The sequence below is a fragment of the Cryobacterium sp. N19 genome (genome assembly GCF_002929595.1).
Lineage (GTDB): Bacteria > Actinomycetota > Actinomycetes > Actinomycetales > Microbacteriaceae > Cryobacterium > Cryobacterium flavum.
This window is the reverse complement of record NZ_PJJR01000054.1, coordinates 344921-528944: the sequence shown is the minus strand read 5'-3', so window position 1 is coordinate 528944 and position 184024 is coordinate 344921. Positions and strand designations below refer to the sequence as shown.

General features: G+C 62.9%; 154 protein-coding genes, 1 tRNA gene and 1 pseudogene (1 of these 156 only partly in view). 60 read left to right on the top strand and 96 right to left on the bottom strand.

Annotated elements, in window-relative coordinates:
- A partial coding sequence (locus tag CXY78_RS20545) for an HNH endonuclease signature motif containing protein (protein ID WP_140425756.1) occupies positions 1 to 376 on the top strand: 376 nt, incomplete at its 5' end.
- Between the two features lie 176 nt (positions 377 to 552).
- Complete coding sequence (locus CXY78_RS20540) at positions 553 to 1542, top strand: dihydrodipicolinate synthase family protein (protein ID WP_369827375.1); 990 nt, start codon at positions 553 to 555, stop codon at positions 1540 to 1542.
- A 97-nt stretch (positions 1543 to 1639) separates the two neighbouring features.
- Here CXY78_RS20540 and CXY78_RS20535 read toward each other — a convergent pair whose 3' ends face one another.
- Entirely contained in the window at positions 1640 to 3115 is a 1476-nt protein-coding gene (locus tag CXY78_RS20535) for an MFS transporter (protein ID WP_104090997.1), read from the bottom strand.
- A 118-nt stretch (positions 3116 to 3233) separates the two neighbouring features.
- Between CXY78_RS20535 and CXY78_RS20530 the strand changes: the two genes are divergently transcribed.
- The 3 genes from CXY78_RS20530 (at position 3234) to CXY78_RS20520 (ending at position 5569) form a co-directional block, all read left to right on the top strand.
- Positions 3234 to 3908 (top strand): TetR/AcrR family transcriptional regulator, encoded by a 675-nt coding sequence (locus tag CXY78_RS20530; RefSeq protein ID WP_092339599.1) that lies wholly within the window; start codon positions 3234 to 3236, stop codon positions 3906 to 3908.
- A gap of 2 nt (positions 3909 to 3910) precedes the next feature.
- Positions 3911 to 4771 (top strand): 3-methyladenine DNA glycosylase, encoded by an 861-nt coding sequence (locus tag CXY78_RS20525; RefSeq protein ID WP_369827374.1) that lies wholly within the window; start codon positions 3911 to 3913, stop codon positions 4769 to 4771.
- A gap of 234 nt (positions 4772 to 5005) precedes the next feature.
- A complete protein-coding gene (locus tag CXY78_RS20520) occupies positions 5006 to 5569 on the top strand; it encodes a hypothetical protein (RefSeq protein WP_104090995.1) in 564 nt (187 codons plus the stop codon).
- Positions 5570 to 5642: 73 nt separating this feature from the next.
- On the opposite strand, the gene CXY78_RS20515 is transcribed toward CXY78_RS20520, so the two are convergent.
- Positions 5643 to 6044, bottom strand: a complete 402-nt coding sequence (locus CXY78_RS20515; protein WP_198412850.1) for an ankyrin repeat domain-containing protein — start codon at positions 6042 to 6044, stop codon at positions 5643 to 5645.
- A gap of 105 nt (positions 6045 to 6149) precedes the next feature.
- Between CXY78_RS20515 and CXY78_RS20510 the strand changes: the two genes are divergently transcribed.
- Complete coding sequence (locus tag CXY78_RS20510) at positions 6150 to 6926, top strand: alpha/beta fold hydrolase (RefSeq protein WP_092339596.1); 777 nt, start codon at positions 6150 to 6152, stop codon at positions 6924 to 6926.
- 26 nt (positions 6927 to 6952) lie between these two features.
- Here CXY78_RS20510 and CXY78_RS20505 read toward each other — a convergent pair whose 3' ends face one another.
- On the bottom strand, positions 6953 to 7384 hold the full coding sequence (locus CXY78_RS20505) for a VOC family protein (RefSeq protein ID WP_092339595.1): 432 nt from the start codon (positions 7382 to 7384) through the stop codon (positions 6953 to 6955).
- A 244-nt stretch (positions 7385 to 7628) separates the two neighbouring features.
- Between CXY78_RS20505 and CXY78_RS20500 the strand changes: the two genes are divergently transcribed.
- Positions 7629 to 9497 carry a DEAD/DEAH box helicase gene (locus CXY78_RS20500; RefSeq protein WP_092339594.1) on the top strand — a complete coding sequence of 623 codons (1869 nt, stop codon included), beginning with the start codon at positions 7629 to 7631 and terminating at the stop codon, positions 9495 to 9497.
- Positions 9498 to 9673: 176 nt separating this feature from the next.
- On the opposite strand, the gene CXY78_RS20495 is transcribed toward CXY78_RS20500, so the two are convergent.
- From CXY78_RS20495 to CXY78_RS20485, 3 genes are read right to left on the bottom strand one after another with little or no spacing between them, the layout of a single operon-like run.
- Positions 9674 to 10705: an NADPH:quinone reductase gene (locus CXY78_RS20495; protein WP_104090993.1), complete on the bottom strand. Its 1032-nt coding sequence runs from the start codon at positions 10703 to 10705 to the stop codon at positions 9674 to 9676.
- A gap of 34 nt (positions 10706 to 10739) precedes the next feature.
- Positions 10740 to 10979: a hypothetical protein gene (locus CXY78_RS20490; RefSeq protein ID WP_174775009.1), complete on the bottom strand. Its 240-nt coding sequence runs from the start codon at positions 10977 to 10979 to the stop codon at positions 10740 to 10742.
- 5 nt (positions 10980 to 10984) lie between these two features.
- Positions 10985 to 11614: a DUF1992 domain-containing protein gene (locus CXY78_RS20485; RefSeq protein ID WP_233206260.1), complete on the bottom strand. Its 630-nt coding sequence runs from the start codon at positions 11612 to 11614 to the stop codon at positions 10985 to 10987.
- Between the two features lie 227 nt (positions 11615 to 11841).
- Here CXY78_RS20485 and CXY78_RS20480 point away from each other — a divergent pair, with 227 nt between their 5' ends.
- Together CXY78_RS20480 and CXY78_RS20475 are read left to right on the top strand one after the other, a co-directional pair.
- Positions 11842 to 12474 carry an ABC transporter ATP-binding protein gene (locus CXY78_RS20480; protein ID WP_104090992.1) on the top strand — a complete coding sequence of 211 codons (633 nt, stop codon included), beginning with the start codon at positions 11842 to 11844 and terminating at the stop codon, positions 12472 to 12474.
- 13 nt (positions 12475 to 12487) lie between these two features.
- Positions 12488 to 14011, top strand: a complete 1524-nt coding sequence (locus tag CXY78_RS20475; RefSeq protein ID WP_140425568.1) for a hypothetical protein — start codon at positions 12488 to 12490, stop codon at positions 14009 to 14011.
- Between the two features lie 168 nt (positions 14012 to 14179).
- Here the strand turns inward: CXY78_RS20475 and CXY78_RS20470 are convergent, their stop codons facing one another.
- A complete protein-coding gene (locus CXY78_RS20470; RefSeq protein ID WP_104090989.1) occupies positions 14180 to 14983 on the bottom strand; it encodes an ABC transporter permease in 804 nt (267 codons plus the stop codon).
- Positions 14980 to 15876, bottom strand: coding sequence for an ABC transporter ATP-binding protein (locus CXY78_RS20465; protein WP_104090987.1), 897 nt, complete (start codon positions 15874 to 15876; stop codon positions 14980 to 14982). The genes CXY78_RS20470 and CXY78_RS20465 overlap by 4 nt, the downstream gene beginning before the upstream one ends.
- A gap of 128 nt (positions 15877 to 16004) precedes the next feature.
- Here CXY78_RS20465 and CXY78_RS20460 point away from each other — a divergent pair, with 128 nt between their 5' ends.
- The 3 genes from CXY78_RS20460 to CXY78_RS20450 are packed head-to-tail and all read left to right on the top strand — an operon-like array spanning position 16005 to position 18594.
- Positions 16005 to 17264: a sensor histidine kinase gene (locus CXY78_RS20460; RefSeq protein ID WP_104090985.1), complete on the top strand. Its 1260-nt coding sequence runs from the start codon at positions 16005 to 16007 to the stop codon at positions 17262 to 17264.
- Positions 17246 to 17911 carry a response regulator transcription factor gene (locus tag CXY78_RS20455; protein ID WP_198412851.1) on the top strand — a complete coding sequence of 222 codons (666 nt, stop codon included), beginning with the start codon at positions 17246 to 17248 and terminating at the stop codon, positions 17909 to 17911. Before CXY78_RS20460 ends, CXY78_RS20455 begins: the two co-directional genes overlap by 19 nt.
- A 44-nt stretch (positions 17912 to 17955) precedes the next feature.
- Positions 17956 to 18594: a hypothetical protein gene (locus CXY78_RS20450; protein ID WP_104090983.1), complete on the top strand. Its 639-nt coding sequence runs from the start codon at positions 17956 to 17958 to the stop codon at positions 18592 to 18594.
- Here CXY78_RS20450 and CXY78_RS20445 read toward each other — a convergent pair.
- Entirely contained in the window at positions 18591 to 19610 is a 1020-nt protein-coding gene (locus CXY78_RS20445; RefSeq protein ID WP_104090982.1) for a DMT family transporter, read from the bottom strand. The genes CXY78_RS20450 and CXY78_RS20445 overlap by 4 nt on opposite strands.
- 85 nt (positions 19611 to 19695) lie before the next feature.
- Here CXY78_RS20445 and CXY78_RS20440 point away from each other — a divergent pair, with 85 nt between their 5' ends.
- The gene (locus CXY78_RS20440; protein ID WP_092339585.1) at positions 19696 to 20280 is read left to right on the top strand and encodes a CGNR zinc finger domain-containing protein; all 585 of its coding nucleotides are present in this window, start codon (positions 19696 to 19698) and stop codon (positions 20278 to 20280) included.
- Here CXY78_RS20440 and CXY78_RS20435 read toward each other — a convergent pair.
- A complete protein-coding gene (locus CXY78_RS20435) occupies positions 20258 to 21226 on the bottom strand; it encodes an NAD(P)-dependent alcohol dehydrogenase (protein ID WP_104091046.1) in 969 nt (322 codons plus the stop codon). The two genes, CXY78_RS20440 and CXY78_RS20435, sit on opposite strands and share 23 nt — an antisense overlap.
- A 384-nt stretch (positions 21227 to 21610) precedes the next feature.
- Between CXY78_RS20435 and CXY78_RS20430 the strand changes: the two genes are divergently transcribed.
- The 4 genes from CXY78_RS20430 (at position 21611) to CXY78_RS20415 (ending at position 25375) form a co-directional block, all read left to right on the top strand.
- Positions 21611 to 22096: a hypothetical protein gene (locus CXY78_RS20430; protein WP_104090980.1), complete on the top strand. Its 486-nt coding sequence runs from the start codon at positions 21611 to 21613 to the stop codon at positions 22094 to 22096.
- Between the two features lie 18 nt (positions 22097 to 22114).
- Positions 22115 to 22405 (top strand): hypothetical protein, encoded by a 291-nt coding sequence (locus CXY78_RS20425; RefSeq protein WP_104090978.1) that lies wholly within the window; start codon positions 22115 to 22117, stop codon positions 22403 to 22405.
- Between the two features lie 84 nt (positions 22406 to 22489).
- The gene (locus CXY78_RS20420) at positions 22490 to 22978 is read left to right on the top strand and encodes an FBP domain-containing protein (RefSeq protein ID WP_104090977.1); all 489 of its coding nucleotides are present in this window, start codon (positions 22490 to 22492) and stop codon (positions 22976 to 22978) included.
- Between the two features lie 432 nt (positions 22979 to 23410).
- Positions 23411 to 25375, top strand: coding sequence for an HNH endonuclease signature motif containing protein (locus CXY78_RS20415; protein ID WP_140425755.1), 1965 nt, complete (start codon positions 23411 to 23413; stop codon positions 25373 to 25375).
- Positions 25376 to 25534: 159 nt separating this feature from the next.
- Here the strand turns inward: CXY78_RS20415 and CXY78_RS20410 are convergent, their stop codons facing one another.
- The 6 genes from CXY78_RS20410 to pxpA all read right to left on the bottom strand — a co-directional run bounded on the left by CXY78_RS20410 (position 25535) and on the right by pxpA (position 30974).
- Entirely contained in the window at positions 25535 to 26539 is a 1005-nt protein-coding gene (locus tag CXY78_RS20410; protein ID WP_092339581.1) for a pirin family protein, read from the bottom strand.
- Positions 26540 to 26670: 131 nt separating this feature from the next.
- Entirely contained in the window at positions 26671 to 27636 is a 966-nt protein-coding gene (locus CXY78_RS20405) for a biotin-dependent carboxyltransferase family protein (RefSeq protein ID WP_092339580.1), read from the bottom strand.
- Positions 27626 to 28519, bottom strand: a complete 894-nt coding sequence (locus CXY78_RS20400; RefSeq protein ID WP_092339579.1) for an allophanate hydrolase subunit 1 — start codon at positions 28517 to 28519, stop codon at positions 27626 to 27628. Before CXY78_RS20400 ends, CXY78_RS20405 begins: the two co-directional genes overlap by 11 nt.
- Complete coding sequence (locus tag CXY78_RS20395; protein WP_233206259.1) at positions 28516 to 30009, bottom strand: acetyl/propionyl/methylcrotonyl-CoA carboxylase subunit alpha; 1494 nt, start codon at positions 30007 to 30009, stop codon at positions 28516 to 28518. Before CXY78_RS20395 ends, CXY78_RS20400 begins: the two co-directional genes overlap by 4 nt.
- A complete protein-coding gene (locus CXY78_RS20390; protein ID WP_092339577.1) occupies positions 29957 to 30193 on the bottom strand; it encodes an acetyl-CoA carboxylase in 237 nt (78 codons plus the stop codon). The genes CXY78_RS20395 and CXY78_RS20390 overlap by 53 nt, the downstream gene beginning before the upstream one ends.
- A gap of 43 nt (positions 30194 to 30236) precedes the next feature.
- Positions 30237 to 30974 carry a 5-oxoprolinase subunit PxpA gene (gene pxpA / locus CXY78_RS20385; RefSeq protein WP_092339576.1) on the bottom strand — a complete coding sequence of 246 codons (738 nt, stop codon included), beginning with the start codon at positions 30972 to 30974 and terminating at the stop codon, positions 30237 to 30239.
- 98 nt (positions 30975 to 31072) lie between these two features.
- Between pxpA and CXY78_RS20380 the strand changes: the two genes are divergently transcribed.
- Positions 31073 to 32539 (top strand): PucR family transcriptional regulator, encoded by a 1467-nt coding sequence (locus CXY78_RS20380; RefSeq protein ID WP_158252866.1) that lies wholly within the window; start codon positions 31073 to 31075, stop codon positions 32537 to 32539.
- A gap of 65 nt (positions 32540 to 32604) precedes the next feature.
- On the opposite strand, the gene CXY78_RS20375 is transcribed toward CXY78_RS20380, so the two are convergent.
- The 3 genes from CXY78_RS20375 to CXY78_RS20365 form a co-directional block, all read right to left on the bottom strand.
- Entirely contained in the window at positions 32605 to 33993 is a 1389-nt protein-coding gene (locus CXY78_RS20375) for a cytosine permease (RefSeq protein ID WP_104090974.1), read from the bottom strand.
- A 255-nt stretch (positions 33994 to 34248) separates the two neighbouring features.
- On the bottom strand, positions 34249 to 36243 hold the full coding sequence (locus tag CXY78_RS20370; protein WP_104090972.1) for a hydantoinase B/oxoprolinase family protein: 1995 nt from the start codon (positions 36241 to 36243) through the stop codon (positions 34249 to 34251).
- Positions 36244 to 38280: a hydantoinase/oxoprolinase family protein gene (locus CXY78_RS20365; protein ID WP_104090970.1), complete on the bottom strand. Its 2037-nt coding sequence runs from the start codon at positions 38278 to 38280 to the stop codon at positions 36244 to 36246.
- Between the two features lie 187 nt (positions 38281 to 38467).
- Here CXY78_RS20365 and CXY78_RS20360 point away from each other — a divergent pair, with 187 nt between their 5' ends.
- Positions 38468 to 40048, top strand: coding sequence for a helix-turn-helix domain-containing protein (locus tag CXY78_RS20360; RefSeq protein ID WP_233206258.1), 1581 nt, complete (start codon positions 38468 to 38470; stop codon positions 40046 to 40048).
- Between the two features lie 8 nt (positions 40049 to 40056).
- Here the strand turns inward: CXY78_RS20360 and CXY78_RS20355 are convergent, their stop codons facing one another.
- Positions 40057 to 40335: a cupin domain-containing protein gene (locus CXY78_RS20355; protein WP_092339570.1), complete on the bottom strand. Its 279-nt coding sequence runs from the start codon at positions 40333 to 40335 to the stop codon at positions 40057 to 40059.
- A 42-nt stretch (positions 40336 to 40377) separates the two neighbouring features.
- A complete protein-coding gene (locus CXY78_RS20350; RefSeq protein ID WP_369827372.1) occupies positions 40378 to 40734 on the bottom strand; it encodes a hypothetical protein in 357 nt (118 codons plus the stop codon).
- Between the two features lie 53 nt (positions 40735 to 40787).
- Here CXY78_RS20350 and CXY78_RS21145 point away from each other — a divergent pair, with 53 nt between their 5' ends.
- A complete protein-coding gene (locus CXY78_RS21145) occupies positions 40788 to 40961 on the top strand; it encodes a hypothetical protein (protein WP_158253371.1) in 174 nt (57 codons plus the stop codon).
- On the opposite strand, the gene CXY78_RS20345 is transcribed toward CXY78_RS21145, so the two are convergent.
- Positions 40958 to 41245 (bottom strand): hypothetical protein, encoded by a 288-nt coding sequence (locus CXY78_RS20345; protein WP_199182655.1) that lies wholly within the window; start codon positions 41243 to 41245, stop codon positions 40958 to 40960. The two genes, CXY78_RS21145 and CXY78_RS20345, sit on opposite strands and share 4 nt — an antisense overlap.
- A gap of 89 nt (positions 41246 to 41334) precedes the next feature.
- The gene (locus CXY78_RS20340; protein ID WP_104090967.1) at positions 41335 to 41874 is read right to left on the bottom strand and encodes a MarR family winged helix-turn-helix transcriptional regulator; all 540 of its coding nucleotides are present in this window, start codon (positions 41872 to 41874) and stop codon (positions 41335 to 41337) included.
- Between the two features lie 200 nt (positions 41875 to 42074).
- Between CXY78_RS20340 and CXY78_RS20335 the strand changes: the two genes are divergently transcribed.
- The 6 genes from CXY78_RS20335 to CXY78_RS20310 are packed head-to-tail and all read left to right on the top strand — an operon-like array spanning position 42075 to position 47812.
- The gene (locus CXY78_RS20335) at positions 42075 to 43214 is read left to right on the top strand and encodes an acyl-CoA dehydrogenase family protein (protein WP_104090965.1); all 1140 of its coding nucleotides are present in this window, start codon (positions 42075 to 42077) and stop codon (positions 43212 to 43214) included.
- 60 nt (positions 43215 to 43274) lie between these two features.
- Positions 43275 to 44186, top strand: a complete 912-nt coding sequence (gene mmsB / locus CXY78_RS20330; RefSeq protein ID WP_104090964.1) for a 3-hydroxyisobutyrate dehydrogenase — start codon at positions 43275 to 43277, stop codon at positions 44184 to 44186.
- A gap of 9 nt (positions 44187 to 44195) precedes the next feature.
- Entirely contained in the window at positions 44196 to 45083 is an 888-nt protein-coding gene (locus tag CXY78_RS20325) for a 1,4-dihydroxy-2-naphthoyl-CoA synthase (RefSeq protein ID WP_092339566.1), read from the top strand.
- A gap of 43 nt (positions 45084 to 45126) precedes the next feature.
- Positions 45127 to 45897 (top strand): electron transfer flavoprotein subunit beta/FixA family protein, encoded by a 771-nt coding sequence (locus CXY78_RS20320; protein ID WP_092339565.1) that lies wholly within the window; start codon positions 45127 to 45129, stop codon positions 45895 to 45897.
- An 11-nt stretch (positions 45898 to 45908) separates the two neighbouring features.
- Complete coding sequence (locus tag CXY78_RS20315; RefSeq protein WP_104090962.1) at positions 45909 to 46886, top strand: electron transfer flavoprotein subunit alpha/FixB family protein; 978 nt, start codon at positions 45909 to 45911, stop codon at positions 46884 to 46886.
- Positions 46883 to 47812: a cytochrome b/b6 domain-containing protein gene (locus CXY78_RS20310; RefSeq protein WP_104090960.1), complete on the top strand. Its 930-nt coding sequence runs from the start codon at positions 46883 to 46885 to the stop codon at positions 47810 to 47812. The genes CXY78_RS20315 and CXY78_RS20310 overlap by 4 nt, the downstream gene beginning before the upstream one ends.
- 33 nt (positions 47813 to 47845) lie before the next feature.
- On the opposite strand, the gene CXY78_RS20305 is transcribed toward CXY78_RS20310, so the two are convergent.
- Entirely contained in the window at positions 47846 to 48034 is a 189-nt protein-coding gene (locus CXY78_RS20305) for a hypothetical protein (protein ID WP_199182654.1), read from the bottom strand.
- A gap of 138 nt (positions 48035 to 48172) precedes the next feature.
- Between CXY78_RS20305 and CXY78_RS20300 the strand changes: the two genes are divergently transcribed.
- Entirely contained in the window at positions 48173 to 50059 is a 1887-nt protein-coding gene (locus CXY78_RS20300) for an FAD-binding monooxygenase (RefSeq protein WP_104090959.1), read from the top strand.
- A 31-nt stretch (positions 50060 to 50090) separates the two neighbouring features.
- Here the strand turns inward: CXY78_RS20300 and arfB are convergent, their stop codons facing one another.
- The 7 genes from arfB to CXY78_RS20265 all read right to left on the bottom strand — a co-directional run bounded on the left by arfB (position 50091) and on the right by CXY78_RS20265 (position 56524).
- Entirely contained in the window at positions 50091 to 50513 is a 423-nt protein-coding gene (gene arfB, locus CXY78_RS20295; RefSeq protein WP_104090957.1) for an alternative ribosome rescue aminoacyl-tRNA hydrolase ArfB, read from the bottom strand.
- A gap of 163 nt (positions 50514 to 50676) precedes the next feature.
- Positions 50677 to 51060 carry a D-ribose pyranase gene (gene rbsD / locus CXY78_RS20290; RefSeq protein ID WP_104090956.1) on the bottom strand — a complete coding sequence of 128 codons (384 nt, stop codon included), beginning with the start codon at positions 51058 to 51060 and terminating at the stop codon, positions 50677 to 50679.
- Positions 51057 to 52001 (bottom strand): ribokinase, encoded by a 945-nt coding sequence (locus tag CXY78_RS20285; protein ID WP_104090954.1) that lies wholly within the window; start codon positions 51999 to 52001, stop codon positions 51057 to 51059. The genes rbsD and CXY78_RS20285 overlap by 4 nt, the downstream gene beginning before the upstream one ends.
- Positions 51998 to 52942: a substrate-binding domain-containing protein gene (locus CXY78_RS20280; RefSeq protein ID WP_104090953.1), complete on the bottom strand. Its 945-nt coding sequence runs from the start codon at positions 52940 to 52942 to the stop codon at positions 51998 to 52000. Before CXY78_RS20280 ends, CXY78_RS20285 begins: the two co-directional genes overlap by 4 nt.
- Positions 52943 to 52997: 55 nt before the next feature.
- On the bottom strand, positions 52998 to 53969 hold the full coding sequence (locus tag CXY78_RS20275; protein ID WP_104090951.1) for an ABC transporter permease: 972 nt from the start codon (positions 53967 to 53969) through the stop codon (positions 52998 to 53000).
- A gap of 10 nt (positions 53970 to 53979) precedes the next feature.
- The gene (locus CXY78_RS20270; RefSeq protein WP_104090949.1) at positions 53980 to 55494 is read right to left on the bottom strand and encodes a sugar ABC transporter ATP-binding protein; all 1515 of its coding nucleotides are present in this window, start codon (positions 55492 to 55494) and stop codon (positions 53980 to 53982) included.
- A gap of 1 nt (position 55495) precedes the next feature.
- Positions 55496 to 56524 (bottom strand): LacI family DNA-binding transcriptional regulator, encoded by a 1029-nt coding sequence (locus CXY78_RS20265; RefSeq protein WP_092339845.1) that lies wholly within the window; start codon positions 56522 to 56524, stop codon positions 55496 to 55498.
- Positions 56525 to 56836: 312 nt separating this feature from the next.
- Between CXY78_RS20265 and CXY78_RS20260 the strand changes: the two genes are divergently transcribed.
- Complete coding sequence (locus tag CXY78_RS20260; RefSeq protein ID WP_104090948.1) at positions 56837 to 57904, top strand: NAD(P)-dependent alcohol dehydrogenase; 1068 nt, start codon at positions 56837 to 56839, stop codon at positions 57902 to 57904.
- A gap of 252 nt (positions 57905 to 58156) precedes the next feature.
- Here CXY78_RS20260 and CXY78_RS20255 read toward each other — a convergent pair whose 3' ends face one another.
- Both CXY78_RS20255 and CXY78_RS20250 read right to left on the bottom strand, forming a co-directional pair.
- Complete coding sequence (locus CXY78_RS20255; protein ID WP_104090946.1) at positions 58157 to 59035, bottom strand: helix-turn-helix transcriptional regulator; 879 nt, start codon at positions 59033 to 59035, stop codon at positions 58157 to 58159.
- A 90-nt stretch (positions 59036 to 59125) separates the two neighbouring features.
- Positions 59126 to 59824, bottom strand: a complete 699-nt coding sequence (locus tag CXY78_RS20250; RefSeq protein WP_104090945.1) for a bifunctional 2-polyprenyl-6-hydroxyphenol methylase/3-demethylubiquinol 3-O-methyltransferase UbiG — start codon at positions 59822 to 59824, stop codon at positions 59126 to 59128.
- Positions 59825 to 60013: 189 nt separating this feature from the next.
- Between CXY78_RS20250 and CXY78_RS20245 the strand changes: the two genes are divergently transcribed.
- Positions 60014 to 61000, top strand: coding sequence for an NYN domain-containing protein (locus CXY78_RS20245; protein ID WP_104090943.1), 987 nt, complete (start codon positions 60014 to 60016; stop codon positions 60998 to 61000).
- 42 nt (positions 61001 to 61042) lie between these two features.
- On the opposite strand, the gene CXY78_RS20240 is transcribed toward CXY78_RS20245, so the two are convergent.
- Positions 61043 to 61795, bottom strand: a complete 753-nt coding sequence (locus CXY78_RS20240) for an MOSC domain-containing protein (protein WP_104090942.1) — start codon at positions 61793 to 61795, stop codon at positions 61043 to 61045.
- 180 nt (positions 61796 to 61975) lie between these two features.
- On the opposite strand from CXY78_RS20240, the gene CXY78_RS20235 reads away from it, so the two are divergent.
- Together CXY78_RS20235 and CXY78_RS20230 are read left to right on the top strand one after the other, a co-directional pair.
- Positions 61976 to 62049 (top strand) — tRNA-Pro (locus CXY78_RS20235).
- Between the two features lie 138 nt (positions 62050 to 62187).
- A complete protein-coding gene (locus tag CXY78_RS20230) occupies positions 62188 to 62820 on the top strand; it encodes an HIRAN domain-containing protein (protein ID WP_104090940.1) in 633 nt (210 codons plus the stop codon).
- An 847-nt stretch (positions 62821 to 63667) separates the two neighbouring features.
- On the opposite strand, the gene CXY78_RS20225 is transcribed toward CXY78_RS20230, so the two are convergent.
- Complete coding sequence (locus CXY78_RS20225; RefSeq protein WP_104090939.1) at positions 63668 to 64024, bottom strand: hypothetical protein; 357 nt, start codon at positions 64022 to 64024, stop codon at positions 63668 to 63670.
- 887 nt (positions 64025 to 64911) lie between these two features.
- On the opposite strand from CXY78_RS20225, the pseudogene CXY78_RS20215 reads away from it, so the two are divergent.
- A pseudogene (locus CXY78_RS20215) lies at positions 64912 to 66167 on the top strand (IS256 family transposase).
- Positions 66168 to 66481: 314 nt separating this feature from the next.
- Here the strand turns inward: CXY78_RS20215 and CXY78_RS20210 are convergent.
- From CXY78_RS20210 to CXY78_RS20185, 6 genes are all read right to left on the bottom strand, one after another.
- Positions 66482 to 66760, bottom strand: a complete 279-nt coding sequence (locus tag CXY78_RS20210; RefSeq protein WP_104090936.1) for a cupin domain-containing protein — start codon at positions 66758 to 66760, stop codon at positions 66482 to 66484.
- Positions 66761 to 66765: 5 nt separating this feature from the next.
- Complete coding sequence (locus CXY78_RS20205) at positions 66766 to 68169, bottom strand: NAD-dependent succinate-semialdehyde dehydrogenase (RefSeq protein WP_104090934.1); 1404 nt, start codon at positions 68167 to 68169, stop codon at positions 66766 to 66768.
- 82 nt (positions 68170 to 68251) lie between these two features.
- Positions 68252 to 69508 (bottom strand): M20 family metallo-hydrolase, encoded by a 1257-nt coding sequence (locus tag CXY78_RS20200; protein ID WP_104090933.1) that lies wholly within the window; start codon positions 69506 to 69508, stop codon positions 68252 to 68254.
- A gap of 18 nt (positions 69509 to 69526) precedes the next feature.
- On the bottom strand, positions 69527 to 71182 hold the full coding sequence (locus CXY78_RS20195; protein ID WP_104090931.1) for an amidohydrolase: 1656 nt from the start codon (positions 71180 to 71182) through the stop codon (positions 69527 to 69529).
- Complete coding sequence (locus CXY78_RS20190) at positions 71179 to 72816, bottom strand: thiamine pyrophosphate-dependent enzyme (RefSeq protein ID WP_104090930.1); 1638 nt, start codon at positions 72814 to 72816, stop codon at positions 71179 to 71181. Before CXY78_RS20190 ends, CXY78_RS20195 begins: the two co-directional genes overlap by 4 nt.
- A 34-nt stretch (positions 72817 to 72850) precedes the next feature.
- Complete coding sequence (locus CXY78_RS20185) at positions 72851 to 74182, bottom strand: MFS transporter (RefSeq protein ID WP_104091044.1); 1332 nt, start codon at positions 74180 to 74182, stop codon at positions 72851 to 72853.
- Between the two features lie 234 nt (positions 74183 to 74416).
- Here CXY78_RS20185 and CXY78_RS20180 point away from each other — a divergent pair, with 234 nt between their 5' ends.
- Positions 74417 to 75541, top strand: a complete 1125-nt coding sequence (locus CXY78_RS20180; RefSeq protein WP_233206257.1) for a helix-turn-helix domain-containing protein — start codon at positions 74417 to 74419, stop codon at positions 75539 to 75541.
- A 900-nt stretch (positions 75542 to 76441) separates the two neighbouring features.
- Here CXY78_RS20180 and CXY78_RS20175 read toward each other — a convergent pair.
- The 3 genes from CXY78_RS20175 to tcuA all read right to left on the bottom strand — a co-directional run bounded on the left by CXY78_RS20175 (position 76442) and on the right by tcuA (position 79955).
- On the bottom strand, positions 76442 to 77476 hold the full coding sequence (locus CXY78_RS20175; protein WP_104090927.1) for a YhcG family protein: 1035 nt from the start codon (positions 77474 to 77476) through the stop codon (positions 76442 to 76444).
- A 205-nt stretch (positions 77477 to 77681) separates the two neighbouring features.
- On the bottom strand, positions 77682 to 78356 hold the full coding sequence (locus CXY78_RS20170) for a GntR family transcriptional regulator (RefSeq protein ID WP_104090925.1): 675 nt from the start codon (positions 78354 to 78356) through the stop codon (positions 77682 to 77684).
- A 90-nt stretch (positions 78357 to 78446) separates the two neighbouring features.
- Complete coding sequence (gene tcuA / locus CXY78_RS20165) at positions 78447 to 79955, bottom strand: FAD-dependent tricarballylate dehydrogenase TcuA (RefSeq protein ID WP_104090923.1); 1509 nt, start codon at positions 79953 to 79955, stop codon at positions 78447 to 78449.
- Positions 79956 to 80044: 89 nt separating this feature from the next.
- Between tcuA and CXY78_RS20160 the strand changes: the two genes are divergently transcribed.
- Entirely contained in the window at positions 80045 to 81136 is a 1092-nt protein-coding gene (locus CXY78_RS20160) for an isocitrate/isopropylmalate dehydrogenase family protein (protein ID WP_104090922.1), read from the top strand.
- Here CXY78_RS20160 and CXY78_RS20155 read toward each other — a convergent pair.
- The 5 genes from CXY78_RS20155 to CXY78_RS20135 form a co-directional block, all read right to left on the bottom strand.
- A complete protein-coding gene (locus CXY78_RS20155) occupies positions 81133 to 81672 on the bottom strand; it encodes an AbrB family transcriptional regulator (protein WP_233206256.1) in 540 nt (179 codons plus the stop codon). The genes CXY78_RS20160 and CXY78_RS20155 overlap by 4 nt on opposite strands.
- An 8-nt stretch (positions 81673 to 81680) precedes the next feature.
- Positions 81681 to 82292 carry an AbrB family transcriptional regulator gene (locus CXY78_RS20150; RefSeq protein WP_104090919.1) on the bottom strand — a complete coding sequence of 204 codons (612 nt, stop codon included), beginning with the start codon at positions 82290 to 82292 and terminating at the stop codon, positions 81681 to 81683.
- A 27-nt stretch (positions 82293 to 82319) separates the two neighbouring features.
- Complete coding sequence (locus CXY78_RS20145) at positions 82320 to 83360, bottom strand: NAD(P)-dependent oxidoreductase (RefSeq protein ID WP_158253369.1); 1041 nt, start codon at positions 83358 to 83360, stop codon at positions 82320 to 82322.
- A gap of 40 nt (positions 83361 to 83400) precedes the next feature.
- A complete protein-coding gene (locus tag CXY78_RS20140; protein WP_104090916.1) occupies positions 83401 to 84513 on the bottom strand; it encodes a tripartite tricarboxylate transporter substrate binding protein in 1113 nt (370 codons plus the stop codon).
- 67 nt (positions 84514 to 84580) lie between these two features.
- Positions 84581 to 85726 (bottom strand): 2-methylaconitate cis-trans isomerase PrpF family protein, encoded by a 1146-nt coding sequence (locus tag CXY78_RS20135; protein WP_104090914.1) that lies wholly within the window; start codon positions 85724 to 85726, stop codon positions 84581 to 84583.
- 118 nt (positions 85727 to 85844) lie between these two features.
- On the opposite strand from CXY78_RS20135, the gene CXY78_RS20130 reads away from it, so the two are divergent.
- Positions 85845 to 86777, top strand: coding sequence for a LysR family transcriptional regulator (locus CXY78_RS20130; protein ID WP_104090912.1), 933 nt, complete (start codon positions 85845 to 85847; stop codon positions 86775 to 86777).
- On the opposite strand, the gene CXY78_RS20125 is transcribed toward CXY78_RS20130, so the two are convergent.
- From CXY78_RS20125 to CXY78_RS20090, 8 genes are all read right to left on the bottom strand, one after another.
- Entirely contained in the window at positions 86756 to 88735 is a 1980-nt protein-coding gene (locus tag CXY78_RS20125; protein WP_104090911.1) for a tripartite tricarboxylate transporter permease, read from the bottom strand. The genes CXY78_RS20130 and CXY78_RS20125 overlap by 22 nt on opposite strands.
- A 345-nt stretch (positions 88736 to 89080) precedes the next feature.
- The gene (locus CXY78_RS20120; RefSeq protein WP_199182653.1) at positions 89081 to 89932 is read right to left on the bottom strand and encodes an alpha/beta fold hydrolase; all 852 of its coding nucleotides are present in this window, start codon (positions 89930 to 89932) and stop codon (positions 89081 to 89083) included.
- The gene (locus CXY78_RS20115) at positions 89922 to 90305 is read right to left on the bottom strand and encodes a hypothetical protein (RefSeq protein WP_104090909.1); all 384 of its coding nucleotides are present in this window, start codon (positions 90303 to 90305) and stop codon (positions 89922 to 89924) included. The genes CXY78_RS20120 and CXY78_RS20115 overlap by 11 nt, the downstream gene beginning before the upstream one ends.
- The gene (locus CXY78_RS20110) at positions 90305 to 91108 is read right to left on the bottom strand and encodes an N-acyl homoserine lactonase family protein (protein ID WP_199182652.1); all 804 of its coding nucleotides are present in this window, start codon (positions 91106 to 91108) and stop codon (positions 90305 to 90307) included. Before CXY78_RS20110 ends, CXY78_RS20115 begins: the two co-directional genes overlap by 1 nt.
- Positions 91105 to 92451 carry an MFS transporter gene (locus tag CXY78_RS20105; protein WP_104090906.1) on the bottom strand — a complete coding sequence of 449 codons (1347 nt, stop codon included), beginning with the start codon at positions 92449 to 92451 and terminating at the stop codon, positions 91105 to 91107. Before CXY78_RS20105 ends, CXY78_RS20110 begins: the two co-directional genes overlap by 4 nt.
- Positions 92452 to 92533: 82 nt before the next feature.
- Positions 92534 to 92944 carry a carboxymuconolactone decarboxylase family protein gene (locus CXY78_RS20100; RefSeq protein ID WP_104090904.1) on the bottom strand — a complete coding sequence of 137 codons (411 nt, stop codon included), beginning with the start codon at positions 92942 to 92944 and terminating at the stop codon, positions 92534 to 92536.
- Positions 92934 to 93866, bottom strand: a complete 933-nt coding sequence (locus tag CXY78_RS20095) for an NAD(P)-dependent oxidoreductase (RefSeq protein WP_104090903.1) — start codon at positions 93864 to 93866, stop codon at positions 92934 to 92936. Before CXY78_RS20095 ends, CXY78_RS20100 begins: the two co-directional genes overlap by 11 nt.
- On the bottom strand, positions 93863 to 94537 hold the full coding sequence (locus tag CXY78_RS20090) for a GntR family transcriptional regulator (RefSeq protein WP_158253368.1): 675 nt from the start codon (positions 94535 to 94537) through the stop codon (positions 93863 to 93865). Before CXY78_RS20090 ends, CXY78_RS20095 begins: the two co-directional genes overlap by 4 nt.
- A 557-nt stretch (positions 94538 to 95094) precedes the next feature.
- Here CXY78_RS20090 and CXY78_RS20085 point away from each other — a divergent pair.
- On the top strand, positions 95095 to 95604 hold the full coding sequence (locus CXY78_RS20085; protein ID WP_233206255.1) for a hypothetical protein: 510 nt from the start codon (positions 95095 to 95097) through the stop codon (positions 95602 to 95604).
- A gap of 595 nt (positions 95605 to 96199) precedes the next feature.
- On the opposite strand, the gene CXY78_RS20080 is transcribed toward CXY78_RS20085, so the two are convergent.
- The 3 genes from CXY78_RS20080 to CXY78_RS20070 are packed head-to-tail and all read right to left on the bottom strand — an operon-like array spanning position 96200 to position 97986.
- On the bottom strand, positions 96200 to 96571 hold the full coding sequence (locus CXY78_RS20080; RefSeq protein WP_158253367.1) for a hypothetical protein: 372 nt from the start codon (positions 96569 to 96571) through the stop codon (positions 96200 to 96202).
- Positions 96572 to 96603: 32 nt separating this feature from the next.
- On the bottom strand, positions 96604 to 97374 hold the full coding sequence (locus CXY78_RS20075; RefSeq protein ID WP_255410397.1) for a metallophosphoesterase: 771 nt from the start codon (positions 97372 to 97374) through the stop codon (positions 96604 to 96606).
- A gap of 39 nt (positions 97375 to 97413) precedes the next feature.
- Complete coding sequence (locus CXY78_RS20070) at positions 97414 to 97986, bottom strand: HAD domain-containing protein (protein ID WP_158253365.1); 573 nt, start codon at positions 97984 to 97986, stop codon at positions 97414 to 97416.
- A 275-nt stretch (positions 97987 to 98261) separates the two neighbouring features.
- On the opposite strand from CXY78_RS20070, the gene CXY78_RS20065 reads away from it, so the two are divergent.
- The gene (locus CXY78_RS20065) at positions 98262 to 98867 is read left to right on the top strand and encodes a hypothetical protein (protein WP_104090894.1); all 606 of its coding nucleotides are present in this window, start codon (positions 98262 to 98264) and stop codon (positions 98865 to 98867) included.
- A gap of 6 nt (positions 98868 to 98873) precedes the next feature.
- On the opposite strand, the gene CXY78_RS20060 is transcribed toward CXY78_RS20065, so the two are convergent.
- On the bottom strand, positions 98874 to 99692 hold the full coding sequence (locus CXY78_RS20060) for a hypothetical protein (protein WP_104090892.1): 819 nt from the start codon (positions 99690 to 99692) through the stop codon (positions 98874 to 98876).
- 276 nt (positions 99693 to 99968) lie between these two features.
- Here CXY78_RS20060 and CXY78_RS20055 point away from each other — a divergent pair, with 276 nt between their 5' ends.
- The 4 genes from CXY78_RS20055 to CXY78_RS20040 all read left to right on the top strand — a co-directional run bounded on the left by CXY78_RS20055 (position 99969) and on the right by CXY78_RS20040 (position 102470).
- Positions 99969 to 100775, top strand: a complete 807-nt coding sequence (locus CXY78_RS20055) for a metallophosphoesterase (protein WP_104090890.1) — start codon at positions 99969 to 99971, stop codon at positions 100773 to 100775.
- Entirely contained in the window at positions 100772 to 101182 is a 411-nt protein-coding gene (locus tag CXY78_RS20050) for a hypothetical protein (RefSeq protein ID WP_104090889.1), read from the top strand. The genes CXY78_RS20055 and CXY78_RS20050 overlap by 4 nt, the downstream gene beginning before the upstream one ends.
- Positions 101183 to 101281: 99 nt before the next feature.
- Positions 101282 to 102145: a metallophosphoesterase gene (locus CXY78_RS20045; RefSeq protein WP_104090888.1), complete on the top strand. Its 864-nt coding sequence runs from the start codon at positions 101282 to 101284 to the stop codon at positions 102143 to 102145.
- A gap of 49 nt (positions 102146 to 102194) precedes the next feature.
- On the top strand, positions 102195 to 102470 hold the full coding sequence (locus CXY78_RS20040; RefSeq protein WP_104090886.1) for a hypothetical protein: 276 nt from the start codon (positions 102195 to 102197) through the stop codon (positions 102468 to 102470).
- Between the two features lie 169 nt (positions 102471 to 102639).
- Here the strand turns inward: CXY78_RS20040 and CXY78_RS21800 are convergent, their stop codons facing one another.
- Positions 102640 to 103605, bottom strand: a complete 966-nt coding sequence (locus CXY78_RS21800; protein WP_233206254.1) for a hypothetical protein — start codon at positions 103603 to 103605, stop codon at positions 102640 to 102642.
- Between the two features lie 766 nt (positions 103606 to 104371).
- Here CXY78_RS21800 and CXY78_RS22230 point away from each other — a divergent pair.
- The gene (locus tag CXY78_RS22230) at positions 104372 to 104929 is read left to right on the top strand and encodes an HNH endonuclease signature motif containing protein (RefSeq protein ID WP_158253364.1); all 558 of its coding nucleotides are present in this window, start codon (positions 104372 to 104374) and stop codon (positions 104927 to 104929) included.
- A 1467-nt stretch (positions 104930 to 106396) separates the two neighbouring features.
- On the top strand, positions 106397 to 107749 hold the full coding sequence (locus tag CXY78_RS20025; RefSeq protein ID WP_104090884.1) for a hypothetical protein: 1353 nt from the start codon (positions 106397 to 106399) through the stop codon (positions 107747 to 107749).
- Between the two features lie 149 nt (positions 107750 to 107898).
- Here CXY78_RS20025 and CXY78_RS20020 read toward each other — a convergent pair whose 3' ends face one another.
- The 3 genes from CXY78_RS20020 to CXY78_RS20010 all read right to left on the bottom strand — a co-directional run bounded on the left by CXY78_RS20020 (position 107899) and on the right by CXY78_RS20010 (position 110680).
- The gene (locus CXY78_RS20020) at positions 107899 to 108819 is read right to left on the bottom strand and encodes a site-specific integrase (protein ID WP_158253363.1); all 921 of its coding nucleotides are present in this window, start codon (positions 108817 to 108819) and stop codon (positions 107899 to 107901) included.
- A gap of 266 nt (positions 108820 to 109085) precedes the next feature.
- Positions 109086 to 109439 carry an AlpA family transcriptional regulator gene (locus CXY78_RS20015; protein ID WP_233206253.1) on the bottom strand — a complete coding sequence of 118 codons (354 nt, stop codon included), beginning with the start codon at positions 109437 to 109439 and terminating at the stop codon, positions 109086 to 109088.
- 419 nt (positions 109440 to 109858) lie between these two features.
- Positions 109859 to 110680, bottom strand: a complete 822-nt coding sequence (locus tag CXY78_RS20010) for a hypothetical protein (protein ID WP_140425750.1) — start codon at positions 110678 to 110680, stop codon at positions 109859 to 109861.
- A gap of 885 nt (positions 110681 to 111565) precedes the next feature.
- Between CXY78_RS20010 and CXY78_RS20000 the strand changes: the two genes are divergently transcribed.
- Positions 111566 to 111859 (top strand): hypothetical protein, encoded by a 294-nt coding sequence (locus CXY78_RS20000; protein ID WP_104090878.1) that lies wholly within the window; start codon positions 111566 to 111568, stop codon positions 111857 to 111859.
- A 74-nt stretch (positions 111860 to 111933) separates the two neighbouring features.
- Here CXY78_RS20000 and CXY78_RS21300 read toward each other — a convergent pair whose 3' ends face one another.
- Positions 111934 to 112746 (bottom strand): hypothetical protein, encoded by an 813-nt coding sequence (locus CXY78_RS21300; protein WP_233206252.1) that lies wholly within the window; start codon positions 112744 to 112746, stop codon positions 111934 to 111936.
- Between the two features lie 185 nt (positions 112747 to 112931).
- Here CXY78_RS21300 and CXY78_RS19990 point away from each other — a divergent pair, with 185 nt between their 5' ends.
- Positions 112932 to 113588, top strand: a complete 657-nt coding sequence (locus CXY78_RS19990; RefSeq protein WP_199182650.1) for a uracil-DNA glycosylase — start codon at positions 112932 to 112934, stop codon at positions 113586 to 113588.
- 231 nt (positions 113589 to 113819) lie between these two features.
- Here the strand turns inward: CXY78_RS19990 and CXY78_RS19985 are convergent, their stop codons facing one another.
- The 4 genes from CXY78_RS19985 to CXY78_RS19970 all read right to left on the bottom strand — a co-directional run bounded on the left by CXY78_RS19985 (position 113820) and on the right by CXY78_RS19970 (position 117837).
- A complete protein-coding gene (locus CXY78_RS19985; RefSeq protein WP_104090875.1) occupies positions 113820 to 114380 on the bottom strand; it encodes a hypothetical protein in 561 nt (186 codons plus the stop codon).
- A 37-nt stretch (positions 114381 to 114417) separates the two neighbouring features.
- A complete protein-coding gene (locus CXY78_RS19980) occupies positions 114418 to 116088 on the bottom strand; it encodes a hypothetical protein (RefSeq protein WP_140425749.1) in 1671 nt (556 codons plus the stop codon).
- A 244-nt stretch (positions 116089 to 116332) separates the two neighbouring features.
- Complete coding sequence (locus CXY78_RS19975) at positions 116333 to 117562, bottom strand: hypothetical protein (RefSeq protein ID WP_140425748.1); 1230 nt, start codon at positions 117560 to 117562, stop codon at positions 116333 to 116335.
- A gap of 8 nt (positions 117563 to 117570) precedes the next feature.
- Entirely contained in the window at positions 117571 to 117837 is a 267-nt protein-coding gene (locus tag CXY78_RS19970) for a hypothetical protein (RefSeq protein ID WP_104090871.1), read from the bottom strand.
- Positions 117838 to 119341: 1504 nt separating this feature from the next.
- Here CXY78_RS19970 and CXY78_RS19955 point away from each other — a divergent pair.
- Positions 119342 to 119689, top strand: coding sequence for a hypothetical protein (locus tag CXY78_RS19955; protein WP_140425747.1), 348 nt, complete (start codon positions 119342 to 119344; stop codon positions 119687 to 119689).
- 421 nt (positions 119690 to 120110) lie between these two features.
- On the opposite strand, the gene mobF (CXY78_RS19945) is transcribed toward CXY78_RS19955, so the two are convergent.
- The 3 genes from mobF (CXY78_RS19945) to CXY78_RS19930 form a co-directional block, all read right to left on the bottom strand.
- On the bottom strand, positions 120111 to 123620 hold the full coding sequence (mobF, locus tag CXY78_RS19945; protein ID WP_104091041.1) for a MobF family relaxase: 3510 nt from the start codon (positions 123618 to 123620) through the stop codon (positions 120111 to 120113).
- 1189 nt (positions 123621 to 124809) lie between these two features.
- Positions 124810 to 126033 carry a hypothetical protein gene (locus CXY78_RS19935; RefSeq protein WP_104090863.1) on the bottom strand — a complete coding sequence of 408 codons (1224 nt, stop codon included), beginning with the start codon at positions 126031 to 126033 and terminating at the stop codon, positions 124810 to 124812.
- A gap of 8 nt (positions 126034 to 126041) precedes the next feature.
- A complete protein-coding gene (locus tag CXY78_RS19930; protein WP_104090862.1) occupies positions 126042 to 126308 on the bottom strand; it encodes a hypothetical protein in 267 nt (88 codons plus the stop codon).
- 201 nt (positions 126309 to 126509) lie between these two features.
- On the opposite strand from CXY78_RS19930, the gene CXY78_RS19925 reads away from it, so the two are divergent.
- Positions 126510 to 127355, top strand: a complete 846-nt coding sequence (locus tag CXY78_RS19925; RefSeq protein ID WP_104090861.1) for a PhzF family phenazine biosynthesis protein — start codon at positions 126510 to 126512, stop codon at positions 127353 to 127355.
- Between the two features lie 248 nt (positions 127356 to 127603).
- On the opposite strand, the gene CXY78_RS19920 is transcribed toward CXY78_RS19925, so the two are convergent.
- From CXY78_RS19920 to CXY78_RS19870, 12 genes are all read right to left on the bottom strand, one after another.
- Positions 127604 to 127990: a sulfate permease gene (locus CXY78_RS19920; RefSeq protein ID WP_199182649.1), complete on the bottom strand. Its 387-nt coding sequence runs from the start codon at positions 127988 to 127990 to the stop codon at positions 127604 to 127606.
- Positions 127991 to 128232: 242 nt separating this feature from the next.
- A complete protein-coding gene (locus CXY78_RS19915; RefSeq protein WP_104090860.1) occupies positions 128233 to 129090 on the bottom strand; it encodes a fumarylacetoacetate hydrolase family protein in 858 nt (285 codons plus the stop codon).
- A 20-nt stretch (positions 129091 to 129110) separates the two neighbouring features.
- Complete coding sequence (gene rhmD, locus CXY78_RS19910) at positions 129111 to 130292, bottom strand: L-rhamnonate dehydratase (protein WP_104090859.1); 1182 nt, start codon at positions 130290 to 130292, stop codon at positions 129111 to 129113.
- A 34-nt stretch (positions 130293 to 130326) separates the two neighbouring features.
- On the bottom strand, positions 130327 to 131355 hold the full coding sequence (locus CXY78_RS19905) for a zinc-binding dehydrogenase (RefSeq protein ID WP_104090858.1): 1029 nt from the start codon (positions 131353 to 131355) through the stop codon (positions 130327 to 130329).
- A 6-nt stretch (positions 131356 to 131361) separates the two neighbouring features.
- Positions 131362 to 132711 carry an MFS transporter gene (locus tag CXY78_RS19900; protein ID WP_104090856.1) on the bottom strand — a complete coding sequence of 450 codons (1350 nt, stop codon included), beginning with the start codon at positions 132709 to 132711 and terminating at the stop codon, positions 131362 to 131364.
- A 148-nt stretch (positions 132712 to 132859) separates the two neighbouring features.
- Positions 132860 to 133651, bottom strand: coding sequence for an IclR family transcriptional regulator (locus tag CXY78_RS19895; protein ID WP_233206251.1), 792 nt, complete (start codon positions 133649 to 133651; stop codon positions 132860 to 132862).
- A 339-nt stretch (positions 133652 to 133990) separates the two neighbouring features.
- A complete protein-coding gene (locus CXY78_RS19890) occupies positions 133991 to 134914 on the bottom strand; it encodes a restriction endonuclease (protein WP_104091040.1) in 924 nt (307 codons plus the stop codon).
- Positions 134915 to 135078: 164 nt separating this feature from the next.
- Positions 135079 to 135405, bottom strand: a complete 327-nt coding sequence (locus tag CXY78_RS20855) for a hypothetical protein (RefSeq protein WP_140425746.1) — start codon at positions 135403 to 135405, stop codon at positions 135079 to 135081.
- Between the two features lie 263 nt (positions 135406 to 135668).
- A complete protein-coding gene (mobF, locus tag CXY78_RS19885; protein WP_104091038.1) occupies positions 135669 to 139178 on the bottom strand; it encodes a MobF family relaxase in 3510 nt (1169 codons plus the stop codon).
- Between the two features lie 223 nt (positions 139179 to 139401).
- Complete coding sequence (locus CXY78_RS19880) at positions 139402 to 141546, bottom strand: AAA family ATPase (protein WP_104090854.1); 2145 nt, start codon at positions 141544 to 141546, stop codon at positions 139402 to 139404.
- Positions 141533 to 142051 carry a hypothetical protein gene (locus CXY78_RS19875; protein WP_140425745.1) on the bottom strand — a complete coding sequence of 173 codons (519 nt, stop codon included), beginning with the start codon at positions 142049 to 142051 and terminating at the stop codon, positions 141533 to 141535. The genes CXY78_RS19880 and CXY78_RS19875 overlap by 14 nt, the downstream gene beginning before the upstream one ends.
- Before the next feature lie 44 nt (positions 142052 to 142095).
- A complete protein-coding gene (locus tag CXY78_RS19870; RefSeq protein ID WP_104090851.1) occupies positions 142096 to 143433 on the bottom strand; it encodes an SIR2 family protein in 1338 nt (445 codons plus the stop codon).
- Positions 143434 to 145080: 1647 nt separating this feature from the next.
- On the opposite strand from CXY78_RS19870, the gene CXY78_RS19860 reads away from it, so the two are divergent.
- Both CXY78_RS19860 and CXY78_RS19855 read left to right on the top strand, forming a co-directional pair.
- Positions 145081 to 148143 (top strand): DEAD/DEAH box helicase, encoded by a 3063-nt coding sequence (locus CXY78_RS19860; RefSeq protein WP_140425744.1) that lies wholly within the window; start codon positions 145081 to 145083, stop codon positions 148141 to 148143.
- Entirely contained in the window at positions 148140 to 151301 is a 3162-nt protein-coding gene (locus tag CXY78_RS19855; RefSeq protein WP_104090849.1) for a sacsin N-terminal ATP-binding-like domain-containing protein, read from the top strand. The genes CXY78_RS19860 and CXY78_RS19855 overlap by 4 nt, the downstream gene beginning before the upstream one ends.
- A 773-nt stretch (positions 151302 to 152074) precedes the next feature.
- Here the strand turns inward: CXY78_RS19855 and CXY78_RS19845 are convergent.
- The 11 genes from CXY78_RS19845 to CXY78_RS19795 form a co-directional block, all read right to left on the bottom strand.
- Entirely contained in the window at positions 152075 to 154156 is a 2082-nt protein-coding gene (locus CXY78_RS19845; protein ID WP_104090846.1) for a DEAD/DEAH box helicase, read from the bottom strand.
- Positions 154157 to 155494: a BREX system ATP-binding protein BrxD gene (gene brxD / locus CXY78_RS19840; protein ID WP_104090844.1), complete on the bottom strand. Its 1338-nt coding sequence runs from the start codon at positions 155492 to 155494 to the stop codon at positions 154157 to 154159.
- On the bottom strand, positions 155491 to 158169 hold the full coding sequence (pglZ, locus tag CXY78_RS19835; RefSeq protein ID WP_104090843.1) for a BREX-2 system phosphatase PglZ: 2679 nt from the start codon (positions 158167 to 158169) through the stop codon (positions 155491 to 155493). The genes brxD and pglZ overlap by 4 nt, the downstream gene beginning before the upstream one ends.
- On the bottom strand, positions 158166 to 161888 hold the full coding sequence (locus CXY78_RS19830) for a hypothetical protein (protein ID WP_104090841.1): 3723 nt from the start codon (positions 161886 to 161888) through the stop codon (positions 158166 to 158168). The genes pglZ and CXY78_RS19830 overlap by 4 nt, the downstream gene beginning before the upstream one ends.
- Positions 161885 to 165490 carry a BREX-2 system adenine-specific DNA-methyltransferase PglX gene (gene pglX, locus CXY78_RS19825; protein WP_104090840.1) on the bottom strand — a complete coding sequence of 1202 codons (3606 nt, stop codon included), beginning with the start codon at positions 165488 to 165490 and terminating at the stop codon, positions 161885 to 161887. Before pglX ends, CXY78_RS19830 begins: the two co-directional genes overlap by 4 nt.
- Entirely contained in the window at positions 165487 to 169665 is a 4179-nt protein-coding gene (gene pglW / locus CXY78_RS19820) for a BREX system serine/threonine kinase PglW (RefSeq protein ID WP_104090838.1), read from the bottom strand. The genes pglX and pglW overlap by 4 nt, the downstream gene beginning before the upstream one ends.
- A gap of 132 nt (positions 169666 to 169797) precedes the next feature.
- Complete coding sequence (locus CXY78_RS19815; protein WP_104090837.1) at positions 169798 to 170364, bottom strand: hypothetical protein; 567 nt, start codon at positions 170362 to 170364, stop codon at positions 169798 to 169800.
- Between the two features lie 150 nt (positions 170365 to 170514).
- Positions 170515 to 171690: a S9 family peptidase gene (locus CXY78_RS19810; protein WP_104090835.1), complete on the bottom strand. Its 1176-nt coding sequence runs from the start codon at positions 171688 to 171690 to the stop codon at positions 170515 to 170517.
- Positions 171687 to 172703 carry a DUF6545 domain-containing protein gene (locus CXY78_RS19805; protein ID WP_199182647.1) on the bottom strand — a complete coding sequence of 339 codons (1017 nt, stop codon included), beginning with the start codon at positions 172701 to 172703 and terminating at the stop codon, positions 171687 to 171689. The genes CXY78_RS19810 and CXY78_RS19805 overlap by 4 nt, the downstream gene beginning before the upstream one ends.
- Entirely contained in the window at positions 172700 to 173164 is a 465-nt protein-coding gene (locus tag CXY78_RS19800; RefSeq protein WP_104090834.1) for an ImmA/IrrE family metallo-endopeptidase, read from the bottom strand. Before CXY78_RS19800 ends, CXY78_RS19805 begins: the two co-directional genes overlap by 4 nt.
- A 7-nt stretch (positions 173165 to 173171) precedes the next feature.
- Positions 173172 to 173630 (bottom strand): hypothetical protein, encoded by a 459-nt coding sequence (locus tag CXY78_RS19795; RefSeq protein ID WP_104090832.1) that lies wholly within the window; start codon positions 173628 to 173630, stop codon positions 173172 to 173174.
- A gap of 270 nt (positions 173631 to 173900) precedes the next feature.
- On the opposite strand from CXY78_RS19795, the gene CXY78_RS19790 reads away from it, so the two are divergent.
- From CXY78_RS19790 to CXY78_RS19740, 11 genes are all read left to right on the top strand, one after another.
- A complete protein-coding gene (locus CXY78_RS19790; protein ID WP_158253360.1) occupies positions 173901 to 174782 on the top strand; it encodes a bifunctional DNA primase/polymerase in 882 nt (293 codons plus the stop codon).
- A gap of 37 nt (positions 174783 to 174819) precedes the next feature.
- Positions 174820 to 175212: a hypothetical protein gene (locus CXY78_RS19785; protein WP_158253359.1), complete on the top strand. Its 393-nt coding sequence runs from the start codon at positions 174820 to 174822 to the stop codon at positions 175210 to 175212.
- A 53-nt stretch (positions 175213 to 175265) separates the two neighbouring features.
- On the top strand, positions 175266 to 176063 hold the full coding sequence (locus CXY78_RS19780) for a hypothetical protein (RefSeq protein WP_104090828.1): 798 nt from the start codon (positions 175266 to 175268) through the stop codon (positions 176061 to 176063).
- Positions 176060 to 177082, top strand: a complete 1023-nt coding sequence (locus CXY78_RS19775; RefSeq protein WP_104090826.1) for a ParB N-terminal domain-containing protein — start codon at positions 176060 to 176062, stop codon at positions 177080 to 177082. Before CXY78_RS19780 ends, CXY78_RS19775 begins: the two co-directional genes overlap by 4 nt.
- A 9-nt stretch (positions 177083 to 177091) precedes the next feature.
- Entirely contained in the window at positions 177092 to 177739 is a 648-nt protein-coding gene (locus tag CXY78_RS19770; protein ID WP_104090825.1) for a hypothetical protein, read from the top strand.
- An 8-nt stretch (positions 177740 to 177747) separates the two neighbouring features.
- Positions 177748 to 178863: a M23 family metallopeptidase gene (locus tag CXY78_RS19765; protein ID WP_104090823.1), complete on the top strand. Its 1116-nt coding sequence runs from the start codon at positions 177748 to 177750 to the stop codon at positions 178861 to 178863.
- Positions 178863 to 179129: a DUF6112 family protein gene (locus tag CXY78_RS19760; RefSeq protein ID WP_104091037.1), complete on the top strand. Its 267-nt coding sequence runs from the start codon at positions 178863 to 178865 to the stop codon at positions 179127 to 179129. Before CXY78_RS19765 ends, CXY78_RS19760 begins: the two co-directional genes overlap by 1 nt.
- Before the next feature lie 284 nt (positions 179130 to 179413).
- Positions 179414 to 181231 carry an alpha/beta hydrolase gene (locus CXY78_RS19755; protein WP_104090822.1) on the top strand — a complete coding sequence of 606 codons (1818 nt, stop codon included), beginning with the start codon at positions 179414 to 179416 and terminating at the stop codon, positions 181229 to 181231.
- A gap of 348 nt (positions 181232 to 181579) precedes the next feature.
- Complete coding sequence (locus tag CXY78_RS19750) at positions 181580 to 182881, top strand: Shedu anti-phage system protein SduA domain-containing protein (protein WP_104090820.1); 1302 nt, start codon at positions 181580 to 181582, stop codon at positions 182879 to 182881.
- 206 nt (positions 182882 to 183087) lie between these two features.
- The gene (locus tag CXY78_RS19745; protein WP_104090819.1) at positions 183088 to 183357 is read left to right on the top strand and encodes a DUF6112 family protein; all 270 of its coding nucleotides are present in this window, start codon (positions 183088 to 183090) and stop codon (positions 183355 to 183357) included.
- A gap of 27 nt (positions 183358 to 183384) precedes the next feature.
- Positions 183385 to 184024: the 5' portion of a conjugal transfer protein TrbL gene (locus tag CXY78_RS19740; protein WP_104090817.1), read on the top strand. Its footprint extends 722 nt past the window's final position; the window shows 640 of its 1362 coding nt (coding positions 1–640); the start codon lies at positions 183385 to 183387; the stop codon falls past the right edge of the window.

Below are 184024 nucleotides of genomic sequence, written 5' to 3'. Positions count from 1 at the left end.
ACCCGTGCTGTTCGGCCAGAACGGCACGATCCTGCACCTCGGCACCAGCAACCGGTGCTTCAGCGCCAGTCAACGCCGAGCGTTGGCCGCCCGAGATGGCGGCTGCGTCATCCCCGGCTGCACCGTGCCACCCCACCTGGCACAGGCTCATCACGTCGTCCCCTGGCAGAAAGGCGGCCTGACCGATATCGACAACGCCGTGCTGCTCTGCAACGCCGCCCATTCGAGCATCGAATCCTCCGGCTGGGACATCGACATGCGAGACGGCCGACCCTGGGTACGCGGCCCGCTCCTGTTCGACCCCACCCAAACCTGGCGCCCCGCCGGACAAAACCGTGCCGCCATCCCCGCCGAGAAACCCAACTGGAACAAATAAGCCCGAACGGCCCAAGGCACCCAGCACCCGGAGCTCGGCACCCGGAACCCGGCACCCGGAATGGCTGGGCGGCGCAGACAGCCACCGCAAGGACTATGGCGGGCTCGACAGGCTCGACCAGCGGCGCCGTCGCGACCGGAAGACTGATCACGCCCCACTCAGCGCGGCCTCCATCAGTGGATTGGCCCTACATTGCGGAACGAGCGGCCAATCCGATCTCGCAACGTACGGGAGGATGGTCAGAGCGCCGCAAGGCGCGCACACCGACGAAGGGGCACACTCTGTTCACTGGACTCAGCGCATTTCCCCTCACCCCGATCGACGAAAAGGGCATCGATAAGCGGGCGTTCGTCGGTTTGGTTACCCGGCTGGCAGATGCCGGCGTCGACTCGATCGGTGCGCTCGGCTCCACCGGCGGGTACGCCTACCTCAGCCGTGAACAGCGGGCCTGGGCCGCACGCACTGCCGTCGAGGCGGCCGGGACGACCCCGGTCATCGTGGGAATCGGCGCACTCCGCACCCGCGACGTGCTCAACCTCGCAGCGGATGCCCAGAGCGCCGGCGCCGCGGCGGTACTGCTGGCGCCGATGACCTATCAGCCGTTGACCGACGATGAGGTGTTCGGACTCTACGAGGCCGTCACAGCAGAAATATCCGTTCCGCTCGTCGTCTACGACAACCCCGGCACCACCCACGTCACGTTCAGTGACGAGTTGCACGGTCGTATTGCCGTGCTTCCCAAAATCGGCTCGATCAAGATTCCGGGGATCGCCGTCGAAGAGGCCCCTGGGAGAATCGCCGTGCTCCGCGCCGTGATTCCCGCGCATGTCACGATCGGCGTCTCCGGGGACTGGCTCGCGGCCGGCGGACTGCTCGGCGGTGCCGATGCCTGGTACAGCGTGCTCGCCGGCCTGTTTCCCGAGACCGTACTCGCCATCACGCGTGCCGCGCAAACTGGAAGCAGTGCGGCGGCCGTCGCTGCCTCCGACCGACTCGAACCGCTGTGGGCGCTTTTTCAACGCTACGGCAGCCTGCGGGTCGTGTCGGCAGCGGCGGAATCGCTAGGTCTCGTGAATTCGCCCAACCTGCCGCTGCCCCTGCTCGGACTCGACCATGCCGCCCGGCGCGAACTCGAGGCGGCGCTGGTCGTGCTTGGCCTGAATTAGCGCAGACCCAGGCGAGGTCTGCACGGCCGAGGCCGGGCATCCGCTCTCGACGCGGGTAGCGGGCAGCTTCGAGGCTGGGCATTTCAGTGGCGCATTCTCAGTGGCGCAGCGAGATGCCGTGCCCGATGCGGCGAAACAGCAAGGCAGCCACGATGGCGCCGACGATGAAGAACGACGCACCCCACCAGTAGGCGACCGCGTAGCTCTGCACGGCGGCCTGGGCGGCGACTGCTGCCGTCGCGGGCAGGTGGGCGGCGACATAGTTGGTGGCCGCGGTGGCCGCGAGGGTGTTGAGCAGCGCGGTGCCGATGGATCCACCGACCTGCTGGCTGGTGTTGACCATGGCCGAGGCGACGCCGGCGAACTGGCCGTCGACACCGAGCGTGGCGGTCTGCATCGAGGCGGGCATGATCGTTCCCATGGCGAGTCCGAGAATCATCAGTGGCGGCAGCACGTCGAGCACGTAGACGCTGTTCAGGTCGAGATGCGTGAGGTAGATCATGCCGATCGCGCCGAGGCTCATGCCGATCGGCACCAGAATTTTGGGTCCGAATCGGGGTACAAAAATGTTGGTCGACAGTTGCGCGGCCAGCACGAGCATGGCGATCATCGGCAAAAAGGACACGCCGGTCTGCATCGGCGAGTACTGCAAGGACGTCTGCAGGTAGTAGGTCACGAAGAGGAAGATGCCGAACATGCCCGCTCCGGCGATGAGAATCGAGATGTACGCGGCTGCGCGGTTGCGGTCCAGCACGATGGCCAACGGCAGAAGCGGATGCGCCGCCTTGCGTTGCCAGAGCACGAAAGCGACCAGTAGAACCCCGGCCGCTGACAGGGTTCCCCAGGTAAGGATCGAGTCCCAGCCGTCGGTCTCCGCGTTGGAGAATCCGTAGACCAGTCCGAACAGAGCACCGGAGACGAGCAACGTGCCGGGGATGTCGAGCTTGGGGCGAGGGCCCGTGCGCGTGGCGTGGCTGACGAAGATGGCCGCGCCGACGATGGCGATCACGGCGATGACGACGTTGATGCAGAGGTTCCAGCGCCAGTCGAAGTTTTCGGTGAGGTACCCGCCGAGGAGCAGGCCCACGGCACCGCCGGCGCCGGCGATCGCGCCGAACACACCGAAGGCACGGGCGCGTTCCTTGGGAATCGTGAAGGTCGTCGTCAGCACCGCGAGGGCGGTCGGGGCGAGCAGTGCGCCGAATGCTCCCTGCAGGGCGCGGGCTCCGACCAGCATGCCGAAGCTGTCGGCCGCTCCGCCCAGCGCCGACGCGACGGCGAATCCGATCAGACCGATGATGAAGGTGCGTTTGCGGCCGATCAGGTCGGAGAGGCGACCGCCGAGCAGCAGCAGACTACCGAAGGCGAGGGAGTAGGCAGTGACGATCCATTGGCGGTCGCCGTTGGAGAAGCCGAGGTCGGCCTGGGCCGACGGTAGGGCGATGTTGACGACGGTGGAATCGAGTACGACCATGAGCTGGGCGAGCCCGACCACACAGAGGGTCCACCAGCGGCGGGAGGTGGGTGGTGCGGCGACGATTTCGGGCGACGCGACGGAGGAAGTCTGTGACATGTCGGACACTCTATACGAAACTGAGTAGTTCCGGATCTTAACAGTTCCTGAATATGCGATAATTTACGAGAATGAAACACCGGGCACGAAACACCAAGCATAGTGAAGGGGGCCAGCGATGACGCGCGATGCGAGCCCGCTCGAGGAAACCGTCGAGGAGGCCCCGAAACTGGGGCGCAAACGCGACCACACCCGCGACCCCGACATTCTCGACGCTGCCCTCGAAGTGCTCGCCGAAACCGGCTACGACGGAATGACCATGGAAATGGTGGCCGCCCGGGCCAAGGCGGGCAAAGCCACGCTCTACCGTCGCTGGCCGTCCAAGGGCGAACTCGTCATCGACGCCGTCGCCTGCATGAAACGCGGCGACTTCGATCGCGACCACCTGCCAGACACCGGCACTCTACGCGGCGACCTCGTGGCCATGATCAAGCCGCACGCCATCGAAGATGGCGCCCGCAAGATGCGCATCATGGCCGGACTCATGTCGATGATCTCCCGCAACCCCGAGCTCGCCGAGGTGGCGCGGGCGGCGATCGTGGAGCCGCGGGCATCCGCTAATCGCATTCTGCTGCAGCGCGCCATTGACCGTGGCGAGATTTCGGAGCACTCCGACATCGATAGCCTCGCCATGCTCAGCCAGTCCATGGCCATCTACCGCGTGCTGGTGCTGCAGAAACCGGTCAATCGCGACTTCTTCATTCAGCTGATCGACGGCGTTGTGCTGCCCGCGGTCGGCCTGGGCCGCCCACTCGCCACGGTTGACGGCGGGGCGGGTGCAACGGACACGTGACAGTGACAGTGAACACGGAGACTCGCGTGCTCGGGGCCACCAAGTGGCGAAGCCTCGAGCAGGACCACGAACACCGCGCCGACGCGCTCACTCGGGCCAGGCGCGAGCGCGCGGCGACCGGTCAGACGCATCCGGTCGACGATTTTCTGTTCACCTACTACCCGTTTCGTCCCGGCCTGCTGCGCCGTTGGCATCCCGGTGCCGGCGTGCTGCTGCAGGACGCCGCTGACGACCCCCGCGCCAGCTGGAAGTGGTATCGCACGATAGGCACCGCCAGCCAGGTGGATGCTGCGGCCTTCTCCGAAAAGAACGAGCGCGTCATCCGTTTCATCGGAAATCTCCTCACGGCCACCCGGCAACAACCGGCCCACTTCGGCTGTTTCGGCCTGCACGAGTGGGCGATGGTCTACCGCCAGGGCGAACACCGGCACGTCGCGCCGCTGCGCCTCGGCCAGAGCGACACCGATGCCGTCGTCGCCGAAAGCCGCATAGCGTGCAGCCATTTTGACGCTTTTCGATTCTTCACTCCCGCAGCCCTGCCGCTCAATCGGCTGCAGCCGACCCGTGAGAACCAGCCGGCGATGGAGCAGCCCGGCTGCCTGCACGCCGGAATGGACATCTATAAGTGGGTAATCAAGCTCGGGCCCCTGGTTCCCGGTGAAGTTTTGCTTGACTCCTTCGAACTCGCGCGCGACATTCGCCGGCTCGATATGGAGGCCTCCCCCTACGACCTGAGCAACTGGGGCTATGCGCCGGTCGAAGTCGAGACCCCCGAGGGCAAAGCCGAGTATGTGCGCCGCCAGCGCGGTTTCACCGAGCGCAGCAATCTGCTGCGCGACCGGGTCGTGAGCCTTCTCGCCTAAAATTGCTCGCGATTGCTCGGTTGCCAGCTTCTTTTCAGGTTTTGCCTCCGCGACGAGCGGATGCCCCTCGCCGCGGCGATCCTGGCGGGTCACGGCGAGTGCGCGCCCAGCTCAGAGCGGTCGGCGGCACCCATTTGGGGCATGCCGACCAAACCACATTGGCCGGGGCTCCGGACCATCTGTGCGGCCCGAAAAGACCTCGAGGCCGGAACAGAACAACGAATTGGAGCTCTCATGAACGCGATCACGAAGCACACGAACATTCGCAAGATCACCGCGCTGGGCGTCACCGGCGCCGCGGCATCCGCTCTTATCATTGGTGGCTTCGTCGCCCCAGCCCAGGCGTTCGACGGCGACAGCACGAGCACCACGACGAGTACCAGCACCTCCACGGACAGCTCTTCGAAGCAGAACCGCCTCGACCTCATCGGCGACCTGTTCAACCTCTCCGGCAACGACTCGACCGGCAACGGCGTGCTCGGCAACGATACCTCGCTCGGTGGCGTGGCCAACGGCGGTCTGGTGAACGGCGGAGTCGTCAACGGCCCGCTCGTTTCAGACTCGCTCAACGGTGACGTCGCCTCGGGCAACGAGGTCGGCAACGGCGCGTCCGTCGGCAACGGCAACGACGTGGTCGCACCGATCGAAGCCCCCATCACCGCACCGATTGACGCCGGCAACGGCACCGATGTCGACGGAGTCGACGTCGAAGATGTCAACAGCGGCGACATCAACAGCTCGGTCGACTCGATCGTCAACGATGTTCTCGGTGGCCTCGGCCTCGGACTCGGCCGCTAACCAACCCACCAGCAGCCAGGGCGTCTCCCCCTCGGGAGGCGCCCTTTTTGTGTGCGGTCGGTCGCGCGGGCAGTCAGTCGCGCGGGTACGACTCGATGATCTCGCGCATGCGGGGCAGGCCGAACTGGTCGGCGATGGCCACCCCGCTGTGCGTGCCAAGGCGGGGGTCGGCATCCGCTTCGAGCAACAGCCGCAGAATGGCTTCGTTACCCCGAAAGACCGCACACGAGATCGCGGTCTGACCCATGGCGTTCACAACGGATGCGTCCGCCCCGCGCCGAAGCAGCTCACCGACGGTCTCGGGGTGCTGCTGGTAGGCCGCGACGATGAGCAGGGTGTCGCCCCGCGGGTTGAGAACGTTGAGGCCGACTCCGGCGTCGATCATTTCGCTCAGCGGACCGGTCTGGCCGTCGCGGGCGAGGTTGAAAACGCCCTCGATGACCTCGGGGCTGAGCCCGGATGTGTTCTCGTTCACTGCACTGCTCTCGCTCGTTTACCGTTGGCCCAGCGTAACCGGCGCGGGGCGGTGGTGAGCGATTGTGGTGAACAACGACCGCAGCATCCGTGGTGAGATAGGGGGATGTTGCACCGAACCGCGCCCGAGCACCGTTTTGTTCCGTCCCTGGACGGCGTGCAGCTGGCCACCTATGAGCTCGGAGATCCCGAGAATCCGACCGTTTTCGTCGTGCACGGCTTCGCGTCGAGCGCGATCGCGAACTGGCACGCCACCGGCTGGACTCGCGACCTCACCCGCGCCGGCTTTCACGTGATCGGCATCGACCAGCGTGGCCATGGCGCAAGCGACAAGCCGCACTCCCCCGACGCATACACGATGGAGCTGCTGGTCGGCGACGTCGAGGCCGTACTCGACGCCTACCTGCTCACCGAGGTGCGCTACGTCGGCTACTCCCTCGGCGCCCGCGTCGGCTGGCAGGCCGCCCGCGAAATGGGTGGCCGCATCACGCAGGCGGTGCTCGGCGGCATTCCCGACGGCGATCCGCTGAAACGTTTTCAGATAGCGGATGCCCGCGCCCACCTCGAGCACGGCACCGAAGTAACCGATCGCCTCACCGGCATCTTCCTCGAGATGGCAAAGGCCCAGCCGGGCAATGACCTCGCGGCGCTGGTTGCCTTGGTCGAAGGAATGCGTGGCGGGCCGCAGCCCGGACCGACCAACGCGCCGAACCAACCGGTGTTGTTCGCGACCGGAAGTGAGGACAGCATTCTCGATGCATCCAGGGCGTTGGCCGAGGCCACACCGAACGGTGGCTTCTTCGAGGTTCCCGGCCGCAACCACTTCAACGCGCCCACGTCACGGCCGTTCCGCGAGGCTGCGATCGAGTTTCTGAAGGCTTAGCTTCTGAAGGCTTAGCTTCTGAAGGATTAGCCGAGCGACACGGTTCCGTCATCGTCGACGTGCCAGCCGGGGTTGTGCGCAATCTCCCAGATGACGCCGTTCGGGTCGGCGACGTGGCCGTGAAAGATGCCGCCGAAGGCGCCGTCCTGGGCGGGCTTCAGCACGGTTCCGCCGGCGGCTTTCATGGCGGCAATCGTTGCAGTGACGTCGTCCCGGCTTTTGAGGTTGTGCGAGAGGGTGATGCCGGTCGCACCGGTGGTTGTGTGTTCGCGTTGTAAGTCTTCGTCGAACTTCCGAGCGTTGAACAGGCCGAGCATGAGGCCGGGACCAACCTGGAAGAAGGCGATCTCACCGGGAACGTCCACCAGCGGAGTCCAGCCCAGGCCGTCACGATAAAACGTGCGAACCGCCTCGAGGTCGCTGGTGGCCAGGGTGATGAAATTTACGCGTTGTTCCATGCATCAAGTCTTACAGCCCGGCCTGAGCGTGGGTCAATTGTCTGCATGGCGCTCGTGGCACTGGTTTGAGAGTTTGGCACTGGTTCAAACAGGGGCGAACCTCTCAAACACGTGCCGCGAGCGGGGGCGGACTCAGGTCGACCAGCGCACTGAGTAAGCGGATGCCGCGGCTGCCGGCATCCGCTTTCCCGGTCGCCGGACGAGCCTTTACGCCGCGGACGAACTCTTCGACTACCGTTGTACTATGACCGCACCAGACACCGCAGCGCAGAACGAGGCAGAAACTGCCACTGCAACCAAGACATTTGCCGATCTCGGACTCAATGACGCCATGCTCAAGGCGCTTAAAATCGTCGGCTACGAAACCCCCTCGGCCATTCAGGCCGCCACTATTCCCCCGCTGCTGGAGGGCCGCGACGTCGTCGGACTCGCCCAGACCGGTACCGGAAAGACGGCCGCGTTCGCGCTGCCGATTCTGAACCGTCTCGACCTGTCGCAGAAGAACCCGCAGGCCCTCGTACTCGCGCCCACCCGCGAGCTCGCCCTGCAGGTTTGTGAGGCCTTCGAGAAGTACGCTGCCCACATGCGCGGCGTGCACGTGCTGCCGGTCTACGGCGGACAGGGTTACGGTCAGCAGCTGTCGGCCCTGCGTCGCGGCGTGCACATCGTCGTCGGTACTCCCGGCCGCATCATGGATCACCTGGCCAAGGGCACCCTTGACCTCACGGAGCTGAAGTTTTTGGTGCTCGATGAGGCCGACGAGATGCTGAACATGGGCTTCGTCGAGGACATCGAGACGATTCTGGCCGACACCCCGGACGACAAGCAGGTCGCCCTCTTCTCGGCCACGATGCCGGCGCAGATTCGCCGCATCTCCAAGAAGTACCTGCACGATCCCGAAGAGATCACGGTCAAGAACAAGACCACGACCAGCGCCAACACCACCCAGCGCTACCTGATGGTGTCGTACCCGCAGAAGCTCGACGCGCTCACCCGCATTCTCGAAGTCGAGAACTTCGAGGGCATGATCATCTTCGCCCGCACCAAGAACGAGACCGAGCTTCTCGCCGAGAAGCTGCGCGCCCGCGGCTATTCGGCCATGGCGATCAACGGCGACGTGCAGCAGGTGCAGCGCGAACGCACCATCAACCAGCTCAAGAGCGGCAAGCTCGACATTCTCGTCGCAACGGATGTCGCTGCTCGCGGCCTCGACGTGGAGCGCATCAGCCACGTCGTCAACTACGACATCCCGATCGACACCGAGTCGTACGTGCACCGCATCGGCCGCACCGGCCGGGCCGGCCGCTCGGGAGCCGCGATCAGCTTCGTCACCCCGCGCGAGCGTCGCCTGCTCACCGCGATCGAGAAGGCCACCCGGCAGCCGCTCACCCAAATGCAGCTGCCGAGCGTCGAGGACGTCAACGTGACGCGCCTGACCCGTTTCGACGATGCCATCACCGCGGCATTGGATGAGACCGATCGCATCAGCAAGTTCCGCGATATTATCGCGCACTATGTCTCCCACCACGATGTGCCAGAGGTCGACGTGGCCGCTGCTCTGGCCGTGGTGTCGCAGGGCGAGACTCCCCTGCTGCTGTCCGCCGAGGATGTTCGCGCCCAGCAGCGCATCGAACGCGACGAGCGCGTTGAGCGCTCGGAGCAGCGCGGCGACCGCCCGGAGCGTGGCGGCCGATCCGACCGCCCCGATCGTTTCAATCGCGATGACCGTGGCGGCAGCCGCGACGACCGCGGTAGCTACGGCACCCGCGACGACCGTCCGGTTCGCAGCGAACGCCCGGTGCGCTCCAGTGGCAAGCCGATGGCGCAGTATCGCATCGAGGTCGGCAAGCGTCACAAGGTGGAGCCGCGTCAGATCGTCGGCGCCCTCGCCAACGAGGGTGGCCTGAGCCGCGACGACTTCGGGCACATCAAGATTCTGCCGGAGTTCTCGCTGGTCGAGCTGCCCGCTGACCTGTCGGGCGACGTGTTCTCCAAGCTGGAGAACACCCGCATCAGCGGCAAGCTCATCGAGCTGCGGGCCGACAAGGGCGGCGCTTCACGCTCCGCCGAGCAGAATGATCGCCCGCCGCGCGCCCCGCGCCGCGAGTACTAGAACCCTCGATCGCCTGAAACGCACCCTCGTCGTTCGCGACGAGGGTGCGTTTCAGTTATGTCTCGGCCATCTCGGGGGCTAATTGAGGAAGAACGCACCTCGGGCATCCTTGGTGACCAAAAACACGCGGCACCCGTTCGACACCCGGCAGGATCTCCTGATTTGGCCACCGCGGGTCAGCTCGCCGAAACGTCGATGAGTACCTTGCCAGTGGCGCCGCTCTCGACGAGGGCGTGGGCATCGGCTGTCTGCGCCAGGTCGAAGCGGTGCAGTGGGAGTCCGGCATCCGCTCCAATGGGCAGCGCGCCGTCGACGAGTGCTTCATGGATGGCCGCTGCGGCCTGCTGCACGACTTCGATGCCGACCGTGTAAAGCAGCAGAAACTGGTAGCGCACGTTGAGGCTGAAGTGTTTGCGCACGTCGAGGGTCATCAGATCGCCGCCGTTGTTGGCGTAGACGGCGATGGAGCCGCGGTTGCGAATAACCTTAAGGTTGAGGTCGGAGTTCTGGGCGGGGGCTACCTCGACGATGAGGTCGACTCCATCGGGTGCGATGGCTCGAATTTCAGCGGCGACATCGGAGTCGGTGTACGTGACGACGTGGTGGACGCCGGCGGCTTTCGCGAGGGCCGCTTTGACCGGCCCGCTCACCGTCGTGATCACCGTCGCTCCGGCCCAGCGAGCGAGTTGGATGGCGGCGTGACCGACGGCACCGGCGCCGCCCGCGACGAGCACGATCTTGCCGTCGAGCGCGCCCGGATGCAGGCGCCGCGGCCCGTCCTCGGCCACGGTAAGGGCGCGGTAGGCGGTGACGGCCGGCACTCCGAGGCTGGCGCCCTGGTCGAAACTGGCCGCGGCGGGCAGCAGAAACACACGTTCTGCGGGGACTACCGCGTATTCCTGGGCGGTGCCGCTGTTGGCCCGCTGGTAGGCGGCGAGCGCGAGCCAGACGCGATCACCGACGGCCACGTTCGAGACTCCGGCTCCGACGGCGTCGACGAGTCCCGAGCCGTCCTGATTCGGCACCACGTCGGGAAAAGCCAGAGATTCTCCCGGTTGTGAGCCGCGCCGCGACTTCCAGTCGGTCGGGTTCACACCACTCACCATGATGCGCACGCGCACTTCGCTGGCTCCGGGTTCGGTCACCATTCGATCGACAAGGTGGAGCACGGACGGGTCACCGGTTTCGCTGTACACAATTGTCTTCATGGCAAACCCAACGCCTGCTGCGCCAATTTGTTCCCTACGGTTTCGTGCGTTCGCTCGTGGCCTCGAGATTAGTGCGAATGGTCGTCATGGTGCCGGTGAATGCCTGGTCGATATCAATGTCGAGCTTGTCCGCTAGTACGAAGGTCCACCAGAGTGATTCAGCGAGCTTGTGCTTGAGTTCAGCGGTCGCGTCTCCGTCGATCGGCCAGGTTCCGTCGTGGACGAGCAGCAACCGGCCGACGTAGCCGACGTCATTGGTGTAGCCGATGGCCATTTCGTTCAGCGGCGGCGAGCGCGGCGGCGTTCCCGCCAGGTCAGGGCGGCGAGCAATGCGGCCTCACTCTCCCGCTGCTGCCGGGCCGCGTCGCTCCGGGCGGCCCGGCGCTCCCGCCACAGCGCGACGTGTTCGGCCACGTCCCGGGTGGGCGTGACCACGGGCGGCCCACCCTGCAGCTGCCGGCGTGCCGACACCACCCGGCTGTTGAAATCCCTGAGAATCTCGGTGACCGCAGCCTCAGACTGCGCACTGTCCAGCCGCGCGTCGAGCTCGGCGTTCTCGGTGCGCAGGGTGAGGGCCGGCGGCCCGAGCCCGGTGATCTTCTCGCTCTCGACCTTCTGCCGAATCCACCAGTCCGGGTCATACCCACGCTCGAGGTTCGCGAGCGGCTTGCCCGCACCCGGCAGGTTGTCGAACTCACCGCGACGAATGGCCTGCTGAATAGCCATTTCCACGTACTGTGCGCGAGCTTCCATCATGGATTGCCCGGCAGTGTTCGGCTCGGGGTCATTGTCGGTCGGCGCGGGCGTGTCTGCCGGATCGGGCGGAAGCATCCGCTTGAGTTGGTATCGAGCCACGCTCAGTCGGGCGTCGGTGGGTGCCCCGTCGTTACGCTCCTTCTTGCCGGTCATGGCTGCCAGCCTAGATCGAGGTGGTCTCCGAGTCGACCCGGAACGCTGTTGCAGAGGCCAATCCGGCTGCCTCAGATCGCTCAGGGGGCCGTTGTTGGCATCTCACCCGCGACAAGTCAGGAAACGCCCCATGACTGGCTCCAGCGGCACTGCGAGCAATTTCGTCAGCGGATGCCGCGGCGTTCCGAACGCGCGCGGCCGCCAGCGGGTGCGAGAGGATAAGAGTTGTGTCCCACCTCGAAGCCCATGCCGTTTCCGTTTCGATCGACTCGGAGATGCTGCTCGCGCCGGTGTCGTTCGCTGTGCCGCCGGGCACGGCGCTTGCCGTTCGGGGGGCGAACGGTTCGGGCAAGACCACACTGCTGCGCCTCCTCAGCGGGCATCTGCGACCAACGACCGGCACGGCGCTACTCGATGGCCGTCCCGTCGATGAACGCAGCCGCACCGCTCGGCGCGGGATCTCGGCCCGCATCGGCCTCCCGGCCTTCGCACGCGAGCTGACCATGCACGAACAGCTGCGCTTCATCGCCACTACCTGGGGCCGCACCGGCTCCACCGCAACGGATGCCGCGGACGCTACCATGCGAGCTCTCGGCATCTTCGAACTGCGCAACCGGTTCGTGAACGAGCTCTCCTCCGGGCAGACCCAGTTGCTGGCGGTGGCCACGGCCCTCGTTCGGCCCTTCGACGTGCTCATCCTCGACGAACCGGAGCAACGCCTGGATGCGCACCGCCGGGATCTCGTTGCGGCGGCGGTGCGCCGAGAAATCGACCGTGGCGCATCCGTTGTGATCGCCAGTCACAGCGCAGAGCTGGTGGCCTCCATCGCTGACGCGACCGTGACGCTGGGGCAACCGTGACGCTCGGGCAACCGTGAAGCCGACGCTCAGGTCGGCGCGATCGGTGCTGGCCGAACGCCGGGCCGCTACGCCCAGCGACACCGTTTACCTGATTTACGTCTCGGCGCTCGTCACCGCCCTCATCGCGGCTCCGGCCGTGGTGGCGATCGTGCGCGGCCTGGCCCAGCCCCAGGTTGTGGCGGCGCTCAGCTCTCCGGGCAGCGCCCGGATCGTGGGAATGATTGCGGCGCTGCTCGCCGCGGGTGCGCTGCTGCTCGGTCGCACCCGCGGTCCCGTGGTGCCGAGTCCGTTCCTCACGGAGTTTCTGGTCGGCAGCGACCTCCCCCGCAGTGCTACTGTGCTCCGCCCTTTTCTGGCGAGCGGGGCCGTGCTCGCGTGTTCGGTCGTTGCAGCGGTGGGTCTCGTGGTCGCGGCGCGGGTGGTCGGCGGCGCGGCGGCATCCGTTTCGGCGGTGCTGGTCGTGCTGGGCTGTCTCGGATTCTCCGGCCTGCTCGCCGGGCTCTGGCTGGTAGGGCAAAGCCTGCCGCGGCGTTTCACGGTCGGCCTCGCCTTCGTCGTCACGGTGACCGGCGCAACGGTGACTGTTGACGGCACACTTCCGTTCACGCCGTGGGGCTGGATCGCCCTGCTCTGGCAGGGCCTTGGGGAGCCGACCGTCTGGTGGCCGGCGCTAGCCCTCGCCCTGTCGTCGCTCGCGCTCCTGGGCGTGCCCGCGCTGCTGGGCAACCTGCGCGCAGACGAGATGATGGCGCAATCGCGGCGCTGGCAGTCCATCTCAGCATTGGTGCAGACCGGCGACGTCGCCGGGGCCTCTGGAGCGCTGCGCGACCCACCGACTCGCGGTCGACGCCGGCGGATGCCCCTGACCGGACCGTTGCTGGTGGCGATCGTGCAGCGCGATCTCATTGCTGCCGGGCGGTTCCCGGTGCGCATCGCTCTCGGTTCGATGGCTCTCGTCGGTGCCGGCTGGCTCACCGCCGTAACGTCGACGATGCCAGAGGGCATCGCCTGGATCACGGCGCTCGCCGGGGTATCGCTGGCCTACCTGGGAGTGGGCGTCTGGTGCGACGGCCTGCGAAACGCCGCCGACAACGCGACTCCGGGGTCGCTGTATGGGCGCAGCGCCCTCAGCATGATCGGTTCTCACGCGGTTGTCCCCGTTCTCGCCGCCATCACCTTCGGCTCACTGGGGGCAATGGGCGATAACAATAATGTTGCCTGGTGGATGCTGCTGGCCGCCTTCATCGTGCTCGTGCGCGTTCTGGACTGCGCCAAAGGTCCGATGCCGATCGGTCTGCTCCTGCCCATCCCGACCCCGGTGGGCGACGTGTCGATTCTCAACGCGATCGCGTGGCAAGCGGATGCTCTGCTCATCGTTCTCATCGTCGCCGGCGGTCTGACTGTGCAGGTCGGTGCGGCCGGGCCCGGGGCGGCCGGGCTCGAAGCTACCGGGCTGGGAGCTGCCCTCTGGCTGGCCGTCGCCGGGGCGCTCGTGGCAGCGCTCGCGCTGCGGCGCATCCGCGCCCTCGGGCGGTGAGCGCACTCCCGGTCTTTCAGTCCCGGTCTTTCACCCATGGGGCCGTTGTCGTCGTCTCGCAGATGCAGCGCGACTCCCATGGGGCCGTTGTTGTCGTCTCGCGCGCGAGATGCCAACAAACGCCCCATGTCCTGCCTCCCACCCCGCCGGCGGTAGCAGCGACGTGCGCTAGGCCACGTCGCGGCGCGCCGTGCGCCAGAGCCCCACGAGAAGCGGCAGTCCCACCCAGACCGCGACCGAAGTAGCCAGCTGCGCCCATCCCGTCGCGCTCACTTCTGCCCCCAACATGATCGGCAGGAGCGTGACGTTCAGGTCGAGCCAGCGGGCCGGCTCCGCCAGACCGGAAATGAACAGGGTGAGAATGGTCCACACCGTCGGCAGCGCGAGATAAGCCACGATGGCAATGGGCGTGCTCAACAGTGCCAGGCCGAACGCGACTCCCTGTGCGACCAGGATCAGCAGGGCCAGCGCGGCACCGCCGAGCACTGGCCAGTCCATCGCCCACGAGCCGTCGCCCCCGCGGAAGACGATACCGATGACGTTCATCAGCGCACCGGCCACGAGGGTCAGTGACATCACGATCAGCCCGAGCACACCAGCGGATGCCAGCTTTGCGAGGTTCACCCGCGTTCGCCGCGGCTCGAGCGCGAAGGACGTGAGAGCAGTGCGCTGAGACCATTCGCTCGTCGCCGCCATCACGCCGATGAGCGGCAACAGCACGAGTTGCCCCATGGACGCCGCGTTCGTCAGGTTCGCCCAGGTGAGTTCCGCGGGCGGGGCCGTGGTCAGGGTCAGGACGATGAGGCCGGTGTTGACCAGCCCGATCACGATCAGCAGCCAGAGCCCGGCCCGGGTGTCAATCTGCTTACGCAATTCCACCAGGCAGAGTCGGGCGAACGGGATGCCGTGCTCCTCGACGCTTTGTCGAACGGCGGGCTCCAGGCGCTGGGCGGGTGCGGTCAGGGTACTCATGCTGCGACTTCGTCTCGCCCATGCTGGGCGGTCATGTCAAAGAACAGTTCTTCCAGCCCGAAGGCTTCGGCGGGCCGCAGGTCGATCAGCACGATGCCGCCGGCCAGCGCGATCCGCCCGACGTCCACGACGGATGCCCCGGTCGACACCCCGTCGCTCGTCGCGTCCGCCGCATGGCCGGCCGCGATCAGCTCAGCCAGCAGTCCGTCGTTGTCGAGGCTCTGCACCCGGGTTCCGGGCACCGCCAGCAGCTGGTCCGCGCTGCCCTGGGCCAAAATGCGCCCGTTACCGATGATCACGAGGTCGTCGGCCATTGCCTCGACCTCGTGCAGCAGGTGAGACGACAGCAAAACCGTGCCACCGGCATCCGCAAAGGAACGCAGCAGGCCGCGCATCCAGCGGATGCCGGCCGGATCCAGCCCGTTGGCCGGCTCGTCCAGAATCAGCACCTGCGGGTCGCCGAGCAGGGCGTGCGCGAGCCCGAGCCGCTGGCGCATGCCGAGGGAGTAGGTGCGGGTGCGGGCATCCGCTTCACGCGCGGTCAGCCCGACGTGGTCGACGATCTGCCGTACGCGGCCGGCCGGCAATCCCATGAGCTGTGCCGAGACCGAGAGCATTTCCCGGCCGGTGCGTCCGCCGTGCTGGGCACTCGCGTCGAGCAGCACGCCCACCTGGTGGCCGGGGTTACGTAACTCTCGAAACGGATGCCCGAGCACGAGACTTCGCCCCGTGCTGGGGGCGGTGAGCGCGCACAGCATGCGCATCACGGTGGATTTACCGGCCCCGTTCGGGCCGAGGAAACCGGTGACCCGGCCGGGGCGGCAGTTGAAGGAGACGTCGTCGACGGCCAGCCGGGAGCCGTAGCGCTTGGTGAGGTGTTCTGCGTTGATCATGCCTCCATGGTTGCGGCGCGGACAGCCGGGCGGATCGACCCGGGGTCTCGATCGTCTCCCCCATTAGTCGCAGGCGGACGAGACGCGGGGTGGAGGCGGGTGGGAACGCTCCCCCATACGCTGGGACAATGATCCCCTGGCCTGCTCCCACCGTTGTGGAATCGAGCGGCCGCGGGCACCCGTCCGGTTTGCGACCCTGGTCGCGTATCTGGCGGTACCTCGTGACGGCTATAACGGCCCTGCTGTTTCTACTCTTGGTCTTCGCCGATTACACCGGTGAGTTCTCGGATAGCGCAGCGTCAGAATCGGTCCTTGGCGGTCTCATCTTCCTCGACCTTCTGCTCGGCGTCGTCGCCCTCACCCTGCTGCCGCTGCGTCGTCGCCACCCGTTCGTGATCGCCTCCGTGACAGCCGCGCTCTCGGCCCTGTCGGCGTCAGCGCTCGCAGCGGCCATCTGGGCTGCCATCTCAATGAGCACCCGGCGTCGCTGGGGCGGGACTGTGGTGGTCGGCGCGATCTGGTGCCTCGCCACCGGAATCTACGAGGTGATCGTGCGAGCGCGGGTCGCCGATCTTGCGGTCTACCCGGTGCCCTGGGCATCCGGTCTGATCGCGATCGCGATCTACGCCGTCTGCGTCGCCACCGGCTTCTACATCGGAGCGCGCCGGGACCTGCTAATCAGTCTGCGCGAGCGTGCCGAGAACGCCGAACGCGAGCAGGCCCTGCGCGACGAGTCGGCCCGGGGCACCGAGCGCACCCGCATCGCCCGCGAAATGCACGACGTACTGGCCCACCGCATCTCCCTCGTCGCCCTGCACGCCGGCGCACTCACCTATCGCACCGATCTCACCCGGGACGAGACGGCGCAGGCCGCCGGCATTATCCAGGACAACGCCCACCTCGCCCTGACCGAGCTGCGACAGGTACTCGGCGTGCTGCGCGGCGGGCAGACTGGCGACGGCACGGCCGAACCCGCGCAGCCCACACTCGCCGACTTGCCAAAGCTCATAGCCGAGGCGCGTGAGGCCGGCACCGCGATCACTCTCCAGACGACGGATACCTCCGTCGCGGCCTGGTCAGACGCCGCCGCCGGGCCGTCGAAGACAGTCTCCCGCACCGCCTATCGCATCGTGCAGGAAGCGCTCACCAACGCCCGCAAGCACGCGACCGGCCAGCCGGTCACCCTCTGGATCGAGCACTCCGGCGACCTGCTCCACCTCGACGTGCGCAATCCGATCGATCCCCGAGCACGCGCCGCCAGCCCGCCCGGAAGCGGCGTCGGCCTGATTGGCCTGCAGGAGCGCGCCGACCTCGTCGGTGGCCGCATCCGCCACGGCATCGAACCCAATGGCACCTTTCTTCTGCAAGCATGGCTGCCATGGACCTGAGCGTGCGAGTAGTGCTCGTTGACGACGACGCCCTGGTGCGCACCGGTCTGCGCCTCATTCTGGGCGGAGACCCGGCGATCGAGATCGTCGGGGAGGCCAGCGACGGCCACGCCGCGCTCGAACTGATCGGCCGGGAGACCCCCGATGTCGTCCTCATGGACATCCGCATGCCGCTTCTGGACGGACTGGCGGCCACCCGCGCGCTGCAGAAACGCGGCGACCCCGCCAGGGTGATCGTGCTGACCACCTTCGACACCGACGAAATGGTGCTCACCGCCCTGCGGCACGGTGCCGCAGGTTTTCTCCTCAAGGACACCCCGCCGGCCGAGCTCGTCGCAGCGGTGCGCCGGGTCGTCCACGGAGAGCCGATGCTGTCGCCGAGCGTCACCGCTCAGCTCATCGCGACCGTGATCCGTGCCCCGGATGACCGGCAGCAGCGTGCTCAGACCGTGCTCGGCCAACTGACCGAACGCGAAACCGAGGTGGCGATCGCGATCGGGCGCGGGCTTTCGAATGCGGAGATCGCCGCCGAACTGTTCATGGGCGTCGCCACGGTCAAGACGCATGTCGGGCACCTGTTCACGAAACTCGACGCCGCCAACCGGGTGCACATCGCCCGCTGCGTTCACGATGCCGGCCTGGTCTGACGCTCGCCGCCCGAGCACAGGGCGGTGCCTGGTACGTTGCAGGCATGAGCGAATCCACCGCGCCGACTCCAGAGCCGCTGCCTGCAGGCTGGCTGCGACTGGACCGGGCCGGTTGGTGGGGCACCTTCGCGGTAACCCCGCTGAACGGCATCATGCTCGGCATCGTGCCGATCAATCTCGGAACCACGACCGCTCGAAGTTTCGATATCTCGATCTGGTGGGGTTTCCTGATGGCCCTCGGAGCCATCGTGCCGGTGTTCCTGGTGCTCTACCTGGTGCAGCGACTGCGCTACCCGCAGGCCTGGGTGAGCTTCGACAGGAACGAACTGCGGGCCGGCCGCCGAGTCGTGCCGCTGGCTGACATCGTGTGGGCCCGACTCGAAATGTTCGACCGAAAGCGCGCCCACACCCGCATGCTCACGCTGCGGTTCGGCGCGGAGGGCGGGCCACGGGCATCCGTTCGCCTGCGCGGTCGCACCGCACAGACGCTGCCGACCGCGGTGACAGACATCGTTGCGGAGATCATCCGCCGGTCGTCGATTGCCGTTCCGCAGACCCCCAATGACCCCACCGGGCGCTTTGCCCGCTACAACTATCCCGGTTCGCTCGGCCGTGCTGACGCCCTCGAGGTCGTGCTGAACCCACCGACCATCGACGATCCGGCCCCGGTGCTGATCGCCTAAGCGGATGCGTCGGCTTTCGCCGCATCGGAGGCGGCGGCCTCGTCGCTATGCGCGTCCCCGTGCGCGTGCGGCAGTTCCGGCTCGTCGGGCGGCAGCGCCTCGGCGGCCAGTTCGACGCGCTCCTCCCCCACGGCTGCGATGCCTCCCAGAATCAGGACCCCACCGAGCAGTTGCAGCGGCGTCAGCACTTCGCCCAGCAGCAGCCAGGCGAAGAGCGACGCGAAGATAACCTCGAGCAGGCCCACAAACGAGGCGAGCCTCGACCCGAGAATTCCCGCCGCCGTGATGCCGGCCGCATAGGCGATCGCGGTACTGATAGTCGCCAGGGCGAGCAGCGGCACCCACCACGGCACGACCGTGCCGAGCAGGGACAGGTCACGAAGCGATGCGGTGAACGGGAGCAGGCCGGTCAGGCCGAGCAAACCCAGCACACCACCCCCGACCAGCAGCCCGAACGCCGCCAGCGCGATCGGCGGCAAGCCTTGGGCAGGGCGGGCGGCCACCACGAAGAACACGGCGCAGGCGATGGCCGCGCCGAAGGCGAACAGCACTCCCACCGGATCGACGGCCCGAATGGCGCCGGGCCCGATCACGAGGAGCAGCCCGCCTACGGCGAGAGTCGAGCCGAGCAAAACCGTGCGGCGCGGCATCCGTTTGGTCGTCACCCAGACAAAGCCGACCAGAATTAGCGGTGCGAGAAATTCAATGAGCAGCGCGGTCGTGACCGGAATGGTCTGCAGCGCGGCAAAATAGGCCAGTTGCGTGCACGCAACACCGACGATGCCCATTCCGAGCACCCGCCAGCGGCCCAGCCACAGGGCAGCCCAACGCCCGCGCAGCGAATACAGCGCGAGCGGCAGCAGCACGAGCCCGGCGGTCAACGCGCGGGCTGTCACGGCCGCCGTCGGTGACCAGCCGGCCTCGAGCATCGGCTTGACCAGAGCGCCTGATGTTCCAAACGAGATGGCGGCAAGGGCGGCGACGATCAGGCCTCCCGGCAGGGACGAGATCTTCATGCTTCTCCTTCGGACGACACGGGCCCGTCATGGTCTAAACTGGCCTACGCCACTGACAGTAGAACCGATTTGTTAAGGAGTCAACTTGCATTTTGCCCCTGACACTGAGGAGGCTCTCGAATTCGTGGTGCTTCTGGGCGACACCGATCCGGGCGCTTCGCGCAGTGGCCGTGACGAACTCGAAACGGTCGCCGACCTCGCCGCGCTGCTCGCGCCGATTCCGTTCACCGGCCGCATCGACGGCAACGATGCCGAACTGCTCGACGTGCGGCAGACCCGCGCGCTGCTTCGCCGGGTCTGGACCCTCGACCGCGATGATGCGGTCACCGAGGTCAACCGCATCCTGCGCGAGGCCAGGGCCCTCCCCCAGCTCGCCCGCCACGACGTGTCGGACTGGCACCTGCACGCGACGGTGCCCGAGGCACCCCTCGGCGAGCGGATGCGCGTGGAGGCTGCCCTGGCACTGATCGACGTGATTCGCAGCGACGAAATGCGGCGCCTGCGAATCTGCGAAGCGGATGACTGCACCGGCCTGGTTCTCGACCTCTCCCGCAATGGGTCTAAGCGTTTCTGCAGCGTGCGCTGCGGTAACCGCATGAACATGATCGCATTCCGCGAGCGTCAGGCCGTCGGAACTACTGCTGCGGTCACTCCTCGCGCATGCGAATGACGACGTTACCGATCTTTTGGCCGGCCGCCACGTACTCGTAGGCTTCACGAATCTGCTCGAGCGGGTAGCTTCGATCGATCACCGGCCGAAATTCACCCGAGGCGACCAGCCCCTGCAGAAATAGGGCGTCCTCGCGCGTGTCCCGGGGAATGGGAAACAGCACTCGCTTCCGGCGCAGCAGGGGCGTTGTGAGCGCCAGAACCGGGTTCTGCCACAGGGTGCCGAGCTCCGACGAAACATAGATTCCGCCCGGAACGAGAAGGCTCCGGCACCGTCCGAAGGAGCTCTTGCCGACAGCATCGAGCACAACGTTGAATTCATTGTCGAGGCCGGTGAAGTCCTCTCTGCGGTAATCCACGACTCGTTCGGCGCCGAGCGATTCCACGAGGGCCAGATGGGCGGTGGCACAGACCGCGGTGACACGGGCGCCGAGTTGCACCAGAAGTTGCACGGCGGCCGACCCGATACCTCCCGTACCGCTGTTGACCAGCACATTCTGCCCGGCCGCGACCCGTGCCGCGCGAATCATGTTGAGCGCGTAGTGGGCGCCCTCGATGATCGGCGCTGCCTGCTCATACGATGTCCCGGCCGGGATCTCGGCAACGAGCCCGGTCTCGGCGATGGTCAGATACTCGGCATGGCCGCCGAATTTCACGCCGTTGTAGCCGAACACCCGCTGGCCGACTGCGAATGCGCTGACGCCGGTACCGACGCCCATGATCTCGCCGGCGAATTCGCAGCCCAGAATCGTCGCCCTGGGCGCTCGCAGTCCGCTGAACAGCCGCACCACGAGGGGTTTGCCGCTGAGAAACCCGCAGTCCGTGCGATTGACCGTGCTGGCAAAGACCCGCACGAGCAGGTCTCCTGCATTCGGCACCGGAGGCGACGCCTCCTCGACGTGCACGAAGCTCGGGGGTCCGTAATGGCGGTACACGGCGGCTTTCATGCGGCACAGCGTACTCTCGAACGACAAATCGCTCTCGATCGACCGCGGGAGCGACGCCGGCACATCCATTAAGGACAAGATTCCGTTAGTCTTTTAATTGCTTTCAGAAGGAATTACGCGAATCTCGCCGATAACCAATAGCGAATTCCCGTGCCAATCCTTGACCCATTCGCGGGTTAGGCCTAACGTGATATGCGAATACATAGCTAGGTGAATAGGGTACGTGAAACATTGGGGGGTTCAATCGTGATTGGATTAGCTAAAGGGCGCGCTGTCCGACCAGTCTGGGCATGGCTGGCACTGGCACTGGCCCTGGTAGCAATACTGGGCTTTACGTCGTCTCCCGCAGCACAAGCTTTACCGCCGGGGCCACCGTCGCACACTTTGCCTCCCCCCGGGGATGGAACGGCACACAACGACGCGCTCGGGAGCCAATTCGACGAGCAGCTCAATCTGACCCTGCAGTACATGCGCACGGCCGCAGACGAGTCCACGTACTTCGACATGGCTGCTGCAGAAGAAGCCGGGGCATCCGCTGCCACTCGTGAGATCGGTAGCCTGATCAATCAGCTCGCGGTCTCGCAACGCGGAGCGGGCGAGAACCAAATGACCACCATGCTGAGCGTTCCGATCTGGGGCAATTGGTGCGGTCCGGGCCACGGTGGCGGTAACGCTGTCGACGTGCTCGACTCCATCTGCCAGACCCATGACTATTGCTACGCTGCACGCGGCTATTTCGCTTGCTCGTGTGACCGCCAAATTGTTCTCGACATTCGCAATAACATTTATCGTATGACGTCCGGAGAGCGTGTTATGGCCGCTGCCGTCAGCACCTACTTCACCTATTGTCTGTGTAATCCGTTCGCTTAAGACGGGAGAATCCGCATTATGTCCACCGCCCAAACATCCGGCCGCAATTCGAATGAGACCAACCGGCCCGTTGTCACCTGGTCGCTCATGGTTTTGGCGCTCATCGTCGTGGCACTCATACCGGACTGGACCGAATCGGGAGCCAACAGACCCCTCTGGCTTTTTGTGGTTCCCATCATTTTGGGCCTGGGCGGTGCGGTGTTCGCGGTACGCAACCGTCACTTCTGGTGGGCCATCGTTTCCGCCGTCTGGGGTTTCGCCCTGATCCAATGCCTGATCCTCGTCGCCACGCTGGTCAGCGGCCCTTGACTCGCGTCACCGCTGCACGCGTGGCGACCGCAAGCGTAGTCTGGACAAACTGCCCAAACGCGCACCCGACAGACAAGGCTTCACATGCTCCCGCTCACCGAAACGGATATCCGGGCCGCGTTCATCAACGCTTCCTTGAGTGAGCGCAAGGCGGTGACCCTGCCGTCGAACCTGGCAACGCTCGCCTGGGACAAGCTCGACTATCTCGGCTGGCGTGACCCCAAGGCTCCCGGCATCGGCTACATCATCGCCCTGCTCGATGACGACCCGGTCGGGCTACTGCTGCGCGAGCGCAAGGGAAAGATGACTACGCGACCGCAGTGCTCGTGGTGCAATGACGTGCAGCTGCCCAACGACGTCGCGTTCTTCAGTACCAAACGCGCGGGGCAGGCCGGGCGAAACGGCGACACCATCGGCATTCTGGCCTGTGCCAATTTCGAGTGTTCGGTGAACGTTCGCAAGCTTCCCTCTGTCGCCTACATCGGCTTCGACGTTGAGGCCGCACGGCAGCAGCGCATCGAAGCGCTGGGCGAGCACGTGCGCAACTTTCTGCAGGACGTGCGCGACGGCTAGTGAGGTGCGGAGTCCTCCGAGCTGACAGTGAGCTTGTCGTGCTGGCCGGGTATGAGTGCAGGCTGAGCCGAGTCGTCGGAGTTCCGGCGGGTTGGCCACGAGTCAACTCAGCAAAGTCGACCGCCGCGGTCGAACATCGCACTCGGGCATCGGCGACGCGGAACGGCAGCAATGCTGATGGGCGGTGACGTGGGACATCCGCGAACTTTCGGTACGTATTTGTGACGAGAAATCGCTCATTACTTCTACACCACCACGTCGGAACTAAATCGCTGCGGCGATGAAATACGAGCTGCTATCAAGTCTTGTGCCTTAGCAGTGGTACCAGCGTCGATAAATTCGGATCAGGCGGTCAAATTTAGTGCTGAGAATTTTTCTGAGTTTCTCTCACTTTAGTGTTCGATTTGCGGTAGAATGGGTGTCAAGGAGGCAATGGCGCCCATGTTCATGGAAAACCCGAGCGAGGCCAGTTCGAACCCCGTCATTGCCGCGGTGGAGCAGGCTCGGGATGCGTTGCTGGCGGCGTTGAGCGGGGTGTCCTTCGGGCTGCTCGGTGATGAAGAATCGCTGAGCATGCTGCTCGCGATCGAGAGCGTGGGCCGGGTCGTCGACGGTGCCCGGGTGCTCTCCACGTCCGATGTGCTGCGCCGCTCCGAATACTTCGATGCCGCCGCTGCAAAAAGCGCCGCCGAGACTGCGGTTGCCCAGGCGTCGTCTGCCCAGAGTGCCGACCGGAGTGCCGACCGGAGTGCAGCTGAGAGCGATGCTGAAGCGCAGGCCGTGGCACCGGACTCCGTGGCACCGGACTCCGTGGCACCGGAGGGTGCTGCGGCCACTCCGAGCGTGGCGCGTGCGGCGGCGTCTCTGGCTGCGCCGACGCTGGCCCGGCGGCTCGGCTGCCGCAGCGGCGTCGAGCTGGTCTGCACCCTCGCCCGCCTCTCTCGCAANAGCGGCGTCGAGCTGGTCTGCACCCTCGCCCGCCTCTCTCGCAACGAAGTACGTCAGCGGGCCGTGCTCGGTGAGAAGGCTGGGCAGCGGATGCTGCTCGGCCGCCCGCTGGCCCCCACCTACCCGGTGCTCGGAGAGGCCCTGCAGGGCGGGGAGCTCGGCCTGGAACAGGCCCGGGTGATCGTGCAGGTGCTCGACGGCCTGCGCTCCTCCGTGCTGGTGGAGGACCTCGACCGGGTCGAACGCTCTCTGGTGGCCAGCGGCTCCGGGGCGATCACCCCCGAAACCGAGGGGCTCCCCGGTGCCGGCATCGCGTTCGCGCCGGAGTTGCTGCGGCAACAGGGCATCCAGTGGAAAGCACGCCTCGCCCCCGACGGCAGCGCGCCCGGCGAGGCCCCGACCGAACGGCGCAGCTGGCTCACCTTCGGCACCCTCAATAACGGCGGCTACAGCCTCAACGGCTGGTTCACCACCCTCGACCGCGCCATCATGAGCAACGTTTTCGATGCGTACCTGTCCGCCGCCGCGGCCAACCCGGTCCCCGGCGCCGACGGCGCCGCGACCCGGGCGTCCGGCACGGCCCGAGTCTCCGACGCCCCTCCACGTGCCCGGGTCGCGTTCCGTGAGACCGACCTCGCCCACGCAGACGACAACGAAGCGGCACAAGAAGCAACCAGCGAGGCGCGGAACGCCACCGCGGCGGGCCAAGCCACCGAAATTGGCCAGGCGGGCGAGGCGGGTGCGAAAATGGAGGCCAGCGACACGCTCGACGCCGACCCACCCGACCCGCTCAGCCCCGACAGGATCAGTCCCGACCTACTCAGTCCGTGCCCGCAGCAACCCGACGACACCCGCTCCCGCAACGAAAAACAAGCCAGCATCCTCCGCGCCGTGTTCGAAGCCGCAGCCCGGCAGCCGGGCACCCCTACCATGGGCGGCGCCGCCCCCACCGTGCTCGTACACATCAACATCAACGACCTCCTCGACGGCCGCGGCGCCGGCTGGATCGACGGCATCGACGGCCCCCTCACCCCCGGCCAGGTCGACGAACTCATCTGCGCCGGCGGCTACCAACCCGTGCTGTTCGGCCAGAACGGCACGATCCTGCACCTCGGCACCAGCAACCGGTGCTTCAGCGCCAGTCAACGCCGAGCATTGGCCGCCCGAGATGGCGGCTGCGCCATCCCCGGCTGCACCGTGCCACCCCACCTGGCACAGGCTCATCACGTCGTCCCCTGGCAGAAAGGCGGCCTGACCGATATCGACAACGCAGTCCTTCTTTGCAACGCCAGCCACTCCAGCATCGACACCTCCGGCTGGGACATCGACATGCGAGACGGCCGACCCTGGGTACGCGGACCCCTCCTGTTCGACCCCACCCAAACCTGGCGCCCCGCCGGACAAAACCGCGCCGCCATCCCCGCCGAGAAACCCAACTGGAACAAGTAACGCCGGCGTCGAGACCGCACCCGGATGAGCGCAACCAGATCAGCGCAACCAGATCAATGCAGGCATGCGAGGTTTCCCCTCCGCAGGACCGTGCGTCCACTCACAGGGCCCGGGCTGCGGCATCCGCTTCTAGCATGGTGGTATTGGGGGCCGATCCGGCTAGCCGCGCGGGCGCAGACGCACCGTGGGAAGAGGCGGGGCAGGAATCGGGTCGGGTTGTCCGGCGGGAAAACTGCCAAAGCGCGGCTCGGCGGCCCCACCACAATCAGCACCGGCGACCGCAGAGTCGGCAGCCCTGATCTCCGTCTGCCATTGGGCGCGGTAGGCGACGATCTCCTCGTGGCTGCGACCCACGAAGTTCCACCACATCAGAATCTGTTCGCCCAGGGGCGCGCCGCCAATGAGCAGAACGCGCACGGGCTCGGCGCCAGCGACCAGCGTCAGTGTCGACCGACCGACGCCGGCGTACGCGAGGTGGTCCTTCGCTACCGGGATGCCGTCGACGGTGAGCTCTCCCTCATCAACGAGTACACCGTGTTCGAATGTCGGGTCGGTCTGCAGGGTGAGGCGGGCATCCGCTTGCAGCAGGATCTCGGCCCCGAGCAGCGGAGTGTGCGTGACGACCGGCGAGGTGCTGCCACCCAGCGAGCCGAGGAATACCCGCATGGTCCAGCCCTCGCCGTGCGCGGGTTCGGGGCGAAAATGCTCGAGGGTGGGCTCCATCTGGCGGGCGCCCTTGGGCAGCGCCACCCACAATTGGGCACCGTGCAGAACGGTGGTGTCGGGGGTGGAGAACTCGGAGTGGCTGATCCCGCGGCCGGCCGTCATCAGATTGAGTTCTCCGGGGCGAACGATTGCGTGAAAGCCGGCCGAATCGCGATGCTCGATTTCTCCGGTGAACAACCAGCTGACGGTCTGCAAGCCGGTATGCGGATGCCGCGGCACGCGCATTCCACCCATCTCGCTGACCCGATCGGGACCGTAATGGTCGAGAAAACACCACGCGCCGATCAGGGAACGTTGGCGCTGGGGAAGGGTGCGCCGCACGTTCATGGCGCGCAGCCCGCCGAGGGGAACGTCGCGTGGTGCCAGGATCTCGACGCTGCCACTGGGGGCGGCGGACTCGCACAGCATCTCGTCGGGATCGGCCTCTGGATTGCTCACGAGGTCAGCCTAATCGAGCAGGCATCGCCTCAGAAGTCGCGCCAAACCTGGGCGGGCGCCGGTTCCGCAACCGGGCGCACGATCGAGCATGCCCCCAGCTACCCAGCCTGCGCCCAGCTCACGGTGGGCCGCTACGACCAGATCCTGGCAGCCCGGACAGTGTTTGCCGCCCGTGCAGCGAGCGCCTGCTCCATCGTCACGGCCACAAAGTGGGTCTTCGTGCCTGGAGAACAGCGGGCCACCAGGTCCATGTCCGCGGAGATAACCGTGGCGACCATGGCGTAGCCCCCGCCGGAGACGGCGTCCCGATGCAGAATGATGGGCTGGGTGCCTCCGGGAATCTGGATGGAGCCGACGGCGTACCCGGCGTCAACGATGTTGGACGGGTCCTGACCGGCACCAAACGGTTGTTCGCGGTCCTTCCATTCCACACCGGGTCCGCTGTAGCGAAGACCCATGCGGTCGGCCACCGGAGTGAGCACCCATTCGCTATTTAGCAAGCTGTCCAGCCCCGTGTGAGAGAGCAGGTGGTCGTACAGTCCGAGCATAACCCGCACAGTCACGTCCTTGGAGAAGGCCGGACGGTCCTCGATTTCAATGAACTGCAGCGCAGGCAAGCCGTTGTCGATCGCTGCGCCGACCGGAACGAGATCACCCGCAGCGAGCGCACGCCCGTCAACCCCACCGATCGCTCCGATCGGATAGGTCGACCGCGAACCGAGCACTTCGGGAACATCGATTCCGCCGTGCACGGCGATGAAATACTTCGTGCCGCCCTTGATCACACCGAACTTCAGTTCATTACCGGCGAGAAGCTCGAGTCGTTCGTATTCGGGTACGAGTTCCCCATTGACGAAGACGTCCACCGGCGCACCGGTCACGGCGATGATGGCATCGGTCGTGGAAATTAGTTTGGGGCCGATATAGGTGCACTCAAGCACTGCCTCGCGCGCCGTATTGCCGACGAGCCGGTTGGCCAAGGTGGCCGAATACTGATCCATCGAACCACCCTGCGGGATGCCAAACCGGTAGTAACCGATTCGTCCCTGGTCTTGGACGGTGGTGGAGAGACCGGGTTCGAGAATGTCAAATGCCATTGAGTGCCTCCAAGAGTGACGACTTGTAACCGTCGGGGTCGGTCAAGGCCTCACCCAGGTCGAACGCGATTGGTGCCTGGCGATACCGGAAGGTTCCGGCGTCGACCTCGGCGCGGATGCGCCGATACTCCGTTTCGTCGATTGGCTTGAATTTCACGATGTCCCCCGGTTTGAAGAAGATCATAAAGTCGTAGAAATCGACCAACGTTTGGGACGGGTCAAAGATCGGAGCGGCCGCTATCCCGAACATCTGGTAGCCGCCGGCGCCGCGCACCGAGTAGATGCAGCTGAAGCAGCCGCCATAGCCCACGGTCAGCGCCGGCGTGTCCGTACGGGGGCTCAGATATTTGGGCACCTCGAGTTGTTGCTCGCGCGGGGCTAGCTGGAAGAGAAAAGGGAGACCGGCGACAAAACCCACCATGGAAACCAACCAGGGTGATTCGTGATGCCGCTTGATGAACTCCTCGGCATTGGCCAGTCCATTGACCTCGGCGGCATAGTCGAGGTCGTTGCCCTCGGGCCGCTGGTGATAACCCTCACGGAATCGGGCCCCGGTTTCATTCGTGTACGGGTCGTTATACCAGACCGGAATCTCGATGATGCGTGTTTCGAGTACCTTGTCGGTCGAGGCCCGCACCTCGTCCTCGAGCGTGTGCACCACGTTTTCGAGCTCCTGCCAGGGCAGAATATCCGGGTCGAACCGCACCAGTAGCGAGGCGTTGGCCGGGCAGATATCCACGATCCCCGCGAGCTCGCGCGCTTCCAAAGCATTGGCGATGCTGTTTGAGATGAAGTTTGCTTCGAGCGACATGCCCTCAGCGATTTCAATGAAGAGAAACTCATCGCCGCCCCATGTGTATCGGGCTGTGGTCTGCTGCGTCATTCGGCATCTCCCGTTGAGTCCGGAATCGTTGAGTCCAGAAACGATTCGATGTACTTGGTATGGTGTTTGACGTCCGCGAAATCGGGCAGCCCCACGAGGGAACTGAGCAGCCCAATCGTCGATTTGACTCCGTCAATGTGTGCTTCGTCCAAGGCGCGCGCCGACCGAGCGATGGCCAGTTCACGAGTTGGCGCCCAGACAATGATCTTGCCCAGGAGGGAGTCATAGAACGGAGCCACGGTCTTGCCGGAGATAAAGCCGAAATCGGCCCTCACGCCGGCTCCCCCGGGCAGGTTCATGGTCTTGATGAGGCCGGGGCTGGGCATGAAGTTGTTGTCTGGGTCCTCCGCATTGATGCGGAATTCGAGCGCGTGGCCAGAGAACGTCACGTCACTTTGGGTAATATCGAGCTTCTCCCCCGCGGCAATTCGCAGTTGTTCACGAACCAGGTCCATGCCCGTAATGGCCTCTGTGATGGTGTGTTCGACCTGGATACGGGTGTTCATCTCGATGAAGGCGACCTCATGGCTGAACGGATCATAAAGAAATTCCACCGTACCCACGCCGACGTAATTCGCCTTGCGCGCCAGCTCAACCGAGGAGTCTCGCATCCGTTCGCGAACCTCGTCTGGTAGCCCGGGCGCGGGTGCTTCCTCAAGAATTTTCTGCTGCCGGCGCTGCATCGAGCAGTCTCGGTCTCCAAGATGCACGAAGGTCTCACCGTCCCCCAATATCTGCACTTCGACGTGGCGTGCCCTGGTGACAAATTTTTCGAAGTAGACGTCAGCCGAGTTGAAAGCGCCCAGCGCCTCGGCCTGCGCGATCTCGACGGTCCCGCGCAACTGTGCTGGGTCTTCAACCAAGCGGATGCCGCGCCCCCCGCCGCCAGCGGAGGCCTTGACCACGAGGGGGTAACCGATTCGTGCCGCGATCGCTTCAAGGTCGTCATCGTCGCGAAGCGCCGTTTCCGTGCCTGGAAGGGTTGGCACACCGGCGTCGATTGCGGCTCGGCGTGCGCGAGACTTGTCACCCATCAGTTCGATCGACTCCGGAGATGGGCCAACCCACGTCAGCCCGGCAGCAATCACCTTGCGAGCGAATTCAGCATTTTCCGATAGAAAGCCGTAGCCGGGATGGACGGCATCAGCGCCGCTGTCGAGGGCTGCTTTGAGTACGGCGTCGTGGTTGAGATAGCTGAGGCCGGCGGGAGCCGGCCCGACCACGATCGCCTCATCCGCGAGATCAGCGGCTAGGGATGTCTTGTCAGCTTCGCTCACGACGGCAACGGTCACGATGCCCATTTCTCGAGCGGTGCGAATGATTCGAACGGCAATTTCGCCGCGATTGGCGATGAGGAGTTTCTTCATTGGCTCTTCCAGTGAGTCGAGGGAAACGGTCAAAGGTAAGGAGGGTGCCGCAGCGCCACCCCGGAGGCAGTCAAGACGTAATGGCGATAACGTCACCGGGGTTGACGACCCCGAAGTCTTCAATTTCGAATTTTTCGAGGACACCGTCGAATTCGGCGCGAACCTCACTGAATTGCTTCATGATCTCGACGAGGCCAATGGTCTGGCCGGCCGAAACCGTGTCGCCTTCATTGACGTAGGGTTCCTTGCCAGGGCCCGGCTTTCGGTAGAAGATGCCGGGGAGGGGGGAGATGATCTGGTGGCTCATGGGTTCACTTTCGTCGGGCTGGGGTGGGGTGGGGTGCGCGGATTTACCGGCCGAGCGCCTCGCGCACGGCCTGGGCAACAGCCGGTGAATTTGATGTGTCCGAATGAATACAAATGGAGCCGAAGGGGATTTCGAGGATCGTTTCATCGTTAGCGAGCACCTTGCCGTCCTCGAGTACCCGGCGCACGCGGGCCGCTGCCTTCTGTGGGTCGGTATTCTCGGGGCGCCGCTGAATGATCAGCCCTCCCTCGGCGTTGTAGTCAAGGTCCACGTAGAGTTCGGCGACGAATTCGACGCCCTCCCGCTCGGCTACCGTCTGATGGGCACTTCCGGCCAAACCGAAGATGGGCACGCCGTATGACTGGGCGACAGCGACCGCTCCCTGCATGAGCGCTTCGTCACGGGCGAGCATTCCGTACAGGGAACCGTGCGGCTTGATGTGGTTGAGGGGCAGGTCGTACTTGTGCAGAAAACCGACGAGCGCGCCAACCTGGTATCGAATCATGGATTCCACTTCGGAGGGCATGAGCTTCATCTCACGACGTCCGAAGCCGACCAGGTCGGGCAGCCCAGGGTGCGCTCCGACGCGCACGCCGTGCTCCTTGGCGAGCCGAACGGTGGCCTCCATCGCGTCGGGGTCTCCGGAATGAAAGCCGCACGCAACGTTCGCCACGTCGACCAGCCGCATAAGAGCTTCGTCATTGCCAAAGCTGTGAATGCCGAGGGATTCCCCCATATCGGAATTCAGGGTGATGTTCGAGTTGCTGTTCACGTCGTCCATAACTCCACGCTACGGGCCCGAGACAGCACGGCCCAGTAGGCATCTGCACTAAGCTTGCGAAAAACTTTGTGCAAACCGCCTAGAGAATGGAACTCGAGATGCGCGTGGTCGACCTGCTCCTGGAGCGATCCCTGCAGCTCTTGTTGCAGACGCCGTCGTCGGAACTGCACCTGGCCACCGAGCTCAGCGGATGCGCACCGACCGAACTCATGGATCCCACACCGTTCCTGGATCCACACTCACTCCTGCTCACCAGCGGAATCGGTATGAACTTTTCCGACGAACGCACCTGGGATGCTTTCGTGGAACGCCTCGCCGAGGTGCCCGTCTCGGCCATCGTCTTCGCTACCGGGATGGCCCATCGTGCCCTGCCGCCCGGCCTCATCGCCGCCTGCACCAAGCATGATGTCCCGCTGCTGGAGGTTCCAGCGGCGGTTCCTCCGCTGCAGGTGAATCGCTTCATCGAGAGCGTCATGCAAGCGGAGCGTCTGGCCGTGGTCAATCGGGGTTGGACCCTCGCCGACGAGTGCGCCCGTCTTGCTAACCAGGATGCCGAGGTTGTCACCCTGCTGGCCACCGTCTTCAACGTGATCCAGTCGCCCCTGGCCGTGTACGACGCCTACGGCACGGTCATCGCCCAGTATCCGGCGCTCGCAACCTGGACGACCGGAATCAGGACGAAGCCTCAAGTGGGGGTGCTGAGCATTCCCCTGCCGATGGGTCTCAATAATCCCTGCCGTCTGGCCATTAGAGAGAAGGACAGCGAGAGTCAGCTCGCCTCCCTCCTGGGTCCGGTCGCCTCCATCATCGCGCTGCAGCTCAACAGGTCCGTGATCGTCGATGCCAGCCGTCAGCACGAAATCAAGAACTTTGTGATCGCGTGCGAGTCCTGGGAGGAAGCTACCCACCTTGACGTGAGGCGAGCGTTTGCCGACATCGGCCTGGATGCGCGAGTGGCAACATCCGTTCTGGTCGCGGATATGAGTGGGGAGCTGGCGTCGACATCCTGGCAGTTGCGAGTTGCCCTGCACGAGAAGTTTCAGACCCTTCGGGTTACCGAGTTCAGCGACCGATTGGTCGCCTTTGCGCAGAACCCACGCATGGACTTCGACGAGGCCGTCGAGCGGCTGTTGCACATTCACGACCGGCAACCGCTGGTTGTGAAGGGGCCGACACTGAGTCTGTTTGAGCTTCGGCTGTCTGTCGTGCACGCACTCCAGCTCGTGCAGGGGATCGACCGCCCCCAGCTCGCCCCGGCGCTGGGCCTCAGCGCCGTCGTCACCGCCACCGCTGGGCGCGGAGCGAAAGAAGCGGCACGCAAGTTTCTGGCACCGCTCTGGGAACACGATCTGAAACGTGCCGGCCCGTTGGTCGAGACTCTGCGCGCTTATCTCGACAATGACGCGCAGCCGTCCAAGACCTGCAGCGCCCTGTTCATTCACCGTAACTCGCTGAACTACCGACTGCGAAAGATCGAGACCCTGCTGCGCTTGAACCTGGGCTCCGTCGAGGGCCAGGCGACGTGCCTCATCGCTCTTCGGTTGGTTGATCTGGGCGAAAAATAAACCGGCGTGGGAACGCCCAAGGGCGTTCCCACGCCGGTCGGCAGCGCAAGCAGACGGTGCTGCTGCTAGGCGACCGTCGTCACCAGCGCGGTCTTGGCCGTCGTGGCGTTCCACAGCAAGGCATAGACAGCGGATGCCACAACGGCCGTCAATATGGGGCCCCACGTGGCGCCGACACCGGCCAGGTCGGGGTTGAGCAGGCCCAACTGCAGCATGATGATGCCGGTCACTGTCGCGATAACCCAGGCGATGAGTCCCGAGTTGTTGAACTTGCGGTAGTGCACGTCGTCGAGCATTCCGTGTTCCTGGCTGAGTCCGCGGGTGATCAGAATGTGGGTCACGGCGATCGCGACCCAGGCTGTGACCAGCACGCCCTGCCAGGCCAACGCCAGCAGGATGTACTTCACGATGGGCAGGAGCATCAGGAGAAAGATGATCACCGAGGAGGTCAGCACCCAGACTAGGTTGGGCAGCTTGATCCGAAAGACCCGTTCGCCAAAGGACTTGAGGTTGGCAGCGCCCAGGTAGTAGTTGGCGGTGTTGATGCGGGTCTGGGAGACGAAAACGACGATGAGTCCCAGAATCCCCATCATTGAAACGATGCCGCCGGCGATTCCCGTCTCCGACGCCTCAAGTCCGGGGATGGTGAAGGTGAGAAAGATGCCGACGCAGGCGCTGAAACCGTAGGCGAGAATGTAGAACGCCCAACCGAAGCTCCAGCGCTGGTGAAATTTCGTATCCTGGCGCTTGCCGAGAGCGGCGTAATCAATGGTGAACATCATCATGATCCACACACCCATGTAGGCGGCAAAGGTGGCGAGCCAGCCCGGCCCACCCATCGTCACGGCCAGTCCCGATTCAGGCTGCTGGGTAAGCCAGGTGCTGCTGAAGCCGTACTGCACACCGGCCCATACGACGGCTGCGATGAGCCCGCCGACGTAGATCGGCAAGAGCCATCCGTTGAGCTTGTCGAGGAATCGGCGGGCACCACCGAGAATCAGCGGTGTGGAGTACGCCACGACAATCAGGTACCACATCCACATCTCACCGCCGAATGCCACCTGGAAGGCGTAGGCGACGATCGAGCCTTCGAACACGGCGTAGTAAATGGCGACGAGAGCGAAGATGATGGTCGCGATCGCTGACCCCGCAGTGCCGAGGATTGTGCGGGAGAAGAGCGCGACCGTGGTGCGGTTATTGATGGCGTACTTCGCAAGGACGCGGTTGATCAGGCCGTACGCCACGATGGTGAGCACCAGTCCAATCAGTGCGTCTTTGGTGCCGTAGGCCACGGCCAGGGCGGCCCCGATATAGACGAAAAACATAGCACTGGCGACGCCGTACCATGCCATTGACAGTGACCCTTTAGTCATCTGATCGTCGTCGTTGCCCTCGCGATAGAGGGCATCCGTCGCCTCAACAGTACTGTTACTGCCGGTCAAATTCACGTTCACTAGGTACCTCCATTAGGGCCGGTGACGGCCGGCAAAATGTTTCGTGATTGGTCCTACAAAATACGAAATTCCAGGTGCAGCAAAAGTAGTGAACACCGCCGTCGTCTCTGCCGACGGGCCCACGACTCATGGCCCTCCAGCAAGTATGTGAACGACCTGTGGATCCAAACCAGTAGGCAAGTGCAAGAAAGATCAGCCAATGTCCGTGCAGATGCACAAGAGTTCACACTGAGGCTGAACGAAAATCCAGCTGGATCAGGCTGGCACGACCGGCCAGTGCGATGAGGAACGTCGTTCCATCAGTGCGCGATGTTCCCGAGTCGTCGTAGCGAAGAGCTCGCCGGTACCCCAGTCGAGAATGACGCCGTAGCGACGGATGACGTCGAGCATGTCGATGTCGCCGCTGATGTACCTGGCCGAGACCGTAGCGGGGTCTTCAGCCAGCCACCCGAGACGGTGCGCAGCGATATCGTGTCGAAGCTCCACGCTCGCCGCTTCGTCGACCTCGTAGGCGTCCAAGTCGGGATCGATGGCCGTAATAACCACGCCGTAGTCTTTGGCTGCTCGCCCGACGGATACGTAGCCGTCGATGACATCGTCGAGCACCTCCAGATAGGTGCGCTCGAGTGGGTCACCGTAGCCGCCTCCGCCGGCCGACGGCCGCACGAACGAGTCGCCGGATTGCACCGGAACGGAGGAAAAGTTGGAGCCGAGGAAGTGTTCGCCCTCGGTGCCCTTGTTCAGCCAGACCCCGTGCGGAATCGATGGGAGCCCGCCCTCGATCCCCCAGGTGATGGAGCGTGCCCGGTCGCAGCAATAGCTCATGACCGCATTCTGAGCGTCGGTGAGCATGCCACCCTTCTCAATGCCGACACCGCCGCGAAAGCGTCCTGGGCCGCCCGAATCCATGCCGATCTGGTGCATCGAGGTCAGCACCGGCGAGAGGCGTTCCTGACCCTCGACCGGCTGAACGGCGAGGCCGGCTCCGAAGACCGGCGCCGTTGCGCCGCTGCCGTCCTTGCTGGCCCGGCCGCCCCAACCGCCGGCCATCCAGTCGTACCACATGAAGTAGGGGCTGTCCTCGGTTCGGCCGTCCTTTCCGCCGACGAGCAGATACTCCAGGTTGAACGCGCAGGCCATGGCCCGCTCCGGCATGATCTTGGACCAGATCTCGAAGATGCCGTTCATGAGTTTCTCGTACGGTCCGGAGCAGAAGCCGGTCACGGCGTTCGGCCAGCCGGCGTTGACGACCGTGCCTTCCGGGCCGATGTCGGCGGTGACGGCCGCATAGAAGCCAGAGTTCAGCGGGACATCCGGAAAGAATGTTTTCGTTCCGGCGTAAATTGCCGAGAATGTCGTGCCGTAACCGGAGTTCAAAAACGTCGCCACGACCGGGGCCGATCCGGCCAGGTCGTAGTGAATGCCGTTGGCATCGATGGTCAGCTTGATTTTGATCGGCACCAGCCCTTCCTCCTTGCCCGGGTCGTTGTCCATGTAGTCCGTGGTTTCCCAGACCCCGTGCGGCAGGCCCTCCAGGCGGCGTCGAACGGTGCGTTCCACGTAGTCCTGGGTTTCCTGCATGGCGTGCAGCACTGTGGCCTTGGAATACCGGTCGACGAGACGCAGGATCTCTCGTTCGCACACGGCCGTCGCTTCGGACTGGGCGTGTAGGTCGCCCATCGCCTGGCGCGGTGCACGGGTGTTTGAGACGAGCAGCTGGGCGACGTCGTGCAGGAACACACCACGGCTCCAGATGCGTACGGGAGTGATTCGCAGCCCCTCACCGAAGTGCTCCTTGGCGTTCACATCGAACGAACCGGGCACGTTGCCGCCGATATCGGCCCAGTGGCCCTTGTTCTGGGCGAAAGCGATGACCTCACCACCCGAGAAGATCGGGCGGATAAAGCTCACGTCGTTGAAGTGGGTTCCGCCTCGATACGGATCGTTGATCGCGAAGACGTCACCGGGATTGATATCGGTCCCGAACTCCTCAAGCACGGCCTTGCACTGAAAATGCAGGGTACCCACGTGCACGGCGATATCCCCGCTGCCCTGCATCACCGTGTTCCCAGCGGCATCACACAGTGCCGATGAGAAATCCCGGGAGTAGATCACGAAGGAGTAGCAGGTACGCAGAATCTGCTCGCTCATCAGGTCGACGCTGGTGGCGAAGGCGTTCTTGAGCACCTCAAAGGTCACCGGATCCAGCGCGGTGGTGGGCGCGAGCGGTACCGCGATCGTTCCAGACATTTAGATCTCCTCCAGGTGGATGAGAATATTCATCCACTCGTCTATAACTGCGGTCGTATTCGGCGGAATGACGGTGGTGGAGTCGAACTGGTCGATGACGGCGGGGCCGCTGAACATGGCGCCGGCCGGCATGTCGTCTCGATCGAACACCGGGGTGTCCACCCAGCCCAGTTCTCCGAAGTACACGGGGCGAATTTCGCGCGGAGTTCCGGGATCTGCGTTAAGTTCCACGGCCGGCTTGAAGGACGGCTTTGGAGTTTTTCCTATGGCCGTCAGGTGCAGCTGGTAGACCTCGACCGGCTGATCTTTCTGGCTGAAAGCGAACTCACGCTCGTGCTGTTCGTGGAACGTTTCGACCGCCTCGGCGAGGGCGCCCAGCCCCGAGCCGATGCTGACCGAAAGCGAACGCCACTGGCCCAGGTAGCGCATGGAGATCTGCCGCTGCAGCAGGGCGTTCTCGTCCGCAACGCGTTCCTGACGCAAGCGGGCCATCGCTTCGGACTCGAGCGAGACGTACATACCCTCGAGCGCTTCGGTGTCGGCATCCGCTGCAATTCCGGTGAACATGCTGGACAGGTCGTGACGAATATCCACGAGCAGACAGCCCAGAGCGGATGCGACGCCCGGGTTCGGCGGAATGATGACCGTTGGTATGTTCAATTCACGAGCCACCTCTGCCCCGTGCAGGGCGCCTGCTCCGCCAAAGGCGACGAGCGCGAAGTCGCGGGGGTCGTGCCCTCGGCGGATGGAAACCAAGCGCACAGCATCGGCCATGTTGGCGTTGGCAACCTGGATTACCGCATGGGCGGCTTCAGCGATCGGCATGTTGAGCGGGTCTGCGATGACCTTCTTGATCGCCTCGGTCGCGAGTGCCTTGTTCAGATTCTTCGCGCCTCCCGCGAGCGACGTGCCCAGACGGTTCAGCACCACGTTGGCGTCGGAGTTCGTCGGCTGGTCGCCGCCGGTGTCGTAGCACGCCGGGCCGGGATCGGCGCCAGCGGACTGGGGACCGTTCCGCAGGGATCCGGCAATGTCAATATAGGCGAGCGAGCCACCACCGGCCCCAATCGTCAGCACATCAATGCTGGGAAAGATGATCGGGTGCCCGTATTCAACCTGCCATTCCTTGGTGATGCGCAGTTCGCCTCCGCTGACCAACGCGATGTCCGTGGAGGTTCCGCCCATGTCGAGGCCCACCGCGTTTTCGTAACCGCACTGCTGGGCGACATGCTTGGCTGCGATCGCGCCAGCCGCGATCCCCGACGCTGCCAGGCGAACCGGATAGCGCTCGACCATTCGGGGCGTCATCGACCCTCCGCCCGAGTGCAGCACCAGCAGGTCTCCCTTGTAGCCGCCGGCCTTGAGCTGGTCGGAAAGACGGTTGACGTACCCAGAGACCAGCGGAGCGAGAACGGCGTTGGCGACGGTCGTGTTGAACCGGTCGTGTTCGAAAATTTCGGGAAGAATTTCGGCCGAGGTTGATACCGTCGCGTTGGGCAGTTCTTCCTCCAGGATTTCCCGCATGCGAATTTCGTTCTGCGGATTCGCGTAGGAATTCATGAAGCACACGGCGACGGTGTTGACGTTGCGCTTGCGCAGGAGCTGCGCGACCCGGCGGGCATCCGCTTCGTCGAGGGGCATGACCGTGTTGCCCGCGTAGTCGATGCGCTCAGTGACTTCAAAGCGATCGCGTCGGCGAATGTACGGTCCGGAGACATCCTTGTACGCGTCCCACAGGTCGTCCTTGGTTCCATCACGAATTTCAATGACGTCCCGAAACCCTCGGGTCGTCACCATCGCTGCCGGCGGAAAGTTACGGGTGATCAACGCATTCGTGGCCACGGTCGTGCCGTGCGAGAAGAGCGTGACATCTTCGAGGTCGATATTCGCGCGGGCCACACCGTTCATGACCGCGACGAGTGGGTCGTGCGGCGTCGACGGAACTTTGGTGACCCGGATTTTGTGCGATTCCTCGTCAAAAATACAAACGTCGGTAAAAGTACCGCCGACATCAACGGCGACTCGGACTTGCGACATGGGGTGTCCTCCGGACTGTTCAGGTTGTGGTCAAGTATGCGTACGGTCTCCGACCCTGTCACTGGATAGTGTGCAACGCTGATCGTCGTTTTTTGGATAAACTCCAAAACACGCGCGACTTTCGCCCGTTTCCGCCGCCAGGAAACAGGATGTTTACACGATGAGCCGCCTGAAATCGGGAGTTTCCTTGTCTTTAACACTCGGGGATGTCGTCAACGAGAAGGCCTTGGGTCTGACATCGGTGGTCGCTGGCGATCCGCACGGCATCGTCCTGGCCGCACGAACGAGCGAACTCGGCGACCCGGGGCGCTGGGTCGAGCCGAGGACGATCATGCTGACGACCGGGCTCCTGTTCATCGGCCACGAAAGAGATTACGCTCAGGCGCTGGCGTTGATCACGGACATGCGAGCCGCGCAGACCACCGCGATGTTCTTCGGTGTCGGCGTGCACTTCGAGGAGGTTCCGACGGCGCTGGTTGCGGCGGCACGATCGGAGAAATTTCCGCTGTACACCGTGGCCGCCGACGTTCCGTTTTATGCCATCGAAAACTTCGTCAACCAGTCCAAACTGTCGGCTGACGCCTACCTGCTCAAACGCGCGGCCTGGTTCATGAATGAACTTCTGCAGAGCATGTCAGCCGACCAGCCGATCGATGCGCTCATCGCCAAGCTGGCCTCCTCCTGCCGCGGATCGGCGGTGCTCTACGAGGACTCCGGTCGCGTTGTCGCTTCGTCCGGCGAAGGACCCATCCGCCTCATGTGGACCGAAATGCAGCGATCCGGGGGTGCTCAGGAACGGTTTACCGTTGGGCGGTGGGATGCGATCGGAAAGTCACTCGTCCTGCGCGGAAAGACCTACCGGCTCGTGCTCGCCAGTCGGAATTCCACGATGCTGAATGACCTCGGCGATGTGCTGCTGCAAACAACTCAGCGCCTCCTCGGCGCCATCAACGGGATCACCCAGATTGGGCTCTCCCGCGAGCTGTACGAAAACGCACAACTGCTGGTTACCCTGCAAGACGGAATCTCGCCCTCTCGCGAACATCGCTACTGGAATCGCATGAATCCGTTCCGCTTCACCGCTTACGAGCCGCTGCGCGCTGTCGCCATCTCCACGCTGTCCGGAGATCCTGCCGGTAAGCACCTGATCGAGGGACTGCTGCAAGAAGCTGCCCTAGGCGGCCTGGGCCTGCTCCTGGATGAGAATGGCGGGGGTTCCCGCACGATGGCGAGCATTCATGCCCTGGTCGCTGACTCTGCCGTGCTGGTGAATTGGCTGACCCTGGCCGGAACCGAACTCGTCGTCGGCACCTCGGAGCCGTTCAGCGAACTGGCCAGCACCCCGATGGCGTTCCGCGAGGCCGAGACGGCGCTGGAGATAGCGCGACGCCGCGCCACCCAGGCGGGCCGTCACCCCGGCGCGCAGCGCACCGTGGTGCGACTAGACGAAGTCGACCTGGCCAGTTGGCTGCTGGCACGGCGCGAAGCACCTCAGCTGGAGGACAAACTGCGCAAGTTTGTCGCAACCCTCAACCTGGACAGCGACCTGGTTGAAACCCTGATCGTCTATCTGGCCTTGGATCAGGATGTCGGACGAAGCGCTCGGCACCTGTACGTGCACGCCAACACGGTTCGGTATCGGCTACGCAAATGCGAGGAGTCGCTCGGCACGTCGATCAGCAGCACCGCCACCATTGCCAACCTCTACCTGGCGTTCCAGGATGATGTACTGGCTTTGCAGGACCAGATTGAATACCAGGCCGAGTAGGTGTTGTGTCAGGCGAGTTTTTCACATTCGACGAATTCGATGGTGCGCGCGCCGCGGTTCTCGACGGTGTGTTCGGCACCAGATGGCCGAGTGTAGCTCTGGCCGCTGCGAATTTCCGCGACGATCTCTGAGCCGTCGGCGTTGATCACGTGCATGGTTTCGCTCACGAGGGGCACGACCACATATTCATATTCGTGCACGTGCATGGGAATGGCGTCTCCGGGTTCAATCGTCCACTTGGTCACGCGAAAAATACCGTTGTCAATTTGAGTCTCACTGGTGGCCATGAGTTCCCCTTGCTCGTGTAGCGGACAGTACAGCGATCCTACTCAGGGTAAGACGGGAACGACGCGGGCTACGCGGCGCCAGCGGCGGCATCCGCTCGTGACGCCGACCCCACCGGCGAACGGTGCGGAGAAGATGACGTAGCGTATCGACCGCTTGCGAAGGCCGTGCTCGATCGACTGGGTGAGCACGTTGCGGGTGGCTTTCAGCGGGCCAGCCGAGCGGTCAGGGGTGAAGCCGAGGTCCTTCAACACGCCGTAGGCGAATAGGAACATCACCAAGAGCACCCGCGCACGCAACGGGAACGGCACGCGGAGGTTGGTAGCCTGGGCGATCACCCCGCCGAGCACCGAGCCGGTGAACATGGCGATTCCGGTCACCACGAGGCCACGGCCGAACACGGCCTCGAGGCTTCATCGGAGCGCCGCTGCTGCTCTCGGCGCTCATCGGAACCATGTTCGGCATCAACGATTCACAGTCGACCTGGTCCGGCCTCACCGTCATTCCGATCGCCCTGTGGGAGTTCTCGCTGGGCGTCTACCTGGTCGTGAAGGGCTTCAAGCCCTCCCCCATCACGGCCGGTATGACGGATGCTGCCACCACGCGCATCTCGGACGCCTCCCTCTAAACCTGAACGGCGAAGGTCGCGGCCGGGCCCACATTGGGTCCGGCCGTTTCGGTGCGAGCGGTCTGCGTCATCACAGACGTACGAGGATCGGCGATGGGCTTGTCGGTGAAAGTGGCGAAAAAGTCCCGGGTGAGCACCATGAGGTAGAGGTTCTCCTCGATCACGATGCAGGCGACATTCTCATCGGTGAACACCGGGTTGATGTGCCAGCCGAGGGCCTCGAAAAAAGTCTTCGACCGGTCCAGGTCACTCGTGGAGAGGTTGACGAAGATGCAGGTAACCACGCTGGCTCCTATGTCGGTCGAAGGCGATCCGTTGACCTACGGTCCTGCCAACATAGTTGTTCAAACACGCAGGCTGTCAAGTGACAAGTTCAGTCGCGCAGGTGACCATCCACGTCGGAGTCCACGAAATCGCCGGCGTCACGGCGAAAACCGGTCAGCACGCTGATCAGGTTCTGAACCTCACCGGCACCCAGGCCCGGCTGCGTGAACACTCGAGCGTTGAGCTCGTCGGTGGCGGCGAGCACGCTGGTCTGGCCCAGTGGCGTGAGCTCGATCAGCGTGGCTCGCCCATCGGTCGGGTGCGCCACCCGGCGCACGAGTCCGGCCGTTTCAAGCCGGTCGACCGTGTTGGTCACGCTGGTGGGGTGCACTTGCAGTCTCGCGCTGGCCTTGGCCATCGGCAGCGCCTTGCTGCGGGTGAAACTCAGCAACGCGAGCAATTCATAGCGGGCAAAAGTGAGGCTGAGCGGCTTGAGAACCGTATCGATGCGGGCGAGCATGATCTGCTGGGCGCGCATGATCGAGGTGACCGCGGCCATCCCGTCGGCTGCGTCTTCCCAGCCGTGCTCGACCCAGTGGCGGCGCGCCTCGATGATGGGATCGGTCTGCAACGGGGGTATTGACGACATCGGTCCTCCTGACTGGCGAGCGGATGCCCACGGCTATGTTCTCACGCGCCAGCGCGGCGCCGAAATGGCCCACAACAAAAAATACTAGGAAGCCCTAGCAATTACTAGGGCTTCCTAGTATCTTGGCCGGAGACGACCACAGCGTCGATCAACTACCGCGTCGCGCACAGAGAGCGTCGCAAGGGAAGCAGGTTCAGAGCATGTTCCAGCTGAGTGATGACCAACGCGACCTGGTGGCGATGGTGCGCGATTTCGCGACCTCCGCGCTCGCCCCGCACGCCGTGGAGTGGGACCAGACCAAACATTTTCCGATCGACGTGCTCGAGGAGGCCGGCAGCCTGGGCATGGGCGGCATCTACGTGAAAGAAGATGTGGGCGGCTCTGGCCTCACCCGCAGCGATGCCGCGCACATCTTCGAGGAACTCGCCAAGGGCGACCCCACCATCGCCGCTTACATCTCCATTCACAACATGGTCGCCTGGATGATCGACAGTTTCGGCAACACTGACCAGCGCAAAAAATGGGTTCCCAGCCTGGCCGCCATGACGTCGCTCGGCAGTTATTGCCTCACCGAACCGGATGCCGGCTCCGACGCGGGTGCGCTCCGCACCAAGGCCGTGCGCGACGGCGATGACTACGTGCTCAACGGCGTGAAACAGTTCATCTCCGGAGCCGGATCCTCGAGCGTCTATGTCGTCATGGCGCGAACGAGCGACACCGGCAACCAGGGCATCTCCGCGATCGTGGTACCGGCCGAAACACCCGGGCTCTCCTTCGGCCCGAACGAGAAGAAGATGGGCTGGAACGCCATGCCCACCGCCCAGGTGATCTTCGACAACGTGCGCGTGCCGGTGGGCAACCTGCTCGGCGCCGAGGGCGACGGCTTCGGCATCGCCATGAAGGGACTCAACGGGGGCCGTATCAACATGGGCGCCTGCTCCCTCGGCGGCGCCCAGTGGGCGCTCGACCAGACCGTGGCCTACCTCAAAGAACGCAAAGCCTTCGGCAAACCGCTGATCGACCAGCAAGCCCTCTTGTTCGAACTCGCCGACATGGACACCGAGCTCGAAACGGCGCGCACCATGATCTGGCGGGCAGCGGATGCCCTGGACCGCGGCGCCCCCGACCGCGTGAAACTCTGCGCGATGGCCAAACGCGTCGCCACCGACGCCGGATTCTCGGTGGCGAACCGCGCCATCCAGCTGCACGGCGGCTACGGCTACCTCAGCGAATACGGCGTCGAAAAGGTCGTGCGCGACCTGCGCGTGCACCAGATCCTCGAGGGCAGCAACGAGATCATGCGCCTCATCATCGGGCGTACCCTGGCGGATGCCCACTGACCTGCCCGACGCACCGTTTGACGATGGTCCTGACCACCACACACTGAAGAAGGAAAACAGATGAGCAACCGAATCGCCTTCATCGGCCTGGGCCACATGGGCGGCCCGATGGCCGCCAACTTGGTCGCGGCCGGTCACACCGTCATCGGCTACGACCTGGTGCCCGCCGCTCTTCTGGAGGCGACCGCGAACGGGGTCACCGTCGCTGAGTCGGCGGCGGCCGCGGTGGCCGACGCCGAGATTGTGATCACCATGCTCCCCAGCGGCCGGCACGTGCTCGGCGCCTACCAGGGCGACGGGTCTGCTGCCGGACTCATCGCATCCGCTGGGCCAAACACGCTCTTTCTCGAATGCTCCACGATCGACGTGAGCGATGCCCGCGCGGCGCGCGACCTCCTCGTGGCGGCCGGGCACCGCGGCCTGGACGCCCCGGTCTCCGGCGGAGTGGGCGGCGCCACGGCCGGCACGCTCACCTTCATGGTCGGGGCCGACGCCGCGGACTTCGAGTCGGCACTGCCGGTGCTGCAGGTTATGGGCGGCAAGATCGTGCACTGCGGCGAGTCCGGTGCCGGGCAGGCGGCCAAGGTCTGCAACAACATGATCCTCGGAATCTCCATGATCGCCGTGAGCGAGGCATTCGTGCTCGGTGAGAAGCTCGGCCTCAGCCACCAGGCTCTGTTCGACGTGGCCTCCGCAGCCTCCGGCCAGTGCTGGGCCCTCACCACCAACTGCCCGGTGCCCGGACCGGTTCCGACCAGCCCGGCCAACCGGGACTACCAGCCGGGCTTTGCCGGAGCGCTCATGGCGAAAGACCTCGGCCTGGCCGTGAACGCCCTCGAAGCCACCGGCGTCGCGGCCGAACTCGCCCCGCTCGCCGCCCAGATCTACCGCCGCTTCGCCGACGCGGATGGCGGTGGCCGGGATTTCTCCGGCATCATCACCGAGATCCGTGCCAACTCCGAGCACACCTAAGCTGAAACCATGACTCAGGTTTCCGAAATTTTCGATCCGTCCCTGTGGAAGCCGGTCGACGGCTTCTCCGCGCTGGCCGACATCACGTACCACCATGACAACGCCGGCCGGGTCGCCCGCGTCGCCTTCAACCGGCCGGAGGTGCGCAACGCCTTCCGCCCGCAGTCGGTCGATGAGCTCTACCGGGTGCTCGACGACGCCATGCAGAACACCAAAATCGGCGTCGTGCTCCTCACCGGCAACGGACCAAGCCCCAAAGACGGCGGCTGGGCATTCTGCTCCGGTGGCGACCAGAGAATCCGCGGCCGCGACGGCTACCAGTACCGCGACGGAACCGTGAGCACCGGCCGGTTGCATATTCTCGAGGTGCAGCGACTCATCCGCTTCATGCCGAAGGTCGTCATAGCCGTCATTCCCGGCTGGGCGGCCGGCGGCGGCCACTCCCTGCACTCGGTCTGCGACCTGTCGATCGCCAGCAAGGAACACGGCATGTTCAAACAAACGGATGCCGACGTCGGGTCGTTCGACGGCGGCTACGGCAGCGCCTACTTTGCCCAGCACGTTGGGCAGAAGTTCGCCAGGGAAGTGTTCTTTCTCGCGCGCCCGTACGACGCGCAGCGCGCCTACGAAATGGGCGCCGTCAACGCGGTGGTGCCGCACGCGGAACTGGAGACGACCGCGCTGGACTGGGCCAACACCATCCTCACGAAGTCGCCAACCGCGATCCGCATGCTCAAGTACTCCTTCAACGCCATCGATGACGGATTGGTCGGCCAGCAGCTCTTCGCCGGTGAAGCCACCCGCCTCGCCTACGGCACCGACGAAGCCGTCGAAGGCAAAGAAGCGTTCCTCGAACACCGCGAACCCGACTGGTCTCCGTTTCCCTGGCAGTTCTAGCCGGCACAACAGGCGAGACCAACAGGCTCGCAGGAAGTAGATCATGAAAATCATTGTTCTGGTCAAGCAGGTACCCGACACCTGGGGCGACCGCACCCTCGACCTCAGGACGGGGTGGCTCGATCGAGTCTCGAGCGACTGCGTCATTGACGAGATCAATGAGCGTGCCCTCGAGGTGGCGCTGAGCTATCAGGACAGCAATGACGCTGAGGTCGTCGCGCTCACCATGGGGCCCGACTCGGCCAAAGACATGCTGCGCAAGGCACTAGCGATGGGAGCCGACTCAGCCATCCACCTGCTCGACGGCGGCCTGGCCGGAGCCGACCTGCTGCGCACCTCCGAGGTCATTGCCGCCGCAGCCACCAAGGCCGGGTTCGATCTGATCATCGCCGGCAACGAATCCACCGACGGCCGCGGCGGCACGCTCCCCTCGCTCATCGCCGGTCGGCTGGGCGTGGCGCAGGCCACCTACCTCGACTCCGTCGTCATCACAACGGATGCCGTCAGCGGCCACCGCGCCACCGAAAACGGGTCGATGACCGTGCACGCCCAGCTTCCCGCCGTCGTATCGGTGACCGAGCAGTCCGCCGAACCCCGGTTCCCCAACTTCAAGGGCATCATGCGCGCCAAGAAAAAGCCCGTCACGGTCTGGTCCCTGGCCGACCTCGGGCTGGAAGCGACCTCGGCATCCGCTCATTCCGTGATAACCCAGACCAGCCCCCGTCCGGCCCGCGTGGCCGGCACCAAGATCGTCGACCACGGCAACGCGGGCGTTGAACTCGCGGAGTTTCTCGCCGCCGGCCGTCTGATCTAGGAAGGCACACAATGTCGAATATTCTCACCCTCATTGAAGTCTCGCCCGACGGCGCCATCGCCAACACCGCAGCGATGCTGCTCGCCGCCGCAGCTCGTCTGGGTACACCGGTCGCCGTCGTCGCCGCGGCGCCCGGCATCTCGGCCCTCCTCGCCGAACAGCTCGGTGCTCTCGGAGCCGAACAGGTCTACGTCGGCGAAACCGACCAGACCACGGCCGTGCTGCTCACCCCGCAGGTTGAAGCCCTCGTCGCCGCCTTCACCGCGCTCGAACCGGCCGCCGTTCTCGTGGCTCACTCCATCGATGGCCGCGAGATTGCCGCCCATGTCGCGCTCCGCACCCAGGGTGCCCTGCTGACGGATGCCGTGGACCTGCACCGGGACGGCGACGCGATCGTCGCCTCGCACTCCGTCTTCGGCGGCGCGTACACCGTCGATTCGACGGTGCAGGGTGGCCCCGCCGTCATCACTGTGCGGCAGGGCGCAATCGACGATCGTGCCGAGGCGAAAACGGCGACCGTCACGCGCGTCACGCTCGACCTCGACACCTCCCGATCGACCCTGATCGACAGCGCCGAGGCCACCCCGGTGGCCGCGGACCGGCCCGACCTGCGCGGCGCCAAAACCGTGGTGTCTGGCGGTCGCGGTTTGCAGTCGCAGGAGAAATTCGTGCTGGTGGAGCAGCTCGCGGATGCCCTCGGCGCCGCGGTCGGCGCCTCCCGCGCGGCCGTCGATGCCGGGTTCGTAGCTCAGACCTCGCAGGTCGGCCAGACCGGTGTGACCGTCTCCCCGCAGCTCTACATCGCGCTGGGAATCTCCGGCGCCATCCAGCACCGGGCCGGCATGCAGACCGCCAAGACCATCGTCGCGATCAACACCGACGCTGACGCCCCCATCTTCGACATTGCCGACTTCGGAATCGTCGGCGACGTCTTCACCGTCGTTCCCCAGCTCATCGACGCGATCGGCAAACGAAGCAGCGCGCAGTGACCTCCTCGGGCAGCCGCCTCGCCACCCTCGCCGAAAACCGGTGGTTCAAGCTGGTCTGGATCATTCCGGCGGGCATCGTGGTGCTGGCCGTGATCGTACTCGCAGCCAGGGGCATCCGTTCGCTGCCCGACGTGCAGTCCTTCCTCACCGAGTATCCAGGAACGACGACCCTGCCCGACTCCGCCCCGATGGGGATTCCGGCCTGGCTCGCCTGGCAACACGGTCTGAATGCCTTCTTCATTCTGTTCATCATCCGCTCGGGCTGGCAGATCCGCACTACCAAGCGTCCCACCATGTTCTGGAAACGTAACAACACCGGGCTCATCCGCACCAAGACCCCGCCGATCAAGATCAGCCTGAATCTCTGGCTGCACATCACCTTTGACACCCTGTGGGTCGTGAACGGGGTTCTGTTCTACGTTCTGCTCGTTGCGACCGGGCAGTGGCTTCGGCTGATCCCGGTGACCTGGGAAATCTTTCCGAACGCCCTCTCCGCAGGCCTTCAATACGCGTCGCTGAATTGGCCGGTCGAAGACGGCTGGGTCAACTACAACGCCCTGCAAACCATCAGCTATTTTCTCGTCGTATTCGTCGCGGCACCCCTGGCCCTGGCCACCGGGCTGCGCATGTCGCCCTCGTGGACCTCGAAGCGACTGAGCAAGCTCTACCCCATTGCAGTGGCCCGTGCAGTGCACTTTCCGGTGATGATCTTCTTCGCGGCCTTCATCGCGGTGCACGTGATTCTCGTGTTCGCAACCGGTGCGCTGCGCAACCTGAACCACATGTATGCCGCGCAAAACGCTGACGGATGGCTCGGGTTCTGGATTTTCGCCGGCGCCCTCGCCCTGATGATCGCGGCCTGGTTCGCCGCCCAGCCGTTCGTGTTGCGAGCGATCGCCTCACTCACCGGCACCGTGTCGCGCTGAGCCGGCCATAATCTGACGCTTCGCGCCGCCCGCCTACTGGCTATCGACGTCGTGCAGCGCCAGCAGTCGCGCCCCGCATCCCTCCGTGTTCACCCGTGCCCTGGTGGCCTGCCAGACTTCGGGCGGTGCACCGACGAGGTGCCGATCAAACCGCCAGCGCAGGGCCGGGTCGGAGTCAAGCATCCACTCGAGAAGTTTCGGGTCGGTCGTCATTGTCAGCACGTTACCCTCATTTTCGCATTGCGCAGCCGCCTAGAACGTATATGATTTGAGAAACAATAATAGAACACCGCGTTCTATTATCGAACAGGGTCGTAAGTGGCCACACTCGTTTTAACCACACAGAGAAGTGAGGAAGCCGTGCAGTTTCACCACCACGGATACGTGTCCACCGATCCGCGCACCCAGGATGCGGCCGGAGTCGGCGTCGATCGCCCCGACGAACTCCCCGACACCGTCGACGTTCTCATTGTGGGAACGGGCCCGGCCGGCATGATCACCGCCGCCCAGCTCTCCCAATTTCCCGGTATCACCACCCGCATCGTGGAGCGCCGCGGTGAGCGTCTCGCGATCGGGCAGGCCGACGGTATCCAGGCCCGCAGCGTCGAGACTTTTCAGGCGTTCGGCTTTGCCGAGTGCATCATCGCCGAGGCGTACCGCATCACCGAGATGGCGTTCTGGAAGCCAGACGCCACCAACCCGGCCAACATCATTCGCACCGCCCGCGCCATCGATGATCCCACCGGCATCAGCGAGTTTCCGCACCTCATTGTCAACCAGGCGCGCGTGCTCGACTACTTCGCCGAGGTCATGGCGAATTCGCCTACCCGCATGGTGCCGGACTTCGGCTACGAGTTTGTCAGCCTGACCAACACCACGCGTGAAACCAACAGCGTGGGCGACTACCCCGTCGCGGTGACGCTCGTACACACCACCGGCCCCAAGAAGGGCCAGGAGCGCATCGTTCACGCCAAGTACGTGGTCGGCGCCGACGGTGCCCGCAGCGGCGTGCGCGATTCGATCGGCTGCACCCTCGCTGGCGACCAGGCCTTCCATGCCTGGGGAGTCATGGATGTGCTGGCCGTCACCGACTTTCCCGACATTCGCACCAAGTGCGCCATCCAGGGGGCTAACGGAAGCATCCTGCACATTCCGCGCGAGGGCGGCTATCTGTTCCGCATGTACGTCGACCTCGGCGAAGTCGCCCCCGATGACAACGGCGCCGTGCGCACGACGACGATCGACGAGATCATCCTGAAGGCGAACGAGATTCTGCACCCGTACACACTCGACGTGAAAAACGTGGCCTGGCACAGCGTCTACGAGGTCGCCCACCGCCTCACCGACCGCTTCGACGACGTACTGCCCGAGGAGATCGGCATCCGCTCGCCGCGCGTCTTCATCATGGGTGACGCCTGCCACACGCACAGCGCCAAGGCGGGCCAAGGCATGAACGTCTCCATGCAGGACGGTTTCAACCTCGGTTGGAAGCTCGGCTACGTGCTCGACGGTCGCAGCCCCGAGACACTTCTCAGCACGTATTCCGCGGAGCGCCAGGTCATCGCCAAGAACCTGATCGACTTCGACAAGGAGTGGTCTTCACTGATGGCCGCCAAGCCCGAAGACCTCAAGGTGCCGCTCGAGGACTTCTACACCCAGACGGCGGAATTTCCGGCCGGGTTCATGACCCAATACCCGCCGTCGATGCTGATTGGTGAAGCAACCCATCAGGCGCTCGCCACCGGTTTTCCCATCGGAAAGCGTTTCAAGTCAGCTCCGGTGGTGCGCGTCGCCGACGCCAACCCGGTCGAGCTCGGCCACCACCACCGCGCCGACGGCCGCTGGCGCCTCTACGCGTTCGCTGACGCCGCCAACAGCTCCGCGCTCACCGCCTGGGCCGAGTGGATGCGCACCGCTGACGATTCCCCCCTGCTCGCCCACACTCCAGCCGGCACCGACATTGACAGCGTCTTCGACGTGAAGGTGATCTACCAGGAGGCGCACACCGAGGTGAACCTCGGCCAGGTCGACCCGGCGTTCCTGCCGAAAACCGGCCCGTTCGGGTTGATCGACTACGAGAAGGTCTACGCCGCCGACCCGACGCACGACATCTTCGAGCAGCGCGGCATCAACAGGAGCGGCGCCGTCGTGATCGTGCGCCCCGACCAGTACGTCGCGCACGTGCTGCCGCTGACCGCTACCGCTGACCTGGCCGCATACTTTCGGCAGATGCTGCTGGTTCGGTAGGTCTCACCGAGAAGGGATACTGCGCCCGTCCCTAGTCGGCCGCGGGCCGCTGCCGGTTGCGTTTCGTCGCTGAGCGCTGCTGCTTGACTGCAAGGTGCCGCCGGGCCGAACCCCGCGTGGGTTTGGTCGCGCGGCGCTCGGCCGGTTCCGCGGCCAGCCCGGCGGTCACCAGGTCGGCCAGCTTGCGCAGGGCGATCTCGCGATTGCGCAGCTGGGAGCGCTGCTCGCTGGCTGCGATGGTGACCACGCCGGAAACGAGACGGTGCCCGAGCCGGGTGAGCAGCAGCATCCGCTCGTCGTCGGAGAGCACGCTTGACTCGGCAATATTCCAGGACAGCTCGACGCGGCTGTCAGAGGTATTCACGTGCTGGCCGCCCGGGCCCGACGACCGGGAGAACCGCCAGCCGAGTTCGCGCTCTGGAATCGTCAGCGTCGGCGACACCTCAAGATCCATGCCCCTAGCGTTACACACCCGAAGATCCCCCGCGCACGAAAAGTATCACAGACCTTTCCCTGCGGCTCTCAGAACAGGGCGATCTCAGAACAGCGGCCAGACGATCACCTGCAATAGCCCGAGAATGTGCCATTCGAATCCGGGACGAAGGAGATGGCCGCTCTCAGAACGACACTCCGCAGACGAGCGCCGCATTGGCGAACGGTGTGGCCTCCCCGGTGCGAATGAACAGCTTCGCGGTAGCGGAGAACGCCTTCAAATCCGCGTGGCTGATGTACTCGATTTCGTTGAATCGTTCGGCCAGCCAGGCTCCAGCGGGGGCGGTTTTGGCTTCCTCCGCCGCGACGCACCCCTGGAACACCATCTCATCGAGCAGGGCGTCGAGAACCTGTTCGAACCGCGGAATACCGTGCACCAGAGCCAGGTCGACCACGGCAACTCCGCGCGGGATCGGCAGGCCACAATCCGCAAGCAGAACGACATCCGTATGGCCGAGCCGGGCCAGGGCCCCCGACAGCTCGGCATTCAGAATGCCCCGCTTCTTCATGCGTTCACCGTCGGCAGCACGTTCGCCACTGTCGGATACGAGGTTTGCGTTCCGCGGCTCTGCACCGCGAACGCCCCGACCCGCACAGCCAGGCGAACGGCCTGAAGAAGGCTCACGCCCGCGGCCAACTGCGCGCTCAGCGCTCCCACGAATGCATCGCCCGCCCCCGCGCTGTCCACCGCGACGACCGTCGGCGAGGCCACGCTGTTGGTGCCGTCCCGGTCGGCGCAGATAGCACCCTTGGCGCCGCGCGTCAGAACAACGGATGCGACGCCCACCTCCAGCAGCCGGCTCACCAACTCGGCATCCTCGGTGGGGACACCGCGGTGGGGTGCCAGTTGTGCGAGCACGAGGGCAGCCTCGTGCTCGTTGACGACCAGCGGGTCGGCCCGCCGAATCGTGTCAGCATCCAGTTCGATCACCGGAGCCAGATTCAGTACCACCCGTCCCGTGGCCCGCCGCGCCGCCTCGGCGATTCCGTCGGCCGGAATCTCACCCTGCAAAACCACTACAGCAGCGGCGGCGATGATGCCCGCGCTGGCCTGAACGGCCTCGGCGCCCATGAGTGCATTGGCACCGGGGATGACCACGATCGTGTTCTCACCGTGATCATCCACGCTGACCAGAGCCAACCCAGTGGGTTCGTCGACCGTTCGCACAGCCGACTGGTCGACACCGGCGCTGGTCAGGATCGCACTGGCGACGGTGGCCTGCGAATCCCGACCGACCGCACCGACCAGGCGCACGCTGGCACCGAGCTGGGCCGCCGCCACGGCCTGGTTGGCCCCCTTGCCGCCGGGCAAGAACTCCATCGATGTTCCGATGAGGGTCTCGCCCGGCTTCGGGTGGCGTTGCACGCGGATCAGCTGATCGACGTTGATGGATCCCACGACAACGACCGAACCGGGCGTGGTGAGGGCCGTATTGACGAGGTGACTCACTTGGCGAAGTCGCCGACATTCGTCTTGGTGACGGAGACGACCTCGACCGGAACGGTCTTCGCGATCGTCTCGCCCTTGATGGCCTTGATGGCGAATTCGACGGCAAGCTTGCCGAGTTCGGCCGGCTGCTGCGCGATGGTCGCGACCATGGTGCCCGCCTTGATGGCGTCGAGTCCGTCGGTCGTGCCGTCGAAGCCGACAACGAAGACCTCGGAGCCGGCCTTGTCGCCCAGCGCCTGGATGGCGCCGAGGGCCATTTCATCGTTTTCAGCGAAGAGACCAGTGACGCCCGGGTTGGCCTGCAGCAGGTTGGTCGTGACATCCAGCGCGGCGGCGCGGTCGAAGTTGGCCGTCTGCGTGGCGACAACGGTGATGTCGGGGTAGGCCTTCAGGCCCTCATCGAAGCCGGCGCCGCGCTCCCGGCTGGCTGACGTTCCCGCTACGCCTTGCAAGTGGATGACGGTGCCCGTTTCGCCCATGGACTTGGCCAGTTCGTCGGCTGCCTGACGACCGCCGGCGACGTTGTCGCTCGCGACGAGCGACGCGAGGTCAACGTCGGTGACGGTGCGGTCGACTCCGATGACCGGAATTCCGGCGGTGATCAAGGCATCCACTGCCGAGGCGGCGGCATCCGAGTCCACCGGATTCACGATGACGGCCTTGGCACCGCTCGAGGCAGCAGTGGCGAGCTGGTTGGCCTGCGTAGCCGAGTCGTTCTGGGCATCAACGATGCTCAGCTGCACTCCGGCCTCCTTGGCTGCAGCCTCCGCGCCGTCGCGCAGTTCCACGAAGAACGGGTTGTTCAGGGTGGAAATGGCCATGACGATTTTGTCGCCGGAGGCCTCAGCGCCGCCGCCGCGGCCACAGGCCGTGGTTCCCACCAGAATTAGGGCTGCTGTTGCGGTCACTGCCGCGATTTTGAGGAACGAGGATGACTTCATTGGTTTTCCTTTGGATGAGGCGGTTGGAGGGGAAAGTTTGCTGAAAGCTGGTGGGTCAGCTGTTGCGGGACTTGCGGCGCAGCACGTCGATGCCAACGGCCAGGGCGATCACGAGGCCGATCACGACCTGCTGCCAGAACGAGGTGACGTTGAGCAGGTTCAGGCCGTTGCGAATGACGACCAAAACCAGGGCTCCCACGAGGGTGCCCGAGATTCTGCCGAGGCCACCAGAGAGCGAGGCGCCGCCGATCACCACGGCCGCAATGGCGTCGAGTTCGTAGCCGGCCGCGGCCTGGGGCTGCGCTGAATCGAGACGCCCGGCGAGCAGCAGCCCGGCGAGGGCGGCGAACAGGCCGGCCAGGGCGAAGACGGTGACGAGGATGCGCTTGACCGGCAGACCCGAGAGCCGGGCGGCTTCTGCGTTGCCGCCGACGGCATACATCGAACGGCCAATCACGGTGCGGTTGAGCAGGAACGAGGCGGCCAGGGCGGCGATCACGAGAATGACGATCGGCATCGGCACCGGTCCGAGGCTGCCGCCGAGAAAGGAGACCTCGGGTGCGGTCTTGATCGGCCGGCCGTCGGAGATCACCAGGGTCAGTCCGCGGGCCACGCTGAGCATGGCGAGGGTGGCGATGAAGGACGGCAGCTTTCCGTAGGCATTCGCCAAACCGTTGATAACTCCGGCGAGCGCTCCGACTACCAGACCGCCCACGAGGGCGAGCCAGCCGGGGAGGCCAGCACTGGCGAACATCCAGCCGGAGGACATGGCCGACAGTGCCGCCACGCTGCCCACCGACAGGTCGATGCCGCCGGCCACGATGACGAAGGTCATCCCGAAGGCCAGCACGGCCACGGTGGATACCTGGATACCGATGTTGAGCAGGTTCGGCCCGGTCAGAAAGTCCGGGGTTGCGATGAAGAGGGCGAGGCAGAGAACGACGAGACCGACCAGGGCGCCGTTGTTGGCGAGAAACTTCTTGTAGTCGATACCGCGGCGCGGCGTCGGCAGGGTGGTGGTGGACATGATGGTTTCCCTATCTCTGTTCGTGCGTCTCGTCGACATCGCGGGCAGCGAGTGTCATGACTGCGTCTTGGGTTGCCTCGGCGGCGCTGAGCTCGCCGGCGATGCGGCCGTCGCGCATCACCAGGATGCGGTCGCTCATGCCGAGGATCTCGGGCAGCTCACTGGACACCATGAGAATCGCTCCCCCGGCCGCCGTGATCGTGTTCATCAGTTCGTAGATCTCGACTTTGGCACCCACGTCCACACCGCGCGTTGGCTCGTCGAGCAGCAAGATCGTCGAGGCGGCGATGATCCAGCGGCCGAAGACCGCCTTCTGCTGGTTGCCGCCGGAGAGTGCGCCGATCGGCTGGTCGATGGTGTGCATGCGGATGCGCAGTCTCTTCGCGACCGCGGTTGCCCGGCTGCGCTGGCCGGCAAAGTCGACCAGTCCCAGCTTCGCGGTGGACGCAAGGGTGGCGTAGCCGAGATTGTTATTGACGGATGCGTCGAGCACCAGCCCCTGTCCCTTGCGGTCCTCCGGCACGTGCCCGATACCCGCTGCGATCGCGGCCTTGATGCTGCCCTTCGGCAGATGCTGGCCGCGCACGGCGACCGTGCCGGAGGCGTATCCGTCGGCGCCAGCGATGGCCCGGATGAGTTCTGTGCGCCCCGCGCCAACCAGGCCCGCGATGCCGAGCACTTCGCCCGCCTTGACGGTGAAGCTGATGTCACTGAACAGCCCGGTCGACGTGAGATTCTCCACGATGAGCACCTCCGCGGCCTGACTCAGGTTTTCAGGCACCCGCGGAAACTGGTCCTCAATGCCGCGGCCGACCATCAGCTTCACGAGTTCGTCTTCGGAGGTGGAGGCCGGAACCTCCGCGATGAATTCGCCGTCGCGCAGCACGGTGACGGTGTCTCCGACCTCGGCGATCTCGTCGAGGTGGTGGCTGATGAAGAGCATGCCGACGCCCCGCTGGCGCAGGTCGGCCATGACCGCGAACAGGTTTTCGGTTTCGTGGCGGGTCAGTGCAGCGGTGGGCTCGTCGAGGATGAGAATGCGGGCGTTGATGCTCAGCGCCTTGGCGATCTCGACCAGCTGCTGCCGGGCGATGCCCAGCTCACCCACCAGAATGTCGACGTCGATATCCAGGCCGATCAAGGCCAGCGCGGCTCGGGCCTGCTGGCGCAGGGCGCGACGGTCTACGAGACCGTGCCTGGTCGGCATCCGCCCGAGCATGACGTTCTCGGCAATGCTCATGGTGGCCACCAGGTTCAGTTCCTGGTGGATCGTGGCGATACCCAGCGCCTCAGCCGCGCGGGTGTTTGGCAGGGTGACCGTTCTGCCATCAACGACGATGTGACCCGAGTCCGGCTGGTAGACACCCGCCATCATCTTGATCAGCGTGGACTTTCCGGCACCGTTCTCCCCGAGCAATACCTGAACCTGGCCGGGGTAGACACTGACCGTGACGTCGTGGATGACCGTGACCGGTCCAAAGACCTTGCCCACATTTTGCAGGGTCAGCAGTGGTTGTTGAGTCATGTCAGTTCTTCCTTCGGCTGGATGCGGGCAGGATGGGCAACGACGACGAGCCACGGATGACGAGTTCGCTGGGCAGCACGACCGATTCCGGGGTGTGCCCGGCGATGACCTCAAGCAGCATTTCGACGGCGATCCGGCCCATGTCCTCAACACTGTGGGAGATGACGCTGAGTGCCGGGTCGAGCAGGGCAAACCATTCGATGTCGTCGAAGGCGACCAGCGCGAGGTCCGTTCCGATGCGCAGACCTAACTTGTGCAGAATGGCAATCGCGCCGACGGCCATCAGGCTGTCCGCGGCGAGCAAGGCTGTCGGCGGGTCGTGCAACTCGAGCAAGGCGTGCAGGCCGGCCGAGCCACTCGCCGCCTGGAAGTCTCCGAAGTACACCAGGTCGGGGTCCTGGCTCAGACCGGCGTCGGCCACGGCCGCCGTGAAGGCTGCAAACCGGTCGCGGCCGGTTGAGGTCGCCTGCGGGCCGGAGATGTAGCCGATCCGGGTGTGACCGAGGGCGGCGAGGTGTTGGACAGTCTGACGGATGCCGACCTCACTATCGGTGGTCACGCTCGGCACGTCGATGCCGTCGATGGTGCGGTCCACGAAGACTGTTGGAATCTCGCGCTCGATCAGGGAACGGATGCTGCCGCCACCGTCGCCAAGTGGCGCCACGATGATGCCGTCTACCCGCCGAGAGATCAGCGTATCCAGGTACCGGTCCTGCTGTTCCTTCTGCTCGTTGGCGTTGCCGAGCAGGGTGACATAGCCCTCGGACAGGGCTGCTTGTTCGACAGTATGGGCGAGATCGGCGAAGAACGGGTTACGTACGTCGGGTACCAGCAGGCCGATGGAATCACTGCGGGTCGAGCGCAGGGCCCTGGCTTGGGCGTTGGGCCGATAGTCAAGCTCGATGACTGCCGCGGCGACCTTGTCCCGCGACTGGGGGGAGGTGGCCGGGTTGCCAGAGAGAACGCGGGAAGCGGTGGCCGCCGAAACGCCAGCCAGTGCGGCTACGTCCTTGATTGTGATGTCCGCCATCTTCTTCACCTCATTGTGGTCATGGAATCGATTCCATGGAATCGATTCCATACTAGGTCGTGAAGTGAACGTGTGTCAATGCGCCCCGGTAACGGGGACTCACGCCTGCACCGGGCTTCGGATCGCACCTGCACCCGCCCGGCTCCTGGCCGCGAGATCAGCGGATGCCGTGGGTAGGTCAGACAGTGCCACGTTCCAGCCTCGACCAGATCGGTGGCACCGCGTAACGTTAGCTGAGCGGATGTCACCGTCGACACGTGCCACGGCACGGGGTTCCCTCGCATTCCACCACCGGCACAGAAAGATTTTTCTATGACGACCACCATTCCTGCCCTCGCCGTCCCCGCGGCCAACCAGCCCCTCGTTCGCACCACAATCGAGTTGCGCACTCCCGGCGCCCACGACGTGGCGATCGACATCAAGTTCGCCGGCATCTGCCACTCCGACATCCACCAGGCTCGCGACGAGTGGGGCGTGGGACTGTTCCCGATGGTTCCCGGCCACGAGATTGCCGGCATCGTCTCCGCCGTCGGCAGCGACGTCACCCGCTACCAGGTGGGCGACCGCGTCGGCGTCGGCTGCTTCGTCGACTCTTGCCGCGAGTGCGCCAACTGCCTCGCCGGCGAAGAGCAGTACTGCCTGAAAGGCGAGGTCGGCACCTACAACGACCGCAACCACGACGGCACCCCCACCAACGGCGGCTACAGCACCGCGATCGTTGTTGACGAGAACTACGTGCTCGACATCCCCGACGGCATCGAGCTCTCCGAGGCTGCTCCCCTGCTCTGCGCCGGCATCACGCTCTACTCCCCTCTCGTGAACTGGGAAGCCGGCCCCGGCAAGAAGGTTGCCATCCTGGGCATGGGCGGCCTCGGACACATGGGTGTGAAGATCGCCCACGCACTCGGCGCCGAAGTAACCGTGCTCAGCCAGACCCTCAGCAAGAAGGAAGACGGGCTGCGTTTCGGCGCAGATCACTACTACGCCACCAGCGACCCGACCACCTTCACCGAGCTCGAGAACCACTTCGACCTCATCGTGAACACCGTGGCCGCAAACCTCGAGCTGGAGGGCTACCTCAAGCTGCTCGCCCTCAACGGCACGCTCGTGCACGTTGGAATCCCCACCGAACCGGACAGCGTGAAGATGGTCTGGCTCGCCGCCCAGCGTCGCGCCATCGCCGCCTCCAAGATCGGTGGCATCCGCCAGACCCAGGAAATGCTCGACTTCTGTGCCGCTCACGGAATCGGCGCCGACATTGAGATCATCTCGATCGATCAGGTGAACGAAGCGTACGAGCGTGTTATCCGCAGCGACGTGCGCTACCGTTTCGTTATCGACGTGGCCACGTTTGCCAACGAGACCCGCGCCGACGCGTAGGCTCCCCGACCGGCGCTATAGACACCGCCCAGGTCGATAATAAACCCAGGCACGAACCGCCCCGGGCCGCAGTTGTCAACGCGGCCCGGGGCATCCGTCGTTAATCGGGCATCGCTTCGACCACTTCATTCCCCTTACAGCGACGCTTGGATTGCGCTGCGTGGTGCGCTCGGGATTGCTCGATCTCGTTCTCAGCGCCGGGAAGCGCGCCCGCCTCGGGGCGCCGTATCTTTACCCGAAGGATTTGTTGCGTCAGAGAGAAGACTCGAGCGCCGCGGCATCCGTCTGATCTGCGCGCCAGGAGGCCAGGATGCGCAGCGCGTCGTTTGAGGCGGACGCCGGCTGGGTGCTGTAGACGAAGAGTTGCTGGTCTGGTTCGCCCGGAACCGGAAAGGTCTCGTAATCCACGTCGACCCGGCCCACGATCGGGTGCATGAAGCGCTTCACGCCGAAGGTGCACTCCCACACCCGGTGCTGACTCCACCACGCACGAAATTCGTCGCTCTTGACGGTCAACTCACCGATCAGTTCGTTGAGAGCCGAGTCGTTGGGGTGGGACCGAGCGTCGTGACGGAGCATAGCCGCCACATCGCACGCCACAATCTCCCAGTCCAAGTAGAGTGTGCGCGCTGACGGGTCGAGGAATGTCCACCGGGCCATGCTGCGCCCGAGTCCCGAGCTCTTCGTGAAGTCTTTCAGCAGCAGCTTGGCGAGGTCGTTCATGGCCAGCACATCCATGCCGACACCGAGCACGAAGGCCGGCTGTGCGGTAAAGGAATCCATTATGGTGCGCACCGAGGGTCGAACCGCGTGTGTGCGCCGCCGCTGCTGGCTGCGGCCGCCGGTCGACGCGGATAACAGTGAGAACAGGTAGCTGCGTTCCGCCTCATTCAGGTGCAACACACCGGCGAGCGCATTGACAACAGCATCGGATGCCTGGGTTACCCGGCCCTGCTCCATGCGCGCGTAGTAATCCACGCTCACGCCGGCCAGCCCGGCTACTTCGTCACGGCGCAGTCCGGGTACCCGCCGTGCGGCCGCGTGGGGGTTCACCGGCAGGCCGACATCAGCCGGCGTCAGTCGTGCCCGGGCTGAGCGCAGAAAATCAGCGAGGGTATCTTTGTCGTCCATGCCTCCAGTATCGCCCGACGAGGCGCCGTCGCAGGTGGGCCGCAACCGACAGCGACATTCAGCGTCACCAACTGAGGCACCGGTCGGGCCTCAGCGCAAGCGTCGCGCCCGCACCACGACGTCGTGGGTGTGGTGCGCCCCGGCGCCGGTCGCCACGTAGCGCGGCCTCGTCTCGTCCACCTCGATCTGCCAGCCGTCGTCCAGCAGGGCAGCGACCCGGGCCGGACTCACGTAGTCGTCGGGATTGAACCCGTGGGACTTGGCCTCATCCGTCGTCGGAGCCGGGTGGTGCACGATCACAAGCACGCCGCCCGGGGCGACCGCTGACAATAGCGCGTGCTCGGCAACATTCTCGGCGGTGCGCAGCAGTGCGGGGTATTGCGCCGAGACGAGATCGAAGGATGCCGCCGGCAGCGCCGCCTCTACCAGGCCGGCATGCAGCCAGTGCACGCTCACTCCGCGAAGCTCAGCCTGTGCGGCAGCTCGATCCAGGGCCACCCGCGACACGTCCAGCGCCGTGACTTCCCACCCGCGTTCCGCCAGCCAGAGGGCATCCGCTCCCTCGCCGCAGCCGACGTCCAGCGCGCGCCCGGCGGGGAGATCCTGCACCTCGGTCACCAGCGTGGCATTGGCCTGCCCGCTCCACAGCTGCGACATGTCGGCGTAGCGGTCGTCCCAGAATTCCTCGACCGCGCCCGGGTTGCGCGGCGCATGTTCAGCGGATGCTGCCTCCCCAGCCCCGTGGGCGGCATCGGAGTGGACGTGTGAGTTCTCGTGCGTGTGCTCCATGGTTCAAGCATCCGACTTTCGCGACTGCACGACAAATGCTGCGGACCCTGATGTGCACCACCCGCAGCCCGAAGGCAGCGCACGACAGCGTGCATAGAGCCGGCTGAGTTGCCTCGGCCGCATCGCACGGCGCAAACTAGACCTACCGGATCGCGACGGAGTCTTCCGCCTGTGGCTAAGGAGCTCACCATGACTGAACCGAACGATGCTCGCGTCGGCCTCTATATCGACTTCGACAACATCGTCATCTCGCGCTACCAGCAGCTGCACGGGCGCAACGCCTTTCAGCGCGACGGCATCCGCGATTTCAATAAAAAGAGCCCGGATGCCGACCCCGAGATCGCCGCAAGGCTCGCCTCCGCGACCGTAGATTTCAATGCCATCATCGACTTTGCCGCGTCCTTTGGCACCCTAGTCGTCAACCGCGCCTACGCCGACTGGTCCGTGCCCGTCAATGCGAGCTACCAGCGCCAGCTCATGTCTCGTGCGGTGGACCTGACCCAGCTGTTCACCACCACCACCCGCGGAACCAAAAATGGCGCGGACATCCGTTTGGCCGTCGACGTGGTCGAAGACCTCTTTCGCCTGCCCGACCTCACCCACGTGATCATCATCGCCGGCGACTCCGACTACATCGCGCTCGCCCAGAAGTCGAAGCGGCTGGGTCGTTTCGTGGTCGGCATCGGGGTCGCGGGCTCGACGAGCACCTCGCTGGCGGCAGCCTGCGACGAGTTCGAGGACTACGACTCGCTGCCCGGAATCGGCAAGGCGGCCGCGATCGCCGTTGTCGAGGCACCGAAGGCGAGCAGGAAGGCGGCCGAACCCGTCGCCGCTGTGCCCGAGGCAGCTCCCAGCCGCGCTCGTCTGCTCACCACGATTCCCATGTTCTCGCACACCGAGGATGCGCAATTCGACGAGCCGGAGGCCGAGGACATCGACCCGCAGACCCTCGCCACGGAGCTGTTGGTTCGGGCGCTGCAGATCGGTCACGCCAAGGGCGATGCCGACGAGTGGCTCAACACCGGCACGATCAAGAACCAGATGCGCCGCATGGACCCCTCGTTCAATGAGAAGCCGCTCGGCTTTCGTTCCTTCACCGATTTTCTCGCGTCGCGCAGCGACCAGGCCGAGCTGAAAGAGGATGGCCCGCAGCGACTCATCCGGCTGCGGCCTTAGTTCCGGCACGAGCCTGCGCTGTAGGACTCGCCCGGTCTTGAGCTAGACCAGCGCGACGTCGTCGCCGACCGACACGAAACCGGGGCTGATGACCTCGGCATAGACGCCGAACATGATGTCGCTGCCGTGCAGCCGATATCCGCCGAGGGTTTTCAGCAAATTCGCTCCACGCTCACCCATGTCGGGGTGGATGTCGATGACCGCACACCGAGGAATGCCGCCCTTCACGAGCAGGCGGACTCCGCCCACTTGAAGCTCGCGGCCGGCCCACTCGTCCTCAAGGTGCGCCGGGGTATCGCCGCTGTCGAGGGTGAAGGTGGAGCGAAAGCGCCGCGTGTCAACCTCGATTCCGCTCTCGCGCGCGAGCCAGTCGAGCGAGCTCGTCGTGACGATTGTCACCGAATCGGCGTAGACCGCTCCCCCGGTGACGAGACTGCGGGCGAGCACAACGCTCCGGCCCAGCAGGCGGGAGAATTCGCTCGCCCAAGGGCCGTCGAGCACCTGCATGGGCGTCTGGCGACCCCAATAGTCGAAGTCGACGGTGCCGCCGCTCGGCACGGGAACCGCCGCGACTCGATGTCCGTCGATCGTCGCCGAGAGCACCCCATCAACCCAGTCGGCCTCGCACGCCACCAGCGCGGGGTTCTCGACCGTTCTCAGGATCTGTCCGTTGTTCAGATCGACGACGGCGAAGTCTCGATCCCCGACCGGTCCGTCTGCGGTGAGACGGATGCCGTCCCGCGGCTGGTGCCGGCAGCTTTTCAGCGTTGACACGCCGATGTCTCGAATATGCATGATGCTGTCTACCCTAGCGAGGAGCCGTGGGCCGCACGGGGCGAGCCGGCCCGGTCATCCGCTGAACCCGGCACGATCTCGAGCCGGTGCCGTTGTGTTCATTCGACCGCTCATAAGGCGGTAAGCTCTTACAGTTGTCTTCCGCAGGTTTTGATCATTGAAATCGCGTTGTGGAAGCGGCGGGCTGTGGCGCAGCTTGGTAGCGCACTTGACTGGGGGTCAAGGGGTCGCAGGTTCGAATCCTGTCAGCCCGACAGATGAAATAGCAGGTCAGAGGCCAGTTCCGCACTTCGTGGGGCTGGCCTTTTCTGCGTCTATCGGGCAGTTACGCCAACGGTTACGCCAATTAGCTTTGGACTCAGACCTCGGCAACCAGCACCTAGACTCCGAGAATGGGGATTGTCGCACGACTATTCGGACGCAGGCCGTCTAAACCTGCAGTTATCACGCCTGCCAAGCCACCTGAAACCGTGCCTGCACGTCCGCCGCGTCGGAGCTATACGGTGAAGCTGCCGGGAGGAGTCGTCGAGACGCGCTATACAGATCGGTGGACCGGGACATTCGACGACTGGGTCGCCGAGATGGAGGCAAAACTCGGGCCGGAGGAACGGATTCCGGCATTGGAGAAGGTCACCGTTGACACCACGGCGCTGAAGGCTCTCGACTTACGAGACCTTCCGTCAACGAGATTTCGCATCGTCGGCTCCTCATACTGCGTGACTGAAGATGAGCGTGCCCTGTACGGCGGGACCGACTACCTACTCAAGCGCGAACCGGACAACGGGAGTGACGCCAACGCCGTTGCAGTCTTCGGCCAAGGTCGGAAGGTTGGGTACCTTTCGGCGGCAAAGGCCGCGTCACTTGCAGAACTCTTGGACGGACTCGACTTCGATGCGTTCCAGGTAGGGGGAACATCCGTTTTGGGTAATTCCATTCGACTCTGGGTTGACGTTCCCAAGGTCGCCGCTCTCAGTCTCTTCGTGGCGGGCTTGGGCGAAAGCGAACCCCAAGGCACAGAAGCGTGACCCCGTTGCGGCCATAGACAGCCTGCCGAACGACAAGTTACGCCCCTCCTCGGGATTCCTGAGGAGTGGCGGTATTGCGCGGTCGCGCAGCCCGCACGATGAACCAGGCCGTCGGCATAGCGCTCCGCGTTGGTCTCGCGCTCTAGATAGAGCGTGACGTGTCAACCGGCATGGTGCGCGGGTCTTCAAACTCGTGAGCGGGATCGGCGCTGCATTGGTACTTCATTGCAGAGGCGGGTGAGACCATGCTCCGATCATTATTCCACGTCAGGGATAGTGTGCCGGGGCAGTTGTCAATCTCGCATATATCGTTCATGTGGGATGTCCTTCTTGTCTGGTGAGTTGCTGACCGCGCCGCTAGATGCGACCCGTACCCCGAGCTTACCATGATTCCCAGCTGACTCTCAGGTTTGTGTGTAGTGGGGTGGATTCCCTTTGCCAGACTCCGAAAGTGCCCCGTCTCGGGGTTCTGAGGCGGGGCGGCCTCAGAACGGGGCGGGGTCGTCCTCGGGCTCGATGACCAGCTCGGCGAAGTACGCGGCGGCGTGATCGATGCCGAGGACTCGCTCGACGATTTGAGCGCGCTTCTTGTCCGGTAGGCGGGCGAGGAGGTCGCGGTAGGCCGTCAGGATGAGGCGACGGTCGGCGGCTCCGCCCTCGCGCCGGTCGAGTCCCGCGACGTAGTCGAGAGCGGCAAGAAAGGCAGCCGCCGGAGTCCAGCCTCCGCGGGGGTGGATCGGCGACTAGGCGGGCAGTTCCTCACCACCGGATCGAAGGGTGAGGACGAGGCCGGGCGGCGGGCGGTGGTGCGAGGGATCATCGGGACGACCGCGCGCCGTGCCAGCGTTTACTCACCAACGCGGAGCCAGCCGCCGAGGCGGGCGACTGCCCTTTCGCGAGGCCGAGAGAGCGGAGTGCGGCGAGTGCCTGCACGCGGGCCACGTGCCTCCCCGATGAGGACGTGTGCGAAGGGCTGGCCGCGACTGCCGAGGATGACCAGGCCGTCGGCCGCGATGCGGGCGTCCATAGCGTCGGCGGAGGCGAGGAGCGCGGACGCTTCGTAGAGTGTCGCTTGGCTGGAGGCGTCGAGGTAGGGGTTTTTGGCGGTGATTTCGGCGAAAGTGGCGCGCGACGAAGCGCTCCAGGTTGTCGGGAGCCCGTCGTCGAGGTCGTCGAGAGGCGGAACGGGGTGAAGGCTGGGCATTTGGGCTCCTATGGCGGCGTTCGGGGGATTTTGGAAACCCCGGAGGTCATACGTAGCTGGGAACAGGCCCTATGCCGTGTCGGACTGGCTTGGGTCGGGGGATGGGGAGGGCCCCAGGGTAGGAGCGGGGTCGCCAACCGCTACGCTCGCGTTATGTACTTCGCAACACCTGACCTGGAGCAAACGGCAGTAAGCCCAGATCCAACTCTGACCTTCTGGCTAGCCGTTGTCGCCCTTTTCCTCTCAGTCGTATCGTCTGTGGCCGCCGTGATTGCGGTCCGGCAGACGTGGCTCTACCACCCGCGGCCGCACTGGCAAGAGAAGTTCACGCGATACGACTACGGCACCGCGTTCGAACGTCGCCCCGGCGTAAGGTTCGATATTGACCAGCTCGGGCCGGGCGACGCTAACGCTGTCGAATTTAGGGTGAAGTCGCCGGGCCGAGGCTGGGTAGAGATGGACGGGCTGGGGGTGCACATGAAAGCTGTGTCGCATTCCACTATCGCGATCAGTCTCGTGACCGGCGATGCCTCGAGCACGTTTGACGAAGCAGCGGGACATTACGTTGGCGCGTCTGGGGACGCTGTCAGGGGTACCTACGTCTTTCAAGTCCGGTGGAGGCAATCGCCACGTACCTCGAAACTTAGGACCAAGAGCTTTCGCTATCGCACCCAGTAACGGAAGACCGCGTCAGCCGAATCCGAGACGAGTCCCTTGCCAGCCCCTCGCGGACCGGCTATTTCGTAGCGATTCTGATTTGCGTCGGGTCACGTCCCCCTGAGTGGTGTAATTCCCAGGGTTTGATCGTTGGATTAACAACGTAAAGAGCCACCGTGCGATGGTCAGTGAGTACCGATCAAAGAACTCACAGAAAGACACATCACACGATGGCTTTAGACCAGTCTGCCTTGCTTGCGCTCCTCGCAGAGCTCAAACTCACCAACGTCACCGATCGAATCCGAGCAGTTACCGAAACGCTCTACCAAGAACTCATCGACGCCGAGGCCACCGCGCACATCGGCGCCGGCCGTTTTGAACGCTCCGATGACCGCACCAACCAGCGCAATGGGACCCGCCCGCGCGTCTTGACGACCACGGCCGGGGACCTGAATCTGAAGATCCCCAAGCTACGCCAGGGCTCCTTCTTCCCGGCACTCCTTGAGCGGCGCCGGCGCGTGGACCAAGCCCTGTTCGCTGTCGTGATGGAGGCTTACCTCCACGGCGTCTCGACCCGCAAAGTCGACGACCTGGTCAAAGCCCTGGGCGCGGACACCGGCATCTCCAAGTCCGAAGTATCCCGGATTTGCGCGGATCTCGACGGGGAAGTCGCCACATTCCGTGGCCGTGACCTCGGCGTTACCGGCTACCCCTACGTCTTCCTTGACGCCACGTATTGCAAGGCCCGCGTCAACCACCGCGTCATCTCGCAAGCGATGGTCGTCGCCATCGGCGTGGCCGCCGATGGCCGCCGCGAGGTCCTCGGTTTCGACGTCGGCGACAGCGAGAATGAGATCTTCTGGACCGAGTTCCTGCGGTCTTTGAAAGCCCGTGGACTGGACGGTGTCAAGCTCGTCATCTCCGACGCTCACTCGGGGTTGAAGAAAGCCATTAGCACCGTTTTTCAGGGTGCCGCGTGGCAACGCTGCAGGGTCCACTTCATGAGAAATGTTCTCTCCATTGTCCCGCGCGCCAGTCAAGATATGGTCGCCGCTGTCATCCGCACCATCTTCGCCCAGCCCGACGCGACGCACGTTCAGGCCCAGTTCGACGAGGTCACCCGCATGCTCGAACGCTCTCACGCAAAAGTCGCCACGATGCTCCACGACGCGCGCGCCGACATCCTCGCATTCTGCGGATTCCCGCCCAAACACTGGCGACAGGTGTGGTCCACAAACCCACTCGAATAAATAAGGAAATCAAGCGCAGGACCGATGTCGTCGGTGTGTTTCCCAACCCGGCCGCCCTGCTCCGCCTCGCAGGCGCCGTCCTGGTCGAGCAACACGACGAGTGGGAGGCAGGCGCCCGCCGCTACCTCTCCGAAGACTCCATGCGCCAGCTGGCCGCCTTCAACGCGGCCCTCACCCTCCCCGACGCCAGCGCCCTGACGGGGGTAATTCCCGTTCCCGAGCTCATTGCTGCATAATCAAATCAGCTGACCCGCACGGTGACGATGAATTACACCACCCGGCGGGACGTGACCCCAGAGACTCGAACCAGGAACAGATGAAGCGAGCCGGGCTGCCTGGGTGGGCTGATGCCCACCCGCAGGTCCCACGTGATTTCGCGGAACTTGATGAGTGTGGCTTGCCAATTACCCGGTGCTGCTACGGGTTGTTCCTGGCACCTTGAGAAGGTTCATGGCACTCAAAGTGGCACTCGCACCTCGATCTGGCGTTTCAGGATGATGTGATGGCGGTACAAGACCACATGCAATGTCAAGCTCAGTAGCTGCGGCGGTTAGGCAAGTTTTTCAACCTCGACGAATTCGATACGGCGCGTGCCACGATTCTGCACGGTGTGTTCGGCACCGGAGGGGCGAGTGTAACTTTGGCCGTTGTGAAGTTCAGCGACGATTTCTGAACCATCTGCGTTGATGACGTGCATTGTTTCAGTAACGAGAGGCACGACCGCGTACTCAAACTCGTGAACGTGCATAGGAATAGCATCCCCGGGTTCAATCGTCCACTTGGTCACGCGGAAGATGCCGTTGTCGATTTGCCTCTCTTCGGTAGCCATCGCCGTCACCGGACCGAAGGCGTCATGGCCGGTCGCGATGGAGCGACGCGTATCAGCTTGGTATTCACGAATTCTTCCATACCGTACTTGCCCAGCTCCCGGCCGATTCCCGATCGCTTAACGCCGCCAAAGGGCAACTCCGCTGACGTGCCCGAGGCCGCGTTCACCGTCACCATCCCCACGTGAAGACGGTCCGCGATGCGTTCGGCACGGATCAAATCCGTGGATTGGATCGCCGCGCCGAGCCCATAAGCCGACGCGTTGGCCATCTCAACGGCTTCGTCTTCTGACGCGACTCTGTGCACAACGGCGACCGGACCGAAAAGCTCCTCCGAATACGCCCGCATCGCCGGTGTCACCCCCGTGAGGATAGTGGGCTGGAACCACGCACCGGGCAGATCCAGCCTGGCACCACCAACAACTACAGTGGCACCCTTGCTGATGGCATCCTCGACCTGTTCGGCAAGCCCATCCACCGCTGCGACCGACGACATCGGACCCATGAAGGTCTCGGGGAGCCCGGGGTCACCCACGCTGATGGCAGAAACGGCGGCGGTAAACTGCGCGAGGAATTCCTCGTAAACGGCCTCGACCACTATGAAGCGTTTGGCTGCGTTGCACGCCTGGCCGGCGTTTCCGAAGCGACCGAGCACGGCCTGTTCGGCCGCGTGCCTGACATCGGCGGACTCGAGCACCAGAAACGCGTCGGATCCCCCCAGCTCGAGAACGACCTTCTTGAGGTTTCTCCCCGCGATTTCGGCCACGGCAGCGCCGGCGCGCTCGGACCCGGTCAAGGAGACGCCCTGAACGCGGGGGTCCGCGATCATCATGGCGGCCTGCTCATTGGTGGCGAAAACATTCACATATGTGCCGTGCAGCGCGCCGGCATCCCGAAAGATCTGCTCCATGGCCAAGGCAGACTCCGGGCATTGAGGCGCATGCTTAAGGACAATGGTGTTGCCGTTCATGATGTTGGGCGCGGCAAAACGAGCGACCTGGTAGTACGGATAGTTCCACGGCATGATTCCGAGGATCGGGCCGAGACCCTCCTTCCGGACCACGGCCGATCCACCGCCAGCGATGTCCAGAGCCTCATCCTGCAGGAACCCCGGACCCTTGTCCGCGTAGTAGTTGTAGATCGACGCTACGAGGTCAACTTCGAGTCGAGCCTGCGAGATCGGCTTGCCCATTTCGCGCGTGATGGCGGCGGCGAGTGCGTCGCGTCGTTCCGCGTACAGCTCGGCCACACGCCGCAGCAAGCTCACCCGATCAGCCACGGCCGAGAACCGCCAATTCTCAAACGCTGTGGCAGCCGAGTCCATCGCGGCCTCGATCTCATCTCCCGTCGCCACGGGGTATTCCTGGACTGACTCCCCCGTTGCGGGGTCGGTTATGGCGTACACGGTCACGATGTCCTCCTGGGCGGCGTCGTACTCTGATTGCTGGATATCTCGAGCCAGATGAAGGCGAAGCCCGCATCTGGCAAGTAGGTCAGGGGTGGACCAGCTCGCCGGTGACGAGCCGTCCAGCGAGGTCGGTGAGCAGATCGACCCCGGCGAGCATGTCCGTGTCGGAAGTCAACTCATGCTCGTTGTGCGAAATTCCTTCGACGCTGGGCACGAAAAGCATGATGGTCGGAACGATGTCCTTCATATTTGTCGAGTCGTGACCGGCGCGGGTGCGAACGGTGCCGTAGGGCAGGCCCAGTTTCTCGGCGCTGGCCGCGGCCAGCAGCAGTCCCGCGGCGTCGTACTCTTTCGCCGCCCAGATGTGCTCGGCACCGCGTTCAATTCGCACTGCGGCCCACCGTGCAATCTCGGCGACCCTGCGGTGCAGCTCGGCGTCGGCAGCGGCCAACACCGTGGGGTCGGTGCTGCGCACGTCCACGAGCAGATTGACGCGGTTGGCCACGACAACCGGCGAGTTCGGAAACACGGTGAACTCTCCGCAGGAGGTGATCACCATGTGGTCATCCGTGGTGAACTGGTTGGCGATTTCGCGCGCCGCGACGACGAGCGAAGAAGCGCCGAGTAGTGCGTCGGAGCGGTCGGCGATCACGGTGGCTCCCGTGTGCGCCTGCTCTCCGTGCACCACAAACTCATACTTATTGGCACCCCACGTGGATTCGACCAGGCCGATACTGAGACCGCCGTCTTCCAGTGAGCGTCCCTGTTCGATGTGGATTTCAAGATACGCGGCGACTTCGAGGCTGAAGTCCCCAATCGTTCCAATCGCCTCGAGCGCCTCGCGTACCGTCACACCGTGTGGATCCTGCGTGGCCAATACTCGCGCAACGGGCAATTTGCCGGTGAACACCGAGCTGCCCATCATCGACGGTTTGAAGCGGCAACCCTCCTCGTTGAACCAGTTGACGATGACAATGTTGTAGAGCGGAATCCCGCCCTGATCGCCCAAGGCCTCGCGCAATCGCATCGCGGCGTGCGCTCCCGCGAGCACACCGTAAGCACCGTCGAAGCGGCCGCCGAGCGGTTGCGAATCCAGATGCGAACCTATGGCGATGTATGGGGCGTCGGGGACCAATTCGACGAGCGTGAATTGGTTACCGACCTGGTCATACCGCACCTTGAAACCATGACCCTCGACAAGCCCGCGAAACCAATTTCTGGTCTGGCCGTCGGCCGCCGTGGCAGCCTGCCGGTCGACGCCGCCCCCCGCGGTGGCCCCGAAGGTGCTCATGGAATGAAAATCAGCCAGGAATGCGCGTTGCTGCTCAGTGCTCGTTTTCATGGAGGTGCTCCGATCGGGTTAGTGGGCGGTGGTGCGGGAGTCGAAGCTGAAATGACCGTCAACAACGGTCGCAATAACGTCGAGCGTGCCGATGTCGTCGGCGGCCAGTGGGGAGCCGGAGAGCACCACGAAATCGGCGAGTTTTCCGCGGGCGAGGGTTCCCCGGCTGTCGATCGTGCCAGTGGCGATGGCCGCCCACTCGGTGTAGCTCCGGAGTGCCTCTTCCGGGGTCAGCCCCTCGCCGGGCCCGCCCAGGACGAGCCCGTTCTCCGTTTTTCGATCGACGGATGATTGCAGGGCGCGACGCACGTTATTATCGGCGACCGGCAGGTCTGAACTGCCGGCCAGGATGGCCCCCGCATCGACGAGGGTCCGGCCTCGGTACAGCCACCCCTCGCGTTCGACCCCCACGAGCTCCGCGAACTGGTCACCCAACGGGCCGATGAACCCCGCCTGGGGCGTTACGGCGATGCCCGCCCGGGCGATGAGGTCGACCTGGTCCGGACGCGAGATCCCGAAGTGCTCAATCCGGTTCGGCAGCGCGTTTGGGCCGAACCGGTCCTGGCAGTCGATGATGATCTCCGCGGCAAGGTCGATGGCCGCGTCTCCGATGGCATGCAATGCAATCGGCCAGCCCGCCCGGTAGACGTCGGTAACACGTTCGCGGTAGGACTGCGGGTCATCGAGAAGATAGCCGCTGTTGTGCGGGTGCCCGCAATAATCTTCCGTGACCGCGGCGGTCGCACCCAGAAGCGACCCGTCCATGAAAACCTTGACCGGGCCGAGCGAGAGCCAGTCGTTGCCGAAACCTGCACCGATACCCAGGTCGATACCCCGTCCGTGGCCGGTGTCGTGCATATCCCTCGCGTGGGCGCTGAGCGGACGCAAGGCGTCGAGGGTCGGCATCAGCTGAGCTCGGGCGTGGAGACGATTGTCCCGAAGGGCCTGCTGGTAGGCCTGAACCTCGATGGGACTGTGTCCGATCCACCCCCCACCGATGCCGGCCTCGGTGAAACTGGTGATGCCTTGCTCTGCGTACCGCGTGGTTGCATCGTCGAGCGCCCGCACGATCTGCGGAACCGAGTACGGCAGCAACAGGTTTTGGATCAGGGACTGGGCGGATTCCTCGATCACTCCGGTCGGGTAGCCCTCGGCGTCGCGCAGCACGGCGCCTCCGGCCGGATTGGAGAAGCCGGGTTCGAAGACGCCGGCCAGCCGCAACGTTGCTGAGTTGGTGATTGAGAGATGTCCCGACACGTGGCGCAGATACAGCGGTCGGTCACCAGTTAGTTCGTCGAGCCGCCGTATGTCCGGAAACTGACCGTCGTGATGTTTGTGATTAAAGCCGGTGCCCTTGACCCACGCACCTGGTTCGGCGGAGAGCCGCACAGTTTCACGCTCGAGGAGATCATAGAGGCTGTCCAGACCACGAGCGTCGTGCAGGTCGACGGCGGACAGGCCGAGCCCCCACCATGTGGTGTGACAGTGTGCGTCGATGAATCCCGGAACGATGGTCGCACCGGTGAAGTCCTCGATGCTGTAGGCCGTGCACCCCTGAACTTCCTCATCGAAGCCGACGACGCGGCCGTCGAGGATTCCCATGGTGTGGGCGGTGGGGCGCTGCCGATCCAAGGTCAGGATGTTCGCTCCCCGAATGATCCGGTCGAGTTTCACGATTGTGCCACCGGTTTCGTGTTGCCCGCAGGCGGGGGCATGGTTTCCGGGTCTGTCCGCACGTGCAGCAGCGCCGGGAGCCCACTGGCCAGCGCGCTCGCCAGGGCGGATTCGAAGTCTTCGGTGCGTTCCACGAGCTCGCCGTACCCGCCGAAGGATCGCATCCACGCGGCGAAATCGGGATTTGTCATTGACGTTCCCGAAGCTCGACCCGGATAGTGCGCTCGCTGATGTTGCACAATCGTCCCGTATATTCCGTTGTCCACGACGACCACGAGCGGGGTGCTGCCCTGGGCGAATGCGACGGAGACTTCCTGCGCGTTCATAAAGAAGTCCCCGTCGCCGCAGATTGCGACCGCCTGCCGGTCAGGAAAGATGAGGGACGCGGCAACGGCCGAGGGCACGGCCAGCCCCATGGCGCCGTTGCGCGGGGCCACCAGGGAATGCGCCTGGGTGTGGGAAAGATAGCGGTGGCCCCAAATTGTGGCGTTCCCGGCACCGTATGTGACGACACGTTCGCGGGGCAGCAACCGTTCCAGGACCTCGAATGCAACACCAAGGTCAACCCCGGTTCCACCGTCTGGATGAGGCGTTGCGAAGCGTTGCTGATCTGTGTTCAGCTCCGTCATCCAGTCGACAGTTCGGGCGCCGCGGGCGGATTCGGGTGTCGGCAGTACGGCGACGAAGGCGCCCGGGGTACTGAGCACATGCTGGTCGATACGACCGGCATGCATGGTGGCGGAAGGATCGGGAAGCACCAACAGCGTGGGTTGCGCAAACCCGCGAGTGAACCCGTCGCTGAGCACATCGGAACGGCCGCAACCGAGAAACAGGAGGAGGTCCGCGTCGTCCAGTCGAGCCGCGAGCGTATCCGCACGTCCGTAGCCCAGCCAACCCGCGTACGCGGCGGAATGTGGAACAACGTCGTAGGCCCGCCAATCAGTTGCCACGGGGATCCCAGCAGTCGCGGCCCACTCCATCAATGTCCGGCCGGTCGCGTCATCCCAGCCGTCACCACCGGCGACGATGAGGGGGCGCTGCGCAGCAGCCAGCTGCTCGGCAACCATCGTGATCTCTGCCGGGGATGGCGTGGCACCGGCGACCGGTCGAACCGGGGCTCGGGCCACCTCGACCTGCCGAACCAGGACGTCCTCGGGCAGTCCGATGACAACCGGACCGGGACGCCCTGATGCAGCCAAATGCATGGCCTCGGCGACCAGCTCACCCGCACGGTCCGGGTCATCCAGCACGAAAACGCGTTTGGCGGTGGTGCCGAACCAGCCGGTCAGGCTGAACTCCTGGAAGGAATCACGCTCCCGGTCCGCCACGGGAATCAGGCCCACAAACAGCACAAGCGCTGTCGCATCCTGCCAGGCCGTGTGCACCGCGATCATGGCGTTTGCCGCTCCCGGACCGCGGGTCACCATCACCACGCCCGGTGTGCCCGTCAGCCTTCCCTCGGTGAGCGCCATGAATCCGGCGCCGCCCTCGTGACGGCACACCACGGTCTCGATGGGCGAATCGTGAAGTCCGTCGAGGACGTCGAGGTAGCTCTCTCCGGGTACCGCGTAGACGCGGCGCACACGGTGGGCTTCGAGTTGGGCGACGATGAGGTGGCCGGCTGACTGTGACATGGGAGGAACTTTCCGGTGGGACTGTTTACGGTGGTTAGTGCTTGAACCCTGGCAGGTCCACACTCAGGCGCGGGGCGATGTGTCCGGCGAAGGCCGTGAACAAGGAAAGAAAGACCAGCATGGCTGCCGCAGGCCACCACTGGTTGCCAGCGGAGGCGACCAGTGCCGTGGCGAGCAACGGAACGAAGCCACTGATCATGCCAGCGGTGTTCTGGGCGAAACCAACACCGGTGTACCGCGTGCGCGCCGGGAACAGGCCGGTGAGCACCGTGCCGGAGGCCGCGTAGGGAAAGGACAGCGTGGCGACGGCGAGGGTCATTCCGATGACAACGAGTACGGGATTTCCGCTGACGATCAGCAGGAAAGCCGGAAACGCTACTATGGCCGACACGATACCGCCGACGAAGATGACCCGGCTGGCGCCGAACCGTTCCCCGAGGCGTCCTCCGATGATGAGCACCGGCATCTCCACGACGGCCGCGATCATGCCGCCGAGCAGCATCAGCCGAGCACTGTATCCTAATGTGTTCACGCCGAACCAGACGACGAACGCCGTCACCAGGTAGAAGCCGCCGACGCCCAGCATGCCTGCAGCCATGCCGACAATGATCTGCTTCCAATGGTGCACGAGGGTGGTCCGAATGGGTGCCTTCTCGGTCTCGCCCTTCTCGACGAGCTCGGTGAAGACCGGGGACTCTTCCAGACGGCTTCGGATGTAGAGCGCGAGCAGAAGCATCGGAAAAGCAGCCAGGAACGGAATACGCCAGCCGAAGGAGGTGAAGTTCTCTTGGGAGAAGAAGAAGGTCATGAGGAAGAATCCACCGGACGAGAGGATCGTGCCGATCGGTGAACCGATCTGCGGAATTGCGGCGTAGCGGGCCCGTCGGTGCAGCGGCGCGTTCTCAACGACTAAGGTCATGGCGCCGGACCATTCGCCGCCCACGAAGAGGCCCTGCATGACGCGGAGCAGCACGAGCAGGATCGGTGCTGCGACGCCGATGGCTGCGTACGTGGGGAGCAGCCCGATCATCCCGGTAATCACTCCGATGCCCGCGATGGTAATCATCAGGGTCTTGCGGCGGCCGATCCTGTCGCCCATTGCGCCGAAGAACATCCCGCCGATCGGACGGGCCACGAGCCCGACTCCGAAGGTGGCAAATGCTGCCAGCGCTGAGGCCGTTGCATTCTCGCTGTAGAAATACTGCACGTTGAAGACCAGCGCAGCGGCAGCGCTGAACAGGAAGAAGTCGTACCACTCCATGGCGGTGCCGATGAGGGCCCCGATCGCGACTTTCGTGGCTTCCTTGTCGGTTATCTGTCGCGTCGCGCCAGCCTCCACATTTGTAACTTCGCTTGCTATGGTCATCAGCATCTCCACGGTGAGGGGCGAAGGGCGCCTCGCTTCACGGTGAAGATCCGCGGCGGCCCTAAGGGAATACATAGAAGTCTCTCAGGGGGTCCCCCTCGCACGATGAACGAAATGAAACGATTTCCGGCGTCGGATCTGTGCAAAAGCACATAAAATGACGAAATGAGCTCCCGCTACGACCCACAAAATGTTGAATCAGTCACTGACGATGCGCAACGCTGGAGTGCGCTCTTGGCTCAGTTGTCAGTCGAGGACCTCACCGACCGCTTCCTCGACCGTGTTCTTCGCGTGCCGGGGTACGACACCCTGCCAATTCCCGGTAGCGAGATCCGCCGCACAGGTGCAGCGTCTTTCGACGCTTTGATACGTGGACTGCAGCAGGCAGACGAGGGAACCGACGGCAGCAGCGCACGGGCAGAACGATTGGCCATCGCCACCGATGTCGGCGTCTCCCGGGCCCGCGCGGGAATTCCAATCGAGACCTTGATGACTGCGATCCGCCTGGACTTCTCGGTCCTCTGGGGCGAGCTGATTTGCATCGCCGATGACACCGATGCCCCACTTCTGGTGCGCCACGCCAGTCGAGTGTGGGACATCGTTGATTCCTATGCCGGTCAGACTCAATCGACCTACACGGCGGAACTGCAACGCATGCACAACGAAGCATCCTCGGTGCGACAGGGGTATGTCGCTGCGCTCTTCGGGGAGTTGAGTCCCGCCGCCGAGACGCTCAGCCATATCGCCAGCGAACTGAGGATCGCGGAGACTGCTCCGCTGTGCGTTGCGATGGCCATCGGGGAAGAGATGGCGGGATTGCGTGTCGTCGTCGCTTCGGCCGCTCATCGCGATGAAGAGATCTTCACTCACCACCTCGGTGACGGGCTTGTGGCATTCTGGCCGTGCGACGATCGGCCGGGGTCGGCTCTTCAGGCGGCAACGTCACAGATCAGCCATCTTCGTCTGGGGCTCGTGGAATTCGTGCAGGGCATCGCGAAGCTCCCTGACGCCGCGCACCTCGCCCGAGACCTCGCCAATCTGTTGACTCCCCAGGACTCAGGGGCACTCACGATGACCATCGCCTGGGCGCGCCTAGCTCGGGTGCGGCTCGGTGCATGGGGATCGGCGATCACTGCCGATCTTGATGTTGGGCTGTCACGCTGTGGCGTTGCAGAAAGGGCCCGACTTATCGAGGCGGTACGCGCCTACCTCGCGACGGGAAGCATCGCCGCTTCTTCGGACGCGCTGTTCTGTCACCGAAACACCCTGATGAATCGCCTTCGCCGGTTTGCCGATGTCACCGGAATCGATGTCACGGTGCCACAACATGCGGCCCGGCTCGTGGTCGCTTGGGCGTAACTTGGGTTGATTCCGCGGAAGCCCACGGGCTACTGCTGGGGTAGCTGGACTCGAACCAAGAACAAATGATAGGCGTCGGGGTGGTGGTGCGCACCTGCACATGGGGCAGACTTCCGCGGAATTCCGCGGTTCTCATGGAGTTTAGTGTACGCGCTGTACGGTGAGATACGGCCTGAATCTGGTCAGATTTTGGGGTTTATGGTGCGTTTCTGGTCACGGCAATACCAATACGCGACCGGGCGTGACTCGCCGTCTGGCTCGGCTGAAACATCGAACACGCTCCCATCCGATGCCCGGGACTTGAACCCGGGACCGACGGTTTGCGCCGATTCTTTTTTGGACTGTTATTCCAGAGGTGGACGCCTCGACTGATCTCGATCTGACCGGGAGTTCCTTGATATGTCGGCCTCCATTCTATCGAAACACCTCGACTTATCTCGGCCTGTCTTGACGGAATAAACGTCCAATACCCGGCCACGCATCAAATGATTGCCATGCTGTGACTCTGAAACCATGCTGCCTCACGGTCTTCCCATTGGCAAGGGGGTCGAGCCGATAGGTCTAAAAGGGTCCGTTCCCAGTCTCCGACTGGGCATAGCTGCCGAGCTCGCAGTGGATGGCGATACCTCGGCCGACCTCGGCTGTTCTGTACGCCATATACGTAGATGGGCGTACGTACATCAAATCCCTTGCGCCCGGTTCACGGGGCGAACGTGGTGCGGGACTTGGGTGTGTACGAGTAGGCCTCGACAGGGAAGGGAAACCGGCCCTCGGAGCGACAGGGTGCATTGCGCAGTCCGGATAGTCCAGTTCCATGAGCCACAACTTCTCTCGTCCCACAACCTCGACGCGACATGGCGAGCTTTCAACCGGAGGGTCCTTCGGTGTGCAAAATGGGGGTTACGTGTGCTCCGGCGCATGGTCGTCAAGTTCGCGAGCAAACGCGCGGGTCAGGGCGTCCTCTGGGGGAAGCGCGGCTTGCTCAGCGGGCGAGAGATCGTAGCGGGAGACAGCAATCGGCTGGGTGGTGCCGGCGAGTGCATACCTGACGACGGCCTCGTTCTTGTCGGCAACCAGCAGCATCCCAACGGTCGGCTGGTGCTGTGGCCCGCGCAGGCGGTCCTCAACGAGGGCGACATAGAAGCCGAGCTGGCCGGCGTCCCGCGGCTCAAACTTGGTCGTCTTGAGCTCGATAACCACGTACCGAAGCTGATCGACGTGGAAGAAAAGCAGATCAATATAGAAGTCGTCCCCATCGACATCGAAGTGGACCTGACGACCCACGAACGCAAACCCTGGGCCGAGTTCACGGAGGGTGTCGATGATGCGCTCGACGAGACGGTCCTCCAGCTGTCGTTCGACGGCGTCCCCGTCGATGGCCAGGAACTCAAGCGTGAAGGGATCCTTGGTGATCTGCTGTGCGAGCTCCGAGTCGGCGCGCTCGAGCGCGTGCGGAAAGTTGGAAGGCGCTGCCCCCTCACGAAGGTGCAGGCGGGTCTTGATCTGGTGTGCCAGTACGGGGCGACTCCAGCCCTGCGCAATGTCCTTATCGCTGTACCAGTCGCGCAGCTCGGCGTCATCAAGTTTCTCGATCAGTTCAATGACGTGGCCCCACGGCAATTGGCCAACGGGTCGTTGACCAATTGAATCCTCGTCCGGCCACGCCTCAGCGAACCTCCGCATGTACTTGAGGTTGGCTGGCGAGAATCCCTTCGCGGCGGGAAACTCTGCACGCAAATCCACGGACAGCCGAGAGAGAACTTTGCTGCCCCACGGGGCCGTTTTCTGTCGGTCGATGATCGTCGCTCCGATCTGCCAGTAAAGCCTCAGCAGTTCGGTGTTGACTCGGCGCTGCGCGATGTAGCGCGCCTCATGCACGAGCCGTTTGATGCTCTCGAGCGTGGCGGCGTAATCGGTGGGAACGAGAGAACTCATCCCCCAACGCTAACGGAGTCCGCCTGAACCACTGAAAACCATGAAATGCGCTTCAGATGAGCTGGTATGCGTACCCTATGATTCCCTTGCTGCCCTCAGCCGAAGGGTACGCAGCTCGAACGAGCGCGGACATTTCTGCGCTCACGGTCAGATCACATTGGTCCGAATGGTTAGGGGCAGTCTGACCAGAGTCGCTGGGTCGTGTTCAGTCTTGGCCGTCCAGGGCCGCGTCGCGAATGAGCTTGAGGCGCAGAGTGCGGGCCGTCTCCATGTGACCGCGTGCGATCCTGCGAGCGTCGTCGACGCGGCGATCAGCGATCGCTTCGACCAGGGCGGTGTGCTCATCGAGCGCTTCGGGCCAGCGACCCGCTACCGACAGCGTGGAATGCGGGGAGTGGATGAGGTGCGTCGACAGGCGCTCCAGCAGATCCTCCAGCACGGCGTTGTGAGTTGCAGCCCAAACGGCCGCGTGAAAAGCCAGGTTCGACTTCGTGCGCAGCTGGTCGTCGGGGTCCACTAGCGAGCGATCACGCTCTACGAGTGCCTCTAAAACGATGACATCGGCGGAGCTGCGGGCGAGGGCGGCCTGCCCGGCTACCTCCTCTTCAAGCATCACGCGCAGGTCGTAGATCTGGATGACCTCCTGCGGGTGAACGCGCGGCACCTGGAGGCCCCGAGCACCGCGCTCCAGGAGCCTCTCGTGCTGCAGCCGGGTCAGCGCTTCGCGCACCGGGGTGCGGGATACCCCGAACCGTGATGCGACGACCGTCTCGCGCATCGCCGTGCCGGGCGAGTGCAGCCCCTCGAGAATTTCGGCGCGCAACACGCGAAAGATTTCGTCGCCGTCGACGCGTCGGCCGTCGTCTGCGGGCTGTGGCATGGTGATTCTCCTGGCTTTCGACGAGAGACCGCGGCCGCACCCAGGGCTGGCACGCGCAACGCGGTCTCTCCCACTCTATGTCGCGGCCTTTTAGGCCAGCGCACCGGCCCGACGGCCGAAGACCATGCCGGCGGCCAGCCCGGAGCCTCCGGGATAGTTTTCGCTGAACAACCCTCCGAGCATTTCTCCGCAGACGTACAGGCCCGGCACATGCTGGCCGGCGCTGTCGAGCACACGGCCGTGGGTGTCAGACTTCAGCCCACCAAATGTGAAGGTGATTCCGCAGGTCACCGCGAAAGCGTAAAACGGGCCCTGTTCCAAGGGCGCTGCCCAGTTGCTCTTGGGCGGCGTCACGCTCGCACGGCGGCCGTCCTTGATAGTGGGGTCCCAGATTACGCTCTCGTCGATCGACGCGTTGAAGACGAGCACCGTTTCGACGAGGGACTCCGCGTCGACGCCGATCAGCTCGGCGAGTTCTTCGAGCGTGTCGGCTTTCTGCACCGAGATGCCGGGCATGTCATACTCCTCGGCCCGAAGGAGGGCCCGGTGCTCGGCATCAAAAATCTGGTAGGCGATCGACCCGGGCTGCTGCAGGATCTCCTTGCCGTACTTGGCATAGGTGTAGTTGCGGTAGTCCGCTCCCTCGTCCAGAAAGCGTTCGCCGTTGCGATTGACGATGATGCCGAGGGGATACCCGCCTCGCGTCAGCCGGTTGGTCAACTCCCGGTTACTTTCGTTCTGGTCGGTGAAGGCGTCCCACTGCACGCTGTGGCAGGTGCTCCAGTCCCCGCCCGGAACGGCACCCAGGCCGAGGGCCGCTTCGAGCAGGACGCCGTCGTTGTACGGCGTGCCCCGCACCTTGGCGTGTTCCCACCCCGGTCCGAGGTACTTGCCCCGAAGCTCCGCGTTCGTTTCGAATCCGCCGGCGGCGAGCACAACGGATGCGCCGGTGATCTCGCCGACTCCGGCATCACCTGCGCGATACGTCACCCCGGTGACCGTGCCGTTCGATGACAGCAGACCGGTTACGGTGACGCCGTACCGCACGTCAACCCCGAGCCTCGCCGCCACCTCAGCGTGGTCGGCCATTAGTCCCTCGCCGCCGCCGACATTGCCTACGTGCAGGCCGCCCCAGAACAGGAAGGATCCGTCGGGCCGCTCATACGCCTGGCGTTCGTACATGAGGCGGTATTTCAACCCGAGCTCACTCAACCAGCGCAACGTATCACCGCTCTCCTCGGTGAGCACGCGGGTCAGCTCTGGATCGTTCTTGCCGTTCGTCACCTTCACGAGGTCTGCCGTATATTCCTCGGCCGAATAGGCCGGCACCTCCGTGTGCGCGTGCCGGGAGTCCGCTTCGATGAAGTCGGCGATGTCGTCGAACCCGCTGTGGCTGATGCGCGTGGCACCGGCCGTATAGAAGCTGTTTCCCCCCGACATGTCGGCGCTGCCGCGCTCCAGGAGAAGAACGCTTCGGCCGCGAAGCGCGGCCGCGTGGGCTGCGGAGAATCCGGCGTTTCCCCCGCCAACGACGATGACGTCGACGTGGGAGGGAAGGGGCTGAGCGGGCGCGGTGTCGTGAGCTGTTGACGTGGTCATGTGACTCCCATAGGTTGTATGTGTCCCACTGTATACAGTCGAATACATACAGGGCAAGTCTCCATCACCCCACCGACAACGGAGCCGCCATGATCCCCCACGACACCCTTCCAGCGAACCCTCTGGCCATCACCGTCATCCCCGGCGACGGTATCGGCCCCGAACTTATCCACAGCGCCGTCGAGGTGATGCTCGGTGCGGCGGCGCTGCTCGACATGCCCCTGGCTTTCACCGAAGAATCCGCCGGTGCCGGCACCTTCGAACGTACCGGCTCCGCGTTGCTGCCCGGCGCCTTAGACCGGCTGCGGGCCGCCGATGGCGTACTCAAGGGCCCGGTAGGGCTACCAGGAGTACGCAACGCCGACGGCACCGAGGCCGGCTTGCTCGGCGGCCTGCTTCGCCTCGGCCTGGACACCTTCGCCAATGTGCGACCGATCCGGCTGCGCGCCGGAGTCACCTCGGTGACGAGATTTGAGCCCGGCTCGATCGATTACGTGATCGTGCGAGAGAACACCGAGGGGCTCTATCTATCCCGGGGCGCGGGCGTACGCAATCATCATGCCGCCGTAGACCAGCTCATGATCACTCGGGTGGGCACCGAGCGCATCGTTCGTTTCGCCTTCGAGACAGCACGGCAGCGACAGGGTGCTCCCGCCGATGGCCTGCGACGTGTGACCTGTGTCGACAAGAGCAACGTGCTGCGAAGTTTTGCCCTCTTTCGCGAGGTCTTCGACGAGGTCGCAGAGGACTACCCCGACATCATCGCTGATCACATGTATGCGGATGCGGCCGGTCACGCCCTCGTGATGCAGCCCGGCCGCTTCGATGTGCTCGTCATGGAGAACTTTCTCGGAGATATTTTGAGTGACGTGGGCGCCGCCACGGTCGGGGGGCTCGGTATGTGCCCGTCGGGCAACATCGGCACCGACACCTCCTACTTCGAACCCATCCACGGCAGCGCCCCGCTCATCGCCGGAAAAGACCTCGCCAATCCGACATCGCAGATCCTGAGCGCAGCCATGCTGCTCCGCAGCTGCGGCCGCGACGCCTGCGCGCGCGTGATCGAAGGCGCGGTCGATCGAGCTTTCGGCGAGGGCGCCCTGTCTGTGCTTGCCGGAGGCTCACCGGCTGGCGGCACCGCGGCCGCGACAGCCGCCATCGTGCAACGTCTGCGCGATTAGACGACCGGGCCCCCGGCAGGACCGGGGTCCCCGGACTGTCGGCGGCGCCAACGACTCGCCCAGCGGATGAGCAACGGCAGGGTCCACAGGCTGATCAGCAGTCGCACAACGTGGATGCCGGCAATCAGCGCGCTGTCCGCGCCAACCCCCGATGCCGCAGAGACCATCTCACCCACTCCCCCGGGGATCAGACCGAGGAACGCCTCGGGCGCATCGAGAAAACCGAGCGCGCTCAGGATCACGGCAAAGCTCAGGCCGGCACCCACGAGCGACAGCACGACGACGAGCACGGGTACGAGCATGCGACGCACCTGCCTCATGAAACCGGGCAGCACTGTGGATCCGACCGCCGTACCCACGAGGACCTGGGCCACGAAACTCAATTGGCTGGGCATGCCGGTGGAGCTTTGCAGAGCAATATTTGCGACCGCCGAGCCCACCAGGGCGCCGGTGATCGGCCACATGGGCAGGCGCAGTAGGTAGCCACCGATCGCACCGAGACCGCCGCTCGCCAACAGAACGATCAGGTGCAGCATGCCGACGCTCACCATGTGCGCAGCGCCAGAATCACAAGCGGCAACACCACGAGCACCACGAGCAGGACCCGGAAGAGGTGGAACGCCAGCACGACATGCATCACCGCTCCCTGGCGCTGCGCAGCCACGGCCAGTTCACTAATGCCGCCCGGCGCGGCGGCCATCACAGCGGTCACCGGATCGACCCCGTGCCGCACAAACAGGTACCGAGCTAGGGCCATGGTGAGCCCGAGCAGTACGATGACGGCGAGGACCAGTGGAACTAGCGAGGCGGCCAACAGACCCAGTGTTTCAGCATCGAGCCGAGCCCCTGCCATCACCCCGAGTAGGACCTGTCCGACGATACGAACGATGGCCGGCAGCCGCCGGCTGCTGACCGCTGGTTCTGTCGGGGCCCCTGCCTGCACCTCCGTCGATGGGGGCGCCGACCGACGGCGCGAAATGTCGGTCAACTTGTTCACCGACATGCTGCCGAGAACCGCGCCAATCAAGGCGCCGGCCGGCAGGTGAACAAGAGTAAGCAGGACGGCGCCTCCGAACCCGCCCGCCAGCAGCACGAGCGCGTCCACAAGCCCGCGAGCAGCCGGCGACGCTCCCGGCGTTCGGGCTCGTGCTGTCATGGCGCCTCTGAACCGCGGCGGTCCTCCCTATTCACTGAGCCCGCCGAACCGCGAGCCCCGCGGGTTGACCTGCCGATCAAGCAGTTGGCCGCGTGACAGGCTGCCGGACCGATAGGCCTCCAGCTGCCCCGCGGCGGTATCGGCGAACTCTGTCAGGACTTCCTCCACGGTCCAGCCGATGTGAGGGGTAAGCACAACATTGGTGAGTGAGCGCAGGGGCGAGGAGGCCGGAAGCGGCTCCACGGCGAAGACGTCGAGCCCGGCAGCCGAGATCGGGCCCGATTGCAGCACCTTCGCCAGAGCTTCCTCGTCGATGATCGCGCCGCGAGCCGTGTTGATCAGCACGGAGCCCGGCTTCATGCTGCGCAGTCGCTCTTCGCTGAGCAGCCCCTTCGATTCCTCGCTGAGCTTGAGGTGCACGGTGACCACGTCACTCACGGAGAGTAGCTCGTCTAACAACAGCCGCTCGGGCCCAACGGTCTCCGCCACGCTCGCACCCCCACGGTCCCACGCCACCACCCGCATTCCGTAGGCCTCGCCAATGCGAGCCACATTGCCGCCATGCCGCCCCAGCCCGAGGATTCCGAGGGTGCGGCCGCTGAGGTTGCGCCCCAGAAACGGTGGCCACTCCCCCGCCACGACCGAGTGGTGCGCGGCAGGAATCATGCGCATCGCCGCAACCGCGAGGGCGAAAGTCAGCTCCGGCACCGCAGCTTGGGCACCAAGTCCGCCACGGCCGAGGGCCACCGGCAGCCCCCGCTGTGCGGCGTATTCGGCGTCAAGGTGGTACGCGTGGCCCCCTGATTGCAGCAGCAACTCGAGTGAGGGCAGCGTGGCGAGGGTCACCGCGTCGAACCGGGTACGTTCCCTCACAGCCATGATCACACTCACCCGCTCCCGCTCGGCCGTTGTGAGTTCGTCGAGCGATCCGGAGAGCACGCGTACGTCGGCGAGCACGCGCATCCGTTCGACACCGGGCGACCGGGAGAGCAAGCCCTCCCGGTCGTCGAGCACTACGAGCGACGGCACGATTGAGTTCGAGGTCGATGTGACCGGGGTGCCATTCATGCCTGTCTCCCTGCCTTGCTGTGTTATGGACAAGCGTGCGTTAGAGCCGCACGTCATAATCCTCGGCGAGCATATCCAGGGTGTACTGGCGCACCGTCGTGGGGATATTGAAGGCCTCGGCCAGGGATTCGGCGGCCACATCTCCGGGCAGCAGCGGGTAGCCGCCGAGGATGTCCTCGCTCACAGCGAGAAATTCGTCGTCTGCGGCAATGGCCCGGGCTGCGGCCCGGTAGGCGTCGACGACAGTGTCGGGAGTTCCTTCATTGGCCCAGATGCCCTTTTGGTACACATACCCGGGCACGAGGAATGCTTTGTAAGCGTCGTAGGCGTCACCGGAGGGCTGCTCACCATTCAGGATTTCATAGGCTTCCTCGAGCGTCGGCAGATCCGGTAGCGCCGGGTCGCGCACGATCTCACCGTCTTCGAGCACACCAAAGGAGAACAGCGGCACGGCTGTTCCCGCGTCGACGCTCGGCTGCACCTGGGTGAGATAGGCCGATGTCGTCTGGTAATCCAGTGTGGTCTCGCCGCGCTCTAGGGCGAGCCGGGCCGGACCCCGGCCTTCGAACCCGAACGTGGCGTCGATGTCGATGTCGAGCACGTCCAGCGCCTGCAACATGGTGAGGTCGAGGCCGGTGGCGCTGATGCCACCGTAGACCAGTGTCTCGTCGTGGTTCGCGAGATCGTCCAGACCCGTGATGCCAGTCTCCGCCGAAACGTAGACCACACCGCCCGTGCCGTTCAACATGAGTGGCTGCATTTTGGTGAAGTCAAACTGCACCTCCGGCTGCCCAAGAAGGGCCTGGATGTACGTCGTGCCCGAGGTTACGAGAACCGATGTTCCGTCCGTGCCCCCGCGGTTTACAAAGCGGTTGGATCCCGTGATCGACTCGCCACCAGGTACGTTTTCCACGAGGACGGTGGGAGCGCCCTCCATGTTGGCCGAGAGGTATGGCGCGATGAATCGGGCCCACGTATCCGTTCCTCCGCCGGGTGCGTAGGGAACCGACAATGAGATGGCGTCGGGCATCCCCACATCTGCGCTGCTGGCGCCCTGACTTGGAGTTGCGCAGGCGGCCAGCGCAAGGATCGACAGCGATACGATGGCGGCGAGAGCGGTGCGCTTCGCGCGAGGGGTGGTTCTGGATGTCATGGCGTCATTGCCTTCATGTGAGTCGTGCGGGGTGGGGCAGGTGGGTGGATCGCGGCGAGTTAACTCGTCAAACCGAAAGGCGCTGATCGGGCACGAGCACGTGCCCTTCCATGAGCCGGCGGGAGGTTCGGAAGCCGGAGACGCTTTTCACGAGCCAGCCAGAAGGATCCTTTTCGATGTCGGCGAGCATCGGAAGGAGACCGGCCGGATGGCCGATGATGAATGCCTGGTCAGCTTCCGTCGCGACGTCGTGCACCAGCGTACCGGGCAGGTTCGCCGCGACCGTGGTGGCGATGGCGCCCGAGAGCGGGTAGGAGTTGTGCATGCGCCCCATCGACATCATGGCGGCACGCAGGTTCGTGGAAGGTTCGGTGATGTCGACGCCGTTGGAGGCACGGTAGTCCCGCGGGGCGCCCACGAGGGCCAGTTTCGGAACGGAGGGGGTGTGGCTTGTGGCGCTGTCCACGTCGTCGGCGATGCCGGCGAGTACAGAGGCGTGAGCGCGGATGGACTCCAGTCGCTCCAGCAGGACTTCATCGGCGTCGACGCCGGCCGGCATCTCGAGGCCGCGCAAGCCGACGTCTTCCCAGCGCACGAAAACGAGGGGGTTCGCCGCGTCGACGAGCGACACCGGGATAGTTCCCAACCCCGGGACCGTGAGGTGGTCGACCACATTGCCGGTGGGTAGCAGCTTGCCGGTGACGGCGCCGGCCGGGCTAAGAAAATCGAGCTGGATGCTCGCGCCGGTGCCGGGCACGCCCGGCAGCACGCTGTCGCCGATGGGGTTGAATTTGCCGTTCCGGGTGGGCACGTGGGCCACGATGACCTTGTTGGTGTTCAGGTTGAGGAAGGTCACGATGGTGATCGGGTCGGTCGGTGTGACGAGCCCCTCATCAACGGCGAACGGGCCGACGGCAGAGGAGATGTTGCCGCAGTTGCCGCGGCGGTCCACGATGGGCTGATCGATGCCGACCTGGCCGAATTCGTAGGTGACGTCAACGCCGAACCGTGTTCCGTCGCCGATGATGGCAATTTTGCTCGTGGTCGAGATCGCGCCGCCGAGGCCATCGACCTGGCGCCGAAAGGGATCGGGGCTGCCCATGGCGGCCAACAGAAACTGGTCCCGCAGCTCGACGTTCTCGGGCAGGTCGCGTTCGTGAAAGAACACCCCTTTGCTGGTTCCACCGCGCATGACGACTGCTGGGATTCGCATTTTGACTCACTTCACATTCGGTAATCGGCTCTGATTCGGCAACTCATTCAGTTTGTGTCAGCTCAAATGGTTAAGCAATACCGCACTACTTCAGTGCTTCTGAAGCTAAGCTTCAGTCATGTCAAAAATCTCCACCGAACGCATCCTGCTGCTCGGCGATGTCGCGCGCTGCGGCACCATGACTCTGGCCGCAGAATCACTCGGGTATTCCGTGTCCGCGATTTCCCAGCAGATCCGCAAACTCGAGCAAGAGGCAGGCCAACCACTCATCGAGCGCCACAGCCGCGGAATCGTTCTCACGGACGCCGGTCGCGCGGTTGTCGAGCATGCCGAGCAGATCCGCGGCCGGCTGAAATCCCTCGACTATTCCCTCGACGACATCGCGGGAGTGCGTGCGGGATCCCTGCGCATGGGCACCTTCCCCACGGCAGGCTCGTCGCTCATGCCCTTGGCCATCAGTCGGTTTCGGGTCGCGCACCCGAAGATTGCGCTGACGGTCAACAGCGTGCGTTTGGGCTCACTGCTGCGCATGGTGAATAACCGCGAGGTGTCGATGACGCTGTTGTGGGACTACCCCTGGTCGGTACTCGACAATGACGACATGCATTTTTTGCACCTGATGGACGACCCCACTGACCTCATCGTGTCGGTGACGCACCGTCTGGCCGGGCGCGACAGCATACGCATGACGGAGCTCCTCGACGAGCTCTGGGTCGTGCGCGACGATGATCATCCCATGATCGATGTGCTTCGCAGGGCCGCGAACAGCGGAGGATTTCAACCCCATGTGGCTTACGTGGCTAATGACTATCAGGAGGCACAGGCCATGGTTGCCGTCGGAGTCGGCATCGCCCTCGTGCCGCGGTTGGCCTTGACCGTTCTTCGCGATGACGTGCGCGTCATTCCGGTGTCGGGCACCGCGACGCAGCGACGCATTCTGCTGGGTCGCATGAAGAACAGCGTCGCGAGCCCTGCGGAAGTCTCGATGACAACCATGCTCGTCGACGCTGCTCGACTGCTGAAGGTGAATCAGATCCCGAAGTCCAGATAGCCGATCGGCATCACGATCTGAGCGAATTCCTGCAGGGCGAGGAGGAAAGCCAGCACGACAATCGGGTAGATGATGCTCGTGCGCAGGCGGGCTTTCGCCACGAGCCAGAGGAAGACAGGCACGTAAACAGCGGTGCCCACAATCATGCCGAGCACATAAACACACGCCACGTAACCCAGGATCCACAGCAGCGACCTGACGACCGTGCGCACGAGTGAGTGCCAGGCAACAAGGTCCGGTTCGATGCGGGCGAGCTTGTCGGCGCGGTACTTCTTCACATCGAGAACGAGGGCGATGATGCTGATTGCGATACCGAAGCCGGTCGCGAGGCGCGGGAACAAGCCGCCGGCTTCCGAGAATGACTGGGCAAGCACGAATCCCGCGATGAAGAGAGCCAGAAAACTCGCGGTCATCACAACACCCCACACCTTCGGGGCGACCTCGGCAGACTCACTACCTTCGCCGAGCAGGGCTTCATCGACGCCGCGGTTGCGCAGACGTCGCACGAGGGAGAGAATCAGCGGCAAAACGAGGATACCGACCATCACAAGCACGGCGGGGCGGGTGAACCAGTCACCGAATTCGTAGAGGTTGGCGGTGAGGAAGTAGTACCGCTCCAGCGGCACCGCGAGCACAAAACCGATGAGGAAGGGGGCGCGGGGCACACTGAAGGTCTTCATCAGCCAGCCGAGGATGCCCAGAATGATCATCACCCAGAACACCTGCATCTCGAGGGGCTCCTGGAACCCGCTCATGAAGAGAATCGGGATGATCGCCGCCGCGAGCAGCGGAAAGCGGATGAAGCTGAGCTTTGCCAGGGGCTTGGCAAGGATGAAGCAGAACGCGGCGCCGAGAACACTGGCTATGGCGAAGCTCCACACGATCACGTAGACCGTGTCGAGGTTGTCGGTGAGGATTCGCGGGCCGGGTTCGATGCCGAAGATCAGCAGCGCTCCCAGCAGCAGGGCGAACGGAGCTGCCCCGGGGATACCGAACAACAGGGTGGGGATCAGCGCGCCGGCCTCCACGGAGTTGCCGGCAGCCGAGGGGGCGATCACGCCGCGCGGGTCACCGTGGCCGAAAGACTTCTTGCTCTCCCCGCGGGCTGTGGCCTGGGCCTGCCCGTAGGCCATCCACGAACCGGCGGTGGCGCCGACGCCCGGGAGAATGCCGACGAGAACGCCCACGGCGGAGCCGCGGACGACGTGTGTCCAGTGGCGAACAACGTCTTTGGCGCCTTCGATCCAGCCCGAGCCGAGGCCGGTCACCCCCTGGGCGATGGCCTGCTTGCGGGCGACCAGGGCGATGATCTCTGCGACTCCGAAGATGCCGAGGGCAACGGCCACGAGGCCCAGACCTTCGCTGAGGTAGAGGGAACCGAACGTGTAGCGATACTCAGGAGACGTGGGAGCGCCGCCGATCTGGGCGAGAAAAATGCCGAAGACGCCGGCCATGAGGCCCTTGATGATGTTGCCCTTGCTGAGCAGGGCGGTGAGCGAGATGCCGAGCACCGTGAGCATGAAGATTTCGGGTGACCCGAGCATGAGTACGAGCGGACGGGCCACGGGAATGGCGAAGGTCAGGGCGACAACGCCAATGAGACCGCCGACCATCGAGGCGAGGAAGGAGGCCGAGAGCGCGCGTGCTCCCTGACCCTTTTTCGCCATTTCGTGGCCATCGAGCAGCAGAACGGACGCCGAGGCGGAGCCGGGAATACCGATCAGGATGCTCGTGACAGCGTCGGAGGTGTGCACCACGGCGACGGCGCCGATGATCATGGCCATGGCCTGGGCCGGTTCCAGCACGAAAACGAACGGGAGCAGTACGGCGACCGCGCCGGTACCACCGAGCCCCGGTATAACGCCGATCACGAGGCCGGCGATAACGCCGATCAACAGGAAGATCAGCATGCTCGGGTCGAGGAACGTACCCAGGGCAGCGAATGCGGCATCCCACATGGGTGGCCTTCTTTCAGCTTGGGGTGACTGGTGCGACCGGCACGACGGGCGCGCCGAGATCGGCAGTCAGGATGGAAATGACAGATGATTCAACGCAGATCCCTGGATGACGGGAGGGCTGCGGAGACAAGGCTCGGGAACCGCGGCGAAGGCCGCTCTTCCGGAATAGTTATTCGCCACAACGGTGTGGGTTTTGTGAATCCCGCCGAAGGGTCTCCCTGCTCAATCTTCAGCTGATTAGCGACTTATATAACGCTAGCGGTGATCGAGGCCGCAATCCATGTTAAGCGCGACTGAGTTTATGAAGCACAAGTGAAGTAAACCTTCAAATACTTCGACCTCGGGTCAGGCTACGATCTCGCTCAGGATCGGCGCCAGGTATTCCGCGAAGAGCGGATAGTTCTCGGCCATCGGAAAGTGCCCAATGCCTGCCATGCGACCGCCGCGCGCGCCGGGGATGGCGGCAATCGCGGCTGCGGTGTCAGCCTCTGTACAGGCGTGGTCGAACTCGCCGGTGAGCAGATACACCGGGCACGTGCCGGTATCGATGGTGTGTGCCGTCGCTCGCAGGTCAAAGTCCTGCGAATAGAAGTAGGTGTCACCGCGATAGATTCCGGGGCCGCCCTGGCTGTAGATCCACCACACTTCCCGTCGCGACTGCTCTGGGCTGTGCGGCGACATGAGGCTGTGCGTCCACGACGCAACGCTCTGCTGGGCGTTAATATCGGGGCGCAGAGACCAGTCCTGAAAGCGGCCCTCCACCTTGAGCGCACCCGACAGCCCGATCACGGCGCGCCACCGATGCGGGTTCCGTCGGGCGAGTTCAATCACTAGGGAACCCGCCATCGAACAACCAATTAATATGGGTGTATCGAGCGCCAGGGCATCGCAGAAGTCCTCAACTAGTGATGAGTAGGCCTCCGTTGTCAGGAGATACTCCTGGGTCCACCAGCCTTCCGGCGGGAGTGACTTACCGTGCCAGGGAAGGTCGAAGACCACGACGCGGTGGTTTTGCAGCAGTGCCTCGTCCGCGAGTATGTGCCGGAATTGCCGGCCGTCTGCGCCCGCCGTGTGCAACCCCACGATCACCGGCCCGCTGCCGGCCTCCTCGAAGTACACCCGATAGTCAATTCCAAGCGACGTGAAGTTGACGTAGCGCCCCACGACGTTCTCGATCTGACAAGATTTACTCGACACGGTCTTTTCCTATCTCCACGAGTCGCGTTACAACGCGCAGGTGACGAATTAGCTCCATACGGCCCTCCACGACGTCGATGCCGTCGTCGGCCTTCATCAGGGCCAGCAGGTCATGCCGACGGGCCGGCGCGTTGCGATCGGCGAGATCGTGCCAAGCGGATGCGCTGCCTCGCAGCTCGAACAGGTCTCCCGACGGCAGGGTCTCGCCGCCCTCCACGATGCGCAGCACCCCGGCCGAGAAGTGCACGCGTACGCGCCAGTCGGCCGAGTGGGCGTCCGCTGAAAAATGAGAGAACTGACCGATGTGCAGGCACTCCGCATCGTCGTTCACGGCCAGAACCCACGCGTTGAGTCGGTCAGTGTCGGTGCCCATTAGCCGATCCGTCCGATCACGGCGGCGTTGTTCTCGAGCGGGCCGGTGAGCGGTGCGAAACCGTCGAGGGACGTGCTGTCATGGCCAGGCACCACGATGTCGACCTCGCCGCGATCGAGCATGTCGCGCAGGGTTTGGAACCCCGAATAGACGCCGAGCAGGTCGGTGCACGACACGAATGGCATGTCCCGCTCGAGCTCCTCCCAAAAATGCAGCGCATCGGAGGTGAGGAGAACGACTCCCTCTGATGTGGTGACGCGCACCATGCTTTGCCCGGGCGTGTGGCCGCCCACCTCGATGACCTCGATCCCCGGCGCGATTTCCGTGCTGCCCGTGAAGGTCGAGAGACGGTTCTGATGTCGCACCTCGCCGAGGGCGGCCACATCGGCGGCATCCGTGAAGTGGGTGATGAGGCGCTTGGTCGACACGGGGGAATTCCAGAACCTCACCTCGGACTCTGCCATGAGAACCGGCGAGTTGGGAAAGAGCCCGAGATTTCCCATGTGGTCGTAGTGTGCGTGCGTGATGACGACCTGGTGAGGATGGTTCGTGTCGATTCCCAGAGCCGCGTAGGCGGCGGCCGGGCTTACGAGCACCGTTCGCTCGCGTCGTTCGGCTGCCTCGCCGCTGAACCCCGTGTCCACAATGACGGTGCGGTCTGCATTGCGAATGATCCAGAAGAAATAGTCCACCCGATGCGGCCCGTCGGACTCGTCGTAGACCTGATGGTTCAGGTACACGTCGCTGCGCTTCGTGAGCCGTGTGCCGTGTCGAACCACGATGACTTCGTAGGACTCACTCATGCTGCGTGGTCGTTGGAGAAGATGTCTCGTTTGTAGGTTTCCGGAAGCCATTTGATGAGGATCGGGAGTACGACGAGCGACACGACGACCAGGTACCAGGACGGCGCGAGGAGAGAGCCGGTCGCAGCCACCAGGGCTGTCGCGATGAGCGGACCAGGCCCTGCAACGAAGGCGAGACCCAGGTTGTAGCCCAGGGCGCTTCCCGAGGAACGAGTGGCGGCCGGAAACAGCTCGACGAGGAGCACGACATTGGTCACCGACACGAGCGCCTGACAGGCACCCAGAATGACGACACCGAGAACGATGAAGACCGGATCGCCGGTCTTGAAGAGCATGAAGGCGGGCACGGAGAGCAGCACAAAACCCGCGGTGCCGAGGATGTTCGGCATGCGACGGCCGTATCTGTCCGAGATGAGACCCGCGATTGGGCACATGATCATGTAGATGAATAGCCCAGTGCCGCTCAGCAGCAGCGCAGGTATTCGCTCAAGGCCCAGAGCGTTCGTGAAGTGGTTGTTCATGTACGTTGCGAGGTAGTAAATGCCAAGGCCGGAGACGCTGGAGAAGGCAAACGTGAGGAGCACGGCGAAGAGGTTCTTTCGGCTCTTGCCGGTCTGCTTGAGCGGCGCGGTCGAGACCGATCCGGTGTCTTTCAGCGCTTCGAAAACCGGGGTGTCACCCAGCTTCATGCGGATATAGAGCCCCACCAGGGCCATCGGCAAGGCCAGGATAAACGGGATTCGCCAGCCCCACGAGGCGACAGCATCCGCGCTCAAAGCCGAATTGATCCAGAGGGCCACGAAGCTTCCCACAATGAAGGCGAGGGCGGCCGTGCCGGAGATCATGCTCGCGTATAGTCCGCGCCGATTGTGGGGGGCGCTTTCAACGAGGTACGCGGCCGAGCCGCTCCATTCCCCGCCGGCGGCGAGACCCTGAATGCAGCGCAACAGCACGAGCAGAATGGGCGCGAGTATGCCCACTGCGGCGTAGGACGGCAGCAGGCCCATCACGAAGGTCGCGGAGCCCATGAGAATCACGGACAGCACGAGTGCGGTCTTTCGGCCGTGCTTGTCGCCGATCGGCCCGAGAACAAATGCTCCCAGCGGCCGCATGAGAAAGCCGATGGCGAAAACAGACAGTGAGCTCAGGATCGCAACCGTGGGGCTCGAATTGGCGGGAAAGAAGGTCTGGCCGATGATCACGGCAAAGAAGCCGTAAATGGCGAAATCAAACCACTCCATGAAGTTGCCGATACCCACGGCAACGGCGGTTCGAAGCCTCGTGTCGGCACTGGTTTTGGCGGGCCTTCTTGCGCGCTCGGATGCGGTGGTTGTAGATGACATGGGAAAACACCTCTCTGTGGTCCCAACTGCTGTGGAATAATTTGGGCCTCATCGGCCTGATGACGCGCGGCGTCGCGCGGGTCTACTCTCCGGAACCGCCCTGGTGCACGAGCACCGACGGCTCAATACCGTCGGCATCGACGACCTCGCGCCAGGCTTCGAATCCGGTCTGGAACGCCACGATGCCGGCCTCTGGCAGGGAGATCTCGATGGCCTCAAGAATTTCGGTGGGCGTGAGCCCGAGGTCGAGCGCCACCCGGATGTGGCTCTGGATGTGCCCCTTGGCTGCCCGCATCACGGTGAGACTCACAATGAAAATGAGCTCCTTCGTCTTGCGGTCGAGGGTGCGCTCGTTGAGGTAGGCGGCGGAAACGAGGTCGTTTGCCGCCTGCAAGACTGGGAAGTCCTGCTTGGCCATGATCTTGTGATAATCCAGCACGTAGCCGCGTTTGCGGGCCATCTCATTGATGTATTCCTGCGCATTAGTCGTCATTGGGTGTCTCTTCCTGCGTTGGTGTTCCGTGTGAAGTTCTGAGTTCTACGTCATTGACGAGTTCGTAGTAGCGCGCGACCTCGGTGTGGTCGAGGTGGGCGGCGTCGAGTACTCGGCGCGCCTCGACCAACGTTGTGACGGTCGAGTCGGTGACCGGAGTCTGCAGGCCCGCATCAACGCTGAGCGTGTGTGCGATCGCGAGGTCTTTGAGCATGAGGTCCATCGAAAACCCGGAATCGAACGTGCCGTTGAGCACGTGGTTGGGGTACTTGATCTCGCTCGCTTGGCTGCGCCCTGTGGACGTGTTGATCACTTCGATCATGACCTCGGCCGCGATGCCGAAGTTCTTGGCGACCGTGAGTATTTCGGCCGCCGCTGCCAGGTTCGTAGCGGACAACAGATTGTTGAGCGCCTTGGCAGCGTGTCCGGAACCTGCGGGGCCCACCCGGGTGATGCTGGTGCCGAGCGGCTGAAGATGCTCCATCGCACGCTCGATATCTGTGGGCGCGCCGCCGACCATGATGGAGAGTTGGCCGGTGGTGGCTTTGGACACCCCTCCGGAGACCGGCGCATCAACGTAGCTGAGGCCGACAAGGGCCGCCTCCTGCGCGAGAGCCCGGGTGCTGGCGGGTTCCGAGGAACCCATGTCGATGATGAGGGCGCCTGCGGGCAGCCGGGCGAACAACCCGGTGCTGCCGCGCACAACCGATTCAACGATTCGGCTGTTGGGCAACATCATGATCACCGTCGTGATGTCGGGAGACAGCTCAGAGATGTCGTCGAGCGCCTGCGTGCCCGTCTCGTGCGCCAAAGCCGTGGCCGTGTCGTGGTTCACGTCGTAGAGAACGGTCGCGTGTGCGGGTGCATAGCGCTTGACCATCGGGTCACCCATCATGCCCAGCCCGATAAATAGCGTTGTCATAGTTCCTCCTTCTGGTGCTGCAGCGCTGCTGCATGGCGGAGGGCGATCTGCGTCGCCACATCAACATGGGCCTGGCATTCTGCGGCGGCACGGACTGGGTCACCGGATTCGATGGCGTCAAGAACGCGTGCAAGTTCGGCGATCATGTGGGGAGCCCGCCCCGGAGAATCCAGAGTGACGGCACGCAGTTGCGAGATGCGGGCCTGAACGTTGGCGAGCATCTCGCCGATAATGGGATTGCCCGATGCCTCGATGAGCGCCCGGTAGAACTCCTTCTTGAGTTCAATCAGTTCGGCCATCGGCATGGTGGCGGCACGGGTCGAGATGATTTCGAATATATGGCGCAGCCCGTCGATGTGCTCGGGCCGCGCGCTCTGGGCGGCCAGCCGGCCGGCCGCGCTTTCGAGGGTGCCGCGCACCTGGTAAAGGTTGACGACGTCGTCGTACGTGAGCTCGCGCACGAGCGGGCCCACGTTGGGCTCGATCTCGATCAGCTGTTCGGACTCCAGCTGGCGGAGGGCTTCCCGTACGACCGTTCGGCTGACGCCGAGCTCCTCCTCCAGGTGTTTTTCGGTCAGGCGCGCGCGCGGCGGATACTCGCCGGCCACTATCTTCTTGCGCAGTACATTGACGGCCTGCACTCGAAGCGGGGCGGCTTCTCTCTTCAGCATGCGTTCTCCCTTGGGCATCTTGCGTTCTGGTATTACGGTATTACGGTATTACGGTATTACGCGCCGCGTCAAGGTTTGGTGAGAAGTTGGCAGTGACAGCGGCGAAAAGATTGAGTTCGAAGTCACTTAGCCAGGCCTCGTCGGCGGTCGAACAGAGTCTCGAGCCCTAACAATCAGCATTGTCGGGCCGTGCGCCGTTCCCTCGCCGCTGCCCAGACATGATTTGTGCCGAGCATTCAAGCTCTCCTGCCGTATCCGTGGGTCGAATTCCGCAGCGGCTCCTATCGCGCCGCCTCGTCTCGATTCCCTGCGGCGATGCGTGCCGTCGATTTGCGCCCCCGCCGGGGGCGGCAACCCCAATCCGTGGAGCTCTGCCGCGGTCGAGATCCTCTCGGAGAAGGCGTTGTAGGCGACTGCCTGTCCCGCTGGCCGCTCGGTGCGCGGTTCATCGTTTGATTGCCGGGCGGACACACGGTGCGGATAAAACTGAGGGCTATGCGCCACCGCGCAGCTTCCTTTGCCCGAAAGAGATCCCCATCTTTTCCAGAGTTGCCGCTTTGGCTCTCATCGCCCTTGTCGCCGTTACGACTGTCGCCGGTGCCTCCGCACCCGTGGCGGAGGCCCCGGCGCACGTCGTCCTTGGCGCCCCGCAGGATGCCGCCCATGCTCACAATGACTACGAGCATGACCGCCCTCTGTTCGATGCCCTCGAACACGGATTCACCAGTGTGGAAGCCGATGTCTGGCTTGTGGACGGTGAACTTCTCGTCGCCCACGATCTCGAGAATGTGCAACAGGGGGTCACCCTGGAAAGCCTCTATCTTGATCCGCTGTCCGCACTTTTGCGCGGGCACGGTCGCAGCGTCTACCCCGGATGGGACGGCAGCTTCCAGCTGCTGATCGACATCAAGAGCGACGGCGAGAGCACCTACGCCGCGATCGAGAAAAACCTGGCCGAGCACCGCTGGGCTGGTTCGAGCGCGGCTGCGACTCAAAGCGTGGTTGATTTCTGGCCTGAGATGTTGCCTCAACTGGCGTCTCCGTCGCGCGCCGGTCGGGTCGGATAGGACCGCACTCGCAATTCTCCCGGAACTCGACCCCGCACCGAGTCAGGTCGAACTTGGCGGCTGGGGTTCCGGCTCCAACGACTCACTGCTATGACGTCCCATCGGTCGAGGCCCAGTGATTCGTCAGGAATGATGTACGACAAGTTTGGTGGGCCACTCCAGAAATGCAACATATCGACGGAAATGGAGTCGTCAATCCACATCATCGGTCGGTTGGGTTCTGCTTTGAGGGCTTCGCGCACGAATTCCTTCTTCCACCAGCACAGAGACGCAACGCTAGGCCCGGGCTCACCTCCCCCTCGGGGTGGACTGTCCACGGCGTTGACTAGATCAGGGAACCCGAGTGCAGGGCCGAATAGGGATCTGGACGCCGATCCCCACATAGTGAGCCAGCGCACCTCGACACCGCGTTTGACCACCTGAGCGATCGCACGAACGACCGCCGGACGGTAAAGGATATTTTGAGTGATCACGTCGTCCGACACCGTGACTTCCTTGTAGCCGCGGTATGAGCACTGGGTATCTCTCCAGGCCCGAACAACGCCGTCAATATCGAGCCAGAGGAGTGGTCGCGTGGACAGTTTCGAAATGGCGGTCATGGACTCTCTAGTTCCTCTGCAGTGAGATCGACATCAGCTGGATTGACCTCAGAAATTGAATCCACGGTGGTCGTCTGCCGCGAGGTCACCACCACTCCCTCTACGTGTAGGTCAAGGACGAGGCGCATGGGACGCCCGACAGTGCACTCGTCGACTGACAAGAGATCGACGGTCTCGCCATCACGCCGCATCGCTAGGTCATCATTTGGGTCCGTCTCGGCTGGCACTCGGGACATCTTCATCTCGTTCAGGTCGATCATGTAGCGCGACCCCGACCGAGTGGACACGAGATAGATTCCTGTCGCGGTGTCCATAAGCGATTCCAGCGTTGGCATCCGATTCCCTTCTCGAACTTCGAGATCAAGCAAAGTATCCTCGCGGCCACCGACACTCTGACTCATCAGAACACCGGGTAGGTGATGACTTGTTCGTCCACGTTGAGCACGGCAAGTGTCGGCGGATGCCCGTCAGCATTGAGCACGATGACTCGCGTATCGAACGGGATCCGGTCGGATCCCTCAAATCGTGCCAGAACGTCTAGATGCAGGTGATAGTGCCCGGAGACTGTAAGCGTCGGGCGCACCTGTTCGACAGCGCGTTGGAACATACTCTGTCCGCGTTCGGCATAGGCAAGCCCTGCTGGGTCCCAGAAGTGACTTTGCTTTGCCAGGCGGTCCTGTAGTTCCACTGGCATTGGGGCATCGTGCCCAAGAAGGATGTCGACATTGGCCGTCCCGAGGGCGGCAAGGTCCTCTTCGGTGATTTGTTCCGCCGGCCACCATCCCAGGTTTCCACGAACGCGTCCTGGCATGTCCACGAAATTAGCGCCACCGAACGAGGCGACGACGGTTCCGCCTAGCGACACGGCGCGCCAACCGCGCGGGAGAAACGCAATGTTCTCCCGCACGTGCCTGATATCAGCGGCATCCGCTGGAATCTTGGCCCACTCGTCGTAGTTCTCGTGATTGCCGCCGGTGACGAGCGCCTGGCTGCCGTGCTCGGTTAGTTTGTCGCTGACGTAGTCGAGCATCCACCGTTGTGCGTCTCGGTCGTCCCAGGGCATGCCGAAATCACCGAGGAAGTGAATCGTGTCGATGTTCTGATGGGCGAGCCGGCGCACCGCACGAACGATGGTGCCGAGCGACCCGTGCACATCACCAACTAGGCCAATGCTTCGAGGGGTGGAGTGGATCGTAGATATCGAAATGAGTTAGCCCTCCAATCGCGTGGTTTGCAGCCATACCCGCATGCGTTCAACTTCGTCAACGCGCAGTCCCACCATCGAATTCGGCGGGATCAAAAGGCTCGGGGTTCCAACGGTTGCCGCGAGAACCTTCCAACCATGAAGCTCAACTTCAGCGTCATCGATCCAGATGAACGGTCCCGGATCCGACGCCTGGTCCTCAAGAAGGCGCTGCGCCTTCCAGTACCCGCGAGCCTCCCCCGGTTTCAGCGGCCCCGGCGTGAACTCCAGCACGCGCCCACCGGCAAGCCCTTGGAAACGGGGAACGAGCTTGTCGCGTGCAGCGTCGAGTTCGTTCCACGTCGTCAGCCAAACCAGCTCGAGGCCGAATTCTTCTCGCAGCGCCTCCAATGCCACGATAAGCGGCGGCGCCCAGATGAGCTTGTACTTCGCGGCCATCCCGCCGCCATAGTTGAGTGTCACCTCTGTGCGCTTCACGGCACCCCAAGCCGGGTCAGGATTTCGAAAGGGACAAAGACATCCATCGACATCGAGGTAGAGTCGCGGCCGAATCGCTGACGTCTGGTCCTTGGTTTCCATCATTTTGCCCCCGCTGTCCGCGACATCGTCAACTTGCTATTGAAGCAACTGTATCTAATTACTTAGTACATGCGAAATCAAAGTTCTTCGCCCCGTCTCCGTTGGATCGCAGCTCTACCCCCCTTCAGATAGCCCCTCGTGATCGGCCGCACGGACATCCTGCAATCCCGACGTCTGACTCCTGCCATACTCGATTCAGACACGGCTCGGCTGATGCACGACAAGAAAGATTAGGCCGTCGCGGCCGTGTCGATTCAATAAATCGGGGGAAATTCATGACGATCGACGCAGCTGACATCTCGCAGGCCGGCGATCCTGCGCCTTTGACGCTGTATCCCCTCGACGGGCAGGTTGATTACACTGCAGCGGAGCTTGAATGGGAGTTTCTCCCTTGGGAGCGACCCGACGGATTCGATCGAATGATCGTGACGTTTCAGGTTCTTCCCTTTCGTCGCGAGGTCCTCGACGAACTCGTTGACGACTGCGTCGAGACGGTGTACCGACAGTTCATTGAGGAAGTCGATACTCCGGACTATGTCTTCAACCTCGGCGACGTCGATCAGGGTCACCTGCAACTCATCGCTTCCACGTTGAAGGGTGAAAACCTGCCACCGATGTCGGTGAACTCCATCGGCCACGCGATGATGAACATCGAGGCACGATTCATCCACTGTCAAACCGGCTCCGCGTCGTGGGTTCGCGCCCTCCACTTCGACGAGTACCTGAAGTTGCGCGAACTCTCTCAAGATTCACCGCTGAAGTGGCTCAAAGGCATGACGCCAATGATCGTGGATTCCGCTGTCGCGGCCAGAGCTCTCGGTATTGATCCAGCCCAGATCGAAGCGAACGACGAGGTCGTATTCATTTATCCAATCTTTTAGGCGACCTCAGGGCAAAGCAATTGCGCGGTCACGAATAGCGGACGCTGCGCGTCGGCCGATCCACACCGCCGGGTTTCGTATTCCCAGCGGGTACCGCACGACATCGGATGTCAGCTTCTCAGCGATCGCCAGGTCGACGTCCGAAATTGTTCGCTCGGCGCTCCCCCCGACCGGGATCAAACTTGCGCTGGCGACGTCGACGCGCCATCCGTTTTGGGCCCAGTAGCGGGCGGTGCGGTCTGAGGGATTTGTCGCATCCGATGCCGTGCGCCAGTCCGTCACTTTGAACAGGTACGGGGCGTAGCCCAGCCGGGTGGGCAATATGTAGTCGGCGTCTGGACGGATGCGCCAGTAGCCACGGCTACGCTCCCAGACCTCCTCGGCCGTCATCGCGAGACTCATGCCCAATCCGTGGCGAGCATAACCTCCAGGCTCGGGCGTCAGATCTGACGCGTCATCCTGCCGGTGTGCCATGCGTAGCGCAAGCACATTTGCATTGTCGATCTCGAGCCGTCGCACCGTGTCGCCCAAGTTCTCGGCATACGTGCGTTCTCCGCGTCGGTCCGTGCGGGCTACGGCGGCATACTCCTCCCGCGCCAGAGCCCCGAGAACGAGTCGGGCTCGCTCCCCCTCCGCCACGATTCGCGCATCGAGGGTGTTTTCGACCACCAATGAGCCACTGCCTCGCCGTTCAACTTCGGTGAGCACGCCGGCGGTCACCAAAAGTTCAGCGAAGTCATTCTTGTCGGCACCGCGCATTGCTGCGAGCTCTGAAACGTCGTGCAGGAGTGCGGGGGTCAGGAGCAACTGTGTCTGCGCCAGCAAGCTTTCCTTATTGCGCCTTACAACGGAATCGACCGATGCCACTATGCCAACCTCTTTCGCGTACGCGTCACCGACTAATGCGTGAGCAGATACCATCAAATCACGCTACATTCAAATAGGCAATTACTTGCCGCCGCACTCGAAGGTGCAGGAATTATTCGATCGGCCGTGTCGGTGGCTGTCGGTGGCTGTCGGTAGTGTCCGACTACGGCGACTGGGGCGCCAACGACTTGATACGGCCGACGTAGTGCATTGTTTTGAGGGGGCTCAGAGAACATGGGACAGACACAAATACCCGACGACGAACGACTGGTCGGGCTGGCGGGAGACTGGCACGGCGCGACCCGCTGGGGCATCGCCGTGGTCAAGGCGCTCAACGCAGCAGGGGTGCGCACGTTGTTTCACCTCGGTGATTTCGGGTTCTGGCCAGGGCACACCGAATTCTCGTACGTTCAGCGCTTAGAAGTTGCCTGCGCCGAGAACAACGTCACGATTTACGTGACGCCGGGAAACCACGAAGACTGGGACATTCTCAAGGACTTGTTTGAGCAAGGCCCCGGCCCAAGGCAGATCACGACCCACATTTTCGCCCTGCCGCCAGGCTGGCGCTGGACTGTCCGCAAGCGCTCCTTCGTCTCCCTGGGCGGGGCACCATCCATCGATTTCGAATACAGAACCGCTGGCGAAGACTGGTGGCCGGCCGAGGCGGTGAGTGATACCGACGTTGACCGGGTAATCGCCGGCGGCCATGCCGATGTCATGCTCGCGCACGACGCCCCCAACAACGCGACCCTGGCTGTGCAGAAGATTGTCAGCGTCAACCCGATCGGCATCAGCCCTGCCGCCCGGGCCTACGCCGCCCAAGGTCGGGCGCAGATGACACGAGCGTTTGCCGCCGTGCAGCCCAAACTCTACGCTCACGGGCATTATCACGTCTACGACGAGGTCTCCCGTGCCGCCAACCGCACAACCGGTACGTGGCAGCACCACATTCTGAGCCTCGAACACGAATTGCGCCCGGGCAACTCCGCCATTCTCGACGTCGACCGTCTCCGCACGACCCTACTGAAAGTAAGAATGTGAATCCTGAAACAACCGTCACTCCCCCGACGCCCGCAAAGAAGACTTCGACCGTCGCTACGTGGCCTCGCATCGCGCGCGGTGTGCTTTCCGACCTGATCGGTTGGGTTATCCCTTGGGTGGTAATCGCACTTGCAATTGGTCTCATCCCGCCGATCAGCGAGTCTGTCGGTTGGAAAGTACTGCTGATCCTGATCGCTGCCACGTGGTCCGCGATCAACATTGCCGTTGACGCAGAAAGCCTGCGCAAGAACGGCTGGACATGGGGATTCGCGAAGACCGGTCTTTTTGTTGTGGACCCGAAGAAGGATCACATTAAGCACCTCGCGCGCCATCGCAAAAGTATCCGCAAGCTGTTCCATGGTGACTACTACATCGGTGACGGCGGGAAGCCCAACCGTAAAGCCTGAAAACGTATCTGGCAACCGAAGCGCCGAGTGTCGGTGGCCAAGGGTTGACGGCCAAGGGTTGACTCCGGGAACGAACATAATTTGAGGGGCACAGACACTATGGATCTCACGCTGCAGGGCGAAACCCGCGTAGCCGTGGCCGGAGACTGGCACGGCAACATCTCCTGGGTGCAAACGATCATTCCGGCCATCGCCCGAACAGCCCCAGACGTGCGCACCATTCTGCACGTGGGTGATTTTGGCATCTGGCCGGAACGCTCAGGCAAGGGATTCCCCGCCAGCGTCGACTTCTGGTGCAAGAACGCCGGCATCGAGCGACTACTCGTAACGCCCGGCAACCACGAAGACTGGGATCGCCTCGACGGCTGGTTTGCCGGTGCCCCCGGGCAACCGGTGCAGATCAGCGACGTCGTGTGGGTACTGCCACGCGCGCTGCGGTTCAGTCTCGGGGGCGCGACGTATATGTCTTTCGGAGGCGCAGCATCCGTTGATTATGAGCTGCGCGAACCCGGCAAGGAATGGTGGCTGACCGAAATCCCCACGGACGATGACGTGGCGGCCGCGATCGCCGGCGGCCCGGTCGATGTGCTCATTACGCATGAGACGGTCAACGGTGGAACGGCCGCGACCGAGCGCGCCCTGCGGACCAATCCGATGCGATGGAGCGCCGAAGCACTCACCTATTCGGCGCTCAGTCGCGCCCGTGTTACCCTGGTCTGGGAAGCCGTGAAGCCACAAGTGCTCGTGCACGGCCACATGCACACGGCCGACCAACTCACCCTGCCGGACGGTCGACGCATTTACTCCCTCGGCTGCGACAACCAGGCCGGCAACGTCGGCCTGCTCGATCTCGCGACGCTGGCCTGGTCTGACGCCCTCGCCGGCGAGACTCGCCCGCGAGCTCGCCGAACGCGCAACGTGGAAGCGCTGTATCTGACCCGCCCCGGCGAGGAGACAGAATGAACGTCCCAAGCAGATGCTGCCTGGCGGACCCTCGGATGGATCCCCAGCGATGAACGGAATCTCCTTCGACAAGCCGCCACAGCCGAGCCTCAGCTCTTGGGCCGACTGGCAAGACCTGGTCCTGCACTCTACGACGATCTCCGAAGGCCTTACGGCTCTTGTCGACAGCGGGCGCATCAGCGACTTACCCGAGCTCGCCAACACTATCGGCGTGCCGCAAGACGCACGCTGGCTCTCTGCAGGTGACGTCTTTAAGCACCTTGGCCTGGCAGCGGATGCCGCAGCGCGTGCTGCCGCGGCTGCCGGCCTTGCCAACGTCCAGTGAGAAGTCGTACTGCCCCATCAATTCCAGACGTACTATCACTCACAGGTACCGCGACCTCCTAGCTGCAGAACGGCTGGCTCGAATCCCGCGCTCCGCAAGAGGACCAATGATCCGCTAGGCCCCAGTCGAATCCTTGCCGCGGAATCCCGCTTCCTGGTCGAAAAGTTGCCTATAGCTCATGCGGCGCTGATCCGGAGTAATCACTCCAGCTCCTAAAGTCATGCTCAGACGGCTGATCCTCATCACGCAGGTCGTGTCGCGGAATGCCGACACAAAGTCGCACATCTTCTCGGATCCACGATTCCGCAGCCAAGGAAATTTCGGGAGTGCCAGCGCGAACCCACATCGCCTCAAAAATTGCACGCAAAGACGCTTGTTGGTCGTCCGTCAGGCGCGTCGGAGTCCGCCGTGGAAGAACTGCAGCGATGCCATTTAGTACTTCTGCAGTAGTTCGCACGGGGAAATACTTGGTGTCCAAAAAGATCGGAAATTGCGTTGATGTTCGTCCCGCCTGTGGACGCGCCTCGTCGTTCGTCTCCCAAATTGCATTTACGTTGCTACTACCGTCGTGAATGACAGTAACCTCTCGAATTTCCTCACTATTAGGAATCTGGCTGTAGGTCAGGATCTGCGGCCCGGCAAGATGGCACTTTTCATAAGTATCACGATAAAAGCGCGGGTGATTTGCCTGGCAGCTATCACGATTATGCTCTTGTTCCCATTCGGCATCAACTGCACGGAGCCAGTCCATACTTTCCCTCGACGTAATCGCGTCCGACGAATAGGCGGCCAAAGTAGTCTTGTTCCAATGCGCAACGGCGCCGCGAGGTTTGTGCTCGGCAGTCAGGATTTGATCAGCCCGGCAGGAGCAATACGCCAACCAGTCTGCGTTATTCCCGCGATCGGAAACAGACCACTCGTCCCATCCACACTGACATGCAGCTTTGGCTGAGGACGCGCGCTTTTCCCCCCAAATCCCCGTTATTATCGCCTCATTGAGCTCGGCATCTCCGACCCTGGTCAGGGCTGCAAGTTCAGAGTTTATGTATCGTTCCCATGCGTGATGGGCAACGCGGTGAGTCTGGCATGCGAGAGTTCCCCGAAGGCAGTAGATCAGCTCGGTTGAAATTGACATTTGGGACCGTCCACCTCGTTTTATCTATCAGTGTGAGATCGGCTTGACAAAGGCATAGAAATAGGCTGAGACGCCATCGATTTGTCAGAGCGATATAGCGCACAGCATATCGCTAGAAATAGGATTGGCTTCTTCTGGCCGATGGTCGCGATCAAGAAGCTTGAGCGTGATGAACGAGAAGGTTTACACGGCCCGGCCCACCGGCTTCTATCTGCACTCGGCAACTCTGCGAAACGACTAATAGGGCTCGTAGTCCGCGAAACTTTCGAATAGCAACTGAAGACTCTCGGCATCTGGAGGACCAACGCCCATGGATGGCGCTGCCCGCCCTGCTTAGCAGCCCAAGTAACGCGAATTGTTACGGACGAGAGCGCTATCGATGTCATCTCGTCCACTTTGACGGAAACCAGATGTGACACGCCTGCGGGATGCCCGACCGGCTTGGGGCGGCCGGAGCCTCGCCGGGTCTGCGGTCACGCGCTACGCACGCCAGGCGTCGTAGACGCCGGCTAAGGTCTGCGGTCCCGGCACCACGCGCTGCCGCAATGATCTCGCAGCAAGCACCGAGCATGTTTGCATCGGACTTACCGGCTCGGGTCTGATCCCGGTGAGGACGGGCTGGTTCTGGTACATGTAGCCCTTGACTCGCTCGCTGCCCGATGCCCATCGGCCCCCGACCGTCTGAATGAGCAGCTCTCCGAGGTAGCGAGCGGCACCGTCGATCAGCCATAGGGTNGCTAGACCAACAATCGGCCACAATTACCACTTGACATCAATAGGAGCATCAAAACGGCGGCATGAAACCCGGGACGGTTCAACACGACTCCCAAAATCCGTCCCACTGCGGCGCCTGGCCGCGCTGTATTTGCATGCCGAGTTCGGTGGCGTATGCGAGCTCTGCGACCGCGCCATCGACGCAACGTTGCCCACGGGGCATCCCGCACGAATTCAGATCGATCATATTGAGGCGACAACATACGGCGGTCCCGACGTCTGGGGAAACGTACGCGTTGTCCACGGAACCTGCAACTCGGAACTGGCGGACGGTAGATTTCCCCTGTCTACTGATTGGGCGCGACGGATCACCGATCTCGAGACCACGCGGTACCTCGGTGGAATCACAAGAGCCGATGTCATGGTCGCTAGGACGCGAGAGTACGATTCCGTTGCAGACGAGTTGAAAGCATCTCTGTCAAACTTCCGGGTGGCCAGCACCGACAAGCGACACCTCGTTCAGCTCGTGATGTTTGCTCGGCTCCGCGCAGACAGCTCGAGGATCATAGCCAATCGCCTCGGTGCGTCCGACGCCGATCTAGTCTCGTAAGCTCGGCGTCCCAGTTAGAAACACGTCCACTGGGTCTGCATGCCGCGTGGTCGTCCAGGTGAAGGAACGACGCTGATTTCGCTGAGATACGTCAGTCGCTGAGGCCATGCCGCTTCGATTCTTCACGAATCCACCCCAACGTTTCGTCGTCAAAATTGGGAGTGTACCGGTGCGGGCCGTCATTGACCCAGTGCGAATCCCTAGGCACAATCACCCCCAGGCCACGAAGCTCAATTGCGATGCTTGCCACAACTCCAAGGCTTGGAAAGCGCAGAATTTCCTGTCGCGATCCAGGCGACAGATCATCCCACCACGACGGTTTCATGACGGAGACACTACTTGAACCACGGCGGGTCAGACAAGGGATCGCAACGGTACATCTGCTCGACCGCCGCGGTTGGCGAAAGCGGTCCACCGCAGAGATCACGTAGGCTGCAAAGCCGTTTGGACATGTCAGATCCAGCATCACCGAAGAACGACTCGTACATACCGCCCGTTTTTGCGTTGCTACGACTTCGCCGCGCCCAACTGGCTTCCTTCCGTCAGCGCCCGGAGGGGCACAATGAACCCACAACACGTGGCTCAATTTTCAGCGTCGACGCTGGCTCCTCAATCGTCCCTGACAGTGCGCGCGCATGGTTCGCCTCCACCTGTCTGGAAGACCGCCCTCCTCTCGACGGGCCATCCTCTAGATAACGTCGTCCCGATTCAATTGTTGGAGATTGTCAAATAGGTACCGATGTGTCTGCTCGTCATCGGCAATAAAATCGTTCGTGTAGCGGCTGTCGGCCCAGGAAGTATTACCCGTAGCATGCACGTGAAGCTCACCACCCGTGATTGTGTACGTACGGTCCTCGCTGGAGTTCTTCGCGGTATAGCTCGTCCTCGTCGAGAAGCCCTCGTTTTGTTCAAGCAGTTGCACACGTACATCTTTCGTGAGCCGCATGGCACCCCTTTCTCTGCACTGGCCGTACCTGAAGTGATCGCAATCATACGGGCTCAGGCGTGCCAAGCGAAGATACAGGCACGCCGCCCGTGTGATTTTCTAGCTAAAAACTCGGCATTATTCAGTTAGCCTCCTGCGTTCGAAGGGACACGGTCGCGAGCTCGGCGGACCAGCACGGCCTATGCCTTCACACGACTCAAAGTTTTGCGACAGACTAAGCCACAGGTCTACACCGGAATCGCGCCGATGTGTCAACATTTGGGGGACAAATGCAGGTTTTATATGCTGTCGACTTTGAGATCGGTGGGCCCCTAGAGCCAAACGAAAGACACCAGGCGTTGAGTGAGCACATTGCCCGGTGGCTGAGCAACGGTTCTTCAGGTGAGGTCACGGCTGACGATCTAGCCAGATCAGGCTCTGCGCTCCTCCCTCCGCGCTCCGTCGGTGAGCGTCATTCCACCACGCGGAGTGCGTCTTGGGAGGTAGTCGAAGCCGGTGGGGCTCGAGCTTTGCGTGTGTCAGTGACACAACTCGTTGACGCTGACGTCGAACTGACCACAAGAGTCACTGTGGCAACCGTGATGCAGAAGACATGGTTCAGAGTCGGGCTGAGTCGGGAACAAACCGCTGGATATCTGAGTCCAGTACGGGATACGCCAATCTTCCAACCGGGAGTGCTGGGCATGGTCGTCAGGGATGACCGGCTGAACGTGTCCATCGGTGCCCAAAGAATCGATGACAGCTACCTGCCTATTCGAACAGCCAGCGATGCCGAACTATTAGTGCACAGCATGGGCAAATCGCAGAGATTGCCTATCGTGCTCGTTCACCTGAGAAGTCCGGAGTCGTGGGCCCTCGCCCGGCTGCTCTCTACGAGGTTGATAGGTTTAGCTCGCGTAATTACTCTCAACCATTCGACAAGCCGCCAGATCTTCGCCAGCCTTCCAATTGTAAATGTCCCTTTCGGTGGAGCACTGCTGGTTTGGTCCGACCTGAATGCACGGGGAGTTTCCTTCACGGGCGAGGAGATCGCCCTTAGGGGAATTGACAACGTTCGCGCTCGCCTCATGAGCCGACTGGCCGCCATATCGGCTCTTGCTCGGGGAATCGACGAGGGGTGGCGTTCCGCCCGCACAGCAACACAGCAGATGGCGCGCTCAGCCGCTGAGGAACGGGTTCTCCGTGCCATCGAATCAGACGATCATAGTGGCGAGGTAGAAGCTTTACGGTCACAAGTGTCGGGGCTAAAAGATGACTTGAATCTCTGGCAGTCCATCGCGGAAGAATCTGAGGAGAAGCGAGTTGAAGCAGAATCACTTGCTGAGAATGCAGAGGATGCAATCAGAAACGCCGACTATTGGCGCGAGCAATATGAGGCGGCTGTAACGAGGTCTGTGACGGAGGATGTCGTGGACGTTTGGGACCTAGTCCCCATACTCGTGGCCCGCAGCGATCCCCAGGCAACTTTTCGGGCCCTGGAAGACGCGGCACAGGATCGGATCGTGTTTACCGACTCAGCGCAGCGATCGTGGAAAAGCATCTCCTATCCTGACGCCGCGGACATGACCCTAAAACTTAAGATGCTGGCTCGTGGGGCGGTAGATCTGTATGGACCAGATAGTGGACCAATTGGCCACCTCGATGACTGGTTTGCCCAACGTGAACTCAAGGTGGCATCTTCCGATCAGACCATTTCTCGATCTCCAAAGCTACGGACCTTTGATTTTGAGGGCCGCGAATACAGCCAAGTTATGCACGTGAAAGTTCGAGACGGCGTCAAGCCAAACGAAGTGGGGCGAATCCACTTCGATCTCGATAAGGAGAATCAACGAATCGTCGTCAACCACGTGGCAGTCAAGCTGTACAGCAGCTGATAGCTGCTGTTATCAGCGCCTGCCAGCCATACTTGACATCGCCTACATCCAAACCTCTTAGTAGAAAAAGGAGATATTTCAGGTCGCCTAGGTGCTAGTGGAGGCGGGAGCAGCGACCCCACCTGGAAATACAGACAAAGTAGCGGATCTCAAATGGGTGGCGCCAACCGCTGCATCACCTCCGCCGGCCCCGACTTCACCGTGCGGTCAGGCTCCGCATAGTGCGCCTTCGTCGTCGACGTCGACGTATGCCCGAGCATGTCGGCCGCCGCCTGCATACCGAGCTCGTTGGCGAGCAACGTCGCGCCCGTTCGGCGGAAGGAGTGCGGTGTGATGTTCAGGCCCTCGAGCCCGGCATTGCGGAGTATCTCGCGGAACGTGCGCCTGACGTTATATGGCGCGAGCGGAGTGCCCACCCTCGAGTAAAAGATCAGGTGCTCCGCATCCTCCGGATCGAGCAGTGCCAAACGCTGGCGGATAACCTCGACCGCGAAGGGCGGCATGCCGATGACCCGGTTCGACTCGTGGGTCTTGGGATGCTCCTGACGGTGCACGCCGGCCCTGTTGTGCACGACGAGCGTGCCGCTGATGCTTACCCGCGGGGGGTCGGCATCCAGGTCGACGTCGCACTGCCGAATGGCGAGCACTTCTCCGATGCGCGTGGCGGTGCCGAGCATCACCTCGATGATGTCGCGCACCTGGCCGTCGGACCGCGGCCCCATCCTGCCGTCCTCTGTGCGCCATTCGCGGGCTGCCAGGCGGATAGCGGCAATCTGGTCGCTCGTGAGCGCCTTCGGCGTGTGCGGAGGACTCTTCATGCGCGAGGTCTCCTTCATCGGATTTCGCGGAATGATCTCCCGCCGCGTTGCGAACGCCAGGATCATGCCGAGGATTGTTCGTGAATGCTTCGCTCGCGTATACGACTGCACTCGCTGCTGCCTCAGGAAGAGCTCGATGCGACCAACAGTCACCTCCCGAATCGCAAAGTTCTCAAAGTAGGGCAGGACAAGCACGCGCAACTCGCGTCGATAGGTGTCCTTCGTACCCTGGGCACGGTCGACATCGAGCATCACGTCCTCCATCCAAGCGGCCGCGAGCAGCAGAAATGGTGAGCTCGCGGTGAGTGAGTCGCCGCTGCCGCCGGCTCTCAGGCGGGCCGCGAGTTCTGCTTTGAGGGAAGCCTGCGCAGCGTTACGACTCGGTCCGGTCGCCATCACCCTCCGCGTTTGACCATCCCAGTCGCGGAAGCGAGTAATCGCTCGGAAGATCCCCTGACTGACCTGTTGAGTCGTGATGGCACCGAACGTGCTGACTGGCAGCCGCGGTCGTCCGGCCATCATTGTTTGGCCCCGTGGTCAACTACGGGAGTCTCTGGCTCGTGAAGCCCGTCAAGCCATTGCACCACGTCGGAAACGCGGAAGCGGATCTCCCGGCCCACTCGAATGCCCAAGGGACCACGTCCGTCGGTGCGCAGGTCGTAGATCGCCTGCGTCTGCAAGCCGAGGTACTCGGCGAGCTCGCTTGTCGTTAAAACCGGCTCGAGGCCGAGGCCGAAGTGTCGTTCGCTGTCCATAACCCATAGGTGCTCGAGGTCATTCCAGATGACTCGAACCGGGTCGTGCACCTTCTCTATGAGCGGCCAGAGATAGCGGATATTTATGAATAAAAGACCAATAAACGGATAGTGCATCAAGTCTTGGCCTTTCGGTACAGACAAGAAACCCTGACCAGGTCGAATTTACAGTAGGGCGGCCGGGACTTGAACCCGGGACCGACGGATTACGCCAAGTGCTCATGAGTCGCTCGGCCGGTGATAATGAACCATCGATTCATCTCGACGAACTTCGGTCGGATCAGGTTTTCATCGTTGCAGATGCGCTGAAAGGTTGAGATCAGCCTAGACCGAGTTCGTGCTACCTCGATGGAATAAATGGACAATAAATAAGCGCGCATCAAGTCGAGCCCAGCTGGTTCTCGCACCCGCCTTAAAACGCACCTTCGAAGTCGAGGGCTATTTACGAAAGCTAGCAGGGCAGGGATCCTGCGTGACCGCGGACCTCCTTTTCCTCCGCTGGCCTAACTCTTTTCCTCTACCCCGTCCTGACGTCGTTACTCAGCCTCATCGTCAAGCACGTCGTGTTCCCTCAGCAGTACGCTTGCGCCTGAAGGGACCGCATTATCCTCGACCTGCGGTGCCCTGCCGCGGATTCTGGCGCTTTCGGTGAGGACCGGCCCACAGAATGAAAGCAGCAGAGCAGGGCCGAGAACTGTAACGATCGCTACGGCTAGGGCGGTGACCGCCACTGTATAGATTGGCACTTGGTATAGGTTGTACCACTCTGCAAACAGCAGCAGAACGTTCAGGAAGACCAACGGTCTGAGGGAGGCCAGAAGTTCAAAGAAGTCGACGGCGGGCACCCGTCGCAACCGCAAGAGGATCACGAGAAACATGAGTGCGAGGACCGAGAGGAAGACCAGTGCAGCGATCATCAAATCGCTTTGGCTTATCTTGAGCAAGAAGAAGCCGCTCCGCATCTCTCGAGCAGTGGAGAAGAACACCGCCGCAACGGAGTTCGCAATTACGAGAGCTACGCAGAACAGAGCGTAGATCCACGGGCGCAGGATCGAGACGGTCGCTTTCGGGGTTCTAGTGATCAAACTCTCAACATCGCGCATATAGGTCGGCGTCAGCCCCCTAGATCGCGCATAAGCCGTCCTGCCGGGGCCGACTATAAGCATCCAGGCGCCCACAGCTAGGAACACCGGAAGCCCTTGCACGACAATAGCGAAAAGGGTCGATATTTCGTCCCGCGCTGACTCGGTTAAAACGAACGCGACGGCCAACGATCCGAATCCGATGAGAATCTCCCGTCCGGTCTGACTGGCTCCAGCCCACGCGTCGTCTCCTATGGTCCGGGCCTTGAAAGCCATCCACCCGCTATACAAGCATGCCAATCCGAACGACGACAATGAGACACTGAAGGCGAAGTCGCCCTGCAAAGTCGCTTGAGTAGCGCTGTCCGCTTCGTCGTACCGGCTGATGCGGTCGCTATGCAACCACTCCGACCCCCACATCGACAAAAGGCCCAGTGTCGCGAGTGCCGAGATCATGGCCCATCGACGAAATGCCGTGATCAGATATCTTGTCCTGGCAGTAGCCAACATCTTGAACCCCCGGGATAGGTCCGAGCACGGATTCGCTTGCGCGCGATCACACGAATTCTTGAAAACACCGTCGATCTCGAGGAGTGTAGCGTGAGGCGACGTCATTCGGCTCGCCTCCGGCTTGCGTACTTCATGCCACCGACAACACCCTCGTGTTCGTAAGACTTGCCCGCACAAGGTTGATGACGACCAACTTGAAGTGGCATGCTTGACAGGAGCAGGGCCCACGCCGGTCAGGCGTCGCGAGCTAGGTATCTTGTTGGGACTTGAGTGGTCGATGTGAGCTGGTGTCGGCTGGCCAGCCGTTCAGGTCGACACGGCCGGGATCGCCCGCCCTCTCGAACACATCAGCCCTCAAGAACTGGTTAATGCAATGGCGGACATTTGCCACACCTCAGCAGGGATGAACGAAATAGAACTGATGCGGGAGACGCTGAACATGTTTGGCGGTACCTCGCTGACTACCAAGTCTCGAGATCTCCTGTCGGCCGCGCTACTGACCGGGCAAACCAACTGTCGGCTACAACGCACACACAACGGCGTCTACTTGGCTGCCGACACCTGATCTGGACTGCTCGAACGACCCTCATCGCCCTTCTCCTATTTCAGTTGCCGTCAGGAGGCAGGCACCGCGGCCGCGCTCAGGGCGCCGTGACGCCAGCGCAGATCTTGTCGTTGGCGGCGACGTTGAAACGGGAGCGGCCCGCGCGCACGTCCGCGCAGGTGCGACGCATCATGACCGACACGTTGGGTGATGCGCCGTCGGAGTCGACGCTGCTGCGGCACTTCCGCACCTTGGAACTCCCGACGGGGGTACGGGAGGTGTTCGGCCGGTTCGAAGCGGACTATCCCAGCGAGATCTGGGTCGGTGACGGGCTGCACGGGCCACGGATCAACGGGCGGAAACGTATCTGTCCGCGTTCCTCGACGACCAGATCCGCGTGAGCGACCGACGATGAGCAACAAGTCGGAGCGTACCCCTGAGGGATCGGGATTCGGGCCAAAGATAGGAACCGTCGCTACAGCGAGAGCACCACGCGGACATGAGCGATCTGAGCTGCGGTGAGGGGATCCCATGATTTGCCCTTCGCATGGTCCGGAAACCCGGCGCGGAGTGCCCGTCGAATCGTCCCACCGTCGCGGCCGAACTCTCGAGTGAGTTGGGCGACCGTCACTGTGCGACCTCCGCTCGCACCGAATTCTTCCTCGGGGTCCAATCCTGATGACCGTGGAGCCTGAGTGGGGCGTTGTGAACGCGGGACACCGGATGCGATCCGATTCCAGATCGCATGAGTCTTGAGTATCTCGACCGCAGCACTTTCGAGCGCGAGAGCACGGCCTTGGGTCGCGCATTCCGCCCACCGAAGCTCGACATCGAGCAATCGAATGGCGTCCTGCGCCCACACCGAAGCTCGTGTGGGCTGGCCGGCGTGCACGGCGTCGAGGTGTTCCTCGACGAACGTAGCGTCCGCCAGCGCCCGATCGAGCGCCGCCTCGCCAAACCCGCTCACCGCGCCTTTCCCAAGCCTGTAGATCGAAAGCCTGCCTCGAATGCCCTGACCTTTGCGTTCGCCGGCCATGCCAACGTAGACGATCACCCCATCGCGCGTTCGCATCTGATAGACGCCCGGTGTAAGCGGTGCAACTGGTGCCGCAGTTGCGAAGGATGCCCAGTCAGACCAATCAGCAAGATCATCGACTGCTGTGTATGCTTCGTTACGGTTGGTGGTCACATGAACATCATGGCGGCTAACTGCGACGGTCACTGCCAGTTTCTTCATCGCCCAGAGCGCGACGCCTGCCAACTCACAACAAGCGAGGCGCCCGCTCAAGAGCCTGTGGTAAATGGCAGGGCGCGGCACCCGTTTAGGGACTGGTCGCCCGCGAGAGTAAGAACATTCGATACGCTCGGACGATGAACCTTGCCGGGCCACGCTCGCTCCGCGCCTGTCTTGAAGTTTCAGACAGGCTGAACCTGCTTCACTCCAGTCCAACGGCGTCCCCGCTTGCTGATTGGTTGGACCGTCTCATCGCGATCCGGTCCGAGGCGGGGCTTCCGGCCGAAGTGCCATATACAGATCCACTCGACGCCGGAATTGAAGCGCGGGTGTTGATCATTCTCGAGGCACCTGGCCCCATGACGAACGCGTTCAACCCGGTTCCGGGTTCCGGATTCATCTCCTCTGACAATGACGACGCCACCGCTGAGAATCTGTGGCGAGCGCGTAAGCAATCCGGCCTCATCGACGGGGTTCTCATCTGGAACGCGGTCCCGTGGTATCTGGGACCTACCAAGCGGAAGCCGCGAGTTGCCGAGAAGGCCGAGGGGGGTGAGATCCTCCGCGAGCTGACCCAAATGCTTCCTGAACTGCACACGGTCGTTCCGCTCGGTAAACACGCAAAGGATACGTGGCGGCGCTTCGCTCGGCCGGGCCTCGGGACTGCGATGCGTACGGTCGAGTCATTTCATAGCGGTACCCAGGCAATGAATCAGCCTGGCCTCCGAGATCACCTGCATGCTGCCCTCGCTCGAGCAGCCACCGACTGGCGACCGCTCGCCACAGCTGAGGACGCACTGATCATGATCGAATTAGACGGCATCGGCGCGACAACGAACCACTGGTATGAGGATAACCACGGAGACCGGATCGACATTCACCCGCGGTGGTGGTGACGACGTAGTAGCGATCACGGGCGAGCCTGCCACTGGCTTCACGCGGACGCAGGCTGAATGTTCCTCTGAGGAATCCACGAAACGGACGCTCGCAGTGACCACCTGGAGCGACACTGCAAAGGTGCGGTCATCCAGCTCGTACGGGTCCACGCGGCGCCCGGCGATTAGCCCAGGCCACAAGTTGAACTGGCCTTTGTTCCCGCTCGAGGGAGACCGGGGCGTCGCCGAATGCTACTGCGGTCGCGCGCTGGCGCTCCAGGCGTTGTAGACGTCGGTCAAGGTCTGCGGTCCTCGCTCCACGCGCTGCCGCAATGACCTCGCAGCAAGCACGGAGCATGTTTGCATCGGACTTACCGGCTCGGGTCTGATCCCAGTGAGGACGGGCTGGTTCTGGTACATGTACCCCTTGACTCTCTCGCTGCCCGATGCCCATCGGCCCCCGATCGTCTGAATGAGCAGCTCTCCGAGGTAGCGAGCGGCACCGTCGATCAGCCATAGGGTGTCTGCGGAGAAGCGGGCGTATCCCGCAGAGCTCGGGTGGTGGAACCACGAGGGCAAATCTTCGGGAAGCTCAAGCTGATCCGCATCGATTCGAGGTCCGGGTTGGCCCAGGGCTGGCGGTTCGTATCCTTCTCGCCAAGCGAGCTTCGGCTCGACGGCATCCCACACCGGCTCGAGCGAGCCAGGCGAGAACGTCAGTTCGCGGTCGATGGTCGACGCAAACCGGTCGAGCGACATTGGCTGAACGCCGAGAAAGCCGGCGAGGTATTCGGCCGCGTCGGCACTGGTCATCGCGACGAAGTCGGTGTAATCGGGAATCGAGCGGCTCCTATGCGGGGATATGGATCGTGTACGGGATTTCTAGCTCGTCCAGGAGGTCGAGCACCGGCTTGCTCGGTCCCAGAGTCTTCGAGACGGCACTGGCGAAGAAATGCCAATGAGCTCCATCGATGTCGCCCTGATCCACAAGGTAAGCATCCGACCTAATCTGCCGTTCAATTGACGGGCTCAGATTGACACGACCCACTTTCGACTCGTGAGCCACGTTGTCAGCGAGGACATCGAATCGCCGGAGGAAGTCATTGCAGGCCTCGATGCAGTCTTTCGTGGAACGTGCGATTTGTGTGTATTTGCTGCCATCAGTTGCTGGATAGAGCCCGGCCAGGAATGTTTCTCCATCCTTACCCGTGTCGAAGAAGCCAGCTCGGCCACTGTTGACATTGACGTGACCGGGGCGTTTCATGGCCTCAGCGAGACTATCGAGGCCGACCCTCCCCTCCTGAAGTCGGAGAAGCGACTTTTCGCTGGAGCCGGCGGCCATGAGGTACGCCCAGTTCGGCGTGACCTGCGCGACGGTCGCCACCTTGATATCGTCCGGAACCCACTTGAGCGCCACGATGGCAGCACCCACGGCGGGGGCAAGCTCGGGGTGACGGAGGACGAACTTCGCGGTCTTGGCGGGGATAGCGGCCGCGTCGCCGATGGCCGGTGCCATGCCGACGACGCTGAAGCCTGCGCCGACCCAGTCGGCGTGGATGCCCGACCCGATGGCATCGCGGAGGTCGGCAGCCCCGCCGATCACCCAGCCGACTCCGGGAATGAAACTGGAGCTTCCGGAGGCAAGATTGCCGACCAACCAGGCGAGAGAGTCACCCGGAACGATCTCGCCGACGAACGCCCCCTGGGCGAACTCCCGCGCGTAGGTCGCTGGCTCGACCTTTACATCGGCCGATAATGGGTCGAGCCCCTGGCTCTCCTGATTCTTAACCTCGTACCCGTCGTCGAGGCCGTCGCAGTCAGTGTCAGCAACATCTGGAGCCGTGCCGAGATACTCGACCTCGCGGCCGTCCTCGACCTCATCGCCATCGCTGTCGCGATCGAACGCGTCGAGGGAAAGATCGGCTTCAGCCGCGTCGGAGAGGCCGTCCCCGTCAGTATCGGACATCAGCGGGCTCGAGAAAACCACGAACTCGACGCCGGTGTCAGGGTCAGATACCGCCTGGCCCGCTTCCTCCCCGTCGGTGAGTCCGTCGTCGTCAGTGTCGGGATCCATCGGATCAGTTCGGTAGACCGCGCCCCTCGTGCTCAGCCAGCCGCTCGTCTCGGCATTGTCGTCGAGATCGTCGTCGTCTGAGTCGCCCTTAGTGGGGTTGGAATTGCCCGCATACAGCGTGCTCGCGCCGGGGTCAGAGACCACCCGACCCGCCTCGTCCCCATCGGTGAGCCCGTCGCCGTCCGTATCGGCCGCATGAGGATCGGTGGTGAACGTGTTGCCACCGACCGTGCGCCAGCCGGACGCCTCAACGTGATCTGCCAACCCGTCGCCGTCGGAGTCCGCCTGGCTGCTGGCGACGTAACTTAGGCCGACGACAATGAGGACCACAACGAGTACGCCTGCCAGTGGCCCTAGGAACCAGCGGAGGCGTCGACTCATTGCAGCCTTGGTGACGGGCTCCCGAGGTGCAACCTCCCGCAGAGCAGGCACGTCGCGTTCACTCACGCTTCGAGATGAACACAGGGCCGCGCGGATCAAGGGTGGATGTCTGGATCGTCATTAGTCCCATTCGTGTTCGGTTCACCTCACTCTAGGGCGCAACGGACAAGTCGGTTCTGCGAGCGCCTACAAGCCCTCCAGCACTTTCGATTTTTTCCTAAATGGCCTGGATGCTGGCAAGAAGGCCTGCAGCGCGTCAGCGCGTCCGGCCTTCAGAAGAGCCGGGTTTGCTCGGTCCTTCCTTCGCCATCTACTCTGCAAGCTCCCGTAGATGAACCGATTGGCCCACCGCGTCGCGGGGTTCGAGCGAGGTCGCGATGTGCAGGCCCGCGATGCGGGCGGCGGTCCGAGCATCCGCTTTGGTCAACCTGCTCGTGGGCACGCGCTCGATGACGTCCTGCAGCGCAAGCTGCACCGCCACAGAATTGACCGGCACCCGTGGCATTCCCCGATGTGCCCGCGCCCGGTTCTCCGCCTCTGCCTTGGCTTCCAACCGCCCACTGTCGCGGTAAAAATGCACTACGATGGCCTTCACAAGCGCATCAAACTGCTGCTGCCGCTCCACCCGCCAAACCTCAGCCTTCGTACTCCGCACAGCCGCAGCGACGTCGCGGCCGGTCAGCAGGTCGACCCGGCGCATCCGCTCTGCGATTATCTCGACGGCTCGGGCGTGAACGATGGTCTCCGCCGGAACCGACGGCAGCCCGACACGCGCCCGTGATAAAACGTAGGCCTCGGCGAACTCGCGCATGCGGGCACCGTTCTCGAGCATGAGCTCGGTCAACGATTCGGCGAACACCGTGAACTGCCGCAGATGCTCGGGCCGCGATGGGTCAGCGAAATACGCATCGGCTGCACGCTCGTTGGCCCGGCGCTCAGCCGCAGTCGTCGCGTGCAGAAGTTTCGGCGGGAGGCCGGCCCGACTCAGGCTGCGCTTGAGCCGTCTCGCCGCGGCGTTGGCCTCCAGCTCGGACTGGTAGATCTCCGGATCGCTGCGCCGGTTGCGCTGCAGCTCGGCCCGGCGCTCCTTGTTGCGCTCTGCCCACTGCCGCGTGATCTGCTTCGTGCGCTCAGGGTCCGCATCCCGCCTGGCCGCAGCCCGGGCGTTCACCTCGTCGCGATGGGCCTCGTAGTAGCGGTTGTAGTACTCGCGCACCTTCTCGCGATTCTCCGCCACCCACCGCTGCTGATACTCACGCCGGCGCTCCGGATGCTCCACCCGCCACCGCTTCGCCCGATCCCTCCCCCGCGCCCGCACCTCCGCCTCACGATGCCGGCGAGCCGCAGCCCGACGCATCGAATCCCGATTCAACTCCCGGGCCCGGTCTAGGTGCTCCGACCGCCAGAGACGATTCAGCTCGCGGATCCGGTCGCGATTTGCCGCCACATACTGACGCCGCTTCTCCGCAGCGTCATCGACAGACGGATGCTCCGCCAGATCCTTCCGCGCCGCGGCAGCTTTCTCAGATGGGTCGTTCATGATCGCAGCTACGCGGCAGGCGGCGGGGCCAGCTCGATGACCAGGGCGAGGAGTTCAGAGCGATGCGCCGTCGGATTCGTGATCACGCGCCCGACCGCGACCCGGAGCCGCTCGGCGTCCTCATCCGCGATCCCGGCGACGGGCTCCAGGCAGTACGCGATGTCGTTCTGCAGGTTGGGGCCGTCATCGTCGACAGCGACCTCCGGATAATAGAACAGCGCGGCCAGCGCGGTACGGCTGAGCAGGTCGTCGAATTGCTCCTGCGGGATCGTCATAGTGGAACCTCCTGTGAGCGGACGGGTATGGGCCAATCATGCCGCTAAGAGGAGGTACGCCGACCGTGACCGGCGGGCGATTCGGATGCAGTCGTCAGCGACGCCTCTCCGCAAACTCCGGCTGATGGAGACGTTCCGGCGTGACGCTTTCGGTGGACTGCGCCTGCGTCATGCGCCGCCGCCCCCGCGCTTCGCGGACGCGCACCGACATCAAGCGCATCAGGCTCACAGGCCCGACAACGAGAGCCCGGCGCACTACGCCGCAGCGAGCCCGTATGGGACAGCGAGGAGCATCGCGGGCATGCCCCATTTGATACCGCGACGAGTAATGATCGCGTCGATTACGATGTTGGTCGGCATAAACCGCCGCAAAAAATTAGTAGCTGCGGGCCGTGGCGACCAGAATGAATTCGAACATCGCGCGGCCTCTCAGATCTTGTCATCGCAACGAGCGATGGCGCGCACTATGGGTTGCCTGAGAAAAGTCTAGATCCGATAAAACACAAACGGAAGTCCCGACGTACCACCAGTGGGCGCTGTCACATGGCAGCGACGTGCGTGCCGAATCGTTTCGAAGCGCTGTTCTAGCGCGCACAGCTGTGCCTGCGTATGAATCAAGACGACGCGGCCGCCCTAGCCGGGGCAGCATCCCATTTCGAGTTCGTACTTTGGGCACGGAAGGGAGCAACCATTGTCTCGACTGAGGAAAGCACTCGGCTTGCTGACCACCGCTTGCGGTCAGCCCAATCATCGTATTCGCGGGAAGCCATTTCCCAGAGGCCATACGCGGAGTAAAACTAAACCGGTCGGAGGTAAAAGCCACCCATCGAGTGGTTTCTAGTTCGAGGAATTGTCGATTTTGGTCGCTGGACTTCCCTGTTTTCCTCCAGCCTTCGTGTGGCCGTTGCGCCACGAGGGCGAGTAAACACATTCCGCACGACGTAGTCTGTCGACCCCTGCAGTGCTCTTCCAGAACTCCAAAATCTTTGTCCGCAGGCGCTGGATAGCTATCTGGCCGAGATCAACCATGAAGACCATCGTCTTTATACCTCGCCAACCATCGTAATCGGAATAGGATCCTTGATCCGGTGCAGCAAGCGAAGATCCTCAAGTTGATGGCTTTCCGTACCACCCCCAACGGAGTTCCGTCTAGTTCTGCCTGTCGCACCAAGATGAAGACAATCTCGCCCGATTCTCGAATGAAGTCGTATTTATCGCGCCATCGAGCGCTAAGCAGGCCATCATCTGCGCCAGCATCCAGGTCCAGTAACTCTTGTTCCTTAGTGTTCATTCGCTTTCGGACGGCACGCTGCACATCTGCGGAGGTTTTACGTAATAAGGCGTCTTCCCTGTACACTTTTCCTTGCTCATCCGCGCGACAGCCTCATCCATCAAAGTTATATAGTCTCGAGCTACCCCAAGCTAGAAACTGGCTCCCAGTTCCTCCCAACTGGATATCTCTTCGTTGCGGCACGAACGCAAAAACGCCGATATAGTTCGAGGGATGAATAATATGAAGCCGTGGCGCGCACTAACTTTCGCTATCCTCGCTGGACTAGCTGCAGCGTGTCTAAGCACCACGTTGATTGGCTTTTTTCGTGATGTTGCGCTCATCGCCCCGTTGGTATTTGTATTTGCAACTATCGTTTTTGCTGGAGCGAGCCTTTTCATGTCGTCGTTGGTAGCGGCGCCTACCCCGGAAGAGGCGTCAGAGCTAAAGTACTCATGGAATCGCCTCGTTAAGCGCGACCCAAAGCAAAAGGCGGAAATGACGTTATCCGGCTTTGGGTTCCTGTTCAGCGTCGCATCGTTTTATGCACTTGCGTCGATTGAAGCGCTTTCACAGTCGTAGATTCAGCCAGCTAGGAAACCCCCGCCAGGTTCGACTGGCAGCTCTCCGTGCCGATGGCGTTGCGACACCCCACGGCGCTCATTGTTACGGTCGGCCCGTTGCTTGGTGATCTGCTTCTAACGCTCAGGATCAGGGTCTCGCCCAGCGGCAGCCCGAGCGCCCACATCATCGCGGATAGCGGTGTGACCCAGCAGACCATCGAAGTGCTCCTGCGGGATCATCATATGGAAGCGTCCCGCCCGCGGACCCATGTGTGCGACAGTACTGCCGTGAAACCGAGGTCCGTTGGCAATGACTGGCCGGGCGACCCCGACCAAGTCGCCCACGACGTGCCGACCAAAACGTGAAAGGTGTGCGCGTCCAATTGGTGCCACGTCATCCAACAGAGCGACGCCGCCTAGAGAGGTTTCTGACAGAATTTCTAAAACCAGATGCCCGTGGGCATATGCCCCGGATTGACGGCAAGTCGTGGTGCATCGAAGGTCCGGGCTTCCTCCGCGAGGCAGTGTGCCGCTTGGAGTGCAGCATTGGCACGAACGGCGTCGACCTTCTGGGCCGTCGCCTCTGGTACTGCACCGAGCGGCTTCGCGCTGGTGATGCCGTAGCGGTCTCGGTAGGCCGCTACGGCGCATCCGCTCTGGTGCCACGCGGCCGCAGCCGACCCGCGCGGCGCGACACCGAGCGCGCGAGTCCACGGCTCCCTCGAGAGCAACGCTTGGTCGAGCACGGCGCTGGCTCGCGCCTCGATCAGGTCCGCGCGCTCGACCAGCGCCTGGTGCATGGCATCATCCATCGGCCCGAGCGCACGAGGGATCAGCCCGACCACGAGCCGCGGAGAACGGCGCGAGCGCCCCGCTCCGTTATCTCGCGACACGACCGACGCGACTCGGGCCCGCAGCACCGCCGCGATGTCCTGAGCATCCTCGAACCCCCGCGCCGCGACCACACGCGGCAACAAGCTCGCCACGTCCACAAAGTGCGCCTCGGCTCTCCGCAGCTCCGCGGTCAACGGGCCGAGGGCATCCGAACTGACCACCTCCAAAACCTGCGAAGGCGAGAGACCGCTCGCTCGCACGAGAGAAACCCACCGGTCGTGCTGCGCGGCCGCCGCGAGGGTCTCGTACTCCGCCGCGAGTTGCGCCACCGATCCCCAGGCATCCTGCTCGGCCGCCAGACTCTCGTGCGCGGACAGCTCAGCACCGACGTGCTGCAGAATGCCACAGAGGATGCTGCGCGCCGTCACGTCCGCAGCGTCACCCGGCCGCGGCCCCACGTGGGCAGCATCGGGCCGGTCGACGGCGACGTAGGCGGTGTTCGCCGCGCGACCACGCGTCATCGCGACGTACAGGTTCTCGCGCGGCGTGCTCGGCGCGACGACGACGTGCGCGGTGTCAGTCGTGATCCCCTGCGCCCGATGCGAGGTGACCGCGTAACCCAGCTCGACATGCTCAGCAACGTACGAAGCCGGCAGCAGCACCGTGCTCCCCCACCGCCGACCCTGCCGCCGCACCTCAACCGAACCGTTCCGGTGCACGCCGATCACGTTCCATCGGTCGCCGTTGCGCACCCAGCTGCGGGATGCATACAGCCGCCGATCGTTGCGCCGGGTGATGACCGTGTCACCGACGGCGGCGCGGGTTCCATCGTGCTGGGCGACTTCGTGCAGCGCGTCCACCCGCCCCTCCAGAATCAGCTCGGTGCGAGCGCGCACGTTCAGCGCTGCGACGGCCTCATTCGAGTCGCTGATCAACACGGTCGACTTCCCCGAGCGGATGTCCGCACGCCACGCCTCGTAGGCGGCCTCCGCCATCGCCTCGGTGCTGCCATCACGCAGCCGGTCGTGCACGGAATACCGGTCGATCACGTCGGGGTTACCTTGGCGCAGTCCGAGGGAGGCGTTCTTCTCCCACTCGTGCATGAAGCGGTGCACGTCGATGAGTTCGGGAGCATCCGCTCGATCGTGCACGAGCAGCGAGAACGCGCCACCCGCGTCGACCGACTGCAGCTGGGCGTAGTCGCCCACCAGCAGCACCTTCGCGCCCGCATCCAGAGCGAGCGCGGTGACCCGATCCAGCGACAGGGTGCCCGCCAAGGAGGCCTCGTCGATGATCACGAGCTGACCGGTCCGAAACGACGACCCTTGGTCCAGATGGGTCTGCCACCACTTCGCCAGGTTCTCCGTCGCGATCCCGAGATCCGTCGCCAGAACCGTCGCGGCGGCAGCCGACGGAGCAAGCCCGACGACCGAACCCGCACCATGCGCTGCTTCCCAAGCCCGCCGAAGCGCGTTCATCGCCGTGGTTTTGCCCGCGCCGGCCGGCCCCACCAGAACATCGATCACGCGGCCCGAACCGGCGACCGACGCGAGTGCCGCGACCTGGTCCTCGGCGAGCCGGCCACCACCCGGCAGCCGGGTAGAAGAAGCCGAACCGAGTCGCACCCGGGGTGCGGTCAAAAGCGCGGCCCGCTCCAGCAGTCGAGACTCCGCCTCCAGCAACTCGGTTGAGGTAAACACCACGGAATGCTTCGGACGAAACACTGACGTCCCATCATCCCGCTGAAACTCCACAGGGCTCACAGCCAGCTCTGGCAGCGTGAGGCGCAGGGACGCGCGCTCGGCGGCATCCACTATGAGTCCGACGACGGCTTCCCGATCGGATGCCGATGCGAACCGGTACGGCATCGTTTGGCGGGCGGCTTCGGCCGTGAGATTCCAGTGCCGCCAGGTGGCGCGCTTCTCGCTGACGGCCGTCATCACGCTCACCCCGAGCGCATCCACAGTCTCGCGCGGCAGGTCCTCGGCGCGCAGCAACACCGGAGACGACCCGGCGACCGTCAGCCCGTCGTGCCCGAGCACGCGTGTAGCGCGTTCCCGCCACGCCGCCATGAGATCCGCCAGCGAGTGCACCTGCTTCGCCGGCCGGGTGGTCAGTGTGGCCTGCGCGCGCAGCTTCATGATCGTCACCGGCTTCGGCCGCCGCCTGTGGCTGGTCACATACTCCTCGATCAACCGGTCCGTCTCGACATCAATGTGCCGGGACCGCGTCGAAAACTCTGCAACCAGAGTGTCAGGCACGCCGGTCAGAGTCCAGGCGGGGTGGCGATCTCGCCCGCGCTCCCGCTGCTCCCACTGCACGCCGAGCGAGCGCGTGAGCTCGTCGGCGAACAGGGACTCGTGCAGTTCAGAGAGCGCCACCACGGCCTCGTGCAGCGGCCGGCCGTCGAGCGAACGCCACTTGCCGTCGAGCACGGTCTGCACCTTGTTGCTGATCACCACGTGCGTGTGCAGGTGCGGGTCGCCGGCCCGACTGTCGAAATGATCAAACGCCGTCGTGATCAGCCCGGTCACATCGACCTGCGCCACGGCGCCGCCCTGCGTCGTCGTGCCGGTGCGGGTCGCTGCGACCTCGCGCTCCATGTACGCCAGGACCTCGGCCACCGCCGCATGGTGAGCCTGCACAATGATCTCCTGCGTGGCCGCCTCGCCAACACCCCACAGGACGCTCGCCGACTTCGGAGTCGAAAACGTGAAGTCATAGCCGGCGACGGCGCGACGGCGCTTTTCGTCGGGCTGTTCCACAGCGGATGCCGCGGCCCGCTCGGTAAGTCCGCGACCGTCGGTGCATGGACCGTCTAGGGCGTGGTCGGCGGCAGAGCGATAGACCGGGTACGCGCGCCCGAGTGGTTCGCCAGTCATCGGGTCGCGGCCCAACCCGATGAGCAGTTGCAGCTGCATCTCGGTGACGACGTCACCTTCAACCACGAGCCCATCGCCAAGGCCGTGGAGGCCACCTCCCATCCACCGACCCGGCGGCGTGCCCTCCTCGGTATAGTAACGAGTCAGCGGCGTCGACAGCAGGCGTTTACCGTCACCGGCGGCGACCGTGCGGAGCAGGTACTTGTAGCCGTCGCCGGCGCTCATCACCCGCATCGACACCGTCACCGCGCCACCTCCACCTTCGTGTCGAAGGTGCGCCGCGACGCACAAGAGGATTCGACAAACGCTTCGTCGTCGCGATCGCATCGATTAGGCCGAGCACGGTCCCCCTCAAAAATTCGGCCATCAGCGACTAGTGTTCCACCACGCTCAGCCGCTGTCAGAGGCGATGTCCCCGCGGGCACACGGGAACGCGAACCCAAATGGTATTGGGTGCTGTTGACCGCGTTCGGCTGCGATCGTCGGGGCGCCAATGTCCGGCTGCGCCATGAGACCGCGCGCTTTGGCAACAAGTGCCACAGTCGCAGGCAAGAAGCCGCATACTCTTGAGGTACACCATCGACTTGGATCAGAAAAGTTCTTTCTGGACCGGCCAGGAGTGGTCCCGAGGGCTGCATCCCTTTTCAGGTCGGCCTTGACTGATTTGAACCTGCGACCCCTGAAGGTTCTGGCCTTAATTTGGTCGTTACCGAATGTGTCCGAAAACCCTCGGATTCCCTTGTTTTACAGGGAACCAAACGATTCGCTGCCTCCGATTGTAGCCCATCGTTTTGGGTCAAATAGAGACGAATTTGATGGGTAAACGATGGACTTGTGAGCCACCTTAGGGNTCGCGCCGGGGTCAGAGACCACCCGACCCGCCTCGTCCCCATCGGTGAGCCCGTCGCCGTCCGTATCGGCCGCATGAGGATCAGTGGTGAACGTGTTGCCACCGACCGTGCGCCAGCCGGACGCCTCAACGTGATCTGCCAACCCGTCGCCGTCGGAGTCCGCCTGGCTGCTGGCGACGTAACCTAGGCCGACGACAATGAGCACCACAACGAGTACGCCTGACAGTGGCCCTAGGAACCAGCGGAGGCGTCGACTCATGGCAGCCTTGATGACGGGCTCCCGAGGTGCAACCTCCCGCAGAGCAGGCACGTCGCGTTCACTCACGCTTCGAGATGAACACAGGGCCGCGCGGATCAGGGGTGGAGGTCTGGATCGTCATTAGTCCCATTCGTGTTCGGTTCACCTCACTCTAGGGCGCAACAGACAAGTCGTTTCTGCGAGCGCCTACAAGCCCTCCAGCACCTTCGATTTTTTCCTAAATGGCCTGGATGCTGGCAAGAAGGCCTGCAGCGCGTCAGCGCGTCCGGCCTTCAGAAGAGCCCGGTTTGCTCGGTCCTTTCGTCTCCATCGACTACGAGAGCGCCCGTCGATGAACCGATTGGTCTATCACGTCCCTAGATTCGAGCAAGGTCGCGATGTGCAGGGCTGCGATGCGGACGACGGTCCGAGCATCCGCTTTGGTCAACCTGCTCGTAGGCATGCGCTCGATGACGTCCTGCAGCGCAAGCTGCACCACCAACGACTGGGTCGGCACCCGCGGCATCCCCCGATGTGCCCGCGCCCGGTTCTCTACCTCTGCCTCGGCGTCCAATCGCCCACTGTCTTGGTGAAAGTGCACCACGACAGCCTTCACAAGTTGATCGAACTGCCGTTGCCGCTCCTCGCGCCGCACCGCGGCCTTCGTACTTCGCACGGCCGCAGCGACGTCGCGGCCGGTCAGCAGATCGACCCGGCGCATCCGCTCTGCGACTATCTCGACGGCCCGGGCATACACGATGTCCTCCGCCGACACTGGTGGGAGCCCCATGCGCACCCTTGACGACACGTAGGCCTCGGCGAACTCGCGCATGCGGGCACCGTTCTTGAGCATGTGCTCGGTGAGCGATTCAGCAAATACGGTGAATTGCCGAAGATGCTCAGGCCGCGACGGATCATCGAAGTAGGCGTCGGCCTCACGCTCATTCGCCCGGCGCTCAGCCGCAGTCGTCGCGTGCAGAAGTTTCGGCGGGAGGCCGGCCCGACTCAAGCTGCGCTTCAGCCGCCGCGCGGCAGCGTTGGCTTCCAGCTCGGACTGGTAGATCTCGGGATCACTGCGCCGATTGCGCTGCAACTCGGCCCGGCGCTCCTTGTTGCGCTCCGCCCACTGCCGGGTGATCTGCTTCGTCCGCTCCGGGTCGGCATCCCGCCTGGCCGCGGCCCGGGCGTTCACCTCGTCGCGATGAGCCTCGTAGTAGCGGTTGTAATACTCGCGCACCTTCTCGCGATTCTCCGCCACCCACCGCTGCTGATACTCCCGCCGGCGCTCCGGATGCTCCACCCGCCACCGCTTCGCCCGCTCCCTCCCCCGCGCCCGCACCTCCGCCTCACGATGCCGGCGAGCCGCAGCCCGACGCATCGAGTCCCGATTCAACTCCCGGGCCCGGTCAAGATGTTCCGAACGCCAGAGACGATTCATCTCGCGGATCCGATCGCGGTTCGCCGCCACATACTGCCTCCGCTTCTCCGCCTCATCGACATGCGGTTGCTCCACCAGCGGCTTCTGCGCCGCGGCACCTTCCTCAGACGGGTCGTTCATGATCGCGGTTATTCGGCCGGCGGCGGAGCCAGCTCGATGACGAGCGCAAGGAGTTCCGAGCGATGCGCCGTCGGATTAGTGATCACACGCCCGATCACGACACGGAGCCGATCTGCGTCCTCGTCACCGATCCCGGCGACGGGCTCCAAGCAATACGCGATGTCTTTCTGCAGGTTGCGGCCGTCATCGTCGACAGCGATCTCCGGATAGTAGAACAGCGCAGCCAGCGCGCTGCGGCTGAGCAGGTCGTCGAACTGCTCCTGCGAGATCGTCATAGTGAAGCCTCCTGTAGGCGGACCTGTGTGTGAGCCAATCATGCCGCTAACAAGAGGTACGCCAGCCGTGACGTTCCGTCAGTCAGGACTGGACACGACCATAAGATCGTCGATTCGCTCGACGCCGTCGGTGAGCCGAGGGTGGGCCTGCCGTGTCCGCAGCCAACGTCTCATCAAAGTGATACTTGATAACGTTCGAGCATGATCCGAAACTTTCGCCAGGTCGACGTGTTCGGCAACGGCCCCTGCACAGGAAACCCGGTTGCCGTAGTCCTCGACGCGGAGGGCCTCGACGATGACGCCCTGCGCGCCTTCTCGGTGTGGACCAACCTCTCCGAATGCACCTTTGTTCTACCTCCTACAACAGCGGAGGCAGACTATCGAGTCCGCATTTTCAGTCTGCGCACAGAACTGCCTTTCGCAGGTCATCCGACTCTCGGCACGGCCCGCGCCTGGTTGGACGCTGGCGGGGTGCCCGCAACTCCCGGCACGCTGGTGCAGGAATGCCAGGCAGGGTTGATATCCGTGCGAATAGAAAACGACCGACTTGCCTTCGCCGCACCGCCGTTGCTGCGTTCAGGTAGCGTCGACCCGGAGCTGGTCAGCGAACTGATTGACATTCTCGGTATCCGACCCGAGCACGTCATCGACGCTTCTTGGCTGGACAACGGGCCCGGCTGGGTGGGGCTGCTGCTCGACAGCGCGCGCACTGTTCTTGAACTCCGTCCAGATGCCTCAGCGCATGCCGGCCGCTGGGACATTGGCGTGATCGGCGCCCACGACCCGGCATCTGAGTCAGCCTTCGAACTGCGAGCGTTTTTCACCGACGGTAACGGGCCCCTCCTGGAAGACCCCGTAACCGGAAGCCTCAACGCCGCCGCCGCTCAATGGCTTATCGCCACCGGCCGTACCAGCGCACCGTACCGAGCCTCCCAAGGCACTGCCCGGGGCCGGAGCGGACTCATCTACATCACCAGCGATGACGACAGCACCACATGGGTCGGCGGTCGCGCCGAAGTCGTCCTGACTGGAACCGCCTTGCTGTGACAGCACGCTCGGCCCGCCGAGCACCGCGATCAAGCGAGTCGAGGATCGAATGAAGTCAGGTCTCAGCACAGCCGAACAGTCGTCACTCGGGGAGTTGCTGTCAGCCTGCGCCAGCGCCCTCCGCCGCCGTGACGAGGTCGGTGACGTGCGCGGCAACATCCGCTAAAGGGAGCACGTCGAACCTGATCCAAGCAGATGGCGCTCCCCACAGCCTCGCTATCGGCAAGTCCGCCGTCGGCTACGAACCGTCAACTGCGCCCCGACACAAGCATCCGCTCATCGATCGGCTCGGCACCCTCGATAAGCAGCACCCGCGCCATGCGACGGCGGGCCACGGCTTCACGAACGCGCACCACGATCAGCTTCAGCAGGCTGATCGGCCCGATCAGAAGAAGCTTCAGGGTATTCCAGAGACACACAATCACGAGCAGGTTTAGCCAACCGGAACCACCGGCTTCGATCTGGGATCGGCAGTAGATGGCTGCAAGCGCATACGGGACGGCGAGCGGCATCGCCGGCACGCCCCACTTCAACCCGCGCCGCATATTGATCGCGTCGATCACGATGGCGGTCGGCATGAACCGGCGCAGGAAGAAGTAGCTGCGGGCGATGGCGGCCAGAATGATTTCGAACATGGCGCGGCCTTTCAGATGTTCGGCAACAAGAACCTGAAGGACTGAAAGTCATACCATCGCAACGAGCGACAGCGCGTATTAGAGGTTGCCTAGAAACACTGTAGAACCGGCTGCCCGCGGGCGAAAGACCGGGCACGTCATTTCAAGCGGATGCGCACCCACGCATTCCTGCACCGGCGCGTGGGCATCCGCTAGTTGGCCTACCCGGCGGCGGGGTTCGCTTGGCTCTAGCGGGAATATCGCTATATGACGGCGGGCACCAGACGCTGGCGCTGGGCGCCGATTCCATCGATTCCGACCTCCATGAAATCGTCCGCCCTGAGATAGGGGAATCGTCCGGATAACGCGACGCCTTTCGGTGTTCCGGTATTGATCAGGTCCCCAGGTTCTAGAACGACGTACTGAGACAGGTGATAGACGATCGTGGCCACGCTGAAGATCATGTCGGCTGTGCTCGAGTCCTGACGGGGCTCGCCATTGACTCTCGACCAGAGTCGTAGCTGCTGGGGGTCCCCCGCTTCGAGGGCAGGCACCAGGGCCGGCCCGAGCGGGTTGAAAGTCTCACTGCTCTTGCCCTTTGACCATTGACCACCGGACTGAGCTACTTGATAGTCCCGCTCCGACACATCGTTGCTCGTGACGTAGCCGGCCACGTAGTCGAGGGCATCCTCTGGCGAGGCGAGGTATCGGGCGCGCTTGCCAATGACGACACCGAGTTCAATCTCCCAGTCAACCTTGGTCGCATTTGGGGGCACAGCGACATCGTCGTACGCGCCGACAACCGTATTGGGGTGCTTGTAGAAGAGGATCGGTATTTCGGGCGGCGCATCGCCGGATTCTGCGGCGTGCGCGGCATAGTTCTGACCGATGCACAGCACCGCCATCGGCCGGGCAATCGGTGAACCGATGCGAATACCATCCGGCGCGATGAACTCGGCCAACTCCCCGGCAGCATGTGCGGTACGGGTTCGTTCGATACCGTCGTTCGCCAGGAAGGCACCGTCAATATCGGCGGTCAGAATGTCGAGTCGAAAATAGTGGCCGTTCTCGCGAATCACCGGCACTTCAGCGCCCGGCTCGCCCAATCTCATGAATTCCATCTTGTTCTGTCCTTCAGGTGTTAGTGGGTGTAAGGGCGGAACTTGGCAATGTCCGGGTTGAGTTCGACGCCGAATCCGGGAGTCTCCGGCACCTTCATGCGCCCATTCACCGGTACGGGTTCGTTGAGCAGGAGCGGTGAGAACATCGGCACGACTTCCTCGGCCGTATCGTGCATCATCAGAAATTCGGCGAAGGGGCTGTTCGTGCGGGTGGTGACGAAGTGGTAGCTGTATACCGATGATCCGTGCGGAATAACGAGGGCTCCGTGAGCATCAGCCAGGGCGGAAATCTTGAGCAGCTCTGTCATGCCACCGCACCAGCCGACGTCGGGCTGGATGATATCCGCGGCGTTCATCTCGAGCAGGTGTCGGAACCCCCACCGAGTCGCTTCGTGTTCCCCGGTCGTCACCAGCATCGTCGGCGGAACCTGGCGTTTCAGCTGCGCATAGCCCCAGTAGTCATCCGGCATGAGCGCTTCTTCGATCCACTTGAGACCGAACTCGGCCGCGCCGTGGGCGAGGCGGGTGGCGTAGTCCACGTCGAGGGACATCCAGCAGTCGAGCATGAGCCAGAAGTCCGGCCCCACCTTCTCCCGCATGTCGCGGATCATTTCGAGGTTCTTGCGCATGCCCTCTTCGCCCTCGGCTGGCCCATGGTGCAGGGGCATCTTTCCGCCAATGAACCCGAGTTCCTTGGCCCGGTCTGGGCGTGCTCCGGTGGCGTAGAACTCGAGTTCTTCGCGCACCTTGCCGCCGATCAGAGCGAAGACTGGCTCCTGGCGGATGCGTCCCAGCAGGTCGTACAGTGCCAGGTCGACGCCGCTGATGGCGTTGAGAACGACGCCCCGACGTCCGTAGAAGATCGTCGATTTGTACATCTGGTCCCAGATGCGCTCGATGTCTGTGACTTTTGAGCCTTCTAGGAAACGCGCGAGGTGCTTTTCGACGATGAACGCGCCCAGTTCTCCGGCCGTGGTTACCGAGAAGCCGACGGTGCCGTCATCCGCTTCGATCTCTACGACCAGGGTGCCCAGCACGTTGATTCCGAAGCTCTGCCGAGACTGGCGGTATTCGGGGTACATCGACATGGGGGTGGCGATGTGGTCGTCGATCCAGTGCCCGGGAGCCTGGTCATGGTAGTCAGCGCCGCCGCCGCGAAGCGTGTACGCGCGGACCTGTCGAATGGTTCTTTCGTGTGCCATGAAACTGCCTTTCAAACGAGCGGATGCGAGATGGTTACGAAGAGAAGCGCACGAGCACTTTGCCCGCTGTGCCGTCTCCACGGGAGAGGGCAGCAAAGGCAGCATCCGCGTCGTGGGGTGTCACCTCACGGCTGATGAGCTCTGCGATCTCGGGAGCGCCAGACGCGATATACGCGGCCGCGTCGGTGAAGTCCTGCGCGGAATACGTAAAGCTGCCCACGAGGCTGCGCTCCTCAGTACTGAGCCGAAAGGCTTCGAGATCCAGCTTGGGCGACCCCATACCAACGAGGCAGACATTCCCACCGAATTTCGTGGCGTTCAGAGCATCAGCGACCGTGAGAGTGATTCCAACCGCGTCGATTGTGACGTCGACCAATCCGCCGTCAGCGACGAGCGCCTCGACGAGAGGCCCTGCCGTCGGATTGAGCACCGTGGCGCCGAGGCGGGCGCAGAGGGCACGGCGGGCCGGATCTACTTCGCTGACAAAGATCGTATCCACGCCCTCCATCCGCAAAGCGAGAACTGCGGACTGACCGATCGGCCCCCCACCAATCACGAGAGCACGTTCATCGGTACGTCGGAGCACTCGTCGTACCGCGTGCACGGCCACGGCCAGCGGCTCTACGAGCGCGCCGTATTCAATGGGCATAGTTGCGGGAAGTGGGACAACGTTGCGGGCGGGCACGACCACGTACTCTGCGAAGGCAGCAGGGATATGCGGGGCCACGCCGATGACCGTTTTGTTCGGGCTGTGTTGTTCCCGCCCGGCGAAGGTGTCAGCATCCGTTGTGGGAATGACCACGGGATTGAACGTGACGACCTGGTCGAGGTGGAGTCCGAGGCCTTCCGCCTCGGCGCCCAGGGCAGCCACGTGTCCGACGGATTCGTGGCCCATGATCTGGCCCGGAAAACGTCGACCATTCTCTCCTGTGTACCCATGGATGTCGGAGCCGCAGATGCCGGTGACACTGACCCGGATCAGTACTTCGTCAGCGGCGGGTGTGGGATCTTCTCGTTCTTCGACACGGAATTCGCCGATTTCGTGCAATACCAGTGCGAGCATGATCTCCTACTTCTCTACGTCAACCAGCAGAGGGGCGCTGGTGGTCTTTCCGTCGGTGGCCCGGATCGCGGGCACGATCCATTTGCTGGCAAAGATAAGGAAGGCTCCGGCCAGTGCGATCACAGCAAGCATGTTGAGGCCGGCCGTGGGGCCAAACTGCTCCTCGGCAAAGTTCTTGGCGATCGGAGCGACGAACCCACCAAGGCTGCCGATGGAGTTGATGAAGGCGATGCCAGACGCGGCGGCTGCTCCCACGAGGAACGATGTGGGAAGCGTCCAGAACACGGGCTGAACGGAGATGAACCCTGCGGCACCGAGGGACATCGCGGCAAGGGCCATCACCGGGTTGTCGAAGACTCCCGAGAGTACGATTCCTACGCCAGCTGCGGCGAGTGCGCTGGCTGCGATGATGCGGCGTTGTCCTGTGCTGTCCGCAAGTCGGCTGAGCACGAACGTAGCGATGAGCGCGCAGCCCCACGGCACCGCAGTCAGCAGGCCGACCTGGAGTCCCACTCCGCTGCCCACGATCTCGGCGATCTGGGTGGGCAAGTAGAAGGTGATGCCGTAGACGCTCATCTGGATGGTGAAGTAGATGCCGGCAAAGTACAGCACCTTCGGATTGGCAATAGAGCGCATCGCGCCGTTGGGCGACTGGTTGGCCTTGGCCGCGTTTTCGGCCTCGAGTGTGCGCAGCAGCACGGTGCGCTCATCATCGCTGAGCCATTTCGCGGTGGTGGGCCCGTTGTCCAGATAGAAGAAGGCACCGATGCCCACGATCACCGTGATCACACCGGTGACCATGAACATGATCTGCCAGCCGGCGAGTCCGCCAAGGCCATCAAGGTCGAGCAGCACTCCGGAAAGCGGTCCGCCAAGGATGAAAGCGAGCGGCGCCCCAAAGTAGAACAGCCCATTCACGCGACCGCGATAGTTGAGCGGGATCCAGTAGGTCAGGAACATGATGACACCAGGGAAGAAGCCGGCCTCGGTGATGCCGAGCAGGACTCGCAAGACGTAGAAGGCCCACTCTGTAGTGGCGAACATCATCAAGGTGGAAACGATTCCCCATGTCACCATGATTCTAGCCAGCCAGATCTTCGCGCCGACGCGGCGCATGATCAAGTTACTGGGAACCTCGAAGGCCGCATACCCAAGGAAGAAGATGCCCGCACCGAGCGCATACGCGGCGTCAGAGAGACCGGTGTCGGCCTGGAACGCGGCCTTGGCGAAGCCGAGGTTCGCTCGGTCCAGAAAGGCGAGAATGTACATCAGAAGCAGAATAGGAATGAGGCGCCGCGTTACCTTACGAACGATGGCAGCCAGCGCGGGATCGTGCGCTGATTTCTGTGTGGACATCGGCTATCTCCATTGATTAGCAACTTGCAGTCAAGTCCCCATGCATGAATTCATATATGTGAACTGCGGTTCATTCTGATGAACGCGGGGAAGTATTACACGCCGCATCCACAGAAGCAAGCGCGGATGCCCGGGCGACTACTGGGCTTTACGGCAGTCCCATACCGGTACGGATTTCGCGGGCGGCGAGGGAAAGCGGCGCATACAGGGAATGCGGCCACCCGGCATCCGTTCGCCCCGATGGCATCGTGATGCTGATTGCCGCCGAGATTCCAGTGTCGTGCTCGCTCGTGACCGGAATCGCAACGCAACGGCACCCCTCGATGAACTCCTCGTCGTCGATGGCGAACCCGGTGAAGCGAGCCGTCTCGATGACTCGCATGATGTCGGGAACGCTTGTCAGTGTCTTTGGGGTGAGCCGGGGCAGGACGACATCGCTGAGCCGACGCTCAGCCTCGGCGGGATCAATCGTGCTGAGCAGCGCCTTGCCGATACCTGTCGCATGCGCGTGCAGACGCATGCCCACCGTCGACGCCATACGCATCGGGTTCGGCGAGAGGCTGATCGCGATATAGACGTTCTCGACACCGTCGAGGCGGGCCAGTTGCACGGTCTCGCCCGTTTGCTGCGCGAGCCGATCCATCACAGGCTTCGCCTTCTCGATCAACAGCCTGTGCCCGTCATAGCGCTGGCCGATCTGCCAGGAGTGCAGGCCCAGAGTGAAACGACGGGTGAGCGGATGCTGTTCCAGCCAGCCTGACGCCACCAAGGTCTGCACCAGTCCGTGGCCACTGGAACGCGGAAGTTCCAGACTCTCAAGGATCTGAGCGAAGGTGACGGAACTGTTCTCGGCCACAAAGTCGATGATTTCGAGAGCGCGGTTGGCGGACTTGACCGGCTTGTTTGGGCGGGCTTGCTCGACATCGGTCATGGGCGTCATCACTCTCCGGTCGGATCTTGGATGGTGTACCCAGACTACGACGTCCTCGATTCACGCTGACGCCTGCTGACTCGGAATCAGAATGATGAGGGTAGGCTGCGCCTTCGGCTCCGCGAAGACACTCCCTTGACCGGAATCACAGAGGACAGAGATATCGAGGTCATGAACGCCGTCACTGCCCTTCTGGAAGACCGTCAAGACGTGTGAACACAGAATCGGAGTCCAACTGTACGAAGACCGGGAACAGAATCATCCGCTCTCAGCGCGCAGTGGTCAATCCGTATCGATAGACCGCTCGAGCTATGCCCTACAACCACCAGGGCGCATCGAAGCCACTGATCAGGCGAAGAAGTCCTCGTCGACCTCAACGACCTGGTAGGTCTCTCGCACCTGAACACCCACCCCGTAGCGAATCATCAGGCTGGTGAGGCGTTTACCGTCGATCAGAACGACGCGTGTCGGTATACCTTCAGCGTAAATGCGGGCCCCGTCTGAAAAGCGGCTGGTCGTAATGAAGACTCCGCTGTCTGCTTTTCCGCTGAGTGCGCCGACGAAAGCCTGTATATCTGGACGCCCGACGACGTTGCTGTCGGCGTATCGCTTCGCTTGAATGTAGACGCGGCTGAGGCCAAGCACGTCCTGGTCGATTACGCCGTCGATGCCGCCGTCATTGCTGAGTTGCGTGACGCTGCCGCTGCCGCTCGTACCGCCGTAACCCATGGCGAGCAGCAGTTGCACAACCGCCTGCTCAAAGAAGCCGGGTTCCTTGCCCTGGAGCCGTTCGAGCAATTCCACGGCCACTTCTGCATGGATGCGTTCGACGCCGCTCTGGACTTGTTCAGTGGGGGTCATCGTTTCGGCGTCGGGCACAGCGATCGGATCAACAGGATCGATCGATCGCTCACCCTTTTGATACACACGGATGGGAGACCGAGGATCCTTACCGAGCACGCGAATGTCGTTCTCCTTCACACCGCTCGGAAATGTCTTGAGAAGCTGCCTGCCAGCGTCGGTGATGGCGTAGTGCCCACGCTTAGGACGGGTGAGTGCGCCGACGTTCGTCAGGAACGAAACACCCCAGCCGATGCGATTTTCGTACTTAGCTTGATTACCTGAGGGCAGCATCTCTTGTCGCTGCTCGTCTGTCAGAGCTACCCGATCGGCGACCAGGGGCTGAAACTCGCGCCAGTGGCGGACGACCCCGTCACTTAAGACGTGAAGAGTCGGGATCATGAAGCCTTCCCAGTTAGGCATCTGATCGATCATGTGTTACCCCAATTAGTTACCGCTCTAATTCTTTGCTTCGAACCCAAGCCTATGGCCAAGCGTGATCTTATGGCCAAGCGTGATTGTTATCTTGAACCGTATCGAAGCCGCCACCGAAACGGCGGCATGAAACCCGGGAACGTTCGCTGTCAATACAATTGCTAGGCCATGAAGAAAATAAAACCAAAAACTGTGGCGTAAGTAACCCCAACTATTCCGAAGCAGTGCGCCAGAGCTCGAACCAAATCAACGTACTTCGCATCAGACTTAAATGTGTCCGACACGGCATGGAGCATGACACTAAATAATATGAAAATGCCGGAAACCGCAACTGCCGCTTTTCGGTAAACCGGACCATCGGCTTGTTCACCCACCAACAGGGCAATAGCACCGACAAGCGCAACACCAACAGATAGACCCAAGAGACCCCACCGAAATTCGCGCCGACTGTTGTTTGCTGACGGAATACTAGTTCTGGAGGTGAGCATGGCTCTAATGTAGCGCAACGTTGCCGCGCGGAGTGATTTGATCTACTGATTGATTCCACCGCTGTTATGAATCTTGGTCAGTCAATTCATCCATAGCATATATAGGCTGTTGGAATCTGCGAGTTGCAAGGCCGGTCTATTGCAGAAACGCGCCGCCAGGTGGAGGTGACCGGTGCAAAAAGGCAGGTGGCCCAGAGGTGATTCTCGCAGGCCCGCCGGGGACGGTTCAGTTGTCGCCCTTCGGCGTGCCCAGTATCACAAGTTCATAACTGGACGCCCTCCTGCGAACGAGCCGAAGGGCAAATCCGTTGGGGCGAGTCGTATGTTGGGAAACTTTCCGCGAGACGCTGTGTGGCCTCGAGGGCGGCACGCGCTCGGACCGCATCGAGCTTCTGCGCCGTCGATTCCGGGAACGCACCGAGTGGCCTAGCCCCGACGATGCCGTAGCGGTCTCGGTAGGCGGCGACGGTGCATCCGCTCTGGCGCCACGCAGCGGCGGCCGACCCATGCGGCTCCGGCCCGAGCGCTCGAGCCCACGGGTCCCCCGCGAGCAACGCCCGGTCGAGCACGGCGGCCGCACGCGACTCGATCAGGTCGGCGCGCTCGACCAGCGCCTGGCGCATGGCAGCATCCATCGGCCCAAGCGCACGAGGGATGAGCCCGGCGACGAGACGCGGCGTCCGGCGCGAGCGCCCGGCACCAGTGTCACGATAAACTACCGCCGCTACCCGAGACTGCAGTACCGCCGCGATGTCCTGTGCATCCTCGAACCCGCGGGCCGCAACCACGCGTGGCAGCAGGGTCGCTACGTCGACAAAGTGGGCCTCGGCCCGACGCAGTTCCGCGGTCAACGGTCCGAAAGCATCCGACTCAATCACGTCTGAAGCCTGGCCAGGCGACAGACCGCTCGCTCGCACGAGAGAAACCCACCGGTCATGTTGCGCGGCCGCCGCCAGGGTCTCGTACTCCGCCGCGAGTTGAGCCACCGATCCCCAGGCATCCTGCTCGGCCACCAGGGTCTCGTGGGCGGACAGCTCCGCGCCGACATGCTGCAGAATGCCACAGAGGATGCTGCGCGCCGTCACATCCGAAGCGTCGCCCGGCCGCGGCCCCACATGGGCTGCATCGGGCCGGTCGACGGCGACGTAGGCGGTGTTCGCCTCGCGTCCCCGCGTCATCGCGACGTAGAGGTTCTCGCGCGGCATGCTCGGCGCGACGACGACGTGGGCGGTGTCGGTCGTGATTCCCTGTGCCCGGTGCGACGTGACCGCATAGCCCAGCTCCACGTGTTGAGCGACGTACGACGCGGGAAGCAGCACCGTGCTCCCCCATCGCCGACCAAGCCGCCGCACCTCGACCGAACCATTCCCGTGCACGCCGATCACCTTCCACCGGTCGCCGTTCCGGACCCAGCTCCGAGACGCATACAGCCGGCGATCGTTGCGCCGTGTGATGACAGTGTCACCGACAGCGGCGCGGGTCCCGTCGTGCAGGGCGACGTCGTGCAGCGCGTCGACGCGACCCTCCAGAATCAGTTCGGTGCGAGCGCGCACGTTCAGCGCTGCGACGGCCTCGTTCGAGTCGCTGATCAGCACAGTCGACTTGCCAGAGCGGATGTCCGCGCGCCACGCCGCGTAGGCGGCATCCGCCATCGCCTCGGTGCTGCCATCACGCAGGCGGTCGTGCGCGCCATACACGTCGATGGAATCGGGATGGCCCTGGCGCAGCCCGAGGGAAGCGGTCTTCTCCCACTCGTGCACGAAGCGGTGCACGTCGATGAGTTCGGGCGCATCCGCTCGATCATGCACGAGCAGCGAGAATGCGCCGCCCGCATCGACCGACTGCAGCTGGGCGTAGTCACCGACCAGCAACACCTTTGCGCCCGCCGAAGCAATTAGCGCCGTGACCCGGTCCAGCGGCATGGTGCCCGCCAACGATGCCTCGTCGATGATCACGAGTTGACCGGCCCGAAACGACGATCCCCGGTCGACATGGGTCTGCCACCACTTCGCCAGGTTCTCCGTCGCAATGCCGAGATCCGTCGCCAGCACCGCCGCGGCGGCGGCCGAGGGAGCCAGCCCAACGACCGAGCCAGCGCCGTGCACTGCTTCCCAAGCCCGGCGAAGCGCATTCATCGCCGTCGTCTTGCCAGCGCCGGCCGGCCCCACCAGAACGTCAACGACGCGCCCCGACCCTGCAACCGAAGAGAGTGCCGCGAGCTGGTCCTCGGCCAGCCGGCCGCCACCCGGCAACCGCGAACGCGCTGCCGGTCCGAGCGCAACACGTGGCGCCGTTGAAAGTGCAGCCCGCTCGAGCAGCCGAGACTCAGCGTCCAGCAACTCCGTCGAGGTGAACACCACCGAGTGCTTCTGTCGAAACACCGACGTCCCATCATCGCGTTGAAACTCCACAGGGCTTGGGGCGAGCTCCGGCGGCGTGAGGCGCAGAGACGCGCGCTCGGCAGCATCCACTATGAGGCCGACGACGGCTTCCCGATCGGACGCCGACGCGAACCGGTACGGCATCGTTTGGCGCGCGGCCTCGGCGGTGAGATTCCAGTGCCGCCAGGTGGCGCGCTTCTCGCTGACGGCCGTCATCACGCTCACCCCGAGCGCATCCACGGCCTCGCACGGCAAGTCCTCGGCACGCAGCAACACCGGAGACGAGCCGGCAGCCGTCGATAAGTCGTGCCCGAGCACGCGTGCAGCGCGTTCACGCCACGCCGTAGTGAGATCCACCAGCGAGTGCACCTGCTTCGCGGGCCGCGTGGCGAGCGTGGCCTGCGCGCGCAGCTTCATGATCGTCACCGGCGTCGGACGCCGCCCGTGACTGGTCACATACTCCTCGATCAGCCGGTCAGTTTCCACGTCAATGTGCCGGGCCCGGGTCGAGAATTCCGCAACGAGCGCCTCCGGCACGTCCATCAGAGCCCACGCGGGGTGGCGGTCTCGCCCCCGCTCCCGCTGCTGCCACTGCACGCCGAGCGATCGCGTGAGCTCGTCGGCGAACAAGGACTCGTGCAGTTCGGAGAGCGCCACCACGGCCTCGTGCATCGGCCGTCCATCGAGCGAGCGCCACTTGCCGTCGAGCACGGTCTGCACCTTGTTGCTGATCACGACGTGCGTGTGCAGGTGCGGGTCGCCGGCCCGGCTGTCGAAATGATCGAACGCCGTCGCGATCAGTCCGGTCACATCGACCTGCGCCACGGCACCGCCCTGCGCCGTCGTGCCGGTGCGGGTCGCCGCGACCTCACGCTCCATATACGCCAGCACCTCAGCCACCGCCGCATGGTGCGCCTGCACAATCCGCTCCTGCGTGGCCGCGTCGCTCACACCCCACAGGACGCTCGCCGACTTCGGAATCGAAAACGTAAAGTCGTAGCCGGCGACGGCGCGACGGCGTTTCTCGTCGGGCTGTTCCACAGCGGATGCCGCGGCCCGCTCGGTCGGATCGAGACGGTCCTCAGATAACCCGTCCAAAGCGCGATCGGCGCCGGTTCGATAGACCGGGTACGCGCGACCAAGGGGTTCGCCGGTGACAGGGTCGCGGCCCAATCCGATGAGCAGCTGTAGCTGTGCCTCGGTTACGACGTCGCCTTCAACAATGAGTCCCTCACCGAGGCCGCGGAGGCCACCGCCCATCCACAGGCCCGGCGGCGTGCCCTCCTCGGTGTAGTAGCGAGTCAGTGGAGTCGACAGCAGGCGTTTGCCGTCACCAGCAGCGACCGTGCGAAGCAGATACTTGCACCCGTCGCCGGCACTCATCACCCGCATCGACACCGTCACCGCGCACTCCTCCGTTATCGCTTAGGAGGTGCGCTACCGGCGCACGCGCGTTATTCAGTGCGGGCTTTATGGCTGGGATTGGAGATGTCGGCGAACAGGTTGTCGGCTTGTCCAGAAAGTCGGCCGGTCCTTGGGTGGATCGAGGGCTCAGCCTGTCCAGGTAGAAGTGCGCCAGCTCCCTCCAGCTTCAAGCCCGAATCTACATAGGCCGTTAGATCGCTCGGCGGAGAACCCTGATTGGGTCTTCAAGCATCAGCGCTTCGAGGAAGCGCTCTTCGACGGTGGGTCCGCTGCGATCCCACCCAGTGAACCTTATAATCTTCGTTCGAGATCCCTCCGATCGCGGCGCAAGCTTGCGTTCGAGTAGGCCGGAAAGCCGCCGCTCGTGCGTCGACACGATGAGCTGTCGTCGGACCTTGAGGTGCCTGCACAGGTCAGCAAAGCCCAGCACATTCACATCATCCATCGACTGGACCGGGTCGTCCAACAAGAGAAAAGGTAGGCCGGCGTCCTCCATCGAAAGGCTCATCGCGATGAAGTAAGACAAGGCGACAATATTGGCCTGCGAGGTCGAGAAAATCAAGAGCGGGTCCGCCGAGATCCCTGCCAGCTGATCTATTACTAGGGGGCTTGTCGTCCCCTTCCGGTAATAGGTGTCCAGCTCAAACTCAACAGTTTTGAACGCGGGATGCGGGTCGAGTCGGCGAAAGATGTCCGCAACCAGCGGTTGAATAGACCGAAGTCTCCTCTCAGTGACGTCGACTCGGGCCTCGATCGTTTTCTCGGCGAGCGCCGACAGGCTTCTGGATCTTGCCGATTCCGCAGCCAGAAGCCCCTCAGCGGTGGCGAGCGCCGCATCCAAGCTCTCGGTTTCCGCAGCGGCGCGCTCTATTGCGCCTTGGTCGCCTTGCCTATCGAAAGTCCCCAAGAGGTCGTGCAGGACACGCCTAACGCTGCGCAAATAGTCTGACGCAGGCAATGCAATAGACGCAAACGGTTCAGCGACATACTGCTCGAACCTCACGAATTCGATGTCCTCGGCGAGGGCGCCGACGGCAGCAGCGGCGGCGGCGGCTGCGCTACGCGACTCACTCCAACGCTGAGCCTGCTCTTCCGCTGCGGTAAGTGCATCCAGAGCTGTAGAAACCGCGGTTGAAGCATTGACGAATTCGTTCGAAAGCGCCATGAAAGTGTTTTGCAGATTCAAGAGGGTTCCGGTTGATTCGGCCCGCTCCATCAAGTCACGCTTTACATGCTCGCGGTCGATACGTTGTCCACAAACTGGGCAGTCGTCTGACAGCATCGGCACTGCGAGTGCGGCCAGCTGAGCCACGTCGGCAGCGCCCAGCCGCGCCGCGTTCAGTTGAGACTGCGCTTCACCTCGCAAGGCTTCGGCCGATTCCTTCGCAGCCTCCGCCCGTTGGACATCGGCGGTAAGAACACTGATCCGGTCCACCGCGGGAGGACCATCGCCCAGTTGTTCGCGCAGTTTGGACGCACGGCGGACGAGGGCGTGAGCGGATTCGACGATGTCGGCCGCGCGGCCGAATGCTGTCGCTGCGAGGCGAACCTCATCGAGGCTCTCAAGACTCAAGTGAACCAAGCTCACGCTTATCCCGGGAGGGGTGGCGCGCAGTCTACTTAGGGCTTCTTCGCGCACCGCTTCGATTTGGGGCCTTGTGGCCAGGCGTACGCGTGCTGCCTCGAGCTGATCCTGAGCTAGCCCCTGCGCGGCGGCCAGCTTGCCACGCTCATCGCGAGCCAGACCTTCACGCTCGGACGCTTGCTTCGCCACTAACTTCACGGCATCTTCGAAATCTTCCAGTGCGCCGAGGCCGAGCACAGTAGTTAGCTGCCGGTAGCGCTCCGCTGGTCTAGCTTCGAGAACGCTTCGCAGGTCATCCTGCTGCATCAGACCTGAGGTGGTCAGCGCAGACTGGAGAGACAGCTCACTATTGGGCAACAGCAGGTTGCGTAGCTCGATTTCAGCTTCATTGCCGAACAGCGTTGGCTCGCCCCTCCGGATGAGTTCGAGAGTGCTACCCGCCTGGTTGCCAGTTCGCCGTACGGACACAGGACCCGACGGCAGGCAAAGGTCGATTTCGACCGAAGCCTTGTGGCCGAGCCGATATTGATTTACGACATGCTCCACGTTGCGACGTGAGCGCAGCGCTTCAAGTCGGTCTATCGTGCCAAGGAAGCCCCACTGCAATGCGTCGAAAAAGCTCGTCTTTCCAGTGCCGTTGGGCCCGGTAACGACGATTGCTGACGCCGACAGGTCGAACTCACGAGCATCACGAAAACCCCGAAAAGCTTCTATACGCAGCCGACTGATACTGGTCTTAGAGGACGTCATCGAGAGATGCTCCCTGTTCGAAAGCGACGACGGCACGCCTTGCAAGCTCTTCGCTTACGTCGCCCGAGATGAGGGTGCTTAGCATTGCGTCAAGAGCGTCGGTGTGAGCGATGAGGGTCGTAGGCGTCACCGGCTCGATGAATGGTGCAAGTGCGTGCCTAACTGCTTCTGGAGTAGGGTCCACACCTGTGTGAGCGATGCGGCGTAGACGCGACGTGTCGTGGTTTATGGCGTACAGGTCACGGGTTATGTCGTCGTCCTCAGCGGATTTCTCTTGAGTGAGTAGCACAAGATATGTGTCCCATTTCTTCGGCCCAAGTTCGACTGACTGGATACGTCGCGCAATGGCATCGAGGGCAACGGGTTCAGCCAGTATCAGGTTTTGGATGGTGTTCATCGCCGCAACGGCGACAACGAAATTACTATTCTCCGCAACGATCATATTGAAGTGCTCGCCCATGCTCTCAACCTGAAATCCCTGATTCGAAAGGACGGTTTTGGTCAAGCCAATTAGTTCGTCGTCGGATCGGCTAGACAATGAAGAAGCTTTCACGATTCGATCACCTCATCGGCGTGTCTAATATCGGCCACCAACGCAAGAGGGCCATCAACAATGTCGAATTCATTCGTTTCCCCGATGATGCTGTGAGGAAGGGAGTCTGGTTTCGGTATTCGCCCTACGCCGCCGGCAACCAGGAAACGCGGATGAGGCTCGCCCCTGTGCGCGTGCTCGTGCAGCCGGTTTTCAGCAGCCTCGATGAGACGCCGCTGGGGAAGAGTCTGCGTCGTCACAAGAACTTCAATTGGGCCCTGATCGGTGTAGAACACATGATTGTGGCCGAGCCGTACCGAGTCACCCGCGAGTCGGCCCAATGCGACCAGGACCTTGCCCAGCTCGGGACTCTTTAGGACTGCCTCACCAACCCGCGGATTAATATCTGCTCCGCGCGCCCATTGAAGCACACTCAACGCGTCTGACTCGAACAGCCCCTGCTTTGCCGCATCTAGGTCAGCAGTAAGCACCTTGTCAGTAGTCAAGCCAGCGCTGTGCTGGCTAAGTCGCCCCATGACGTATGCCGATGCCAGCTGCTCCATAAACATGTCGGCGGTCGCTGGTATTTTGTGGTCGTCTCGAAGGTTCGACGCCACAGTCTTCCATTGAGATTCCTCCCAATCCGATTCGATGTCTGGCGACACGACACGGATATTCTCGACCGAGCCAACTTCGTTGATGGCTTCCTCAATTCGCTGCTTCACATAGCCTGCGACGTCGCCGATGCCGATGAATACCACAACAGCGCTACCGAGCCGCGCATGGGTCTGTTCTCGCACCCATGCGGGTGGATCCCTGAGGTGCTCGCTGGTTACGAGTAGCGAATTCGGCTGGGAGGCGCAGCCGTGAATCTTCAGAACCCATGGCGGGGTAACGTCGACGAGGTCACGGCTGGTGGTGACGGTCGGTAGGCGTTCCTCACCCGCTCCCCGCTCAATGCAGTTGTCCCAGTTTGTCGTGAGGACATCAATTGCTCCTTCGAGCATTAGATGCGCCAGCACACGGTGAGCATACCCAGGCTTCGCCGATTTGAAATCTGCAGCAGTAGCAGACGTTTGTCGCAAGGCAGCTTCGCCGCCGAGGAATCCCGCGACGGTGTCGGCAACGGCAACTAGGTCCCACGAGTTGATGTTGTCGAGGGCCGAGAACGTCGGCCTGAGCCGTGTGTGAATTTGTCTTGCGAGGTCCGCGCCGGTTGGGAGGTTGGTCGGCTGGGACAGGCTGATACCCGCACCCGCGTAGATCACGATTTTTCCCGCCGACATGGCTTGTAAGGCCAGCGCGACCGCATATGGCGGAACGCTGGCCGCGACCGAGGACGGTAAATGCGGCATGCCCCCAACCTAGTGGTCCGCGCGAGGTGCAGATCGACCGAAGCACCGCGACGTCACCAGGCGACACTTGCCATCGTTCCGCCGTCAGGTCTTTCCCGGCGACCGTTGAATTTGGTGAGAAGCCGCGGGTCTAGCGCTCATTGCCCCCGACACCCGGCACGGACGGGACTTCTATCATCCACGCCGCGATCTGGCGTTCGTCGTTGTCGCCCAGGACTCGAGCTCCACACCAGGCGTCGCTTTTTCCATCCCGACCGGATGCGGTGGCCACAGTCGGCTTGTCTGCAGCAGTCTCGGTCCTTTTGGCCTGGAACGACCCCTTCCACCAACGCGAGCTCTGGATCCAACGATCTGCGGTTCTGGCAGAATTAAGTGGCTTGCGCCGTCGGTACGCAATGCGTTTAAGTTTGCCGTGGTACATGCGGCGTTCGGCGTCACCACGTGGAGGCAACCGCAGCGTTGAAGGAGCTCGAAGACGTCATCAAGCGTGACCTTGAAAGCTGGATTCAGATCCAGACAAACACTCCCACTACCTAACTCGACCACGAGTGCCACCCGTGGAGGAAGTCCGCGACTTAGCAAAAGTGCGTCCATGCCGGAGTCGCAAGCAAGCCACTCGCCCCCGACCGCTCAAGGCTCAGCCACGGTTCCGAGTTGCCTTACTGTGCGTCCTAACCTGATGCTCCTTCAACTTCAGATCTCGAAGGCCTGTCCCCGCTGGCAGCGACCAAGACTTCGGGTTTTTCGATCCTGCTCTCAAACTCCAGTCGCAGAGCATCGTTAAGGCAGGAATCCCGGCAGGGCCTGTGACTTCTGCGGCGACAATGCCCGTTCCCCCTCGATCTGCAAGAGGCGTGGGAGGACGGTTCTTTGAGAATTAGCGCTCGAACGCGGAAAGCAACACCTTGAATATATAGCAGAGCACAAGGACGAGAGACTCGCTCGTGAGGCCGCGCATGCTCTCACCGGGGCGGTGTTAACAGGCGGAGGCCCGCGCCCTTGAACAGGCAGAATTGACAGCGGCAAGAATCGCCCTGGAACAGTCGCCGGGTTACGTCAGACCTCCTGTCAAACGCGAATCAACAGTATGCGGATCTTGTGGAGCCTCCAACCAGTATTACCGTATCTACACTTCCCGCCGACGGGTTCGGTGAGGAGTGTCGAAGGTCCTGGTTTGGACTCCTGAGTTCAGAAATTGGCGTCCGTGGGCCCTTCAGAGGCCCCCTCCGATGGCCGTTCTGTCGAGATCACCCGCCGGAGTCGATCCCTGGTTCTGAACGTGTGATCAATCGATTCCTGGAACATTTTGAACCCGCAATCAGTTCAGGAAGGGACACTAGTGGATGCCACCGCCTCCTCGATGAGAAACCGGCTTGCACTCGCACGCACTTCACCAACGATTACTGGGAGACAAAAAAGCACGGCCTCAGCCGCCGTACACATCAGAAGACAAGAACAACTGGCCGCGGGCGGGCTCGAGCAGCGCCTCACTCCTTTTGTGTCCCTCGCGGCCGCGCATTCGATACAGTTCAACCAGGGTAGGAACACGCGATGAACAGCAATTGGGCTGTTCAACGATGAGAAGGACCCAACAGGCGACCGGCAACGACGGGACAGCCAGTTTTCAAGGATGAACCAGGGGTGGGGATGAGCGTGGACAACGTGCGGGGATTCGTCGAACTAGGGCAGGTTGACTTTGTTCCGAGCAATACAGTTCGCTTGCTGGCGCGACCGGAGATAGTCGGGGTTATAACCGCTTCGCACGAGATTGCTGGGACACGCAGATTCGACGTCTTCCACGACGGTGAGAATCACGGGTACTTCGCATCGCAAATTGAGCTGGTCAAGACGACGCCCAAGGAAGCATCCATTTCAGGGTCAGCTTTGCGTACGGGACTGACTTCCGAACTTCTCCGCGACAAGAACACAAGTTACCTTCACGCACGCAATGCTGGGCGCATCGACTACGAGCCGTATCAATTCCGTCCAGTGCTGAAGATCGTGCAGGCTGACCGCCCACGCATCTTGGTCGCCGACGACGTTGGTGTCGGCAAGACCATCGAGGCATGCCTCGTTCTGAAGGAGCTTCAGGCTCGACAGCGCGCACGCACGGTCCTGATCATCTGCCCAAAGCCCCTCGTTGTCGATGAAAAATGGCGCAATGAGCTCAAGAGATTCGATGAGGACTTCGTCCACTTGAGTGGCGCTGATCTTCAGTTCTGCCTAGAGGAGTCACTGCGCGAGGGCGAATGGCCATCACGCTTCGCAAAGGCGATCGTGCCTTATTCTCTCCTGGATGAACGTCTGCTTCTCGGGAGCGACACCAAACGCGGTGCACGACGACCGGGTCTTGTCGATTTGGCCCCCGGACCGCACTTCGACTTGGTCATCGTGGATGAAGCACACCACATCCGCAATCGACCGACGTTTGCGTACCAGAACGTACAGCGCTTGACCGAATCAGCGGAGGCGGTCATCATGCTTACCGCGACTCCCCTGCAGACAGACAGCAAGGACCTGTTCACCCTCGTGAATCTCCTGCGCGACGATCTCGTTCCAACAGAACGCGACTTCGCGCAGATGCTCGAACCAAACGAACATCTCTATGCGGCGGTCGAAGCAGCACGTGGCGGTGTCAACGGCTGGCAATTCGACGTCGGTGACGCTCTTCGGCGAGCTCTCGCAACAGGCTGGGGTCACCAAGTCATGAATGTCGATCCAAGGGTCGGACAGATCACCGATCTTCTCGCCGAAGATCCCACTGATGCCGTATCGCGAGTCCGTGTGGTGCGCGCCTTAGAAGACCTCAACACATTCTCGGCCATCGTCACCCGAACCAGACGACGGGACATTGGTACGTTCACGATGAGGAAGCCGAGTGCGCCTCTCGTTGATTTCACTCCCGAACAGGAGACCGTCTACGACGCGGTTCTAGAACTCTGCGGCCGGATTGTTGCTCGTCAAGCGCCCGGGATGTCTATTGAGTTCCTGCTGTCAATGCTTCGACGCCAAGCTGCGAGCTCCATAAGCGGTCTCGCCCCACTAATCCAACAAATGCTTGAAAATAGGTTGGACAAGGTTGAGTTCTCCGAAATTGGAGAAGATGTCCCTGACTCGATACCCCAATTTATGCAAGCCTTGCGCGAGGACGTTCGGGCGCTGGGTCGGATGGCGGCAAGCCTCGACGGCTTGCCGGACCCAAAAGTCGATGTCCTCCAGCAACTCGTCGCCGACAAGCAGCTAGAAGAAAACAACAAGATACTTGTTTTCAGTACATTCCGTCACACCCTTAAATATCTCGAGGAGCAAGCTGAATCCTGGGGAATCCGCGTCGCCGTCGTCCACGGTGCGATTCCTGACGAGGACCGACACGCATTCCGCAGGCGTTTCAAACTTGCTAAAAGCAACCCTGAGGCAATCGACCTGATGCTCTGTTCTGAAGTGGGAACGGAGGGCCTCGATTACCAGTTCTGCGACACTCTGGTGAACTACGACATCCCATGGAATCCGATGCGTATCGAGCAGCGAATCGGGCGAATCGACCGGCGTGGACAGATGAGCGAGTCCGTTGCGATCATCAATATACTGACGCGCGGAACGATCGAGGCTGAGATCTACGACCGCTGTCTGATACGGATTGGGGTGTTTCACCGCGCTCTCGGCGGCAGCGAGAAAATCCTCGGTGATATGACAACGGAGTTGCGAAAGATCGGTGAGGACTTGACGCTCTCTGCCACAGACCGAAATGAACGACTCCGTCAGCTGGCCGACAACGAGGTTGCACGCATTCAGGAAATGGAACGCCTCGAAGACCAGCAGAGTTCGCTCCTCGGCCTAACGACAGAATCGTTCGAATCACGGGTTTCAGAGGCGAGCAGCGAGTGGCTCGAGGACGACAAAATCGGCGATCTGGTTCGATCGTACTTCGCGGAGATCCTGCCAGAACGTCGCATAGCTTTGAGCGCTGGCAAGGTCGCCACGGTGCGCTTGGATGAGGTTGCGGCTGCCAGAGTAAGTGCCGACCTGCGCGCAGCCGGCGGGGACCCGCGAATCGAGCGGGTGCTGCGGCGGAAGCCCGTTGTATTGAAAGTCACGACGAACGCCGAGCTGGCGGACACAGATGACGTGGAACTTCTTGGCGCAACTCACCCACTGGTCCTTGTATCCTCGCAGCATGCGGCTTTGGCAAATTCACCGACGGTAGCATTGCGGGCCCAGTCGAATCTCGTAGCCCCTGGGACATATCCTTTGGCAATCTACAGCTGGACACGATTCGACTCACGGGACAGCATGACGCTCCGGTACATCAGTACCAGCCCGGAAGTGGAAGCGGCCGCCGGCGGTCTTCTGGCCGTGGCACTGGACGCTGATTCCAATGCCTTCGTCAGTCGAGCCGAAACAGATGCCTTGGACGAGCGTCACCACACGGAATGGGAATACGCGAGAGAGACGCATGTGGCGCGCGCCACTGCTTCGGCAAAGCAACGGGTGGCTTCCCTTCGCGCCCAGCGCGACCGTCAGCTAAGCACCGTCGAGTTACAGGCCACCAACGTCAGCGAACCCAATATTGTGAGAATGCGCGAAAGCGAGCTGTCGAACATTCAGGACAAGTTTGACCGTCTGATAGCACAACATGAACGTGCCATTGCTGGGTCTGATTTAGTCACGAAAAGACTTGCAGTCGTCGTCCTCGAGGTGGTAAAACCATGACGACCTTTGAGTCACTATCCGCGCGGAGACGCGCATACGTGGACGCGGCGCGGAACAACGGTTTCGAGGAAGGTCTCCGTAACCTACTGGCCAATTTGTACCCGGACAACGCCCACTTCATTTATGAAATCCTCCAGAACGCGGAGGATGCTGGTGCTCATGAGGTCAATTTCGATCTTCGATCGAACGGCCTACGCGTACAGCACGACGGCTCACGGCTCTTCGACCTGCGCGACATCGATTCGATCACCGGAATCGGGCAGTCCACTAAGGCGGACGATGCGACAAGTATCGGCAAATTTGGAGTGGGCTTCAAGGCGGTGTTTGCCTACACTCAGACACCTGAGATCCACTCCGGCGAGCATTCGTTTGCAATTCATGATCTTTTCGTACCAACTGCAGTTCCGAGGGACGTGCGTGACGGGTGGACTAGCTTCTGGTTTCCCTTCGACCGCGCTGACAAACCTGCCCAACAAGCGGTCGTGGAAGTTGCGAGCGCACTGCGAGAGATCTCAAGGACAACGTTGCTGTTCTTGAACAACATCACACTTATCGGTTGTTCACTCCCCGACGGGGACGAACGATTGCTCGAACGACGCGCGCTCGATACGCGCATCATCTCTATTGAGAGTATTCATGAGACCGGCGGCCCCGCCTATTGGTACCGCATCGCCGGCGATGTCGATATCGATGGCAATTCGCTCCCAGTCGCAGCAGCCTTCGCGCTCGAACGACACGCTCCGAAGGGGCCCGGGCCAACGAAATACTCGATCATGCCCATTGCTGGCCAAGTTTTTATCTACTTTCCAGCAGTCAATGAGACGTCCGGGCTGAAATTTCACGTGCATGCACCTTTTGCGTCGACCGTGGCGAGGGACAACGTACGGGATGACCCCGGGAACCAGTCCCTCGTCGAGGGGATCGCCAACGTCATCGCCGACGCACTTCCGTCGATGCGCGACGCGGGGCTCCTCACCGACGGACTCTTCAGTGCGCTGCCCAACAAAGACGATGTTTTGCCACACCGATACACGGCAATACGAGTCCAAGTAACAACTGCTTTCAACAGCGAGTCGCTCGCACCAACTGTCGACGGCGAGAATGCCCCGGCTAAGGAGCTTCTCAGAGCGGAGTCGAACCTTTACTCGACCCTGTCTATCGAGGACGCAAAATTTCTTGGTGCGACGACTCCAGCGGTTCAGGCGGCTCCAGGTCTTGGTTGGCTAAAGTCCGGGAAAGGACGAGTCGGTGCTTTCCTAGACTCCCTCGATGCCGTCGACTTTGGGCGTGATGAGATTACCTCGATGTTCAAGACAATGACGACGAGTTACCAGCAGGCGGACGTAGTCGAGGTATCTCGGAAAAATATATCGATATGGAACGATTGGATTTCTCCAAAGAGCGACACGTGGCTGCGTGAGTTCTATTTAATGCTTCAAGCCTTTACCCCGCGATCACGATCGTCGAGCCGCCCATACGATCAGCCCGGACACGACCTCGCTCGGGCCTTGATCGGGGTTCCCATAATTCGCGTTCAATACGGTAGGAGTGTTCGACATATTTCTGGCGAAGAAGGTTACCTACCCACCGCAGTAGGCCTTCGTGCAGACGGTCTCGTGATCGATTCGCTCGCAGTCTTCGAGAACGACAACGATGCAGAAGGCGACGTGGACAATCGCGAGCTCCGCGCATTCTATGAGCAATCGAAGGTACGACCTTGGGACGCTGCGGCGCGGCTGGACGAGTGCTTCAAGATGTACGGTCACGAACCCGCGTCGGTAACTTACACCCACCTTCGTGACCTCAGTTCCCTCAAGCAACTGCTGGAAACTAAGGCTGTCGCCCCCAGCACGTACCGCGGCAAAGCCATATTTGTCGCTGTCCGCAGTGACGGAACTCCATACTGGGCGGCCCCACAGGACCTTTACATAGATGAACCGTTCGCTCCCACGGGGCTGTCCTCGCTTTACGACTCTGCAACATTTGCCGGACCGCCACCGGGACGGCTCTCCGCAGAGTACGTGGGAAAGTCTCCCGATGCGGGCTCTTTGGCACAAACACTTCAAGCTATAACAGGACTTCGTATTACTCAACTGAATGCTTGGAACAACCCGAACTTCGAGACGGGGTGGCGCTACGACGGTCGGGAGAATCAGAATATGACCTCGATCGATTGGACCATTCCAAACTTACGATTGATCATTTCAACCGGCGATGAACAGCTTCTTCGGACACTTTGGCGCGTTGTCACCACCTCTGACACGAAGTTCGGAGAGGCTCTATATCGCTCAAATTTATCTACCAGCATTCATCGATTTCCTTCAACGCTATTGATGCAACTGAAATCATCTCCCTGGATACTGGACCGGGATGGAAATGGGCGTGTTCCAGCAGACATGACCGAGGACGACCTTCCCCCCGACTTGTTCAAACCCGCAAATGCCACACTTTTGGATTTAGCCGGATTCGGTCGCAACGCGGCCAGTGCCACCTTTATTCGGAAAGTTGGTGAAGAAAGAGCGCGATCTCTGGGATTCAAGTCATCGGAAGAACTTCAACTCATTGTCGACGCGTACAAAGAGTCACCGGAGGAGATTCTTGAGTGGATACGCGATAGAAAACAATCTTTACCCGATGCCCCATCCGCTGCCCCCGGGCAACGAGCAAGTCGTGCTGGCGAACTTGCAAGATTAGCTCCTACGCGCACGTACGATAATCGCGTCAGGTCTGTCTATGTCCAAGTTCCTGGCCACCGCAGCGCCGCGCGGATTTACCTTACTCAGTTGTATACGAACGAAGACGGCACGATGCTCTGCCAAATCTGCCTATCGGCGATGCCCTTCAAGGTTGATGGTGGCTACTACTTTGAGGCCGTGCAGTTTGTCAAAGACACCGCGCTAGACCTCCTTGAGAATCGTCTCTCTCTTTGTCCGACCTGCGCGGCCAAATACCGACACGCCCGCGATACCTCACTCGAAGATTTGCGAGATGATCTCTTGACTCAGACGGTCGGCAATCAAGGAAGCGTTGCCGTCGAAATAGTGCTGGCCGGTGAACCCGGCAAATTACGATTCGGCGGCAAGCACGCGATCGACCTCCAAGCCGCTTTGCGTGCTATGGAAACCGGGCGCATTGACGATGACATGTCTAACGACTAAGAATTCTCGGGCTCTCGCACCGTACCATCCGCAGGAATCACCCGACCTAGGTCAATTGGGGGGTTTCCTAGTACCACGGCTAGCCGGGGCACATCGTACGTCGCGGTCCGCTGTGCTGCAGCGCAGCACCATCGGGTTAGTGAAGGGTACACTCGCAAACGCTGCCGAAGCCTGGTGCAAGATTTTACTGAATCTTGAACTGCGATCCGTGACCTTCTAAGCGAGAACGGTTCGCGGCACTTGTTTGTCGACTCGCAGTAAGACTGTCGACAGCATCGTCTCGAAGTCGGAGCCCGGCGATGTCTTGTACGTGAGTCGGTGCCACCTCGACGGATGCCGCGGCGGGAGTTCGACGCTCCAGATCGGTGCGGTCAAGACGTCTAGACGGTTCCATAGCCAGGCCAATTGTTCGCGATAGTGAATGCGCGCGGCACCAGTTGGTTCACCGACTCCGTAACCGAGAACTATGCCGTCGCAATCATTGATTCCCGCGCTGATGGCTGGCCGGGACCGCAGCCATGGCTCCGGGTCTTGCCCCGCGGTAGACATACCATTCGTTCTGAAGGTCGCTACGTCCAATACATTGACGACTCGCACCTCACTGAAGCCCAAGAGCTGCCGAGCCATTTCAAGCCTCTTCAACGTACGTTCGCCGGATGTCTCCGGCGGCGTCGCAAGGATCGCCAGAAGCACCGTGGCCGGCTCCAGTGCGCTGCCGGACGATTCCGGCTCGGCACTATTGCTTGGCGGCTGAGACCCAGCCCCAGCCGCCATCAGTCGATCGCATTCAGCACGAGAATGGGCCTCGCCACAATGTCAACAGCTCCCAGCCGGTCAACGAACCGCGCCGCCAACGTCGCACTCGCCAGCCCCGGTGTCAGCGCCGCTGAGAACTTCAGTCCTTCCACCGCTTCCGGGCTGACCACGGGCAGGGCCGTCGCCACATCCGCCGTGCGAATATCCTCGATACTGATCTCGGTCGGCAGACGGATGCTGAGGTTATCGGCCGCAGTGCCATCCGGATATCCGAGCCCACTCAGCAGCGTCTCATTTGCGCGAAGCCCCGCCCAGGTCCAAAAAGTGATGCCCTTCGCCCCCCGCGACAAGACCAGCCCACCAGCATCCACGGTCGAGCCCATTTCTTCGCGAATGGTCGCCATGAGAGCAACGCTCCGTTTCGAGAAGTTGACCTCGGGTGTCGCCCCAAGCAGAACGTCCCGACTGGCGCGAACGAGCTCAAACCCCTCAGCAATGGGAGCGCTGGGCCAGCGCACTTTACCCTTCTCATGGTCCTCGGTCACCAGAACCTCGTGCTTGTTCCAATCCACGGATTCGATCCTCCAAGCCCGCCCCGCCAGCAGCAACGGCTTGGCTGCGGCCTTGTCATGGCCAGCCAGAGATAGAGGCGAAACCGAGCCGATCTCTCTGCGCCCGACAAGCACCTTCAGCTCGAGGTCAGCGATGAAAGAGGTCAACAGGTCCATGAAGTAACGCCGCCCGAACTCCTTCTCAGCGCGGGGTCCGATGAAGAGCATGCCAGAGTCTTCGACCAGAAACTCGTTCTCGCGCAGGAACGTCAAGACGAGTGAAGCGTCGTCCATTAGAGTGAGCCCGCCCCACCAGTCACGCCACGTTTCGGTCCCGAATCGTCCCTCCTGCAGCGCCAATGCTAGTAGTTGCTGCGCCGCGATATGAAGCGGCGCGGGCGGCGGCACCACAGGTTCAACAAACGCAGCGCGCCACAGCAGCAATAGTCCGGCGGCGCGGAGAAATGTGGCCGGTTCGATGGCGAGGAAAAGCGCGTTGCGCGCCGTTCCCGGGCGGCGCCCCGTGCGGCCGAGGCGTTGAAGAAAAGACGCCACGCTTCTTGGGGCATCGATTTGGATCATCCGGTCGAGGTCGCCAATGTCTATTCCGAGCTCGAGTGTGGACGTGGCGACTATGACGCAGTCTCGAGCCTCAGCGAAGGCACGTTCACTCTGGCGGCGCTCATCGGCCGACAGGGAGGAATGGGACACGAACGTCGTGACCTCGAGCTGCCGCAGCTCATAAGCGAGGTCTTCGGCCTGGGCCCGAGATTCACAGAAGACGAGACGTTTCTCCCCGCGGTAAAGCCGCGACAGCACGAGCGCGGCATTAGCGACCGACCCGACATAATCGAGTGTCACCTCCGGCGCCGTCGCATTCGCGGGCACGTCTTCGCTCACGATGCGAGCCGGGCGTCCCCGCGCCGCGCCGGATCCCTGCATCCAGGTGAGCATTTGGTCCGGGTTTCCGATCGTGGCCGACAGACCGATGCGTTGAATAGGCGCGTTGGCCAGCCGCTGAATCCTCTCCAGCACCGCCAGTAGATGCCAACCGCGGTCGCCTCCAGCAAAGGCATGAAGTTCGTCAATAACGATCGCTCGCACGCCTCGAAAGAGATTGTGGTGGTCGACCCGTCGGGAAACGAGCATCGCCTCGAGCGACTCCGGCGTCGTCAGCAAGATATCGGGCGGGTCCCGCAGAATTCGTTTTCGTTCACCGTCCGGCACGTCCCCATGCCAAAGTCCCACCGTGCGCCCCAGCCAGTGCCCGTACCCATCCAGGCGCGGCTTAAGGTTGTTCAGCAGTGCCCGAAGCGGCGTCACGTAGAGCACCGACATTCCCTGCCAGTTGGCATCAACCATCTCCGAGAGCAACGGAAAGATCGCTGCCTCGGTCTTACCGCCGGCCGTTGGCGCCACCAGAAGACAGTCTGCCCCCGAGCGCACCGGTTCCACGGCGGCCTGCTGCAAGGGACGAAGGTTGTTCCAGCCCAGCGAGTTGACGATGTGGTATTCCAGTGCCGGGTTGAGCCCGGTGGCATCACTCACCTAGAGACCGAGGTCGACATCGTCGACGGATGCCGCCGCCTTCAAGTCGCCCAGGTGTGCCGCCTCTCGTTCCACGTCCGTTAGCTCCCCCGCCGAGACCGTCAGTGGATAGTCCCGTCGCGGCTCATAGTCAGGGAATTGATCGACGCGGTCCATAACATCGACGAGCTTCCTCAGGTAGAGGCGCGGGGAGACGCCGACTCTACCGCCCAGTTGTCCGGCTACGGCGTTGGCGAGTTCCTGCACGTAGGCATCGTCGATGAGCGTCGCGACCCGTTCGGGCGCCTGAGAACCTGGCGCGTAGATGTCCCGCACCCGCACGCCCAACTCGCGCAAGGAGTCCTGGCCAAATCCAGGGAGTCGAATCTGCGGCGCACGAGGATTGTCGTAGCGTGGGTCGCTGGAAAAGTCTGCGGAGATACGCTGCGCCAGCGGTGGAAGCCGCTGAATTCCTTGCTGCCCATCGAAAAACGCGGGCGTGCCCGTGATCACCAAGTAGAGTCCCGGGAACCGCCCGGAGTCGATCTCATCGACAAGCTGCCGGAGAGCATTCAAAGATTTCTCGCGCACGTCGGAGCGCACGCGTTGCAGCGTCTCGACCTCATCCAGAACGATCACGAGGCCCTGATAGTCCGAGTCGCGAAGCACCGTGAGCAGCCCCTGCAAGAACCCGAGGGCTCCAAAATGGTCGAGATCGCCGCGTACGCCCGCCGCACGACGAACGGAAGCAGAAACATGCGGTTGACCAGCGAGCCAAGAAAGGAGTCCCTCAGCCTGTGGCACGTCCCCCGTGAGAACGGCGTTCCGATAGCCGCGAAGCGCTGCCGCGAAAGCGGGTGCCGCCTTGCTCACCGCAGACAAACGACGTTCGAGCAGGGCATCCGTTGCTGCCATTACGGCCACCACGTCGGCAGCGTTCGTTCCGTCCGCAATAACGTCGGCTTCCAAAACATGGAACCAACCGTCGATGACCTCACGAAAGGCGCTGGGCTGCGCCTCCGCCGTCGTCAGGTTCTCGATGATGCGCCGATAAATGGTCTCCAGGCGATGGAGCGGGGTTTCAGTCTCGGAGATCTGAACTTCGGCGCTGGCGAATCCTTTGCGCTTGCCGGTTTCGGTCAGCCACCGAGCAAAGAAGGTCTTACCCGACCCGTACTCGCCCCGAATAGCTTTGAATTGGGCACCACCGTTGGCCACCGATTCCAGCTCGGCGTCGATCGTTTCCGAGAATCGGTCCAACCCCACAGCCATCACATCGAGACCGCGCTGCGGAACGGTCCCCCGGCGCAGCGCGTCGACGATGTCGCGCCGACGTCGAGCGCTCTTCGGTACTGTCACTTGCCTGGTTCCAGACCAAATTGCTCCCGCAAGAGCGGAAGATCAAGGACCACGGTGTGGCCGTCTGTGTCCGTGGCCACGACGTCATAGCCGTCGACATTGAGCAAGCGCCGGAAGGCTGCGAGGGTAGGCTCGATCGCCGTAGTCGAGATGCCGGCGGCGACCGCCAGGGTGTCCTTGTGCGCCCGGCCGCCCTGATCGACCAGGACCGAAAGCAGACCGTGCACAATCACGTTCGCCAGCGGATGCCGCCCCGCACGCGCTTCCTGCCCGGCAAATATTTCACTGGCCACCACGCTCTGGGCCAGATCTGCCAGAGGCTGAACGGGGTCCTCGGCCGGGGGCAGCTCGAAGAGTGATTGAGCGTCGACGGCCAACGGCTTCTTCGTGGCCGTGGTCTTCGCCGGTGCCGGAACAAGACGAGGAATCGCGCGCGCACGATCGTTCCACCAGACGGGAGCTTGAGGCATTGCATCGACCCAGCCGCGAACCGCGGGCCGTTCCTGTCTCCGAAAAACCAAGAGAGGGATCGTCAGTTCGGCCAGGCTGGCCCCTCCGTGGTAGCCGGCTGCCTTACTGGTGTACCGCAGCCCTTCGACTCGTGCCAGAATCGCGGATCCGCCCGGAGCCAGCACCCGGGGGCCGCTCACCTGGGTCTCGCTCGGCAGGGCGGGTCCACTGGCAACGCTCCGCCAGCGTCCGCCAGCGCCGGGAACCGGGCGGTGCTCTCCCCCGCGCTCAATGACGTGACCGTGATCGGAGGTGAGAATGACGGAACGTCCAGCCTGGGCGGCTTCATTCAGCAGCGCACGCAGGTGCTGAACTTGGCCCAAGTTCCAGCGTGTTCCCCCGGGATCGTGCTTCGCCAAAGCGTCATCGATCGTGTTGAGTACGATGCCGACAATCCGCTGAGCGGGCGAAGCGATGGCGCTGGTTACGGTCGCGGGCAGAGTCTCTCCTCCACCAGATCGCAGATCGTCCTTGTGGAAGAGCGCTCCCTTGACGGCAGCGGCAAAACGCGACTTCTCGACGTCCTGCTGGCCGGCCAGAAGCGTTCCCGCGAACAGGGATGTTCGTGAGTACGTAGTCACGGAGGGTAAAGCCGAAATCGCGGCCAGGCGCTGACTCGAGCCCTCCCGCACCAACTCCACCCAGCCGAGCGGCGCCATGTCCTGAGCGAGCTCAGTGGCAACGGCGACACTCATGCCGTCCAGAACGATCAGGAGTACGGGCGCACTTTGAGAAATCGGTTGTACGGCAACGGAGAGAATCTCCTCCACTGGCACAACCCGCGTCGAGTCAAGGCGTGATCCGGTCAAGAGCTGCGCGGCGCGTTCGTCTTGAGCATCCCGCAGCACACGCACCTTTCCCGCCAGCGTGGCATAGGTGGCCGCGACAACCGGCTCAGCCGACCCGCTCCACACCGCGGCGAGGGCACGATCAGCCCAGCCACCATCAACGGCGTACCGTGCCATTCCCTCCGCGAGGGAATCGAATTCTGCATCCGCCTCCTTCGCCCGCAACCAGCGCAGCAACCGCACCGCCATCTGCGCCGAAAAGATCTCGGCCGGGTCGCGGTGGCCGAGAAGGTGAGCGCTAACCAGATTAAGCGCGTCTTCGACCGAAGCATCTCCGTTCGAACTCTGTGTTTTGAGTGCCGAGTTCAGCCGTTGGGCGAGAATACGAAGCCTCCCCAGCAGCCCGGCCCGCAGTAGCTCCGAGTTTTCTGCACCCTCGGCCCAACCCAAGTCGCGGAGCAGGGCTTCCGCCTGCGCGATCACTTGATCGGTGCGGGGGTCACCGGTTGAATCGCGTCGTAACACGATCGACACTGCCGCGTCAGCGTAGGCGCGAGCGCTCGTGCGAGACACGTCGACACCGACATACTGTTCGATTCTCGTGCGTGCAATGATCTGCGCCGCGGGCTCGCTCTCCGGTAAGGCGCGGGGCCAGAGGACATCGGCCGCGAGACCGATCGCAATAACGGAAACAGACTTCCCGGACGCCACTGCGCTGAGGGCCAGAGCGCTGTACTCGCCCAGATAGCGGGATGCCGCAACCGTCATCCCTTTCCGCATTGTTTCGTCAAGGGCGACCCAGCGTTGACGAACGTCCGCATTCTCCAGCTGTTCCAACAACATGATGGCATCCAACTCGCCGTCGCCTCGGAGGCCGAGTACCTGCGCTAGCAGCGCACGCACGGCGAAATCAGCCGTGATCGCCCCGGCCGGAACAGCGGGCCAACCGTTTACCGGCTGGTGCTCGAGGAGGGCCGCGGGAAGCCAAGACCCGATCGCCCGGAGCCGCGGATCGATCCCGGTAGCGTTGAAGAGTGCCGGTACCAAATTCCAGTCATCGATGAATTGCACGGTTTGGCGTTCCGCGGGGATGAGCACGGCACTTCCAAGCTCCTGATCGACGCGATCCGTCAGCACCACCAAAAGTTCGTCCTCGGCAAGGGTGCTGTAAGCGTCGAGCACGGCAAGTTGCGAGACGCCAGCGACGACACGCACAGAGCGGTCGCCAAAGCCGAGGTTGAGGTCTGCCAGCGAGCGCGGCTGAGCACGAAGCAGGAGAACGCGGGTCTCGGCGTCGGCCCGCTCCACAAACAGCTTGATGCTCTCGCGCAGAAGCGCATCGGAGAGAACCGGCGCGTGGCGGGTCCCTGAGGTCATTCCAGCCACCAACGCACGTGCGCCCGCTTACCGGGGTTCTTCGTTAACTCGCTTCGAATCTTCTCGGCGATACCCTGCAGGCGAGAATCTAAAGCGTCATCAATTTCCAGCTCAATCTCGTCGATGGAAGCGATCGAGCCGGGTGGGGAAACTGGGACTACGGGGTCAGGAATCACCGCGATCGGCCCGGTAACCGCCGGGACAACCGGTGGACTAACCGGCGCAGGCGGATCAACCGGCACCGGTCGGTTAACGGGTACCAGACGAATCAACGCCTCTCGGGCGGCGCTACCGGCTTTCAACAACACCGGCTGGAGGGAAGCATGCAGTTCCTCGCGGCGTCCCACGGTCTGCATCTCGTCCAGAACAGCGTTGACCTGGTCGTCGTTGAGTTTGCTGCTCGCATCGATGGATGGCCAGTCGGCGCCCTTTAGCTGCTGGTGAAGAGCCCGGGCGGTGGTGATCGAGCGTGCCACCGCCTGCGCTTCGGCGGGAAGATCTGCCGCGCCGAGAACTTCAATAATGATCCGAGGGTCCCGTTCCAGGACAAGATCAGCCAACACAGCGTCGGCGCGCCGTGCCGTCGCGAGACGGCCGACCGGCGCATGCGCATCGATTCCAAGAACTGCGGCGTGGGCTTCCAGCTGGGCCACGAGGGGTCCGGTATCACCGCTCCATTTCGCCGCGGCCAGGGATATAGCCTGCCCCAGTCTGCGCACGGCGCCCGAGACGAGATGGGGTTCCAATGGCAGGCCGAACAGGGATTGTGCGCGGGCCGTCGCCACGAGCCAGCTTTCCTCCGAGGGAAGATTTGCCGGTCGCAAGAGCAGGTCTGGAGTCAGGGCGCCGGGTGCAGGGGCATCGGCGATTGCCGTGCCACGCACCCATTCACGGTCGGTGAGCAACGCCCAGGTCATGATGACGGCGTCTTGTAGCAGAGTGCCCATACCCCACGGGGCGAGGAACCCGCGGAGCTGACCGACAGTGACACCGTTCGTGGCGTTGGCCGTCCACCGCGTGAAGTCGTCCCGCCAACCGAAGGTGCTCAGGGAGACGGTAAAGACGTTTTCGCGCAGGGTTCCGAGACGCAGCGGCACTGCCAGCCTCTTCAGCACTTTTTGCGCTGCAGCGTCTAAGCCCGGCAGACGGCGGTCATCGCTGGAGCTGGCGCGGGCCACCAAGTCCATGGCGGCTTTCACCTCTGTCGCCCGCACCTCAATCTCGCTCGGTTCGATTTTCGGATGCAGAGGATGCTCGTGAGTCCAGGCCTGATCCAGAACTGATCTCAGGCCGTCGCTCAGATTGACGGCTACGGGCGGCTGAATAGTGAGGCCCGAGGCCAAAGTGGAGAAGATCTCGATGCCTGACAGCTGGGGATCGACATCGTTGCCCTTGATCGCCGCCACACCGTAGGCCTGCCGCAACACGTCAATCACGCGCTCTCGGAGCGCCCTGCGTTGGTTCTCCAGCGCATTTCGGGCCGGCTCTCGGTCGGCCGGAGCAAGCTGACCGGCGTTCTGCTCGAACTGCGCCGGCTTCAACACATATTCCAGCGTGACGAGCTTGCCGATGTCGTCGAGGCGGGCGGCATTCAGAAAGTTGGGTATCCACGCAATGGTGTTGCTCTCGATGCCACCCACCCGCAGCGTCTCGAGCCTCGCGATGTCGTCGCTCGGTGAATGGAGTCCATCGTCGTAGGGAAAATCAATCACCAGGCGCCACGCGCCAGTCTCGGCGATGAGGTCGTCATCGCGCACGTCGGCAGCGTCGCGCACGTTACCGAAAATCACGCTCACGTCGCGTTTCTGGCCACGCCACACCTGCTTCAGCGCGCGCTCTCGAACCAAGAAGCTGCCGCCATCGAGCCCTAACTCTTCGGCGATGAGACCGCGAATGAGTTCTCGCCGGTTTGGGGTGCTGTCTTCAGCACGCACGCGCTCCAGAATGGAGGTGTAGTCCACCCCGGCTAGGTGCAGCGCAATGATCGGGTCTGCACCCGTCGTGATGGAAACCTCACCAAATTCTTGAGCCCACTGCTGCGCCCAGATCAGCACTTGTTGAGCCTCCGTGCCCGGAATATAGGCATTGATCGTGCCATAGTTCAGGGCTGCCAAGCGCGCTGCCGTCAGGTTGCGCAGCGAAGAGGCATTGGGAACCAATTCAGCGATGAGCAGGGTCTTCACCAGGCGGTCTTCCGTCATGAAGACGTGGTCCCGACCCAGACTTGATGCCTCGCGTTCACTCACACGGTGTTTTCCGAGGAGGTACGGGCGCATCTGGTTGCGATAGAAATCGGCGGCAACCTCGAAGTGACGTTTCATGTCTTCGGTGAGCGGTTTCACCGTGCCCAGCACGACCGGGTCGAAAAGGTCTCCCACCGGAATCACATCGGAGGCGGTGAGCGAGTCGCGGCCGTCGGAGAGGAGTTCTCCCATGAGTTTGAGTGCAGTGCGTTCTCGCTGCAGCAGCGACGACAGCGCCACCAGCGCATCGACGAGAGCCGGCGAGAACGGGTAGACGTTGGCAAAATCACCTTCGTTGGAGCCCGCTTCGTCGGTGAGGAGGTAGCCCCAGGACGAGGAATTTTGCTTCACCGTCGCGAGAGCCTGCTTCAAGACCGCTTCGGCCTCGGCATTGACGGGCATCAGCAGTCGTTGCTTGACAATCTTGGGCAGGTCAGCCGCCTGCAACTCAATCTGCTCAAACCGGTCATCCCACCACTTGATGGACTGACCAATCGCCTCTTGTTCGGCACCGACACCGCCCCCGCCCAAGAAGTCCTTGAGGTCGCGCTGTCGGGCCACGAAGGACACCATAGGAATCGGCAGCGTGGACATGCCGGTCTCCACAAGCTTGGCGACCTTGGACGTTTCGCTGGCAATGAATTGGCTGTCCGAGAGATGCTGGGCCAGCCAGAGCACGAGTTCGTCGAGGAAGAGAATCAGGCCGTCGTACCCCAGGTCACGGGCATGCTCGTTCATGGCCTTGATTCCACTGGAGATATCGAGCCAGTCCCCGGCATTGGCATACCCGGTGAGGATAGTGGCTATCAGCGTCTGGGCGAGTTCGGAACGATCAGAGTGGCCGGCCGGAAGACGCAGGGCCGCATCGAAGGTTTCGGCGTCCCACATCGTTCCCACATCGCCCCAGTCGCCGCCGGATTGTTCGTTGATCGCCGCGAAGAAGCCGTCGTCGCCGAGGCGGTGCCGATACTGCTGAGCATCGGCGAAGAGTCCGTCACTGGCGTGCAGCACCGGGAGTGCATGCTCGGGGTGCCGGTCCCGCACGGTATTGAGATACCCGGAGAAGAGCGCCTGTTCGAATGACTCGGCTCCGAGCAGGTGGTAGTCGATTGCCAAGAGCTTGCGCCCAAAGACACTGCTACGACTGGCAATGGTCTGTTGCAAGCCGGGGAGTTCACGGGCGGCAACATTTCCCGAAAGTAGGAGGTGCAAGACCGCCATGAAGTGTGACTTTCCCGAGCCGAAGGAACCGTGGATGAACGTTCCTTTGGACTTGCCCTCATTGAGCGTGCGCTCCACCAGGGCCAGAGCATCGTCGAGCGACTGGGCGATACCGTCAGTAACCACGTAGTCCTGCAGCGTTCGTGCGGGTGCGGCGACACCCTCGTGCAGCCGCAGCACGAAGTCCGAAGCGTCACGGGTCTCCGGAATGTCCAACAGGTCACGGAGGGGGGTGTTAAGGCCGAGAGTGCTCACGAGTTTTCCTCCATGGGGTTCATACCCGTCGTTGGGGCCTTTGTCACGCGCGTGCGACCTCGGGTCGGGGCCGATGGCACCCACGCTGTGACGTCATTCCGCGTCAATCCTTGTCGCTCCAGTTGCGCCGCCAACATGCCCGAGATGGCCGCTGCCGGGCTTGTCCCATAGGCGGCGTCGATCTCCGAGTGCCACTGGTGCAGCCAGGGTTCCAGCTCAACGATTCCGGCTAACAGGGGCGTGAGCTGCTCTGCGGTCGCACCACTGCCAACCATGTCACCCACCAGTACCGACATGGCCAGGCCCTGGGCGGCATGATCCCAGCCGGCCCACCCGTAGATCGGCGAATCGTCCGTTGCCCGGGCCGCACCGGGGTAGGAAATGAAGCGTTCCTTGGGAACATCGAGTTTGCCGCGAGCGCTCCAATAGCTGGACTTCTGAAAGTCCAACGGCGCGTACTTCGGCGGCACGGGAATCGATACCGTTTGGCCGTTGTCTTCCGCGCGCTGCTGCTCCCAGACCTGCTGCCACTCTCGGAACTTGATGAGCCCGCTGGGCTTGTACCGTTGTGCCGCCACGGGCGGCACGCTTTCGGCGGCCAATAGGGCCGCGATTGCCGGTTGCAGTTCGACGTGGGTTGTGTCCGTGAGAATCTCTAATGCCGTTCGTAGCTCCACGTCATCGCGAAGAATATCGGCCAGTTGGCTGGTTGAGCGCGGAACCGGGCGACCTTGGGCGTCTTGCCACAGCTCACTCTTTTCCAATCGGTCCAGCGCGAACGTGGTGGCCGCCGCCGCCAGCTGAGATTCCCAGCTCGGGGTCGCCCACCGACGTTTGTATTCCGGCCGTTCCAGCAGCCGCAACGACGGATTCTCGGCGATGGCGTCGAGACGTCGCTGCACGAGCGCGCGATACTCCCCCGGCCATTCGCTGGGCATCTCCGTGATCGGTGTACGACTGTGGCGATCAAACCACGCCGTGTGTTCGGCTCCCTCAAGAATTTCACGGCCCAGGATGATTTCGAACGCACGGTGTTCAGGAGGCAAGGGCTGGGTATCCCCGCTAAAGGTGAGATCCTCCTCGACGAGACCATAGAGGCGGTACGTCTCCCAGTCGAGTTCCTCTTGCAAGAACACCATGCGGTCACGAAGCGCTAGCCAAGTCTGGCGTGCAGCGACCAAACCTGTCGGATCTGGTGCCCCACCGGTGAACAGCGCGCCCGGCGCTGCGGCTTGGAATTCCGTCGAGGCTGCGTCGATCGCGCGTCCGGTTTCGCGCGGCAACGTCGCTGGCAAAGGAAACTCTTTGAGCTTGGTCGCGGTGAATTCGAAGAATCGCTCCCAAGCCTGGTCTGCAATGCCACCGCCGATGCCACCATTACCCTTGTCGTGGCTGACCTGCTTGAGCCAGAAACAGGCGGTCGAGGAATTGAGGATGCCTAGCAAGTCGAAGTGGTCATCCTCCGTCGCGTCGGCAGCGAGTTTGATCACCGGTGCGGTCCTGCCGAATATTCGCTCGCTCCGGTCCAATACAAAATGATTGTGAGTTGCAACGAAAGCAAATGCGATTGTCAAAGGGGCTCGCAATTTGGGCTTTGCAAGCAGCCCGTACTCGAACCACTCAAGTCCGCGTTGTTCGCGTGTCTTACCGAACATCAAATAACCGGAGACTATTTTGCGAAACGGCCACATCCATCGCGAATTGTGCGCCGACTCCGAGACTTTCAGTGACGAATCATAAGGCCAGAACCGTGGTGACGAGTGGAGTGAGAAATCACGAAGGTCTTCTCCGACTGACAGCTCGGCAGACTCCTCATGACTCCAGGACGGCAGCTCGAACGCTTCTTCCTCACCGATAACGGCCATTATGCCGATCTCGCTCGCTGCCTGACCCAGTTTGTTAGCTCCGCTGGACTCGATCACATTCTTCAGGTCGCCAGTGCCGCCTCCGCTGAGGGACCACGGGTGCTGCGCAAGAGTCGATCGATCGAGGTCGGTGATGCTCGTGTAGGTCCCGTTATACCCGGGCTGGTCGAGGTGGTCGACAATGTCCCGCCAAACCAAGCCCTGGGCAGGGTCCACAGGCTGCCCAGGTTCGCCGCGGACACCGAGTGCCGCACGTACGGTAGGTAAAAGGGGACGACGATGACGACCGAATAGGATCACGGTCGGCGTGCCGTGTCCGGGGATATAGGCTCCCGCCGTGTCGATCACGGCGGTGAGGTCGACGCGGCATCGAGGCGTGTATACACCCGAGAGGAATTGCTCGATGAGTTTTTTGCCGAACTCGCGCTTCATGAACGAGTTTGACGTGATCTTGCCGACATACCCGGCACCCCCACGTTCGCTCTCCGGTTTCGCCAGTTCAAAGAACAGCTCCATGAAGGGCACCGACAGAGCGTACTTGCCCGAGCACGTCGGGTACAGGGCGCGATAGGCCTGATTCAGCGCCTTGTCTTTCACCTGGATGTACGGCGGGTTGCCGACGACCACGTCATATTGGCCGGGCTTGAGCATGTCTGCGTAGTCGAGAATGTCTTCCGCGGCGTAGGCAAAGGTCTCTGCCTCGGTATCGGCACCGATGTCGAGGAAACTGTCGGATGCCTGCCAGCGCAGAAGAGAATCGCCGACGGCAAGCCTGTAGCCAAACGTTGGTGCGGAGACAAAGGATCGATCGCCGGAAGCCTGAAGAGCAGCGACGGTGAGCCTAAACCGGGCGATAGCCACGGCAAAGGGGTTCAGATCCACGCCGTGGATAGAGTTCAACGCCTTCTGCACTCGGGCACGGGCCTCCATTGCGGGCGCATGCACCGTCCAGGCAGCGTTCAGACGTTCGAAAGCGCCCAGCAGAAAGTGGCCGGAGCCGCACGTGGGGTCGATGAGCTTGAGACCGTCTAGGCCGAATTCCGCGACCGCCGGGGTGAGGGTGTGATCGAGGATGAACTCCTCCACAAAGATCGGCGTCTGCAGAAGCGCGTAGGTCTTCTTCGCATGGTCGGAAAGGTCCTGATACAGATCACCGAGAAAACGGGTGTCGAGCGCAACATCCGTAAAATCGTGGATCAAGGCGCCGACCGAATCGGTGCGCCGCCAGAAGTCGACGAGGCCGTCGGCCGCGGCGGCTCCAATCGGTGCCGTCCAGACGGGGCTGTGCGCGGGATCGACAAGTCCTCGGCCCGCCGGCAGAGCGGCCAGCACGCCGAAGGCTTTCTGAAGCCAGTCCCTGGAGTTCAGGGACGGTTCGGCAGCATAGAAAGCGGACTGGTTCTCGATGGCGCGGTCGCCGCGTTCCCCGGAACCGGCGATCCACGGCAACGGCACGGGCACGCCGCTGTCCCGCGCGCCCACAAGCAGATCGTTGTCTTCTGCGAAGCGAATGAACGTGCAGGCGATGATCCACGCCACCGCTGCTTGAGATATCTCGCCCTTGCTCCACTCTGACCACGAGAGCGCGGTGCGTTCGCGTTCGATGGCGCGCGCATGTTCGAGCTTGAGCGCGTCAGCCCAGGGCAGCCCCGGTTCAACGGCGCGCGCCCGCAGATCAGTCTCGAGCATTTTCAGCTGTTTCTTGAGGTCGGCGAGCAGGGCGGGGGAATCTATCATGCAATTTCTCCGGTCTGGAGCGGGAAGAGCTCTCGTAAATCGTTGGGCAAGGTGAGCCATTTATCGGGACCAAACGGCACTGGTCGCCCATCCAGGTCTGGGGCAATCAGAGTTTTACGCCAGGGAACCAGCAGCCACCGTGCCGCGGGCCGCGGCCGGGCCAGGTCCATCAGCTCGGCCAACAAATCCGTCATTCCATAACGCGCCATCGGCGCAGCGTTGAGGAGCAGCAGGGGTTCGGGCAAGGCCGTTATTTCGCGCCAGCGTTCCGTCATGCTCTGCTTGGCTAGTCCGGTCAGCCGACGAAAATCAAGGGATGTCTCATCAACGTCCGCGCGCAAAATAACGTCCCATTTGGCGCCCTTTGCGGCAGCCGTTTCGCGCACACTGGTGACGAGTTCCGCTGCCAGATCGATGGTTCGCGCGTTGAAGCTGTTGTGAAGCAAAAGAGCTGCGCGCCGGTAGCGACTGGGGTGCACCGCCAGGGTGAGCGCCGAATGGCGTTCCAACGAGGAACGCAATACTCGATCAATTTCGGGGAGGGGCGTGGTTTGGAACGCTGTGGGGAATCGTGTGGAGGACTCTCCCCCACTCAGCGTCGAATCGCGAATGGTGAAGCGGTCCACCTTCCACGCGAAGTGGGGGTGGGTTCGTTTCACCACCTCATCGAGTCCGGGCCGCGCGGGAATCGTGTTTATCAGCGGAAAACGCAGCTGAACGCGGCGACGGATTCCGTCCTCGGTGAGTTCGCGAACGGCGATCCCGGCGAGTGAGGCTTCGACAGCATCGGCCGGGGCGAGGTCACGGCGATACACCTCGTCGAGGCTCGACAGTGACGCCCTGTTCGATGCCGCGACGGCCAGTTGCAGCAGTCGTTGGTCGTCCAACGTCAGGCGATCGGGAGTTTCTCGGAGCAAGGCGGCGCGCATGCTGGCGGCGGCGGTGATCGGGTTCTGGGCAGTGGCCTCATCGACGAGCTGGGCCATTCGCCGAGTCGTCGTCAGGAGCGTTTCGGCCGACCCGGGATTCGAGCCAGACCCAGCGCCATCAGTAACGGCGATCAGCACGGGAGTGTCGTTAGCGCGGGATCGCTTTACGGCTAGCTGAGGCACGCTAGCTCGGGCATCCAATTCGATGGCGGCACGGATGAGACCGGTGGCACGGCGCACGCGGTTCGGGCCTTCCACGGATGAGCCGTAAAGAAAGAGCAACGCGGAGGCCACCTCATCGAGTGTCGCCACGCGGCCGCGCTCGGTCACGATGCTGACGACGTCATCGATCACCGTCGTGAGGTACTTTGCTTTGCGCCAGCGCTGGGTTGCGGCATCCAGGAGCTGAGAAACGCGGCCGGGCGTCACTCCGATACTGGCCGCTATCGCACTGAGGGTCGGCCACTCCGGAACGACGTCATCGACGTCTCGGGGTTTACCGAGGAGCAGGTGAAGAGCGGCGACTTCGTTGGTGTTGTTCGCCGTCGGGCGAGAAATCAGACGATCGCTCCGACGCTCCACCGACTCCCGGCGGCCCATTTCCACGACCTCCGGCGGACTCGCGTTCGGGCGCAGCCGCGGATTCCATTCCCGCATGCGCCGCTTGACCTCTTTGCGGTACCGCTCGCCCAACCCGCGAATGGTGTTAATGTCGCTGATCGGGCGCCCCAGAAGCTCACCGACGGTGCGCACGCCCAGCCGGGAGATTCCGGACAGGGCGCGCGGGGACAGCCCGGATTCGGCCAGCGGGGTATCTAGGCTGGCCAGACTTGCCTTGTCCTCCCGCGCACTCTCGTCGGTGTCCACAGTGGAGCTTTCGCTGGCCAAAGTAGAAAACACCTGCCGCCAGGCCACGGACATGTCCGTGGCATTCGTGAAACGGTTCGCGGTATCCGCCGCCAGCGCCGTGGTGAAGAACGTGACCAACGGGGCGGCCACGGTCTTCTCAAAGGTGCTCTCCATGAGCACGACGCGATCGGCAGCATTGAGCGGCGCAGATTCCCCGTTCTCCCACCAGGGCGGGGTGGCCGCTGCCATTTCAAACAGGGTGACGGCCACGGCATAAAGTTCGGCCGCGCGGTCGTATTGCCGCCGGCGGCCCTGCCCGAGGTACGGGTCTAAGTATGGACGTGACCCCGAGGTGATATTCGCTAGGGGTTCGCGGGCGAGGGAGAAATCAAACAGGGTCAAGCGCGGTTTGCGACTGGCCGGATCGGGGGAAACTGCCAAGTTGGCGGGCTTGATATCTCGATGAAATACACCCTGCTCTTCGAGGTAGCGCATGGCCTCGAAGAGATCGTCGCCGTACTGTTCCAGTTGCTCAATGGTCGAACGACCTTCGGTCTGCAACCGGTCAGCAAGGGTCTCCCGTCCGGCATCCGTCATCAAAATTCCGGTGCGGCCATCCACATCGATAGGCCCTTCGATCAGGCGAACGATGCGTGGATGGTCGAGCGTGCGCAACGAGTCCGCTTCGACGCTCATTCTGCTTGCCGCAGCGTCGTCGCGCGCCAGCTTGAGAATCAGTCCCACGCGGGTCGTGACGTAGTCGTCAACGTGGAGGGCAATGCCGGTGGAACCCGACCCACGGCGGCCGAGCACATCAAAACGTTGGGCGAGTTCGGCGCCGGTTTCGGCATCTAAGGGATCGGCCGCGACGGGTCGTTCGTCGGTCTCGGAGCGTTGGGTGAATTCGCCGACTGCCGCGTCTAGCTCGGCCAGAAAGACCTCGATGCTGGCGGTGCGATCGGCTTCTACAAAGCGTGTCGCGCGCTCGACGAGCGCCGCAAAAGCTTCGGGGAGTTCAGGGCTGACGGCGAGAGGATTAAACGAGTCCGAATCGGCAAAGCGGTTCTGTTGCTCCGTAAAGGTTGAGACCGGCGGACGCCCGGTCAAAATCAAGTAGGAAAGCACCCCCACGCCATAGACATCGAGGGGAATGATCGGGGCTGTGGCGTTTCCTTGAAGGGTCTCCGGCGCAAGGTAGTTCCAGCTTTCCGCGTCAATGAGCGTGCTGACGTCAGTGGCACCGCCGGACATGATGGTTTGAGTCGTTGTCAACGTGCCCGCGCGCTTCTTTCCGCTCATCCAGTCCCGAATGGAAACCGAGATGGACGCGTTTTCGTGGGTAACGAAGACCTGCCGCGGGGTCAGCGTGCGGTGCACCAGACTTCGACCGTGGGCGTAGCGGAGCACCTCCGCGATCTTGCGGATGAGCACGATGCGGTCGGCCAGAGCGTAGTTGGAGCCGTCGCTGGCTATGAAGGCGTCGAGAGAAATCGCATCCGGTTCGTAGTTAAAAACGAGCGCGGGACCGGAATTCGCATCCACGTATTCCGTGGGCACCGTGATGCCGGGGTGCGTGAAACCGCTCGTGAGCATCACCTCGCGCTTCGCGTTGCGCTCGATTTCGGTTCGGGTTTCCTTTGAGGCTCCCGGTGGAACGTTGAAGAGCCGCACGCGCCGCTTGAGCGGAAGGGTCGGATGCGAAGCCAAAACGTCCTGCCACCCCTCTCCCTCACCAATGGGATCGGTCTTCTCCAAAGAGTAGATTCCGGCCATGCGGACCACGGGGATCGCGCTGAAGCCTGCTTCCGCCGCAACTTTTCGGAGCGCATTGGCGCGCGGCCCGTCGATGACGGATCGCTCGTCATGCGCCGGCAATTTCAAAAAGTCGCTGAACAAGCGCCCCTGGCCGAGGCCCTCCACGTTGTAACCGTCTAGCGCCCAGACTCCGGCCTGCCCGGCCTCATCCAAGCTGATTCGCGAATCACGGCCGTGCAAGACGACAAGGGAACGGATGAATGGGATCGCGGGCTTGCCCGGAATAGTATTTGCGGTCGTCTTGAGCAGAGAAGAAAGACGCCGTGCTTTTTGGTCGACCAAGATGTATGGATTGCGGACGGAACGGGTGACGCGCCCATTGTTGTGATTCCAAGCACCGCCATTGCCCGTAATGGTGCCGTGCCAGCCTTTGAGCTCGACGAGAAAGAGCCCGTTCTTGGTGAGGAGGAGGACGTCGATCTCGTCCGTGCGCCCATCGTCGCTGACGAACGTGAGGTTGGCCCAGGCGTGCGTGATACCGGCGGCGTCTGGGAGAAGGTCACGAAGTATATCGAGAGCTACGCCTTCGGCCGGAGTAGCAGGCACACCGAAAGCGACCCAGTGATTCGAATCTTCTTGCATGCATCTCCCCCAACGCAACCACCTCTGTCAGCTAGAGCGCTGGACTATCTGCCGCCGTGATTAGGTTCATTATTGCAGATCGGCTCAGGGCCCTTCCGCGGTACCGATGACGCGCACGTGCACCGTCTGAGGTTATGCCGTGCGAGTGCCGGCCCATCGAACGGACGGTCGGTGTGCCAAGAATTCCTCATACAGGTCTGGTGAACTCACCTTGAGTCGGTCTTCGAAAGAGTTCCATGCGTCCGCGTCCTCGATGCAAAGTTTCTCACCGTAGCCATCATGAAAGGCGACAATGTTCTGAACAATTTCACGGAAGTTCCAGCTCAAGAAGAGTTCCTGCTGTCCGCTCAGCTTCTTCGATGAGACCGGATCCAGTTCGTGCACGCGATAGGTGTTTTCTGCGCGCTGAATGGCCCAGTAAAGCCTGAACAAGGCAGCTATCGCGTCTTGCTTCGGGACCGCATCGAGGCCATTTCCGTAGAGCAACGTCCCGATAACGTCTCGGGCCGACGCGGCCTCGCCCGTTGTCAGGTCGTAGTGGATGCTTGCTATCGCCTGCCGTCGCTCGCGGGTCTTCAGTTGCCGAGAGATTACAAAGGCGACTGCTGCGGTCCCAAGCGCGCCGATCGACCCAATCAGAGTTGCCCAGCCTCCCGCTCGAACTAGGAACAAGTCGACTTCGATGACCGGCAATAACATCTCAATATGTTACCGCCACAGGCGCACTAGCTCGTCGGTCCCTCGAATCGCTGTAAGAATCAATTTCCCAGAACCGATGAATGTTTTTGCCTACAACGCGCGTGCCACTTTCGAGAGAACGTCGCTCCGCACTAGGGAACTCCCAATTGATCATCCGAATTGCCGAAGGGCATCTGCCGCAGGCGCGGCTGCTAGCCAAATGGTGATCATTGATCGCCAGTACTCGTGATCCGAGTTCCAGCTCAATGTGTGTTCTGCATCGAATGACTCGATATCGACGACGTCGGGGCGGAGCGTTCTGAGGCACGTTGAGAGTTCGAACGGCGACGACGTGTCGAGGGTTCCGTGAAGGATGAGCGTCGGTACGGTCAGTTCTTGGGAGCGCGCGATCCAATCGAAGCTGCGCAGATCGATGGGGTTGGCGAGACCCACTAGTCGAGCGAGCGGCCGAGACCCGAGCCAGGACACGGCCAGCGCGCCAGCCCAAGCGGGCATGCCCGCCCGCGCACAGTTCGCCTTGAGCGTCGCGACCCAATCAAGGATGGGCGAATCGAGCACCAGCCCGGTAACTATGTCGCGAAACTTGGCGTCGGCGGCGAGCTGCAGCGCGATGGCGGCGCCCATCGACCAGCCGAAGAGGATCACGCTTCTTGCGCCATTCTCGCGGGCGTAGTCTACGGCCGCTCGTACGTCATTGGCCTCAGCAGAACCGAGTTCGGACCTGCCGGCGCCGACCGTGGGGCCTTCGCCGTCATTCCGATACGTTACGACGAGCGAGGTCAACCCGGCCTCCGAGGCGACCTGCACACCACGCAGCGTTCCCGCGCGGGTGCTTCCGAGTCCGTGGATGTGAATGGCCCAAGTCGTCGACGGCGGGCCCTCGGGTGGGATGAGCCAGGCGGGCGCGGGGCCGACATCCGTTTGTATTTCGACATTTGTTGACTCGAGGCCGGCGTCGGCTGGGGTTTGAAAATAGATGCCGCTCCAGGATGCTCTCTGGCCGGCGGCTACAGCTGGCCCCGACTCCCCCACGACCTCGCGACCGACGAGACTCGGCCCGCGGTTCTCGACTCCGGGCGCCAGGCGAACCCAGCCGCCGTTTTCGAGGATGAGGCAGTAGTCGCCAGGAGAGGCGGTGGCTGGAGTGCGATCAAGGATGACGACTGGTCGATCCCCTGTATTCTCGACGCCTCGAATGGTGAGGTCGTACCGGCGACCACTTACCGGTGCAGTCAGCCGCCTTGCGATCACGAAGCCGAGCCCGCTGAGACCCACGCCAGCCGCCAGCGCCAGCGCCACGCCAGCCAGCGCCCAAAGAATTTTCATCGCTTCTGCAGCACTGAACTGGCCGTGGTCCGTGATGCGACCGGCGCCGGCCCAGACGAGGCACCGCCAAGTAGGTGACGCTCGGCGCGCTCGATGAGGTGCCGGTCTCGGTCATCTACCTGAAAAAACACCCGCGCATCAATGATCGCGTCGCGAATTTCGACGATCTGGCGGTGAATTAGCGTTTCGGGGTCGGTGCCCATTGACCCACAAGTATTTTGGCTAATGCCCGGTCGCGCCGCGGTCGCCGCTGCCCAGAGCGGCTGGAGCTCTGAGACAAGCATCCGCGTTGTCCGATCGCGTGATCGCGCCTGCAGAGCGCGGGCTGCGGGCTGTCCGGCGAAGCCCAGGCACAGCAGCACGAAGGTCATCAGGTGCAGCGGTTCGTAGGCGATGGCCACGGCTCCCATCAGATTGAGGTTGCCAGCCAGATGCGCGATATCCATGGTGATGACGACGATGCTCAACAGCACTCCGAGGATGCTTCCGACGAGGAGGGACGTCGGCGGCATCCGCTGAACGCCTGCGCTTTTGCGGAGTTGCCGGGCCGCGAGCCCGGCCATCGCGGAAAGCACGACGGCGTAGTACGTGAATTGGATCATGGAGTATGTGCCGGCACTGGGCTGGTCGCCCAGGTCGAGCATGAAGTTGGTCGTGGTGGTGCCGCCATCGATGAAGAGGAACGAGCCGACCGCCCCGATGATTGCAGCCGTGAGTACGATTCGACCGAGCGCGAACCGCTCTGCCCACGACTGCTGTTCGGAGGCTTTCAACACGCCGCGGCCGAGAAAGAACACGCCAATCATGAGTGCGAGGTCGGCCGGGAGGGTTGCGAGGTTGGTGCCGCCAGCGAGCCGGTCGAGCGGGCGGTAGACCTGGTCGGTGTTGAGGGTCATGGCGATGGCGATCGTGACTGCCGCGTAGCTGATGTTGCGCTCGGCGTGACCGCGGCGCAGGATCAGCAGGCTGGCCACGAGCAGCCACATGAGGGCGGAAACGAGGAGGGGAATCATCCGAAAATCTCTGCGAATCGAGAGGAGTTTCTCGTTGACCGTCTGATTGCCGCGGCGAAGATGTCGGCGAGGGTCTCGGCCTCTACTTCTTCGGCCGTATCTAGGTTTTGACGCCTGAGCAATCGCAGTCGTGTTTCTTCAGGGATGTCGGGGAGTAAGAAGTCGATGGCTTGGCCTTCTTCGTCGAATTTGTGACCGAGTATGATGTGGGCGAGCTCGTGCAGCACAAACTGCTGCCGATGCAGAACTGAGTCGCTGTGTGCGTGGAGAATCAGGTCTTGATGATCCGCTCCGAGCCAGACTGCGCACAGACCATCGTCGACCCCGAGTTCGGCAAGTTCGACTATTCGCAGCCGTCGTCCTCGGTTGCGCTCAACTGCCACAACGAGCTCGTCGAAGGTGAAGGTCTCGCCCAATGCGAGTTCGTCGACTGCCGTAGCCACACTCACTGTGTCGTTCACTGCCGCCTCAATTCCCTCCGGACGCGGGTGGGGTTTCGTCTGGCGGCCTCTGCGCGACTTCCGCATCCAAAAATTTGCTGATCGCCCGTAGAGCGTTGGGAGAGATATCCCCCATTGTACGTGCCGCATAAGACTTCACTCGGGCGGCACGCATGGCCCGGACGAGGTCGAGTTGGGCGCTGACCTTGGCCGGGGTCTCGGCGCTGGCTGCACCGGCGAGGAAGGCGGGGTCAACGTCGAAGTAGGCGGCGAGGCCTTCGAGGAGTGGTCGGTCTTGAACGTACCGATGGCCGTTCACGATATACGTCCACCGAGATCTCGAGAGGTTTGTTCCGCGCGTTTCAAGGAAAGCGGCGATCTGAGCGAACGTCGGCTCGTGGCCCGTCTCAGCTTCGGCAACGTCGAGCAGCAGTCGGAGGCGCTTCGCGAGATCCTCCGCGGCTGTCGTGCTCTCGTCGTCTGGCATGGGACTTCCTTGAGTTGATCAATGCTCAGGTCATTACGCATGCTCAATTTACTCTTTGAGCATGATCAAATCAATGGTTGCGCATGCTCAAATGTGGTGCTAAAACAGTCTCAGAATTTGAATTGAGCATGCTCAACACGGAGCTTCCTCGCCGAACGCCTAAGCGAAGCGAGTTACGCCTTCGTGTCATCGGGCCACGCCTGCGTGGCAGTCCTTCGGGAAGGTGATTGTTGTGAATTGGCACGTATGGCTCCGCGTTCGGAGTGTCTGATGAGCGTCGCTGAGGTGCTGGTGGCTACGAGCCAACTGCCGGTGCAAGGTGCCGCTCTTGCCTTCGCCAAGGCGGGGATTCCAGTGTTTCCGTGTGTGACGGATGGTAAGCATCCGCTCACGCCGGCGGGCTTTCACGATGCGAGCCGCGATGTCGACCAGGTGCGGGCGTGGTGGACGCGGTGGCCGGGTGCGAACATCGGGATGCCGACGGGCAGCACGTCGGGCATCGATGTAGTGGACATCGACGTGACCAAAACGGATGCCGGCTTCGCCGCGTTCGAGCGGGCCACGGCAGCGGGACTGGTCGACGGCGAGCTCGCTCGGGTGCGCACGCCGTCGGGAGGAATGCACGTGTACTTTGCCGCGATCTCAGATCGGCCGCAGCGCTGCTGGCAGGCGGCGAGCGCCCACATCGACTTTCGTGGGGACGGCGGCTATGTCATCGTGCCGCCTTCAACGCTGGCGACGGACACCGGTCGAGCCAGCTATCGTCTGTATTCGCTGTCGACGGCCGGCGCGCACCCAGTCGACGCCGTTGCGCTGCGCACCTTCATCGACCCGAGGCCGCCACGGACGGGCACGCGGGCAACAGCATCCACGGCGCCGGAGCCGAGCCGACTCGCGCAATGGGTAAGCAACCTGCAGGAAGGCGAGCGCAATAGCGGGCTGTTCTGGGCGGCCTGCCGACTCGTCGAGGCGGGCCTCGCGCCTGTGGACGTCGAGGCTGCACTCGGCCCGTCCGCGCAGACGGCCGGGCTCGACGAGCGCGAGATTCTCGCCACGATCAGCTCGGCGAGCCGTCGGGCCACGGCGGGTGCGCAAGCATTCGATCGCGCCGATCCGGTAGCCAGACGCGGCGATCCGCCCTGCCTGTCATGAATGGCCCTTTTCAGAACATCAACCCAAAGGAGATGAAGTGATGGATGTAGACGACTTCGATAAGTCACGCGGCGCGACCAGCGTCGATGCCGGTGGCGAGCGGCATCCGCTGCATGCCGTGCTGGAGGAGAAATCGCGCCTCTCAGCGCGCACGCGAGGCGGAACCTCGACCGCCAGGCAAGCGGCCACGACGGCCTCCCGCCCCGCCGTCACCTGGATTCGCGCGGCGGACCTGCTCAACCTCGGCGCTGGGCGCATCGCCGGCCGCGGTATCGATCTGCAGGCCAACGCCGTGCGGCAGGTTCGACGGGCACCCGTCACCGCCGCGCGTGCGATTCGCGCGCGGGCCGCCCGGCTGGCTCCCCTCTCCGAGTTCGGGTCGGTGCGAGACCGTGCACAGATCGGCCGCGACAGTTTCGGATGGGCGTGACCATGAGCATCCTGTTGAACACGGCAACTAACTCGACAGGAGATGGCGAGAGAATGACTTTTCGCGATTCCGAAGGCCTGCGCCGACTGCTCGCGCGCCTGCAAACGGATGGCGGCGCCCGCTGGCGCAGCGACGCCGAGGCCTCCGAGCTCATGCGGTTCACTGCCCAGCGTTACGCCGGGCTGGCGCGCAAGCACCACCTCGACCCGTGGGAGGCCGCCGCGGCCGCCTTCGACGCGATGCGGGCGCCCTCGACACTTCGGGCTGACGACCCGTGGGCCATCGTCACCCGAGCCGTGCAGGTGACCTGCATCGCCGAGGACCGCGCCCGCGGGCTGCTGTGCTCGGTGCACCAGGCGCGCCGGCCCCAGGTGTCGGTGTTTCACGATGCCGAACGGTTCAGCGATCGCGAGCACGCCCTGCCGGAATATCACCCCGCGTTCAGCGTCGACCCGGCCGACGCGGTTGCCGAGCCGGAGCCCCTGGTTGAGGTGTCTCTCGCGGTCGAGACTGCGATCTCGCTGTTCACCCTGCTGGGTTGGCCAGTCGACCGCGCCCGCGATGGCGTCGAATATGTGTGCAGCCGCTTAGCGGATGCCCCCTCGCGCCCGTCTGCCTTCGAGTCGCTGCGCCGCGACTACGCCGCCCGGGCTTTGCTCGACGTGTCCCAGCCGGCCTGGATGAGCATGCTGCGCACACTTCTTGGATCCAGCAATCCGTTGCACGCGCACACCTCCGCGGGGCGCGGCATCCTCTTGCGCTTGCTGGTCGGCGAGCCGCTGCACGCGCTGCTCGGGGACGACGACCTGGTCTCCGACATCGTTCTGAACTCGCCTCGGGTGTTCGCATGACCGTCACCCCGGGGCACATTGAGTTGGAGCGGTCGATCGACTCCATCCGGATCGGGTCGCGGCATCGCACCGATCTGGGTGACATCGCCGCGCTGGCTGCCTCGATCGAGCGCCAGGGGCTGTTGCAGCCGATCACGGTAACACCGGACGGCACTCTGATCTGCGGTGCTCGCCGGTTGGCGGCGCTGCGGCAGCTTGGCGTACGCAAGCTCCATGTCTGGGTTCGTGCGGGTATCTCCGATCAGCTGGCCCAGCTGCTCGCGGAACAGGACGACAACGCCCTGCACAAGGCCTTCGCCCCCACCGAGGCGGCCGCCCTGTATCGCGAGGTGAAGATGCTTCTCGCTGAGGACGCCCAGCGGCGGCAGGTCGCAACGCGCTTCGGCACGGAAAAGCCCAGATCAGACGGTGGTGCCACGGTGGCACAACCGCAGCCGATTGATCGCGTCCGCGCGCAAGCGGCCCTTCTCGTAACCGGGCGGCGCTCCTATACAACGCTAGAACGCATCGACCATCTGCAACGAATGGCGGACGACGAGAATCTCGACGAGACGCTGCGCAGTCGCGCGCGGGAGGAATTGGCGGTGATTCAGAACGGCGGATCGGTGTCGGCTGCACACGAAAGGGTTGCTGTCGAGGTCGACCGCGCGACGAATGCGGTGCCCGTTCGCTCGCTGGTTTCCGCTGTGCCGACCGCCGGGCGTTCCGCCGACCTCGAGCAGCTGGCCCGGGAGGCCCTCGCCCGGGCGAAGTCGGCGACGCGAGCAAAGAAGACCCGCCCCTTGGCTGTAGCCGACTCGAAGCTGCCCACGCGTTCTTTCGTCTTCCTCTGGAACGACCTGCGCGACTGGTGGCTCCGCTACGACGCCGCCGAGGTCGCCGCCGAACTCACCGACGACCAATGGCACCAATTCGATGCGACCCTCGCTGGCACGGTCGCCTTCTTCGAGCGGATGCGCACCCTCCGCGACTCCCCCACCGTCGCGCCCGTCTCCGCCACCGTTTCACACATTCGTTAGGAACCCACCATGCGTTTCTTTCGCCGCCGCCGTCTTGTCATCGCCATCGTGGGTGCTGGCATCGCGCTGATCGTGGTGGCAGTCATGGGGTTGGTTGGGCTGGTCCGCGGGCCGGCGAAGGCGGGCTCGCCGGAGCGGCCGGCGCCGACGGCATCCGCTTTGGCGGTAGTGCCGGCCGACCAGCCGCAGCCGGTGCTCGAAACGTCGAGTCCGGAGCTGTTTGCTCGCAGTGTGGCGCACGCGCTGTTTGATTGGGACACGCGGCAGGATGCTGGCCTCGCCGACTGGGCGCAGGTGCTGGTGGACGTGGCCGATGCGGAGGAAGCTGCCGCGGTGGCCGCCGATGTGCGCGACTACTTGCCGGGTGCCGAGATGTGGCAGCGTCTCGCTTCCTATGGCACGCGGCAGTGGCTCGACGTGGAGTCGGTGACCGTGCCGGCAACCTGGGCGACGGCGTTGGAGCAGGCGACGGCGGGGCAGATTCCGCCCGGTACCGCGGCGCTCACGGTCGTGGGAACTCGTCATCGAGTGGGAACGTTCAACACCGATGCGATGCGCACTGAGCGGCAGGTGTCGTTCACGGTGTTCGTCGTGTGCCCGGGCCAGGAGTCGTGCACGCTGCTGCGGCTGACGAAGCTCGACCATCCGCTGGAGTAGGCCTCACGATGAAGAAGCTCATCGGACTTGTATTGGTGCTGATGCTCGCTTGCCCGTTGGGTGGCTTGGTGGGTGTGGCCGCGCTGGTGACCACGATCGCGAGCTCGTGCGGGTCGCTGGTAGTCGGGACGATTCCGGACTCGCTCACCGCTCAGACTCTGGATGGCCGATCGGTCATTTTGGATCAGCGACAGCTGACCCATGCGGGAACGATCATCACGGTGGGCGGGCAGACGGCCAACGTCGGGCACGCGCGAGTGGTCGTGGCGTTGATGGCCGCGCTTACGGAGTCGACGCTGCGCCAGTTGGCAAACACCAGCGCGTATCCGGAATCTGCTTCTTACCCTCACGACGGGGTCGGCTCCGATCATGACTCGCTGGGGCTGTTTCAGATGCGGCCGTCGTCGGGATGGGGAACGGTCGCTGAGTTGATGGACCCGGAGTACCAGGCGCGGGCGTTCTTCGGCGGTGTGTCGGGGCCGAACGCTGGGTCGCCGCGCGGGCTGCTCGACGTTGCGGGCTGGCAGTTGCTGGAGCCTGGCGCGGCGGCGCAGGCCGTTGAGGTCAGTGCCTATCCGGATCGGTACGCGAACTTTGAGCCGGTTGCAGAGGCGATTTTGGTTGCGCTGACTCGTTCTTCAATCCTTGTCGAGTCATCGCGGGTCGTTTTTCCGCTTCCGGCGGGCTCCTATACGAACACCGACAGCTTTGGGTGGCGTATCGATCCGTACACGGGCGAGCGGCGTTTTCATGCGGGCAGTGATCTCGCGGCGCCGCTCGGTACGCCGATCATGGCGATCGCCGACGGCGTCGTGAGCTTCGCCGGGCAACGCGGCACCTACGGCGGGCTGATCACCATCGAGCACACCATAGGTGGCGAGCGAGTCACCTCGTATTACGCGCACATGTACGACCAGGGCATGCACGTCGCGGTCGGCGACAGCGTGGTCGCCGGCCAGCACATCGGCGACGTCGGGTCTGCAGGCAAGTCGACCGGGCCGCACCTGCATCTCGAGATACACCCGGGCGGATCTGGTCAACCAGCCGTCAACGCGGTGGATTGGCTCGGCGCCCACGGAGCCGCCGACCTGACCGCAGCAACAAGCGGATGCCCGGTGGCGTGATGGATGTGTTTCCTGACTTCGGCGCTGTCGGCGGCGCTTCAGAGTTGAAAAGCATCGTCGGCGCGCTGCTGACGTTCGTGCTGATCATCGCGGTATTCATGATGATCATCAGCGGGGTGACGTGGGCGCTCGCTTCGGCGAGCGGAAACTTCCAGACCGCTACTCGGGCTCGGGTTGGGCTATGGGTCGCCTGTGGTGCAGCAGCACTTGCGGGCGCTGGCGTCGCCTGGGTGAACTTCTTACTGGACGTTGGCTCTACGCTCTGATCAAATGCTCCGCCCATGGGCCGCGCTGCTCCAATGACATCGGTGAGACCCTGCCGGGATGGTCAGCAAAGTCGCTATCGGTTCCCTGGGCAACCGGTTAGCGAAAGCAGGAGCTCGCCCGACGATCAATAGCGCCAATACTCACGGACCAAATCGTTTGTTCCCGCGCACTTGACCATCCGTCGCGTAACGCAAGAGATATCGACTTCCATCGTTATTCTTGATCTAAAGCCGTAGGTGGTCAGCTCTGTCTACTCAAGGGGCGGCGAGATGTGGAGTCTTCATTGTCGAACGATACGATCTTTCTGTTCTTGCACGGCGTCGGAAAGGGCGATCATGACGACACATGGAAAGTCGATTTCTCTGCAGCCCTGACCCGCCTCGGGTACCCCGATTTGGACACGGTGCGAGTGATCGCACCGAAATACGCGCACGCGCTGGTTGGCTGGGACGATAAAGAGTCGCTTCCGGGCGTGACGATCAAACAGCCGCCTCGCGAGGCTGCCAAGAAGAACCGCCGAGACTTCGAAAACCGCATCGGTGCAGTGGAGTTCAGACTTGGGCGTCCCGACCGAGGTACTGGCCTAGTCGGTGCTAATGCCGCAGTCGGAGTCGGACTTTCTTTCGTCAAGCAAGCGCAAAACTACCTCAAGAATCCTCAGATTCGTGCCCAAGTGCTGAACCGCATCCTCTCGAAACTGCCCGAGTCAGGGAGGCTTGTCATTGTGGGTCATAGCCTCGGCTCCGTGATCGCCGCCGATCTCCTGCGTCGCCTCCCTGTCGGCCTTGAGGTTGCCGGCATGGTGACCATTGGGAGTCCGTTGGCGAACGGAGGATTCGACGTGGACAAGCTACGGGAGGCGTTGAACGAGCCACCGACGAACCTCGGCTGGTGGGTGAACTTCTGGAATGCGCCGGATCCGGTGGCTGCACACAGGGGTGTTTCAGCCGTCTTCCCGTGGATGATCGATTTCCGAATTAACACCAAGGCCGTGGGCCGCCGAGCCCACGTTGCGGCGGAGTACCTCTCCAACGAGGCGGTGGCCGCAGCCATTGGCTTCGCGCTTTTCGGATCTAGGTCAAAAGAGCTCGCGAGAATCGACAAGGGTCTCGACATTCCAGTGGACGCTACAGAACGCATAGCTATTGTTGCGCTTCGGTACGCGCACCTTATGAAGATGAGCTTGATAGGTGATCAGCGAGATCGTTTCGCTGGCGCACTTCGACAAGTACAAGCTGCCGTCGTCGACGACATCAGAAGTCGAAATGACTTCGAGGAAAGCGAAGGCAGAGGGCGCAGAGGGATGCCGTATGCGGTGGCACGCCTCGCATTCGATTTGTCTGACCCGGACGCGATTGTTCCCGAGCCGCTCCCGAGCGATCATCTATCAAAAGATGATGCCGTACTCCTGTTGACTATCCTTGCTGCAGAGAACGTCATCCGACCCTTCGAGATCACCATCCCGAAAGACAAGTGGCAAGACGCCATGAAGGACCTCACCGCCGAGATGGGGTTAGGGAGCCAGTATGGCGCCGACGTATTCGCGGCCGCGAAACGCGCACAGGAGAAACTGAGAAGTGGTCCTGGAGTGAACTGGCTGAAGTGGGGGGCACTTGGTGCCGGTGCTGCCCTCATTATCGTGGCGACTGGCGGCCTAGCGCTTGCGGCTGCTCCCGGTCTCGTGGGAGCCGCGGTGATCACCAGCGCGTTGGCGACTTTTGGACCCGGCGGGATGATGGGTGGTCTGCTGGCGGCCGGCACACTCCTCACGGCCGGTGGCAGCGGCATCGCACTCGGCCTTGCCAGCCCCGGAACTACCGCAGAAACCCTCGAAGCGGTTGTTGAACGCCAACTAACTGCGGTAATTTTGCGGCAGAGTCAGAACCTCGAGCAGGATCCAAGTGTCTGGAGAGTCCTGGTGGAGACAGAGATCGAGGTCCGGCGACAATATGAGCGGCTCGACGAGTTCTCGGACGAATCATCACCGTCATTAAAAGAACTGAAGCGAAAGATCGGAACTATCGAACGTGCGCTGAAATACCTGAGAGAAAACGGACTCGAGCCCCACATCGCTCTTGACGCTCTGGACGAGACGGAATAAAAGAGGACGGGCAGCAACGAATTAGCCAGGGGACTGGCAAACGAATGCATAGGACTGGACGTCGAACCGTTCGCATCTTGACTCAAGCCTGTCAGTTCGAAGCAAGAGTCTAGTCAGTGCGCGCAAATTTCAAAACTTCGGCGCCTTACCCTGCCGAGTTCACTTTGTTGTCTCAGGTACAGAGACCATCCGGGCGATTACAACTCGGTAGGTCAATGAAATCGACGAGGTCGAGGAACGCGGGTCCGGCGACTTCTCGCATGCCTTTGGTCGTGCGCTTTGGGCTAATCTCGCGCTTGGCTGTTCGGGCTTCTGGCGACAGAAAAGAAACGCCACTATGCTCCGAACATGCCCTCCCTCCCATCGCCTCAACCGCTGTGGAGCCAGATTGCTGACAGCCTCGATGCCATGATCGCCGGGCCTACTCCGGACCAGGTCAGGGTTGCAGGTGCCCTCGGCATTCCACTGAGCCGAGACCTGCCCGCTCCGGTCGCGGCCGTCGTCATCCGTGACAGCCTAAAATCTGTCCTCTTTCAGGGTGTAGGAGGGGAAGGGGATCTGCCTGAGGCACTCACCGATCTGGAAGATAGCCTCAACATATCTCCTTCCGCGCACCTAATCACCGGTTCGCGCGCCGAGGTGAGCGCATGGTTCAGCGCGCGCTACATGGTGATGACTTCCCGTGGCCTCCGTGCGCTGAGGCCAGAACCTGGCGACGTAGTTTCTGGGCAGTCCGGAGCGATGGGGAATCGTGTCATCTCAACAATTAGCGATGATGGACACATCAATCTAAAGGGGCGGCCGACCGCTAGGGTCTGGCCCAATCATCTGGTCTCGATTGCTCGAGTGGGAACCCCCGAGCACTCCGAAGCGGTGAGTCAGGTTGACGCACAATTACGCAACGCCGCGAATTACGCGTCTGCAAGCTTTGGGCACTTTTCGCCCCTCACGGAATACGCACTTGAGAATTACATACCTGCGCCCGAAGCTATCCGCGCACTCGAGGAACTCTTGGAGTCGGGAGAACGCCTCGAGCAACCGTTCCAGAATTTGCTCGCGCTCTACCCTTCATTGCTTTCATCCATTGTGATCGGTAATTGGAAGACTTTCGTTATTCCTCAACCCCGCTTGGGCGCCGAGCATGTTCCAGACTTTCTCGTACTGGGATTCAACAGTCTTGGTCCCCATTGGGTCACCGTGGAAATCGAGGCAGCGCGCCACAAGATTCTCAATCAGAGCGGCCGGCTATCTGGCCCCACCAATCATGCGGTGCAGCAGATTCAGGACTGGCGCGAGTGGCTAACGGACCACGTCGCGTACGCCCAGACGGAACATCATTTTCACGGACTAACAAATCGGGCACCCGGCCTCGTCATAATCGGCCGGGACACACCATCGCCTATACGACAGGCCGCCCGTGCACAATCAGAGGAGGACGCGCGCATAGCAATCCATTCGTGGGACTGGTTGCTCAGAAATGCTCGAGCCCGTGCACAAAATCCACTGACACCATCGGATTTCGCACTTAAGAATCTCGCGAATCATTCGACTCTGAACCCATCTAAGTCCCCCTCTATTCGAAGCACACCGGATGAAGTCATGGACGACGAGTTTGAGGAACTCGAAATAGACGATCTCTTGTCTGGCTAGTGATTCTGGTAGAAGTCGGCTGAATTCTGACGCTACCGTGGATGCATTTCCGCGTCCGTCGCACCGAGGCTCCCCATAGTGGCCTACTCCGGAGATTCACATCGCCCTTCGTTCGGGCCGAAATCTCAAGTGCTTGCCATCCACCGTCTCCGGGATGCCGTGCGCTCCTCCCTGTCGTACCCACCAAACGACACAGGGAGCCACCGATGATCGACATCAACCCGAACGGCACGGGACTTCCCGGCATCGAGCAGCTGCGCGTCATCGTCGGCGCGGTCATGACCATCGGCCTCGTGCTGAGCGTGCTCGCCCTCATCGTCGCGGCGATCGTCTGGGGATTCGGCGCCAACTCGTCCAACCCGCACCTCGCCTCTCGCGGCAAGACCGGCGTCATGGTGGCCTGCGGCGCAGCGATCATCTGCGGCGCCGCCGTCACCCTGGTCAACTTCTTCTGGAATGTGGGCCAGTCCGTCTGACCCTGCGATTGCGACGCGAGGCTACCGATGAGCGTGTGCGATGTACCGGTCGTAGCGGATGTCTGCACCGGCGTCGGCGACGTCGCATCCTCTGTCGTTGCAGCGCCGTTCGACTGGCTGGCCAGCGCGATGGGATCCACCGCCGCCTGGCTCTTCGAATCCGTCTGGGCCGCGTTCGACACGACCACCCTCGTCGACCTCACCGACCCGACCTACATCGATGTCTACAACGTGCTCTTCGGCCTCGCCGTCTTCGTCACCCTGATCTTCTTCTGCCTGCAACTCATCACCGGCCTCGTGCACCGCGACCCGACCGCGCTCTCCCGCGCCGCGATCGGCGTCGCCAAATCGGTCCTCGGATCCTTCGTCATCATCACCATCACCGGCCTACTCCTCGAAATCACCGATCAGCTCTCCATCGGCATCGTGCAAGCCAGCGGCAACACCATGGAAGGCATGGGCCACCGCATCGCGCTCCTCGCCGTGGGCCTCACCGCGATCAGCCCCGGCGCACCCGGCGTCGGCGCGATACTGACGATCTTCCTCGCCGGCCTCGCCATCAGCGGCGCGGCCATCGTCTGGTTCTCCCTCCTCATCCGCAAAGCACTGCTGCTCGTAGCCATCGTCTTCGGACCAATCGCTCTCGCCGGCGCCACCTGGGACGCCA

Bases quoted from the DNA above. Each gene is read 5' to 3' on its own strand.
- CXY78_RS20535 (WP_104090997.1), bottom strand. From the start codon at position 3,115: ATGTCACAGACTTCCTCCGTCGCGTCGCCCGAAATCGTCGCCGCACCA.
- CXY78_RS20530 (WP_092339599.1), top strand. From the start codon at position 3,234: ATGACGCGCGATGCGAGCCCGCTCGAGGAAACCGTCGAGGAGGCCCCG.
- CXY78_RS20520 (WP_104090995.1), top strand. From the start codon at position 5,006: ATGAACGCGATCACGAAGCACACGAACATTCGCAAGATCACCGCGCTG.
- CXY78_RS20510 (WP_092339596.1), top strand. From the start codon at position 6,150: ATGTTGCACCGAACCGCGCCCGAGCACCGTTTTGTTCCGTCCCTGGAC.
- CXY78_RS20505 (WP_092339595.1), bottom strand. From the start codon at position 7,384: ATGGAACAACGCGTAAATTTCATCACCCTGGCCACCAGCGACCTCGAG.
- CXY78_RS20500 (WP_092339594.1), top strand. From the start codon at position 7,629: ATGACCGCACCAGACACCGCAGCGCAGAACGAGGCAGAAACTGCCACT.
- CXY78_RS20495 (WP_104090993.1), bottom strand. From the start codon at position 10,705: ATGAAGACAATTGTGTACAGCGAAACCGGTGACCCGTCCGTGCTCCAC.
- CXY78_RS20490 (WP_174775009.1), bottom strand. From the start codon at position 10,979: ATGGCCATCGGCTACACCAATGACGTCGGCTACGTCGGCCGGTTGCTG.
- CXY78_RS20485 (WP_233206260.1), bottom strand. From the start codon at position 11,614: ATGACCGGCAAGAAGGAGCGTAACGACGGGGCACCCACCGACGCCCGA.
- CXY78_RS20470 (WP_104090989.1), bottom strand. From the start codon at position 14,983: ATGAGTACCCTGACCGCACCCGCCCAGCGCCTGGAGCCCGCCGTTCGA.
- CXY78_RS20465 (WP_104090987.1), bottom strand. From the start codon at position 15,876: ATGATCAACGCAGAACACCTCACCAAGCGCTACGGCTCCCGGCTGGCC.
- CXY78_RS20460 (WP_104090985.1), top strand. From the start codon at position 16,005: ATGATCCCCTGGCCTGCTCCCACCGTTGTGGAATCGAGCGGCCGCGGG.
- CXY78_RS20455 (WP_198412851.1), top strand. From the start codon at position 17,246: ATGGCTGCCATGGACCTGAGCGTGCGAGTAGTGCTCGTTGACGACGAC.
- CXY78_RS20450 (WP_104090983.1), top strand. From the start codon at position 17,956: ATGAGCGAATCCACCGCGCCGACTCCAGAGCCGCTGCCTGCAGGCTGG.
- CXY78_RS20445 (WP_104090982.1), bottom strand. From the start codon at position 19,610: ATGAAGATCTCGTCCCTGCCGGGAGGCCTGATCGTCGCCGCCCTTGCC.
- CXY78_RS20435 (WP_104091046.1), bottom strand. From the start codon at position 21,226: ATGAAAGCCGCCGTGTACCGCCATTACGGACCCCCGAGCTTCGTGCAC.
- CXY78_RS20425 (WP_104090978.1), top strand. From the start codon at position 22,115: ATGTCCACCGCCCAAACATCCGGCCGCAATTCGAATGAGACCAACCGG.
- CXY78_RS20420 (WP_104090977.1), top strand. From the start codon at position 22,490: ATGCTCCCGCTCACCGAAACGGATATCCGGGCCGCGTTCATCAACGCT.
- CXY78_RS20405 (WP_092339580.1), bottom strand. From the start codon at position 27,636: ATGGCATTTGACATTCTCGAACCCGGTCTCTCCACCACCGTCCAAGAC.
- CXY78_RS20400 (WP_092339579.1), bottom strand. From the start codon at position 28,519: ATGACGCAGCAGACCACAGCCCGATACACATGGGGCGGCGATGAGTTT.
- CXY78_RS20390 (WP_092339577.1), bottom strand. From the start codon at position 30,193: ATGAGCCACCAGATCATCTCCCCCCTCCCCGGCATCTTCTACCGAAAG.
- pxpA (WP_092339576.1), bottom strand. From the start codon at position 30,974: ATGGACGACGTGAACAGCAACTCGAACATCACCCTGAATTCCGATATG.
- CXY78_RS20380 (WP_158252866.1), top strand. From the start codon at position 31,073: ATGCGCGTGGTCGACCTGCTCCTGGAGCGATCCCTGCAGCTCTTGTTG.
- CXY78_RS20370 (WP_104090972.1), bottom strand. From the start codon at position 36,243: ATGTCTGGAACGATCGCGGTACCGCTCGCGCCCACCACCGCGCTGGAT.
- CXY78_RS20365 (WP_104090970.1), bottom strand. From the start codon at position 38,280: ATGTCGCAAGTCCGAGTCGCCGTTGATGTCGGCGGTACTTTTACCGAC.
- CXY78_RS20355 (WP_092339570.1), bottom strand. From the start codon at position 40,335: ATGGCCACCAGTGAGACTCAAATTGACAACGGTATTTTTCGCGTGACC.
- CXY78_RS21145 (WP_158253371.1), top strand. From the start codon at position 40,788: ATGTTCGGCATCAACGATTCACAGTCGACCTGGTCCGGCCTCACCGTC.
- CXY78_RS20340 (WP_104090967.1), bottom strand. From the start codon at position 41,874: ATGTCGTCAATACCCCCGTTGCAGACCGATCCCATCATCGAGGCGCGC.
- CXY78_RS20335 (WP_104090965.1), top strand. From the start codon at position 42,075: ATGTTCCAGCTGAGTGATGACCAACGCGACCTGGTGGCGATGGTGCGC.
- mmsB (WP_104090964.1), top strand. From the start codon at position 43,275: ATGAGCAACCGAATCGCCTTCATCGGCCTGGGCCACATGGGCGGCCCG.
- CXY78_RS20325 (WP_092339566.1), top strand. From the start codon at position 44,196: ATGACTCAGGTTTCCGAAATTTTCGATCCGTCCCTGTGGAAGCCGGTC.
- CXY78_RS20320 (WP_092339565.1), top strand. From the start codon at position 45,127: ATGAAAATCATTGTTCTGGTCAAGCAGGTACCCGACACCTGGGGCGAC.
- CXY78_RS20315 (WP_104090962.1), top strand. From the start codon at position 45,909: ATGTCGAATATTCTCACCCTCATTGAAGTCTCGCCCGACGGCGCCATC.
- arfB (WP_104090957.1), bottom strand. From the start codon at position 50,513: ATGGATCTTGAGGTGTCGCCGACGCTGACGATTCCAGAGCGCGAACTC.
- rbsD (WP_104090956.1), bottom strand. From the start codon at position 51,060: ATGAAGAAGCGGGGCATTCTGAATGCCGAGCTGTCGGGGGCCCTGGCC.
- CXY78_RS20280 (WP_104090953.1), bottom strand. From the start codon at position 52,942: ATGAAGTCATCCTCGTTCCTCAAAATCGCGGCAGTGACCGCAACAGCA.
- CXY78_RS20275 (WP_104090951.1), bottom strand. From the start codon at position 53,969: ATGTCCACCACCACCCTGCCGACGCCGCGCCGCGGTATCGACTACAAG.
- CXY78_RS20270 (WP_104090949.1), bottom strand. From the start codon at position 55,494: ATGACTCAACAACCACTGCTGACCCTGCAAAATGTGGGCAAGGTCTTT.
- CXY78_RS20265 (WP_092339845.1), bottom strand. From the start codon at position 56,524: ATGGCGGACATCACAATCAAGGACGTAGCCGCACTGGCTGGCGTTTCG.
- CXY78_RS20260 (WP_104090948.1), top strand. From the start codon at position 56,837: ATGACGACCACCATTCCTGCCCTCGCCGTCCCCGCGGCCAACCAGCCC.
- CXY78_RS20255 (WP_104090946.1), bottom strand. From the start codon at position 59,035: ATGGACGACAAAGATACCCTCGCTGATTTTCTGCGCTCAGCCCGGGCA.
- CXY78_RS20250 (WP_104090945.1), bottom strand. From the start codon at position 59,824: ATGGAGCACACGCACGAGAACTCACACGTCCACTCCGATGCCGCCCAC.
- CXY78_RS20245 (WP_104090943.1), top strand. From the start codon at position 60,014: ATGACTGAACCGAACGATGCTCGCGTCGGCCTCTATATCGACTTCGAC.
- CXY78_RS20240 (WP_104090942.1), bottom strand. From the start codon at position 61,795: ATGCATATTCGAGACATCGGCGTGTCAACGCTGAAAAGCTGCCGGCAC.
- CXY78_RS20230 (WP_104090940.1), top strand. From the start codon at position 62,188: ATGGGGATTGTCGCACGACTATTCGGACGCAGGCCGTCTAAACCTGCA.
- CXY78_RS20225 (WP_104090939.1), bottom strand. From the start codon at position 64,024: ATGCCCAGCCTTCACCCCGTTCCGCCTCTCGACGACCTCGACGACGGG.
- CXY78_RS20210 (WP_104090936.1), bottom strand. From the start codon at position 66,760: ATGGCTACCGAAGAGAGGCAAATCGACAACGGCATCTTCCGCGTGACC.
- CXY78_RS20200 (WP_104090933.1), bottom strand. From the start codon at position 69,508: ATGAAAACGAGCACTGAGCAGCAACGCGCATTCCTGGCTGATTTTCAT.
- CXY78_RS20190 (WP_104090930.1), bottom strand. From the start codon at position 72,816: ATGTCACAGTCAGCCGGCCACCTCATCGTCGCCCAACTCGAAGCCCAC.
- CXY78_RS20185 (WP_104091044.1), bottom strand. From the start codon at position 74,182: ATGACCATAGCAAGCGAAGTTACAAATGTGGAGGCTGGCGCGACGCGA.
- CXY78_RS20175 (WP_104090927.1), bottom strand. From the start codon at position 77,476: ATGAGTTCTCTCGTTCCCACCGATTACGCCGCCACGCTCGAGAGCATC.
- CXY78_RS20170 (WP_104090925.1), bottom strand. From the start codon at position 78,356: ATGCCACAGCCCGCAGACGACGGCCGACGCGTCGACGGCGACGAAATC.
- tcuA (WP_104090923.1), bottom strand. From the start codon at position 79,955: ATGACCACGTCAACAGCTCACGACACCGCGCCCGCTCAGCCCCTTCCC.
- CXY78_RS20160 (WP_104090922.1), top strand. From the start codon at position 80,045: ATGATCCCCCACGACACCCTTCCAGCGAACCCTCTGGCCATCACCGTC.
- CXY78_RS20155 (WP_233206256.1), bottom strand. From the start codon at position 81,672: ATGCTGCACCTGATCGTTCTGTTGGCGAGCGGCGGTCTCGGTGCGATC.
- CXY78_RS20150 (WP_104090919.1), bottom strand. From the start codon at position 82,292: ATGACAGCACGAGCCCGAACGCCGGGAGCGTCGCCGGCTGCTCGCGGG.
- CXY78_RS20145 (WP_158253369.1), bottom strand. From the start codon at position 83,360: ATGAATGGCACCCCGGTCACATCGACCTCGAACTCAATCGTGCCGTCG.
- CXY78_RS20140 (WP_104090916.1), bottom strand. From the start codon at position 84,513: ATGACATCCAGAACCACCCCTCGCGCGAAGCGCACCGCTCTCGCCGCC.
- CXY78_RS20135 (WP_104090914.1), bottom strand. From the start codon at position 85,726: ATGCGAATCCCAGCAGTCGTCATGCGCGGTGGAACCAGCAAAGGGGTG.
- CXY78_RS20130 (WP_104090912.1), top strand. From the start codon at position 85,845: ATGTCAAAAATCTCCACCGAACGCATCCTGCTGCTCGGCGATGTCGCG.
- CXY78_RS20125 (WP_104090911.1), bottom strand. From the start codon at position 88,735: ATGTGGGATGCCGCATTCGCTGCCCTGGGTACGTTCCTCGACCCGAGC.
- CXY78_RS20115 (WP_104090909.1), bottom strand. From the start codon at position 90,305: ATGGGCACCGACACTGACCGACTCAACGCGTGGGTTCTGGCCGTGAAC.
- CXY78_RS20110 (WP_199182652.1), bottom strand. From the start codon at position 91,108: ATGAGTGAGTCCTACGAAGTCATCGTGGTTCGACACGGCACACGGCTC.
- CXY78_RS20105 (WP_104090906.1), bottom strand. From the start codon at position 92,451: ATGTCATCTACAACCACCGCATCCGAGCGCGCAAGAAGGCCCGCCAAA.
- CXY78_RS20100 (WP_104090904.1), bottom strand. From the start codon at position 92,944: ATGACGACTAATGCGCAGGAATACATCAATGAGATGGCCCGCAAACGC.
- CXY78_RS20095 (WP_104090903.1), bottom strand. From the start codon at position 93,866: ATGACAACGCTATTTATCGGGCTGGGCATGATGGGTGACCCGATGGTC.
- CXY78_RS20090 (WP_158253368.1), bottom strand. From the start codon at position 94,537: ATGCTGAAGAGAGAAGCCGCCCCGCTTCGAGTGCAGGCCGTCAATGTA.
- CXY78_RS20070 (WP_158253365.1), bottom strand. From the start codon at position 97,986: ATGGAAACCAAGGACCAGACGTCAGCGATTCGGCCGCGACTCTACCTC.
- CXY78_RS20065 (WP_104090894.1), top strand. From the start codon at position 98,262: ATGACGATCGACGCAGCTGACATCTCGCAGGCCGGCGATCCTGCGCCT.
- CXY78_RS20055 (WP_104090890.1), top strand. From the start codon at position 99,969: ATGGGACAGACACAAATACCCGACGACGAACGACTGGTCGGGCTGGCG.
- CXY78_RS20045 (WP_104090888.1), top strand. From the start codon at position 101,282: ATGGATCTCACGCTGCAGGGCGAAACCCGCGTAGCCGTGGCCGGAGAC.
- CXY78_RS20040 (WP_104090886.1), top strand. From the start codon at position 102,195: ATGAACGGAATCTCCTTCGACAAGCCGCCACAGCCGAGCCTCAGCTCT.
- CXY78_RS21800 (WP_233206254.1), bottom strand. From the start codon at position 103,605: ATGTCAATTTCAACCGAGCTGATCTACTGCCTTCGGGGAACTCTCGCA.
- CXY78_RS20020 (WP_158253363.1), bottom strand. From the start codon at position 108,819: ATGCTCGATGTCGACCGTGCCCAGGGTACGAAGGACACCTATCGACGC.
- CXY78_RS20015 (WP_233206253.1), bottom strand. From the start codon at position 109,439: ATGCACTATCCGTTTATTGGTCTTTTATTCATAAATATCCGCTATCTC.
- CXY78_RS20010 (WP_140425750.1), bottom strand. From the start codon at position 110,680: ATGGCTTTCAAGGCCCGGACCATAGGAGACGACGCGTGGGCTGGAGCC.
- CXY78_RS19985 (WP_104090875.1), bottom strand. From the start codon at position 114,380: ATGACCAGTGCCGACGCGGCCGAATACCTCGCCGGCTTTCTCGGCGTT.
- CXY78_RS19975 (WP_140425748.1), bottom strand. From the start codon at position 117,562: ATGAACGACCCATCTGAGAAAGCTGCCGCGGCGCGGAAGGATCTGGCG.
- CXY78_RS19970 (WP_104090871.1), bottom strand. From the start codon at position 117,837: ATGACGATCCCGCAGGAGCAATTCGACGACCTGCTCAGCCGTACCGCG.
- CXY78_RS19955 (WP_140425747.1), top strand. From the start codon at position 119,342: ATGAATAATATGAAGCCGTGGCGCGCACTAACTTTCGCTATCCTCGCT.
- mobF (WP_104091041.1), bottom strand. From the start codon at position 123,620: ATGCGGGTGATGAGCGCCGGCGACGGCTACAAGTACCTGCTCCGCACG.
- CXY78_RS19935 (WP_104090863.1), bottom strand. From the start codon at position 126,033: ATGAACGACCCGTCTGAGGAAGGTGCCGCGGCGCAGAAGCCGCTGGTG.
- CXY78_RS19930 (WP_104090862.1), bottom strand. From the start codon at position 126,308: ATGACGATCTCGCAGGAGCAGTTCGACGACCTGCTCAGCCGCAGCGCG.
- CXY78_RS19925 (WP_104090861.1), top strand. From the start codon at position 126,510: ATGATCCGAAACTTTCGCCAGGTCGACGTGTTCGGCAACGGCCCCTGC.
- CXY78_RS19920 (WP_199182649.1), bottom strand. From the start codon at position 127,990: ATGTTCGAAATCATTCTGGCCGCCATCGCCCGCAGCTACTTCTTCCTG.
- CXY78_RS19915 (WP_104090860.1), bottom strand. From the start codon at position 129,090: ATGGAATTCATGAGATTGGGCGAGCCGGGCGCTGAAGTGCCGGTGATT.
- rhmD (WP_104090859.1), bottom strand. From the start codon at position 130,292: ATGGCACACGAAAGAACCATTCGACAGGTCCGCGCGTACACGCTTCGC.
- CXY78_RS19905 (WP_104090858.1), bottom strand. From the start codon at position 131,355: ATGCTCGCACTGGTATTGCACGAAATCGGCGAATTCCGTGTCGAAGAA.
- CXY78_RS19900 (WP_104090856.1), bottom strand. From the start codon at position 132,711: ATGTCCACACAGAAATCAGCGCACGATCCCGCGCTGGCTGCCATCGTT.
- CXY78_RS19895 (WP_233206251.1), bottom strand. From the start codon at position 133,651: ATGACGCCCATGACCGATGTCGAGCAAGCCCGCCCAAACAAGCCGGTC.
- CXY78_RS20855 (WP_140425746.1), bottom strand. From the start codon at position 135,405: ATGCTCACCTCCAGAACTAGTATTCCGTCAGCAAACAACAGTCGGCGC.
- mobF (WP_104091038.1), bottom strand. From the start codon at position 139,178: ATGCGGGTGATGAGTGCCGGCGACGGGTGCAAGTATCTGCTTCGCACG.
- CXY78_RS19880 (WP_104090854.1), bottom strand. From the start codon at position 141,546: ATGACGTCCTCTAAGACCAGTATCAGTCGGCTGCGTATAGAAGCTTTT.
- CXY78_RS19870 (WP_104090851.1), bottom strand. From the start codon at position 143,433: ATGCCGCATTTACCGTCCTCGGTCGCGGCCAGCGTTCCGCCATATGCG.
- CXY78_RS19860 (WP_140425744.1), top strand. From the start codon at position 145,081: ATGAGCGTGGACAACGTGCGGGGATTCGTCGAACTAGGGCAGGTTGAC.
- CXY78_RS19855 (WP_104090849.1), top strand. From the start codon at position 148,140: ATGACGACCTTTGAGTCACTATCCGCGCGGAGACGCGCATACGTGGAC.
- pglZ (WP_104090843.1), bottom strand. From the start codon at position 158,169: ATGACCTCAGGGACCCGCCACGCGCCGGTTCTCTCCGATGCGCTTCTG.
- pglX (WP_104090840.1), bottom strand. From the start codon at position 165,490: ATGATAGATTCCCCCGCCCTGCTCGCCGACCTCAAGAAACAGCTGAAA.
- pglW (WP_104090838.1), bottom strand. From the start codon at position 169,665: ATGCAAGAAGATTCGAATCACTGGGTCGCTTTCGGTGTGCCTGCTACT.
- CXY78_RS19815 (WP_104090837.1), bottom strand. From the start codon at position 170,364: ATGTTATTGCCGGTCATCGAAGTCGACTTGTTCCTAGTTCGAGCGGGA.
- CXY78_RS19810 (WP_104090835.1), bottom strand. From the start codon at position 171,690: ATGAAAATTCTTTGGGCGCTGGCTGGCGTGGCGCTGGCGCTGGCGGCT.
- CXY78_RS19805 (WP_199182647.1), bottom strand. From the start codon at position 172,703: ATGATTCCCCTCCTCGTTTCCGCCCTCATGTGGCTGCTCGTGGCCAGC.
- CXY78_RS19795 (WP_104090832.1), bottom strand. From the start codon at position 173,630: ATGCCAGACGACGAGAGCACGACAGCCGCGGAGGATCTCGCGAAGCGC.
- CXY78_RS19790 (WP_158253360.1), top strand. From the start codon at position 173,901: ATGAGCGTCGCTGAGGTGCTGGTGGCTACGAGCCAACTGCCGGTGCAA.
- CXY78_RS19780 (WP_104090828.1), top strand. From the start codon at position 175,266: ATGACTTTTCGCGATTCCGAAGGCCTGCGCCGACTGCTCGCGCGCCTG.
- CXY78_RS19775 (WP_104090826.1), top strand. From the start codon at position 176,060: ATGACCGTCACCCCGGGGCACATTGAGTTGGAGCGGTCGATCGACTCC.
- CXY78_RS19770 (WP_104090825.1), top strand. From the start codon at position 177,092: ATGCGTTTCTTTCGCCGCCGCCGTCTTGTCATCGCCATCGTGGGTGCT.
- CXY78_RS19765 (WP_104090823.1), top strand. From the start codon at position 177,748: ATGAAGAAGCTCATCGGACTTGTATTGGTGCTGATGCTCGCTTGCCCG.
- CXY78_RS19760 (WP_104091037.1), top strand. From the start codon at position 178,863: ATGGATGTGTTTCCTGACTTCGGCGCTGTCGGCGGCGCTTCAGAGTTG.
- CXY78_RS19750 (WP_104090820.1), top strand. From the start codon at position 181,580: ATGCCCTCCCTCCCATCGCCTCAACCGCTGTGGAGCCAGATTGCTGAC.
- CXY78_RS19745 (WP_104090819.1), top strand. From the start codon at position 183,088: ATGATCGACATCAACCCGAACGGCACGGGACTTCCCGGCATCGAGCAG.